The following is a 229,368-nucleotide window of genomic DNA, read 5'->3' on the forward strand; positions in this document are numbered from 1 at the left end:
GCACCTGGAGCTGACTGGCCTGCACCCGGCATTCGGCGCGGTAAAAGCGCGGGAGCTGATTTCCACCTGGGTCGTCCACGACTTGACACACATCGCGCAAATCGTGCGGGTCATGGCGAAACGATACGGAACGGACGTCGGGCCGTGGAAAGCGTATTTGGGCATTTTGCAAAACAAATGACGCTTCCGGCAAAACCATGAGGGGATGGATTTCCCCCTCTTTTTTATGCCAGCTCTGTAAAATACCTGACCTCTTCGCTCTCCACATAAAAGCCGACCGACTCGTAAAGGAACAAAGCCGACTGATTGGTCGTCAGCACCGTCAGGCAGGCGTACGGCAGTCCATGTGCCTGCAAGTAAGCAAGTCCCTGCGTCAGCAAAAACTTGGCGAAGCCGCGCTGCCTCCACGGTTCGCGGACAAACACATCCTCAATAACCCCGTGCTCCTCCTCTTGCCACGCCATTAACCCGGCTGCGAGCGTGCGTTTTTGCCGGATGACGAGCGATGTCCAGAGCGGTTGCTTTTTGTATTCGGCGAGCCGTTCCGCCCCAAGCGGCGTGTCCGGCCAAATCTCCGCTTCCACCTGCAAATATTGCCGTTCCTCTTCAGGCGTCTCCATCTGCCACGGCGCAAACTGAAAAGCTTCGTCCAAAGCCCTCTCGCCAACAGGCTGATCGAGCTCGCGCCGCATCCGAAACAGGCTGTTCAGGTGGCGGAAGCCTTGCCGGATAAAAAACCCGTTGTTGGCCGCTGCCGTCGAGTCGTTGCCCACACACAAAATCGTGTTGTACTCCTGCGACAAGCTCTGCTTAAGCTCGCTAGCCTTTTGATAGAGCAGACGGTACAGCTTTTCCAGCAGCTCGTCGTCGTCCTCCCTCTCCGGTACAGTTTTCAGGTTGAGGTAGATCGCATGTTTGTTTTCCGGCAGCCGTCCGGGTGGCACGACATTAATGATACTGACCTGTCCCTTGGCCACCATCCTCCCGCCCTCGAATGCGCAGTAAACGTTGCCCCAGTTTTCTTCATCGCCCACCCACCAAAAAGTGGCGTTTTCTTTTGCCGTCACAGACTTGTACAGCGCGCCAAGCAATGGCATGTCTTCCTGTTGAAAATGGCGGATCGTCGTCTTCGTGGATGGTTGGCTCATGCCTAATCACTCGCTTCCTTGTTATTCCCACCACTATAGCACCATTTCCCGAAAATTCCCTATTTTTTCGCGATGTCTTCCACTGTGTGATAAAATGCTAGATAGTTCCAAATGCCAGGCCAACGTTTGGCGAAAATGCTTGGCCGCATCGACTTTTTCAGCCCAAGGAGAGCCGCCCGTGAAAAAACTCGACCAGTTGCAGCTTGAGCATTTTCAACAGATGGAGCAGCTTGAGCTTCAATATTATAGCGCCGATTTCATTACGCCCAGCCAGGAAAGCTACAACTGGTACTGCTTCCGCCCGGACAGCATCGTCGCGATCGAAGCGGATAACCGCGTCGTCGCTTTCCTGAATTTGCTCCCGGTAAAAAAACATGTCTACGAGCAAATCGTCGCCGGCCGCTTCAACGACAGCTTGATGACGACTGCGGATATCGAAAATCCGGAGCAGTCGCCGGAGTCGGCGTATTATTTTTTGTCCTGTGTCGTTGTCGCTGATGCTTACCGGAAAAGTGCTGCCTTGCCGCTGATGCTCCACCATTATCTCGGCGTGCTGGATGGCGTGGCCGCAAGCGGCATTCGCATTCACTCCATCGTGATGGAGGCGGTGACCGCTGCCGGCAATCGGTTTGCGGAGCGGCTCGGCATGCGGCTTTTGTGTGAGAGCGACCATGATTCGCACGTCTACGCATGCGACTACGCGACCTTCCGAGAGCACGTGCATGCCCGCTATCCGCTGCCGGAAGCACAGCTCGGGCAAGCCGATGACCCGCAATAGCCAGACAAGAGGGCGGCGACTCGGTGCTGTCGCTCGCCATCCAGCGAGGAAACGAAAACGTCGCGAACTTTTTGCGGCAACAAGGAGCGAAGCAATGACAACGAATGCGAATACAGCGGGACTTCCCCGCTTGGGCGTAGGCGCGGTGATCCGCAACGAGCACGACGAGATATTGCTCGTGTGGCGCAATCGTCATCCGGAGAAAGATACATGGAGCATTCCGGGTGGAAAAGTCGATCCGTACGAGCCGCTTGAGGCGTCAATCATCCGCGAAGTAAAAGAAGAAGTGAATCTCGACGTCGAAATTACAGGCTTGCTCTGCATGGCCGAGACGATCCGGCCGGACGAGGCAGAGCATTGGGTGTCCGCCATCTACGAAGTCCAAGTGCAAGCGGGAACCGCACGCAACATGGAGGAAGGCGGAGCGATCGGGGCAGTCAAATGGTTCTCCCTCGCCGAGCTTCCCGCCAATCTCGCTTGCTTCACCGTGCCTGCAATCGAGCAGTTGCAAAAACGAACAGAACAGACAAGCTGTTCCTGAAAAAAGGACTGCGCAATCCTCGTGCGCAGTCATGTTCGAGACTGCCACGTTTTTTTCATACTTTTCCCTACTGATCCACAGATGCGGTCGACCGCCCGCCTTCCAGCAGCGAGACACCTGGCGCGGGGAGTGGCGTGCAGCGGGGGTGCAACGTGTGGCGGACGCCATGCCGCACATTAGCCAAGCAGCAAGGCAATCTCCTCTTCCTCGCGCCCCCGGGCGATAGCGAGCGGGGTCAGCCCCCGTTTGTCCCTCCGCGCTTTATCCGCTCCATGCTCCAGCAATACTTCGATGACATCCAGCCGCTCCCCTCCGTCTGCTACTTGCGTGTGCAGCGGCGTGCTCCCGTCGTCCGCCGCTGCGTTCACGTCTGCTCCGTGCCGGATCAGGAGGGCGGCAATCTGCGGATACAAAACGATATGCAGCGGGGTAATTCCCTCGTCGTTACTGGCGCGGACATCTGCTCCTTGTCCTAGCAAAAATTCGATCAGCTCCTCGTTCTCCGTCATGACGGCCGCATGCAGCACGGAAAACTCGTACTCGTCCTTGCCGTGAATCAAGGCAGGCTGCTTCTGCAAAATTCGTTTTACTTCGTCGAAATCGTCCATTTCCGCTGCCTCGTACAAATCCTCGAACGTATATGCCATCTTCAACGCTTACCTTTCCATGCAAACGATCGGGGAAAGCGCTGCTCGTACAGCCACGTCAGCTTCTGCACCTTCGCCCACGCTCCCTTTTCCGCGTGAGAAAACTTGGCTGCGCCAAGTTATTCGTGCAGCCTTGGTTGCACTTATCCGGAATAAGAGTCTTACCCATTCTTATCTGTACCAAAAAACCGACTCCTGCTACTGCTACAAGAGTCGGTTTTCCTGCTTGAGCTCCAACAGTTCCTCGCTTGGGCCTACCTGCCCGAAGCCGATGCTGTCCATCACATCCGCCAGCGTGTACTGCCCGAGAAATAAAACAAGCTGCTGCTCGGCCTGGTTCATCAGCGCCTCCAGATGGCGGTCCAGTTGCACGCCAACCTCGCCGCAATCCAGCTCCTCCTGACTGTCTTCCTCGCGTTCGTCCGGAAGGGAGCGGTAAATATCGGCGAGCGTCAACTCCTTCGGGCACCTCGTCATGTAGTAGCCGCCGTCGCGTCCTTCCTTTGCCTCCACGATGCCAGCCCGGTTCAACTGGGCCATGACTCGGCGCAAAAAAGTCGCATGCGTCTTCACCTGTGCGGCAATGGCGGAGCTGGACAGCACACCGCCGCTTTGCGCCAGCCAGACCAGCACGTGCACGGCAATCCGGAAGCGCGGCTTGGCAATCTGATCGATTCGATTCAGCTTCATGCAACCACAACCTCGCCGTTTACAGCTTGCAGGAACCGTCCGCGCAGTTGTCCCCGGCTGTCTTTTCCTTTTCATCCTGACCGACAAGCGTCAGAGGGGCAGCGGCGTTTTCTTCTTCCCATACTTTGCCCAGCACTCCCAGGAACACTTCGTCCGGCTGAGCGCCGGAAACCGCGTATTTGTTGTTGAACACGAAGAACGGCACGCCTTTGATGCCGATTTCAGCGCCTCTGCGCTTGTCTTCCTGCACCTTGTCGCTGTACTCGCCGCTTTTCAGCATGGCGAGTGCCGCTTCGCGGTCCAGCCCGACCTCGGAGGCAAGCTGCGCCAGCACCTCGTGGTCTCCCAGGTGAAGCGACTCGGTGAAGTACGCTTTCAGGAGGCGCTCCTTCATTTCCGTCATTTTGCCATGGGCAGCGGCAAAGTGAGCCAGACGGTGCGCGTCAAACGTATTCGTCGGAATCATCGTGTCAAAATGATAGTCGAGCCCGACGCTTTTTGCTTGCTGGGCCACGCGATCATTCATGCTTTTGGCCTGTTCCAGCGGCATGCCGTATTTGCTAGCGAGCACGCTGTGTATGTCCATATTCGTATCGCGCTCCATGGTCGGATCGAGCTGGAAGCTGCGGTAGACGATTTCTACCTGATCCTTGTTCGGGAATTGCGACAGTGCGCCTTCCAGATGGCGCTTGCCGATATAGCAAAACGGGCAGGCAAAATCAGACCACACTTCTACTTTCATGTATGCATCCTCCTCATATTCAACGGTTCAGCGGCAATCGCGCCAAACCGTAAACTGCAATCGTCACAAGCACATTATACACGATGCAGGGGAATGCTGCTGAACTTTTCAGGAGGAAGCGACACTTTGCCCGTCAGCGAGCCATGCGGATGATCCGGTCGCAGATCGTCTCCGCATCTTCTCTGTCATGGGTCACCAGTATCGTCGTGATGCGCGCTGCCCGCAGCAGCTCCTGCAATTCCTCGCGTATTTTCTTTTTCAACTCTGCGTCCAGATTGCTGAACGGCTCATCCATCAACAGAATGGCGGGTCGAGGTGCCAACGCTCTGGCAAAAGCCACCCGCTGCTGCTGCCCGCCGCTCAGCTCATGCGGGTAGCGCTTGCCGAAGCCCTCCATTTGCACGAGCGCAAGCATTTCCCGAAGCCGTACCTCCCGTTCTTTTTTCGTCAGCCGATGCAGTCCAAACAAAATATTTTGCTCGACCGTCAAATGCGGAAACAGCGCATAGTCCTGAAAAATCATTCCGACTCCGCGATGCTCAGGCTCGACGAACTGCCGCGCATCGACCAGCACCCGTCCGTCGATGAGGATTCGTCCGCCCGCAGGAGCTTCCAGCCCCGCGATCAAGCGCAGCAGCGTGCTTTTTCCACAGCCGCTGTTTCCCAAAATCCCAACGATCTCGCCCTGCTCCATGCGCAGCGAAAAATTGCGCACGACAGGCCCGCTCCCCGCTCCGTAGCCAAACGTGATATTGTCCAGTTGAAAAAAGCTCATTTTGCCTGTCTCTCCCCTACCCAGTGATAAAAAAAGACGGAAACGATGCCGACCGCGACGATGAACAGCGACGGAATCGACGCTTGCTGGATTTGCTCATCGCTTGCGTATTGGTACGCCTTCGTCGCCAGCGTTTCGAAGTTGTAGGGGCGGAGCAGCAAGGTCAGCGGCAGCTCCTTGACAATCTCCATGAACACGAGAATAACCCCGGTCATGACCGCCCCTTTGATGAGCGGCAAATCGACCTTGAAAAAAGTCCGGGTCATCCCCATGCCGAGCATTCGCGCCGCCTCCGAATAGCGGTTTCCCGTCTTCTCAAAGCCGGCTTCGACCGCATTGAAGCCGACCGCCAAAAAACGGATGATATAGGCAAAAACGAGCATGAACAGCGACATGCTAATCACCAGCTTGCCCTCTGGAAAGCCCAGCCAGGCGTACAGCGGACCCAGCTCTTTGTCGAGCGAAATCACGACGGCCAGCACGCCGATTGACAGCACCGCCCCCGGAATCGAGTACCCCATGGAAATCAGCCGCGTCATAACCATGGCGAATACAGATGTGCGGGAATAGCGAATGACGTTGGCGACCGTGACCGCAAGCAGCATCAGGAGCGCGATGGAAACAACAGAGATCGACAGCGTATTGGTCAAAAGCTGCACGAACCGCTCGTTCAGCACTTCCTGATACGTCCATGTTGCCCAGACCGCAAGCTGTGCCACAGGAATGAAAAAAGAAAGGGAAACGATCGCGATACAAAAGCATAGCGCGGCATACATGGGCAGCCCTGTCAGCTTTCTTCTGCGCAGCGTCGTGACCCGGTTCGTCGGCGAGCTGAACTTTTTGCGCTTGCGCACCAGCCGCTCCACGACAAAAATGCCGATAATCAGGCTCATCAGCCAGGCAGCCAGACGGATTGCCGAATCGACGTCGTACATGCCGAACCACGTCTTGAAAATCGCCGTTGTAAACGACTGAATGCCGAAGTGGTTAGTCACGCCAAAGTCGTTCAGCACCTCAAACGCGACCAGGCTCGCTCCCCCCGCAATAGCGGCCTGCGAGAGCGGCAACACGATGCGAAAAAAGATGTGAACCGAGTTTTTCCCCAGCAATCGGGCGTTTTCAATGAACGCCGCGCTCTGCTTTTCCAGAAACGTTTTCGTAATCAAGTACACGTACGGAAACAAAAACAGCGTGAAAATAAAAATGGCGCCCTTCATGGACATGATGTCAAAGTAGCGCTGATCGAACGTCCAGCCCCAGCCATTTCGCAAAAAAGTCTGGATGCTTCCGGTATAGCTCAGCATGTTGCCGTACGTGTAGGCCGCAATATACGGCGGGATCGCCAGCGGCAGCACGAAGGCGAACGCGAAAAAACGGCGCAGCGGAAAATCGTAGGCAGCCACCAGCCAGGCGAGCGAAACGCCTACGATGATCGTACAGGCTCCTGTTCCCAAGACGAGCCACAGCGATTCCAGGGCGTAATCGAGGAGCATGTACTCCTGAATGTGCTGCCAGTTTTCATTCGTGTGCGCAAACAGGCCGAGCAAAATGTAAAGAGACGGGAGAAGGGCCAAAATGGCCCCTGTCACGCTCAGCGCTACCCACCCGTTCAGCTTCCGTTTCAGGCTTCTTCGCAACGCAGCTCCCGTCATCGTTTATTTCCACCCTGCTTTGTTCATCAGCTCAACCGCTTTTTTGTTGTGCTCGCCAAGCTTGGCAAAATTGAGCTGCTGCGTCTTGAACTCGCCCCATTCTTTCAACAAGGCCGGCTTCTCCGCCTCCGCATTCACCGGGAACTCAAAGCTGCCTTGCGTCAACATCGACTGGCCTTCCTTGCTCGTGATGTATTCGATCAACTTGACGGCGTTGTCTTTGTTTTTCGCATGCTTGGTCAAGCCGATGCCGCTAATGTTCACGTGCGTACCTGTCGTGTTTTGGTTCGGGAAAAAGACGCCGACGCTTTCTGCGACTTTCACTTCTTCCGCATCTTTGGAATGCAGCATTTGCCCGACGTAGTACGTGTTCATCAGAGCGACATCTCCGACTTTGGCCGCGATCGCTTTCGCCTGGTCGCGGTCTCCGCCCTCTGGCTTGCGCGCCAGGTTGTTCGCCAGGCCCGTTGCCCAGTCTTGCGCCGCCTGTTCGCCATTCAGCTCGATAAAGGAAGCGACCAATGACTGGTTGTACAAATTCGAGGAAGAACGAACGAGCACTTTGCCCTTCCATTTGTCGCTCGCCAAATCTTCATAGGTGGACAAATCTTCCGGCTTCACGCGGTCTTTTGCGTAGACGATCACGCGCGCGCGGGTCGCCATGCCGATCCATTCGTTGTCAGGATCGCGCCATTGGCTCGGCACGTTTTTTTCCACCTCTGCGGAGGCGATTGGCTGCAGAACGCCGTTTTGCTTGGCGTAGTTCAGCACGCCGCCGTCCACGGTGATGAACAAATCCGCCTCCGAGCTTTCGCCTTCGCGCTTCAGGCGCTCCACCAGTTCCTCGGCTGTGCCTTTTACTTCATTGACCTTGATCCCCGTCTGTTTGGTGAACTCGGCAAACAGCTTGCTGTCTATCTCGTAGTGCCTTGCCGTAAATACGTTGACGACCTGGTCCTTGTCCTTCGCCGCCGTCTCCTCCGCTTTTGGCGCGGTAGTGCCGGCTTGCGGCTGGCTCGCGCTGCTCTCTCCCTGACCAGCTCCGCAGCCCGCCATGAATGGCACAGTCAGCATCGTAAAGAGCATGAGACTGAGCATGCTTGTTTTTCTCATTTTCGAATCTTCCCCTTTGCCTCAAGTTGTTTTGATAATGAATATCATTTCCAATCGACAAGGCTTATTGTAGCGAAGCAAAATGAGAAAACGATGAGAAAAACAAAAAAACTTTTTTCAGACGCTCTCCGCAATCGAGCGAATCGGCAACAGCACGTTGACAGTAGTGCCTTCCTGCTCGACGCTCTCGATCGTCAGCGCTCCGTTGTAACGCTCCACAAGCCGCTTCGCAATCGACAGCCCCAGGCCGTTTCCGTCCATGGCGCCGCTTTTTCTGTTTCGCGCTTTGTCTACCCGGTACAGCCGATCCGTGACATACGGCAAGTCTTTTGCCGGAATGCCGATTCCCGCGTCGATAATCTCCAGGCGGGCTCGCTCGCCCTGAATGGCTGCCCTCACCGCGATTCTTTTTCGTTCCCGCGAATACTTGACCGCATTGTCCAAAAGAATCAGCAAAATCTGCTCCAGATGTTCTGCGGATATGGCCAGCTTCACCCCGGACAGCGCCTGCAGATCGCGCTCTATAATGAAGGCGGGATGAAGCACATTGACCTTTTTGACCGTTTGCGAAATGACCTGCTCCGGCTCGCATACTGCGGCCGCTTCATCCATTTGCAGATTCTCTGCCCGCGTCAGCACGAGAAGCTCCTCGACCAGCGCTTTTAATCTGGACAGCTCCTCCACGGATATTTGCAGCGATTCCTCCAGGACGGCCGGATCGTGCTTGCCCCAGCGACGCAGCATGCCCAGGTGCCCTTCGACGATGGCGATCGGGGTGCGCAATTCATGCGAAGCATCCTCCACGAATTGCCGCTGCTGCTGAAAGGACCGCTCCAGCTTGTCCATCATCGCATTAAACATCTTCATCGTCGTGGCGAGTTCATCGTGATTGTCGTAAAACTCCACCCGCTCGGACAGACCCTTTTGCTTCACGTTTTTCATCGTTTCGTTCATCGCCTGCAGCGGCTTGACCAACTGCCGGGCCAGCAGTCTCCCGCCGAGTCCGCTTACAATGACCGCCGCGAGACAGCCGATCGCCATGAACCGGAACAACGCTCCGCTCAGCTTCTCGAACTCCTGGATGTTTTTCACGATCTCCACCGTGCCGTCAAACTGAAAAATCGTGATCGGCCGCTCCATCAACAGCAAGTTTTTGCTGATGTGCACACTCCGCCATTGCTCGCGGGGAGCACGCGTGATCGTTTCAGCCAGGCTGTCTTCGATCCCGTCCGACACGACGGCAACCGGCACGCCTTGCCCGTCGAGGATACGGATTCGCTGGTTGTGCTGGTTGATTTTTTGCAAAAAGCTGCGCATTTCGTCGAGATCGGCTCCCGCGAAGGAGATTTCCCGCTCCAGGGCAAAGTTGAGAATCTCGCGCATCGTCTGCTCGGCCGCTTGCTCCTCCTGACGCATCATCCACTTTTCCACAAAATAATATTGAACGGTATTGTAGGCGATGAACACCAAAAAGAGCAGCACGGACGACCAAAGCGTCAGCTTCCATTTGATCGGGAGTCTGGATGGGGCGTATCTTTTCATTTTCTCATCACGTAGCCGATCCCGCGAACGGACTGGATGTAGCTGCGCTCCTCAGGCGCGTCGATTTTGTTGCGCAAATACCGCACGTACACATCGACGACGTTCGTTTCGACGGCAGACTCGTACCCCCACACCGTATCGAGCAGCACGTCGCGCGGCAGGACGCGGTTAATGTTTTTCATAAACATCACGAGCAGATCGTACTCCCTTTTGGTCAATTCGAGGCTCTTTCCGCCTTTTGCTACCGTTCGCGCCTCCAGGTCAACGGTCAGCTCGCGAAAAACAAGCTTGGCCCGCAGCGCGTCGGTCTGCTCCTCCTGCCTGCGAAACACGACACGCATTCGCGCGAGCAACTCCTCAATCGCAAACGGCTTGGGAATGTAGTCGTCCGCGCCGCTGTCCAAACCCGAGACGCGATCATCCACACTGTCTCTTGCCGTCAGCATGATGATCGGCGTTTTTTTGCGCTCGCGAATCTTGCGGCACACTTCCATCCCGTCCATTTCCGGCAGCATCAAATCAAGCAGGATGAGGTCCCACTCTTCCTTCAACGCGAGGTCCAGCCCTGTTCTTCCTTCATCGGCAACCGCCACGAAAAACGATTCGTGACGCAGCTCCAGCTCGATGAACCTCGCCATATTTTTTTCATCTTCAATCAAAAGCACTCGTTTCATCGTTTGCTCACCTTTTGTCCCCGCGGGGGAAGTCCATCTGATTGTAGATGATAATAATTATCAGCGTCAACATTCGCCGCCCACAGAAAAGATGAACCATCCGCCCATTCGCGACATAGGATGAACATCGTAACGATCACGAAAGCGAAGGTGGAGTGAACATGAACGGATATCCTCCCTATTTTTACGATACGCGCATGATTTCTTCCCACTATGCGCACACCCCGACACAGGCTTATGCCCAGATTCAGGGCGGTCCGCTGGCTCCGAACCTGAACGGCTATATCGTCTTCACCGATGTCCCGTACGGAACGGAGGTTTACGTCGAAGTCATCGGCCTGCCTCCTTACAAGCCCGCGACTGGCAATCAGCAGCCGATTGGCCCTTTTGGCTTTCACCTGCATGAACATGGCGTCTGCACCGTCGGCAATCCGGACGATCCGTTCACCGCAGCCGGCTCCCACTGGAATCCGACCAACCAGCCGCACGGCAACCACGCTGGCGACTTCCCTGTCCTGTTTTCCAACGACGGCTATGCGCGGATGAGCTTTTTCACCAACCAGTTCAGGGCGGCAGATGTCGTCGGCAAATCTGTCATCATCCACCAAAGCCCGGACGACTACCGGACACAGCCTGCGGGCAACAGCGGCAAGCGGCTGGCCTGCGGGATTATCCAGCCTGCCTAGCGACCGCGCCATTTTTGCTTCCGCTATGCGAATCCATCAGGCGAGAGCAGGACACAGCCGTGCCGTGGACAGCTTCGTACCCTCGGCTGCCGTGGCAATAAAAAAAGCACAGAGACTCAAGCCCTGTGCTTCCTTCGTTTTCTTTTGTTATGCGCAAAGACTTGTCACATCGGCAAAAGGCCAGTCCTTCGCGCGACCGCCATTTCTGTTGCCTGTTATCCGCGCAGCAGCGACAAGTCGAATCGAGGGACAAGCCCTTCCTCGGCAGCGCGCCCCAGCAAGGCGGTGATAGCTGCGTAGCCGTCCTCTCCGAGATTGCGCGTAAATTCGTTTACGTACAGGGCAATGTGTGCCTGGGCAACCTCGAAGGACAGCTCCTGGGCGTGGCACATGACGTACTCCTGCGAAGCGGTCGGATGAGCCCAGGCGTATTCTACAGACGCGCGCGTCCAGTTCGCCAGCGCTTCGAGATCCATTGATCTTTTGGCGATGATCGCCCCGAGCGGAATCGGCAGATTGGTGTCTGCTTCCCACCAGTTGCCCAGATCGGTCATGAGGGCCAGTCCGTAGTTTTGATAAGTAAAACGCGCTTCGTGAATGACCAGGCCCGCGTCGATTTTGCCGTCGCGCACGGCAGGCATGATTTCGTGGAACGGCATCACGACGATTTCCCCTACACCGCCCGGGACGTTTTGGGCAGCCCACAAACGGAACAGCAGGTACGCCGTCGAGCGTTCGCTGGGAACGGCCACCCGCTTGCCGGAGAGCCGGGCCGGGTCGTTGGCGCTTGCGCCTGCATCACCCTGTGTCAGCACGAGCGGCCCGCAGCCTCTGCCCAAAGCCCCGCCGCAAGGGAGCAACGCGTATTTGTCCAGCACCCACGGCAGTGCCGCATAAGAAATTTTCATCACTTCCGGCCCCTCGGCACGAGTCGCCAGCGTGTTCGTAATATCAATGTCGGCATACATGATGTCCAACTCGGGCGCACCCGGAATCAGCCCGTGTGCCCAGGCGTGAAACACAAACGTGTCATTTGGACACGGAGAAAACGCAATCTTCATTTACAGCACCTCCCGCAAAACTGAGCTTCCTTTTCGCAGCGCTTCCAGCGCGTCCTTGATTCGCCACGCCGACTTGTCGCGCGGGCCAATCGCGTTGGAAACCGTCCTGATCTCCAATACAGGCACGCCAGCCGCATGCGCAGCGACCGCCACACCGTATCCTTCCATGGCTTCCGCGAGCGCTTCCGGCATCCTGTCAGCCAAAGCCTGTGCCGTTTCCGCCGTTCCCGTCACCGTAGACAGCGTCAGGATCGGTCCGCGACCAACGGGCAAGCCCGCTTTTTGCATGGCGCGCTCCACACGCTCTGCCAGCTCGCCAGCCACGGGCACACGCGCCGAGCCAAACCCCAGCTCGTCCACGCTGCAAAAGCCATCCGGCGTCTCCGCTCCCAAATCTGCGCAGACGATCTCACTGGCTACCGCAATCGAGCCGACCTCTGTCCGGCCGACGAAGCCGCCGCAAATCCCCGCGCAAACCACCAGGTCGTACTGCACCTTTGCCAGCGCCCGCGCCGTACTGGCAGCGGCCGAAGCTGGCCCCACTCCTCCGACGGCCACCGTGAACCGTGCGTCCTCACCCAGCCCTTGCATGACCGCATCCCGCTCTGCCGCTACCGACGTCACGACGAGAATGCGCTGCTTTTTTTGCTCATCAAGCATTTCCAGCCTGCCCTCCTTCCTCTGCTTCCCTTCTTTATTTCGTACAGCTTTCTTGAAAAAACATTTCCTCCTCCACGTTATCGCTACTTGTCCTTCGTGTAAAGAGTTTGGGGTGTTTGACAGACAAATGCGCCGCTGCTGTCGCCAAAACGCATCCGTCTGCTGGAAAAGGATTAACAACGATTCTTCAATAAAATATATTTAGTTACGAAAAGTAATTATATTACATTGAATAAGTTTTGCATTTTCCATGCATCTGTTAAAGAAAAAAAGCCATTGGAGGTATGAATCTGAGTAAAGATTTTTTCACAGCCGTAAAAGACAGACGCACCTATTACGGAATCAGCAAGGAAGCTGTTGTCTCTGACGAGCGTATTCGCGAGCTTGTCGAAGAAGCCGTCAAGCATACGCCTTCCTCCTTCAACTCGCAAAGCGCCCGCGTCGTTGTGCTTCTGGGCGAACACCACGACATGCTGTGGAGCATCACCAAGGAAACGCTACGCAAAATCGTGCCAGCCGAAAGCTTCGGACCGACAGAAGAAAAAATGAACGCGTTCGGCAAGCCAACCGCACAGCCTGGCGAAAAACAGTTCCAGCCCATCGCGGAACGAGTGAAGTTTTTCTCCTTATCGCTAGGTAAATTCCCCCATTAATAAGGCGGCGCGCGAGACATCCAGTCTTTTCGCCGTCTTTCCTTGTTTTTTTGCTGCACGGATCTGAAAGTAACTGATTGATTTCCGCTCCTGTCTGTGGTAGTATTAATTTAAACAAAAGAAGTTTCAAATGAGTGTTCACATATTGTAAAGGGTTTACAGTTATGTTTGAACCTTTCACAATGTGTGAATTTTATTTTATCCACAAATAAAAGTTGCATATTCATTTTAACTTTGTTGGAGGTAACACCCATGCAAACAGGTACAGTAAAATGGTTCAACGCTGAAAAAGGTTATGGTTTCATCGCAGTTGAAGGCGGAAACGACGTATTCGTTCACTTCAGCGCAATCACTGGCGAAGGCTTCAAAACTCTTGAAGAAGGCCAACGCGTTGAATTCAACGTGGTAGAAGGCAACCGCGGACCACAAGCTGAGAACGTAGTAAAACTGTAATTGGCTCACAAAGCTGCCCTTGCTTGATAGCAGGGCGGCTTTTTTTCGCTCTTTTTCAACCTGCGCGGCCGCTTTTTGTCGGTCACCCGCCATAAAATTCGGACTTTGTTCCTAAAGAGCTGTTGACAACAGACAAAGCTCCCCATATAATCACGGTATAATGCAGCGAAAAGCAATGGCGCTTTCCAGCATGAAGTTTTCAAAATTTACACAATGATACAAGCTGAGACATCATTCCTTCGCTTATTTTTTAGTCTCGTTTGAAAGCGGTTCCAGATGATTTATCAATCTTCAAGCTGTTTAAACAAGTCCATACGAAAATAAGCAAAGGCGCTTAGGGCAAATCCCCGGTTTTCAGGGATCCTAAGCGCTTTTATTGTTTACATCTTTCAAAAAGGTGGGGTTGTCCATGGAGCACATTGGAAGTGTCATTATTTACATCATCATGCTATGCGCAGTCATCGGTGCTGTCGCCGCAATCCGCAACAGCGATGAAGGGCTTGGCAAGGAGTTCATGGAAGGAATTCACTCAACCGGCTACATCTTCGTTCCCGCAGCCGGGATCATGGCCTCCCTCCCTTACATCTCGTGGTTTGTGGAAAAAGCGGTGTCGCCGATTTTCCACAAAATCGGCGCCGACCCTGCCCTCGCGGCAACAGCCATTTTGGCTTCCGACATGGGTGGCTACCAGTTGGCGAACATCTTGAAAAGCTCGACAGAAGGCTGGGTAATGGCTATGGTCGTCGGTCTGATGGCTGGTGCGACGATCGTTTTCTCCATTCCAATGGGGCTGGCCATGCTCGACAAGCGCGACCACAAATACATGGCGCTTGGCGTCATGTCCGGGATTTTGACTGTTCCGATCGGCGCTTTCATCACCAGTGCCATTCTCTCTCTGTCAAACGCGCAAGTTCGTGCTGAAATCTCTACAAACGCTGACTCCACGTATGCGTTTGCCATCGGAATCGGCCAGGTGCTTTTGAACTTGTCCCCTATCCTGATTTTTGTTGTGGCGATTGCCGCAGGTCTGCGCTTCATGCCTGACCTGATGATTCGCGGATTCATGATCTTTGGTAAAACAATGGACGCTGGCATCAAACTCGTTCTCGTGTTTTCGATCGTGGAATACTTTACAGGCATTTTCTCTACCGTATTCGGCTCTTGGGGATTCGATCCGATCATCGCCGACCCGAAAGATCAATACCGCGCGCTGGAAACAGCCGGTTACATCGGAATCATGCTCTGCGGTGCGTTCCCGATGGTGTACTTGCTGCGCAAATACGCGGCGAAGCCACTGGAAGCGCTGGGCAACAAGCTGGGCCTCAGTCCTACAGGCAGTGCGGGGCTGCTGGCAACTGTCGCCAACATTTTGGCCATGTTCCGCCTCGTGCGCTCCATGCCGCCAAAAGACAAAGTCATCAACATCTCCTTCGCGGTATGTGCGGCGTTCTTGCTGGGCGACCACTTGTCCTTCTCCGCGAACTTCCAGCCTAACATCATCTTGCCGGTGATGCTCGGCAAGCTCGGTGCAGGTGTGATCGCCATCGCGCTCGCCTACTGGCTCTCTGTGCCAAAAGCGCTGGAGCTGGAGAAACAAGACCGCGAAGCTGGCATCATCGGTCCTGACGAATACATGGACGGACACGGCGAGCAAAAAGCTTCTACTGAAGTAGCGGCTACCAAAGAGTAAGACAAAGTCACGCTTTTCCGCATAACAAAAAGGCTGTCCCTGGAGACAGCTTTTTTCTTTTGCCCTTTTGCCATGCCGTAATGAAAGCAACACGTCTCAAAACGTCCTGCTGTACATAATCTGTAATGTATTTTGCAAAACCACCAAGGAGGTAATTCCCGGATTTTTCACGATCAGGTTCACCCCTATCCGCTGGCCGCCTTTTCCCGGCCGTCCCGCATCGCGTTCTACGCCTCCCGCCGCTTCCTCGGCAACAGCTCCCTGCACCAGCACAGCGCAGACTACCACAAGCACTACAAGGACGAATTTGACTGTATCGAAGCAGAAGCCGCTGCCGTCGATGAGCTTATCCGTGCCGACGAGCGCGTCGACTTTGTCAAAATCGACATTGAAGGCGGCGAGTATCAGGCTTTTCTCGGCATGGAAAGAATCATCGCGAAGCAGGCGAAAACCGTCGTTTTTGAACTGAACCGCCATATGCTCCAGGCGGATTGGGAGCCGTTTACCCAGCTTTTGCACGACTATCGGCAGACGTTTGCCAAGCGCTTTTTCGTCCTCGATGCAACAGGGGCCACCGTCGAGATCGACCTCGACATCGTGCTTGCTACCGGGGAGTGCCCGTATCTGGTCATGTCAGACTGATCTGCCAGACGCCAAATTTTGGCGCGCAGCACAAAATCGTCCTCGCCTGCTTTCGGCGCCGCTTTCCAGACTAGACTGGCGAGCGCTTGCGTCCAGGCCATCCCGTGCAAGCTGCGTGCCTTCTCCCATATTTCATTATCCATATCAGATTTTGCTATTTTTTTCGTATAATGTGCAATTGAGCAGTAGTCAATCAAAAATGAATGTTATAATAAGAGAGTAGAAAATTTCACAATGGGGAGAGAAACGATGGAACAACAAAATGCAATTTCGACTCATCAAAAATTACCCATTGGAAAGTTGCTGAAGAGAATCTTCTTTATTCTCGTCGGTGCTTCCCTTGTATCGGTAGCTTTGGAGATTTTCCTCGTGCCGAACAAGATCATCGACGGAGGAATTGTAGGTATCTCCATCATTGCCTCGCATCTCACTTCTCTTTCTCTTGGCATTTTCCTGTTCTTGCTTAATCTGCCTTTTCTCATAATCGGATATAAGCAAATCGGAAAGACGTTCGCTATTTCCACGCTGTTTGGGGTCAGTGTCATGTCCGTGGGTACGATGCTGTTGCACGAAGTCCCTGGCTTGACGGATGATCCGCTATTGGCAGCCGTGTTTGGCGGCATTATTTTGGGAATTGGCGTAGGGCTCGTCCTGCGTTACGGCGGCTCTCTGGATGGTACGGAAATCATTGCGGTACTGTTTAACAAAAAGTCTCCGTTCTCCGTTGGTGAGATCGTCATGTTTATCAACCTATTCATTTTGAGCAGTGCCGGATTCGTATTCGGTTGGGATCGCGCGATGTACTCGCTGATCGCCTATTACATTGCTTTCAAAATGATCGATCTGACCATCGAAGGCTTCCAGGAATCCAAGTCGGTCTGGATTATTAGCGACAATCACAAGGCATTGGGAGACGCCATCGTTGCCCGTCTGGGACGCGGTGTCACCTATTTGAAAGGTGAGGGTGGCTACACCGGCGATGACAAGAAAGTCATTTTCTGCATCATCACCCGTCTGGAAGAGGCCAAGCTGAAGCTGATCGTGGAAGAAATCGACCCGAGTGCCTTCCTCGCAGTCGGCAACATCCACGACGTGCGCGGCGGACAATTCAAGAAAAACGCCATTCACTAGGCAAATAAAAAAGGTGTCGTCTGCACGGGCAGCGGCACCTTTTTTGTATTCGCGCTCCGACTTAGAACAGCTCACTGTCCGGCTGGCTGGCACGGAAAGGTCATGACAACCTCCGTTCCTTTTCCCGGCTGGCTTTTGACGTCGATTTGCCCTCCGTGCGCGATGACGAGCTGCTTCGCAATCGCCATTCCCAATCCTGTCCCGCTCGTGTCCTCCTCGGTATGGCCTCCGCGGTAATAGCGCTCGAACAAGTTTGCCAACGTTTTTTCATCCATCCCCGGGCCGTTGTCCGCAATCCGGACAACAAAGCTGTCTGGTGCTGCGAGGCTAACCTCTACGCGCACAGCCGTCCCTTTCGGCGTATGCCGGATCGCATTCGTCAAAATGTTGATGATGATTCGCGAAAACCATTTCGGATCGACCATCGCGACTATTTTTTCCTCGCGCGCCTCAAACCCGATATCGTGCCCGGCTGCGTCCGGCTCGTTGACCAGGTCAGCCGTAATGCGGCGGATCGCCTCCACGACCGGGACGGGTTCCTTGACCATGGACAGCGCGTGGTTTTTCAGGCGGTACGTCAGGTTCAAGTCTTCAATCAGGCCGTTCATGTAGTCTGCCTTTTCCCGGATCGTCCGGCCAAACTGGCTGACTTCCCCTCTGCCCCACTCGTACTGCTCCGACTCCAGCATCGTCGCATAGCCGAAAATCGAGCTGAGCGGCGTCTTCAGGTCGTGGGAAAGCCCGGATATCCATTCCTCGCGCGTCCTCTCCACGTCCTTTTGCCGTTCCTTATTCGCCTGCAGCGTATGGCTGAGCTTCGCCAGCGCGTCAAAAATGTCCTGAAAGACGGCAAACGACTTCTTGCGCTTCCCTTTTCGCGTCGTCCCGACACGCCGTCCGTTTTTTCCTGTCGGCTCTGCATAGCGCCCCTGCGCCAGATTGCCCAGCCAGTTCACCATGTGCAACAGCGGCTTCCCGATGCGCAGCGCATACCAACTGCCTGCGACCAGCACGGACACGATCAGAATAATCCCCACCTGCCAAAAAGTGTCCGCGATCATGCTGTCGACAGACTCTGCGGCAGCTCCGGGACGGTACCACGGATTCGCCACACCGACTACGTACGTAAGCCCGCTCTCCTTGTCGTAACGGCTGACGGTAAAGTCCGGAGTATTTCTGTTTTCGTTTTCCATCTGCAACAGTTGGATCAAGTCGAGTTGCTCGGCCATCTGTGGCGCGTTGTACTGTCCGCTGAGCCGCCCTTGCCGATCATAGACGGCGTACCACGCCTTTTCACGGGAAAAGCTCTGCGCCAACTCGGCCGGGACAGCCGCACCGTTGGCAGGCTTCGCTGCGAGCAGTTTTGCCATCAAGGCATTTTCCGGCGCGGGTGCTCCGTACAACACGATTGCTTTTTTGTTTGTGTTTGCCTCCGGCAGATCCACTACCCAATGCTTGACGTGGTAGAGAGCGCTCTCGTCATTTTGCGCCTGCGTGATCCACTCTCCAGGCTCGTACTCCTGCGGAACATTGTCCGGCGTGCGGTACGCGTACAGCAGCTTGCCGTTGCGGTCGATGATTTGCAGCCAGCCGTTGTGGCTGTCGACACTTTTTCGTACCCGGTCGTTGACGCTGACTTTTCCCTGCTCGTATTCAAGCTGCATTTGCAGGTCGGAAGCCACCAGGCGCGACAAGTCTGCCTCCATCTCCTCGTTCATCAGCCGAATGCCCAAAAGAACCAGCGACACGATCAGGCACAGGAGCAGCACCAGCAAAAAGCCGAAAAACTGGCGGACGTATTGCAGAATCAGTTTTTTGCGCAGGTTCATGCCTGTCTCCCTGGCGTCACCAGCTTGTAGCCCAACCCTCTTACAGTAAGCAAATACTTGGGCTGTCCCGGATTTTCCTCGATTCGCTGGCGGAGCTTGTGGATGTGCACCATCACTGTATTTTCATCAAACAATCCGTACTCGTCCTTCCAGACGTGATCGTATATTTGCTCTTTGGTGAACACGCGGTTTGGATGCTGGCAAAAAAACACGAGCAAGGAAAACACCTGCGCCGGGCAGTCCACCTGCTCGCCGCCTACGATCAGCTCGGCAGCATCCGCATTGACCTGGAAACGGCCGAAGTCGTAAATTTTTGGCTCCGGGGGTGCGGCAGGAGCGGCCATTCCCATTGTCCGGCGCAGGTGGGCCTTCATCCGGGCGACGACCTCAAGCGGGTGAAACGGCTTCGTAATATAATCGTCAGCCCCGTGGGCAAAGCCGCTCAGCTTGTCAAAATCCGTTCCTTTCGCCGTCAGGAAAAAAATCGGCGCCTTCGTGCGCTGGCGAACGGCGGAGCATAGCTCGAAGCCGTTTTTGTCCGGCAGCATCACATCGAGAATCAGCAAATCATAGCGGCGCTCCTCTACCAATCGCAACGCCTGCTCTGCTCGCGTGCACGTATCTATGTAAACGAAGCCTTCTTTTTGCAGCACCGTTTTCAGCATGTGCAAAATCGCTTCCTCGTCGTCTACCAGCAAGATTTTCGCTTCTTTTTCCACGTTCTCACTCCCTTTTTCTCCTTCATCATATCACGGGCGAGGGGCGGCTACGAAAAAGATAAGGTAATGGTAAGGTTGCGGTTTCGTACAGGAAAGATTCGTCGCTTATGCTGAAAGGGAAAGGAGCGATCACGCTTATGTGGGCTATTTGCAGGCACGAATATGTTCGATTGTTTAAAAGCATCAAGTCATTGATTACGATCGCCTTTATCGTCGGCGTATCGTATTGGGTTTCCGATCTGGTCAATCGGGCGGCGGCTTTTGTCCCGGCACAGGATCTGGCGCAGGGGCACGCCCTCGGTATTTTTACACTGATTATGCTCCTGGGGCCGCTGTTCGTATTCAGCTTGTCCCATGACGTCATCAACCGCGAGCTGGCGGGGCGGACGATGCGGTTTCTCGTCACGCGCACGTCCCGGAACCAGATTGTCCTCGGGAAATTTCTCGGGGTCGTCTGCTTCTGGCTGAGCTGTCTTGCGATTACGTTCGGCGTGGTGCTGGTCACTGTCCATACGTTTGACGGCAAAACCTTTTGGCAGTGCCTGTCGCTGCTCGTCTATTGCATCTCGCTGGCGCTCTTGCTCTCGCTTGTGGTCCCTCGGCCGAGCTACACAATGTTTCTCGGCATCGTCGCCGCGATGCTTCTGCCTGGACTCGGATTGTGGAGCACCTTCTCCGACCATCCGGCCGCTCAGTGGATCGCCTATTTGACCCCGTTTGTGTTTATGGAAAAAGGCGGCGCCTGGATCGGGTTTATCTGGCTCTATGCCGCTCTGTTTCTCGGCGCTTCCATGTACTTGTTCCAAAGGAGGGATTGTTGATGGCCGTCATTGAAACGCTGCAATTGAGCAAACGCTTCGGCGATCGCACCGTTGTCGATCAGGTGAGCTTATCCGTGCGAGGCGGAGAAATTTTCGGGTTTCTGGGGAGAAACGGGGCGGGGAAGTCTACGTTTATCAACATGCTGACGGGCATCATCCGCCCGAGCTCGGGCCGTATCCGGATGTTCGGCCACGATGTCCAGACGGAAGACTGGAAGCGACGCATTGGCGTGTTGCCCGATTATTCCACCTTTTACGACTCTCTGTCTGCTGCGGATCACCTGCGCTATTTCGCCCGCGTCAAAAAAGTTGGACTGACGCATGAGGACTGCATGCGCATCCTCGACGCCGTAGAGCTTGGCGAACACGCTGCGCGCAAAGCCAAAACGTTTTCCTTCGGGATGAAAAAGAAGCTGGGCATTGCCCAGGCAATGGTCGGCGACCCGGAGATTTTGTTCCTCGACGAGCCGACCTCCGGCGTTGACGTCGAGTCAGCCCTGCACATTCAGGAGCTGCTGTTGCGCTTGCATCAGCAAGGCAAAACGATTTTCATGACCTCGCACAACTTGCACGAGGTAGAGAAAATTTGCACCCGCATCGCGATTATGAAAAGCGGCAAGATCGCTTCAGAAGGCAGCCTCACCGAACTGCAGGCCGCCCAGCAAGCCTGGCGGCAGGTCCAAGTGCGCCACTCCGCCTTTTCCGCAGAAGAACAAGCCGCGCTGCGCGCCTTTGTCGAGTCGCTGGGCCGCAACATCCGTTGGGGAGAAGGCCGCTTCCAGCTTCAGGTAGATGAGGAGCAAAAGGTGGCCGCATTGGTGCGCGCCCTCGTGCAAGCGCGTGTGGACATTTACGGCGTGAACGTCGATGTGCCCTCTCTGGAAAAAATATTTATGCAGGAGGATGGGGATGTCTAGTGGAGTTTTTACGCTGATTCTGGCGACAGTGTTGGCGTATCGGCTGATATTTGGAAATGGCGAGTGGACTGTTTCGATGTATATCGTCTGCGGGCTGCTCGCGGTCAATCTGGCCTGGGCGGCAAAGCGGTGGAGCGAGCGGAAAGCTGCGCGGCGAGGGGAATAGAAAAAGACAGCTCTTGACCCGGCTGTAGCGAAAACACGCGCAAGCTGCGGTTGGCAGGGTGGCGATTTCGTTGGCGGAGGGAAAGAGCTGTCTTTTTGGGGGAGGTTGTTGATGGGGGGTGTAAATGCTGGCTACGAGTGAGTATAGCTACTGTTGTGGCCGTCGATCTGTCGTAAGTTTTACTACAGGCTACTGCTGCAGCCCGTCGCTGCTGTCGCAAGTTTACTACTGGCTACTGCTGTGGCTGGCGCTGCTGGCACAAGTTTACTACTGGCTACTGCTGCGGTCCGACGCTACTGTCACAACTCCACACTACAAATACGCTGGCAACTGCTCCAGCCGTTCGATAACGGCCAGCGGCTGATGAGCAGAAGTGGCCTTTTTCCCACGTGGATTCAGCCAGACAGCGGAAAACCCCGCATCAATAGCTCCTGCCACATCCCCTTCCCATGTATCGCCAACAAACAGCACCTCGCTGCTCGCCACGCCGAATCGCTCTTGCGCCGCCGCATAAATCCGCGGGTCCGGCTTATGGTAGCCGAGCAGCTCGGAAATCACCACCCGCTCTTGCGGGAAGTAAGCAGACAGCCCCAAACGCTCCAGCTTGATAAACGCCATGTCTACCGGACCATTGGTGACGATGCCAAGCTTATGCTCCTCTGCCAGCTTCGCGATGACAGCCTGCACAGCCGGATCAGGCTGGACGGCCTCGAGGCAAGCCGCCTGGTAAGTCCGCTGGAAATCGTCAGCCTCTTCTACTGCAATCGTGCGGTTGAAGTCGGCCATGGCCCTCTGCAGGCGCAACTGGCGATACTGCGTAAAATCGTACTTTTTCGCTATAACATCCACCCACAGATCGTCTCCGTGGCGGCGCAACGCCGCAAGCAGCTCCGCGCCGTCCAGGTCAGTCGTGAGTGCATGTGTGGCAATCGTCTGCTGCATCCCTTTTTCCCAGCAAGCAGAAAAATCAAACAGCGTATCGTCGAGATCAAACAATATCGTGCTGAATCGAGACAAGATGGTCACTTCCTCTTCCCTGTTTTCCTCCATTTTTCCTCTAAAAAATATCTGCGTGAGCCGCTGTCTTTTGCTAAGATCATTGTAACGGATTATCGGCGTCACCATAACAATTTTGGCACATTTTACGAAAAAGGAGGCTGACGGTATGTCAGAAGAAAAAATCGACCAACTGCTGGAAGGAATGAATGAGCTTCGTTTGGTTACGCGCGCCATTTTGGACAGGCAGGACGAGACAGACGCCAAGCTGGAAGCTTTAACGATGGAGGTGCATCAGCTTAAAGGTGAGGTCGCTGAGCTGAAGCATGATGTAGCTGTGCTCAAGCAGGACGTGGCTGAGTTGAAGCATGATGTAGCTGTGCTCAAGCAGGACGTGGCTGAGTTGAAGCATGATGTAGCTGTGCTCAAACAGGACGTGGCTGAGTTGAAGCATGAGGTGGCCGTACTCAAGCAGGATGTTGCCGAGTTAAAGCAAGATGTCAACGTGCTCAAACAGGACGTGGCTGAACTAAAACAAGACGTCGCCCTGCTCAAACAGGACATGGCAGATGTCAAAGACGGCCAGGACCGCCACGAACGCGTGCTGGAAACGCTTGCCCTGCGTGCGCTGGAGTGGAATGCGTTTCGCCTCGACCAACTGCGCAAGTAAGCGTGCAGGCAAGGCAGGAGGCAAGTGACCATCGTCCATTGCCCCCATTGCATCGAAGGTTATGTGGCTGCCAGCTCTTTTTCCAACGCGGCTTTCAATTCATCCGGCAGCGCGACCGACCGTCTCGTGTTCGCATCGATCATGACCATTGTGACATCGGCGTCTGCGGCCAGCACGTCCTCGCTGTTGTACAGCTCATGGCGAATCACGAAGCTTTTTTCTCCAACCCGCAGCGCAGTCGTAAGCGCGTACACCTCTTCGCGCATATGCAGCTCTTTTCGATAGTTGATATTGATATTGACAACCACAGGCATTACGGCCCGCCGCTTCAATTCATCGAGCGTAAATCCCAGTTGCCAGATCCAGTCAAACCTCGCCCACTCCATGTACTCCAAATATTTGGCATTGTTCACATGACCGATGACATCAATATCCGTAGATTGCACGGTAAACGCAAAGCGATGGGCCATCTCTCTCACTCCTTGGACTGTTTCTTCCAGTATAACGAATATCGGTAACTGAGTGAATATTCATTCAAAATATTCCGAACGATTCTGCTGGTCTTTCCCTCTGTTTCTCCTATAATAAAAGAAAAGAACAAGCGATCTGGAAAGGATGGTTGGATGTTTGAGCAGGAACTGCTGCCTTCGCTGCAAACGGCCCGCTCCCGTTACATGGACGCGCTGGCCAATCTGCAGGCTGACGAGCTTCCCTTAAAGCTCGCCCCGGGCTCTAATTCCATCGGCTTTTTGATTCGCCATATCGCCGAAGTCGAGTATCGGTTCTGTCTGATGTTTTTTCAGCGTCCACTCCCTTCCGACGTCTAGTTGAGCACCATCGGCCCGGTCAAAGACGAAGGGAACTTCACCGATCTGGCGGCGCTTCTCGCCATCTGTGAAGCCTCGTACCGCCATCTGGTCGACTCTCTCGCTACGCTGCCGCCCGAAGCATGGGATGTTCCGTGCGAAGCTCCAATCGGCATCCTGACTCCCCGTCAGGCACTCGGACGCCTGATCTACCACATGGGCTATCACGGCGGACAGATCGGGCTGATTCGCAAATACGGAGGGACCAAATGACACTGAAGCTCACCGGGGAAAGGCTCGCCATCCGCGAATTGCAGCGCGCAGAGCTGCCGTTTGTGCTGGAGGTGTACAACAGCAACCCCGGGTACAACCTGCTGCGCCACAACGTCAGCACCATGACTCTCAGCGAGCTGGAAGCGGAGTACGATTCGACACTTGCCATTCCCCAGGGATATTGGCTGCTTTTGGCCGTAGAAGGGACACCCGTTGGCGTGATGCACGTCGTCCTCGCAAGCGATAGCGAGCCGAAAAGCTGGATCAGCCTGCTCGTCTTGCACGCTTCCTGGCAGAAAAAAGGACTGGGTAAAGAAGCGGTGAAGCTGTTCGAGAGCTTCTGCGCCGTACACGGCACCCGGCACATCCATCATGGAGTCATCGCGCATAATGAGTCCGCTCTGCGCTTTTGGGGCAGGCTCGACTACGAACAGTATCGCCAGGTGGAAGCGCCCGTTGGACTGCTGACGCAGCCAGTGCTTTTGGTCGCAAAATGGCTTGACTCCCCATCTGAGCCATAAGGAGGTGAACCGCAATGAAGCGTCGCCTGTTCGAATGTGATGTACCTGTCCTCGCCTAGTCGGTGAGGAAGCGGTTTTTCTAACGGCCTCCCGGCTAACAAGCCTGACTGTACCATTCAGATTCATTCCGGGAGGGACTATTCATGTCGCATTCACAATGGAAGCAATCGTTACTCGGCGCCATTTGCCTGACTCTCGCTGCCGCAATTTGGGGTGGCGTCTACGTCGTGAGCAAAGTCGTGCTGGACGTCATTCCGCCGTTTACGCTTTTGATCTTGCGCTTCGGCATCGCGCTGATCGTTTTGGGGGCTTTCGCTCTCGCTCGCAGAGAAACCGTCCTGAAAAAAGATTATCCGCTGCTGATGACCATTGCCTTTGTCGGGGTCACCATCTCAATCGCGGCGCAATTTCTCGGCACGAAGCTCTCGACCGCGCATATGGGCGCGCTGATTACTTCCGCTTCCCCTGCTTTTATCGCCATTTTCGCGGTTTGGCTGCTCAAAGAGAAAATCCACTTCAAGCAGGCAACAGGCATTTTGCTTGCAACCGTGGGCGTCATCATCGTCATCGGCGTGCCGGACCAGGCGGACGCCCAGTCGTCTCTGACAGGCAACCTGATTCTGCTCGTGGCAGCGGTAAGCTGGGGGCTTTACACCGTCCTCAGCAAAAAAGCGACGCAGCGTTATTCCTCTCTGCTCGTCACAACGTACGTGGCCTTGTTTGGTCTCGTCTTCACCAGCCCTGTCATGGTCTGGGAACTGTCTGTCACGCCTGTCTCCTGGCAGTTTGGCTGGGAGATTTGGGCCGGTGTGCTGTACATCGGACTCATCTCGACAGCCGGGGCGTTTTACCTGTGGAACAAAGGCTTCGAACTGATGCAGGCGGGCAGTGGGGCAGGTTTCTTCTTCGTCCAGCCGATCGTCGGCGCATTTCTGGGCTGGCTTCTGCTGCACGAGCACCTGGGCGTCAGCTTTTTCGTCGGAGCGGCCTTTATTTTTCTCGGCGTAGCCCTGTCGAATCTGCACAAGCGCGAATCGTCGGAAAGCAATTGACGTTTTCAGACGGGTAAGACCGTTACGAGCTTGAGTAAACATGGCTTCATCCATTTTTACGCGAAGCCCTTCGCCCCCCTTGTCCCTACACAGCGCGAACGAACGTTTACAAACTCGTATCGCCTACTCGAAAAAAGGACAGCAGACTTCCTGCTGTCCTTCTCTATATGCCACTATCTAGCCCACCACTACGGACAAAAAGTCTGCGTCACCCGCGGCCTTTCCCCGGTCATGTCGATCTCGGCGCGCGCTCCGTTTACAAACGTCATCTGCGGAGGCACATGCCCACAGTCGATGTCGTACAGGATCGGTACCCGCAGCTCTGCGGCCAGCTCCTGATATACATCTTCTGCTGTATAGCCGTCTACGGGTTGATTCGCTGCGCTGCGCCCAAACATGATCCCGACGCAATGCTCGAACCAGCCTGCCAACTTCATCTGTACAAGCGACCTGCGCAAATCGGCAGTCGACAGCTCGCAATTTTCCAGGTACCAGACGATCGGTTCGTTCTGAATCCGCTCTCGTTGAAACCGCCGGACATCTCCGTAAGGCGTCCCGACGACGTGGCGGATGACGTCAATGCAGCCGCCAAGCAGCCGTCCTGTCAGTTTTAGCGGTGCGGCTTCAGTCGATTTCCAGCGGGTCGGCTCTGTGAGGTGAAAAACAACCGGAGTGGGCTTGTCATGCTGCCATTGCGCCTGGTAGAGAGCCGATGCCTCCTGCACAACCTGCTCGCCTGCCCCAGTCGAAAGCACCGCCTCCCACTTGGCTGTCGTCTCATCCATGGACGTTCCGCGCAAATCGATCAGATTGGCTCCGTGCGCGGTTGCCAGGCCCGTTTTCAGTGTAATGACAAAAAGCAGCAGGCTGACATCGGAGTAGCCGAGCACCCATTTGGCAGGCAAGGCTTCGAAATCAAGGTACTCAAGAATTTCAATCAGCAGCTCGCCGCCCCACGGCGGGATAATCAGATCAATGCTGTCGTCGCGGAGCAATGCGTTAAACTCGGCCGCACGGACTTTTGCCTCCGCAGACTTGGCTTTTTGCTGCGTCCAGGCTGTGTCCTTGCACACGGTCTGGTAGCCGCGCTCCTCCATCCGCCTGCAGGCGAGCTTGAGCAGCTCATGCAATTCGCCCGGCACCCCTGAGGACGGAGCAGTAACCCCGATCGTACTTCCTTTTTTCAAAGACGGATATGTAATCACGACAGTTTCCTCCCGCCAAACCGTTTTTTGTCTTGCTTGTCAGCCGCGCTATTGCAAAAGCGCATTGCTCGATGAGAAGCCAGAGAGTAGGCATGGGCCTACGCCAACATCACTTGAGCTTGCGTTGCCTGACTTGGGCTTGCGTAACCTTACTTGGACTCACGTTGCCTGACTCGGGCTTGCGTAACCTGACAGGCGCTTACGTTGCCTGACTTGGGCTAGCGTAGCCTGACTAGAGCTTGTGGGCCTGCGAAACATGACATGACCCGCCAAACATAACCCGGGCAACGTAGCAAAACCCGGCCTTCCCCAACATTCCATGCATTTGAAACCGAAAATCACGAAGCTTACATCCCATGCGCTCACAGCACCAACGCATTCCCCGCCCCCTGTTGAAAACTACCCCCACTTTACAATAAATTCAACAAAAATTCCAATTGCAACATCTTTTCACACAAACGCCCCGATCAGAAAAAAGCAAAAAAAAGACGGCCTATAGCCGCCAAATATATATAAAACGGGAGGGAAGTAGAGGAGTTTCAACAAACGTTAACAAACGTGTTTCCAGTTGGCGAATCGTTACTGCTTGCTCGCGTCAGTCGAAGTCGACTGATCGGCAGATCCGCTGTTTTCCGTTCCAGTCGAACCAGTTGTGCCAGACGATGCGTCAGACTTGCTGTCTGAACTGCTGTCACTGGCTGGTGCATCAGCGCTTGCCGGGGCATCAGAAGAGGTGCCTGTGCTGTCCGAACCGCCTGTGGTCGTATCGGAGCTGTTTGCCGATGCATCTGGCGTCGATTGATCTTGCGAAACCGAGCTGTCGGTTGATTGTCCATTATCAGAAGAAGCCGGTGTCGTTTGGCTTGTGCCCTCTTGCTGCGTCGCTGGTTCAGGCGTCCCTGTTGTGCTGGAGCAGGCTACCAGGCTTCCAGACAGGAGCAATGCGACAGTTGCAATGGAAAACCATTTTTTATTCATGTTCATTCTCCTTTCATCCTTGGCTTTCGTGACCTTCTCGCCGTCACAAGTACATCGTAACGGGCAAAGATAACCATTCTGTAAGGAGAATAGGAGAATTTCATGATCCAATTATGAAAAAAGTATGACCATGACGCCAGCCAAGCTTTGGGTCATGACGATTGTTTCGCGGGCGGCGCCGTCATTTTCGGCAGCAGGATGGTAAATGTGCTTCCTTGTCCCGGCACGCTTTCCACGCTGCACTTGCCATCGTGCAGCTCGACCAACTCTTTGACGATGGCAAGGCCAAGACCTGTGCCTTTGTTGTTTTTCGAGCGGCCGCGATCCACCTTGAAAAACCGCTCCCAAATCCGGTTCAGATCGTCTGCGCCAATGCCCATGCCCGTATCCTGCACCTGGATGCACACCCATGGGTCCTGCAGTTTGGCCGTCATCCGGATTTCGCCCGCTGCCGTGAACTTGAGCGCATTTTTTACCAGGTTTTTCAAAATTTGCGCCACCCGATCCTTGTCCGCATAAATGCGCGGCAGTTCCTCTTCGACCTCGACTGTGAGCTGAAGCCCTTTTTCCTCCGCCTCCTGGCGGAAGGAAAAAGCGACCCGATTCATCACCTCTGCGACATCGACAGGGAACTTCGCGAGATTGACCTCGTTGTTTTCCAGCTTCATCAAATCCATCAGGTCATCGACCAGCCGATTGACCTGCATCGTCTCCGAATACATGACGGCGTAATATTTTTGCCGGGCCTCTTCGTCCTCTACCAGCCCGTCCTGCAGCGCCTCCAAAAAGCCTTGTATCGCTGTGAGCGGCGTGCGCAGCTCGTGGGACACATTGGCGAGAAAATCGTTGCGCACCTGCTCCAGATGGTGCCGTTCCTGCTCCACCTTTTCCAGCTTTTCTGCCATCGTGTTGATCGTCTGCGCCAAATCGGCAATTTCATCGTGCGTGTCTACCTGGACACGCTCCGCGTAGTTGCCCCTGCCGATCTCCGCCGCCGTCCGCTCGATCGTGCGCAGCGGCCGCGAGATCGACCAGGACAGGTAAGAAACCATCGCGGTAGACAGCACAACGCCAAACAGCGTCGCCCACAAAATCGACTCGCGCATTTGTCCGAATGTTTTTTCGATCCCTTCGATGGGAGCGTGCAGGATGATTCCTCCGTACACATTTTCGCCCTCGCCCCATGGAACGGAAACCGAGAGCATCGGGTCTTCCAGCCCTTCGATTTTCAGCTCGGAAATCGCATTTTTGCCTTTTAGCACGTTGTCGGCAATCGAAACTGCCACCGACTTTCCGGTGAACACCTCGTCCTTCATGGAGGTCGCGACAATTTTTCCTTCTTTATTGAACAGCCAGATTCGCGTGTCGAACGACTCATCGAGCATCGCCAGCTTGTCCAGGAGCGCCTTGTTCACTTTATTGCTGTTGTGAATCGCGACGTTGACCTTCTTCGCCATCCGCAACAGCTCTTCTTCCTTGGAGTTGTAAATATACTCCCGTGCGAAAAACGACAGCAAAATGCCGGAAATGCCCAGACCGACCAGAACAGTCGCCAAAAAGCTGAACAGCAGGCGGCGGAAAATGCTTTTGGAAGTACCGAGCATCAGGATTCCACCCCAAACTTGTAGCCGATCCCCCATACCGTGTGGATGCACTCGTAAGGAAGCTTATCCAGGCGTTGTCTGATCTTTTTGATATGAACATCAATCGTCCGGACATCTCCGAAGTAGTCGAATCCCCATACCTGCTCCAGCAACTGCTCGCGCGACCAGACGCTGCCCGGCGATTTCACCAGTTGCACGAGCAAATCAAATTCCTTCGGGCGAAAGCTGACCTTTTCTCCCGCGACGATCACCTCGCGCTTGTCGAGATCGATCGTGAGCTGATCGAAGCTGAAAATGCGCGGCGCGTCTTCCTCCACCTTTGGCTTCGGCTGCAGGCGGCGCATGATCGCCCTGATTCGCGCTACCAGCTCGCGCGGGCTGAACGGCTTGGTTACATAGTCATCCGCTCCCAGCTCCAGGCCGAGCACGCGGTCAAATTCCTCATCTTTTGCGGTTAGCATAATAATCGGTGTATCCCATTTTTTGCGAATTTCCCGACAAGCCTCAAAGCCGTCCATTTGCGGCATCATTACATCGAGAATCAGCACATCCGGCTGTTCGGTCTCTACAAGAGCAAGAGCTTCCCGCCCATCCTTGGCGACGACAAGCTCAATCTGTTGTTTTTCAAAATAAAGGCGAATAATTTCGCGTACATTTGGATCGTCATCAGCAACGAGGACCTTCATCTGGGTCATGGCTAACAACCTCCCTTCCTTTGAACGGCATGGGAAAATAGTGCCGTTTTTGCGACGCTACAGCTTTTTCCCATGGTAACACAGATCGCAAAAGTTGTGGACGGATAGAAGTCCTAACTGGCAGGGAATAGCAGGAAGTCTGCAAGAAAAACACGCCAAAAAACGCGCCAAACCTCAAGCGAGGCGGCGCGTTTTTTCCTTGTTTTTATGAATCTGCCAATGTTACACCTTGCCGAGCTTTTGCTCCAGCACTTCCTGCTTTGCTTTTCGTTCAGGGCGCAAGCTGCCCCAGAGGAAGCCGAGCAACGCGCCAGCAATTGCCGGAAGCAGCCAGCCGATGCCTTCCTTGTGCAGCGGCAAATGGTCCAGGATCGGAGCGAGCGCTGCGATCTTGATGCCTGCCGTCGCGAGTCCATCCAGCAGGCTGATGACCGCCGTAGCGATGATAGCGCCGCGATAGACTGCGGAGTATCCTTTGAACCATTGATGGAAAAAGGACACGAGCATCAGCACGATCGCCAGCGGGTAAATCGCCATCAGCACCGGAACGGAAATGGCAATCAGTTGCGTAAGCCCTACGTTAGCGACAGCCGCACTGAACACGCTCAAAATCACCGCCATCATCTTGTAGGAAGCGCCCGGAATACGCTCGGAGAAAAAGCGGCTGCATGCGGTAACCAGACCGACAGAGGTCGTCAGGCAAGCGAGCGTGACCGCCCCGCCAAGCAGCAGCGTGCCGAGCGGACCAAACAGATGCAGGACTGCGCCAGTCAAAATTTGTCCGCCGTTAGCGGACTGTCCCAGCGAGTGGCTCGTTGCTCCCATATAGCCGAGCGCCAAATAGACAAGCCCCAGGCCGATTGCCGCAATCACCGCTGCCTTGATCGTCGACCAGGTCAGCTTTCTCGGATCGGTAATGCCTTTTTCCCGCACGGCGGCAGTCACGACGATCCCGAACACCATCGCGGCGAGCGCATCCAAGGTCAGGTAGCCTTCGACAAACCCTTTGAAAAACGCTGCGTGCTGGTAGTCGCCTGTCGGCGGTCCAACCTCGCCAATCGGCTGAGCCAGGGATGTGAAAAACATGACGCCGATAATGACAAGCAGGGCAGGAGTCAATACTTTGCCGATCCGGTCGACCAGCTTGCTCGGATTGAGCGCCAGCCAGAAAGTGAGGGCAAAGTAAACAATCGTTGTAACGAACAGAGGAAGCGAGCTGTCCTTCATCGTCTCAGACAAAAACGGCAGGACACCCATTTCATACGTAACGGTACCCGTGCGCGGAATCGCCATGAACGGCCCGATCGACAAGTACACGATAAACGTAAACACCGTGGCAAAAACGGGATGCACTCTCCCCGCCAACGTTTGCAAATTGCCGCCGCCCAACCCGACGGCGATGACGCCAAGAAGCGGCAAGCCTACGCCCGTGACGATAAAACCGAGCATCGCGATCCACACATTTTCACCCGCTGCCTGTCCCAGCGCTGGCGGGAAAATCATGTTTCCTGCTCCGAAGAACAGGGCAAAAAGCATAAGACCGACAGTAATGATTTCTCTCGTTGAAAGCTCTCTCATGTTGTCCCTCTCTATATTTATTATTTTAATAAAATTTCCATTAGTATAACTTAATATTTCTTCACTTTTCAACAGTCGATTTGTTGAAAAGTAAAGAATTTTTGGCAAACAAGGGAGCTACTCCTCCCAAACCTCTTTTCGCTTCACCGCTCCCACCGCTTCCCAAATGTAGAGAGAGTAAATGCTGCGCCATGGCGCCCAGCGCTCTCCTATCCGGCGAATTTCTCGCTCGTCCGGCTTGTTGTCCATTTTGTACACGAGCGCGATCCCGTTGCGCAGCCCGATGTCCGCTGCCGGCAGCAAATTAGGGCGGCCCATTCCGAACATCAGCAGGCACTCGACCGTCCAGCGGCCAATGCCGCGCAGGGGAGTCAAATGCGCGATAATCTCCTCGTCCTCCATCGCCCACAGCCGCTCCAAATCAACCTTTCCGTCCACAATCGCACGCGCGTAGTCAATGATATACTCGGCTTTTCGCTGGCTGAACTGCAACGGGCGCAAGTCTTCGGTCGACAGCCGCGCGACGGCCTCCGCAGTCGGAAACGCGAGAAATTTCACGCCTTGCTCGTCTGCCACCTCTTCGCCAGCCATCGTCAGCAAACGCTGGGTCAGATTCGCCGCAAAGGTTAAATTAATTTGCTGACCAATTATCGTCTTGACCATCGACTGAAACAGATCAGAGTCGTGCATCAGCCGCAGGCCGGAAAAGCGATCGACAAGCACAGCCAGCTCCGGCTCTTCTCTCATCTGCTCGTAAATCGGCAAAAGGTCGAGGTCTGCGCTGAAAACGTGACGAATCGTCCGTTCCAGCTCGCGCTGCTCCGCCGCAGACAAGGCAGAGGCCGTCTCGATTTTCAGGGCAGGCTGTTCAAGCTCGCCGACAAATTGTACGCGCGTCAACACCGGGCGCGTCCCGACCCGAAAAATGCGCCGCAGCATGTTGTGTTCCGGCTGTACTTCCAGTTGCGGATCAGGATGGGTTTGCAGGCGCTGCAGCAGACGCTCGAAAGAATACGGAGGTGTCAGTGGAATGGTGAATGTACGCACGAAAAACGGCCCCTTTCTCCCTAAAGGAAAATTCTTGCTCCATCCTAACACAAAACACCTCCGAAAGCTCTTTCGGAGGTGTCTTCTTTAGCATGCCCGCCTTACTTCGTAAACATTCCTTTGAGCACGAACTTCACGTTTGCCGGGCTTTCTGCCAGACGACGCATGAAGTAGCCGTACCAGTCGTTGCCGTATGGGACGTAGACGCGCATTTTGTACCCTTCACGAGCGAGGTCGATTTGGGATTGGGTGCGAATGCCGTACAGCATCTGGAATTCAAACTGGGTGCGCGGAATGTTGTATTCTTTTTCCAACTGCTTCACATAGGCGATAATGTTGTCGTCGTGGGTTGCCACCGCAGCGTATCCGCCGTTCAGCAAATGCTGCTTGATGATTTTTTTGTAGTTTTCGTCTACATCGGCCTTGTTCGGGTACGCTACTTCCGGCGACTCCTTGTAAGCGCCTTTTACCAGACGGAAGTTCACTTTTTTGTCCTTCAGGCTGTCGATGTCGTCGGATGCCTTGTACAAATACGCCTGAATCACGGTTCCCACGTTTTCGTATTCTTCCAGCAGCTCGTTCAAAATTTCCATCGTTACATGGTTGTGCGCGTAGTCTTCCATGTCGATCCGCACGAAAATGTTGCCGTTTTTCTTCGCCGAGTCGAGAATGCGGCGCATGTTGGTCATGCACAGCTCACGGCTGATGTCCAGGCCGAGCGAGGTCATTTTCAGCGACAGGTTGCAGTCTACGCCGGACTGGTGAATCGCTTCCAACGTTTTGATGCAGTAGTCAGCAGACTCGTTTGCTTCTTCCAGGCTGAAAACAAATTCCCCCAGATGGTCGAGCGTGCACACAAGACCTTGCTGGTTCAGTTTGCGAACGGCGGCGATAGCTTCTGCAATCGTGACACCGGATACAAAGCGGCCGGCCCCGAAGCGCAGGCCCCATTTTTTAGCAGCCGCGTTCAGTGCTTTGTTTTTGGATAAAAATAAGAAAAAATCTTTCATGGCTTGTTCCATCGTTGACTGTCTCCTCCTCAACGTACTCTGCGTCATTTGTACTAGCATGAACCATGCCAACGCATCCTGGTAAGCTATATTTGACTTTGCCAATGGTTACGGAACACGAATGCTGTACATACTTTTCAACACATATGTACATTTCGTGTCTATCCTTGTACACTTCTGATTAGATACGATTCGCAGCAGGCAAGAGCCAGTTCCTTTTACCTGTTAGTGTGGATAGGAAGTGACGATTTGAAACCTCTCTTTTCAATGGATAGTGTTGTCTCTGACTTGGCCGCTCCCGTGAATCCTGTCGATGTCAAAATACGCGAAGGCGAAAAAGAAGGTGTGTGGCAAGAAGGCGAGCGTGCCGTAAAGGTGCTTGTCGTCCCCCGGACAGCTACGCTTGCGCAATGCCTGGGGCAAATCCGTCAGGCGCTCGCTTCCGCCCATTTGCCCACGCTGGCAGTTGTCGATGAAGCAGGACGTGCAACAGGGATTGTTTTGCCCCAGCAACTACTGGAGGCATTTGCCAACCTGGCCCAAAACCAGTCTGTTTTGCTCAGCACCTTGATGGATACGATGAGCGAAGCGATTACGATTGTGGACTCCAACAACATCGTCCAGTACTGGAACCGGGCAGCGGAAACGATTTATGAGATCGACCGGGCGCAAGTGCTGGGCACTTCACTCGACGAGCATTTTGCCAGCGAGTCCATCCGGCTCCTCGACGCCTTGCGCCAAGGCACGTCAGTCCAACGGGTTTACCACATTCCCCGTCCAGACAGCCACGTCCTGATTAACGCCGCCCCGATTCGCCAGGGGGGGCAGATCATCGGGGCGATCTCCATCGAGCAAGATATTACGGAGCTTGTCCGCCTGAATGAAGAGTTGGCGCACACGACCGCACACTTGCACAATCTGCAGCAGGAAATGAGCAGGTTCCAGGCGGCCGACGACCCTTTTTACGCGATCAAAGGGCATTCTGCCCCCATCCAGTCTGCCATCAGTTCGGCCAAAAAAGTCGCGCAGACCGATGCCACCGTGCTGATCTACGGCGAGAGCGGCGTAGGCAAAGAATTGTTTGCCAAAGCGATCCACCAGGCCAGTCGGCGGCGGGAAAAGCCGTTTGTCGCGATTAACTGCGGAGCGATTCCGGCTGCCTTGTTCGAAAGCGAGCTGTTCGGCTATCAGGGCGGAGCTTTTACGGGGGCGGAGAAAAAAGGCAAGCCCGGCAAGCTGGAGCTGGCGCATGGCGGCACGCTTTTCCTCGACGAAATCGGCGAGCTGCCCCTGGAGTTGCAGGTCAAGCTGCTTCGCGCCCTGCAAGAGCGGCAGTTTTACCGCGTAGGCGGAACCGAGCCGATCACCGTCAATACCCGGATCATCGCAGCGACCAACCGCCAGCTTGAGCAGATGGTGGCCGACGGACGATTCCGCGAAGACCTGTACTATCGGCTCAACGTGTTTTCGCTGGAGATTCCTCCGCTGCGTGCGCGGCGCGAAGATTTGCCGGAGCTGGTGCAAATTTTCATCCACGAGTATTCCGTCGCGCACGAGCAAGCCGTCCCCCGCATCCCGTCCGAAGTCATGCAGGCGCTGTACGACTACAGTTGGCCCGGAAACATCCGGCAATTGCGCAATGTCATCGAACGGCTGTCGATCCTGCAAGAAAACGGCGTCATCTCGCCGGAGCATTTGCCAAGCGTCATCCGCTCCCAGCCCGAACCGATTGCCCCTGCTTCCTTCGCCTCGCTGGGCGGTGCGTACACAGCGCCTGCTGCGTTGCATCCGGCCCCGGCCACTCCGCTTGCCCTGCACCATCCGGCAGGACCAACGGAAAAAGAACGGGTCATCGCCGCTCTGGAGCGCACGTACGGCAACAAAAAGGCGGCTGCCGAGCTGCTCGGCATTTCGCGCGGCACTCTTTACAATAAGATGAAGAAATACGGTCTTGATGGGGAGTCGTTCAGATGGAATTGATCGCCTGGGAGGATGACAAGCTGGAAGTTCGCTACGGCGGGGAAGGCATTGTGCTTTTGCCGAAGGAATACGCTTTGCTGAAATATTTGTACACGTGGAAAAACCGGAGCTTTTCCCGGGAAAGCCTGCTCGACGCCGTATGGCCGCTGGAGGACCCGACTGACCGCACGATTGACGACCACATTTACCGGCTGCGCAAAAAGCTGCAAAAATGGTCGCACCTGTTCACGATCGACACAGTGCGGGGAGTCGGCTACCGGCTGAGCTGGAAGCAGCATCAGCCGCCCCAGTTGCATGCCTGGAAGCAGGACTTTTCGGAAAGTATCCGCACGATGCTGTCCGCCTATCACGGCATGGGGATGGGCGCGGCCCTGCAAACTCTCGCGGCCAACCAGGAAGTGCTCGGCTTTCAGTTGGACCCTTTTTACGCCATCTACATCCGCTTTGTCACGGGCGACTTTGCCTGGTTTGTCGCAGACGACGACACGCCCCTGTCGGAAAAGCTGTTTTATCTTTTTCACCTGTATCACATGACCGAAATGGATGCAGAGCAAACCGCCAAGCTGTTCCAGACCATCGTCAAACATCAGGCGTCCATGCCGCAAATTTTTCAGGATGAACTGCAAATCAACGCAGTCGCCCTGTATGCCAACATGGGGGAGTGGGAGCTGGCGCAAAAGCAGGTCGCGCACGCCCGGACGATCGTCGAGCAGATGGATTCGGACAGCTTTACCTTGTTTTTGCTGGCGGGCGAAACATGGCTTGCGCTGCTGTCCGGATCGGTCGAAAAAGCCGAGGGGCTGCTGCAGCAAGCATTTGCCATCCTGCATAGGCTGCCGATGCAGCGTGAGGTGGGCAGCTTCAAGCTGCTGCAAGGGCTTTGCCAGTATCGCCAGCAGGAGATCGCCAAAGCGCGGCGGCTGGTGGATGAAGGAGTCGAAGTCATCCGGGCCACCCAGTTTGTCCCGCACCTGATCTACGCGGTGCACAACATCCTGCTGTTTTTCCGCCACGTCCCTTGCGATGCCAAATGGCAGAGCCGCTACGAAAAAATGTGGCACGACTTGGCTGTGCAGTACCAGTTCGAGCATTTGAAAAAGTCGGTCGTCCACAAGCTTTCTGCCCTCTTATGATACGCCTCTGACAAATCCCTTTTATCATCGAATCAGTTCGAAGTGATGGAGGGATTTTTTTGCTTACCGAAAACAAGACGTTTCGCACGCTGCTTTTCGCTTACGGGCTGTCTACGCTAGGGGACTGGTTCGACTTTATCGCGGTCGCCATCTTCCTGGGCTACGTCTGGCATGCCGATCCGATGACGATGGCGCTTTTGCCGATTGCGTATGCGGCTCCCGGCATTTTGCTCGGACAATTCGCCGGGGTGCTGGCCGATCGTGTCCATAAAGTACGCATGATGATCGCGGCAAATCTGATTCAGGCGAGCCTCACCCTGCTGTTGCTCGCCATGCCTGATCCGCTCTGGTTTCTGCTCGTCATCGCCTTGCGCTCCTGCGCTTCCGTCTTCAACGATCCGGCTCAGCAAACCTTGACGCGGCAAATCGTCGCACCGGAGCAACTGCTTCAGGCGACCTCGCTGAACGGAGCCATTTTCCAAAGCGGCAAGCTGATCGGTCCACTGATCGGCGGGATGGTCGCCGCCATGGTGACACCAGCGCTCTGCCTCATCATCAATGCCGTGAGCTACCTGCTCTCCGCCGTCTTGCTTTTGACCATTCGCCACGTGGAGAAAAAGCTCCCCCGCCCCGCTTCGTGGGAAAAAACGATTCCGTTTCGCCTCGCCTGGCAGGAAGGCTGGGCCGTGTTTTTGCAAAACCGCGTCTTGCTGTTTAGCTCGCTTTTTTCCTTGCTGGCGATGATGGCGATTCAGCTTGCGGACGCGCAGTTGCCTGTCGTGTTCAGGGAAAAATTGCCGGGACATCCGGAGGTCGTCGGGTATTCTGTCAGTGTGATCGGGCTTGGGGCCTTGCTCACGATCACCTGGCTGCATCGGCGCAAAACGATTCGCTCGTTCGGCTGGGTGCTTGGGGGCGGCGTGCTTTTGATCGGCGCGTGCTTTGCCTGGATCGGCCTGTTCCAGCCGGGCGGCGGCATCCACTGGCTGCTGGCGGCTTCGCTGCTCGCTGGCATCGGTACGGGACTGACTTCGGTCGGCACCAACTACCTCGTGCAAAAAGAAACGCCCACGCACGCACTCGGCCGAGTCAGGGGCATTATTGATTCGCTGTCCAGCGCGACGTTTATTGTGGCGCCGTTACTGGGCGGCGCACTGATGACCTGGCTCGGGCCGGCGCAAGCCTTTTTGTGGGTCGGCTCGCTGGTCGGAGCTGTCGGCGGCGGGGCGATTCTTTTGCAGCGCTGGATTTGGGGCAAGCGCGACGCAGACACTGCCGCTACGGCTGCTGCAAAACAAGCCGGATGATCCGGTCATCCCCGTCTCTCGGCTCGCCGCGCCCATCGCGGTTGTTGGTCAAAAGGTAGAGCGATCCATCCGGGCCTTCCACAACATCGCGCAGGCGTCCTAGCTCATTGGCAAAAATCGTGGACGCCTCTGTGACGGCATCGGCGCGGCCAGGGTCCAGCTTCACGCGCAATAGTTGCTGACCGCGCAAGTTCGCAATGAGCAACTGCCCTGCCCACGGCCCTTTGCGGACAAAAGCCATGCCAGACGGTGCCCATGTCTCGTCTTTGCTTTGCCAGATCGGAGTTCGCATCCCTTGCTGCTCCTGATCGCCCGTGATCGCGGGCCAGCCGTAGTTTCCTTTTGGCTCGATCCGGTTCAGTTCATCGTGCGCCGACGGGCCGTGCTCGGAGCTGTACCACCTCGCGATTCTTTTCATGCCATCCCTCCTTTGGGTTTGATCCAGTGCGAATCAGGCAGCATTTTCGCTCGGATTCGTTCGTCCGGCGCTTGTCCAGCCCGGGCAAAAGAGCCTCGCCAGCAAACAAACTGCCTGTGATGGCCGAACCGCTTTGCGTACATCGGCTCCCACATGGACAAGAGAACTTGTTCCGTGCCAACAGCCGCCCGCTCCCATGCAGCACGATGACGGCAAGCAATTGAACGGACACTTCAAAACGGACAAAAGACTGAAAGATCAGAATGAAAATGACGTTATACAGACAAAGCTTCGCGAGCCAACGTTTTTGTTCCTCTTTTTGCTGAACAAAAAACCTGCCCCCTAAATCCGAAGACGCCCCCATCGCCACTACCCCAATCATTTCTAACGAAGCGGCCTGATTGCAAAAAAAAATTGGTCCCGTTGACCAATTCGCGAAAAAATTATTCGATTTTCACTTGCCTGCGTTCCTCGATTTGCCTGTGCAAAATGTACTTGCGCAAATTGTGGAAATGCCGGGCCGTGATTGCTTTGATCGTGCAGCCGTAAAAGTAGTGGGGGCCTTCAATCCGTTCGTGAATGACTTGCAGCTCTGCCTTTACTACCCCGTCCGGCCTGTTTCGTCCGTACAGCTCAAAAGAAAACACAATGGCCTGGTCGATCGGGACGGGCTTGTCTGCCCGAAACGCCAGTCCTCCAAGGCTCAAGTTCACCAAATAGGCCATTTGACTGTACACGGAAAAAAACGAATCCGGCTCCTGAGTCGGATATTGCACCCAGCCTTTTACCTCCATGTCGAAGCGGGGATAGCGCCTACGCTGCTCGCGGAACTCGCTGATCGTAGGCGAATGGAACAAAAACAGCCGATTTTTGTCCTTCGCCACCACGACGGCATCAAAATTGCTGATGGTTTCATAATCAGCGGTCAACAAGCAAGGAATCTGATCGCCGACAGTCACTTCCAGGTGACGGGGGAAAACCGCTTCGATCAAGTCTCCTTCTTCATATGTCACATGGCCTTCCACCAATTGATTCCCTTTTCTAATTTGTATAATGCTTTCCATCTACGTTCTCCACCACTTCGTACAGTAATTTACTAGGTTTTCCGGAATCTTTCCCTAGATGCTTTTCGCGGAAAATAAGGTATAATGGGAACATTGACAGATAGGAGGTTACAAACCGATGAATCGTTATCAAATGGTAACACTTGCTTTGGCATTTTGCGTAACCGCCTGTCTCATCGGAGTTGGCATTTCCATCGGGGAAAAAAGCCCCCTCGGCATCCTTGGTTGTATCGTTGTTGCCTTCTCATTGATGGGATTTGGCTTTTCGTACAAGCGCAAGCATATGCGCTAACCTCTTCTCCGTTATCGCCGTACAAGCAGGCTGTTCACGTAAAACAGAACAGATGGCAAACCTTTTGCCTGTTTCAGCAGTTGTCTAGCGATAGTATAAATGTGTGGCTGACTGCGGTTTACTTTGCGATCAGCCAGATAAAATGCGACCAGCCCGTCCACGATCATACGGTGAAATGCAGGATTTGGCAAGCGTTTAACGCTTGCCTTTGCTTGTTTAATGAAAAATTGCAAGCGCTCCGTCGCCACCTGCTCGGAATCGTAGTAGCTTACGAAGTTCAAGTCCCCGCCCAGTCTGTCTTCCTCCAGGTCAATCAAGTAATCCAGCAGTATATGTAATCCGCAAAGCCACGGAAAATAAGCCTCGCTGACCGTGTTGATCGTCTCCTCGCTGACATCGTCCTCTGTCGCCAGGCAAAACAGGGCAAAAATCCCGATCGTCGAGCCTGTTACCGCCGCAAACTCCTGCCATTGCAAATAGTCGTATCGCTCCTTGTACTCATCCCACCAGGCCAAAAGCTCGCCCTCGCGCAAATGCTGGGCGATGTGCTTGTGCACTTGCAGATCGCTGTACAAACAGGAAAAGACGAGCACTTGCGGCTGAATCTTGCTGTAAGCGGGCAACTGTGCTGCATACCGCTGACAGGTTTGCACCAATCCGGCCAAAAAGCCTCCGTCATCCTTGTCCTCGCGGTATTGGTAGTAATCGCGCAACGGCGCTCCAGGTGTCAGCGCATCCTGCATCGAGAAATGCAGTTGCCGAAAGTCTTTTGGGTCCAGTGAAGTGCTGCGATCGCACAAATTGTCCAGATAGTCGCTGATCGTCTGGTAAGCGACGATCAACGGCACGATCGTCTCCACGTACGGGATGACCTGCGCGGCGTAGACGCATCCTCCCTGGCAATGAAATTTTTTGGAGTTCATGCTGTCCTGCGCCTGCTTCCTGAGCTCCGGGTTGGGAATCGCCTGGGCTCGCTCGTACCAGGCTGCAAACTCCCGCTCCAGAACAGGCTGAACATGACGATAGACCCGATATAGTAACTGCCATGGATTGCGTAGTTCGCTCACATGCTTCCCTCCCAAAACAACAATAGAAATATCTTACCACATTTGCATGCGCACTCCAAAAGTCACCCTTGCAATACCCCTAGCCTTCTTTTTGCTTCCATGTAGAGGACGTAGATGAATTTTTTCGTGTGAATGCGGGTGGGAGGAATCGACATTTCCACCTGGTTTTCCAGCTCGCGCATGCGCTTGCGGACTTCCGTGAAATCAAAAAACAGGGCCGCGTAGCTTTCAAACTTCGGGTGGCCAAAATCGGTCAGCCCGAGAGAGGCGAGGTGCGTCAAAGCTTGATAGATCACTCTTCGCACTCGCTGCTCGGCTGCTTTGCTCTCTTTCTGGATCAAGGCAGCCACTCCTGTTCCCAGCTTGCGCTCCGCCACGGCGGCGAACATGTCGCGCAGCGAAGGGAGCTTCGCCTCGGTGCCGTTGTCCTTTTCGAAGCGATGCAAAATTTCCATCATCGCCAGCAAATCTTTGCTCCCTTTTTCGCTGATGACGCCAAGCTCGGTCAAAAGAAAGGTGGCCGAAGACAAAATGCTCCGCTCCGAATAGGCGTGCTCGACAGGCCGCGTGAAAGCCGTCTGCGCAGACAATACATGCAGGGTGCGCTGGATGCCCTCGATGGATTGCTGCAGCAAGATTCGCTCCCGCACCTTTTGCAATACGCTGATGACCTCCAGCCGATTCACAGGCTTCGTCACGTAGTATTCAATCCCGAGCGAATACGCCTCCGCGATCAGCTCTTTCGACTCGATCTGCGAGATCATGACGATTTTTCCCGTGTAGCGGTTCAACTGCCGGATCGTCTCGATGCCATCCCGCTTGGGCATCAGCATGTCGATCAGTAAAATGTCCACCTGCTTCCAACTCAAAAAATCATGGTCAACGAGGGAGCCGTCCTCCGCTTCCCCGCACACCTCTCCCAAATCGGCATCTTCAACGATTTGAGCGAGCATGAATCGCACAGCAGCATCGTCGTCCACGATGAAGTAGCGCATCCGTCCACCCCTTTTTCGAATCAGACTCGCGACTGGCAAACCGTCGCGGGTATTTTTCTTGTGCATGGCCGATGATGCAGCGTATTAACGTGAAAGAGCGAAAGTCGATACAAAAACACCGTACGAAAAACCAGGACTGACAAAGATGGCGGCAAGCATAATTTTTCAAAATAAAAAGATAATTACCCTGATCCAATCTGTTCTGCACAAGACGAAGATGGGGAAGCACTGCCTTTCCTATTTTACTATATTTTTCTATAGGTTATTGTAGTTTTTTCTAGTCGTCCCCTTACAATTCGTAATGAGCGATATATACATAATTTTCTGACAAGTGTGAATTGTTTTTGAAAAAGCGTTCTGTTCTCTTCTCGCTCATCTTGCTTCTCTCCATGGCCTGGATGACCGCATGTGGCGGCGGCAGCCAGCAACTGGTGATCGCGACAGGCGGCACAGGCGGCACGTACTATCCGCTCGGCGGCGGAATGGCCGACCATATCACGAAAAACGCCGGCGTGACAGCCACAGCGCAGGCTACGGGCGCCTCTGCCGAGAACATCCGGCTGCTTCGCGACAAAAAAGCGGATATCGCCTTTACGCAAAACGACATCGCCGAATACGCCGCAGCGGGAACGAACATGTTTCAGCAAGATGGCAAAATAGATTCGTTCCAGGCTTTGGGCGCTCTGTACGACGAGACGATTCAGATCGTCGTCTCGGCTGACAGCAACATCAAAAGCGTAGCCGATCTGAAAGGAAAGCGCGTCTCTGTCGGCGCTCCGGGCAGCGGTACGGAGATCAACGCCCAGCAAATTTTGGAGGCGTACGGGCTGACATTCGACGATACGCAGTTGCAGCGGCTCTCGTTTGCCGACTCGGCCAAGGCGATCCAGGACGGCAAGCTCGACGCCGCGTTCCAGACTGCCGGGACTCCAACTGCCGCCATCACCGAGCTGGCTGCCACGACAGGCGTGAAAATCATTCCGATCGACAACGACAAGATCGACGCGATTATCGCCAAATACCCTTACTACGTCAAAACAACCGTTCCTGCGAATACGTACCAGACCGTTCCCGAGGAAGTCACGACCGTGTCCGTCAAATCCATGCTGCTGATCCGCTCCGATCTCGACGAAGACCTCGTGTACAAGGTGACAAAGGCGATTTTCGATAACACCGACAAGCTCGGCCACGCCAAGGCCAAGGAGATCAAGCTCGACAGCGTGCTCAGCGGCGTCAGCATTCCGATCCATCCCGGGGCAAAAAAGTACTTTGACGAAAAAGGCGTGAAGTAACAGCGTATGGCTGCAATCCGGTCTGCGGCTTTTGGAGAGAGGCGGAATCTGTTCCGCCTTTTCTCCTTCCTGGCTTTGCTTTTGCTCGTCATCGTCGCTGTCATCCCGCTTTTTCCCGTCTTGGTGGTGCGCGACAGCACGAGCAACGAAGTTCTCTGGAGCCACCGCATCGCGCAGGACGGCTCCTTCGGCATTCGCTGGACTCATTCTATTCATCGTTCTACCGTCGAAGAGCGCTATCGTCTGGAAGCCGGGCAGATTGTCCTCGTTAAGCTCCGCTTTCACGACTACGGCATTGGCATGGAAAACGAACTGGCCGCAGGCGAGGAGCTGGCGCTCGCAGACGGACAGTTCGAAGTGCGCAACATGCACCGCGCCTTCCCCGCGCTCCATCTGTTTATCGGACAGGTTCGGGCGAATCATACGTTGCTTTTCGCCGGACAAGAGCTGCCGCTTCGCTCGATTGGCAAGCCCGGAGAGGCTGTCGTCATTCAGGCGGAAAAGCGATCCATTTTAAGCGAGTTAGGAGGTTACGAATGAGTACAACGAACATCAACCAGCAGGAAGTGGAAAAACTCATCGCGCAATACGACAAGGAATCCGCCACACGCCAGCTCGCCGGGCCGATGAAATGGATCACCTTTTGCCTGTTGGTCCTCTTTTCCCTCTACCAGCTTTCCAGCACGCTTTTCCTCGTCCTCCCGCCGCAAATCCATCGGCCGATCCATCTGGCGTTTGGACTTTGTCTCGTCTACCTGCTCTACTCAGGAACCGCCAAGGGCGACAAAGGAAAGGTCGGGCTCGTCAACATCGTTCTCGCTCTCCTGGGCGTAGCCGTCACGATGTACTGGGTGTTTGATTATGAGGGACTGGTCACGCGGACGGGCAACTACACGACATTGGACATGGCTGTAGGCGGAATCGCCATCCTGCTCGTGCTGGAAGCGGCGCGCCGCGTGGTCGGCATCCCGATCACCCTGATCGCCGTCATTTTTCTCGTCTACACGTATCTCGGCCCGTACATGCCGGGCTTTTTGCAGCATCGCGGCAGCGACCTCGACCGGATTATCGGCCACAGCTACTACACGTTGGAAGGGATATTGGGCACGCCGCTCGCCGTCTCGTCGACGTTCATTTTCCTGTTCGTGCTGTTCGGCGCGTTTCTGGAAAAGACAGGGGTAGGCGAGTATTTCAACGATTTGTCGCTCGTCATTGCCGGCAGACGAATCGGCGGCCCGGCCAAGGTAGCGGTGTTTTCCAGCGCCTTGCAAGGGACGATCAGCGGCAGCTCCGTCGCCAATGTCGTCACCTCTGGCGCCTTCACCATCCCGATGATGAAGCGGCTCGGCTACCGCTCGGAATTTGCCGCAGCCGTCGAAGCGTCCTCTTCCACAGGCGGACAGATTATGCCGCCCGTCATGGGGGCCGCCGCCTTTCTGATGGCGGAGTTCATCGGCGTGTCGTACCTGGAGATTGCCAAATCCGCGGCTTTGCCCGCGATCCTGTTTTTCGTGGGCATCTGGATCATGACGCACTTCGAAGCGAAGCGGCTCGGCCTGCGCGGCTTGACACAGGAAGAGCTGCCCGACAAAAAAGCCGTGCTGAAAAAAATGTATCTACTCCTGCCGATCGCCATTATCATCGCCGCCTTGATGATGAATATTTCCGCCGAAAACTCCGCCATCATCGGAATCGTCTCAACCGTCGCAGTCGGCGCTTTTCGCAAAGAGACGCGCATGTCGGTTGCCGACATCCTCGAAGCGCTCGCCTCTGGCGCCCGCGTCGCTCTCGGCGTCGTGGCGGCGACGGCTTGCGCGGGAATCATCGTCGGTACGATCACGCTGACGGGCATCGGGCTCAAGCTGGCGAACGGACTGATCGACCTGGCAGGCGGGCAATTGTTCCTCACGCTGTTTTTCACGATGATCGCTTCCTTGATCTTGGGCATGGGGACGCCGACTACCGCGAACTACATCATCACCTCAACCATTGCCGCTCCCGCGCTGATCCAGTTGGGCGTGCCCGCGATCGCCGCTCATATGTTCACGTTTTACTTCGGGATCGTGGCTGACATTACGCCGCCTGTCGCGCTGGCCGCCTTCGCCGCATCGGGCATCGCCAAGTCCAAGCCGATTCTCACCGGAGTGGAGTCCACCCGACTTGCCATCGCCGCCTTCATGGCTCCTTATATTTTCGTCGTCTCGCCTGCGCTTTTGCTGATTGATACGACTTTTACCGAGTCGCTCTGGGTGATGTTTACTTCTACCGTCGGCATGATCGGGGTCGGGGCAGGGCTGATCGGATACTGGATGGCAAAAATGAATCTGCTGGAGCGGCTGCTCGCGGTCGCCGGAGGTGTGCTTGCCGTCATTCCCGGCCTCGCGACTGACATTCCTGGCTTCATCCTGCTCGCGCTCGGTTTTTGCTTCTCCTACTACAAAAGCCGCAAGCAAAAGCAGCAGGTGCAAGTCACTCCCTAGCCGGACGGCTTTCGCGCATGCTTCCCATGCTAAATTGAAAAATCCCTCCCGGCGCGTCCCCTATGCTTGCAGCAAGCAAAGGGCGCGGGGGAGGGATTTGTTTATTTTTCGTCGTCGCGGCGGATGATTTTCGTCCAGCCGTCAACCTGTTCCACGCGGCGCTCCTTCATGAGCTTGCCGAGCGCCCGTTTGAAGCTGGACTTGCTCATCTGGAATTTTTCGCGGATGATATCAGCTTCCGTACTGTCCGTGTAAGGCATGGCCCCGTCACGATTAATCAAATAGCGCAAGAGCTTGTCCGCATCCTCGCCGTACTGCACTTCCTTGCGCTCCTTCATCGAGCCGTTCAGCCGCCCGTCTTCGCGCACGTAGCTGATGCGGCAGCGAATCGTCTGGCCCAAGCGCAGGCGGCCTACCATCTCGTCGCGGTGGATAAACAAAATATGGTCGTCCTCTGTCAGCAAAAACGCCCCTGCTGCAATGACCTTGTAGACGGTACCTTCCACCTGCTTGTTTCGCATGCTTTCGTCAGCGGGCACGGCGATTTTCGTCACTTCCGCTTCGGTTACAGGCTTGGCGAGCAGCCGTCCGAGCTTGTCCTGCTTCAATGTCACCAATATTTGATCGCGCGGGCGCGGCCATTCATCGGCGAGCTTTGGCAGGTCATCGACAAACAGCAGCAAATCTTTTTTGATCCCGTTGTCCAAAAACACGCCCATCCGCGGCGATACATCCACGACCTCCAGCCAGCCGTACTCTCCCATGCTGACATAAGGCATGTCCATCGTCGCTGCCAGCCGATTTTCGTGGTCGTGGTACAAAAACACTTCTACTTCATCGTCTACATGCAGACGCTCATGCGCTTCCTTTTCATGCAAAAACACTTCATCGTTGCCCTCGCGCAAAAAATAGCCGATCTCCGTTTTGCGCGCCACTGTCATGGTAAGCGTCATGCCCGCCTGCAGGCTTCCCGTCGCAGCCAACTGCGGCTCGCGTTTTTTCTTTTTGTGCATGGTTGTTTCTTCCTCACTCTCTTCCTATATGCACACTAACTATACCCATCCCGGCCGGGAAAATACCACAACTTTTTTTGCTCAGACCGCCCCCAAAAGGCAAGTCTTGTCTCCGTGAACATACATATGACAGTAAGGCCCGGCTTGTACCCGGTTTCATTTTGCCAACAGACAGGAGTGACCTATGTCCATGCTCGTTCTCTTGGAACATATTTTCCTCGGAATCGTCCAGGGATTGACGGAGTTTTTGCCGATCTCCAGTACAGGCCATCTCGTCTTGTTCAGAAAGCTGTTCGGCATGCAGGAAGTCGGTCTGCTCTTCGACACGATGCTGCATTTCGGGACGCTGATCGCTGTCGTGATTGTATTTTGGCCGCAGATTCGCTACATCGTCTTAAACCCGTTTTCCAAGCTGACGAAGCTGCTCGTCGTCGGCACGATTCCTACGGCGGCGATCGGGCTTTTGTTCGAAGACTACTTCGAGGAGATTTCGCGCACCGGAATCACCATCGGCTGGGAGTTTCTCGCCACGGGCGCCATTTTGTGGGCCGTTGAATCCATGCGACGGGGCGAGCGCAAATTCGACGACATTCGCTACACGGATGCGCTCATCATCGGCACGCTGCAAGGGGCTGCGATCTTGCCCGCGATTTCCCGTTCGGGGCTGACGATCGCCGGAGCGCTCATGCGCGGAATCGACCGCGCCGACGCCGCGCGCTTTTCTTTTTTGATTTCCTTGCCTGCCATCCTGGGGGCATGCGTGCTGCAAACAGCCAAGCTGGCGGCTGCCCCGCTCGATACCGCGCTGCTCATCCCGATGCTCGTCGGAACGATGTGTGCCGGACTGGCCGGGTACGTCGCCATTCGCTGGATGCTGAAAATTATCAGCACAGGCTCGATGAAGGGTTTCGCTGTCTACGTCTGGGTATTGGGCGCTTTGATTCTCGCCCTCCAGTTTTTCGGCTGGTAGTCAGGAGAAAAGTGGAAAAAGGAAAAAGCCGGCTGCGCCAAAGCCGGCTTTTCATCTGCTTTCTTCCTTGTCAGGGTAACGGCTGGCGACCAGTTTGCCTACGAGCAAAATAATGCCGTAGAAGGCGGTAGCCAAGAGGGACGTCGCCAGCCAGGTCGCTGTACCCAGCGCGAGATAGAGCAGCGCATGAGCAATGAAAATGCCCAGCAGCCACATCAGGATGTTCATGCGATTTAAAAAGGTCATCAAGCCGCGCAATTGCCTTGCACCTCCACCAATCCATCTACTACTGTTATAGCCGATGGCGAGGTGTTTTATCCCCTGACGGCTTTCCAGCATCAGGAATCGAGGTTTACCACGGCAAATCCGGCCCGCTCCAATATTTCAGCCAACACAGGCAACGGCGTGCTCGCCACTTCCCTGTACATTTTCGGGGTGTAGAGATGCACAGCGTGCGGGAAATCGTCGGACAAGCTCGCCCGCAGTTTTTTGCCGCTGTCATCTTCATCGGTAAACAGGTACACTTCGTCTGCCGATTCCGCTTGCGCCAAAAGCTGCTCGCCTTTTTCCTGGCTGTAGGAGCCGTATGTGCAGTAGATGGTCACAGGCTCTGCCAGTACGCGGAGCAGTTGCTCCTTGTCTGTCTTCCCTTCCACGATAATGACACATCCTCCCATGCCATCCCCTCCTTTTTTACACAAACCTCTTTTCTCTATAGTATATCTTACGCTTCCACATAGACAGCCGCTCTGCGGGAAAATGTGGGACGATTACTTCTGCCGCTGGCTAGGCATCGTAAAACAGAAGCCAGATGATGAAGGGGGAAGCACCATGTCCAAGTTCAAAAGCGCGAAAAACTTGAACCAGAAAGGTTTGGCTGTAGCCGGACTGACCAGCAGCACCGTTGCGGACGACACGCATACCGACAACAACCAAGGCTCTTCCCGACAACAGCAGCACAACGAGCAAAACAACAGCACCCAAGGGTAAATTTTTTCAGCGGCTTCTTTCCGGAAGCCGTTTTTCATGAACGGAGCGCGCCTCTGGTTGAAACGGACAGCCAATCGTCTGATCGCTTCTTTACTTTCCCTCTCCGCCTTGCTACGCTTAGATCAAAATCTTTTGACTACGTACCATGACGGAGAGATTACACGTGGACTCATCCTCGGTCTTATGGAAAAACCGCTCGTTTTTGAAGCTGTGGCTGGCGCAATTGACAGCCAACGTCGGAGATCAATGCTACAGCTTCGCCCTGCTCTGGTATTTGCTGCAGGCGACCAAGTCGGGAACGGCACTCAGCCTGCTAGCGATCCCGGAAATGGTGGCCGGACTGCTTTTTTACCTGATCGGCGGCGTGCTTGCGGATCGGTACAGCCCCCGCCTGCTGATGGTCGGCGCTGACGTCGCCCGCATATTTGTAGCGATCGGCGTCGGGATCATGGCTGCTATGGGCATCGAGCAGTTTGCCTTTTTTCTCGTGGCGCAATTTTTGCTCGGGCTGTTTTCCAGCCTGTTTCAGCCCGCACGCACAGTTGCGCTCAAGTCTGTCGTTTCGGTTGAACAACTGGGGCGGGCAAACGCGATTTTGGACACGACCTTTCGCACCGTCCGGATTGCAGCGCCGATGACGATCGGGCTGATTGCCGCAGCCGTGCCGCTCTCCACCCTGTTTTTCGTCAATGCCGCCAGCTACATGCTCTCTGTCGTTTTCTTGTATGCGCTTCGCGTCTCCCTGCACGATCAGGCGACAGCCTCCGCAGCGAAAATGACTCCCGGCCAGTACGTGCGCGACATTGCAGAAGGGGTGCGGGAATTGCGCAAAAGCCGACTGCTGCTCCTGGTCTTGCTGTTTAGCAATATGGGCTTTCTCGTCTGGCAGGTGTGCTACAGTGTCGGCTTTCCTTTTCTCGCGGAACGCATCCAGCAAGGGGACGGGAGTACGCTGGCGATGCTGATGGGCTTTTACGGCGTAGGCAACCTGCTCGGCAGCCTGTACATGTCACGGGCGTACTATACGCGCTACTTGCTGGTCATTCTCATCGGGTGGACGCTGCAAGCGGGTGGCTTTCTCCTGCTCGCCACAGGAGGCACGGTGCATTGGCTCGCTTTTCTCGGAGCAGCCGTAGCCGGGGTCGGCGGACCGTTCATCGGCATCCCGACCGTCACGGCGATCCAGATCAAGGCCGCCAGCAGCAGCACAGGCAAAATTTTTGCGATCAACATGCTGATCTTTACGTTCTTCTCGATGCTGTCGAGCAGCCTTGGCGCCATCTGGCTGGGAAGCTGGCCAGTAGAACAGCTCTTTTTCATCAGCGGGCTGTTTCTCGCCGCGATGTCTGCGACAGGATTTTTTATCGACCAACGAAATTCGCGCCAACAACACCAATCCGCCTCTGTGTAGACAGAAGGATTGGTGTTTTCTGTTTCTTTGTGAAAAAAGAATTGCATTCCGTTTTTACGTGTCATATAATCTGACATAAATAAAATGAATGTCAGAATACCTGACATAAAAGGAGTGGAATGAATGGAACCGACTCTCACTGATCTATCGTCCGCCATTGATGCCACATGGGTCATGGTCTCGGCCATTTTGGTCATTCTCATGCAAGTAGGGTTTGCCTTGCTTGAGGCCGGATCGACCCGGATGAAAAACGCAGGCCACGTCGCAGGCAAAACCGTCCTCACCTTCGGCATTTGCTCCATCGCCTTTTGGGCGTTCGGCTTCGGTCTGACTTTTGGCGACGGCAACTCCTTCATCGGCTTATCCGGCTTTTTCTTCGACGGCTTGCAAAAGGACGCTTTCTCCGCCTTCTCTGCCGCTACGGTTCCGATCTCGATTCTCTTCCTCTTCCAGCTCGCCTTCGCGGCGGTTTCGCTGGCGATCGCCTGGGGCGGTTTTGCCGAGCGTGCCAAGCTGTCCGTTTACTTTATTTTCAGCGTATTGTTTACCGTCCTCATCTATCCTGTCGTCGGCCACTGGGTCTGGGGTGGAGGCTGGCTCGCCCAGCTCGGCATGCAAGACTTCGCCGGCTCCACGGTTGTCCATCTGCAAGGCGCCATCGTCGCACTCGTCGCTACCGTTCTGTTGAAGCCGCGCATCGGCAAATACAACCGTGACGGCAGCTCCAATTTGATCCCCGGCCACAACCAGGTGTACTCCGTGCTCGGCGTGCTGTTTCTGTGGATCGGCTGGTTCGGCTTCAACGCAGGCTCCACGCTCGGCAGCACCTCCGGCTTTTTCGGCTATGTCGCCGTTACGACCAATCTCGCTACAGCAGCAGGCGCTGTCGCCGCCCTCGCCATTTCCTGGATCGTCATGGGCAAAGCTGACATCCCGAGCATGCTGAACGGTGTCCTGGCCGCTCTCGTCGCCATCACTGCTTCGTGCGCATTCGTCGAGCCGTGGGCTGCCGTCGTGATCGGCGCAGTGTCAGGTATTCTTACATTCTATACTTCCATCTGGTTCGATCGCATGGGAATTGACGATCCGGTCTTCGCCTTTTCCGTTCACGGCGTAGCCGGAATCTGGGGCACTCTGTCCACTGGCCTGTTCGCTACGCCGGAGCTTGCGGAAAAAGTCGGGGTAGGCGGCGCCGGACTGTTTTACGGCGGCGGGCTGCACCAGCTCGGTGTACAGGCGCTTGGCCTCGCAGGCTCCATGGCTTATGTGTTTGTTGTAGCGTACGTCATTTTGTCCATCCTGAAAGCGACTATCGGACTTCGAGTCACAGAAGAAGAAGAGGTGGTTGGCCTTGACCTTAGCGAACACGGGGGATACGGTTATCCCGAACTACTGCAGCCCGAGCGCATTCGACCCTCTGCGTCCCAGCAAAGCGGCACCTCTCACACTCTCACCTGAGCAGGTAGCGCGTATCCGGCAGGTGGAATCGTTCGCCGAGCTCGCGCAACTTCGCCAGCAATTGCTTGACCCAGATCCCTTGCGCCAATTGAACCGCGCAGGGGAGATGGCCCCTTTTTCAATCGTAGTGAACTTGATTCACGACAACCTTATCCGCCAGGGCGTTCTGCTTGCCGTAGACGCTCTGGCTAAAAGAGGTGTCGGCACGCCGCCCGTCCCGTTTGCCTTTTTGCAATTCGGCAGCGGCGGACGCTTCGAGCAGGCCATCATCAGCGACCAGGACAACGGGCTTGTCTACTCGATCCCCGAGCACCTCAACGAAAGCGAGCAGGAGCGGGTTCACGGCTATTTTCAACTGCTGGCCGCGACCATCGTTTCCGGCCTGGAGGAAGCAGGCTATCCGCCTTGCCAGGGCAATGTCACCTGCCTCTCTCCGAAGTGGCGCGGCAGCGTCGACCAATGGATCGACCAGTTGGACAGATGGATCTCTCACCCGGTCTGGGAAAACGCCCGCTATTTGCTGCTGGCAAGCGACGTGCGCGTCCTGTACGGAGAATCGGCCATTTTCGCCCCTGTCCTGGACCGCTTCCGGCAGCTTTTGGCCGGGAATACGTTTTTGCTCGATCGGCTGGTCAGCAACACTTTGCATTACCGCGTGCCGCTCGGCCTGTTCGGAAGGGTGCTGCCCGAGGTCACCGGGCGGTTTCGCGGAGCCGTCAACATCAAGTACGGCGTCTATTTGCCGATCGTCAACTGCGTGCGGCATTTCGCCCTGGCGCACGGCATCTTCGTCAGCTCCACGCTTGAGCGGCTGGGCGAGCTGGCGGAAAAAGGCGTGTGGAGCAAAAGCTTTTGCGACGAAATAGCCGCGCATTTTCGGCTGATCCAGGGGCTGCGCCTGACCGCCCTCTTGCACTGGGAGGACGGCCATTACACGAGCAACAGCTACATCAAGCTCAGCAAGCTGTCGCCTGATTCCATCACACAGGTGCGTGAAGCGATGAAGCTCGCCATCCGCCTGCAAAAAATGACGGCGAAGCTCCCGTCCACCTTCAGGGGATAGGAGGAGACGCATTTGGCAAAATGGGACTTCATCGGCCGCTTGTGGAACATGAACCGCGGAATGGCAGGGGTGCCGGGCGACTGGAAGTGGGGGCTTGGCGACGACGACAAACAGCACCAGGCTTATCTTCGCTCCATCTCCAAGGAAGCAAGACACGTCGATTCCAGCGAAAACATACCGCTTGCCGATCTGGAGGTGGTCGTCGTCGACCTGGAGACGACCGGCTTTTACCCCGATCACGGAGACGCGATCATCTCGATCGGCGCGGTGGCGATGCGCGGGGAAAAGCTGCTGCTCGGAGATTCGTTTTACACGCTGGTCAATCCGGGGCGCACGATCCCGCCCCACGTCCGCTCGCTGACCGGGATTACCGACGATATGACTGCGGACGCGCCCGATCTGTTGGAAGCTCTCTCGCGGTTTTTCCGCTTCGTCGGAGATCGTCCGCTCGTCGCCCATCACTCCCGGCATGAGCGCGAATTTTTTCGCTCCGCCCTCTGGAAAACGAGCCGACGACCGCTGACTCACCGGATGCTCGACACGATGCTTTTGATTCGGCTGTTGAGCAACCCGATCGGCAACGGCTCGCTGGACGCCCTCTGCGCCCAGCACGACATCCCGATCTCCCGCAGGCACCACGCCTACTGTGACGCCGTGGCCGCCGGGACGCTGTGGGCGAAGTATTTGACAAAAGCGCAGCAGGCCGGATACACCAATCTCCGGGATGTGTACGAGGCGCTGCGGTAGAACAGGCGAGGAATCGCTGTTTGATTTTGAAGGAGTCGGTATTCATGCTGCTGCAAATCAGGGAAGCTGTTTTGGACGATTTACCTGCCATGCTGGCGATTTACAACCATGCGATTGCCCATCTCGTTGCAACTTTCGACCTGGAGCCGCAGAGTTTGGCCCAGCGCGAAGTCTGGTTTCACAAGCACACTGAAGCTCATCCGCTGCTCGTCGCCGAAGCGGACGGGCAAGTGGTCGGCTATTGCTGCCTTTCTCCTTTTCGCGAAAAGCCGGCGTACAGCAAAACGGTCGAGCTGTCTGTCTACATTGATGCGCAGCAGCGGGGATGCGGTGTCGGTACGGCCTTGATGAGCGACATCTTGCAGCGGGCGGAACAGCTCGGCTACCACACGGTCATCAGCGGCATTACGGGTGGAAACGAGGCAAGTGTGCGGCTTCATGAAAAGTTCGGGTTTACGCTTGCGGGAAAATTCCGGGAGGTGGGCTTCAAATTCGGCGAGTGGCACGATGTGCATTTTTATCAATTGATGCTGGGAAAAGAAGCGTGAAGCTTCCCCTGCGCGCACGAACAAAAGCCGGCAATCCACGCTGTCATGCGGATTGTCGGCTTTGTTTTTGCAAAAAAACGTTTCGCCATTTTCCGAAAAGCAGCAGAACTGCTTGTCTGCCTGCGGCCGGCAAAACGGTCATGTTTTTACGAGGCTGGTGCAGCAGCCGCATCGATCTCGACGGCTTTGGTCATGGCAAGCAATGCCGCGTAGGTGACGGGCAAAAGCGATTCGGCAACGCCCGCAGCCGTATAGACGACAGGGAAGCGCCGCAGGGAAGTATCGACGAAGACGGGCACTTCCTCCTGCAACGCAAACGGACAGACAGCGCCTACGCGATAGCCTGTCACCTTTTCCACTTCTTCGGCGGAGGCCATCTTCGCCTTGCCCGAGCCAAAAGCGGCCTTGACCTGCTTGGGATGGATCTTGACATCTCCCGCTGCGACAAACAGCGCAAACTGGTCGCCAGCTCGAAACAGGATCGACTTGGCGATTTGTCCCACCTCGCTGCCCAACGCTTCGGCGGCTGCCTCGGATGTAGGAAGCGGCTGCTTGAACAAAATCGGTTCGATTGCGGGATCGTACTGCTGCACAAAAGCCTTCACTTTTTCTACAGGACTCATCACGGTCATCTTTCGCACCTCCACTAGCCAGTTGCCGAGGCAAAAGCAGTTTGCCTCGCCTTTTTGCCTACTCCAGAATAAACACCTCGTCGCCCTGCGACACCGTACCTGTCGTCACCACAGAGGCGTACACGCCAAAATGGTTTTCGTGGCGCTTCACGCATGCTTTCAGCACAGCCGGGTTTTTCTGCAGCGTATCGGGGTCGATGTTCACGTACATGCAACGCTCGCAATGCTTGGTAACTTGCAGGGTAACATCGTTGATTTGCAGCTTTTTGCCCAGCCATTTGTCTTCTGCGAACGGTTCGTCGTCTTCGAGCTCGACGATGAGGTTTCCGCGAAAACGTCTCGGGTCAATCCAGTCGCTGCCGATCACCCGTGCCAGCTCGCGCAGGGAGGCGTCCGTCACCAAAAGAATGTGGTCCTCCCAGTTTTTCCCTCCCTCTGTCGGGAGACTGCGCATCGGTGTCACCGCTCTTTTCGCTGTCTCTGCGACATGGGCGAACAGCGACTCTCCCCACGTATGTACGCTGCCGTCACGCGCTTCAACTTGAACGTCGGGGTATGCTTCTTCGCCCGTCTTTTCCCCCATGCTGGCATGGTAGCCGAGCAGCGCCGGGACGACGTCTGCACTCAAATATTTTCCGCCGCGAGAGTCGTCCAGAAAGTAATAAGCCCGATCGCCGTACAGGCCGAAAGCGTCGACCTCCGACGTCGTCAGTTGCTCGCCCTGCATCGCTTTTACCGGATGGCGGAAAATGCTTTGCAGTGTTCCTAGCTTTTTCAATGATATCCACTCCCCCAAGTCTCTCTATCCTTTGATAAACGAATTGCGCACCCTGCTCCAAAACGTCAGTCGCTTGTAGCGGGCGAATTTGACTTTGCCTTGCCCGACACGGCACATAATGGAGCGCACGCCTCTCCACACCGCCTGCTCGCGATCGAGGCCGATCATGATTTCCGGGTTCATGACAATCAGCTCTACTTCGTGATGCTTGGGCAAAACGAGCGAGCTGTTGATCGTCCGGTACGCCTGGTTGTTGATGGAGGCGATTTCGGACAGTTGGATCGCCTCGATGGACGGATGCACGATCGCTCCATCCACGGCTTTGTTGTAGGCTGTACTCCCCGATGGCGAAGACACGATCAACCCGTCGCCGCGAAACGTCTCCAACTCGTCCCCGTTAATGTAGACGCAAGCGACCAACGTCGAGAGGGACGCGTTGCGCAGGACCAGTTCGTTCAACGCCCATTTTTCGTATCGCTGGCCATCTGCTGTATCAATCCGGCACTGGACCGTCGGATACTCGACGATCGCCGGTTCGGCGTGCAGCAGCCGGTCGACGAACTCATCCAGCTCCTCCGGCCGCCAGTCGGCGTAAAAACCGAGGTGTCCCGTATGAATCCCGACATAGGCCGGCTCCATGCCGTATTGATGGACGGCCTCCAGCAGCGTCCCGTCCCCTCCGATTGAGAGCACCATATCAGGCTTGGCCTCCGTTCCGTTCACAAACGTGTAAGGACTGCCTGCCTCGCGCAGCTTTTCCTTCAACAAACGTTCTACTTCCCGTGTATAATCGTCATTTCGCAGTACAGTCGCAATCTTCATGCTGGTCTGCCCTCACTTTTATCCTTCGAAGCGGTCAAGTACGCTCGTTTTGTTGATCTCACTATACCACATGGGAAAAGGAGATGCATGGAAACAGCCGAGTCTCACCATCGCTCTTCGCGGAAAGAGTGGGCGCAAAATTCCGCCAATCGCTTTCGCGTCGAGGGGGTCATGTCGTCCGGGAGCTGGTCCCACAAAAAGTAGCGCATGTCCCGGACTTCATCGGCGTCGATCTTGCCTGTCCCGGGCTGGATTTGGCAGGCGTGGAACAGGGCGATGTGGTCGCGCTTGCCTTCGCGTTCGCTGTAATACAGGTGACAGAGCCTGAGCTCGCCAGCCACGAGGCCGCATTCTTCCCGCAGCTCTCTGCGGGCTGCCTCCCAGAACGATTCTCCTTTTTCGACTCCGCCGCCGGGCAAGTACCAGCCGGGTACATAGGTGTGCCTAATGAGCAGGACGCCTTTTTGTTCGTCGGCCACGATGAGGCGCACTCCGAGAGTCAGCGGCTTGCGGATTTTCCAATACCATTTCGCTATCGCATGGTACCACGCCATGCTGTCGCCTCCTGTCTCCTGTCAGGACGTCGTTTTTCACGGGTGTCTCGGGTCGGTCATTCTGCTGTTAGGGAAATATTACCTGACTAATAGTGGAAAAACAAATCTTTTACAAAGGTTGTTGTTTGTTGTTTTTGGTGATGCGGGGAAAAAGTGAAAACATTGAAAAGAGCGTTTGCCCGTTGCTGTTGGCGAGGCGAGGGAAAAAGCAAAAACATTAAAAAGCCCGTCTGTCGTTGCTTTTGGTGAGGCGAGGAAAGAGGAGAAATCGCTGGAGCTTCTTGGGATACCCGCTGGGGGCTGGACTGCCCGGCTCCGGGGAAAAAGCAAAACCGCGTCCAAAGTGGTCGATTCAGGATGTGTCTCAGAGTGGACGCTTAAAAGCGTGTTTTGCTTTTTCCCCTCCACCTCGGTCGGTATCCCAAAGAGCTTTCGCGGATTTCTCCTCTTTCCTCGTCAGCGGCTTGCTTGAGTGGGCGTGGGTTTTTTAAAAACGTTTTTAAAGAGTTTTTCAAAGACGGTTTTCATGCTAGAAAAAATAACCACCCGATCCGGGGTCCTCAGGCAAGATTTGCTGCCCTCAATCTGTGCAATACTTTCTGCAAACAGAACAGGGCTGAAAAAGCAATTTCATTGAAAATCCATTCCTCGCTGCTGCTTTCAGCAAAGCAAAACAAAAAAGCAGGCCTGCTCCAAGGCCCGCTTTTCATCCGAGACGATTTTCCAGTTCTTTGACGATGGCCTCGGCCTTGCGAATCCAGCGGGGGTCGATCTCGGCATCTTTGTCGAGCGGCTCCTGGAACTGGTTCATCACGGCTGAAGCGACGGGGGCGTAGTAGCCGATATCTTCCTCTACGCCTGTGTTGTAGACGTGGCGCAAAACAAACGGTTCGCCCAGTTCCAGCCACGCGTCGGGGCTGTCGAGCTCGCCCTGCAAGACTTTTACCGGGAGGCGGAGGTACACGGTGTTCCTGTCGTCAAGGGTGCGGTCGAAATAGCCGTGTTCGTAATCCCAATTCGCCAGTGTAAAATGCGGCTCGAGCGACTCGCGGAAATAGCCGAACGTCGCCTTCGTCCCTGGTAAGCTGCTTTGAATTTTCTTCATTTGTATCCCCTGCCTTCGTCACATACTACTGGTAGTGTGCGCCAAAACGGCGGGTTGTACTCACAGGCGAGGGCAGGCAAAACGAGCAACAAGCCTCGCTGCCGGAATTGCGGATGGCAAGAGGCTTGGTAACTCTATGCTTTCAGGTTTTAGAGCAGCGCGATCGTCAAAAGCGTAAACAAGGCGAGCGGAATGATTCTTTTGCCTCTTCGGCACGGACGGCGGCGTTTTTTCCTCGGCAAGACGACTGCAGCCGGAGGTGGTGGCGGCGGTGGGTACGGGTAACACGGCTGAGGCGGGTAGGGCGGGAACGGTGGGAACGGCGCCATGTACGGATTGAAGCCGGAATAAGGGCTGACGAAAGGAGCGCCCTCTCCAAACGGACTCACCTGGCCGTACGGAAAGCTCGGACTGCCAAACGGACTTACTTGCCCATATGGCTGGCCCGGACTGCCGAACGGGCTTACCTGCCCAAACGGCTGATTCGGGCTGCCGAACGGACTTACCTGCCCATACGGTTGACCCGGACTGCCGAACGGGCTTACCTGCCCAAACGGCTGATTCGGGCTGGCCGAACGGACTTACCTGCCCATACGGCTGATTCGGGCTGCCGAATGGGCTGATCGGAGCGTATGGATAGCAATCGTCCGCGTAAGGGCTGACTTGACCAGCAGGAGGCCGATTCGGCTGGCTGCTGCTGCCAAGCGGACTGACATCGCCAAACGGCTGGTATCCGCCATATGGATAGCCGTAGGGAGTCCAGTCCGGGTACATGCCCCAGTCTCCATGCGATTTGCGGCTGGCTACCTCTTCGAACTCGTAGTCGTCTTCCTCTGCATCGGGATCGTCCACTTCCACATATACATTCTGATCGTCAAAGTCCACGATCACGCCTTCAAAAATCTGGCCGTCAATCGCTTCAATGCGCACCTTTTTCTCGACGTGTTCTTTGCATATGTTGTGCACATTTTCACGCATATCCTTTATCAGACTGACCGTCTGGACGTCAGCCTGGTACAGGTTTTTTTCAGACTGCATGGAAACTCCTCCCCTTCTGGTGTTTCTTTATTACCATATACAGGTGCCCATGGGGAGGTGTACCGGGTTTGCAGTTCGGACTAGCCCATTTTGTTCGACGTTTCGTCTGTTTTTGCCAAAAAGCGGGATGGCAAAAACGGCGTCAGACGCTCTGTCTCGCCTTTTTCCAGGTAGTCGGCCATCCATTTCGCGGTAGCCGGGGACAGCAAGATGCCGTTGCGGAAGTGCCCTCCGGCAATCGAAAGCCCGTCCCAGCCGGGCACGGGACCAAGCAGCGGCTTGCCATCTGCGGTAGCTGGCCGCAGTCCGCCCCACGCCTCCAGAAAAGCAGCGCCGTGCAAGGCCGGGACGTACGGCATGACTCCGTTCAGGATGCTGGCCAAGCCCGCCATTGTAACTTCGCGCTGAAAGCCGCTTTCGTCTTCTGTCGCGCCGATGACGATTTTCCCGTCCTTCTTCGGCGTGATGTAGCCGGATGTGCCAAAAATGACGGTGCGAAGCGGGATGCCTGCGGAGGATACCGCCGCGATCTGGCCGCGAACCGGGCGAACGGGAATCGAAACGCCGAGCATTTCCAGCATGATGCCCGCCCACGCGCCTGACGTGATGATCGTTTGCTCCGCCCGCAGCGGTCCAAGCGAACTCTCCACGCCGACTACCCGGCCGCCTTTTACCGCGATGCCGCTCACGACACAGCCTGCGTGCAACGCGACGCCTTGCAGCCGGCATGCTGTCACCAGAGCGCGCAGCAGCATGCGGTTGTTGATATGCCCTTCGTACGGAGAGTAGATGGCTGCCTGCGCCTGCTCGGTCAAAAGCGGCTCCACCTCAGCCAGTTGCTGCCGCTCCGTCAAAAGGTGGACGCTGTGCCCCGCTTCTTTTTGCCAATGGTACTTCGCCAAAAGCTGTGCCTGCTCGTCATCGTTGAGCGCGACCGTCAGCAGCCCTTCCAGGCTGAGCTGGACGTCCCCTCCGGTAAACTCTTCCAGCTCGGCCGCCCACTGCGGGTAATAGGCCAGCGAAGTCATGCCCAGATCGAGCATCGGGCCTGGGGCCGTAAACTCCTTCAACGGCGCGAGCATCCCCGCCGCCGCAGAAGACGCCTGTCCGCCCCATTCTCCCTGCTCGACCAGCGTGACGCTCCTTCCTCTTCGTGACAACTCATAAGCCAGACTTAATCCGATAATTCCTCCACCCACTACGAGACAATCGCTCAATTTTTCTCTCTCCTCGCTTGTTGTAATCTCTTCGGGGCCGTTCGAAAGCGCCGTTGTAGCCAAAAGCCCCTGGCGCAGTCGACAAAATGAAAAAAACCACCTTCTCCTTCGCAGGAAAAGGCGGGCTTCATACGCATCGTAACCAAATAAAAAAGCGCTGTTTGCCGGCAACCGTATCCCTGCGCCGGCATGATCCGGATCAGGTGCAATGGGTCGACGGTCGTTGCTTCCATCCTCTCAGCCCCGCATGAAGGACTCCCCGAGTTGCTTGATCTTTTATTTTCGTTCACCCACCAAGTATAGTCCTCTTGGGCGCGATCTGACAAGATGGTCTGCGCTTTCATCCTCAGCTTAATCCTCGTCTTTCACATCGTAGCTTTCCGGAACCGTCTCGTGACGCGCCGCTTCCTCGAACTCGCGAAGCTTGCGCATTTCCTCCAGATGGTGATTGAACTGCTCCTTGTTGATGATGTACTCGTTGCCGTCGTGGAGAGCGCGGATTTTGCCCTGATGAATTTTTTCCAAAATAAACGTTTCAGGAAGCTCCAAATACGCCGCTGTCTCCTCCACAGTCAAATACGTCTTGTTCTCGCGCAATCTTGCCTCCAGTTCCGCTTTCTGCTGCTCGAATCCAGGTTTTCCCAGAAGGGCGAACATGTTGGCCTTGTACGCCTCCACCCCGGGCTGATCGAACGGGTTGACCCCTAGCAAATAGCCGCTGATCCCGCACGCCTTTTCAAAAAAGTAGATCAGGGCGCCGAGATGGTACGCTGTCGCCTCTGGCATCTCCACAAGCAGGTTCGGTACGCCGCCATCTACATGGGCCAGTACCGTTCCCTCGAAAGCCTTTTTATTGACAAACCCCATCCGCTTGCCGGACAGGAAGTTCAACCCGTCCACATCGAGCGGGTCCTCCTGCACGGTCACGTCGACGGCGGGCTTGTTCACCGTAACAACCGTTTCAAACAACTGCCGCATGCCGTCCTGTATGTACTGCCCCAACGAGTGCAGGTCCGTGGAAAACTCGGCTGACGCGGGAAAAATTCCTTTGCCGTCTTTTCCTTCCGACTCCCCGAAAAGCTGCTTCCACCACTCCGCGAAAAAGCGGAACTGCGGCTCGTAGCTGACCAGAAGCTCCACGGTTTTACCTTTGCGGTACAGCGCATTGCGAATCGCCGCATACTGGTAGCACGGATTTTCGTACAAATCCATGACCATGTAGCGCTCGCTCGCGTCTTGCGCGCCCTTCATCAGCGCGTCCAGATCGGCCCCGCTCACTGCGATTGGCAACAGTCCGACTGCGGTCAGGACGGAAAAACGTCCGCCGATATCGTCCGGAATGACGAAGCTTTCGTACCCTTCGTCCTCCGCGAGTCTTTTTAAGGCGCCGCGCGTTTTGTCCGTCGTAATATAGATGCGCTTCTTCGCCTGCTCGCGGCCGTACTTGTTCTCCAGCCAGGTGCGCAGCAGCCGAAAAGCGATCGCGGGCTCTGTCGTCGTGCCCGACTTCGAGATGACATTGATGGACACGTCTTTTCCTTCGAGCACGTCCATCAGATGAGAGATATAAACCGGGCTGATATTGTTCCCGACAAAATAAATTTCCGGAAAACGCCGCTTCGACTTCGGCAGCAAATTGTAAAAGCTGTGGCCCAAAATGTCCAGTACAGCTTTCGCCCCTAAATATGAACCCCCGATTCCAATTACCAAAAGCACATCCGAATCAGCCTGGATACGCGCCGCCACCTGGCGAATCCGCTCAAATTCAGCGCGGTCGTACCTCTGCGGCCAATCAACCCAACCGAGATAGTCTCTGCCTGGACCCGTTCTTTTGTGCAACATCTCATGCGCCTGCCCGATCGCCGGGGCAAGCTGCTCCCACTCATGCTGTCTCACAAAGGCGCGTGCATTAGAGTAATCAAATCGAATCGCTTGGTTCATGGCTCCCCTCCCAAGGAACGTCATCTATTTTCTTATCTTATCACGCCAAAAGCCAGAAAGTTGCTTTCCGTCAAAACATCACAAAATGTGAGCAAATCGTGAACAATTCGCCACAAGTGTTACCTTTTTCCAGACCTGGCGTAAGACTTCACCGAGCAAAGAAATAATACGGTTCCTAACAGCAAGGAGAAATGAACATGAAAAAACGGTGGTGGATCATCGGTTCCGTGGTCGTCCTGCTCGGTGCGGGCTTCGTCGGAATCAACATGATGGGCTCTCAGCAAGCCATGGGCATGCCGGTAAACATCGGGGCTCCGACCAAGTCAGTCCTGGAGAGCAAAATTTTGACCTCGGGGATCGTCACGGTAGAGGACAAGCAAAAGCAGTATGCCAACGTAACCGGAACCTTGCGCGAGTTTGTGGTGAAGGAAGGCGACAAGGTCAAGAAAGGCCAGGTCATCGCAAAAATCGACACCTCGGATGTCGACGGCAGACTGCTTGATCTGGAAGCGCAAATGGAAGTAGCCAAAGCCAATCTGGCAAAAGCCCAGATCGGGGCAGAGCCGGAAGAAGTGGCGCAGGAGCGCGAGCGGGTCAATCAGGCCCAGCGCGAATACGACGCAGCCAAACGCGAGTACGATCGGATCCAGCAACTGTTCGCTTCGGGGGCTTCCACGCAGCAAGAGTTGGACAAGGCCAAATCTGTTTTGGACAACGCCCAGTCTTCCCTGAATGTCACGAAGCAACAGTTTGCCCTCAAGCAAAAAGGGCCGCGCAAGGAAGACATCGCCGCCCAGCAGGCGCAAATCAACAAGCTGGCCGTAGAGCGCAGCCAGTTGGAAAAAGAGCGCGTGCAAAGCGTCCTCGTCGCGCCGATGGACGGAACAGTCATTGGCGTGGCGGCCGAGAACGGCCAATACGTCAGCAAAGGCACGGAAATTTTGACGCTGGCCAACCTGAACAACCTGCTCATTCAGGCTGATATTAACGAGTCGGACGTCGGCAAACTGAAAATCGGCCAGTCCGCGACGATTGAAGGAATTACGCTGGGCAAGCAACTGCTGAACGCCCAAATTACCCGGATCGCGCCGATCGCGACCACTACGCAAAGCAGTTCGGGCCAAGGCGAAAAAACGCGCGTCAAAGTCATCCTCAAGCCGCAGGGCGATTTGAGCGCACTGAAGCCAGGCTTCCACGTGGACATCAACATCATGGTGGAAAAAATCGAAAACGCCCTGCAAGTTCCCATCGAGTCCGTTCAGCAGGACGCCGATGGCAGCACCTTCGTATGGATCTCCGCTGACGGCATCGCCAAGAAGCAAAAAGTCGTTACAGGCACAGAAAATGAGCTGTTCTCCCACATCAAGTCGGGACTGTCAGGAGACGAACAAATCATTTTGGGACCTGTCGACGCTCTGAGCGAAGGAGCTGCGGTCATGCCGATGAGCGGCGGTGCTGCTGCGCTGGGCATGTAACGACTGGACGCGTTCCACGTAAAAAGGAGGTCAGCCGACAATGCTTCAGGTAGAAGGCTTGACGAAATCATACAAGACAGGCGATACTACCCTCCCGATCCTGAAAGGCGTCTCCCTGCTAGTGGAAAAAGGCGAATTTGTCGCCATCATGGGACCATCGGGATCAGGGAAATCGACGTTCATGAACATGCTGGGCTGCCTGGATCGTCCTGACTCGGGGACGTACATTCTCGACGGCATCGAGGTCAGCAGCCTCAAGGACAAGCAGCTCGCCTATGTTCGCAATCAAAAAATCGGCTTCGTTTTTCAATCGTTCAATCTGCTCGCGCGCTCCACTTCTTTGCACAACGTGGAGCTGCCGATGATGTACGCCAACATCAGCCGCTCGGAAAGACGCAGTCGCGCCACCGAAGCGCTGAAGCGAGTCGGGCTTGCTGAGCGCATGAACCACAAGCCGACACAGCTTTCCGGCGGACAAAAGCAGCGGGTCGCCATCGCCAGAGCGCTGGTCAATCGACCCGCCATCCTGTTGGCCGACGAACCGACAGGGAACCTGGACAGCCGCTCCGGCGTCGAGATCATGGCGATGTTCCAGGAGCTGCACGCCCAGGGCGTCACGATCATTCTCGTCACGCACGAACTGGACATCGCCCAGCACGCCGAACGGATCGTCACCTTCAAGGACGGCGTCATCGTCCGCGACGAACGGGTCGAGGAACGAATTTTCTCTACCCCGTCTGACGAGGTGATTGTCACATGAATTTTATGGAGAGCTTTTACACCGCCCTGGAAGGCATCTGGGCGAACAAAATGCGTTCCTGCCTGACCATGCTCGGCATCATCATCGGCATCACCTCCGTCATCGCCGTAACGACACTTGGCGAAGGCGGACAAAAAGCGATTAACGACGAGATGGAAAAATTCGGCCAGAACACGTTCAACGTCTTCATCAACTGGGATACGAAGGAAGAGATAGCCGCAGACGACCTGACCATCGAGGACGCCGAGGTACTCAGCCGAATCAGCCCGGCAATCGAGTACATCGTCCCGTACAACTCCAATACAATCGAACTGAAAGGCCCGAAAAAAGAAGAGCGGGTCAACCTGACCGCCAGCACCCCCGACTACTTTGCCATGCAGAAGACGATGAAAGTGGCCAAAGGACGCCTGTTCAACAGCGCGGATGACAAGGAGCAGCGCGCCGTCGTCGTGCTGGAGGACAAGCTCGGCGAAAAGCTGTTCGGCCAGATGAACCCGATCGGCCAGCGCGTGCGCTGGGGCAACAACTCGCTCGTCGTCATCGGTACGTACACAGAGGAAAAGTTCAAGTTTGACATGGGAGCAGAGACGTTTGGCGCGGTTGTCCCCATCCGTTATTACCACAGCCTGCAGGAAGAGCCATCCGTCCAGATGTTCATGGGCAAAGCCGTGGACAAGCCGTCTGTCGACCCTGCCATGCAGCAAGTCAAGCAGTATTTGACCCGCAAGCATCAAAAACAAGACCACTACATGGTGCGCAGCATGCAGGAATCGGTCGATCAGTTCAACCAGTTGACAGGCACATTGACACTGATCTTCAGCGTCATCGCCGGAATCTCGCTTGTCGTCGGCGGGGTCGGCGTCATGAACATCATGCTCGTTTCGGTCACAGAGCGCACGCGGGAAATCGGGATTCGCAAGGCGCTCGGGGCAAGGCGCAGCGACATTTTGATCCAGTTTCTGATCGAATCCGTCATCGTCTGCCTGATCGGCGGCTTGATCGGGGTCCTGTTCGGACTGGGCATCGCCGCCCTGATTGCGCAGTTTGCCAATCTGCCGCCGCTTCTGTCCTGGAACAGCGTGTTCATCGCCTTTGGCTTCTCCAGCGCAATCGGCATCTTTTTCGGCCTGTATCCGGCCAACAAGGCCGCCAAGCTGGACCCGATCGAAGCGCTTCGCTACGAATAATTTCAGCAACAAAAAACATGCACCTGTGCAGCTTGAGCCACAGGTGCATGTTTATGTTGGAAACGTATCAGTCATCAGCTTCAAAAGAAAAAAAAGCGCAATCCCGACACTCGCGACTGTCCACCAGAGCGTTTTGCTGTCCGTCTTGTCTGCCTTGTAGATACCGCTCAGCTTCCAGGTGCCTACAGCTACACAAAGGAGACTGAGCAGGAGCAGGATTGTCCCCATGGTCTCCCTCCTTTCCCCTCTCCTAGCTATATGGGGAAGGAGGGAAAAAAATCACTCCTTGGGCTGCTTTTTCCCTAACCGGCCAAGGACTTGCTGGCCGCGCTGCTTGATCGACTCATCCTTGAGCGCGAGTTGCCGTTTTTTCATCAGGCCGTTTTTCGACGTATCCGGCCTCTCCGTCTGCCGTCCATCGCGCATCAACTGTACTTGCCTCCGCCTTTTTTGTCGTAGTCGGCCAGCAGTTCCGCAAAGCTTTTGTTGCGCTCGCGCTCTTCCTGCTCGCGGCGCTTTTGCTCGGCCGCTTCCTTCGCCTTGCGCTCGCTTTCGGACTTCATTTCTTTTTCCAACTGCTTCAGCTTGGCCAATGCATCCGCATTCACCATATCCTTCAGGCTGCCGAGAGAAGATTTCGCTTCTGTCGCTGTATCCAGGTTTTGACGTTGTGGTTGCTGTTTTTGTTTTTTCTTCGCCATGTGAGCTGCCATCCTTTCCCTATCGAATTCACGCCCATTCTCCAGCGCCTTTTGGGTCATACTATTTTTACGCTTCGCATGAAGAGGAGGACGAGACATGGTACGCAATAAAGCAAAAGACTTTGGAAAAACCGCAGAAATTCGTGGCCCAAAAGCCCAGTCTGAAGCCGTCCGTTCCAACGGTTCCATTAATAGTGAACCACAAGAGCGGTTAAAAGAAAACCGTTAGGCACAAAGTAAACCGCCGGGGCTATGGTCATGCCCGGCGGTTTTTTTTCGTCGGCTGGCTGCTTGCGCCCAGTCTTTTTTGCACACACTCCTGCTTCAATAGCGTCAGCTTATCGTCCAACTGGAATTGGCAGCCATTTTTTAACAAACGTTTTCCGAGATCGCGCTCCATCTCAATCCGCGGCAGCTCGCGAAAAAGTCCTGCTTTTTGCAGGCTTTCCCGCCGCAGCGAGACGTGCTGGGTGTCAAACAGCGTCCACGGCGAGCGGTGCCGCGCCAGCTTCGCCCCGTATTTCTCCCGGGCGGCCAGCCGCTTCTGCGCGATTGGACAGGGCAAGCCGATGTGAAATGGCAAGCCGTTTACAATCTGGCTCTCTTCCAGCAAAGGGACTGTTTCCACAAGCGTATGCGGCCGCTTCACATGCGGGTATTGCTCCAGCCAGAGCTGGCACTCCGCATGCTGTGTCGCGCTGAAGCCCGGCTCATACACCGAATAGATTCGTTTTCGATCCTGCCCGAGCAAGACCAGGTGGCTCGCTTTTTCATGTGCCTGCTGATGCACGCCGATGAAGCTGCGGGGTACGATCATCTGGGCAGCGAGGAAGACGATCAGCTCGCCGCGCGCCAACTGTATCCCTGTGTTCAGCAGGTGGGCAAGCGGTTTTTTGGCCCGAAACTGCACGTAGTTCAGCGGAAAATGAGCGGTAAACCGGGACAGCTTTTCCCTCGTCGCATCCGTTGAGGTGTTGTCCAGCACGATCACCTCGAACTCCTCGAAGGCGCAGTATTGCAGGTTGAAGCCGAACAACGTGTACAACAGTTGATCGTCTGCGTTTTTGGCAGGAATAACGACACTGGTCAGCATCGAATCTCCCCCTTTTTGTAGCATATGCAGGTGGCGGCAACTTGGGCTGGGCTTGGGTCGCGGCCATGCTTGCGCGCTGCTCGCCGTATAAGGGAAATGCGACTGATGCATGCTAAAAGCGAGCATGCCTCGCTGGCAAACATACGGCTGTGTGGATAAAGGAGGTCCAACGAATGGACAACGACCAGAAAAACAACGAGAAGACGAAGGATATTTCCCTCGATGGAACCTTGCCGCATCAGATCAGCGCGCCTGACTTCAAAAAATCGTCCCGCACGATCCAGCGACCTTTTGTCAACGAGTTTGGTGTGGTGATCGGAGACAGCCAGTACGAATCCAAAGAATCCCCGTTGAACAACTGGAACACTGACACCGACCCTTCGATCATGGCAGGCGACCAATGGGTGCACCCGACCAACGACATCGGCTGGAACTCCTACGAAAACAAGGAGCTTTTGGAGGACAGACCCATAGGCAATGCCCGCTTCATGCATCCGACGAAAGACGTCAGCAAAGGCAAGGATTAACCGCAGTCCGTTAAAAAGACCGCCCATTCGGAAAAGACAGGCCAACCGAATGGGCGTTTTTGGTTTGTGTGTTACAATGGGCTTGAAACGATGGAAAGGAGCTTGCCCATGAGCATCACACTTGCGATAGAGCCCGCATTCTCTCTCGCCTACCAGCGCTATGCGGAATTTCGACCGGGCGATACGCTGCGGCTGTACGTACGGACAAGCGGACCCGGAACGGGCGGACTGTTTTATGCGATTGAAAAAGACGAGGCCATGCCTGGTGACGCCGTTTTCGAAGTGGAAGGCTTGCGCTTTGTGATCCGGCCGACCGATTTCTGGTTTTTCGACGGCGGACAGCTCGGCTTTGATCCTACATACGGAGAGTACGGCTTTCGCTTCGCGAATCCGCGCCTGGAAGGCCAGTAGAAACTTTCCCGGGCGTCGTCCGTATGAAAGAAAGACTGCCATGACGTATGGGAGGAGCTTTTGATGAAAAAAAGTCGTTCGGTCCTCTTGGCCATCGGTGCTTTTTTGCTGGCCAATTTCAAATGGTTAATCGGCATCCTGAAGTTTTCCAAATTCGGCACGACCTTGTTGTCAATGGTCATCAGCCTGTGGGCGTACGCCATGTTTTACGGCTGGAAGTTCGCCGTGGCGCTCGTCTACCTGATCTTCGTCCATGAAATGGGGCACGTCATCGCTGCCAAACGAAAAGGCATCGCGACTTCGCCAGCCGTCTTCATCCCGTTTGCGGGTGCTTTTATATCCATGAAAGACATGCCGCGCGATGCCAAAACAGAGGCCTATCTCGCTTACGGCGGACCGCTTGCCGGCATGATTGCCTTTTTGCCTGCCCTGCCGCTGTACTGGTGGACGCAGGACCCGTTCTGGGCATTGGTCATTTACCTCGGCGCCCTGCTCAACCTGTTCAATTTGCTGCCTGTCTCTCCGCTCGATGGCGGGCGGATCGTCTCTGTGCTGTCCACAAAAATCTGGTTCTTCGGGCTGGTCGGACTGGGGATCATGCTGTTTGCCAATCCGGGGCCTATCATGGTGCTCATCTTCATCATCGGCCTGATTACGTGGTGGAGTCGGCTGCGGGAAAGCTACCAGCACCAGGTGCTCCAGTACGAGCGGGACAAAATCGCCGACTTTTTGCAGAGCATCGCCCAATGGCCCGAGCTGGAAACGACCTGGGACACGCGCGTTCGCCTGAACGAAGAGGTCACCGCGCTCAACCAGGCAGAGCCGGACAAAGGCTTCCTCGTCCCTTTTCTCCAGGACGAAAAACGCCTCATCCGCGACCGGAAGCGTCTGGACAAGGTGTACATGAACAGAAAATGGGAACTGTTCAAGCAATGGGAGCGCGAGCCGATTCTCTTCATCGACTCGGACCCGCTGCGCCCTGCCCCTTCCGAATTGCTGCGCGAAGCAGAGCAAATGGCTCGTCAGCGGCTGACGGAAGTCGAAGAGCAAATGCATCGGCTGACGACGTACTATGTAGCACCGGCGGCAACCAAGTGGAAAGTGCTGGCTGCCTACCTCGGCCTGGCCGCTGTCCTGTCGGCCTTCTTCGTCTACGGACAGCAGATTTTGCACAGGTAGCGCGGGCTTTTTCGCCTCGGTCCCGCCTGCCTGGAGCGGACAGTTTGACCATCTGTGACCTTCTGCGGCCTTCTGTGGGCGCAAAATCGTGCGCTATGGATACCTGAAGGTCGCTCTTCCCCAGCAAGGGGTCAGAAACGGCTGCTACGGTGATTTATCGCTTTTGAGAGTTGTCGCCAAACAGAGTAAAATAGAAGCGTACATTCATAATATTCCAGAGAGGATGACTTTTTACTTGGACACCGTCCCGATAGTGCTCAACCTGCTGCTTGTCATATTTCTTGTTTTTCTCAACGGCTTTTTCGTCGCCGCTGAGTTCGCTCTCGTCAAGGTGCGGCAAACGCGCCTGACGCAAATGGTGAATGAAGGAAACAAACGCGCTGTTTACGCCCAAAAAGTAACGCAAAAGCTGGATGGCTACCTGTCTGCCTGTCAGGTCGGGATCACTCTCGCCTCGCTCGGACTGGGGTGGGTCGGGGAACCGGCTATCGCCCACATGATTGTCGAACCGCTGCTCGGTTCAACAGGGATGCCTGACTATCTGATTTCTGCGATCTCTTTTGGGATAGCGTTTGCGATCATTACCTTCCTGCACATTGTCCTGGGTGAACTGGCGCCGAAATCATTGGCCATTCAAAAAGCAGAAGTGACTTCGCTGTGGGTTGCCGCGCCATTGATGTTTTTCTATAAATTGCTTTACCCGGCGATCTGGTTTTTGAACGGAACAGCCAACGCCCTGATGAAACGCTTTGGCCTCGAAGCTATTTCGGAGCATGAAGCGGCTCACACGGAAGAAGAAATTCGCATTCTCGTCAACCAGAGCCACCAAAGCGGCCATATCGACCAAACCGAGCTGGCGCTGGTGGAACACGTTTTCGACTTTTCCGAAACCCTTGCCCGGGAGACGATGATCCCGCGCATCGACATGGTTTGCTTATATAGCACGAACACCTTTGAAGAAAACCTGGAGATCATCCGCACCCAGCGACACACCCGTTTCCCTGTAGCGGATGATGACAAAGACAATATCATCGGCTTTGTCCACGCGACCGACTTTTACCTCGCGGCCCTGCAAGACGGGCATGTCGAGCTGGATTCGCTGCTCCGCCCGGTTCTGACTGTTCCGGAAACGATGGAAATCAGTACGGTCCTGCGCCTGATGCAGAAAAAACGCTCGCAGCTCGCGATTGTCATCGACGAGTACGGCGGTACAGCCGGACTGGTGACCATGGAGGATATTTTGGAAGAAATCGTCGGCGATATCCAGGACGAGTTCGACGAGGAAAGACCGGAGATCGAAAAGCTGGAAAACGGCCTCTCCGTATCCGGCATGCTGACGCTCGCTGACTTGAACGACCACCTTCCGTTCGAACTGGAATCGGAAGACGTGGACACGATCGGCGGCTGGCTGTACAGCCAACTGGAAGAAGATATCGCGGTGGGCGCTACGGTAGAATGGGAAGGCCATTTGTTCACCGTCAAGCAGATGGATAATCACCGCGTCACGCGCGTGCTGATTACGCCGATCAAAAGCGATGAAGCACAGCAGCCGGAAGAGCTTTTGACCGTCTCCTGATCGCCTGCGCATCGCAATCAATAGCGAAAGCCCCTCACCTTTGGTCATAGCCCCGTCAAGTAGACACTAAAAAAAGACGCTATCTTAAGCGGCGATCGATTCCCGGTATTGGACTGGGGAGAGGTCGCCGAGTTTTTTCTGGAACCGTTCTGTATTGTAGAATTCGATGTATTCAGCGATCAGTTTGCGAGCGTGAGCTATATCTCTTGGTTTCTCCAGATACAACTTTTCCGTCTTCAGGTGTGAAAAAAACGATTCAACACAAGCGTTGTCGAAGCAGTTCCCCCGTCTGGAATGGCTTCCGGTTAGCCCTTGTTCTTGCAACAGATTTGCGTATGTCTTGGTAGTGTACTGGAATCCTTGGTCGGAGTGCAGGATCGCATCTCCATTACCCAGTTGCTTCACCGTAGACAGCACAAGATCAAGATCGTTTCTCTCCGACACTTCCCAAGCAACCGTTTCGTTATTATACAGATCCAGGACCACGGACAGATAAATGAAGTCATCGACGACTCGAATATAGGTAATATCGGTTACATATTTCTTTCTAGCCTCGTCCGCAGCGAACTGGCGATTAAGGACATTGTTGAACACGATGGAGGGCTTGCGGCCGGCAAATGGACGCTTTTTGCGGATCACTGAGCGGATGCCCAATTCTCGCATCAGTCGGCGAACTTTCTTCGTATTTACTTGTAGTCCCTCTTTGCGTAGAGCCGTGCGCATTCGTTTATACCCAAAGTATGGGCGAATGCGGTGAATTGCCAGTATATGTTCCTTTAGGTCGGCATCCTGCTCCACACGTACCTTACGAACCTTCTCCGTCGCCTTCCACTTGTAGTAGCCCGCCCGGGAGACCTCCGCTATTTCGCATAGCATGACCACAGCGTACTTGCGACTCATTTCTTCGATCGTCCTAAACCGGGTTTGCTTATCCAACTTCCCTCCCCGTGTAGATTTGGATTGAGCTTTTTTAGGTATTCGACCTGCGCTTTCAAGTAGTTGTTCTCTTCCTCTAGACTGCTGAAATACTTCTTGATCCATCGCCCTCTATAGTCTTCAAACGTTTCACCGTTTTGCCGTTTCTGTACCCACTCCCGAATCTGCGTCTTACTTTTAATGCCTAATTTCTCCATTATCATTGGGTAGCTCCAATGCTCCTCAACCCGCAAACGTACTGCTTCGCTCTTCGTTGCTTCGTCATATTGCTGCTGTTTTTGCCCTTTACGTGGCGGCATAAGAAAATCCCCTCCGGTCAACAGTGTTGATCTCATCATACCATGAGGTCTTTTTTCACTGTCTACCATGAGGGGATAATACCACTTGCAGCATAAGGTGAGGGGCTTTTTTTCCTGTTAATTCGCCGGGGTCAGGTTGTTTCGAGGATGTTCGGCCGCTCCCAGTCGCTTACGCCGTTGTCCTCCAGAATGCCCATCGTCACGTCGCTGATGTCCGGATCGGTCAGCAGGCTGTCCCTGATGCGGTATTTGATGTCGTCCGCTACCGCCAGCGTCAGGCCCGTCCGCAGCTCCACGTAGCACTCCACATGGTAAAACCGCCCTTCCTGGACGATCCGCAGCCGGTTGATATCGACCACATCCGGATCGGCAAAAATGATCGCGGCAACCCGGTCCTCCACTTCTTTCGGAGCCGCTACCCCGATCAGTCCGACCATGTTGTCGTACCCGACCTTGAACGCTACGCCGACCATCAAAATGCCAATCAGGATCGTCGCGATGCCGTCCAGGAGGGCAAATGTCGTAAACTGCGTGACAATGACCGCGATCAAGGCCAATAGCGCGCCTGTCGTAGCCACGATGTCCTCGTAAAAGACGAGGCGCGTCGGCGGCGCCGCCCGTCCCACATGGCGAAAAGCAGCGGGGACGATCGCCCAGCCCTTCGCGTCGACACGGGTTTCGTGGACGATCTCTTTCATCGCTTTGACCAGCACGTAGCCGTCGACGACAATCGCCAGGAACAAAATGATAAAATTAAGCCAGAAGTGACTGGAATGCGCAGGCTCCTTGAGCAGATGGAAGCCTTCCATGATCGTTTCGTACGCCATGATCGTCACGACGATGACCGCGATCATGCAAAACAGGTTGATAACGCGGCCAAATCCGGTCGGAAACCGCGGCGTCGGCTTTTTCTCCGCCAGCACGCTGCCGAAAAAGACGAAGCCCTGGTTCACCGCATCGGCAATCGAGTGCATCGCCGACGCAAACATGGCCCCGCTGCCGCTGTACGCAGCGGCGACCCCTTTGACAATCGCCAGGCCCATATTGCCCAAGGCGGCCGTAGCCGAAGATGTGTTTCCTTTTTTTAACGTTGCCCAAAAAGAGCCCATGCTGCCATGTATCCCCCTCGAAAAAAATCCTGTTCTTGTTTACTATTCCCCACGAAGAACCATCGTCCCTTTTCAAAAAAAGGAAAAAAATGAAAACAAGCGCCGTTGGCCGAATCAACAGTGCGGCGCCGCTTCCGGGCAGCAGCTCTCCAGGAGCCATCTGTTTCGATAGCAGCCGTGCCTTTACGCCAGCAGCTTCAAACCTGCCACCGACACGATGACCAGCCCGATGAAAAACAGCCGCAGCCCGTCTTTTGGTTCTCCGTAAAACAGCATGCCTACGAGGGCGCTTCCCACCGTGCCGATGCCCGTCCAGACCGCATACGCCGTCCCCATCGGAATCTCGCGCATCGCCACAGACAGCAAGAGAAAGCTGAGCGAAAATCCGCCGAGCAGCACCGCCCAGGAGCGCAGGGACGGCTTCTGATTCACCTGCGAAATCCCCATGACACCGACTACCTCAAACAGTCCGGCCAAAATCAGGGACACCCATGTCATGCGACTTCCCCCTCCTTGTGCGCATCTCCCTCATGCTCATGCGTGACCAGCTTCAACCCGATAATGCCGACGAGCAGCAGAGCGATCAGCCCTACCTTGGCCCAACTGAACGGCTCCTGAAAAACTGCCATCTCGACGATCACCGTACCCGCTGTTCCCAGTCCGACAAAGACGGCGTACACCGTGCTCGTCGGCAGCCGCTTGCCCGAATAGATCAATACCGCGAAGCTGACCAGAATCGCGACAACGGTCAGCAGCCACTCCCAAAAACTGTCGGCGTGCTTCAAGCCCGCTACCCACATCACCTCAAACATTGCAGCGGCCACAACCAAAAGCCAGTTCTTTCCCACCACAATCCCTCCTTTTGTCTATCGTTCCCCAAGCGCAGCTTGCGCGCAGGCTCATCCGGAGCACCTTTTTCACACAAGCAAAAAAAGCCGCGGGCGAATACCGTCTCAGATATTCTCCCGGGCTTTTATCCCTCCGTGTACACGGCCGCAGCCGTGCGTTTTCTCTCGGTCCAGTCCGGCCAGCCTCCTGACCGCGGAACCCTAGAAAACGTATCGTATGCAATTCGAACATGGGGTAACTGGCTCTTATTGTAGCAAAAGCAAGGCGATTTTTGCAAGAACTGCGAGCAGGACACGTAGGGCGCGGAAAACCAGCCTGCTTTTTAGCCGTCGGGCAGTTTTTTTCAAAAACAGCTTCTTGTGCTATTCTAGCTAAATAGAAAGATCGTCCCAAACCGATCAAAACAGTGAGGAGGAGAAAACCGATGACAAGCGTACTGTTTGTCTGCCTCGGCAATATTTGCCGCTCCCCCATGGCGGAAGCCGTTTTTCGCCATCTCGCGGAGCAGGAAGGCTTGGCCGGGGACATTTCCATCGATTCGGCGGGAATTGGCGGCTGGCACGCGGGTGAGCCGCCGCACAAAGGCACGCAAAAAGTTTTGACCGAAAAAGGCATCGCCTGCGACACGCTGCGCGCCCGCCAGATTACCCGCAACGATTTTGCCGAGTACGACTACGTCGTATGCATGGACGACGAAAATTTGGCCGCGCTCATGAAAATGGCTCCCGCAGGCAAAAAAGTGTACCGCCTGCTCGATTTTGCCCACGCCGTCCAGGAGCAAAACGTGGAAGACCCGTACTACACAGGGCGCTTTTCCTACGTCTACGACCTGGTGGAAGCTGGCTGCCGCGGTCTTTTGGCAGAAATCAAACGCAAAAAGGGATAGCCCGCTTGTCAGGGCATCCCTTTCTTTTTTATACTGCCACTGTTTTTTCCGCCCACAGCCGTCCCAGCCAGCTTACGGTGTTGCCGATCAGCTTGCTGTAGCTGTCCGCAGATGAAAACGTGTGGTCCCCGCCTACAATCACTTCGGTTTCGCACGCGCCTCGTCTGCGCAAACGCAGCTCCCGCTCATAATGGAACATCGCATCGACAGGAATCACATCGTCGCGATTGCCGTGCAAAATGAGGACATCCCCCTCAAACTGCTTGGCGTGGCGCAGCGGCTGGGCTCCGTTCAACGATTGGAAAAACCGCCCGGAGAGCAAATAGCCGTTGTGATCCGTTGTCCCTAATGCAAGCGCGTCCTGGTACTCGTTTTCCCCGACAATCCGCACAATGTCGTCAAACGGCTGCGCTACCGGAGCCCACAGCGCGAGCGAGTGAATCCGCTTGTCCTGGCTTGCCGTCAGAACGGAAACGGCTCCGCCAAGGCTGTGCCCAAGCAGCGTAATCCGCTCCTGGTCGACATGCTCCAGCCCTGCAGCGTAATCGAGCACGTCACGCGTCTGCTTCAAAAGCACATCCAGCCCGCCAGCCCCGTAGTCGCCGTCGCTTTCCCCGCAGCCGCCGTAGTCGAAGCGCAATACGCCAAACCCGTGCGCGGCGAGTTCTCTGGCGGCCTTTACAAACAAGCGGTTGACGCCAATCCGACTGCCGATAAAGCCGTGGCAGATCACAACCAATGGGTATTTTGCGACCGTTCTGCCGTTTTCCTGCTCTGGCTCATGCAACGTTGCCGCCAACGTAACTGTATCGCTTGGAATATGTAATGTCCGTTCCAAAGAACTCACCTCTTTTATTTATAGTATTCCGAGTAGTTTACTTTGTTATTGACTTTATTATCCCCTTTTTCCGCGAAAATGTCAAGAGCCACCTGCGATTGGCACAGGTGGCTCTTGAGTAGCAGAGGCGACGGGAATAGGCCCGAGAAGCGCGGCGATTTACGGCTGGATGGATTTGCCGATTCGCTGTTGCAAGAGTTCAAGCAGTTGCATCCATTCGCGGCCTTGCTCGGAATCTTCCGCTCCGGCATACTGGTGCTCGCTTGGATAGAGCGAGTAAAATGCGCCCGCTTTGTTCTCCCCGAGCTTGGTGAGGAAAGGATGCTCCTGGTAGTACGGCAGCTTTTCCTGCTCCTTGCTCAAACGGACGACGGTTGCGAGCAGCACGTCCTTTTTGGCTGCTGGATCCTTGTAGAAAAAGTTCAGGCACGGCGGGTTGCCTTCTTCGTTCGCGCAGGTGGACTGCTCGATTTTCAGCTTGCTCATCGCTTTTTCCGGCAAAAGAATCCGGTAGCCGAGCGTGCTGTCGTACGCTTTCATCGTCTCGAATGTTTTCTCGATGTTTTGGTCGTTCAACGATTCCGGCGTATTCCAGATGCCTACCGACTTTTCCGATGCAGGTGCGACACTTTCGATGAACCATTGATCCCCTTTTTGCGTCACGCCGATGATGGCCCGGTCTGTGCCGAACTTCCCTGTGGAAGTCACCAGGTCAAAATCGACCTGGAATTTCAACGTTTTGGTTTGCGCTTGTGCCTGGGCTTGCCCGCTGTCGGCTTTGTCTTCTGTTATGCTTGTGACCGTAAAGCCCTCAACCCACGGGCTGGATGTCCCCGTCACCCAATGGAAGCTCTCCATTGGTGTCTTTAGCCCCAAGCGCGCCTGTTCGGTAAACAGCGCGTATTGCAGGGCGCCGTTTCGCATTTTGACCGCTTTCGCCCATGTTTGGACTGTTTCGTACGGGGAAGTGGGAACGATCCCGCTCTCCAGCATTTTCAACTGCTCGGCCAGCGTGCTTTGCGCAGCTTCCGCCGGTTTCTCCACTGCTGCTGCGGCGTTGGCTGGCTGCTGCGCAATCGAGGCTGCAGAATAGGCTGTCACCCCGATTGCCAGTGCCGACCCTAACGCGATGAGTTTTTTATACATTTCTGAACGCCTCCCGGTTGATCGCGATGCCTGTCAAACACACATCTCACAGTTATTAGACGACGGAGCGGGCGTTTTGTAACACAATTGGCTGGAAAATGTTTGCGTTCGCGTAAAAAACTTGGTTGCGCCAAGCCTTTGGCGGAGGCTTCGTACCCAAAGGGCACAAGTCTTGCTTTCTCCTTTGGGGCGAAGGCTGCTATGTTGGCCATATAGGTGGATGAAGCGTATCCGTTTTTGGGTTGAAACTATAGCAGCATAGTAGCATGGTGATGTGGGCATGGGGCTGTCGGGGCGTTTTTGCTTGAAAAGCTCCTTCATCGGAACTTTTGGTGTGGCGAGGAAAGAGACGAAATCGCGGTAGTTTCTTGGGCTCCCTGCTGGGGGTTAGACTGCCCGGCTCCGGGGAAAAAGCGAAACCGCGTCCAAAAGTGGTCGATTCAGGTAGCCTCTCAGAGTTGGACGCTAAAAGCGTGTTTCGCTTTCTCCCCTCCGCCTCGGTTGGGAGCCCAAAGAGCTTTCGCGGATTTCGTCTCTTTCCTCGTCAGGGGCCAAGGGGATGGTCGGAGGGGGAAAGAAAACGCAGGATAAAAAGCATCATACAAGAATTTCAAAGAAGGAGTGCGGGCATGCGTGTGGACCTTCTTGAGAGCTATCATTCTACCTGTTTGACCATACAGAATCTTCTTCCTTGCCTTGGTCATTTTGGCTTCCTGATTTACAACCCCAAAACTCACCATCGAACGACAGAAACAGCTCGTAGAGGAAACAGGAGAAAGCAAGCGAAGGTCTTTGGGACTCCTACCTAGCCGGAGGAGAAAAAGGAAAACACGCTTTTCAGCGTCAACCTGAACCTACTTCTTTTGAATCCTCTACTTTTGACGCGGTTTTCCTTTTTCTCCGGAGGCGGACAGTCTTCGCTCCCCCGCCAGAGGCCCAAGTACCTGTAGCGCTTTCTCCTGTTTCCTCTCACCACTACCGCTACGATCAACCGTTTTCCAAGCTGACAGTCCGTCTCGCAATGCTGCCCAAGAGTCTTATCCATTCCTGATGTCTATAAAAAAGCCGATTGCGCCCCCATTGGCGAATCGGCTTTTGGCTTGCGGTTAGGCATTTACTTGCTTCACAAATTCTTTCATCAGTTGCGGCAGGTCGTTCCAGGCGTGCCCGGAAATCAGGTTGCGGTCTACGTGGAAGCGAGTCTCGATGTACTTGGCTCCCGCTGCTTCCACCTCTGGACGGCAAGCGAAGTAGGCAGTCATCTCGCGGCCTTTGATCTCGTCGGCGATGACGGTAAGTGCCACGCTCGCATGACACAAAATCATAACTGGTTTATCATGTTGGAAGAAATGGCGGGCGATGCGGGCAAAATCTTTGTGCAGGCGGATATGCTCAGGAGCACGTCCTCCTGGAATAATCAGCGCATCGTACTGCTCTGGATTGATCTCGTCGAAAGTGGCGTGCGCTTCGATCTGGTAGCCGCGCTTTTCCGTGAAGGTCTGCCAGTCTTCAAAATCGTGCACGACGGTGTTGAGCACTTTTTTATCGGTAGGGGAGGCGATCGTCACGTCGAACCCTTCCTCCAGGCAGCGGTAGTACGGATAATAAGCTTCCAGCGCCTCTACGGCGTCACCTGTCAGCATCAATACTTTTTTGGCCATGATGGCTTCACTCCTTTTTTCCAAACGATAGGATTGCTTTGCTTTCCACATCGCTTATTATAAAGGCGTGCGCCTGGCAACATAAGAATGCACTTTTTTGTGCGGTAGTTACCAAAAGGGTACCTATGGACAAACCATAAGCAAAGGGAGAAAACCATGTCTGACCTGAGAAAAGAAACGATGGAAAAAATCCGCAACGGCGATTTTACTTGCTCCAAGGAGCTGACGCTGTCCATGTTCAGCGGCAAGTGGAAGGTCGTCATCCTCTGGCACCTCGGTGTGGAAGGCCCGCACCGTTTCAGCGAACTGCAGCGGCTGTTTCCGAAAATCACGCATAAAATGCTGACGAACCAGCTCAAGGAGCTGATCGAGGACGGAATCGTCCATCGCGAGGTGTATCCCGAAGTTCCGCCACGCGTGGAATACTCCATGACGGAGCTAGGGATGACGCTTTTGCCGATCATCGAGCTGATGTATGAGTGGGGAGAAAAACGGATGGAGCAGTTGAGGCTCGCCATGGGAGAACCGCAGGCATCCAGTGCAAGCTGCGATTGTCCAAAAGCTCCCGAAAATAACGAAGGATAGCACCTGAATCGGGCGCTATCCTTTTTGCTTATGGATTGACACTGTTTTTCGGCGGGGAGGCCAGGTCGCGCAAAATCGCTACCTCTACCCGTCTGTTTTTCGCCCGGCCTTCCGCTGTCGTATTCGGTGCTACCGGATGGTACTCGCCCATGCCAGTCGCGCTGAATTTGGTCGGGTCCAGTTTTTTGTTTTCCAGAAGCACTTTCAGAAAGTTGACGGAGCGCTTGGCGGAAAGATCCCAGTTGGACGGAAATTCAGCACGATGAATCGGCACGTTGTCCGTATGTCCGGTCACGGTCACCTTTTTCGGATGGGGAACGAGCATCGCGGCCATTTCGCTTGCCAGCTTTCTCGCTTCCGGCTTCAGCACGGCGCTGCCGGAGTCGAACAAGGCGTTGTCCAGAATCGTAATCAGCAGCCCTTCTTCGGTCAGCTTCGTCTGGAGCTTGTCCTGCAGCTTGTTTTGCTGGATGTAGCCTTCGAGCTGTGTTTGCAGCTTTTTCAAGTCCTCTGTCTCTTTGCGGATGGCTTCCTCCAGCTTTTTCTCTTCTTCTGTCTTCGGCCTTTCCTGAGCGCCTTTATGTATCGTTTGCTGCATCATGTTCGGGTCGAGCGGAATCGGGCTTGGCTGGTCCAGCACGCCCACTCCGCCGTTCAGCGCAACGTTAAAGGAGCGAACCATCTGGTCGAACTTCTTGGCGTCCATTTCGCTGGAGGCAAACAATACGATAAACAAAGCGAGCAGGAGGGTGAGCAAGTCCGCGTACGGAATCAGCCAAGACTCGTCCATATGCTCTTCGTGCTGAGCATGTCTCTTCGGTCGCTTAGCCATTTACCGCAGCTCCTTCCTCCCTCTTCTCTTCCTTCATTTCTTCCTTCATCTCGGCACGCTCGTTGTACGGGATGTACACCAGAAGCTTCTGCTCGATAGCTGCCGGAGAAACGCCAGCCTGGATGGAAAGAAGTCCTTCTACCATGATCTTTTTGATCTCGATTTCCTGTTTCGATTTTCGTTTCAGCTTGGTTGCAAACGGGTGCCACAGCACGTACCCGGTGAAAATACCGAGCAAGGTCGCCACGAACGCGGCCGCAATGGAAAGGCCGAGTGCGTCGATATCGCTCAGGTTGCCGAGCGCCGCAATCAGACCGACTACCGCTCCGAGTACCCCGAGGGTCGGAGCGTAGCTACCCGCCTGGCTGAACACAAGCGCACCTGCCTGATGGCGTTCCTCGATGGCGTGAATTTCCTCATTGAGCACGTCGCGGACGAAATCCGGCTCGCCCCCGTCGATAATCATCTTCATGCCGTTGCGCAGGAAAGGGTCCTCGATCTCATCGGACGTGTTTTCCAGCGCGAGCAAACCTTCGCGACGGGCGATGGAAGCCCAGTTCATAAACTGACCGATCAATTCCCTTTTGGCAGGGAGTTTTTGCTCGCTAAAAATAACCTTGAAAAGGGCAGGAATCCTTTTGATTTCCGACATGGGAAATGCGTTGAAAAGGGCGGCGATCGTACCCACGATGATAATCATGAACGCTGCCGGATTCAGCAGGGCCGAGGGACTCGCGTGCTTCAAGATCATCCCGACCACTACTGCAACAATACCTAGTACGATACCTATCAAGGTAGACTTTTCCATCGTGACACTCCCTATTACCATAATCGAAATCTATCTATATTATGGTTTCGGTTTTTTTCGCCGCTTTTGTGAGGGGTAGTTGCACAAATTCCGCATTCTTTCGCAAAAAATCCGCTCACCCGAAAAACTGCACCAGCCCGATCATGACCAACAGACCCAAAATGAACGAAAAAGTCGCGGAGCGCGCATGGCCGTCCCCGTGGCTCTCCGGGATCAACTCCTTGTAGACGATAAACAGCATCGCGCCTGCTGCAAACGCCAGGCCGTACGGCACCAGCCCTTTGACTACGGCGGTGAGGTAGTAGCCGCAGATCGCCGACGCGATTTCCACCGCTCCTGTCATCGTCGCCAGGAAAAAGGCTTTGAGCCGGCTGACCTTTTGATTAATCAGAAAAAGCGCGACCAGAAACCCTTCCGGCGCGTTTTGCAGGCCAATGGCAAAGGCGATGAGGCCGCCAAGCTCCGGCTGCTCGCTCGAATAGCTCACCCCGACCGACAGCCCCTCCGGGATATTGTGCAAGGTAATCGCCATCAGGATCAACAGCGCCTGCGAGTCCATCGCGATGTTGACTCTCGTGTGCTCCAGATCAATATGTGGAATCACGCTCTCCAAAACGGTGAGAAAAAGCGTCCCGGTGAGCACGCCCAGACAGACGATCATAAACGGGGCGTTGGACATCGCCTGCGGAATCAGGCTGAACGTCGCTGCCGCCACCATGATGCCAGCGGTAAAGGCCAGAAGAATATCCCGCCAACGGTGCGTGACCGTGCGAAAAAACAGAATGGGCAGAGCCCCGACCCCCGTTGCCATCGCGGACAGAAAACTCCCCATCAAAAGCTGTTCCATGAAAGTTCCTCCACGAGTCGTATGTATTGTCGCATTTCAATCATCCAGATACAGGGGGCAAGATTGTCCCTCCTGTTAGCTTATAATAAAACGAGGCGGAACATGTTAAAAAGTTCATCGCTGCGGCAACAAAAAAACGCCAGAAACACTGGCGTTTTCGAGGCGTCGCGGCTATGTTTCCGCGCGATACGTCTTGCCCAGCTCAGCTCCCAGGCCAAATTGAGACTCCCACGGCTAAAGCCGCAAGCCTTCCACAATGACTAAGCGTTCGCAGTCCATTTCTGTTTTGAACAGCCTTCAAGATGAGGACATCTCATTGCCCCTCCTAAGACAGTGCATATAGCATCTTAGGCTGATTGACTGTTACCATCAATCACAGGTGCATATCGAATGTTCATAGCACCGACTAAATCACGATGTTTTTCGAATCCACATTTGCATTTATACTTACGGTCTTGTGCCTTATTCTTCTCAGAGCATTTAGGGCATGTCTGACTTGTGTATGCAGGATTCACATGCTCAACTCTAATACCAACTAAATTCGCTTTATATTCAATGAACTGAGACAGGCGATAAAATGACCAAGTATGCAGATTCTTTTCGTTTTTACGGCTTGTTCTTGCCGTCTGTCTAATATTCGCCAGTTGATCCAAGCGAATGACAGAAATTTTATTGTCTTTTGCAAAATTTACGATAGCACGACTAACCTTATGGTCTTGGTCTTTCATCCAACGTTGTTCTTTATCTTTTGAACTACGAATCGCATTTACCATTTTCTTTTTGCCTAATGCTTTGCGTTCAGAACGAAACTTACGCTTCATGTACTTATTTTGTCTGCCATTCCCAAAGAAACGTACCTTTTCATCATCTGTTACAACAACGGCAGGAACTTTTAAACCCAAATCAACCCCCATGACTTTTACTCCTGTTCCTTCCATAGTAGGTATGGTGACAGAAATTTGGGCAATCCATTTATTTGCTTTCTGTGTGATTCGAAGCGTACCTAATTTGTGTTTTAGCAAAGCAAAGTTACGGTTGTCTTTATCAACTAACAAAGCACGGATAGGTGTTTTAGTTACCTTGCCGTCAATCATAATCGGCATGGAAATGTGCGTGAAATCAAACGAATAGTTTTGATTGTTCCAAATGCAGACAGGTTTATTCAAAACAGGAACAGTAGTGAATTTGCTTTTCTTCGCTTTCTTAAACACACTTTTCGCGTCCTTGATAGCTTGATTTTTAACGGCACTTGGCAAAGAAGCAGAAATATCCTTACTCGACTTCTTTGTGCTTTTCTTTTCAGCAACCATTTCGGAAACGAGAGTATTGATAGTGGAGAGGTACGTTTGACTCATTTCACGCAAAATAGAAGCCTGTTCTTTTGTTGGAAGCAATTTCACTTTGACTGTGATGGTCTGCGACATGATTTTCACCCCCTTGTTTTCTGTTGTTCGACATATCGCTTTATCGTTTCACTTGATACATTTCCTGCGGTAGAAACGAAGTATGAGCGTGTCCACAAACTCGGCAAATGCCGAAGATGTGGAAACCACTCCTTTCATTTTTGCCATCATATCCGCAGGGCTTAATGATGGGAGTGCGTTGAGAAACATATGCGTATGGTCTTTGTCGCATTCAAGAGCAACAATCACAATTTGCAGTTCCTCACAACCTTCATGTACCAACTCTTTGAAGCGTTGTTCTACATCTGCTTGCAGAAAAATCTTTCTTCTGTACCGAGGGCAGAACACAAAATGGTAGTTTAATAATGAAAGGGTTGTGCTTGTTCTTCTGTATTCGTTCTAGTACAAGGAAACTTCGACCGTTCCCGAAGTGTGATTGCACGCCTTACACTTTGAAGCGGCTAATCATCTGCTGCAGCTCCTCCGCCATGGTGGAAAGGGCTGTCGCCGAAGAAGTGATTTCCTCCATCGCTGCGAGCTGCTCCTCGGTAGCAGCGGAAACGTTTTGCGTACCGTCGGCTGCGATCTCCGACACCTCGCTTACCAGCTCAATCGCCTGCACCACTTGCTCGGAGTGCGCGGATACTTCCTGAGCTGCCGCCGACACGTCCTGGATCTGGTCGGCCACGGTCGTGATCGACATTTGAATCTGTCCGAACGTCTCGCCCGCATGGTGCACCACGAGAATCCCTTCCTGCACTTCTTTTGTTCCCGACTCCATCGACTCCACAGCGAGCTTCGTGTCTGTCTGAATCGTTTGGATCAACTGCCCGATCTGCTGCGCCGACTTGGACGACTGCTCGGCCAGCTTGCGCACCTCGTCGGCTACGACTGCAAAGCCCCGGCCGTGTTCGCCTGCTCGCGCTGCCTCAATCGCTGCATTGAGCGCAAGCAGATTGGTCTGCTCGGCGATGCCTGTAATGACTTCGATAATTTGCCCGATTGCCTGCGAGTGGTTGCCCAGCCCATCGACTACCCCGGCCAGCTCGCGGATCGAATCGTGAATGGCGTTCATTTGCTGGACAGCGGCCTGGATCGACTGGTTTCCTTCGCCTGCCATCGACGCCACCTGGACGACCATGCTGGACGCCTGCTGGGCGTTCGCCGCAATTTGGCGTATTCCCCGGGACATGTCGTCAATTGCTCTTGCCCCTTGCTCCACGCTGGCGACCTGACGATCCGTACCAACCGCGACCTCCTGCACCGTAACCGCGATCTGCTCTGTCGCCCGGCTCGTCTGCTCAGCGCTTGCCATCAGTTCCTCGGCCGATGCCGCTACCTGCTCCGATGTCGCGCCGGCCTGGCGGATCACCCTTTTGAGGCTGTCCGTCATCTCATTGAAGGAATTGGCCAGATCGAAAATCTCATCGCGAGTTTTGACCACAAGCGGCTCCACGCGCAGGTTTCCTTGCGCGACTTCCTTCATTTCAGCCACCAGGCGCAGCACCGGACCGCGAATGCTTCTCGTCAGCCAGAGAGCCAGCAGCAGGCAGCCCGCGATGGAGGCGGCGAGCGTAATGAGATTGTCCCGTTTGAGAGCCGCGTACAGCTCGGCGCTTTCCCTGCCTGCCCGTTCCGTTCCCATTTTGTTGAACGCGATCATGGCGTCGATGTGCTTCTTGCGCTCCGTGAACAGCTCGCTCGCCTTGTCCCGCACACGCTTGAGCTCGGCCAACTCTTCCGGCGTCACCCCGCGCGTGATGTCCATCTTTTTGCCGACTTCCACAAATTCCTGATTGAAAATCTCGTACTGCTTCATGGCTGCCTTCAAGCCTTCGAAATGCTTCCGATCCTCCTCATCGATAATCGTTTTTTCATAGCTCATCAGCAATCCGTCGATATAGACGAAGTTTTCATCAATTTGTCCGGCGTATTTGTTTTTGTCTGCCAGCGATTCAGCGTTCAGAATCGTCTGATTCAGGCCGTAGATCGTTTCCAGCGTCGAATTGATTTTCAGGATTGCCTCCATGCCCGGCTGCCAGACGGACTTCATTTCTTCGACTTTGCTGTTGATAAGGCTTGTCTTGTATGTACTCATGGCTCCCATATATGCGATCACCATGAGAATTAGGGCAAACGCGCTGCCCAGCTTTTTCCCGATCGTCCACTTCATAGAAACACCACTTTTCTCGACATTGTATGATATCGCTAAATCCATATTCCCTTTTCAATTTCAAGGTAAACATGCCCGATACAAATTGTACCCTCTCTACCAAAAATAACAACATCTAACATATGAAACTGGTAATATTCAGAATTTTTCTCAGATTGATTGCTACGAGAAAAACGTAAGTTCTATAATGGGGAAGAAGAGATAGATGCGGCTTTGGCATCAGAAACAGCAGCACGACCAACTTAGGGGGAATCCTTTATGCAAACATACGAAGTAATCATCGTCGGCGCAGGCTCGATGGGCATGGCCGCCGGTTACTATTTGGCCAAAAGAGGCGCAAGCGCGCTGCTGATTGACGCTTTTGACCCTCCGCACACGATGGGCAGCCACCACGGAGACACCCGGATCATTCGCCACGCTTACGGAGAAGGCAAGCAGTACGTGCCGTTTGCCTTGCGGGCGCAAGAGCTGTGGGCCGAGCTGGAACAGGCCGCGAATGTGAAGCTGTTCAGCCAAACCGGGGTGTTGAGCGCAGGCGCGCACGATTGCGCCTTTTTGCAGGAGGTGCGGGAGAGCGCCGAGCGCTACTCGCTTCCGCTCGAAGTGCTGACCGCCCAGGAGGTGCGCGAGCGCTGGCAGGGAATCGAGCTGCCCGATCATTTTTACGCTTGTCTGGAGCCTGCTTCCGGCGTTCTCTACTCGGAACATGCCATTCGCGCTTACCGCGAGTTGGCCACAGCTTCTGGCGCAAGCCTGCTGACCAACACGAAAGTGACCAGCCTGCAAACAGACGGGGCAGACGTGATTGTGCATACAGACTCCGGGAGCTATCGCGGCAAAAAGCTGCTCGTCTCCGCCGGGGCCTGGAACGCGCCGCTGCTGCAGGAGCTCGGCTTGTCCGTTCCGCTAGTCCCCACGCGCAAAACCGTCGCCTGGTTCGGCGCAGACGAAAGCTTGTACAGCGCGGATCGGTTCCCGGCCTTCGTCTTCCACCTGGGTGACTCCATGTTTTACGGCTTTCCGAGCATCGATGGAGCAGGTGTCAAAATCGGCCGCCATGACGGGGGACAAGCCATTGATCCCGACACGCTGGAGCGGACCTTTGGCTGCTATTTATCGGATGAAGGCGATGTCCGCGCGTTCCTTGAGACGTACATGCCGCAAGCGGCGGGGGCCTTGCGCCAGGGCAGAGTCTGCATCTACACGATGACGCCTGACGAACATTTTGTCATCGACCGCCATCCGGACAACCCGCACATCGTCTTTGCCGCAGGCTTTTCCGGCCACGGCTTCAAGTTCGCGAGCGCAGTAGGAGAAGCTGCCAGCCAACTGCTCATCGACGGGGAATCCAAGCTCGATTTGTCGATGTTTTCGCTCAGCCGTTTTTCGTAACCACTGTCAGTCCGCCATCAGCAAAAAGCCTCTCGCCATAACTTCGGCTCGAGGCTTTTTTCGTCTTCACCATTCCCAAAAAAGCGAACCGATCTGCGCCGTAATCCGACTGCCCATGTCTGCGGCCCGCTGCTCGAAGCGCACCTGCGGACGCCGGGTGTCGTACGGAAACAAATAGGCGAAGCCGGGGCGTGTCGCCTGGGGAACAAGGTACGCAGACCTGGTTGCCCCTACCCTGCGCTGTTCGTTCAAAAACTCGATCATCGACTCGGCGTCACGAATGCCCGCTCCGTGCCCGTAGTACAGCCCTCTGCCCAGATCGACCGCATTTTCCCCCTGCCATTGCGGCTTGTCGGGGTTGTGATCCGGGTTGGCAAAATACAAAATATCGCCCGGCAAAAACGTCGTCGTCGGGATCGTCCGCAAATCGAGATCCTGATCGTAGCGCCAGTCGTAGAGCAAAATATCCGCGAACAGCCGCTCGAAGTCTTCCCGGCGGATCGACTGGAGAACGGCGTGGTACAAAATAATGACCATCGCTGTCGCACACTCGGTCGCGTATTTTCTGCCTTCCTGAAAAATGTTGATGATTCCTTGCGAGGGCAAAATCCCCTGTCTCAGCCGAAAGCCGCCCAGCTCGGTGCGGTCCCAGTACGCCGGGTTGGCGCGCGATCTTTCATAGGTGGAAAAGGCGATCCCGCTGGCGTACAGCGCCCGTGCCGAGCGCACCAGATGGTCCCTCATCTTCAGTTCGAACTGCAGCAATTCAGGCTGCGGGTAGGAGAACTCCTCCCGGCTCTCCGCCATCCGCTCCACCACTTCTCGCTGGACCTCGTTCAATCCCCACTCCATTGCCAAAGCGTCCGGATCGGCCCGTCTGCCACTGATGATTAACATAGACAACCTCCTCTGCACACACCGTCCTTGGTATGTGTATGCGTCCGCCCATGTCCATGTGTGCGAAAAAAAACGGTCGCGCGGCATTCGCGGGAAATTGCTGCCCGGTCTGGCAAAAAGGCACGCCCGTTCGTTGCCAAAAAAATTCCGCCTGCGCTGTACGCAGACGGAAAACAAGCCAGCCTCAGCCTCTTGCCTGCTCCAGCGCCGCAGGCGTCTTGGCCGGAACGTGCTTGAGCTTGGCAAACAAGTAGCAGCCGACGATGACGATGACGCTGCCCAGAAGCTGGAGCACGCTCATCGTCTCGCCCAGCAGCAAAAAGGCGAGAATCGCGGTAAACACCGGGTTGAAGTTGAGGAACATGCCAGCAGAGGTCGCCCCGACCTTTTGCACCCCGACATTCCACAAGACCATGCTGACCACAGTCGCCATTACGCCGACGTAAAACAGCGACAGCCAAAATGACCAGGTCGTATTCTCGACGGTAAACGTCGTCAGATTAAACGGCAGCATCAGCGCTACGCCGAAAAGTCCCGAGTACAGGGTGGACATCATCGGCGACACGGTTTTCATCGCCCAGCGTCCACAGACGGAGTAAATTCCCCACATCGCCACAGCCGCCAGCATCCACAGGTCGCCTGTATTGAAATGCAGTTGCTCCAAATGGGTAAAGTCGCCTTTGCAAAGCACGACCAGCACGCCTGCAAAAGAAATGAGCATGGCGACGATTTGCAGCGGCCGAATTTTTTCCCCGATCAGCAAAAACGAGAAAATCGCGATCGAAACCGGGTTGAGCGTCGACAAAAGCCCGACATTGGTAGCGTCTGTCCGCTCCAGCGCCCAGAACATAAACAGATTGAACAGCGCCACGCCTGTCACGCCCATCACGATCAACGGAACGAGCGCCTGTCGCGTGGGCAAGATCCGCTTTTCGCGCACCCAGACGACAGGCAGCAAACAGGCGACTGCAATCAGCCAGCGCAAATTGGTCAACGTCAACGACGACGCGTGTCCGACCAAAAATTTACCGACGACGAAGTTTCCTCCCCAGAGGAAGCTGGTACAGAGTAAGAGTCCGACATATAGGGGTTTCATAGTTCATGCTGCCTCCTGCCAAGCTGTTGAATGATCGTCTAGCTAAATCCGTCCTCTATCATACACCTTTCTTCGCGTCTTGGGGCGGCGCAATCCATTTTTCCATGAAAATCAGCTCGCAAGCGGCGAAGCCCAACTGCCTGTAAAACGATTGCACGCCGCTGTTTTCCGGCTCGATCAGCAGGTTGATTTTCTCGCAACCCACATTCATAAGCCGCCGCTCCAGCTCCTGCATGAGCCGGCTTCCCAGCGCTTGGCCCTGGCAGGCGGGATCGACCGCCAGATGATTGACCCAGCCGCGCCGTCCGTCATAGCTGCCCATGACAGCCCCCACGACCTGCCCGTCATCGTTTGTTGCCACCAAAAACAGCTCCGGGTCGCGCTCCAGCTTGCGGCGCAATCCTTCCCGCGTATCGGAGCGGGAAAGCACAAGCCCTGCCCGCTGCCAAAGCTCGACGACTGCCTCATACTGCTCCCATGCAAACGACTGTAATTGCAAGGTATGACACTCCTGTTTGTATTTTTATAAAACAAAATTAATATTTATACAATTATACCGAGAAAAAAGGGAGCTTGCCAAGAAGCTCCCCGCTATCGCTATGAAACGGCCAGCCACGACAAGATCAGAGGCAACAGAGTGAACGCCCATACGACCGTAATCATCGCCCCGGCAATGACGGCCAGCGTCGCGCTGCTCCCTTCCGTGTCGCCGCGCTCGAACGCCTTGACCATCCCGAGCATGTGCGCCCCCATGCCGTACATCAGCCCGATCGAGACGGGATGGCGCAGCTTCATTTTTTTGATAATCCACGGCGCCAGAAAAACGCCTGCAAAGCTGGTCAGCATCCCGAAAACCGCTGTCATCGCCGGCATGCCGCCAATCGCGTCCGAGACGCTAAGGGCAATCGGCAACGTAATCGAGCGAGGGATGACGCTGATGGCGGCCGCCTTGCCCAAGCCGACCAGCATAGCTGTCGACACGCCCGCGATAATCGCAATCAGGGAGCCTGCGGCGAGGCTTTGCAAAATCATCCGCTTGTGCGCCATCAAAATCGACCAGTTGCGGTACAGCGGCACGGCAAACGCCACCGTCACTACCCCCATCAGCTCGCTGATCCACGACGTCGCTTCGCTGTAGGCAGCATACGGGATGCCCGCGAGCAAAAGAAAGACAATCATCGCGGCTGGCGCAAGCACGGCGGGGGAAAACAAGAGGCTCGGCCGCTTTTTGTTGATCCGCTTCGCCATGTAAAAAAACAAAATCGTCAGGACTACGCTACACGTTTTCCACAGGATCAAGCTGCTTCACCTCACCGCGTTTGAACAGTCGCTCAGCAACGACGCCTGTCGAAATCATCACGAGCGCGCAACCGCTAGTGACTACCAGCAAAACGAGCAGTCCTTTTCCTCCGAGCAGCCACGGATACTGCATCATGCCGACCAGAGACGGCACGAAAAACAAAATCATTTGCGAAAACAAAAGGGCGGCTCCCGCCTCTACCCACTGCAGGCGAACCCAGCCGTTGTGCAGACAAATGAACAAAAGCAACAGCCCGATCAGGCTGCCGGGGACAGGGACAGGCAAAAACGAAGCGATTCCTTTGCCCAGCCAGGTGAATCCATACAAGAGCAAAACTTGCCCGAGGAGCAAGAACCATTTTTTCATCGAGACCACTCCGGTTCCTTCATGTTGGTACCTTCATTCTAAAGCGTCCCGATTCCATTCGTACAATACATAAATATCATGATTTCTATGCCATTTGGTTATGGCGACAAATGCTGCCGCACAAACTCGATGAAGGCGCGGGTCGCGTGCGACAGGTAGCCGTCCTTGCGGTAAATCAGGGCGTACTGCCAGTCAATCACGGGAGACGAGATGTTTACCGTATGCAGTTGGTCGTTGTGCAGGCGTCTCACAATCGAGCGCGGAAGCAGCGAGATGCCTAGCTCAGTCGCCACCATTTCCCCGACAAAATCCCACAGCGAGCTCATGTAGGCCACTTTTGGCTCAAAGCCGCTCATTCGGCACGCCTGGCGCACGACGTCGTGAATCGCGTACTCCTCTGTGAACAGGATAAAGTCCTCGTCCCGCAACTCCGCCAGGTTCACTTCGTCCGCCCCCGCCAGCCAATGCTGCTGATGCACGATGGCGACGAGGTCTTCCGCCACCAGGGGAACCGCGGAAAACTTTTCCGCATCCGTCGGCAAAACCGTCAGGCCGAGGTCGACGCTCCCCTGCTCCACCTGAATTTCCAGCAGCTTGGCGCTGTACTCCTTCATTTCGATCTCAATGCCGGGATATTGCTTTTTGAACATGGCAATTACATTCGGCAGCAAAAAAGAGCCGACTGTCGGCATCATGCCCATTTTCACCCGTCCGCGCTCGATGTTGCGGATTTGCGCGATGGATGACGTCATCCCTTCCATCAACTGCAGCACTTTTGTCGCGTACCCGTACACCAGCTCGCCCGCTTCGGTCAGCTCCATTTTCCGCTCCGAGCGATCCAGCAGCACGACGCCCAGTTCCTCCTCCAGCGCTTTCATCATCTTGCTGATGGACGGCTGGGAGACATGAAGCGTGTTGGCCGCTTTTGTAAAATTTTTTTGTTTGGCTACTTCCACAAAGTATTGCAGTTGTCGAATATCCATTTGCCGCCTCCACCCGATCCGTTCGCTTTGATTCTTGTCTTTCCCAAGCTTACCACAGCCTTTACGCCGATGAAAAAGCCAGGACGCATCTGCCGCCCTGGCTTGTGACCTGCTTTTATTTGACGGCGGCCTGGATCATCACCCGCTTGCCGCCGTAGGAAGCGGTAATGGTCGCACGTCCTGCTGTCCCGGCTGCGACTTTGCCTTGCGCCACGCTCGCTACATTTTTGTCTGTGCTCGTCCATTCGGCCTCTGCTGTCACGTCAGCTTTCGTCTTGTCGGAATAAATGGCGAACACCTGCAATTGTTGCGACTCGTTGGCTGTGAGCTGGATTCTTGTCGCACTCAGCTCCAGCCGGGATACGACCGCTGCCTCTACCGGAATCGTAATCGTTTTCCCGCCGTAGGATGCGGTAATTTTCGCTTTGCCCGGCCCGATGACCGTCACCACGCCGCTTTCTACCGTTGCCACTTGCCCGTTGTCGGAGATCCACTTCGCCTTGGCGGTGACGTCGGCTTTTTCCTTGCCGTTCACCACGGCCGTGAGCTTGACTGCTTGCAACGAGCCAGGGCGCGCGTACAGCTTCTTCTGGTCACTCTCCAGCTTGGAAACGACATCCACCTCTACCGGGATGGTCACGCTTTTGCCGCCGTACACTACTTTGATTTTCGTTTTGCCCGAGCCTACTGCGGTGACGAGTCCGTTTGCCACCGTCGCGATCTCGGGATCGGCGCTCGTCCACTCGGCATTTGCCGTGACGGCTGCTGTAGACTTGTCTGTAAACGAAGCGGTTGCCACGATCTGCTTGGCAGCCCCTGCGTTCAGCACGAGCTTTTTCTGGTCAACGACAAGCTTGGCGACGACATCCACTTCTGTGGAAATGGTGATGAACTTGCCGCCAAAGCGGGCCTTTACATCTGCCTTGCCGCTGCCTGTCGCCCTGAGCAGCCCGGCCTCTACCGTGACGATTCCGCTGTCGGACGTGGACCACTCCGCCTTTTGCGTCACATCTTCGGTCGTTTTATCCGCATATTGCGCGAGTACCGTCAGTTGCTGTGTCCCGTCTTTTTTCAGTCTGATCGTCTTCTCTTTGACCGTCAGCCTCGACAGCTTTTTGCTCTGGCTTGCTGCCGTTTCTGCTTTCGCCAGTTCTGCCGCTGGCCCGACGCCGGACAGAATCGTTCCGACTGTCAGGACGACGGTCAGCAAGGCTTTTTGCCACCTGCGCAAGTATGTGCTTTTCTTCGACACCGTGCTCTCCCCTTTTGCCGCTTTTCCCGCGAATGCGTTTTCCACTATTTTCTATATCGGCACGGGCAGAGATTTCAATAAATGGTATTTTTGGTGCGAAGTCGTCCTACTCTCCGCTCCACGACCCGGACAGTGGGGCAAAGTGCTGCATCGCCAAGGCCCCTGCGCCCATGACAATCGCCTCTCCGCGCAGTTCGGACGGGATCACCCGGAACTTCCCTTTGAACGGCTCCCAAATCACCTGGTCGCTATGCTCCTCGACCAGCTCGACAATCTCGCGGTAATTTTCCACCAGGTCTCCTGACAAAATGACGGTGTCGGGATTGTACATGCAGACGATGTTGTTGATCGTGATTCCGATGTAGAGGGCGGTGCGGGAGACGATTTCCTTCGCCCAGCGCTCCCCGTTTCGCGCCGCGGCAAACACCTCGCGCACATCGGTGACTTCTTTTACCCTGCGCGCCTCCAAAATCAGCGCGTTTTCATCAATATACGTCTGCAGGCAGCCGCGCTTTCCGCACTCGCACAGATTGCCGTTCGGGTCCAGCGTCGTGTGCCCCAGCTCGCCCGCGCTGTTCGAGCCGCCGCGAAACACTTCGCCGTTGATGATGAGCGCGGACCCGATGCCTGTCCCAATCCCGATCAGGGCGGTTTTGTTCGAGCCTTTGGCAGAGCCGTACAAGTATTCCGAGAGGATTTTGACCTTCAAGTCGTTGTCGATCACAGTCTTGATGCCCAGCTCTTTTTCGATCAGCTCGGCAAAAGCTACGTCCTTCCACCCAAGCGTCGAGGACAACTGGACGACTCCCCGCTCGTAGTTGATGACGCCCGGCACGCCGATACCTATGCCGATGACTTTTTCAAACGGAATGCCCTGCCTCGCGATCATGCCGCGAATTTCCTGGCAAATCAGCGCTGCCGTCTCGGCTGGCGTGCCCGCCAGCGCCTTGTGCTCCACGCGATGGTGCGCGACGATCGTCTCGCTGAAGTCCATGATGCCGAAGCTGATCCGCTTTTTCTCAATGTCGACGCCGATCGTGTAGAGTGCGCCCGGCTCGATGTCGAGCATGATCGCCTTCCTGCCGACGCCAGAGGAAGTCAGCTCCGTCTCCCGAATGACGCCTTCCTCGCACAGCTCGCTGACAAACCGGCCGATCGAGGTCGCGCTCATCCGCGTAATTTTCGTGATCTCAGCCCGGGAAATCGGCCGCTTGTTTTTGATAATATCGAGAATCATCAGCTTGTTGTGTTGCTTGATAACGTCCTGATCCTGCTTCACGATTTTTTTCATCACCAAAACTCCCACCTTGCTAATGAGATGCCGCTTGCTTTTACATAGTTATCCTCACACTACCTGTCGGGGTCTGGTACGTCAACTGCAAAAGCAAAACCGCCGCTACATCTTGTCTATGCAAAAAACCACCCGATTTCTCGGATGGTTTTCCGGCTGCTATCTGTTGTTCAGATCGTACGGTGTCTCCTGGTACACGTAATAGTTGAGCCAGTTGGAGAAAAGCAGATTGGCGTGCGCGCGCCAGGTGACGATCGGCTCGCGGCTCGGATCATCGTCGGGATAATAGTTGCGCGGCACGGCGATGTCCAGTCCCTTGTTCACGTCCCGCTTGTACTCGTCCTGCAAGGTGGTCGGATCGTACTCGGAATGGCCGGTCACGAAAATTTGTCTGCCGTCCTTCGTCGCGACGATGTACACGCCCGCTTCCTTGGACTCGGACAAAATTTCCAGTTCCGGCACCTTCTCGATGTCCTCCCGGCGATTTTCCGTATGGCGGGAATGCGGGACGTAAAAGTAGTTGTCATATCCGCGGAACAGCTTCACATTTTGCTTGTTCAACGTATGCGGGAAAATCCCGAACATCTTTTCCGGCAGCGGATGCTTGGGCACTCCGAAGTGGTGGTACAGCCCGGCCTGCGCCCCCCAGCAAATATGCAAGGTCGAGGTCACGTTCGCCAGCTTCCAGTCGAGAATTTGCTTCAGCTCTTCCCAATAAGTAACTTCGGTAAATTCGAGTTGCTCGACAGGCGCCCCGGTAATCACCATGCCATCGAAGCGTTGGTCCTTGATTTCCTCAAACGTTTTATAAAACATCGACAAATGCTCTTCCGATGTGTTTTTGGAGGTATGGCTGGACATGTGCAGCAAGACGATTTCCACCTGCAGGGGCGTATTCCCCAGGAGGCGAAGCAACTGTGTTTCCGTTGTTTCCTTCACCGGCATCAGGTTCAGGATGACGATTCGCAGCGGCCGGATGTCTTGCGTAAAGGCACGGCTTTCTTTCATGACAAAAATATTTTCACGGGCCAGCACTTCCACCGCAGGCAACTCGTCAGGCAGTTTGATTGGCATAAAGATCCCCCTTTCCACTCTTTGCAAAGCAGGTAGAAAAACATTAATCCGACAAATTCGACAAAAATACTTGGGTTCCTGCTTCCACCGGGAAGTATCGCGAAAAATGGAAGCCTGCTAAAACAAGCATGTATCGAATGTATATATGTTTATATATTCTGCAAATTTTTCGTCAAATCATTATACCTTTCTTTCTGGAAAAATAGCAGAACTTTTTCTGGAATGGCGAGAGGACCTTTTGCGCTTAATTGCGACAGCGGCATGAGCGAAAAGCCTCTCGCAAACAACTTGCGAGAGGCTCGTAGATTCGCCCGTTCGTCAGATCCAGCCACGCGCTTCCATGGCTTCCTTGATGCGCAAGAGCGAGATCATGTACGCGCCTGTGCGCAGGTCGACCTTGTATTTTTCCGCAAGCTCCGCCACCGACCGGTAAGCGTTGACCATCGCGGTTTGCAGCTTTTCGTTCACTTCCTGCTCGGACCAGTAGTAGTGCATCAGGTTTTGCACCCATTCGAAGTACGACACGGTCACTCCGCCCGCGTTGGCGAGAATGTCCGGAATGACCACGACTCCTTTTTCGCGCAAAATCGCGTCGGCATCCGGAGTCGTCGGACCGTTGGCTGCTTCTGCAATCCACTTGGCCCGGACGCGATCGGCATTCGCGGCTGTAATCACATTTTCCAGTGCGGCCGGAATCAAAATGTCGACTTCCAGCTCCAGCAACTGTTCATTGGAGATCGCGGTTGCCCCCGGATAGTCCAGGATCGTGGACGTGTCCTTCAACTGCCCGACCTTCGGGATATTCAAGCCTGCACCGTGGTAAATGCCGCCGCGCGAATCGCTGACGGCGACGATGCGAAAGCCAAGCTCGGTCAACAGTCTGGCTGCGATTCGGCCTGCGTTGCCGTACCCTTGGATCGCTACTGTCGTCTCCGCTGGCTTGCGTCCCGAATCTTTGAGCGCCTCCAAAATCGTGAAGACACATCCGCGGGCCGTCGCTTCATTTCTCCCTTTGGAGCCGCCGACCGCAAGCGGCTTGCCTGTGATGACGCCTGGCGAATACGCGCCTTTTAATCGGCTGTATGTATCCATCATCCAGCCCATGATCTGCGGCGTCGTGTAGACGTCCGGCGCGGGAATGTCGGTGTCAGGGCCGACGATGTCCGCAATCGCTTCCATAAAGCCGCGGCTCACGCGCTCCAGCTCGCCCGCGCTCAGCTCGTGCGGATCGCAAATAACGCCGCCTTTTCCGCCTCCATACGGCAGGCCGACGACACCGCATTTGAACGACATCCACATCGAGAGCGCTTTGACCTCATCCATCGTGACGTCGGGATGGAAGCGAATGCCGCCTTTGGTCGGTCCCACCGCATCGTTGTGCTGCGAGCGGAACCCTTCGAATACGCGAACGCTGCCATCGTCCATTTTGACCGGAAAGCTGACTGCGAGCACGCGCTTCGGCCTTTTCAAGATTTCGACGGCGTGGCTTGGCAGACGAAGCAACGCTGCTGCCGTGTCAATCTGCTTTTGCACAATCTCGTAAGGATTCAGGTTTTCTTTTTCTACTGTCTTTTGCATGCTTGATCCTCCCCACCTATCTTGCATCACCCTGGCGCAGAGCTAAAGGATGAATGGAGTTATTATATATGAAACAGATAAATTCAGACAATTTATTTTTGATTTTTTCACATTATTGTGTCATTTGTGCGTTTGTATGAAAAAACGCCTGCTGCATCTTCGCGACACAGCAGGCGTTCCCGCTTTATTTTTTCATATAAGCCTGCATCAGCTTGGTTTTGGTCTCCCATATTTCCTCGCTCACATGCAGGCGATAGTGCTCGGGGTTGAGCATCCGCAAATACTCCGGCCAGAACTGCTTGAGCTGCTCGCGGTGGTAGCTGCGAATCTCCTCCAGCTTCGGCAACTGATACACCAGCTCGCCGTCGACAAACACCGGGATCAGCAACGCTTCTGCCTTGTAGCGGGTCACCTGCTTGTTCAAATACGGGTGGATCGGGTTGAACAGGTTGACCGGAGCGCCTTCGGCAATGGTCGTTTCCTCCGGGAAGCACAAGTAGTCGGCAATCGCTTTGCCCGTATCGGGATCGATCAGTCGGTACATGTCCTTGATGCCGGGAGTCGTCACTTTTTCCGGATTGGACGAAATCTTGATCGTCGGCTGGTACACCCCGTTCGCGTCCTGGCGCGCTACGAGTTTGTACACGCCGCCGAGCGTCGGCTGATCCGCAGCCGTAATGAGCTGTGTCCCCACTCCCCAGCTATCGACCTTCGCGCCCTGGACTTTCAGGTTCATAATCGTGTGCTCATCGAGGTCGTTGGAGGCGACGATTTTCACGTCGGTAAGCCCCGCTTTGTCCAGCATCTCGCGCGTCTTCGTCGACAAATAGGCGAGGTCGCCGCTGTCGAGCCGCACAGCAGTCAGCTTTTTGCCTTCCTGCTCCAGCTTTTTCCCTACGGAGATCGCATGGGGGACACCGCTTTTCAGCGTGTCGTACGTGTCCACGAGCAGGGTCACCTGGTTTGGCAAGGCATCAGCAAAGCGCTGGAATGCTTCTTCCTCGTCCTCGAAGCTCTGCACCCACGAGTGCGCGTGCGTTCCTTTTGTCGGGATGCCGAACATTTTTCCCGCGAGCATGTTGGATGTGGCGTCAAAGCCGGCCAAATACGCCGCTCTCGTTCCCCACAAGGCTGCGTCTGCTTCCTGCGCCCGTCTCGTGCCGAACTCCATCAGGACGTCGTCGCCAGCCACGTTTTTGATCCGGGAAGCTTTGGTCGCAATCAACGTCTGGTAGTTCATGTAGTTCAACAGGGCGGTTTCCACGAGCTGCGCCTCCATGACGCGGCCTTCCACGCGGATCAGCGGCTCGTTCGGGAACACCATCGTGCCTTCCTTGACGGAGTAGAGCGAGCCTTGGAAGCGCAGGTTGCGCAGCTCCTCCAAAAAGCCCGGATCGTAATTCTCCTCCTGCTCCCGCAAATATTGCAGGTCGCTTTCTTCAAAACGCAAATTTTTAATATAATGAACAATTCGCTCCAACCCGGCAGAAACAGCGTAGCCGTTGCCAAAAGGCAGCTTGCGGAAATACGCTTCGAACACTACTCGCTGGTTGTGCGTCCCGTTTACCCAATGCGCGTACATCATGTTGATCTGATATTTATCTGTGTGCAATGCCACACCAAATGATTGCATATCGCATAAGCCTCCTGTGGATTCCTTTCCAACATCATACCAGAAGCTGTCGCCCGTGCCCATCTGCGGTGGAGCTTGGGAAGAAATATGTGATAGTATGGAATATAAAAAACCAAACGCGCGCCCAGGAGTGGAAGAAAACATGTCCGACCCAAAAATCGTTTCTTTATGTAAAGGATTGCCCAAAAACATCAGTTACAACGGCAAAGACTTCCTCTCCGGCATTTGGAAGGAAGAGGCTGACGAGCTTGTCGTCCGCTCCGCCAAAATCGACGATGACGACGTAGCGAATCACGCCTATCACGGCGGACCGGATCGCGTCGTCTGCGCGTATCCTTCCGAGCATTACACCCATTGGGAAAAGCGATTTGGCCAGCCCTTGACGCCATCCGCTTTTGGCGAGAATCTGACGCTTTCGGGCATGACGGAAGAGCAAGTATGCGTCGGAGATGTGTACCAAATCGGGGAGACGATTCTTCAAGTGTCCCAGGGCAGATTTCCCTGTGCGACGATCAACAAGCGAAACAACAACAACCTCCTGCTCAAAGCTGTCGTGGAAATGGGCTACACCGGCTACTTTTTCCGCGTCCTGCAGGAAGGCACGATCAGGCCAGACTCTGCGGTCACGCTGCTTGAGCCTCATCCCAAGCGCGTAACGGTCGCTTCCATCCACCATCTGTACTTCCACAACCAGTCTCTTACGGAGGAGACGATTGCGCACATGCTGGAAGTCGAGGAGCTGGCTTTGCCGTGGAGAAACAAGCTCTTGGAAAAACAGCAGCAACTAGCGAAAGGAACCACCCATGCGAATTAACAAGTTCATCAGCGAAACGGGCATTTGCTCGCGCCGCGAAGCAGACAAACTGGTCGAAGCCAAGCGCGTGACCATCAACGGCGCACCTGCCGCACTGGGGAGCACCGTCGCGCCCGGCGACGACGTGCGCATCGACGGCAAGCCGCTCGGCGAGAAGAAAAAAAGCGTCTACATTGCCCTGAACAAGCCTGTCGGCATCACTTGCACTACCGAGTTGCACGTCAAAGGCAACATCATCGACTTCGTCAACCACCCGGAGCGGATTTTCCCCATCGGCAGGTTGGACAAGGACTCCCAGGGCCTCATCCTGCTGACCAACGACGGCGACATCGTGAACAAGATTTTGCGGGCGGAAAACAATCACGAAAAAGAGTACATCGTCACCGTCGACAAGCCCGTGACCGCCAACTTTTTGCACGGCATGGCAAACGGCGTGCGCATACTCGGAACCGTGACCAAGCCTTGCAAAGTCACCAAAGTGAGCGACCGCGTCTTCAACATCGTCCTGACGCAAGGGCTGAACAGGCAAATCCGGCGGATGTGCCAGGCGTTCGGCTACCAGGTGCGCCAGCTTCAACGCGTGCGCATCATGAACATCAGGCTGGGCAATTTGAAGCTGGGCCAATGGCGCAATTTGACCAGCGAAGAGTTGCGGGAATTGAATAGAAGTCTTTCCTAGACGCAGCGCGATATCGCGGCGCGAAACACGAAAAACAGACTCCCTTTGAGCGGAGCCTGTTTTTTTATAGCCAAAAGCTGCCCCACAGCGACACAAACGGAGCACGTACTATGCATCTGCGGCTCCCATCAAAACCCGAACCTGCCCCACAAACTTCCTGATCCCCTCCCGAAGCTGCTGCTCATTCAAATACGAATAGCTGAGCCGAATCCACGTGGCAAACTCTCGTTGCGGATCGCAAATCGTACCGGGCACAAACGTAATCGATTGCTCCACGCACGTGCCCAGCAGCTTTTCCATCGGGGTCGAGTCGGGCAGATTGATCCACAGGTTGAATCCGCCAGTCGGGCGGCTCCATTCCCAGTCCGTCGCAGCCAGTTCCTCCTCCATGATGTCCCGGCGAATGGCGAGCGCCGTGCGCAGCTTTTGCAAATGCTGCTGCATCCGTTCGGAAAAGAAATAGTGCAAAAAGATTTTTTGGTTCAATAACGGCGTTCCGCTGTCGGACAATGCCTTCGCGCTGAGCAGGTACGCCATGAGCGAAGGGCGGCAGGCGATGGTTCCGATGCCGAGGCCGGGAGCCACGTATTTGCTGAAGCTGCGCAAGTAGATGACGTACCCGGACGTGTCATAGGCAAAAATCGGCAAGGGCGGCTCTTGGGCAAAGTACAGATCGCGGCACGGATCGTCCTCAATCAGCAGGCACTGGTATTTTTCCGCCAGCTCCACCAGCCGCTTGCGCTGTTCGCGCGGAACCGTGAAGCCCGTCGGATTGTGAAACGTCGGGTTGAGATAAAACAGCCGCGGCTTGTGCGTCTGCATGAGCCGCTCCACCTGCTCCAGATCATAGCCGTGCTGCCGAATCTCGACCGGGACAATTTTCGCGCCTTGTCTGAGAAAAACATCAATAGCCGGGCTGTAGGTGGGCCGCTCCAGCAAGACCACGTCTCGCGGCTTGACGAGAACGCGGGCAACCAGGTCGATCGCTTCCTGCGAGCCGGACGTGACCATCAGCTCGTCAGGGGTCAAATAAAAGCGAAACCGCTCCGTATAGTAGCGGCACAAAGCCTCGCGCAGCTCCTGATCTCCCTGCGTGGTCGAGTACGTGCCCAGCACTTTCGGATACAGGTCAAACACTCTCTTCACGTATTCCGAAAAATACAGATTCGGCAACAGGTTCGGGTCGATCAGCGCCTTGGAAAACTGGTAGGTCGCCTGCACCTGGTGAATTTCCGACAGGTGGCTTTTTTGCACGTAAGCAGACACAATCGGGTCGTTCCATGAGCTTTCCGGCAATAGCCCGCTCGGCTGAACGAAATAGCCCGATTTATCCTTGACGTACACGTATCCGTTTTGCTTGAGCAGTTGGTACGCCTTGAACACGGTCAGGCGATGCACATTCAGCTCCAGCGCCAGCGCCCGGACGGACGGGAGCTTGTCATGCGTTTTCCAGTCCCCGCGCCTGATGCCTTCCAGCAAATAGTCGTAGACCTGCTCAAACAGCTTATCGGCATGAACGCCGGACAACCCTTGTCTTTTCATGCTGGCCCTCCCCTTCCTCTTCCATCGTAGCTGACAGCCTCTGTATCTGTTCTATTCGCGTTCATCTGTTCTGTTCCTCTCCCTGTAAGATGGGGAAAAGGAGGAATCACCATGGTATTTGCCAATTATATCGCGATGTGCCTGATCTTCGGGACGACATTTTTAGCCATTAAAGTCGGGATCGACGCGGGAGCGCCGCCCTTTTTCTCGGCGGGGATTCGCTTTTTTCTTGCTGGCCTGATCTTGTTTGCGGTCATGGCCTGGAAAAAGCAAGCGCCCCTCTCCATCCTGCTCCGCAAAGAGATGGTTTTCACTGGCATATGCCTGACGTTTGGCGTGTTTGCCACCTTGTATTGGGCAGAGCAGCATCTAAGCTCGGGCATCGCGGCGGTCCTGTCGGCTACCGCTCCGCTGATGGTCATGCTGCTGCAAACAGGGCTGTCGCGGCAAAAGCTGTCCGCAAGCTCCTGGGCAGGCTGCCTTATCGGATTTGGCGGGGTCATTCTGCTGCTTTTGCCTGGGCTGACCTTTTCGTTCAGCATGCTCTGGGTCGCTGGCTGTATTGCGGTCCTGTTCGGCCAAGTGTTTTATTCCGCGGGCGCCGTCTATTCCCGCCGCGTTTCCCAACAGTTCAAGGACGTGTCGCCGATCACGTTAAACGCTGCGCAGATGATGTACGGCGGCATCCTGCTGCTCATCGCCTCCGCTTTTACCGAGCAGGTGCACATGGAGTTTCTGCTGTCACCCCAGGCCGTCCTCTCGCTGCTTTACTTGATTTTCGTCGGCTCGATGATGGGGCACACCATCTTTTACTGGCTGGTGGCGAAAACGAATCCCGTCTTTCCTTCTACATGGCTGTATATTTCGCCGCTGATTGCGCTCGCGCTCGGGGTCGCTTTGTACCAGGAGCCGCTCTACCTGTCTTCGCTCGCAGGCGGCATCGCGATTATCGCCGGAATCGTCATGATTAACTGGAAGACATTGCAGCAGTTGGTCGCGAAAAAAGCTCCGATCAGACATGCGGAAAGCCCGACAAAGTAGCCTTGCGCTCTTTGTTGGGCTTTTTGCCATTCTCCTAAAACTGTGCATCCCGCGTGAATGCGTGCTGCTCGTTACTTCGCTTCGTTCAATTGTTTGGCGATCTTAATTAGTTCTTGCTTGGAAACAGTCTCTCCCTGCGCGCGAACGCTGTACTCCAGGTCGCTTCCGTTTTTCACCCAGACAATCCAGTAAAAATCGGGTTTGTTTTCCTTTTTATACGTCATGAGCACCGCTTCGTTGCTGCCGAGCAGCACTTTTTCCACACCGTCCGCATTGGACCCAACCTTGACGCCAACTTCTGCCATCCCCACTTCTACCGTGATTTTGCCTTGATCGGCTCCTTTATGTCCTGAAGCAGCAATTCTATTTCCGCTTTTTCCACCTTCCGGCCCTCCCTTCACTATGAATAACAATCGGCCACTCGTGTTTGTGACATGTATTTTCCAGCGCCCTGTAAGGAGAAAACTTGGCTGCGCCAAGCCTTTGGCTCAGCCTTAGTTGCCCTTATACTGGAGAAGAATCTTATAAATTTTTATCTGTACAAAAAAAAGGGCCCCATCCGTCTCGTGCCTGCGGATGGAACACCCTTTTTATGCGCATTCCTTTTCATGATGCGAAGCTTGATGCTGTCGAATCGTCTTTTCTTTTCCCGGGAAATCGACAGCGGTTGTCGTCTCTTTGTTAGAAATGCTCGCCGTTGGCATAATAGCTTTCTTTTTGATAGGCGACAAAAGCCATCTCTACTTCCGGTATGCCGAGCGAGAGGACGTGTTTGGTCACGATCTTGGCAAACTGGTCGCGTGTTTCCTGGCCTCGCTCAAACCAGCCGACCTCGATAAACGGAAACGACTCTACTACCTTTCCGCCAAAAACGCCTGTCGTCTGCAAGCATTCGATAGTGAAATTGTCTGTCCCGCACTGGCACAAAGCGGCAAGCTCCTCTGTCAGCGGCTCGCTGATGGTTGCCATTTGCTCGGCCTGTATGCCGCGAACGATGAGATGTGGCATGCTCGAACCTCCTGTTGGTGAAAAAGCTGTTTGTTCTATCATACCGCTCGGCAGGCGAAAAGAGTAGTCTGTCCCGATTGGTATCAAAGCGGTAACAAACCTGGCGAAAACGAAATCCGCAAACAATATTGCTATTGACATAGCTCGCAAACTATTGGCAAAGTAAGGATAGTTCGTTTATAGAAGAACGCTTGTTGCCGTGAATGCATGCCAAGATCGCATGGGGACGATTCCGATCGACTCACGGGCTTTTCGAGCAATTACGCAACGCACCAAAATAAAAACATACAGCACGCAATCGGAAAGGTGAGTACATATGGATTTGTGGAACATTTTCGTGGCCTTCGTGCTCGGTCTTGTAGAAGGTCTGACTGAATTTGCGCCCGTCTCTTCGACCGGGCACATGATTATCGTCGACGATACTTTGCTGCATTCAAAAGAGCTGTTTTCTTCTGAAGTAGCCAACACGTTCAAGGTCGTCATTCAGCTCGGCTCGATCCTCGCTGCCGTGATCGTGTTCAAAGACCGTTTTTTGAGTTTGCTGGGCTTGAAAAAAATGTCGCCGGACGGCAACGGCCCCGGCCACAAGCTGCGCCTCTCGCAAGTGATCGTCGGGCTTTTGCCTGCCGCTGTGCTCGGCTTGATTTTTGAAGACTACATTGACGAGTACCTGTTCTCCATCCATACGGTGCTGATCGGGCTTGTCGCCGGGGCGCTCCTGATGATCGCCGCCGACTGGTTCCGACCGGGCCGCCCGAAGGTCACAACCGTTGACCAGATGACGTACAAGCAGGCACTTTTGATCGGGCTGTTTCAATGCATCGCCTTGTGGCCTGGGTTTTCCCGCTCCGGTTCGACGATTTCCGGCGGCGTGCTGCTGGGACTCAGCCACCGAGCGGCATCGGACTTTACGTTTATCATGGCGGTTCCCGTCATGGCGGGCGCCAGCTTTTTGTCGCTGTTGAAGCATTGGCAGTACATCACCGCCGATTCCTTGCCGTTTTTCATCGTCGGCTTTATCAGCGCCTTTTTGTTTGCCTTGCTGGCAATCCGCTTCTTCCTGAAGCTGATTAACCGGATCAAACTCGTTCCGTTTGCCCTGTACCGCATCGCGCTTGCTGCTGTCATCTACTTCTTCATTTTGTAGCAGCGACTTGCAACAGGCACGATCTTAACCAAAAAAGCTGCCTTTGCCGTTGAAGCGCCCCCTCATGCTAGACACAAGCGGGGGACGCATTTTAGGCAAAGCAGCTTTTTTTCTTTGCTCAGGCTGGCGAACCGTCCAGTTGCAAAGCATCGCCAACCAGCGTCTGCGTTTCCTTTTGTCCGTGCTGCAACTGATACATTTGATAATACTTGCCGCGCTTCTCCATCAGCTCCTCGTGCCTACCTCGCTCGACAATTCTGCCCCGATCCAGCACCAGAATCTGATCGGCATTTTTGATCGTCGACAGCCGGTGGGCGATGATGAATGTCGTTCTGCCTTTTTTCAGCACTTCCAGCGCGTTTTGGATGATTCCTTCCGTCTCGGTATCAATGTTGGCTGTCGCTTCGTCCAGGACGAGAATCGCCGGGTCCAACGCCAGCGCCCGCGCAAACGAAATCAACTGGCGCTGTCCGAGCGAGAGCGTGCTGCCCTTTTCGATGACAGGCTCGTCGAAGCCGCGCGGCAAAGTGCGCAGAAGCTGATCTGCCCCGACGTCGCAGAGCGCCTTCTCCACTTTTTCCGCGGAAATCGCCGGATCGTCCAGACTCACATTGGAACGGATCGTCCCGGTGAACAAAAACGGGTCCTGCAACACGATCGCCATATGCTGGCGAATGTGCTGCTTGGGCACATCCATGACGTTCTGCCCGTCAATGGTGATCGTCCCGCTGCTGACGTCGTAAAAGCGGAACAGCAGGTTGATGATCGAGCTTTTCCCCGAGCCGGTGTGCCCGACCAGTGCTACCGTTTCTCCCGGCCACGCCTCGAACGAAATGTTTTTCAGCACGTACTGGTCGTCCTGATAGGCAAAAGAAACGTCGTGAAACCGGACGCTGCCCTGATAGCGCGGAATTTTGCCCGAATCGACCTCGATCCCTTCCTCGTCGAGCAGCTCGAACACGCGGTGCGCGGCCACCAGCGACTGCTCCAGGTTTGCCAGTTGATTCACAATTTGCGTAATCGGCTGAAACAGGCGATTGAGGTAATCGACAAACGCGTACAGGACACCAAGCGAAAACAGCGTGCCCACCCCAAGAGAGGCGCCGCCGAAATACCAGATGAACAACACAAACGCCGCGTTGCGCACGAGCTGCACCAGATTGAAGGAAGCGGTGGCGTTGAGCCGCAACATTTTGTTTTGGTAGGTGAACAGCTCTTCGTTCAGTTCGCCAAATTCCCGCATCGTCTCTTTTTCCCTGCGAAACGCCTGGATGATCGGCATTCCCTGGATTGATTCGTTAATCATTCCGTTAATGTCGCTGATGCGCGCGCGAATGACGTGGTTGAAGGCAGAGGCGCGTTTGCGGTAATAGACGATCCAGACCGCCATGATCGGCAAAATCGCCAGACAGACGAGCGCCAAGCGGACATCGAGCACAAACAGCGCAATGAAAATCCCGATCAAGTAAATCCCGCTGGTGAAAAAGGACGCGAGCACATTAGCAAACAGCTCGCGAATCGCCTCGGTGTCGTTCGTCACGCGGGCGACGACTTTCCCCGCAGGCAGGTTGTCAAAATACGTAATCGGCAGCCGCTGAATATGGGCGAACACGTCCATGCGCAGCTTGCGAATCACCAGATTGGCCGATTTTTGCAGCAAATACTTTTGACCGTAATGAAAAAGTCCGGCTGCCACCAGCAAACCGAGATAAGCGGCTGCCAGGACGAGCAAGCCGCTCGTCTCCGGGCCAAAAAATGCGAACAGCTCCTGATTGCTGAGCGGGACGGCCGGATAGACCGCCTGCCGGGAGCCGCTTTCAATCGTCAGCTTTCCGTCGGCGACCGTTCGCTGCCCGTCAAAAGCAAGCGGCTGGTCGATGAAGTAATAGTCGCGTCCGACCTGCAAAATTCGCACTTCCTGGCCTTTGCTCTCGCCTGCCGCCAAGTGATCCTCCCGCGTGTACCACTTCCCCCGGTACAAGACGGAATCTGCCCGTTGCCCGGTCTCGTACCACGGAAATTCAATGCCGAGTATGTGCGTGTCGATCATTTTTTTCGCCAAAAACGGCCCTGTCAGCTCCGCGCCTACAGCAACGGACAGCATCAAGAGAGCGAGCACGATCGTCTTTTTAAATAACCATGCATACTGAAACAGCCTTTTTCCCGTACTCATCCATTCACCCGCCTTCTGTCAACTGTGCTTCTATTTGCTGCTTTTCAAACTGTTCCTTGTACCAGCCGCCGCGCAACAGGAGCTGTTCATGCGTTCCCTCCTCGACCACCTTGCCTTCGTCCATGACGAGAATCCAGTCGGCATGGGCGACAGCAGACAGGCGGTGAGTCGCAATCAGCGTCGTTTTGCCTGCCCGCTCCCGGCGGATGTTGGCGATCATTTCCGCTTCTGTCTTGCCGTCAACGGCTGACATCGCATCGTCGAGAATCAGGATTTCCGGGTCGATCATCAACGCCCGGGCAATCGACACCCGCTGCTTTTGCCCGCCTGACAGCGCCACGCCTTTTTCCCCGACCAGCGTATCGAGTCCCTCCGGCAAAAACTGCACGTCTTTCGCGAACGCTGCAAGCCTAAGCGCGTTTTGCAACTGTTCCTCGCTGCCGTCCTTTCTCCCGAACAAAACGTTTTCCCGAACGGTCCTGGAGAACAAAATCTGCTCTTGCGGCACGTAGCCGATCCAGCTTTTGATGTTGTCCAGCTCGATCTCATCCAGCGGGACCCCGTTGATGGTAATCGTACCTCTCCCGAGCGGAAACTCCCGCAGCAACTGCCTAAGCAGGGTCGACTTTCCGCTGCCGGTTCGCCCGACGATGCCAAGTGTTTGCGAGCGGTGCAAAGTAAAAGAAACGTCCTGCAACTGATCCTGGGCAGTCCCCGGATAGCGAAAGCTCACCCGCTCGAAGCGAATCGTCTCTGGAACCGCAAGCTGCGCCGGACGCTCGCGATTGGTCACGTCCGCTTCGTACGCCAGTGTCTCGTTGACGCGATCGAGCGAGGCGCTTCCCCGCTGCAAGACGTTAATCAGCTCCCCAATGGCGAACATCGGCCAAATCAGCATCCCCAGGTAGACGTTGAACGACACCAGCTCCCCCAGCGTCAGCTCCTGCCGGAACACCAGATAGCCGCCGTAGATCAGCCCGATCATGTAGCTGATGCCCACCAAAATTTTCACGGTCGGTTCAATCAGCGAGTCGACCTTGGCTACTTCGATATTTTTTTGGTACACCTCACCTGTTTTGTCCGCAAACCGCTTCTGGTCCGCCGTCTCCTGGACGTAGGCGCGAATCACCCTGACGCCTGCCACGGATTCCAGCACGCGGTCGTTCAGCTCGCCAAACGAATCCTGCGCGCGGGAAAAGCGCTCGTGAATTTTTTTGCCGTACTGGTTGATCGCATACGCCATGAATGGCAACGGAAGAATCGCCGCCAGCGTCAGCTTCCAACTGATAAAAAAGCCCATCGTCAAAATGATGACGCCTGTGAAGCTGGCCGAGTCGACCAGTGTGAGGATGCCGAAGCCTGTCGTCATCGAAACAGCCTTCAGGTCGTTCGTTGCCCGGGCCATCAAGTCCCCGGTGCGATTGCGCTGATAAAAAGTCGGCGTCATGCGCAAAAAGTGCGTCATCAGCTTGGAACGAAGCGTCCGCTCCGCCAGAAAAGCTCCCCCGAACAGCTTGTAAATCCAGACGAAGTTGACGAAATACGTCGCGACAGCAAGCCCCACGTAAAACAGCAAAATGTGCCAAAGCCGCTCGCCCGTCAATGTCCCCAACTGCATTTCGTCGATGGCCACCCCGATGATTTTCGGCGGGATAATTTCCATGATGCCGCCCAGGATCAGCAACAGAATCGCTGCCGTGTAACGCTTCCAATGCTCCTTGAAAAACCAGTCCAGCTTTGTTAAAACCGAAAACATCTGCCGCTCTCTCCTCTCGTCTCAACCGGGCGTCCTCTTTTTGGAGGCGAAAAAAGGCATATCGCCGCTGGGGCAACATGCCTTTTTATCTGAATCAAAAGAATCAAATAAAAAAGCGCAGGCTACAAAAACCGTAACCTGCGCCGTTTGATGGAGTTGGGAAAAACTACACTGCGTGCATCAAAGGGAGGGTTACGTCATGTATGCAGTTGTGCATTTTGTTCATTACACTGCTTTTCATGACAGACCCACCTTTCCGTAAAATTTTCGTTTTCCAAATAATACATTCTGAACTCTATCACTGATTTGCCGGAATTGTCAACAAATTATTTTTTGCTGCACGCATGGACGCGAATCGATTCCAGATCCTTTGCCTCCCGTAAAAGATACAAAGCATTTTTGCTCTCTAACTTTTTTTGGTATGATTACCTTCATGAAGTTTATTCGGGAGGCCATTCATTTTGTTATCTTCGAATCAAAAACGTCGCTTGACTTCCGTTCAAATTATTGTGTTTTCCTACGTTACGCTGATTCTGGTCTCTGGGGTTATCTTGTGGCTGCCGTTATTTCATAACCAGGGCGTGTCGCTTTCGTTCATCGACGCCCTCTTTACCGCAGCGAGTGCGATCAGCGTCACCGGGCTGACCGTGATTACGATTCACGAAGTGTTCAACCAGTGGGGCATTTTGTTTTTGACGCTGCTCTTTCAGGTGGGCGGAATCGGAATCATGACGCTCGGGACATTTATTTGGATGCTGATGGGCAAACAAATCGGCCTGGAGCAGCGCATCTGGATTGCGACCGACCATAATCGCTCCACCTTGTCCGGACTGGTCAACCTGATGCGCAACATTCTCGTCATGGCGCTCATCATCGAGCTGATCGGAACCGTGCTGCTGGGCGCGCACTTCTTGATTGCGGGCTATTACACCGATTGGTACGAAGCATTTTATCACGGCTACTTTGCCTCGGTCAGCGCCTTTACGAACGCGGGCTTCGACCTGCACGGCAATTCCATGCTGGACTACACGCACGACTACGTGTTTCAACTGACCGTCATGCTGCTGATTATTTGCGGGGCGATCGGCTTTCCCGTACTCGTCGAGCTGCGCACGTACTTCTCCTATCGCCGGGCCAAGGCGCGCTTTACCTTTTCGCTGTTTACCAAGATTACGACGCTCACGTTCTTTTCCTTGGTGGTGGCCGGGGCTGTACTCATTTACGTTTTCGAGCGCCAGCATTTTCTGCTCGATAAAACGTGGCACGAATCGCTGTTCTACTCGTTGTTCCACTCCGTTTCTTCGCGGAGCGGCGGCTTGTCCACTATGGACATCAGCCTGTTTTCCACCCCTACGCTGTTCATGCTGTCTGCGATGATGTTTATTGGCGCATCGCCAAGCAGCGTGGGCGGGGGGATTCGGACGACGACGTTTTTTGTCCTGATCGCGACTGTGTTTGCCAACATGCGCGGCTACAAAGACGTGAAAGTATTCGGCCGGGAGCTGGTGGACGAAGACATCATGCGCTCGTTCGTCGTCTTTTTCATCGCGATCGTCCTCGTGTTCATGGCTGTCATCTTGCTCGTCTGGCTGGAGGATTTGCCGTTCCAGCACATTTTGTTTGAAGTATGCTCCGCTTTTGGTACGACCGGATTGTCTACCGGAGTTACTGCACATCTGGGAACGCCCGGCAAGCTCATCCTGATTATCACCATGATGATCGGGCGTGTCGGGATTATCAACCTGCTCTTGTTCCTCAAGCGCGACGACCGGATCGTGCGCTACCACCACCCGAAAGAGCGGATCATCATCGGGCAGTAACGAACATCGGCGCAGCAAAAAAACTGGGCTGCGCCAAGTCGTTGGCGCAGCGTTGTCGCCCTTATTCGAACTAGAGTCTTCCCTGTACAAAAAGAGCCTGATGCGTTTTTCGCGCACAGGCTCTTCGTCTATGTTCACTTCTATTCCCACTCGCTGTTGTACAAGGCGACGCGGTACGGGTACAGCTCGGCTGTCATCACGTTTTGCCGGACAGCCGGATCGTTTTCCATGACGCGTCTGGCCGCTTCCTCTGATTCCGCGAGAAAAATCGCAATGCCAAACGTCGTCTCGTCCATGTTTTGCGTGCGGCCCGCGAGGATCAGCCTGTTGTCTGCGAGCAGCTTTTGCAAATAGCGAAAATGCTCTCCGACGATCTCGTGCTCTTTGTCCGTCCAGTTCGCCGGGTCGAGCAGCCGCGGAACAAGCCTGATTTTGTACAAATACTGCTGGAGTCCGTCCATCCTCTCATCCCTTTCCGATTTCCTGTCTGTTCGCCACAGCCTGGTTCAGCTTTTGCAGCATAAAGCCGATGCCTTGGCAATCCGCGAGCGGAAAGCTGCTTTTGTCTGCGCCAAACACGGCGTGAATGATCTTCCTGAACTTCTTTCCGCCCAGCATGACCACTTCCTCCACCCCGTCGAGCTGCTTGTCCCGCGCTTGTCGCATCAGGCCGTCGAGCGCGATGATCTCCGGGTTTTTCGTGCCAAAAGCCACATCGTAGTTTTCCGGCACCGTATCATGCGGCAGCAAAAAGCCGTGCTTGGCAGACAAAATCGCCCACTCGAAAAAAAACGTCCGGGCATACGCCTGGCTCGCTTTATGAAACGCGCTTTGATAAACGTACTGCGCCTCTGTCGCTCCCGCCTCCGGGTGTACATCCCATATTTTTTTCGCGCCACAGGCGATGATGCACAAACGTCGTTTCACTTCGTTCTATCTCCTTCCATTTGCGCCCGGCTTTTCCTGCCTGCTTGTCCATCACCCGCATGATCGACTTTTTGTATTCTGAAAAATCACTTATACACTGACGTCCTCTTTCCAGCCCGGACTCTCTGTCGGAGAGCAGGCAACGGGCCAGACAGGCAGCTCCAGTACATGCCGATGCTTGCCAGGGCCGTAATAGTCCTGTTCGGCGTGAGCCAGCCGAAAGCCGTGTGCCGAAAGCGCGCGAAGAGAGGACTGGTTCGTCTCGCTCACGGTGACCAGCACGGTGCGCAGCGAAGGAAAACGGCGCAGAGCTTGCAGCCTCGCTTCGATCAGCCGCTTGCCAATGCCTTGTCCCTGGTATTCTTTACGGACGTTGCTGAACAACAGCCAGCCCGTCGTCTGGTACATGTCGATGCCCGCACAACTGAAGCCGATGAGCTGGTCATGGATTGTCGCCTTGAAAATCAGCTCGGGAAACAGCTCCATATATTTTTTCAGCTCGTGCAGGTTCATGCGATCCGGCAACGTCAGGTCGGCCAGCGTAATCATCTCGGCAAAATCCTCTTTTTTGGCACATTCAATCCGTACTTCCATCCATCCTCCGCCTCCTGTCCGTTTACCCTGTCATCTACACTCTAGCAAACGGATATAAAGCAGGAGTGGATGGCGTGTGAATGATCTGCAAATTTGTGTAAATCTTGTTTCGGCGGGATGCCTGTCCCGCCAGACGTCACGTCGTCCCCCTCTCTACCAGAAGCGGGGGCAGCTCCTTCTCTTCTTTTTCTTTGTGCTGGTGGAGAATTCTGTCGTACAGCATTTCAAAGGCGTATTTCCCCATCAAGCTGCTCGGGCTTGATACTGTGGTGATCTCCAGCAGCTCGCCGACCGGCTGATCGTCACAGCCGACAATCGCCAGGTCTTCGGGGACGCGCAGTCCCAGTCTGCCCGCTTCCTTGACGATCCCCGCCGCGATGTGATTGCAGGAGACGATCAATGCAGAAGGCCGCTCCTTCATTTGCCAGATGCGGTGAGCGATGTCTTTGCCGTCCTGCACGGTCAGACAGTTTTCAAAAGCCCAGTCAGGTGCGGGCGTTACGTCTGCCGATCGAAGCATGTCATGGTAGGCCCGTTTGCGGTGCTGGCTGTTGAAGCTGTTTTTTCTGCCTATGCAATAGCCGATTTTCCGGTGTCCTTTGCCGAGCAAATACTCCATCCCGATCCGAAAGGTCTGATAATGGTCGATATGAACGCTCGATACGAAAGCTGTCTCGTTTGCCTCGCAGGTGATGATCGGGCCGTATTGGGCGTACTCGTCAATCGTTTCGCAGCCATTGGCCCGGGAGCACATGATGAGGCCGTCCATTTTCTTGTTTTTCAGCAGGCGCAAAATGCTCTGCTCCTGCTCGGAACTGTTATTGGTCTGGCACACCATCAGGTTGTACTGGTGCCGGGCTGCTTCGGCGGCGATCCCTTCGATGATCGAGCTGTAATATTGATTGTTGACGAGCGGAAGCGTCACGCCGACCACCATTGTTTTTCCGGTCGACAGGTGGACGGCGTTGCTGTTCTGCACGTAGTTTCGCTCCTTGATGATCCGCATGATTTCTGCTCGTTTTTGTTCGCTGACATACGGATGGTTATTTAATACACGCGACACGGTGGAGACGGATACCCCCGCCAGTCTCGCAATTTCTCGAATGTTAGCCAAGCCTGATTACCCCTCTGTTTTTTCGAATCCGTGATTCTCTCTTCCATAGTAACGGGAAACGCGTCCTTTTCTCCAGTTGAAAAACATGCAGTGCGAAAGCAAAAAGACTGGAAGGCATGTCCGGCACATTTTTTTCTTGCTCTGAAAAGCGTTCCACACATTATCCTGTTGCCAATGGTAGATGAAAGGAGTCGTGCTGTTCGTGTTTCGCTTCAAATTCGAATACGTCCTGTTTGTCACAGGTCTGCTGATTCTTGCGCTCGGCATCAACATGATGACGACGATTACCTCGTTTGGCCTCAGCCCTTATGACTCTCTGTTTATTGCCTTGTTTCAAAACTTCGGCGTATCCATCGGCTTCTGGATGTTCGCGATCAACTTCGCCTTTGTCTGCATCGTCTTTTTCATGGATCGCAGCTACATTACGATGGGCGCCGTTGCCGTGATGGTGCTGATCTCTGTCTTTGTCGACCTGATCGGCTCGATTGACGCCCTGATGGCCGGCATCCGCTCGCTGCCGCCGCTCTTGACCATGGCGCTTGGCAACTTGTGCATCGGCAGCGGCATCGGACTGTACGTGTGCACGCAGGTGTGCACAGCACCGCAGGAAGCTTTCGTGCTCGTAATCTCCAAGCGGATGAAATGGACGTTTCGCCGGACAGAGATCTCGCTTGCCTGCCTGTTTCTCACCTTGAGCTTTTTGCTCGACGGGCCGATTTACTACGGGACGATCGTGCTGTCGTTCACGACTGGCTACATCATTCAGGCTGCCATTCATGCGGGGAACAAGCTTTTGTCGTTCGTCAATCGCGGGACGGAAGCACAGGTGCAGTAGAAGCCGGACGCGCGGCAAAAAGCAGTCACGCCAAAAAAGCCGCCATACTGGACGGCGGCAAATCGCTGGATATTTTCAGAGCCGGGCGGGCGGGGCGCATCCTGTCCTGCCTCGCCTCGCCGCTGACAGCAGCAGGCTGCGCTCCCGTGCCAAGCCTGCTGCCGTCCCGGCCATTGTCTAACGCCTGCGCACTCATCGGCTGAAGCTGCGCAGGCGTTCTTTTTACATCACGCGCAGTCCCCAGCGCGCGGCTTGTTCGGTTCGCTACCTGAAGGCCGTCGGTCGAGCACCTTCTCTTTTTCGCGATCGTCCCCGCTGTCCTCGCATATGGCATTCGGACAGCTCGCTCGTGCCTGTCACTGCACACTGGACTTTTTGTTACGCAAGAACATGGCCCACCATGCGACCAAAAACACGTAACCAGCGAGTACGAAAACAGCCCAGAGAGAGCCTTGCAGCAGCTCCATGACAAAATGCTCGAACTCGTCCATTCCTTCTGCCCGGGCGATGCTTTTCCACAGACTGACGACCGGAAGCAACAGCGCCAGGAGCATCGCGGCAACGGACATCCGCCTGTTTTTCTTGCGTGCGAGGCAGAAGGCGGCTGTCCCTGCTGTGATGAGGAAAAATAGGTAATAGATCGCCCAAAACCATCCGGGCAGACTCTCCCAGTACATGTTGTCCCTCCTGTGTCCGTGTTTGTACACGCTTGTTCTGAAAAACCTACTCTACACTTTCCAATGATAGCATATATTTTCCATTTGTATCCTTGTTCGTATGATATTGCACCCGCCATTTTCCCTTTATAGGTGTCACCTCGAGTTTTTCAGCATAAATCTGGTCTTTGGTCACCTCTCCAGACTGAACCAATCTGTTGTTTGGATCGAACAGTTCAAAAGTGAGGCTTCCACCATCCAAGTTAATCTCATGTTCGATAAGCAGCGTATCGAATCTGGTCTTGTTAACGGTAATTTCTCTAACCACCTGTTTATATTTTTCCTCGTATTCATCGGACAAAAAGACACCTTCTGCTGTCCGCATAAAATGTTCTTGATAAAAAAAGGAGTAGTAGCTGATTCCCCCCGCCAAAGCGATAAAGACGGCAATGAAAACGATCCTCCATTTCATTTGCATACCGTTACCTCTCCATCTTTCGGTCTTCTGTAATGACGCCATCTACAATGCGGATGATTCGTTTTGTATATCCGGCGATTTTTTCATCATGGGTAATGACCACAATACTTTTGCCTTCTTCATTCATTTGACAAAGAAGCTCCATTAACTGCGCCCCGTTTTTCTGATCCAACGCACCTGTTGGTTCATCAGCCAGGATCAGCTCTGTTTCAGCAGTCATGGCACGTGCAATGGCAACTCTTTGTTTTTGGCCTCCCGACAGCTTGGAAACATTTTTATTGCTCAAGTCGGCAATCCCGAGTTTGTGCAAATAATAGTCTACTTTTTCCTTCTTTTCCTTGAGGCTCATTTTTCGTTTAAACAAGGGCAGTGCCACATTTTCATAGACGCTGAAATTGTGCATTAAGGCGAAGTTTTGAAAGACAAAGCTGATCGTTTTGTTTCTGATCTGGCTTAATTCTCTATCGCTCAATTTTTGAATCAAAGTGCCTTTTAGCCTGTATTCTCCTTCAGTCGGTACATCCATGCAACCCATAATGTTCAACAGGGTCGATTTGCCTGAGCCAGACGGACCCATGATCGAGACAAATTCGCCTTTCTCCATGCGAAAAGTTACTTGTTTTAAGGCTACGGTTGCATACTCTGCTTGCCCGAATACTTTCGAAACATTATCAAGCTCAATGAATGCCATTCAGTCTCTCCCCCCTACTAACTCGCGAAGTTGGAGTTTTTTGATCCGAAGCAACGGGATGAACACGGAAGCAAGAACAACCAGGATGGATACAAGCATGACTTTACCGTATAAAGGGAAGGCAAACATCTCCAGCTTTATATTCGCTACCGATGAATCTTCGAAAGCTTCCATCACGTAATTCAGCACAACCCCGGAAACTGCTGAAACCGTTACGATCCATACAAGTTCCATGAGAATGATTACGGAAATATCCCTTTTGGTTGCACCTGCCACCATCCTGACTCCCAGTTCATGCTTTCGGGCATGAATCGACGACAGCGTCACCGAAACGATTCCAATAATCGAGATCACTAAAAAGAACATCCCCATGAACAGGGAGAAATTGCTGACTTGCTTCCTGTTTTCCCTGTAAGCATGCAACTCGTCGCCAACTGTTGTCAGCGTTGGATTTATGCCTAATTCTCTCCCCTTTTCTGAAATGGCCGCTGCGACTTGATTGAACTTTTCTGCGGAATCCAGTTGGATGAAGGTGTTATGCATCCTCACCGCTACGTCCATCGGCTCGCTTTCCCTGACAATCGGAAAAAAAGGAGCAAGAAAAAAGTTGTCCAGGTTATCAACCGGATCAGCAATGTAATCATTTCCAGATAACCATTCACTCCTCTGCTCAAGAACTCCAACAACTTCGTACACTATTTTCTTTTCATGGATGATGGTCTCAAACCGATCACCAAGATTGATGACATCCCGGTAGTTATATCCGATCAAAACCGGGATAACGTCACCGTCCTTTTTGGTGAAATCCGCTTCACCCAGTGGCCTTCCGTTGATGATCTTGAATTTTGCATATGAATAGATGCCTTTATCTAAAAAAACGATCTTGTTATTTTCAATCGCATTCTCCAACCTTGTTCCGGCATACTGTTTTTTGTTTTGTTCAAGAAAAGCGCGTTGATTCGGCAAATTTTCCGGTGTGATGGAGGTCGTATCAAAGGAGCCGTACCTCTGCACTCCGGGCGTTTGTTTGATAAAATTCTCCAATTGACCAAATCGTTCGGCAAACCATTCTGTGTCTTCCACATCCGCAAAAGACAACCGCAACGTTGTATCTTTATCCATCTGCGTTACCGCAAATAGCTTTTTCTCTTGATAATGCACGACATCCATGGAAATAAACGCATGATTCATCACCCAAAAGGAAAGCACAAGCTGCGCCATCATCAGAAAAACAGACAGCTTTCTTTTCCGCATGGATGAAATCGCGATGGAAAGGTGCTCCATTTCTCTTCTCCTTATCCCCTGATAGCCTCAACTGGCTGTATTTTTAGCGCCTTGCTCGAAGGGATGGCAGTAGTGACAAAAGCCGTTGCAAAAACGAACAAAATCGCGGCAAAGATAGTGGTGGAGGTAATCTCAACCGGATAATCAAGCCATTTGGAAAGCAAGCTTCTTATCATCCATTGAATAGAAAAACCTATGACTACCGCTATCAGGTTGATGACGCACATCTCCCAAAAAAGCATGGAGACGATATCCGCATTGCTGTAGCCAAAAGCTTTCCTGATACCGATTTCGTACTTTCTTTCTTGAATCCAAAAGGCTGTAAGGTTAATCGCGTTGATGATTGCCAGCGCGTAAACCATTATGGATATGTAGATTTCGCTTCCCCTGTTGGGCGCAACAATCCCCTCTGTTTCTCCGTACGGGGAGGCTGTACATGTCGCTTCCGGAAATAGACGCTTGGCATTTTGTTTAATCTGTTTTTCGTCTGCGTATGTATCTGTATAACTATTGTGGATCAAGAAAGGAATCGTTTTCGCGCTTTGCAATTTGCTCAAAAGCGTTGAGGAAAGCGACGTGGCCGGAATAACAATTTTGTAATCAATCGCTTTTGTCGTTTTTCCTTTCACGCCGATGATTCCGATCACTTCGTATTCTTCGTTATCCAGCAAAATGTACGGTTTTCCGTTCTTGGTGCGTACATCTTTCCCTCTCGCTTTGCCAACCAGGGCTACTTTTTCTCCATGGATGATATCCGTTACATTCAGATATCTTCCTGTTTCTAATGGAAATCTCTGAACAACCTGTTTTGTCCAATATTCAGGCGTTACCGGAGCCATGAGACCATTGTGAAACATTTTTGCTCGGTCCAGAATAACTCCGGTTTGATCCGATATCCCGTCAAAAACCTTGAACAAAGCTCGTACATCTTGTTTGTCCGAAAGCTCCAATTCTATTTTCGTAGCATTCTGAGGTGCGTAATGAACCTGTTGCTGGATGAGCAAATGCGTATTCCTCACACTCGATATGCCTATTGAAATGAGTACGATGGATATGGTCAGACCCAAGATAATCAAAGCGGTTGTGACGGGATGGGCTTTAAACTGATTTTTTATCGAGCTTAACGTCATGTATAACCGTCTCCTGAGTTTTTCAGCATTGCGTATGGTTTAGGGACAAGTTGCCGTCGTAGCCAAACAGAAAATAAACCGGCTATTCCACCGGTTTATTTTCTGTTTGAATGTTACGGGATTCTAGTCATCGGAGAAAGTATCAACGACAAGTTCTTTTTTCCGATCAGAGCTGTCAATCGAGTGTCTACTTTTGAAATACTCGGCGCCCGCATATGTATAGCGGCATTCAGCAAGGCTTTTATCCCGATCGTACTTGCTGCCAGAAACTCCAGAGTCGTCTTTCCACATTTCCAGTCTGACTGCAACATAGTTACTATTGTTTGGATTAATGAAGTCTGTTTCGGCTTCTGCCTTATCTTCATCTAAAAGATTCCAATCGACGTCCAGTTTGATATCAGCCCGCAAATCTTTATATTGAAGTGTGTCGGTTTGTGTCTCCGCATAAGCAGAATTAGCTGCGGTCAGCAAAGCGAGCGTTGCAGCAATACCAAGAAATTTTTTTCCCAAGTTCCTTTCCTCCCAAACTTACTTTGTCTATATACCTTGGCCAAGGGTGATAAGGAGAAAACAACAACCAATTAGTAGTTTTTTCCTTATCGGCTTTTATTATATTTATCGCTTTTGTCTTTGTTTGTCGGAATATGTAAAATATAGAAATTTATATTTTATTAACATTTTGTATTTTTTGTGAATTACATGCGTGCGGTTCGCTTCTATCTCCTTGCCATGTTTCCACGAAAAAAACCGACGACCCCCGCATTCAAGCGGTACATCGTCGGTCTTGTCATGCAAGCCTGTTATTTTTTCACCGAAGGCATAACGCCTTCCGGAATCGGGCACACGTACGTTTTGTCGCCGAGGCGGGCTTTCAGCTCGGCTTTTGCCTTTGCGATCAACTCTGGATTTTGCAGCATATCTACCGCAGTAGCAGCCATGACCTTCCCGGCGTGCAGCATTCCTTTGTGCGCCATCGAGGTCGCTCCGAGCGACACCCATTGCCAGGAATGCAGCGTAGAACCGTTGATGAAGCAAGCTGTCGTACATTGCGCTGTCGGCGCGATCCAGCTTACGTCCCCTACATCCGTGGAGCCGTTCAGCGGAATCGTCGACCCGGTGTACGGGTTCAGCCATGTCACCATGTCCGGGTCCGGCGCGTCTGGCGACTGTCTTTCCGCTGTCGCTTTTTCCTGCGCAGACAGCGTTGCGCGCATCGCTTTTGCCAGTTCCAGCTCTGCTTCGTCGTGCACAGGCACGCCAAGCTCCTGGAAGTTTTTGTACATGACCTCTTCCAGCGTCTTGTTTTGCACCAGGTTAGAGCACGCCTTGTCGAAGACGATCTCTACTTCGGTTTCCGTCATGAGTGCCGCGCCTTTGGCGATTTTGCAGACGCGCTCGTAAATTTCCTGCACCTGGTCGACCTTCGGCGCGCGCACGAGGTAGAGCACCTCGGCGTACGCCTGCACCACGTTTGGTGACAGGCCGCCGGAATTGGTGATTGCGTAGTGCACGCGGGCATCGGTAATGATGTGCTCGCGCAAGTAGTTGACCCCGATGTTCATCAGCTCGACTGCATCCAGCGCGCTGCGGCCGAGGTGCGGACTGGCTGCGGCATGGGCGCTTTTGCCTTTGAACTTGAAGTAAACCTGGTAGTTGGCCAGCGACTCGACTGCCATGATGCTGTTGTAGCCCATCGGGTGCCAGCAGAGGGCAAAATCGACGTCGTCAAACAGTCCGGCGCGCGCCATGAACGCTTTGCCGGAGCCGCCTTCTTCCCCTGGGCAGCCGTAGTAGCGAACCGTTCCGCTCATGTTGTTTTCTTCCATGTACTGCTTCACGGCAACCGCCGCCGCCAGCGAAGCCGTCCCCAGCAGGTTGTGCCCGCAGCCGTGTCCGTTTGCGCCCGGCACTTCCGGCTCTTCTTTGGCCTGGCCTTTTTTCTGGCTCATTCCGGAGAGGGCATCGAACTCGCCCAGGATCGCCACAACCGGACTGCCGCTGCCGAAGCTGCCGATGAAGGCGGTTTTGATCCCGCCGACGCCGCGCTCCACCTGAAAGCCTTCTGCTTCCAGCGTTTGCGCCAAAAGCTCAGCGGACTGGTACTCTTCGAAGCGCGTCTCCGCCAATTCCCAGATGCGGTCGCTTACTTTAATGAAGGAATCCCGTTTTTGCTCGATCATGTCTGCAATTTGTTTGGTATGCATGTAAAAACATCCTCTCTATGTCGGAGTTGGCAAAAAGGCGACTTTGGCAACAGAGAGTTGCTTTTTAGGCAAGAAGCCGTCTGGCAATCCGCTCCAGCAGCTTGACACTGCGCGGCAAAATTTCTTCCTGAATATCGAACTTCGGATGATGGTGCGGAGCCGGAAGGTCGGTCCCGATCGACATGTACGTCCCTTTGCCGCCGCGCTCCTGCACGCGCTTAATCATGAAGCTCGCGTCCTCGCTGCCCATCGAGTTGTGCTCGCCCATTTTAAACGAGGAGAAGCCTTCCACGTGCTTCGCTTCTTCCAAAGCCAGCTCTGCCATCTCCACATCGTAGTTGATCGGGATCGCTCCCCCGATCACTTCGATTTTGTAGTCCAGCTCATGCATCGCTGCGCTGTGCGCGATGATGTTGCGCACGCGTTGCTCGACCTCGGCGTTGACTTCCTCGGAAACAGAGCGCGTCTCGACTACCATCTTGGCGTAGGCCGGAATGATGTTTGCCGCAGTGCCCCCTTCCAGCACCCCGACATTCACGCGAGTCGATCCTGTGCTAAAACGGGGAATCGCATGAATGTTGAGCAAAGCGGTGGCCGCTCCGAGCAGGGCGTTTTTCCCTTGCTCCGGCGAAGCACCGGCATGGGAGGACACGCCGTAAAAATGAGCGAGCATTTTCGTGGTGGCCAAAAAGCCGTAAGAGCCGCCGTGCACCTCGCCGAGCGGGACGTTGACGCCCAGGTGGTGACAGAAAAGGTAGTCCACGTCGTCGAGAAGCCCTTTTTGCACGATCGAATACGCGCCGCGCACTCCTTCTTCGGCTGGCTGGAAAATCAGCTTGAGCGTCCCGGCAAACTCCCCTGCCGCAAGCGCCTCCGCTACGCCAAGGCCAATCGTCGTATGCCCGTCATGGGCGCAGGCGTGCATGTTTCCTTCGTAGCGGGAGCGGAAGCCGTTCGCCTGCGGAAAGTGGTCCGCATCGGTGCTCTCCAGCACAGGCAACGCGTCCATGTCAAAGCGGAACGCGACAGTGGGGCCAGGCTTGTTCCCTTTTTTCACCCCGATGACAGCGGTGTAGCCGCCGCGCATTTTTTCCACGATGGCCGGGTTGGCGCCGTCGCGCAGCGCCCGTTCGTAAGCCGCTTCCAGCACCGCCTCGGACGGCAGCCCTCTGCGGGCATCGCCATCCATGGCGTCCTGGCCGTAAATCACGTCGTAGCCGAGGGAAGTCAAAATTTCCACTACTTTCGAAGCGGTGCGAAACTCCGTAAAGCCCACCTCGGGATGCATATGAAAATCTCTTCGTAACGAAACCAGATCCAGCATGTTTTTTTCCTCCTGTTTATTCTCGAGTCATCTTCAGTTCATCACCGGATAAACTCCAGGACCGATTGGCAGACCGACGAAATACCAGACGACCAAGAGCAATGTCCACAAAACAAAGATGGCGATCGGATACGGCATAATCAGGGCGTAGTACGTCCCCAGCTTCGCATCCTTTTTGTACTCCTGCAAAAAGCTCAAGAAGAGCGGGATAAACGGCGAAACGATCGCAAACGGAATGACCGACGAATCAGCGACCCGGAATGCGACCTGCGCGAATGCCGGGTGGAAGCCAAGCGCCATGAACATCGGCACGAACACGGGCGCAAGCAAGGACCAGATCGCCGAGCCGCTCGCGATAAACATACACAGAAACGCAGACAAGAACATCAGGCCGATAAACACAGGCGCGCCGCTCATGTTCATTTGTTCCAGCAAATCCGTAATCGACAGCGCCAGGAAGCTGCCCATGTTGCTCCAGTTGAACATCGCCACGAATTGGGACAGCGGGAAAATCATGATGATGAATCCTGCCATGCCCTTGATCGGGTCTGTCAGCAAGGCCGGGATGTCATTTTGCTTTTTGATAACCCCAACCTTGATTCCGTACGTAATCGCTACGGTAAAGAAAAAGAGCAAAATGACAGGGACAATACCGGAAATGAACGGGGAAGGCACGATTGTCCCCTGCTTCGGATCGCGCAACAGGCCATTTTCAGGCACGACCAATACGGCAATCACAGCAATGAACACAAGCGCTGCGATACCTGCGGCACGCAAGCCTTTCTTTTGGGTATCGGACAAATCTTCCAGTTTCTTTTCCGATTTGCCTTCGCTTTTGTAAACGCCCAGGCGCGGCTCCACGAATTTATCGGTAATAAACCCGATCGCCGCCGAAAGCAGCAGGACAGAAGCGGACATGAAGAACCAGTTGTCGAGCACACTCACTGTCACGTCTGGATTCACTGACTTGGAAATCTCTGAGCTGATACCGGAGAGCAGCACGTCTGTTGTGACGATCAAAATGTTGGCGGAAAAACCGGACCCGACCCCCGCAATCGCGGCGAGCAGCCCTGCCACCGGATGGCGTCCGACAGCCAGGAAGATCAACGCGCCCAGCGGCGGCATAATCACGAACGCCGCATCAGAGGAAACGTGGCTGAAAAACGCGATAAACGCTACGAGGTAGCTGGCGTAGCGGGCACTGACCCGCAGGGACATTTTGCGAATAACGGCTTCCAACAGGCCGACCTTCTCCGCAAGTCCCACGCCGAGCATGAGCGTCAAAATGGAACCGAGCGGCAGGAAGCCGGAGAAGTTTTTAATGATGTTGGGCAAAAGCCATTGCAAGCCTTCCTGGCTGAGCAGATTTTTGACCTGCACCTGCTCGTTTTTGATCGGATCGACTGCCGTGACGTGAAAAATCGACAAGACCGCGGTAATAATCATCAAAGCGGCGATCAAATAAAGGAACAGCATGAATGGATTCGGCAGCTTGTTCCCGACTCGCTCTACCCATTTGACGAGACCGATTCCTTGTGCATACTCCTCATTCCGGTTTGTCTGTACAGTATGTGCACTCATGGAGCACTCCCCCTTAGGCCGTTTCTTTCTGCTGATAACCATCATTCTCGTTTGTCTCGATGGCGAAACAACAACGTTCTGAATGAGTGGTCAGTCTGGTTGATGGCATGAAAGCGAGAAGGTGAAAGCCCTTTCATTTTCATTTCAACGCAATCCATTCATTCAAGCGCACAGCAAAGCTCGTCGCCGCGCAGATACTCCTTTCTTTTTTCGGTCGGCAATGACAATTATACGAATACAAAAAGACAATTTCGTTTAATTGGATTATATAACCTGGGTAACTTTTTTTCAATAGAATTGTTTGACTTCTTGAAAAATAGAAAAGCTTCCATGTTTATCCCTTGTTCCCCGGCTTTGACATTCGAAAACCGGGCCGTGCCAAACCATTGGCGCAGCCTTGGTTGCGCTGATACCGGGCAAGAATCTTATCTATCCATTCTTATCTGCACAAAAAAAGCAACCACCCATGCGAGTGGTTGCCTTCTTTGCTTCCTTATTTACTTGTAGCAGGTCGGTCACCTGGGCCGTCTGGTTGACCGCTTATTTTACGCCTACAGCGTCATACGCTGCCTGAACAGATTTGACTTGTTTGGAGCTGGCACCGAACAAGTCGGTTGCGGACTGTATCGCAGCACGGCGCATAGCCGAGAAGTTGGAGTAAGGCGTCAGGTAGTGCGTCAGAGCGTGGTAGTAAATTTTCGCCGTATCTTCGCGGCCGATGCCGTTGACGTTCACGCCGTAGTGCGTGCCGCCTTCTGCCAGCAGGTACGCTGCCTTGTTGTTGATTCCGCTGTTGATGTGGACGCCGCCGTTATCTTGGGAGCCGGTGTAGCGCTTGCTGTAGTGATCCGGGTCGCCGTACTCCGATGGGTCTTCCAGGGAACGCAGTCCGTCTCCGTTCGTACCTGGCGTGTAGATGTCCTCGCCCATCAGCCAATCGTCGTCGTCAATCATCGCACCGAAAATATCGGAAATCGACTCGTTCAACGCTCCCGATTCGTTTTGGTAAATCAGTCCTGCTGTCTTCTCGGTGACAGCGTGGGTCAGCTCATGCGCTACTACGTCCAGCCCGCCGGACAGCGGCAGGAATGTGCTGCCGTCTCCGTCTCCGTACACCATCTGGTAGCCGTTCCAGAACGCGTTGTTGTATCTCGTGCTGTAGTGAACGGTGGAGCGGATCAAAGCGCCGTTTCCATCGTAGCTGTTGCGGTTGTGCACGTCGCGGTAGTAGTCGTACGTTCTTTGCGCATACGCGTGCGCGTCGACTGCCGCGCCATCTGTCCAATAGTTGTCGCTGTCGCTCAGCAGCGTGCCAGGGAGCGTAGTGCGGTTATTGGCTGAGTATGTCTCGATGCCTTTTCCGCGAGTCTTGTCGCTCAGCACGTACTTGCCGCTTTGCAGTGTCGTCTCGAACTGCTTCGTATCGCCCAGCACGCCTGTTCCGCTTCCGGTCACGTGGTCGAGCATATTGTATTTGTTGATGACATCTCCGCTGTGCGCGTCGATAAAATACATCCAACGGCCAGGCTGCGGATCGAGGAAGTTCAGCTCAACGGCATACGCCAGGTAAGCTTCATCCTCATGCACGTAAATGTACAGCTTCGCCTCTGGGTCGCGGATGAAATCCGGCTCTTCGCCCACTTCATCCTCGATGTCCTTGATTGCTTGTTTCAACGCTTTTTGTTCACTGAGCTTCGGCTTTTTCTTCAACTGCTTGTTGTCATCGAGATCTGGAATGAACTGGCCCAGATAAGACGTGACATTGCCGTCCGCATCTATGTGAACTGTTTGCTGGAAGCCGTAAATCGGAATGCCGTTGTAGACTTCCTGCAGCCGGTAGTGCTTCGTATCCGTCTCTTTGTTGCGGACCTGATTCACAATTTGGAAGTGGTCCTCTACGTCTCCCTGGATACGGAACTCGTCTTTGTACTTCTCGAGGTATGACCAGACGACGTCATCCCCCTTAGCCCCTTCTGGCTCCCAAGCTTCCCCGATATACTGCGGTGTGTCCCACTGTTTGCTGTAATCGATTTGCTTCGGTTTGGCCAGAGCAGGCACCGATGCAAATCCCGACACACCTACGGCAATGCTGAGAGTGAGGCTGGTGGCAATGTAAGACTTTTTCATTCTAAAAAATTCCCCCAATCAAAAGATTATGAATGTATGAAACATTTTATCTTATTTGCTTTTTCTGGAAAAAATCCCTTTTTTTCTCGGTATTTTTTTGCCGACATTTTCTCCATTTCTTTGACAAAAATCGCGGACTGGCTGTTCACGCTACCATACACCCGGCTTGCGCAGGCTTGTTCCTCTGGCTCAAACGGCCCGGCCAAGCGAGTGCCAAGGCTGCCCGGAGCGGCTCGTCCCGAATCGGCGGATCGCTTCTGCACCAACAAAAAAACACCCGAGCTTATCGGGTGTTTGCCTGCTTTTTCAGCGCACAAGCGTGTATATTTTTTTCGGCCGACCGCGCATCGCCTGCTGTTCCTCGCCTTTGTACTCGGCAAGCTCCACTTCGCACAGGCTGCCCATGATTCGCTGGGCATTGCGCACCGTCATGGACAAATACGAAGCGATGTCTGTCGTGGTGAACGATTTCCAGCCCATCCGCTGCACCAGCGCCCGCAGCTTGTGGTACGTCTTGACGCTGACGTTGGCCTTGTTCAGCTTTTCGAGAAGCTCCCGGTCATTGGAGCGGTAAGCGTACTCCAGCTCCTCCGCTTCTCCCACCGATTCCATCATGACGCCGTTGTCCTGCACGACCACGATGCCGAACTGCGGCCGCTCCTTGGCGTGCTGAATCGCTTTTCTCGCGTTGTTTTCCGCAGAAAAAGCCGTATCGCCGAAGCCTACGCCGACTGCGACAGGCACGTCCGCCTCCAGCGAGAGCTGCTCGACCGTGTGGCGAAGCATTTCGATCTCCCGCTGGATCGCGCCGCGCGAGCTGAAAATCTGGTAGCGGCCGTTTCCGTTTGCCATCAGCGAGCCGTCCAGGCGCTCGCAGAGCAGAAGCAAAATCTCCCTGATTTTCAGCTCCAGATGTTGCAGATGGAAGCGCGTTTTCGCCCGCTCGGGAATTTTGTCGAACTGTTCCAGCTCGATGATTTCCACCCCGATTTGCGTGTGCTTGAAATACGAGCTTTTCGCTTTTTCGATGACGATCTTCATCGCCTGGCGAATCTCCATCTTCGTCATCAGGACGCGGTACACGGGAATGCCGGCCTCGCGCAGCGCCTGCTCGACGGAAAACAAGGTGGTGAAAGCGCCCTGCGTTTTTCCTTCTTTCCATAGAGAGAGATGGAACTGCGTAATGACATCAGGGTCGTAATGCTCGTCGTAGGTCATCACGTGCATTTCTTCCTCGGGAATATTCAGTTCGGACATCGCTTCGCGCAAATACGTCCCTTCTGAATCAATCATATCGACAGAGATGCGCTTCACGACTTCATTGTGATCGATCGACATCTGGATGAAGCAACGATACAGATTAGACCCGGTCGGCGGACAGTAGACGATATTGGCATCCGGGCTCAACACATTTTTGGCGATCGTAAAAGGAATCGGGCCAGAGAAAAACCACCCGTTAAATTCCGGGTTATGCTCCTGCACGATTCGGCTCACTTCTCTTGCATCGTCATAGGTGAAGGGAACGAATTCGATTTCATGCTCAAACTCATTGGCAACAGCCAGTATCCGCTCAACTGAGGGGGGCGGGCCCACAACACCGATTTTATACATAAGGGCGTAAACTCCTACCTGATTTGATAGCTTCCATAATTGGTTACCTCATTCTTATCATTTGCCGACCACTTTGTCTACTGGTGTCATTCATTCCTCTTCGCTAAATTAGTTAGCTACTTAACCAGTTACAAAACAGTGAGTTGTATCAAGCATTTGCCAAGAATACTTTGTTAATCACCTAACATAAAATTTTTTTTTCGAGCAAGATAAATATTACCTTTGCGAAACAAAACGCAAACAAATATTCTGAATATATGTTTCTATCATTTCCAAGGGGGATTTACATGAAAAAGGGCATTGCGCTGGCAACCTGTCTTACCTTGCTGTTCGGGGTAATCACAGGCTGTTCGAACTCGACAACCACTTCCCAACCGGCGGGCCAACCATCCGCCACACCGACAGAGGCGACAAAGGCAGAACCGATGGTGCTGCGCTGGAGCATCAACAGCGAACCGCCTTCCATGGACCCTGGCATCGCAGTTGACGCCGATTCGTTTGACATGATCTACGCCGCTTTTGAAGGCTTGACCAGCTACGACCTGAACGGACAACTGACCAACGCCACCGCAGAGAGCTTCACCAACACGCCGGACTACATGAACTACACGTTCAAAATCCGCAAAGACGCCAAGTGGAGCAACGGCGATCCTGTCACCGCCCACGACTTCGTCTATGCGATCAAACGCAACCTCGATCCGAAGACAGCGTCCGAGTACGCCTATCAGCTTTACTACATTAAAGGAGGAGAGGAATACAATACGGGTAAAGGAAAAGCCGAGGACGTAGGGGTAAAAGCACTCGACGACTACACCGTCGAATTCAACCTGAAATCGCCTACGCCGTTTTTCCGTGAGCTGACCTTTTTCCCGACGCTCTTCCCGCTGCACCAAAAAACAGTGGAGGGCAACCCGCACTGGGCTGCCGAAGCGAAAACGATCGTGGGCAACGGGCCGTTCATCATGGACACCTGGGAGCACAAAAGCAAGATCGTCTTCACCAAAAACCCGAACTACTGGGACAAGGACAACGTAAAGCTGGACCGTCTGGAAATTTCGATGATCGAAGACAACAACACGGCTTTCTCCATGTTTGAAAACGGCGATATCGACTGGGGCGGCTACCCGGCCTCCACGCTGCCGCCCGATGCCATCCAGTCTCTGAAGGACGCAGGCAAGCTGATGGTAGCGGACAACCCCGGCACGCAATCCGTCGTGTTCAACACGAACCAGCCGCCTTTCAACAACAAAAAAATCAGACAAGCCTTCTCCTACGCGATCAACCGCCAGGAAATCATCGACAACATCCTGCAAACCGGCGTACCAGCCGCTTACGGATGGGTGCCGACCTCGATGGGCCTGAAGGCGGACGGCTACTTCAAGGAGGACGCAGAAAAAGCGAAACAGCTTCTGGCAGAAGGGATGAAGGAGCTTGGCCTGACTGCCTTCCCGACCGTCACCTACACTTACGACACTACCGACACGAACAAAAAAGTGGCGGAAGCTTTGCAAGACCAGTGGAAAAAAGTGCTCGGCGTCGACGTGAAGCTGTACAACGCAGAGCTGAAAGTGTACCGCGACATGCGCTCCCAGGCCAATTTTGACCTGATCCGCTTCCAGTGGGGCGCAGACTTCAACGATCCGATCAACTTCCTGGAAATGTTCCGCGACAAAACAGGCGGCAACAACCACCCGGATTGGGAGAATGCCAAATTCAAGGAACTGATCGACAAGAGCTACAACGAGCCTGACCTGGAAAAACGCAAGCAAATTTTGCTCGAGGCGGAAACCATCCTGATGGACGAAATGCCGCTCGCGCCGATCAACTTCCGCGGAAGCCCTTATGTGAAAAACGACAAGGTGAAAGACTTCATCATCTTCCCGCTCGGGGGCGCGTACTTCAAGTACACGTCGGTGGTGACGCAGTAGCAGGTGCAACGACAGAACACGAAATGTATTTCACGAATGAGCTATAACGAAAGACTAGCCGGTTTTCACCTTGCCAATGGTGTAACCGGCTTTTTCTGTCCCTACATTGCTAAATTTGAAGTAAGATGCAGAGAAAGTTGGGACTAAGACGAGTATATGAATGCAATCAAGACAATAAACACTTCATTCCTTGTGAATAGCTGGCTAATTGAATCGAAGGACTTTTTTCATTTGATTCTCGTGTATCTCTATTTTACTTAGGAACAGGTTGATTAAACGAATAACTTCGTTCCTCATTCAACAAAAAAGATCCTAAGTTAAAAAACTGTCAAACTTGGGATATTCAAAAATCCCTGATAGAACACATATGTCATGCCATGATATCTACTAGTGTATCAAGTTGAGCCTGGTCATGAACAAACGCTGGAGCCAGTTGTATGTATTTCTGAATAGGTGTCTCGTTTTTAGTCCGCCACAAACATGTTAATTGTATTTTTTGTAATAAAAGGATAAACACGGTAAAATCGGTTTGGTGATTAACTATTTGAATCAACTACTTTGACTTAAGGAGCTGATCCACTTGTTAAACAAATGGAAGGTACTTCTTTTCATTATTTTAGGTGTATTTGTTTTATTTTTCATCATTGGACTTACTAATTTCTTGGTTAGTTCATAAGAACAGTTTGGGTTCACTAGAGTTAATAAACTACTAAACATTAAGAGATTTTTCCTGCTGAATCCGTGGCTTAGGCGAGCGAAAAAGGGGGCTCATTCCCTTGTCCACAGTTCCTCTTTTCTGTTAAATCACTTATTTTCTAGTGAAATTTCCTCTGCGCAAGTAGTTGATGATTCTCAATTTCTAACTGTTGCCGATATTGTAGAATCAGAGTACTTAACAAAATACACCAATAAATTCAAAACTTATGAAGAAGTTAGAAAAAGTGCTGGTTTTACCTTGGACGGAACTATTGATGCAGAAACAATCAATAATTCTACTGGCGAAGGACATAAAGGAATAAAAGTAAATAATGTAGATGAATATGCCGCTTTGTTATTCTATTTAAAGGATCAAGATGGTCAAACCCAAACGGTAAAATTAAATGGACCAGTTAAGCCTAAGCCTGGTGTTGTTACTCCGTTTGCAACAAAAACTTTTGAAAAAGTTGTCGCTAGCGCCCTGACCCAAACTGTTATGGGGTATGTTACCGTAACTTATGATAATGGAAAAATATCCAAAGCTGTAACATCTAGTGAACTAATTGGATTTCATCCTATGAATACTTGGAAACATAATTCTGATAGGTCCTATGTAGATTTAAATTCAAAGAAAACCGGTGGAACTGCTTATATTGAGGGAACATTAAGTTTGGTTGTTTTAATTGAGGGAGTAGGTACAATTTCTACTAAAACTCACAGTACGTATATTGATTTTTCTATCTAGGTTTTCGTTGTAAAAGACATCTGAATAATTTAGAGGTTCACGGGGCTGTCTAATAAGTCCCCAAAATAAAAAAGTTGGACGGGAAAACGCAATATTTCCCGTCCAACTTTTTTGTTTTTGCTGGAAAGTGGCGAGGCGGATACCCGCCACCTTCAGTAAGTTGTGGGCCAAAGCCACAATCCCAAACTCAGTGTGCACCTTCTCCAGTCCTCGCAAGGAGAACCGACGGAACGACCGCTTGTCCTTGATGTGACCGAACACGCTTTCGACCTCGACTTTACATCGAGCATAGATCGCGGATTTCTCGTCATCCTCAAGGGCTATTTTTGCCTTAACTTTTAGCTATTCCCAAATCGTGTTCCAGTGTGTATCTGACGGTTGCCTTTTGCTTTCGTACAAGCCGGTTTGAGTGGACAATCGCTGCACTCTTCGCATTCATAGATCTTGAAACTTTGCTCCAGACCCGATGCCGTTTTCCTGGTTTTGTATTTCATAAAGGAAACGTAGCGGCCATTCGGGCAAACGAACCGATCTTCCAACTCTTCATATGTCCAGTTGGATGCGTGACGGATGTCCTTCTTGTACCGACGGTTTTTTTCTTTCTTATAGCCACCATAGGGAATCAGGAAGTCGAAACGGGGCTCTTTTTCTTCTCCGATCGCATACAAGTAGTTCTCTTCGCAGCCATAGCCCGTATCGGCAAAGAAGACGCCGCTAGTCGCTCCAGATGAGGGAGGAAGCAGCGCGTATCGGTAGGGCGTTGGTGCAGACTGTAGAACAAAATAAACTGGTTTTCCGTCGCCAGTTGTACATTGTAACCCAGTTTCAGTTGACCGTTTTTCATGTGGTCTTCTTTCATCCGCATAAACGGGGCGTCCAGCAGTCAGTTTACATTGACTTTCTGGACAGCCCCTCTTTAATCAATTTAATCGAAGTGATTCCGCATATTCGTAAGAGATAATTTGTTCGTCTCTGGTTTGTTTCCATGCTTCTTCTTCATGAGCGAAGTCACTGATCGTTCTGGATCCATATGTTTTAAAATAATCTTCCACGTAACGAAGTACATCCCAATCTGCATGATCAAAAATATTGGGATCAAAATCCTTCTTAGCCTGAATGAGTATCATCGTGTATCCTTCAGGATTTTCCTCTTCCCGGATAGAAATAAGATCCAGTCCTGCCATTGTTCCCAATACGAAATCATGCTTTTTAGGGACAGGACCATATGGCAAATGCCAATATGGGGTGCCACTTATTGGCTTTTGTGTTCTCTTATATCTGAGGAAGTCAGAGTACCATAATAACTTCATGAGTTTAGTTTTCAAAACATGTTCTCTGGAGAAAAACAAAATCATGTGGAACAGTTTTTGATAGTTAAATGTGATCCCCCCTGTCTCAATCGTATTATTATGCGGCTCATATGTTTTCTCCAATAATCGCTGACTTGAATCCTCGATATCATCATTATCAATGAATGACTCGAGCTTTTTTTCCACCGTTTTCAATTCATCCGGTTCGAAGTTGCTTTTGTTCTGTTCAAAAAACTGCATGATTGATTTCGGATTACTCTTCAGCAGCTTATAGATTCCAATCTGAGTTGTATCCGGAGAAGATGTGCCCAGTTCATATCGCTTAATTGTCGCAATACCCATATTCAAAAGCTTCGCAAACAAATATTGTGAAAGATCATATCCCTTTCTTATTTCCTTTAACATTTCCGGATTAACAGAGTGCTTAATTTGATAAAGGTCACTCACCTGTTTGAGGGTTTTATTATCCAGTTCTTCATCAGTAACAGCATTTCCACATTCTGTGCATTCAGCGTACTCTTCAATAATCTCAAACTGCTCATTCCGGTAAGTGTATGTGGAGTTCCTTTCTTTGACCACGGCTTCGCGTTCGCAACGGCACTCATCACAATACCTTATCCTTTTCAACATATGAATTTTCCTCCAATGAATAATTCGTAGAATATAGTTTAATGTTTATTTTATGATATAAAGTGAGTTTAAAATTTTAAGGTTGGGGATGGGGGAAGGAGCCCATCCACCACTCACATATTTTTCTCTGCAATATAATCGTTAAGTATTAAGTTCTATGGTTCGTCTTCATGAAATGAGAGGCAGACACAGCCACGTCCGTTCGTCTCAATCTTTAACTTGATGTAAGCAATGACTCCGTTTATTTCCATTTTGAACACCCAAACGACCAGGGGACTTCCAGGTCCATCTTGATGGTCATGCATTGGACCGGAGTGATAATGAGTATGATTTAGGTCATTTACGATGCACTCCCACGCTGCATCAATACTGGTTAAGTTCATATCGAGAAGTTGTTGCAAATAATTTTTACCTTGTCGATTTCGCCTTACGAAGTGTTTCTTTCCTTCAAGTATTAATTGCTTCATCTCCGCAAGGACAGTCTTACACGTTTCCTCCAAACTCACTTTTTCACCTCCCTACTATGATATCCTAGACAGTATCAATTGATACCTAACTAAAGATTACCACAACTTGTCCACGGTATCAATTGATACTTTTTATTTCCGAGTGTGAACCATCAGAATCCTGCGTAACTACTTTGAAAATTCGCTGTGAACGGATCAATAATTATCCTGGTATGAGCTCTCATAACGAAACCCTTCATCTACCAACTCATGGTACTTGTAAAACAAAGAACCAATCCCTGTGATCCTTCCGTCTGTCTGTATTCCTCCCGTAGCTGCAATTTTGCGTCCTTTTACCAAGTTTTCACCTGTAAGCTGCTGGTACACCTTTAAAGCGCGAGACAGACTGCTTGAGTCCCCTTTAAAATCATCCCTGGCAATTACTTTCGCAGGGAGGGTATTCAAATCTAGTTTAGGAAATTCTTGATCTGACCTGGACATTTGCCTTCATTAATTTTTCTATGAACAATTGTTTGGTCATTTTCAGATCTTGCTTCCCATAAATATTCACTGTCACTGTCTCGTCTGGGATAGTTTGAGGATACCTTGTCCAATAAATGATCTTTGGTATAGAACTCTCACCGTTGATCGAGACAATTTGATCGCCATTTTGCAGGAAATTTTCAACTTTATTCAGAGCATTCACGCGAGCAATTTCCTCAAATTTTGGCTTCGGTATAGCCTGTTTGTTGCTTGCTTTAAGTCCCGTTCCAGCAAAAGGCAACAACCCCGGCTGCTCCTGCCAGACAGGCAGAACAACCGGGGTTGTTTTTCGCGTCTTTCAGTTTTACACCGTCACAGACTGCTGCTGTACTCCGTTGAACACTTTCGTATCCAACTCTTTCGTCGCCCGGCTCGTCAACAGCCCGGCCGTCATGCTGCCGCTCACGTTGAGCGCTGTCCGGCCCATGTCGATCAGCGGCTCCACGGAGATGAGCAGCCCGACAATTGCCACCGGCAGGTTCATCGTCGACAGGACGAGCAGCGCGGCAAAAGTCGCTCCGCCCCCTACTCCGGCAACGCCGAAGGAACTGAGCGCGACAACGACGATCAACGTCAGGATGAACGAAGGCGTCAGCGGATCGACTCCGGCCATTGGCGCTACCATGACGGCCAGCATCGCGGGATACGTGCCTGCGCAGCCATTTTGACCGATCGACAGGCCGAAGGAGCCGGCAAAGTTGGCGATCCCTTCAGGCACACCCAAGTCTTGCGTCTGCGTTTTCACATTCAGCGGCAATGCCCCTGCACTCGTGCGGGAGGTGAAGGCGAAGGTCAGGACAGGAAACGCCTTTCGCACGTACGTGATCGGGTTCAGTCCGGCAAAAGCCAGCATCAACAGATGCACGACAAACATGAGCACCAGCGCCACGTACGAAGCGATGACGAATTTGCCAAGCTGCCAGATCGCATTGTAGTCGCTCGTCGCAGCTACGCGCGTCATGATCGCCAGCACCCCGTATGGCGTCAGGCGCAAAATCAGCGTCACGACGCGCATGATGATGGCGTGCAGCGCGTCGACGATTTTCGCGAACAATTCCGCCTGCTCGGGGCTTTTCTTTTTCACGCCCAAATACGCAATCCCGATAATCGCCGAGAAAATGACAACCGCAATCGTAGAAGTAGCCCGATCCCCCGTCAAATCGAGGAACGGATTGGCCGGGAGCAGCTCCAAAATTTTTGCGGGCAAGGTCATGTTTTGAATATCGCCCAGCCGTTGCTCCACCTGTTCAATGCGCGCCGCCTCCGCTTCTCCCTGCTGGAACTGGCTTACGTCCAGATTGAAAGCAAACGTCGAGGCGATCCCGATTGCGGCGGCAATCGCTGTCGTGCCGACCAGAAGCCCGATAATCAGCGAGCTGATTTTGCCGATGTTGTTGGCCAGCTTCATTTTGGTAAAAGCGGCAACAATCGAAATGAACACCAGCGGCATGACGATCATTTGCAGCAGCTTCACGTAGCCTTTGCCCACGATGTTGTACCACTCGATGGAATCTTTCAGGACGTCTGATTTTACTCCATAGGCGAATTGCAGGATGAGTCCGAAAACAATCCCGATTCCGAGACCGACAAATACTCGCTTGGAAAAAGAAATATGTTTCTTCTGCATGGCATACAAGCCGCCAATGAATAAGAGCATGATAATAATGTTGAGAATCGTAAGAAGTGTTGACATATTTTCCCCTCCCTTTCTCCTTTGAACTCGTAATGTCCATCTTGTCGGTCTAGATATAGTTATATTACCAACAATCCCTACTGGTCAAGTAAGACTTATGGATACACTGTCGAAACCTGCACTTTCTCCTTCGCTGATGTTTATGCGCTCCGCGCCGCTTTATGCGTGTGCGCGCTCTTTTTCGCTGTTCGCCAGACGCTCCGCTTTTTTGCACGAAAAAAAGGAACCGCCACCAGGGCGATTCCTGTCTGCTGTTTGCTTGTGCCAATGACAATTGTACTCGTGTGGCTACTTGGATTGTCTGCTGAGCAGTGTCCACAGCCAGGTGAGCATAGCCGCTCCGATTACCCCGGCAATGACGTTGAAGCCAGCCCACATCCACAGCCAATCGCCCAACACCAAGTCTCCAAGCCAGCTTCCCAGAAGCGCAGCGATGAGCGAAGCCCACCAGTTTGTTCCTGCCGCTTTTCCTGTCAAAATCATGTTCATTGCCCACCAGACAACGACGCCGACGACAGCCCATACGAACCAGAACATCCGCACACACTTCCTTTCTCATGATGGTAACGCTTGCATAAGGGCTCGAAAGATGAATGGATATCTACTATAATCCTATGAAGAAAAAAGCAAAATGTGCCTGACCACTTTCCTTTTCCCAAAACAAAAATACAGCCGGCCGCCCGCTTGAGCTGGTGGGGCGACCGACTGCCTTTTTACAGAAATCCCATGTATTTAATTGGTGTACAGCTCTGCCCGGCGATTGGCGACGCTCGGCAGCTTGCCGCGCACGCGCTGAATCCGTTCCAGATCCAATTCTGTTATCAGCAAAGTTTCTTCTTCTCCGGCGCTGGCGATCACGACGCCCATCGGATCGACGATCATGCTGCGTCCCGCGAAAATGTTGCCAACCTGGTCAGCCGCGCACACGAACATCGTGTTTTCAATCGCCCGCGCCCGAACCAGCGTCTCCCAATGGTCCTCCTTCATCGCGCCCGCTACCCAGCCTGCGGGTACGAACAAAATATCCGCTCCTTGCAGGGCAAACTGCCGCGCGATCTCGGGAAAGCGCACCTCGTAGCAGACCATCAGCCCGATTTTGCCAAACTCTGTCTCCACCACGCGATACGGATTGTCGCCAGGCGCAATAAAGTCTGATTCGATATAGGAAAAAGCGTCGTACAAATGCGTCTTGCGGTAGGCGTGAATCAGCGCGCCCTCGTGATTAAGAAAGACCGTCGTATTGTAGGCGCGGTTCTCGTCGCCGTCAATCGCTTCGAACACGCCGCACACCACGTAGAGGCCGTGCTGACGCGCCGCCTCCGCCAGTCCCGTCACAAACGGGCCGTCCAGCTTTTCCGCCACCTCGGCTGGCGTCACTCCCGACTTCGGCGTGGCTGGCGCGCTGTACATCTCCGGCAAAATGACAAAGTCTGCCCCGGCTTTTTTGGCTTTGGCGATATAGTCTTGCGCTTTTTGCAGATTCAGCGCTTTGTCCATGCTCGCTGTAAGCTGTGCAATCGCTACTTTCATCTTCTATCCCCCGTCCTTCCCCTACGTGCAAAATCTGTTTGCTCTTATATGCTAGTATAACGGATATTCGCCCAGTTCCAAGCAATAATGCTTTACCCGCCGTGCTCGTTGTATATAATGGACTAGTCATCTTTTGCACACCCCAGTTATCGGGAGAGGTGAGTTTTATGTCTATCCGCATCAAGCTGCTGCTCTCCTACACGGGGATGCTCGTCATCAGTCTGCTCATGTTTGTTCTCGCCGCCAGCCTGTTTACGATTGCAGCCACAGGCGACATCCACAGCTTTCGCGATTTTTATAAAGTGCACTACTAGCTCAACCCGCTCACGAGCAGGAAGAGTCGATTTTTCTCGAACTGAAATACCTCGCCAAAAACGAGCCGGACGAGCTGCTCGACAAGTCGTTGCTGCAAGACTACGATTTCAAGCTGCGAACCGTCCGCGCCGGCCTGTACGTCCGCAGGGAGAGCAACCAGGTTTTCGAATCGCTCACCTTCAACCAGCCGGAGCTGGAAAAAAGCCTTCCGCCCTACGACCTGAACAACAGCCAGATTCGCAACACGTTCAACATCGGGGAGCGCTTTTACGCCTACGCCAAATTTGACTTCCTCTACTCGGACGGGGCAAAAGGCAGCGTGTTTGTCATTCGCGAGCGCAGCCCGTTTGGCGAGGTGACCCGCAGTGGGCGACCATCGAGATCAGGGACAACGGGATCGGCATTCCCGAAGAAGCAATCCCCCATCTGTTCGAGCGCTTTTACCGGGCGGAGCAATCGCGCAATTCCTCGACGGGCGGCAGCGGTCTGGGACTTTCCATCGCCCGCCAAATCATCGAGGGACACGGCGGCGACATCTGGGTGAAAAGCAAAGAGGGCGTCGGCACGAGCCTGTTTTTTACTTTGAGACGATCGAACTACCTGGGAGGGGCCAAGCCACATGACGACGCGCATCCTCATCATTGAAGACGAGACGACGATCGCGCAGCTCGAACGCGATTATTTTGAACTGAACGGCTTTCAGGTCGATCTGTGCCACAACGGAAGCGAAGGCTTGCAGCTCGCCCTGCGCGACGGGTCGGCAGCTGGGCTGGCGAATCCCGGGCCGAGCTGACAGTCGAATAAACCACTTTTCATGCGAACAACCAAACGAGCAGAAAGGGGCCGGTTCGCCATGCTGCAAGCAAGTCTTTTGACCGTCGCCCTCCTGCTGGCAGGGTGTGCGGCGAACGTGGATACGCTGCTTGCGAGCAGCGAGCAGCAAGCGACACAGGCGGAAAACGACGAAATGGACAAGCGAAATCAGGCGTTGCTTGCAGCAGTCAAGCAGGGAGACACAGAAACGATGCAAAAGCTGCTCGCGGACGGAGCCGACATCAACGCGACGGATGAACGCGGACGGACGTCTGCAATGATCGCGGTGCACACGAACCAGCTTGCGATGTTCAACCTGCTCGTGGAACATGGCGCGAACATCAACATCCGAGACGACCGCTCCGACAATCCGCTGCTGTACGCAGGCGCAGAAGGCAAGCTGGACTTTGTGCGGGCCGCTATAGCGGCAGGTGCCGATACGACCATCACCAACCGTTTTGGCGGCACTGCCCTCATCCCCGCCGCTGACCGCGGGCATGTGGAGATCGTCCGGGAGCTGCTCACTACTTCGGACGTCAACATCGACCACGTCAACAACCTCGGCTGGACCGCCTTGCTGGAAGCAGTCATTTTGGGAGACGGGGGCAAAAAGCACCAGGAAATCGTCCGGCTGCTGATCGAGCACGGAGCCGATGTCAATTTGGCCGATCACGATGGAGTCACTCCCCTCCAGCACGCCAAACAGCGCGGCTACAAGGAAATGATCGAAATGCTCACAAAGGCGGGCGGAAAGTAAGCCATTTGGCATCTGGCAGCCACAAGCAAACAGGACAGGAACGTCAGTCAGAACTGGCTCTCCCGTCCTTTTTTTGTCCTGTTTTGTAGTCCAAAAGACTCGGTCGCGCCAAAACTTTTTCCAGCGTTGCGCGTATCACTAATAGAATGAAGCTTCGCCTGCATATGATTGAATTTTTCGAATAGGAGTCGGCGTTCCATGAATACTTTTGCATCCGTATCCATGCTGGAAACAGACAAGCCCATCCGCAAGGCGTCACCAGACCTCGATCCCCATATCGAAATGTACAAGCTCTATCTCACCTCCGAAGAGGCAGTCGAAATACATATCAGCAATTTGACGCATCCGTCCTCTGCCATCGAAGTGTATGACGTGCACGGAACGAAGCTGAGCGAAGCCCGCTTTGCTCCCGGCGGCAGCATCATCCTGCCCTTTTTCCCCGACGAAGACGGCTTCTACTACATCAAGCTGACGATTGGCCCAGACCCCGACCCGCAGCACGCCTGTCAGTTGCACGTCGACAAATACGTTCGGCTGAGCGGCACGATCGAGAGCGATCGCGTGTTTACGGCAAAAGGCGGCCCTTACCTGATCGGCCCTGAAGACACGACCATTCTCGCAGGCGTCCGCGTCAGCTTTGAAGCCGGCACCTCGATCAATGTCCGCTGCCAGCACAAGCTCATCGTCGAGGACAGCGGCTCCATCGCCTTCAACGGAGAAGCGGACAACCCCGTCGTCATCATCGGGGCGATCGACAACGGCAGCTCGCACCGCTGGAGCCAGCTCGTCCTCTCTCCCTCGGCCCAAACGAGCTTCACGCACATTCTCGTCCAGTACGACAATGACGAGGACGGCGTCGACTTTCTGGCCTCCTCGTCTCCTTTTGCCGATGGCGCTACGTCGCTGGAACAGTTCCAGGCCGATATCGCCAAAACGAGCTATTTGGAAAGAGCCGTCGTCGTGCCGCCCTCTTCCCGGCTCGCTTTCATCAAAACCTGGTTTCAGCAATCCAGCCCTTACCGTTTCAGCCTGTTTGGCGATCTGCTGCCGTTTGAGCTGTACTTCGGGATTGACGTCGCGACATTTGCCCACTGGGAAGCGGAAACGAAGCGGATAGACGAGCAGCGCTCCCAGGCCGGAGACGTGAATTACTGGGACTTCGTCAACGGCAACTTCACCGCCGACCTGCTGGAAGCGACACACTTGTTTGCCAACAACCAGCAAAGCCCGGAGCTGCGCATCCAGCGCCTGATCGACTTTTTGCTGCTCGCCCAAAGCTGGCGCAAAAAGCACGGCTATTTCAAATGGTACGACTTGATCGACCCGTTCAACGAGCACGACGACGAATTTTTCAAAACCTTTGAGGAGATGTCCTCCGCCTTCTGGCTGGCGCACAACACCTCGATCATTTACTGGGATACGATCGCCCGCGATTTGGGCATCTGGCAAAAGGAAAGCTTCTTCGAGCGGCAGTTCATCAACTCGGTCATCGTGCGCCTGCATTTCGCCGCCGACCTGCCGTTTTCGCTCACCGGGTACGGGAACAACATCCCGCCCGTCGGCTTTTTGGGCATTTCCATCCACTACGGCCCGCTGCGCTACCCGGAACAGTACCCTGCCCCCGGACCGGAATTTGACGTGAACTACGGCCCGCTCTCCATCGCAGAATATTTGAAGTTCATCCTGGAGTCGCTAGTCAAAGGTCAGACCAATCCCGTCTACACCTGGTGGATTCCTACCCAGGCGGACAAAGACTTGTTCCAAATTCTCGACGAAAAAGGCATCTCGCTCGAATCGCCTCCGGAAGACTGGGACCGCGAATTTGTCCAGCCTGCCCAAAAGACATTGGAGGAAATTCGGGCGCACTACCTTGGGCATCTGACACTGGAGCACAGTCGAAGCGCGAAGGGATATTTGCAAACCGAAAGCGCCCTGAGCACGACCTGACCGAGCTGGATTGAGCCGGAGCCGGAACGGGACGCAAAAAAGATGAGCCGCCGCGCAAAAAGAACAACTCCTTTTTGCAACGACGACGCTCATCTTTTTTATTCACACGCTTCTCAAAAACAAGCGAACTGCGCGGCTGATGAACACGGGCAGCACCGAGATGTGATTTTCCCGCGCGAACTGTTCGAACTGAACGTCCAGCCCGCAGTCGGCAAAAGCCCCCAGCCGCTCGGCCACGCCGCGCGCATGCTCGTTAATCCGCGTCGGGTGCGTCAGTTCCTCTTCGCCTACTCCGATCAGCACGTGTTTGCGCTTGCCACCTGGCTGCAACTGCGTGACAAAAGCTTGTTCCTCCGCGAAAATCAGCCGCTTGTACCAGTCAATGGACGGGCTTCCGGCCAAATAGGTGGAAAAAGCGTCCGGCCGCGTGTACAGCTCATGCAGAACGAACAGCCCTCCGAGCGAATGGCCGAGAATCGCCTGGCGCTCGCGATTGACCGTCGCCATGCTCTCCACCATCGGCCGTACTTCTTCCAACACAAAGCGCAGGAAATCATCTGCTCCGCCTTGGCGCGGCCATTCTCCCCCGCGCGAAAAAGGAGGCAGTTCCTCTACTGGCATCGGCAAGGAGTAATCGGTTAAGCGCGCAGTGGCAAAAGGAACCTCTTCGTCGTAGCCGAGCCCGACCACGACCGCCGGACTGCCCTGGCCGTCCCTGCTCCTGCCTTGCAAGCGCACCGCCTCCACCACCGTGCCGATGACCGAGTTGGCATCGAGCACATACAGGACCGGGAAGCCTCCCTCCGGCGCCTCGCCCGGCGGCACTGCCAAACAGATGCGGTACGTTTGCCCGCTGCCTCCTGCCTGCATCACGAGCTGCTTCGTCCACGGAATCGCTGCCGTTTCCCAAGCCGCGCCACTCATTTGTTCAACGTCTGCTCCAGCGTATCGAGCAGAAGCTCCTTGCCAAGCGGCATGTAAGCCTGGTTGTAGTAAGGGTTTGCAGGCAAGTAGTAAATGTGATCGTTTTTGTAGGCTTTCAGCCCTTGCCATACAGCCGAATCTTTATACGACTGCTCGCCGCCCTCCGGATGCAGCAGCACGATGCGATCCGGGTTGATCGTCGTGATGCCTTCCAGCGTCAGCAGCACCATCGTTTTTTCTTTCGTGTCCGGCGATGTCGCTGGCTTCGGCAGCCCCAGATCGTCATACAGAACCGAGCCTGCGCCTTCGCTGCCCAACAGATACGGGCCTTTTTTGAGCGCCAGGAAAATCGAGAACGTTTCGTCAAACGGATCGCGCAAATGAACGGGAATATCGCCAGCGTATTTTTGCCGATAGTACGCCGACCATTTCGGATCGAGCGGGGCCGCGCTGGAGATCGTTTGCAACGCCAAAAGCTGTCCGGTGATCGCCGTGTGATACGTCGCAACCCTGTGGCGCCTGCTTTTCATGTGGACAGTCGGGGCCACGCCTTGCTGCTGCTTGAATTTGCGGCTGAAGTAATACTCGTCGCTGAAGCCGACCTGTCTGGCGATCTCGCGTATCCGCTCGTTTCCCTGGCCCATCAGTTGCTTGGCCTTGTTGATGCGCAGTTGCGTCACGTAATCCATGGCGCGTAAGACGGGCTTAATCCGGCCATGGCCGCCAGCTTTTCAATCGTCCAACTTTCCTGGTAGTGGCCGTCCAAATAAAGCCGGGTCTGCTCCAATGTTTCCAGGGAATCCTCTGATGCTGCGCACTGCGAATCAGGCAGCAGCTCGTACATCAGCTCCTGAAGCTGCGTCTGTGCGCGGAAGCGGCTGCGCGCGTCCGTCTGCTCCCACGCTTCCCCGATGGAACCGCAGCGCATGCGAAGCGTCGGCTGCGACAAGCATGTCACGCGTCCGGCAAACGGCAACGTCGTCCGGTGCAGCGTGATCGCCTCGCCGTCTTCGCTCTCCGCTTCCCGGTACACTTCAAAAGCGAGCGCATGGCAGGTGAGCTTGCGAGAAGATACTATATAGAAAGAACACGACTGACCTGGGAGAAGCAGCCACGCCTCCCCTTCCTTGACGGGATAGCAGCTCGCGTCGATCTCGATGGAGCCGCTGCCGTCCAGCGCAACGATCAGCCTATGCTTGTCTATGCAGCCTTGACCCGCGTGCGGGACATCCTGCTTGACCATGATCTGTTCACTGTGCCGCAGCTTCATCCACAAGCCTTGCCATGACACTGTCCCTCTTTTCTCGCTGCCTTGTTTGCTTTGCATAGCTGGTTGCCACCGTCCTTTTGCGCTTATGCCCCCATTATGATTGATAATGATTTTCAGCGTCAAATGGTAAGATCGCAAAGAGCGCCCGCAAATGCAAAAAGGCTGCTCTCCCTCGAACCGCTGCCTCGTCGCTTGGGCGCGGACTTGCTGCAAGGGAAGCAGCCTTGCTTAGTGGCGAATAATATTTTTCCCGTAGTAAATCTCGTCCATCTCTGTTTGCAGCCGCTCGGTAATTTCCGCTTGCTCTGCAGGCGTCAGCTTGTCTTTTGTGTAGCCGAACAAGTAATTGTTCAGGTCGAACCGCCTGCGCTTGCATTTCGTGTGAAAAATGTTGTCCTGGTACACGTTCACATCAATCATGTGGAACAAATCTTTAATTTCTTCGGGAATATAATTTTGAATCGAGCTGATGTCGTGGTCGATAAACAGCTTGTAGCCGTGGATATCGCGGGTAAAGCCGCGCACCCGGTAATCAATGGTCATCAGATCCGTATCGAAGGAGCGGATCAAATAGTTGAGCGCCTTGAGCGGCGAGATTTCGCCACAGGTCGAGACGTCAATGTCTGCGCGAAACGTGCTGATTTCCTCATCGGGATGGTATTCCGGGTACGTATGGACCGTAATGTGACTTTTGTCCAACTGCAGAACGACATTTTCCGGCAGCGGCCCGGGGGATTCTTCATACGACTCCGTCGGCACTTCCACGACCGGACCTTCGGAAACGAGAAACGTCACGCTCGCCCCTTGCGGCACATAGTCCTGCTGCGCCACGTTCAATACGTGCGCCCCGATAATCTCCGAAACGTTTTTCAGGATGCTGGTCAGCCGTGCAGCGTTGTACTGTTCATCTATGTATTCGATGTACGCTTCCCGCTCCGCTTTTGTCTTCGTGTAGCAGATGTCGTACATATTGAAGCTGAGCGATTTCGTCAGGTTGTTGAAGCCGTGCAAAGTAATATGCTGGTCTTTCGTTGGTTCCACTTCTTTTGTCCTCCCCTGTTATGAGCGAGTCTTTGCCATCATTTCCTTTTTTCAGGGTGCCCATTCCTTTCGATAAAAATCATGCGGACGTTTGCAGGAAAGCGGCTGGCAGTTGAGAATCATTACCATTTTCCTATCTCTCGCTGCTTCAATAGCACCAAATCCAAAAAATAAGATTATTTCCTTTCTATCATCTGGAAAATGATACCAAAGTAATATTGCATGCTAAATTTTAGAAAGAAATGGAGAATTAGGTCATGGATTGGTACCTGAAAGTTTTAAAAAATTACGTCAACTTCACCGGACGCGCCAGACGCAAAGAGTATTGGATGTTTGCTTTGTTCAGTGCCATTATTTCTATCGTACTCATGCTCATCGAATACTTGATTGGTCTGCCGCAATCTTTGTCTTCGCTCTACTCGCTGGCTGTCCTGCTGCCGGGTCTGGGCGTAGGCGTCCGTCGTCTGCACGACACTGGAAGAAGCGGCTGGTGGCTGCTGCTCGCGCTGGTTCCGTTTATCGGCGCCATTGTCCTGATCGTGTTCTTCTGCCTGGACAGCACACCGGACAACGACTACGGTCCAAATCCAAAAACCGAAGAAAGCGTGTTGGCGTAACATGCGAAAGCCTCTCCCCATTTTTTGCGGGAGAGGCCTTTTCTTTTTTTATGCTTCTTCCCAGAAGCGGCGCAGATTGTCCATGCCAATTCGCGAGCCTTCGCGGCAATCCTCCATGCCTTCGAACTCGACGGTGATGTAGCCGTCATAGCCCGACTGCTTCACCAGCTTGACGACCTCGCGAATGTTGATGTCGCCCTGGCCGACGATTGCGCCGCGCAAGTAATTGCCGTTAACCGTCTTGAACCATTTGCCCGCTCCCGGGTCCTGATAGTACGGGCGGAAGTAAAAGTCTTTGAAGTGAACGAGCGAAGCGTACGGCAAGTTTTTCTTCACGCCGACGAGCGATTCCTCGTCCACGCACATGAAGTTGCCGATATCGAGCGTCGTCTTGAAATTCGGACGATTGACCGCTTGCAGCACGCGCTGGACGCGGTCGCTCGCCTGCACGAGCCAGCCGTGGTTCTCAATCGTCGTCGTAATCCCGAACTGCGCGGCGTAATCGGCAATCTGGCGGCTTCCTTCGACCATCGCATCGAGATGCTGTTCAAAGTACGCGATCGTCGTCTGCTCGACAGGTACGGTAAAGGTGGAGACATCGTGGCGCATGTGGCGGATGCCCATGCGGTGCAGCAAATCGACGTGCGTTTTGATGCGGGCCACCTCTGCGGCAAATGCTTCCTCCGTCTCGTGAATGAAGTTGGCTGGCATCGAGTAGTTGGACAGCTCGATGCCGAGAGCTTTTGCCTTGTCCCGCACCGCGTCCGCCAGCTCGTAGTTGTCCACCAGCGTAAAGCCGTACGGCACGATTTCCATGTGCTCTCCGCCGTTGTCCGCGATCCACTGCACGACATCCAGTACATCCATTTCCCCAGCGCGAATTGCTGTCAGCAAGCTGTACGTGCTCAATCCGATTTTCATTCTTTCCACCTCATTTGAATGTTTGTAGTCGTACGCCATTTTTTTGGCAAAAAAACTTAGCTAGGCAAGCGGCACCCTGTCGAGGACGACCGTTTGCTTCCGCTTGTTGGATTCATAAGCGGCCTTCACCACTTCAAGCGTTCGCAGTCCGTCCTCTCCCGTGATGGACGGGGCCCGCTTTTCCTGCACACTCTGCACGAAATCGGCAATCAGCCGTTCGTCCATGTCTGCGGCCCACGGCAGTTGCTGGAGCTTGCCTGCTGTGTCGTCATAGTGCAGCACATGCTGGCGGAAACCGTCTACCTCGACCGTTCCTTTCGTGCCGATGATGCGCATGGTCACATCTCCCCACGTCGGGAACGTCTTCGGCCGGGACCAGCTCGGATCAATTCCGACCACTACGCCAGACTCCAAGACCAGGCTGACCATGCCGCAGTCCTCCACCGCTAGCTCGTAAAAACGCGTATCCAGCTCCGCGTAGACGCTCTTCACCTCGTCGCCGAGCATCCAGCGCACAAGGTCCATCAGGTGGACGATATGGTCGGTCGCCGCACCGCCGCCAGACTGTTCTTTTTCCACGAACCAGCCGCCCGGCATCTGCCCGTGGTTCGTGCTGTTGATGGCGAGAATCGTGCCGAGCGCGCCTGATTGCACCAGTTCTTTTACATGTTGCATCACGGGGGCAAACCGGACCGGATACGCGACTTGCAGCATCACCTGTTCCTTTGCGCAGACCCGGATCATTTCCAGTGCATCCTGGACGTCTGTCGCAATCGGCTTTTCGCATAGCACATGCTTTCCCGCTCGGGCGCAGGCGATGACGTGCTCCTTGTGCCGCGCGTTTTCCGAGCAGACGACGACAGCCTCAAGCGGTGCCTGCAAAAACGCGGACAGGTCGCGAAAAAAAGTCGCGCCGTACTTTGCCGCCATCGCTTCTCCGCGGATCGGGTCGTCGTCCCAGAGCGCTGCCAGTTCGGCCTCCGGATGACGCTGCAATTGGACGGCGTAGCTCTGGGCGTGCATATGGGCAAAGCTGAGAATCCCTACCTTCATCGGGCAACACCTCCTTCGGCAAGCTGGACAGTCTGCCCTGTCTTCGCCGACTCCCTCGCCGCCTGCACGATGTCCATGGCGCGCAGCCAATCTTCTGCATTCAGCCGGACGGCTTCCTCGCCCGCGAGATAGCGGATGAGATTGTCTCTTTGCTTCCACGGTGGGTCGATCCCTGCAAGCCGGCTGTCCCATCCGCCTGCTGCTGACGCATCTGCACGTCCGCCCGCGCCGCCCCTGCTCCAGCGAATCGGCGAGCTTTCCCGGCTGTCGCGGAGCAGCATGCCTGCATCCCCTGTCAGCTCAAAAAACGACTGCTCCGCAGACTCTGCCCACGACAGCTCCACCTGGGCGATCGCTCCCGCGCGCATTTTCAGGATGACGAGCGCATATGAAAGCACCTGCCCTGTTGCCGCGTCGGTATGTACGACCTGGTTTGCCTGCACGCGCTCCACTTCGCCGAACGTCCAGCGCAGCCAGTCAAATTCGCGCCAGCCGAGACTTGCAAAAAGGCAGCGGTCCGCGTTTTCAGCCGACGCCACAGCTCCGCGCCGCAGTCGCAAAACGCCGGGCTTGCCGATCGCCCCGTTTCGAACGTGTTCACGCGCCAACTCGTACTCCGGGCAAAAGCGCAGCGTGTCTGGCAGTTGCAGGACGCGTCCTTTTTGCTGGCACAGGCGCGCTGCCTGCAACAGCTCGTGCTCCCCGGACCGGGGGCAGCTTCCTATGAAAATGTGCGCACCCGCCTGAGCTGCCGCCGCGAGGGCAGCGCCATCCGCCTCGCCTGCGAACTCCACCACTTCCACCTTTGTTTCTGCCAACAAATTGTGCAACTCCTGCAAGCTTTCTGCCCGCCCTACCAGCTTCGCGCCGCGCACGCGCGCCCAGATGCCGAGCTGCTCATCCACAGCGTCTTTTGCCCCGACTACTGCTACTCTCCCCATGAAGCAAGCCCTCCTTTTCTCCTGATCCGCCAAGCTAAAGCGACAGCGAAAACTGGAACGTGTTCTGCAACAAAATAGCGGCGGCGCCGACGACCTCGACGTCCTCCCCGAGCGAATTTGGCCGCAGCTCCAGCTCCTCTGTCAAAATGCCGTGGGCGTATTCGCTAACATACTCACGCACCTTTTCGATCAGCAGCTCGTTTTCAAACGCGATCTCGCCCCCCAAAATGATGACCTCCGGATTGAACAGATGAATCAGGTTCACCATCCCGGCGGCCAGGTAAGAAGCCGTCTCTTCCAAAATGCTGATCGCCAGCGCGTCTTTTTCGGTCAAGGCCAGGCGAAAAATTTTCGCGTTGATCCGGCTGATGTCGCCCTCCACAAGCTCCATGATGCTGCTCGCCTTGCCTTTGGCGAGCGCCGAGAGCAGCTTCGAGTAGATGGCGGGCCAGCTCACGTAGTTTTCCAGACAACCGATATTGCCGCAATCGCACCGCATGCCCGCCCGGTCGATCGTTGTATGGCCGAACTCTCCGGCGCCGCCCTTGTAGCCGCGGTAGATCGCCCCGTCCATCAGCAGACTCGCGCCCAGTCCGTCTCCGATCGTCACGTACAGCATGTTTTGATAGTGGCGAAATTGTCCCAGCGTCTTTTCGGCGAGCAGGTACGCATTCGTGTCGTTATCCACCCACGTCTTCAGTTGAAACCGCTGCTCGACCATTTCTTTTACAGGCGCATCCCGCAGGCGCAGCTTCGGATTGTAGCGAATGACGCCTGTCGCGGCATCGACAATCCCCTGCGTCACAATCGAAATGCCTACGCAGTTGTCGAGGCTTCCGACCTGCGCCAAAAATCGTTCGATCGTGTCCAGCAAAAAGCGGAGGACACTCTCGCCTTGCTGTAGCTTCAACGGATGCGTTTCCTTTTTTCTGACGCGCGCCTCCAGATTCATCTGGGCGATGGTCAGTTTGGAGCCGGAAAGCGAAATGCCGATCAAAAAACGGCTGTCCGGCGAAAACTGCACGAGAATCGGCTTTCTTCCCCCGTTCGACTCGCCGACTCCCACCTCGCACACGAGCGCGTCGCGGATCAGCTCGCCGACTGCCGAAGTGACGGTTGTCGGACTCAGCTTGTTCCGCTTGGCGATTTCACTTCGGGAAATGGGGCCGTATTGACGGATCGTGTCCAATATGATGGATCGGTTCAGTTCCTGGATCAGCTTCAAATCGCCCGTCCTGCGTTTGACACCATCCCTTTTATTCATGGATACCTCTCCTGCCGCGCATGCCGTTCACAGATGGCACGCGACCAGATGATCGTCGTCTGCCGCCTTTCGCAAATCTGGCGGTGTCGTCTTGCATATGTCCATCGCATACGGACAGCGCGTATGAAACAGGCAGCCTGCCGGCGGGTTTACCGGGCTCGGGACATCCCCCTGCAAAATGATGCGCTCCCGCTTCGCGCGCGGATCGGGAATCGGGACGGAGGACAGCAGCGCTTTTGTGTACGGATGCTGCGGGTTGGCAAAAATCGTCTCCTTCGCCCCGGACTCCACGAGGCTGCCCAAATACATCACGCCGATTTTGTCGCTGATGTGCTCGACCACGCTCAAGTCGTGCGAAATGAACAAATACGTCAAATGAAACTCCTCCTGCAAATCTTTCAGCAGATTGAGGATTTGCGACTGGATGGACACGTCGAGCGCCGAGACCGGCTCGTCGGCGACGATCAGCTTCGGTTTTAAAATCAGGGCGCGGGCGATCCCGATGCGCTGCCGCTGCCCCCCGCTGAACTCGTGGGCGAACTTTTCCGCGTGGTAGCTGTTCAGGCCGACGACCTCCAGCATCTCGGCGACGGTTCGCTCCCGCTCCTTGGGGGACAGCTTCGTATGGATCACCAGCGGCTCTGCGACTACATCGCGAATTTTCATCCGCGGATTGAGCGAAGCGTACGGGTCCTGGAACACCATCTGCACCTGCTTGCGCACCTCGCGCAGCTTCGTCTCGTTCATTCTCGAAATTTCTTCGCCCGCGATCCAGATTTTGCCCTCATCCGGGGTCAAAAGCCGCGTGACCAGCCGTCCGGTCGTCGATTTGCCGCAGCCGCTCTCCCCGACGAGGCTGAACGTCTCGCCTTCGTGGATGACAAAGGAGACGCGGTTGACGGCCTTCACGCTTTTTTTGCTGGAAAAAAGGCCGCTGTCGATCGGAAACGTCTTTTTGATCCCGTCTACCTGCACCAGTGGTTTACGCATTGGCCCCCCTCCCTTCCGCGTCGTACAGCCAGCAGCGGCAAAAACGGTTCTCGCCCACGCTCGCAATCGCCGGCTCCTGCTCCCAGCAGAGCGGCATCGCGTCCTTGCAGCGCGGAGCGAATTTGCAGCCTTTTGGCATGTTGTTCGGCGTCGGCACATTGCCGGGGACAGAATCCAGCCTGTCGCGCTTCTGGCCGATTTTCGGGACGGAGCCAATCAGCCCTTTTGTGTACGGGTGCTGCGGATCGTCAAACAGGTCGTAGACGGACGCCTCTTCCACGACCCGCCCGGCGTACATGACGACGACGCGGTTGCACATCTCCGCGACGACGCCCAGATCGTGCGTAATGAGCAGCATGGACATCTGCTCGTCCGCCTGCAACTGTTTCATGACGTCGAGAATTTGCGCCTGGATCGTCACGTCGAGCGCCGTCGTCGGCTCGTCGGCAATCAGCAGGCTGGGATGGCAGGACATCGCCATGGCGATCATGATTCTTTGCCGCATCCCGCCTGAAAGCTGGTGTGGGTACTCGCCCAAAATTTCTTTCGGCCGGGGAATCCCTACCTTTGTCAGCATGTTGACCGCGTGCTCGCGCGCTTGCTTGTCCGAATAGCCAAGGTGCAGGCGAATCGCCTCCATCAACTGCTCGCCAATTTTCATCACCGGATTGAGCGAGGTCATCGGCTCCTGAAAAATCATCGAAATTTCTTTGCCGCGAATCCGGCGCATGTCGTTCTCCGAGATGGACAGCAGATTCGTTCCGTTGTAGCGAATTTCTCCCTGCGTGATCTCGCCCGTCGTATCCTTGAACAGCCGCATGATCGAAAGCGAGGTGACGCTCTTGCCGCAGCCCGATTCCCCGACCAGGCCCAGCACTTCGCCCTTTTTTATATGAAAGCTGACGTTGTCGAGGACGACCGTCTTGCGTTCATCTCTCGTAAACTGTGTTTGCAGATGCTTAACCTCGATGATGTTTTCACTCATCTGCCCCAACTCCCTCGTTTAGTTCTTCGTTTTCGGGTCCAGAATGTCGCGCAGGCCATCCCCTACCAGATTGAACGCCAGCACCGACAGGAAAATCGCCAGGCCGGGAATCATCACGACGTGCGGGGAAGTGGCGAGATAATCGCGCCCCATGCTGAGCATGGCTCCCCAGTCGGGACTCTCCGGCTTTGCGCCCAGACCGAGAAAGCTGAGACTCGAAGCCGCCAAGATAGAAGTGCCGATCCTGAGCGAAAAGAAGACGATCATGCTGGAGACGGTTTCCGGAAAAATGTGGCGAAAGATGATCCGGCTGCTTTTTGCCCCCATCGAGCGCGCCGCTTCCACGAAGACCGCTTCCTTGGCCGCCAGCGTATTGCCGCGAATCAGGCGGGCAAACGACGGAATGCTGAACACCGCCACGGCCACCACCACGTTCGTCAAGCCGGGGCCGAGAATCGCCACAATGGCGATCGCGAGCAGCAGGTCGGGAAAAGCGAACATCACGTCGCTGCCGCGCATGATAAGCCGATCAATCCAGCCGCCGTAGTAGCCGCTGCACAGCCCCAAAATCGTTCCGAGCACAGCCCCCACAAATACCGAGGTAAAGCTGACGCCGAGCGAGAGACGCGCCCCGACGATTATCCGGCTCAAAATATCCCGTCCATACTCATCCGTTCCCGCCCAGTGCGCCATCGACGGCGTCTGCAGCGTGGCGTCGTAGTTTGGCTCGTACGGATCATAAGGGGCAATCGCCGGGCCGAAAATCGCCACGAGCAGCAAAAACAGGATGAAAAATCCGGCCCAGAACGCCGTCTTTTGCTTCCTCCACTTTTTCCAGAAATCCCGCGCCCTGGAGCTTTTCTGTTCCACGGCAACGGCCGTTGTCTGGCCGATTTCCTTTACTACCTCCATTTACCTCGCCCCCCTTCGCCTAGCTTTCATAACGGATTTTCGGATTGAGCGCCTTGTACAAAATGTCCACCAGCAAGTTCACGAGAATGAACTCCAGTGAAAACAGCAGGATGACCGCTTGCACGACCGGATAGTCGCGGAAGGCAATCGAGTCGACCAAAAGCCGCCCCATGCCCGGAATGCTGAACACCGTCTCCACGACCACCGAGCCGCCCAACAGGAATCCGAATTGCAACCCGGCGATCGTCACGACGGGAATCATCGAGTTTTTCAGCGCGTGCTTGCGAACGACGACGGACTCCTTCAAGCCTTTGGCCCGGCCTGTGCGGATAAAGTCCTCCTTCAGCGTCTCCAGAAGCGAGGAGCGGGTAAAGCGGGCCAGCATCGACATGATCCCCGCGCCCAGCGTCAGCGAAGGCAGCACGTAGCTTTTCCAGCCGTCGACTCCGCCCGTCGGGAACCAGCCCAGCGTGACGGAAAAAATTTGTATGAGAATGAGCCCCAGCCAAAAGCCCGGCAAGGAAATGCCGGAAATCGCCGTCAGCATCCCCACGTAGTCCGGCCATTTGTTGCGGAAGACAGCGGAGACCGTGCCGATGAGCAGCCCCAGGACGAGCGCCCAGCCCAGGCTCATAAATGTCAAATTCATCGTAATCGTAAAGCGGTTGGCAAACATGTCGCTGATCGGAAGCCCTGTTTTCAAGGAATGGCCGAGATTGCCCGTGAGCAGGTTTTGCATATAGGTGACGTACTGCGACAGCAGCGGTTTGTCCAGTCCAAGCTCCTGGCGCACGCGGGTAATCTCTTCGAGCGTGGCGTCTTTTCCCGCCGCCAAGCGGACAGGGTCCCCCGGGACGAGGTGGATAAAGAAGAAAATGAGCAGGGACACGACGAAAATGATCGGGATGATCTCGATGAGCCTTTTGACGATATAACGGAACATTTAGCGGTTCCCCCTAACGGATGGGAAAGCACAGCGGATGGCAACGCCATGCTTTCCTTCTCCCAAAGACTTTTCTTGATTGTTGCGACCAAAACGTAATAGGAAAGCAGCGTTGGGCTGCGAGCAGCGACCCAACGCTGCCAGAAAAACCGTTATTGGAATGCCGCTTCCCTCACATAGATGCCGCCGCTCGGCGTGATGTAGACGCCGTTTACGTTGGCGCGCTTGCCGTACAAAATCTCGTCGACCGCCAGGAAAATCCACGGCGCATCCTTGAAGACGTGTTCCTGAACCGTTCCGTACAGCGCTTTTTGCTTGGCTTCATCGGAAGACTGCGTCGCTTCCTTGATGCTTTGGTCCACGATGTCGTTTTTGTAAAAAGCGGTGTTGGCGCCCGCTGGCGGGAAGTTCTCGCTGCTGAACAACGAGCGCATCGCATTGTCCGGGTCCGCCGAAGACCAGCTAACGTACCACATGTTCATCTTCGCTTCCTCTGGCGATTTGATGCCGTAGATTTCGTCCGACAGCGTCGCTTCCTCCATCGACTTCACTTCTACAGTCACGCCGATTTTTTGCAGTTGTTGCTGGATGAACTGCATGCCTTTCATCGTGTCGGAGTTCGTGTTGCCCCAGATTTCTGTTGTAAAGCCGTTTTCGTAGCCCGCTTCCTTGAGCAGTTGCTTCGCCTTTTCAATGTTGTACTCATAGACGCCCTGCTTGGCGTAGTGCGCGATCGTCGGGGACATGACCGATTCCAGTTGCGTGCCGTAGCCTGCCTTCACCACTTTGATAAACGCATCCTTGTCGACCGCGTAGTTGATCGCCTGGCGCACGCGCAGATCGTCAAACGGCTTTTTCAGCATGTTGATCGAGACGTAGCGGGTGATCGTGGACGGCGTGCGCTCCACCTTGACGCCTTCTGCTCCGCCAAGCGTCTCGGCCTGCTGCTCTGGCAGCGGATAGATGACATCGGCCTCGCCAGTTTTGAGCATCGCTACGCGCGAGCCGTTTTCCGGCACGGGCTTGTAAACGATTTTCCCGACCTTGGCCGCGCCTTTGTTCCAGTGATCGGGGTTCAGTTCGACGGTCAGATGGTCGCCTTGTACCCATTCCACGAATTTGTAAGGGCCAGTGCCGACAGGGTTTTTGGAAATTTCCTTGCCGTACTTTTCCAATGCCGCCGGGCTGATGATGCCTGTCGTGAACTTGTTAATCATCGCGGAAAACGGCTGGGTCAGCGTCACTTTGACGGTGTACTCGTCGACAACCTCTGTGCTCTTGATGTATTTGTAGTTGCGGTACGCCCGCAGATTGTTGTCCTGGTTGCTCATCCGGTCGAAGTTGATTTTGACCGCTTCGGCATTGAACGGCGTGCCGTCGTGGAACTTGACGTTTTGCCGCAGCTTGAACGTGTACTCGGTCGCGTCCTCATTGACCGAATATTCAGTCGCCAGCCCCGGCATGAGCTTCAAGTCTTTGTCGTAAATCAGCAGCCCTTCGTACATCGAGGTTTGCACGCCAGAGGACAGGGCATCCCCGGTATTTTGCGGGTCCATCGTGATGAAGTTTTCGTTTACGGCGATCACCATCTGGTCTTTCTGCGGTGCGCCCGTTTCCGTGTTCGCGCCCGTGTTGGTCGACGCTGCCGGAGTCCCGCCTCCGCTGGAACATCCAAAAAGTAATGCCACTGAAAAAAGTAAGACAGATGCTGCTCGCAAGTACGATGCTTTTTTCATTCCCCTTTTCCCCCTTACAAGGTTCTGTTTATGGATGCAATCTTGTTTATGGATGCAATCTGGATGTCCGCTGCTGGGCACGGCCGCCATTTTTCTCAGGAAGAGAAGACGACCTCGCGTCCGGTCTGCGCCGATTCGTAAATGCCGCAGAGAATTTTCATCATCTCTACGCCGTGTTCCACTGGGCTGAGTGTCTCTTTTTCGCCCAAAATGTATGAGATGAAGTGGTCGATTTCATTTTGAAAGCCTTGCTTGAAGTCAAACGACAGCTTGTCGATCTGCGGCGTGACGTTGAGGATCGTGTCGTGCTTTTCCGTGATGATGGAAAGCTCCGGCTCCACCTCTGCGCCGCCTTTGTCCCCGTACAGCTTCACGGCCAGCTCCTCTTTTTTGGCGTGCAGCGTGTAGCTGACATCCACGAACAGGGAAGCGCCGTTTTCGAAGCGGATCAGCGCGTTTGCCATATCCTCGACCGTATTTTTGCTCGGATCGTAGTCAGCCGCTTTGTAAAAAGACAAGTTTTTGACGTGGGCGCGGTTGCCGAGCTTGTTGTATGTATTGCCGCTTACGGTCGCAACCTTCGGGCAGCCCATCAAATACCAGCACAGGTCGATCACATGTACGCCGAGGTCGATCAGCGGCCCGCCGCCGGAGCGCTCCTTGTCCGCAAACCAGCCGCCCGGATTGCCCAACCGGCGCAGGCAGGATGCTTTGGCGTAATAAATCTCTCCCAGCTCGCCCGCGTCGATAAACTGCTTGAGCAACTGCGCATTGGTGTCGTACCTTCTGACGAAGCCGACCTGGAGCCGCTTGCCGCTCTGCTTTACCGCTTCCTCAATCAGCAGGGCGCTCTCTACCGAGGTGCTGAGCGGCTTTTCCAGCAGCACGTGCTTGCCTGCGCGCAGAGCGGATACGGCAATGTCGGCGTGCGTGTTGTTCCATGTGCAGATGCTCACCGCGTCAATCTGCGGGTCAGCCAACGCTTCCTCCAGATTGCTGTAGTGCGCCGCCGCCTCGTACTTTTCTGCTTTTTCCTTCGCCCGTGCTTCGTTGAAGTCGACGACGGCCTGCAACTGTGCGCGGTCATTTTGCTGATACGATTGCAGGTGCATGTCCGAAATCGAGCCTGCCCCGATCACCGCAACCTTTACCTTTTCCATGCGGATGTTTCCCCCCCTGTGTCGTTTAACTGGTTAATTTATTTTTTCAGTGGAGTTATTAATTGAATGATACAAAATAATCTTAATCTTTGCAATATAGTTTCCGCGAGAAAATGGGAAGATTTGCTTCCTGCCCGTCCCACGAAAAAAACGACCCTGCCGCCCCGACCGCGCCCGCCTCTACGCCGACCTGTTGCAGCGCGAATTTCACCTGGTTCGCCATGGACGGGATGCACCGTTCCCTGACGCTTTTTTCTGCTTCCGCAAGCAGGATGGACGAAGCGTTCATGACGCCTCCGCCGAAGACGATTACTTCCGGGTTGAACAGATGAATCAGGCTGGTCGTGCCCACGCCCAAATAAAAGCCCGCCCGCTCTACGATCTCGATGCAGGCGCGATCTCCGGCAAGCGCCGCTTCTCCGATCGCTTTTGCCGTCAACGCCTCGCCCGTCGTCAAGGCACCGCCTGCACCTGCCAAAACAAGCTCGCCCGCCTCGACCTGCTTGCGCGCCAGCTTTTCAATCGCCGTCCCGGAAGCGTACAGCTCCAGGCAGCCACGGTTGCCGCAGCCGCACAACGGGCCGTTCCAGTCGATGGAAATGTGGCCGAACTCGCCAGCCCCGCCTTCCGCCCCCTGCACCAGTTGGCCGCCGCTGATGATCCCCGCCCCGACTCCCGTGCTGACCGTCACGTAGATCATGTTCTGCGTCCCCTTGCCCGCGCCCCACATCCACTCCGCCACCGCAGCGGCATTCGCGTCATTCATCAGCCGGACAGGCAGCCCGAACCTGTCTGCAATCAGCCTGCCAATCGGAACATTCCGCCAGCCGAGATTGCCCGCAAAAATCACTTCGGCAGCCGCGCTGTCGATGACTCCGGCCGAGGCGATGCCGACTCCGCGCACGCTTCGCCGCTCCACCTGCGCCGTAGCCAAAACGCCTTCGATCGCCGCCAACACTCTGTCGATCACCGCCTCCGCTCCTTCCTGCGAAGCCGTAGGCAGCAGCGTCTGTCCGAGCATTTTTCCACTGCTGTGCACCAGTCCTGCCAATATTTTCGTCCCACCCAAGTCCAATCCAATCGCATACTCGTCCCGTGCCATGCGCGTCCACTCCTTCCGTTGCTCTGATTCCTGCAAAATGATTGCTACCGCTTACATTATTTTCTCCAATGGCTTTACAAAGTTGCTTAGCTTTAGTTTTAGCACAGGTCGGAAAGAAAATAAAGCATTCGTACTTTTCTGACTAAAAAAGAAAAGCCCGGCCCCCCGCACACATCCCGCTACGTCAACAGGCCACTCCACCAACATGCCGCATTAGAAAGCTTGGCTGCGCCAAGCCATTTGCCCAGCCTTAGTTGCACGAAAAAACCCTTCCTGCCTGCTACAGAAAGGGCCTCTCCTGCTATGCTCCCGTTTTCGCTACTTGACTACTTGGCTACTTGAACCAGCCTTTTTCCTTGAAATGCATGATCGCCTCGATCCGGTTGCTCACGCCGAGCTTGTCGAGAATGACGGAAATGTAGTTGCGCACGGTCCCCGTCGTAATGAAAAGCTGGCTGGCGATCTCCTTCGTGTTTTTGCCGTCCGCGATCAGCAGCAGCACTTCCTTTTCCCGCTCGGTCAACGGATTCTCCTGTCCGTACGCCTCATCCACCAGCTCCGGGGCGTAAATCCGCTTGCCCGCCATGATGCTGCGAATCGAGCTGGCCAGCTCCTCGCTCGGACTGTCCTTGAGCAGATAGCCGTTGGCCCCGGCCTTCAGCGCGCGCTCGAAGTAGCCGGGACGGGCAAAGGTCGTCAGGATCATCACCTTGCAACCGCTGCCTTTCAGCTCCTCTGCGGCATCCAGACCGCTTTTTACAGGCATCTCGATATCCATGATACAGATGTCAGGCTTGTGCAAATGCACCAGCTTGACGGCATCCTCGCCATTGCTCGCTCTCCCGACGACCTGCATATCTTCTTCCAGATCGAGCAGCGAAGCCAGGGCGCCAAGCAGCATGCGCTGATCCTCTGCAATGACGATGCGAATCATGATCCCGCCTCCTTTTCCGGTTGTTGGAAGGCGTTTGGCACCCGAAAGACGACCTGGGTGCCAGACTCCGACGACTGAATGTCCATGCTGCCGTTGACAAATTCCAGCCGCTCCCGCATCCCGCGCAGCCCGTTCCCCCGGCAAACAGATTCCTCTGCCATCCCGCTGCCGTTGTCGATGACGCGCACGATCAGATCCGTCCGGGCTGGCTCGATGACGATGGAGCATGCCGTGGCGTTGCTGTGCTTGACGACGTTTGTGACGGCTTCCTTGAGGCACATGCTGAGCACGTTTTCCGCCATCAGGGAGGTGTGCTTCAAATCCGGATCGCCTTCCACGGATAACTCGATTTCCGCCGCCTTGAAAATTTGCTTGATGCGGAACATTTCCTCCGCAAGCCGCGTCCCCCGCATCTGCGTGACCATTTCCCGCACTTCCTTCAACGCAATTCGCGCCGTCTGCCTGATTTCCTCCAGCTCCGTTTGCGCGCGCACAGGGTTTTTATAGATCAACTTGCTCGCCAGGTCGCTTTTCAGGCCGATCAAGGACAGCTTTTGCCCCAGCGTATCGTGCAGGTCGCGGGCGATGCGCTGCCGCTCCTCCAGTTTGACCAGCTCGGATATCCGCTTGTTCGCGTGGTTCAGCTCTCCCTGCAGCTTTTCCCGCTTGTTCCAGTTGTACGTCGTCACCGGCAACAGAATGACGGCGATCAGGCTGACGAGCACAAACGGCAACTGGTTGAAAAGCTGCGCGTTTTTCGAGAGAAAGCCCATGTTGATCGTCACGACGGTGCTAATCAAATGAATCGTGTACAGCGTGATAAAGCCGATCTTGTTCTGGATATTGCCGATGAAAAACGCCAGAAACAGCGAGAAGTACACATAGCCGAACATGACGGTCATCGCAATCGAAATCACGATCTGCAAGCTGGTCCAGAAGTAAATCAGCCAGCCCTTGGAGAGAAACGCCAGGACGTAGCAGACGAAAAACAGGATAATCATCGCGATTCCGCTCACGACCTCGTACGTGGACGACGAGCGAAAGATGAAGTAGAACGGCAGGATGTAGAAAACAACCCACACATAAGGACTAAGGCCCGTGTTTTTATGGAGAATGTGATACCACTTTTGCATGGATGCCCACCTTTTTTTCTTCGCCGCTACTTATCAGTGTATCGGAATGCAGGGGATTCGGGCAGGCTTATTTTCTTTCTAAACTGGCTTTTTTGCTGTGCAGCGCGTCGATAATCGCCTCAGCCGATGCCGACATTAGCTTGACTTGCTGCTGTTTGCGTTCCTTGATTTCCTTGAAGCTCACAAAACGCTTGCTCTCTTCATCCCACAGGCGGAAGCGCAACGATTTCACGCTTGTAGACAGCGTAATCGTCGTCGCCATTTGCAGCGGCGGCGTCTCGTTGTGCGCTTTTTCCAAATTGTAGTTTGGCACCTTCGGGCTCAGATGATGCACGTGGTGGAAGCCGATATTTCCCGTGATCCACTGCAACACTTTCGGGAGCTTGTAGTAGGAGCTGCCCTCTACTGCGGCCTTCACGTAGCTCCACTCTTCCTCGTTTTCAAAATACGAATCCTCGAACTGATGCTGCACGTAAAACAGCCAAATCCCGAGCAACCCGGAGACAAAAAAGACGGGAAGCTGCACGAGCAAAAATGCTTGCCAACCGATCGCCCAGATCAGAAGCGCATACAGGCCAACCAGCAACACATTGGTCAAATACGTGTTCAATCGCTCTTTGCGGCGGGCTCCTTTACGATTGAAGCGGTATTGCAGCGCAAATACAAAAATCGGACCGATCCCGAACATGACAAATGGATTGCGGTAGATGCGATAGGCGATTTTACGCCAAAGCGGAGCGGCGAGATATTCCTCCACCGTCAAAATCCAGATGTCGCCGACACCGCGCTTGTCGAGGTTGCTGCTCGTCGCGTGGTGAATGGAGTGGCTTTGCTTCCACTGTTCGTACGGGACGCACGTCAGCACGCCCGTGATCGTGCCGAGAATGTCATTGGCCCGACGGCTTTTGAAAAAAGACTGATGGCAGCAGTCGTGAAAAATGATGAACGTGCGGATGACAAAGCCGGCTGTCAAAATCGCCAGCGGCAACGTCAGCCAGTACGATACGGACAGGCTGAGATAGGCGCCATACCAGAGCAAAAGCAGGGGAAGAATCGTGTTGACCATCTGGCGAATGCTCGACTTGGTGTCTGTTTTTTCAAAGGGGGCCACATTCTTTTTGAGCTGGGCGATGTTCGATTGATGCATCAATTGGTACCTCCTCGATTGAACTGCGCGGATGACTCAGGTAGCATCAGACGTATTTTTCTATCTATATTGTAAGAAATACGCGCTGGCCCCTGTAGTCATAAACGTCAAGTCGAGGGTATGACAAATGTCATGGTTGAAAAAAGAACTGGAAAATTTAGGGTGTGTGAATGATCACGAAAAATACTCCAACAAATAAACCGTCTGCTCCTGCGGCTTCCACAGAGCAAACACCGTCCCGCCGCCGATCGCGGACATGAAGCGGAAGCGCTCCGTCGCTGCGCAAACCATGCTCTTGTCGATTCCGTAATCGAATTTGACGTTCCATTGCAGGTTCATGAAAAACTCTTCGCTCATCTCCTGCGCCGTCTCCCGAGCGATCAGCACTGGCGAATCGTCATGGCCCCAGCCTTCCGTCAGCTCGGTAATATGGCGAAATTCGCCAGTCCGCTCGTAATGATATTTCGTAAATTCGTAACTGTAAAACGCCTCGGCATAGTAGTCCACGTCAAAATCGGCCACTTCGGCCAATTCGTCGATCATCCGCTCCTTGTACGCCGCAACCGTTACTTTTTCCTTCCAGTACGTTTCCTTGTTTTGCGCAAAATCGGCCTGCAGCAAGGCGTAGACTTCCTCCACGTTGCCTTCGCCAAACGCCGCCAGGTCGCCGAGAAACTCGTACTTGCCTGCTACGTAGCGAAAGCCGAAAAAATTGTTTTCCGCATTGCGGTACTCTCTCTCACAGTAAAGGCCATCCGTGCCGAGCAAATGAAACGTGTACTCTCTGCCGTCCTGCCTACAGGCAAAGCTGAGCAGCGGCCTGAAGTAACAAGCGAGCCTCTCGTCTGTAAAAACATCGCTTGCCTTCGGATACAGGATTACTCCGTTTTCGTGCCATTTTTTCGCCATGTTTCTCTCCTCCTCTATCTCTACAGCCACGGACCGAAAAAGTTTTGTACCGCCTGCCTGGAATAGCCGTCCTCGCCGCCCCACTTGTGTCGCTCGAAATTCAGCACATTCAAATCCTCGTCCACATACGATTCCCGGGAGGCGATATGGAAGCTGTCGCACACGTAGCAATCCCCGTGCATCGCGTAGGCGACGCCGTTTTCCGCTGCGGTATATCTGCCTGCGTTGCTTGCAAACGGATGCAGCGTAAACTGCCGCGTCAACCCCAACTGGAGAGCGCGCTGCGCAAGTGCAGCTTGCGGGTGGACAAGCTGTGCAAAAAGGCGGCCGCTACCTTTTCCTTCGGCACCTTTTCATGCCATTCCACGACCTGGCGCACACACTCGTCATGATGAATCGTTAGCGGATCGAACATCAGCCCTTTGCTTTTCGCATAGGCAAAATCTTCACCCGAATAGTCGTAGGGGTGACTTTTCCAGCCTTGGCTGCTCCAAAATGTTTTCATTAAAATTTGCCTGGCTTTTTTATCCACAAAGGATTCCCCTTCCTTGTCCATGCCGAGCATCCTACACAGGTATATTTTTCCTTCCATATTTTAGCGCATAATCGCATCGAGGCTATAGCCTAAAAGACACTTTTTCCAAATTTCACAGTGGTCGCCCTCCCGTTCTGTTCCCTTTCCAGGGCTTACGAGAAATATTTTCCTGCTGGATGATAAAAAAATTTAGCGGGGAAGGCTCCGCGAAGCGGCTGACGAGCACCGTCTACGAATGGAACAAAGATTTGCGAAAATACGAGCGCACAGCAACGGCTGTCTCTCCCCAGTAGAAAACGCGGCTGCACCTTGCCATTGGCGGAAGAGGAGCCTTTGCCTTGGTTGCACTTGCACGGCTGCAAACAAAAAAAGACCTCATCCCTTGCCCGGATGAGGTCTTGTGCGTTGCGTTGTTTATTGGATTGGCTCGCTATTTACTGGACATCAAGGCGCTTCATGATGTCGTCGAGCAGCAGGTTGGCCGCTTTGATGCCGCCTGCTGTGTTCCAGATCGTCTCGCTAACCTGGAATACTTTGTTGTTTTTCGATACGTTCAACGATTTGAAAACTGGGCTGTCCATCCACTTTTTCGCCATGTTGGTAATATCGGTGGCGCCTTTTTCTTCCGATACCCAGTAGAACAGGACGTCTCCATCCATGACGGACATGCCTTCTTCGGACACGAACTCCGCGAAGTTGTTCACGTCTTGCGAAGCTGGACGCGCGATGCCCAGTTGTTCGAGCAAGACACCGCTGAAGGTATCCTTTTGGTAAATCTGCACGCCTTTTTTCGAGAATTTCGCTACGGATACTTTGGTAGCCGTCTTCGAGCCAAGCTTTTCTTTGGCTGCGGCTACGCGCTCGTCAAACTCCTTGAGCACCTTCTCGCCTTCCGCTTTTTTGTTCACCGCTTCGGCATAGAGAGCGAAGTTGGTTTTCCATCTGCCCGACAGCTCTTCCGCGAACACGGTTGGCGCGACCTTGGACAGTTGGTCGTACACTTTTTCATGACGGACTTTGTTTCCGATAATCAGGTCTGGGGAAAGCGATACAATCTTTTCGAGGTTCGGCTCGGTTTCAAAGCCGAGAGACTCTACCCCTGCCATCTCGTCCTTGATATGGTCGTACCAAGGTTCGCCTTCCCACGATTGCACGGCAGCGATTGGCTTCACGCCGAGAGCGAGCAGCGCTTCCGTTCCTTCGTTGGTCAGGATGATGACGCGTTGCGGCGTTCCTTTGATCTGGGTCGTACCCATGGCGTGCTTGATCTCGCGCACTTCGCCTGCTTCCGCTGGAGCTGGCTGGGCGGCCGTTGTGCTTTGCTCCGTCGTCGCTTGTTGCTGGGCTGGCTGCTGTGTCTGCTGTGCCTGATTGGCACCTCCTCCGCAGCCTGCCAGAACAAACAGCATGCAAAGGGAGAAAAAGCTGGTCATGATGTGGCGCATGGTTCGTGCGCTGGTCTTTCTTTTCATATCGAGATATGCCCCCACTTCTATCAGTCGCTTGATTGATAACCATTATCAATTGATAGTATATAGAGACTGCTCCCGCTTTTCCATGCACGCCATTGCCTGTTTTATATGGACGGGATTGCCCGCAAAAAGTACGCCGTGCACTGCTCGATCATGTACTCCCTGCCCAGCGGCCCCCACGGGTCCCAATTTTTGCTCTCCGGATAGTACACCTTGTTTTCCCGAACAGCCCGCAAGCTTTGCCACAGCGGGTTCGACCACAGGCGCTCCACGTCCTCTTTTTCGCTCCAGAACAGGATGATGCGCTCAGGGTCGATCCTGACCAGCTCCATCAACGCGTCAGGCTTGTAGGAGGCGTGTGTCACATGCGGATCGGGCTGGAAGCCGAGCTTGTCATAAAACAGGTCGGTCAAGGCGTGCCCTTCCGTCCCGTACAGCCGCACCTCATTCTCCAGCACCCGGACGATCGTCCATTCGCCTTGGCGCGTGACGGGGAGAAGCGCCTCTCTTGCCGCTTTCTCCACTTTTTGCACGTGGTCGATAATCCGCTGGGCCTGGTTCTCCTTATTGAAAACCGTCCCGATCTGCCGTTGATACTCGTGCCAACTCAAGTAACCGTTGAACATGAACGTCTCCCCGAGCTTTTTCCACTCTCCCTGCCCCTGCTCCTGTCCCGTGTCGATCTGCACAATCACGTCAGGCGACAAAGGCAAAACCTCCTGCGGCGTGATGCTGCGCTCCGCATTCAACGCCTTCGTCCCGCGCAGGCGCTGCTGCAAATAAACCGGAAACCCGGTTCGCGTCGGGAAATAGTTGGGAAACGACGGGGCGGCAATCGGCTGAATCCCGATCGCGAGGAAGTGATCTTGCAAAAACAGCTTGCTCGCGATCGCCACGCGCTGGCCCGCCTGCTTCATGTAAATTTGCGGCGACAAGCCTTCCCGCTTTTTGAACAGACGGCTGAAATAAAGCTCATCCGAAAAGCCGACACTGCGGGCCACGTCTTTGACGCGATTGGCGGAAGAAGACGAGGACAGCATCGCCTTCGCCTCCTCCATCCTAAGCTGCGTCAAATACTCCCCCGGCGTCATCCCGACTGCCCGCTTGAACGCCCGGCAGTAGGAGCTTGGCGTCAACCCGGCCAGCTTGGGCAAGGCCCCGAGGTCCAATGCCTCGCGAAAATGCTTTTTCATGTAGTCAATCGTCGCGGCAACGGAGCTGTCCCCGCCTTTTGCCCGAGCGCTTCGCTCCTCGCAAGCCGTGGCGAGCAAGTCGTAAAACAACGACTGGGCGCGCAGATGCAGGCATTCGTCCGCTTCTTGCCCCAAGCGGTACAACTCCTCCAGCTTCGTCACAAAAGCGGATGCGGACGCGACAGGAAACACTTCTGCTCCCGCCGCTTCCCCCGCCAGCCGCTTCTGTGCGCCGGGTGCTGCCGCTTGCTTGCCGCCTGCTGGCGATGCCGCGTCGATCCGCGTATAGTGCAGCCGATACATCTGCAGCGGTCCCGAGGGAACGGACAGCTCGTCAATGCGCATCGCAGGAGTCAGCATGATGAGCGTGCCCGCCTCGATTCCATGCTTTTTGCCATTGACGGTAATCTCTCCGCTGCCTTCTGCCACATAGCAGAGGACGTATTCTTCCAGTCGCAGTTGCCGCAGACGAAAGCCTCTTTTCAACCGCTGCTTGCGAAAAGCAGTCCATACATAAGCATGACAACCCCGGCTGTTCCTCATCAGACTCACATCCTTGCTTTCGTCATTATCTGTACAAGAAAAAAGTAGCCAAGCGTCGGTGCAGCCGTCGCCTGTACTACTTCTTTTTTGTTCGATCATGCTGGATCGCATCTCTGTCTACGATTGTCGTACTTTTGCCGCACGGAACATCAGCAGGAACAAATACGGCGCACCCAACAGCGCAACCACGATGCCTGACGGGATGTCTTTTGGAATCATCACGACTCTCCCGAGCAAGTCGGAGGCGGCCAGCAAGACCGCGCCCAACAGCGCGGAGACGACGACTGCCCTGCGGTGGTGAGCCCCGACCAGCAAGCGTGCCGCATGCGGCGCGAGCAAGCCGATAAACCCTACAGCCCCGACGCTGGCAACAGCCGCCGAAGCGAGCAGCACCGCAATGACCGCTACAGCGAGTCGCGTCCGGCGAACTTGCAAGCCCAAGCCAATCGAGCTTTCATCGTTAAAGGCGAGCAGGTCCACGCGGCGTCCCAGCCACCAGGCGAGCGGAGTCAGCACGAGGATCGCGGGCAGCAGTCGGCTTATTTCCGTCCAGCCGCGTCCGTATGTGCTGCCTGCCATCCAGGCGAGCGCCGGTGCAGCCAAAAGCTGTGCTTTTACGATCAAAATATTGATAAAAGCGGCGCCTGCTGCGGCAACCGCGATCCCGACCAGAGTGAGAATGATCGGGTTCAAGCCCCTCCGCCACGAAACGGCGTACACAATCGTGGCAGAGACAATCCCTCCGAGCATGGCTCCCAGCGGCATCCACGCGGAAAACTGCGGGAACACGAGCAGCAGCAGGATGGCTCCCACGCTCGCACCGCTGGTCACCCCGACGATTTGCGGATCAGCGAGCGGGTTGCGCACGGCGCTTTGCATGAGGCTGCCGCTGATCGCCAAGGCCACTCCCGCCAGCATCGCGGTCAAAAGCCGCGGCATCCGCAGCTCGAACAGAAGCTGGCTGTACATCTCGTTTCCTTGTCCCATGAAAACGGCGATGATTTCCGCCCAAGGCAAATACAGATTCCCGATTGCCAGGCCGGACATCCAGACGAGGACGAGCAGCACGCACAAGATGACGACGACGATCGGATACGGAACTTTGCGCTGCCAGCCGCCTACGCTCATCGAGGTCTGCGCCCCGGAGCCTGTGCCTCCGCTCAGCTTGCGGGATACCCGCATCGCCAGCCAGATCAGCCACGGCCCGCCAATCGCCGCCGTAATCGCACCTGCAGGCAGCTCGCCGTACGCATTGATAAACGTGCGTGAGATCGTGTCAGAGACAACGAGCAGCGCCGCCCCCCAGATCGCACTGATCGGCAAAAGCCAGATGTGTCTTGTCAGCCCGCTGAGCCGCACCAGATGCGGTGCCACCAGCCCGATAAAGCCGATCGGCCCGACTACGCTGACGCTGACACACGTAATCAAAATCGCGATGAGCATGGCGATCAGGCGCGTTTTGCCGACCTTTTGCCCAAGCGACTGCGCTGTTTCTTCGTTAAAGCTGAGCACGTCAAGCTGTCTGGCCATCAGGCAGCTCGCTGCCACCCCGAGCAAAATCAGCGGCCAACTGAACTGCACCCCTGTCCAGTCGTTTTGCTTCAACGAGCCTGAACCCCAGATGAAGATGCCCTGTGTCGTTTCTTCATTAAACAAAATAATGGCACTGGTCAGCGATGAAAACACCAGGGTAACGATCATCCCGGACAAAGCTACGCGCACGGGCGTTCCTTTTCGCCCACCCGCCATGTAGTAAACGGCAGCAGCAGCCAGTATCCCTCCCGCCATGGCAAATGGCAGCGGGTACTGGTGCAGGATCGCCGGCCAAAAAACCATTCCGAAAACGACAAACAAATAGGCTCCGGCATTTACGCCCAGCGTCGTTTCCGAAGCAAGCGGATTTCGCGTCACGGTCTGCATCATCGCTCCCGCAACCGCCAAAGCCGCGCCGGATAAGAGCCCCATCACCGTTCTCGGCAGACGGACGCCGTGAATCATCTGATGGTCGGCAATATCTTGTGGGGAGAGGATCGCTTCGATCACGGTACGTACCGAGATGTCAGCCAGTCCTTGTGTCAGGCTGACAAATGTGAGCAACACCAGAAGCACGAGGCCGCCAAGCAGCATCCATAACGGCCTCAAGCCTTCTCTTGAAGAAGAAGGGGCTTGATGGATGCCGCTTGGGGCATCGCTTTCACGCTTGGCCAGACTCATTTCGCCAGCAGATCAGCAGCTTTTTTCGCCATGATTTGTGCGGACAATGGACCGCCGTATGGCCACATGTCGCCGCCCAATGCGTAAATGCGATTTTCTTTGACAAATTTGAGGCCGTTCCAAACCGGGTTGTTTTTCAACTGGTTCTCGATGACGTTGTCATCGTCCTGAATGATGTGCAGGAAGTTGGCATCCTGGAGCGCAGGAAGTGCTTCCACGTCTGTCGTCGTCATTCCGTTCATCTCAAATTTCTTAGGTTTGTATGCGTTGGTCAGTCCGACGCGGTTCAGAATTTGGATCGCGGTAGAGTTGTCCGTGGACAGACGGAATTCTACTGCGTTCTGGTTGCTGTAACCCATGGCGAGTACGATTGGCGTTTTGTCCATGCCAGCTTTGACAATTCGCTCTTTTGCCTCTGCATAAGTTTTGTCGAGCTCTTTCAGCACATTTTCTGCTTCCGCATTTTTGCCCAAAATATCGGCAATTTCCTTAAAAGTGGCAATCATTTGGGTATATTGATCGCCCTGGCCTTCTGCCGGGTTGGATTCAAACGCGATGGTTGGCGCAATTTTGCTCAACTCGTCGTAGTTCGCTTCCACGTTGCGCTTCATGCCGATAATGAGGTCAGGCTTGAGGAGCATGATAGATTCCAAGTTTGGCGCGACGCGGCTTCCCACGTCCACTACATCCGGGGCAATTTCCACAGGGAGCTTGACCCACTTTTTCATATTTGGAATATCGGCAATTCCTACAGGCTGCATGCCGAGAGCCAGAACATGCTCAGCGCTGCTCCATTCCAGAGCAACAACGCGCTTAGGAACGCCTTTGATTGTCGTTTCTCCCATCAAGTGCTTGACAGTGCGCACTTGTTCTTCCGCCGCCTTGTCTGCCTCTGGCTGCGCAGATGCTGCCGGCTGTGCCTGCCCGGAACCGGATTGGGCGTTTTGAGTAGCAGTCCCTCCGTTCCCGCACGCTGCCAACAGAAGCATGGCAGACAAAAAGACGAGCAGGATTGGTAACTTCGTGATACGCATGCGATGACTCCCCCTTTTTTACGTTGCAAGCATTCTAAAGATGATTACTGGCGATGGTCATGTCTTCCACTATTAAATGATAATGATTATCATTTTCTTTGTCAATATTAGAATATGCAGATATGTTCGATTTTCGTGCCTTGCTGATCGAGGCGAAATGAAGTAGTCATTCGCCCCAAGTACCGTTTTGTCCCGGATTTTGCGAGGGTTTTGACGGTCTTTTTGGCATAAAAAAAGACACTCCGTTCATTCCGAGTGCCTAGAAAATAGGAATAAGATTTAAAAAGGGTTTACCTTCTTACCACTCAACAGAAGTACAAGTTACCGGAAGTATCCCCGTTATCAACCTCCGCTGGCTCTGCTCGGCCAGAATGGCCATCGATTGTTGCCTCGAAGTCATGACCTATTTTATGTCCCTTTGCATTCTGACTAATCGTGTACGACTGTGAAGATACCCAAACATCAGATTCCCTTAGAACATCATCAAAATACTCATTGTCCTCTACCTTAAATTCATGCCAATCGCCGGAAAGACTTCCATTTGAATCAAAAATCTCTATGTCTCCAGATGTATCCCAAGATACACTCGCGCCGGGAGGCCATGTAAGATCAAAATCTACACTACCAGAAATACTGGAATCATCAGGAAGCCACCCTTTTGTAATGATATTACTTGTTTTATCCGCATCAAGTCTGTCCACAAATTCTCTCGATTCAAAAACTTCAATCTCATTAAGCGGCTGGTCTGCACGGAAATAGACATAGCTTTTTGTATCAGGGTTAGAGGGAGTGTCATCTTTATAAACTTCCCAGACATGGTATGATTTTGCTAGTCTCTGTTGGGTAGAATTAATATCAATAAAGTTATTCATTTCCGTTTCCCAAGTGTATATATTTGAAAATGAATCTGGAAGGTTCACGTCTATTCCCGCTGCTTTGGCTATATTTGGACTTAGAAAGCTATTTTGGGATTTTCGAGGGTTAGCGATCTTATTTATTTTAATATTGTATCTCTTTGTGATATTCTCGAGATCTTCCAGATTATAGCCTTGATTTTCTCGATTAATCGAGATAACAGATGGCAATTTCACCTGGTTATTTTCAAATTTGTAACCAAACAGATCAAGCGAGTATGTTGAATCTTTCGGATACTCAGGGGACAAACCCAAATCCGGTTCAAAAGTGTTTATGATATTTTCCGCATCAAGTTTTTCGCCGAAAATATAAAAAGGCTTGTGTTCTTTTTTAGCTTGTTTATACTATTTTTTCACCTTCGTGTCCTTTAGATTCGATTCAGCGATCCAAAGCGCATCGATCTCATCTGGAATTTCTTGAATATCCTCTTCTAGTATTTGGATGGATTCCTCTACTTTACCAAGACTTCTCTGTTCACGGGTAGCTTCTTCAATTGTTTTACCGACAGCGCTATTTTGCTCATAGCCAATTACGCCAATTTTAAAAGGGCCTTGTTTTATTTTTGAGGTAGTAATCTCTACTTCTTGAGCTTCAACACCAAAGTTCCCCGCAACCACTGTCATGAGTAGAACAATACACGTCGAAATTTTTAGTATTTTTCTCCCCTTCATCAAACTCAACTCCTTTTTTGCATAAAAAACACCATTTATAATACTTAAATGTAAATCATTGGAGAGTGCTTTTATTATACCTAACATTTTCTGGTTTGACAGTTCTAATCGACTTGCCCTCGTCTCAAACTGAGTTGTGTACATTGGGTCAAGCATTAGCCCTGGGCTTCCTCAGATTCCACCTCTCAATAGACTCCACTGTCTTTGGCTAACGATAAGCGCTCGCCCCACAACCAAAAATCCCCCTCATGCGAGGAGGATTTTTCCTTTTTACTTCCTTCTACTACACTTCTTTCGGCAACACAATTCCCCGGTAGAGCTGAACTGTGACGAAGTAGTAGATCGCGTACACGGCTACGAAAATGACCGTTGGAATCCAGATGTTTACATATGGGTCCAGCAGGATGATCGAAAACATTTCCATCCCAACGAGCACGTGCAGCAGGCCCAGCAAAGCCGGGAAGACGAACACGACAAACAGCTCCTTGTAGATCGAGCCGACCAGCAGCTCCTTGCGCACGCCGATTTTTCGCAACATGCTGTAGCGGTCTTTGTCGCGGGTGGCCCCGGACAAAATTTTGAACATCAGGCAACTTGCCATCATCGCCAGGAACGCAATCCCGAGGAAAAAGCCCATAAACATCGTGCCGCTGGTAAAAGCGTACACTTGCTGGTACGTGCTGTATTTGGAGTTGATGGAGACTTCATGGTCCTCGTCAACATGCTCAGGCTTGAGCAGCTTCATTTGGCGCTCGTCCATCGCTTTCAAGTCGGCTTTGTACTTGAGGTAGTCATCCACTTGCGCCACGAGAACTTTGTGCTCGCTGCCCTTGATTGCCGCATACGTCTCCTGGTCGACGATTTGCACGGCATGGTCCGAGAGCATCTCGTAACTGCTGATGAACTCGCGGGAAATCGCTTGGCTCCACTCATCCGGCACCGAGGCAAGCTGCGGATCTTCGGCCGGATCGTTATACATGATGTACGCCTTTTCCGGCAGCGGCTGCGTCACCCGCTTTGGCTCGTTATCCGGCGAATACTGCTCCATCGTATTGGTCGAGATGAGCGGAGGATGCGCCAGCAAGTCTTCTTTGGTAAAGTAGTAGGCTTTCTCGTCCTTTTTGTAGCGATACGTATTTTGCTCCAGCACTTGCATGTTGGCAAGCGCCTGATAATCTTCCTCGACCGGATCGTGCAAGGTGATGTCGTAGATGCGCCCGATGCTCGCCACCAGCTCTACGTTTTGCTGGAAAGCCAGCCCGCCCGCCATCGCGCCGACGCCCAAGGCGATCAGCATCGCGACGGTTCCCAATATTTTCGTCAGGTTGTTGACCCGAAAACGAAGCTGGGCAAAGGTGAAGGCATTCAATTGACGGTCGTTCAGCTTTTTGTTGTTCTTCAACATCTGGACGAATACAGGCAAGAGCGAGATAAAGATCAGATAGGTCCCAATCGTCGTCACGACAGCCCCGACGATGAAGCCAAGTGCGACGTATTCTCTGAGGTGAGTCAACAAGTAGTAGCCAAAAGCTACCAGCGATATCCCAAGGATAGCCACGACAATCGTGCCGACGCCTTTTGCCTTGACTTTGTCATTTTGCTGCTCGGCGCGTATAAGATCCAGCTCTGTCGCCCGCGCCAGCCGAATGGCGTTGATCGTCGACGTAATCAGGAACAGCACGAGGAAAAAGCCCCACGTCATCAGCAAAGACGGCAAGTAAAACGGATGGTACCCTTCAGTGGAAATGTCCAGCAAGCTCATCAGCAATTGCCCGATTCCGCTGGACAACACGATTCCGACAAGGCTGCCGATCACAAGGGAGACAACTCCCATCAGCAAAGTTTCCCCGAACAACATCTGGCTGATCCTGGCTTTCTTCGCCCCGAGCACCATGTACATCCCCAGCTCTTTGCGTCTTAGCGAGAGCAAAAACGAGTTCGCGTAAAAGATGTAGAAGATCGTAATGAACGCCAGCAGAAAGGCCCCTACATTGAAAACGATCCCGATCGAGCGGATCATCGAGTTCGCTTTCACGTACTCGCTATTCATGCCTAACGTCTGGAACATGTAAAAAATCGAAATGGAGATGACGAGTCCGACCAAGAGCACCAGGTAGTCCTTCATCATCTTGCGCATACTCGATAACGACAGCTTCCACAACATGACAACTTCCTCCTAGCGCCCATCATGAGCTGCACCCAGCTCAGCCAGTACATCCAAAATTTGTTTAAAAAATTGCTGACGGTCCGTTTCGCGGTGAATTTCGGTGTACAAGCTGCCGTCCTGGATGAACAGGATGCGTTTGCAGTAGCTCGCGCTAAAAGCGTCGTGCGTGACCATCATGATCGACACCTGGTGGTTTTCGTTCAGGTCGGACATCGTTTCCAGCAAGCTTTTCGCGTTTTTCGAATCGAGCGCACCCGTCGGCTCGTCCGCAAGCAAAATCGCCGGCTCATGCACCAGTGCGCGCGCCGCCGCAGCGCGTTGCTTTTGTCCCCCGGAAATTTGCACCGGATACTTTTGCAAAATCTCGCTGATGCTAAGCGTTTGCGCGACCTTGTTCACTTTGGCGCTGATCTCTTTGGAAGGCACGCCCTGCAGCGACAGCGGCAGCGCGATGTTTTCGTACACCGTCAAATTTTCCAGCAGGTTGAAATCTTGAAAAATGAAACCGAGCTTTTGCGAGCGGAAATCGGCCAACTGGTTTTGTTTCATTTGTGTAATGTTCGTTCCGGCTATCTGGATGAAGCCCTCCGATGGCCGATCCAGCGTGGAGATGACGTTCAGGAGCGTCGTTTTCCCCGAGCCGGACGGGCCCATGATTCCTACGAACTCTCCTTTTTCGATCGTCAGCGATACGCCCTTCAAGGCGTGGGACTGGCTCTCGCCCTTTGTCCCGTATATTTTTTGGACGTTTTTGACTTCCAGTACGGCTGTACTCACTCGTTGTTCCTCCATTCGTTTTTTTGGCATTCGGCTGCCTACCGTGGTTCTCTTCGCTATTTACTGTAACTCGTTTCCATATAAGGAGCTATTGATCTACCTTACAGTTCGCTTTCGTTTTTGTAAGGTCGTGGAAGGGGAAAGGTAAGGTTGGCTGGTTCCGGAGGGCGCCAAGCGCTTTGGAATGCAAAAAAGCCGTCCGTTATCCTTAACGGGATGGCTTTGTCGCTGTTGTCTCTCTCCCCGATGCGCTTTGCTCCCCTCGCCAAATAAAACGCTTCCGCATGCGGGCGCTATGGATCAATAGGCTGCCAATCCGCAACTCCTTCGCTAGCTTCCGCATGTGCTCCCACAATGTTTTTCCATAGCCTTTACCGATTGCGTCTGGTTCGACAAACAAATCCTTCAGCAACCAGCGGCCGCTTTCCTCAAGTTGTTCCAGTCCCATAAACCCTAAGAGACGATTCTCGTCTTCCAGCACAATCACAAGCCCCGTCTCTATATAATCTGGCGTCACCGTCAAATCTTCGCGGCATGCCTCCATGAATGCGTCACTGTAGCCCCAATAGGCTTTGGAACGAAAACAGAGGTCGCTCAGTGCGCCTGCCTGGTCCACGTGTGCTCTGCGTATTTGCAGCATTTTCTCTCTCCCTTTCTTTTCCTATTCAGCTTTTGGCATGTACTGACCGATTCCCCGACCAACATACAAAATCCCGCTGAATTTGTAAAAAAAGCCAACGCATCGCCAAAAGAAAAATGGCCATCGCAGCACGGATGGCCATTTTTGGGGGGCTGGTTTATTTTGCAGCAGCAGCTTTCAGGCTGTACACTTCTTTTCCTTCTACCAAGGTCAGCACGACTTTCGCATTCTTGATCTCTGTAGCCGGGATCGCAAACAGATTTTTGTCCAGCACGATCAGGTCCGCTTTTTTGCCCACCTCGATCGATCCGGTGATGTCGTCGACGTGGTTGGCGTACGCGCCGTCAATCGTGAAGCTGGCGATCATGTCAGGCAGGGTGGCGCGCTCATTCGGATTGGCGATTTTCGCCGGATCGGTCACGCCGTCTTCGATGCGCGTAATGCCCTGCTGGATGCCGTGGAGTGGATTGAACTCAGGCGTCACGATGTAGTCCGAAGAGGACGCTACATGCACGCCTTGATTCAGGAAGCTTTTCATCGGGTATTCTTTTTCTGCGCGCTCCTGGCCGAGATATGGCACCTCGATCTCGTCGTAGTAGCCGTCCTCCTGCATGAACCAGAACGGCTGCACGATGCCGACAGCTCCGAGCTTTTTGAAGCGGGCGATGTCCTCCTGGTTGACCAGTTGCAAATGAACGAGCGAGTGACGGGCATCGTGTTTGCCGTTTTGCTGTTCCGCGTACTCCATGCCATCCAGCGCGATCCGGGTGGAAGCGTCGCCGATGGAGTGAACGTGCAGTTGGAAGCCCGCCTTGTCAGCGGCCGCTGCCGTCTTGTTGTACACCTCTGGCTTCCAGATCAATTCGCCGTTCGTGTGCTTGTGCTCATACGGCTTTTCCAGGTATGCAGTAGCACCTTCGACGACTCCGTCCATGAAAATTTTGACGGCGTTCACCTGGAACAGCGGGTTTTGGTTGCGCTCGCGAATTTTCACAAACTCGGCAATCTGCTCAGGTCCTTTGTCCGGGTTGGCGGTGATGGCATTGCGAAAACGGATAGTCAGCTTGTTTTCGCGAGCCAGCTCCTCATACGCTTCCAGCACGTTCGGATAGCGCAGCATGTCCGGGTCGCGGACAGTCGTCACGCCACGCTCAACCGCTTTGTGCTGATACTCCTCGATTCCCGCTTTGTACTGCTGCACGGTGTAGCCGCCGATTTTGGACAGCACGAGATCCATTGCTTTTTCGCGCAGCGTTCCCGACGGTTCGCCTGTCTCTGGATCGCGCTCGATAATGCCGCCTTCCGGATTTTTCGTTTCCTTTGTAATGCCCGCCAGTTTCAGCGCGACGGAATTGACCCACAGAGAATGTCCGTCATCCGAGGTCAGAGCGATCGGAATGTTTGGCACGATGGCGTCCAGCACTTCTTTGCGCGGACCGATCCCCGGCGCTACCGGATTGCTCCAGCCGCGTCCTTGCAAGGCTACTTCTTGTGGATGCGCCTTGACAAACGCGGAAACCACCTCTGTGTACTCCTCCATCGAGCCCGCGTCAAACAGGTCGATGGAATAGATCAGCCCGGTTGTTTTGCTTGCATGGGTATGGCTGTCGATGAAGCCTGGCAGCACCATTTGCCCTTTCAAGTCGGTTACCTTCGTACTTTTCCCGATGTACGCCTTTGCGCCCTCATCCGTGCCTACGTAGACGATCTCGCCGCCGCGAATCGCGACAGCCTGTGCCCAGTTTCTGTTTCTGTCCACGGTGTACACGGCGCCGCCCGACAACACGACATCGGCCGGTTGCACGACTGCCTGCTTCGCAGCATCCGCAGTCGCCTGACCAGAGGCTTGTCCCGCCGCCTGGCTCGTTCCTTGCGCAGCGAATGCGGGCAGCGGAATCATCAGCGCCGTTGCCAGCAATGCGCTGGTCCATTTTTTTCCGAACAAAAAAATCCCCACCTATCTCTTTTTCCATGATGCCAAACACGACAAACTTGATTGTAGCACCACAACTCAGAAAATTCCATGAAATCCCTCCGGCAAACTCGACTTTTTTCCCGATTTTTGGCGAAACACCTCGATTTTCATCGAATGAACTGGTTCATTTGGTAAAAGGTAGATTTGACATCCCCGAGCAGAACATTTACACTGATTAATGTTTCAAGTATTTAATTATTAACCATATATATTATTTTACACTTAAAACAGGAGCGATTAGCATGCCGAGCCAATCCGGTCTTACTGATTTTGAACAGCTCTACATCCAGGTGCAGCGAAGTGTCTCAGCAAAATGGCACAAGCGGCTGGACCCGCTCGTCTCCGCGTCGCAAGCCATGCTTCTGCGGATGCTGGATAAAAACGGTCCGCAAAAAGCGTCGGCTCTGGCCGAGCTTTTGCAGATCACTCCCGGAGCAGTGACCAGCCTTTCCGATAAACTGATCGCCTGCGGTTACGCCAGCCGCAGCCGGGTCAGCCACGATCGCCGGGTAGTCTACCTGGAAATTACCGAGAAGGGAAAAGCGATTTTGCAGCAATACAGAGTGGAACTGAAAAAAACGATCGGAGACTTGTTTGCCGGGCTGTCGGAAGAAGACCTTCAGCACCTGAACCGCATCTACAGGCAAGTCTTGCTTAACATCGAACAGCGAAGAGAGGAGAATCACGCATGAACGGGTTAACCGAAAAAAAGAAAGTGACGATCATGATCGCGATCATCACGGCGATGTTCTTTTCCGCGATCAACCAAACGATCATCGGCGTCGCCATGCCGCGCATTATCGCCAAGCTGGGCGGCATGGATTATTACTCTTGGGCCATCACCATTTACTTGCTGACTTCCACCGTCGCTTCCGTCCTGGTCGGCAAGCTGTCGGACATTTACGGGCGCAAGCCGTTTATTTTGGCCGGGATCGGGCTGTTCAGCATCGGCGCTTTGCTATCCGGCTTTTCCGCCACGATCTTTCAGTTGATCGCCTATCGCGCCATTCAAGGGGCAGGTGCCGGTATCATCATGTCCACCGCCTTCACCGCCATGGGCGACCTGTATGAGCCTCGCGAGCGAGCCAAATGGACCGGAGTCATGAGCGCGGTATTCGGCGTTTCCAGCGTCGCGGGTCCACTCCTCGGCGGATATATTGTCGATCATCTCGACTGGCATTGGGTATTCTGGATTTTCCTGCCGATCGGGCTGATCGCCTTCACCTTGATTTTGCTTCATTTTCCGCAGGTGGAAAAACGCCAGGGCGAATCCGTCGACTACTTCGGCTCCCTGTTCTTGACGACGACCATCGTTCCGATGCTGCTTGCTTTTTCCTGGGCAGGAGAAGGCCTGCACAAATACGCCTGGGGCTCCTGGCAAATTCTCGGCCTCCTGGCTGTCACCGTCGTGTCCTTGCTCGTGTTCCTGTGGGTCGAGACGCGGGTAAAAACACCTGTGCTGCCGCTTGGCTTGTTTAAAAACAGCATTTTCACCGTCTCCAATCTGGTCGGCTTTTTCCTGAATGCCGGGATGATGGGAGCGATCATCTACGTTCCGTTTTTTGTCCAGGGCGTAAAAGGAATCTCGCCTACCATGGCAGGCTACGTCGCCATGCCGATGTCGATTGCCATGCTCGTGACGTCTGCGCTCGCCGGACAATTGATGACCAAAACAGGCAAATACAAAAAGATGGCGATCAGCGGGCTGCTCGTCATGACGCTCGGCATGGTGCTGATGTACTTCATGGTGCCGACCACGCCGATTTATTTGCTCGTGCTGTACATGATCGTGCTCGGCCTGGGCATGGGCATCGCGATGCCCGTCTTCTCCTTGACTGTGCAAAACGCAGTCGCACCGCAGGAGCTGGGTGTCGCCACCGCTACCTCCCAGTTGTTCCGCAACCTGGGCGGTACGATCGGGATTGCCGTCATGGGCAGCGTCATGAGCGCCAGCATGTCTGCAAAAATGAACCAGCTCTCGGCTACCATGAGCCAGGGCGCTGCCTCGATGCCTGCTGATCCGGCGTTGGCTGAAAAGCTGTCGCTGTTCACCAATCCACAAAATTTGCTCGATCAGCCCAAAATCGAAGCGGCGCTGCACAGCTTGCCGCCTGAGTCGCAGACCGTGTTTGCCCACATGCTGGACACGATCCGCGAAGCGATGAGCTACGGCATTACGACCACCTTTTTGACCGGAGCGATTGTCGCTGGCTTTGCGGTCGTGATCGCGCTGTTCCTGAAAGAAATCCCGCTGCGCAGCCAAAACACCCCGGAGCAAAAAAAATCGTCCGAAAACGAAAAGCGGGCGACAAGTACCGCCGAATGGGACGGTGCGCAGGCTGCAGGAAAAGCTTGAGAGTAAGACATATTATAGAAGAAAAAGGGGAGCACATTGACGTGCCTCCCTTTTTTGTTGCCCGACACTCCGGTCGCTATGCTCGTTTTACAACCGCACTCTGCCCGTCCGGATCGCATGGGCATAGTCCACGCGCCCGGCTTCCTCTGCGAGTTTGGCCGCTTTTTCATAATCATACGGAAGCAGGGAAGCAGGACGTACTCCACTTTCCAGGAGCACTCGCGGGCAAGGGAACTCGTATGGGAACTGTACAAAGCTGCTTGTTTTAGTTCAATACGATTTCGAGAACTCTCTTGAATAAAGGATTTTTTACATTATTTTGAAATAGAACGCAGGTCATGTTCCCTGTTAATTCCAATTATGATATATTTTTTATGGATTTTGTTTCACAATAGAATTCACAAATAGAAACATGACAATTCCTAAATGGGGTGACGAAGATGAACCTGTTAAAAAACTTTCTATTATTATTGTTGATCTTAGTGGGAATTAGCGGATGTGGGGGGGCCACTGACAATAAGGAAGAGAATAGTAGTGTCACTGAAAATCCAATTAGCAAGCAGGGAAGTGCAATGATTGGAGCAGACACTATTAAATTATATGAATTAAGCGGTAATCAAAATCTCAAAGACCAATTCAAATTTGCGTTTGACCCAACAGTTCCCCAAGAGATTAAATACTACAAAAACGGTGAGACAGTTACCATCGATTTTGGTGAAACAGTATATGATAACATAACTATTTTGGACATTCTCCTAAATTCTAAAGGTGAACAATTATATACGGATAAAGAAATCAAGAATGTTGCCTTTACCCGGATAGACAATAAATATCAATTCAAATTAGAGAAGCACTTCGCTTCTGCTTTAAATTCGAACGATGAACCGTCTCAAACGGTTTATAGAGGTTTTCGAATCAATGCTTATAAAGATGATAAGGAATATCCATTTGGATTTGTAATAAAAACAGATGCTTACTAATGCTTTCGAATTGAAACAAAGTTGCTCATTTGAACTAAGGAAACAGATAATCATTTTTGCTCATCAAAGAATCAAACCATATATGAAATCTAATGCGATGGGAGGTTAGATTTTAGAACAACTTTCAAGATTGACCATTTCTTTATTTTTTCCAAATGTGAACGCTCACCAAAATGTTGACCACTTTGCTCATCATAAAGTTACCCACCTGACAGTTTGAGCACACGTCATCATTTTCACACCTAATTGCAAATGTTTTTACTGAGCCAAGGATCGTCAAGGGCTTGCGTAGCAAGGGGTTTACCCTTTATCCTTGACGATCCTTGGTGCAGGAAATAAAATGCTACTTTGTGTGAAAAAAAGCATCGTAGGTGGTCAACTCGAAGATGAGCGTTTGCTCCAAAAATGGTCAACTTTTTGATTAGCATTCACATCCAAATCGTATGAAAAGGAAGGAAAGGTATGAAATTATTTAAGAGAGCTTTGCCCGTGTTTTTATTAGCGATAAGCTTAGTCGCACCTGCTAGTGCAGAAAAAGTTGGCGGATATGAGTACCCCGTGAAACCCGGAACAACTGAGTGGAAAGCACTTGAAAGCAAAATGGAACGCCAAAAGGTAAGCCAAATACCTGAGGATGTTTTGGAACAATTGTCAACCGAAGAGCTTGTTGAAACTGTTTTAGACTATCCGTTCCTGATCGACATGTATGCATACGATTCTTTTGAACAAGGTTTTTCTGCTGTTTCATCCAATTTCAACGGTCTAAAGGAACTGCTGAAAAGAGAAGATGCTGCTTCGAAGCTACTTGAGAAATACAAAGTGACAAAAGAATCGAAGGGAGTTAAGAAAGCATCTTCAGATGAAATGTTAGACTTGAAGAATCTTGAAATTATTTTAGAACAAAGTGAGATTAAAGAGAAGTTATCTCCAAACGAAGTAGAAGAAGTGGAAGAGCTTACGGAAGAACCAAAACGGGCAGCGGCTGCTATATATGTAAAGACACCAAAGGGCACTAAGGTGGAAGTGTTGCAACTAGGGGAACGTTTATCTTCTGCGGAGATTAAAGCTCTGGATCGGGAGGTTGAAAGGGCATATCCTCGTACTACTCTCCTAAGATCAGCTACAACAAATTACAATTGTCATTCCTATGCTTGGTACAGTACTTCTTCTAGCAACAAATATTGGATGAATGACCCTGGCGCCTATATGACAGATGGGAGTTATAAAAAAAAGAGTTCTGCTTCTGGAGATAGCAAAATTTACTACGATGTAAGAGGTAATGAACACACTGGGATAGTTACGACAGTTTATTCTGGCCCACCTGCACCTGGAAAAGATCAAGCAAGTATGATTAAAGTTAAATCCAAATGGGGGCAATTAGGATTAGTAGAACATATGGCCGATGATTGCCCGTATTATACGAGTGACTCAGATTTAGAATTTTACAAGTAATTAATCCAAATTTCGAAAGTATCTTGGAGAACTACTTTTAGGTGTGAAATCCAAGGTACTTTCTCTTTTTTTGGTAAAGGGAGAATTTCACCTTGTGGACGTCGCATACTTGGCGTACGGCGTCAATGACTCCATGACATATAGAAGAAAAAGGGGAGCACATCGACGTGCCCCCCTTTTTTGTTGCCCGGCCCTCGGCCGCTATGCTCGTTTTACAACCGCGCTCTGCCCGTCCGGATCGCATGGGCATAGTCCATGCGCCCGGCTTCCTCTGCGATTTTGGCCGCTTTTTCATAATCATACGGAAGCAGGATGTGCTCCACTTTCCAGGAGTCTCCTTGGCGCGTGGCCGTCGCATACTTCGCGTGCGGGGTCAACGACTCCATGAAATGCGGATGGGGCTTCTCTTCAAAGTAAGCGGGCAGCCCGACACTCCCCGGATTGACGATCCATTTTCCATCCGGCAGCCACACCGATCTGTGCACGTGCGTATGTCCGCAAAAAATGACGTTCTGCGGTACATTCGCCAGCTCAATCATCAGTTCGGTGACGCTTTTCGCGTCAGTCCCGTACGGAGCGACCCGCTCCATGAGATACTCATCGTCCGCAAAAGGCGTTCCATGGCAGAACAAAAGGTCCTCGTAAACCCACTGCTTGCGAAACGTGCGGAGCCAGTCGAGCACGTCTTCGCGCAGCAGCGGCTTCACATGCTGAAAAGTGGGGGAAGCCAGCACCCCCTCCAGCAAATAGCGGTCGCAGTTGCCCATAATGTGGACGACATCCGTGCGCCGCATCAGCAGCTCCGCGGTTTGCACCGGGGCAATCGGGCCAAACAGCGCGTCTCCGAGGTTCACAATCGTCTGAATCCCCCGCGCGTCAATGTCCTGCAAAACCGCCTCGAGCGCGAAGACATTGCTATGTATGTCAGAAATGACGGCGATGGCATGGTTCTGGTTTTGATGCTGATTCAAAAAGGCTCGCTCCTTTCAGACAGTCTTGTCACAAATGATACCGCCCCTCGCCTTTATGAGCCAGCCATTTTGTGCGAAGGGAGACTTCACTTTTGATTGTGTAAATAGTATGTCACTTTCGCTAGATGCGTTGATTATATTCTGAATTTTAATTATATTTGTATAACATATTGTAACGGTTGTGTTTGTCCGATTATTTTTTCCACAGGAGGCCACCGTCATGAACCATGTCAAAGCCGTTATCAAGCATTTCTCCGTTCCGTCCCTGCTCCAACTGATCCTCAACCTCGCCCTGATTATCCTGGCCGTCATCCTCGTCGTGCTGCTCGGCAAGGAGCTGATCCACTTCGGGAAAATGATGATCTCGAGCGATTCCTCGCTGAACGAATTTCTCGAAGCTATCATTGCCTTTTTTCTCTACTTCGAATTTATTGCCATGATCGTCAAGTACTTTCGCGAGAACTACCATTTTCCCCTGCGCTATTTTCTTTACATCGGCATAACGGCTATGGTTCGTCTGATTATCGTGGATCACCACAGCCCGCTCAACACGCTGATTTACTCCGGCGTGATTCTGATTTTGATTATTAGCTATTACATCATTAACAAAACTCCGGTCGAACGGCCAGGGAAATAAATCAAGCGGAAAAAGGCTGGCAGCAACTTGAGCTGTCAGCCTTTTTCTATCGAAAACAAACCTCCCTAACAGGCTGGGAGGCTTCACTCTTATCAGTTGCGGTTTGTACGGCTAGTTCGCTTCGTTCGCAGTGGTCCCGACAGATGCTTCTTCTTTTTTGACCGTTTCGTACTGCATCGGGTCCCACTTGCCCGCAGGCCCTTCCACCTGCACGGCTGGCAGCTTTTCCAGATCCTTTTCAAACTGGGGCGCAAAGTAGCTCGTAAGCTTGACGGTTGCGACCATTTTCGTGTCTTCCGGAATGACAAACTCGTCTTTTTGGTTCGATTTGAAGTCGAGCTGATCGACACGCAAATAACGCGACATCTTTTGCATTTCGCTCACAAAGCGATAAATTTCCTTGTAATCGCCTTTGATCTTGAGGGAAATTTCCACGCTATGAAAAGGAATTGGCGGCAAGTATTTTTCAATCATTTCCGCCTTCACCTGGCGCTCTTCTTTCCCGGCAGCCGGCTTTGGTTGTCCGGCCGATGAACCCGCATTTTGCGCGGACTTGGCGATCTTCTGCGCTTTTTCATCAAGCTTTTGTACCTCTCCTTCGAGTGTTGCCTGCGCTTCTCCCCCCTCAGCTTGATCCATGTAGGTGAGCTGATTAGCCAATTCTTTTGCAGACAGTTTTTCCCGCTCGGAAAAGGAGGCTTCTTCAATCGAAATCTGGCTGACGGATTGCAGCCTCTCCAGGTCCTTGATAAGCTGATCCGCATACGGCCTAACCGGGATCGCTTCCAGGATTTTATTGGAGATCACCATTGGGGTTGTCGGCTCCGTCGCCTGTGCGCTTTGCAACTGGTCAAAGGTTTGTTTCAATTTCTCAAGCTGCACCTGCAAGCTCGTCTTTTGGTCCGTAACAGGTACGATGTATAAATAGTAAGCCCCTGCCAAGGCAGCGAACAATAACGCAAAGATGAAGAGTGCAATCTGACGCGTCTTTTCTCCCATGCAACGGTTCCCCTCCTCTTACTTCTTCACTTCGGCTTTTCCTGTTGCGGCAGCTTGCTCCTTGGCAACCAGCTCTTGCAAATCAACAGTAATCGCCTTTATTTTCAGGGAAGCAGTATAGCGAGGGAGCAGCTTTCCGCCAACGGTGCTCAAAATGGCCGACAGCGGTTTTCCCTGGTCATCTACAGGGCCTTGCCATTTGATTTCTCTCGCCTTGATGCTGGTAACTTCCGCTTTCACGACGTAGGGAGAGGCTTGCAAATTGTGGAGGTACGCAGCAACATCTTCATACTGCTCAAAGCTGCCTTCCAGTTCAATGCTGCCACTCAAGCTATACTTGATGCTGTCCAGGCGGCCATGCTCGGGCAAAGCGTGCGCTATCTCGTCCATGAGCAGGTTCGTCGGCAAAAACAACTGCTGCATCCGCTCGGAAAAAAGCACATACTGATCCAGCGAGTCGTCCGCTTGCACGGCTACCGCCTGTTTTTGCAGGGCAGCAATCGCCGTTTCCTTCATTTTGATTTCCTGTTTCAAGAGAGTGACCGACTCATTCGTTGAGCCATACGTGAGCCAGAGAAAGCTGGCAGCAGCTACCCACGTCAAGCCGATTCCTGACAATACGATATGCGAGGCGGTAAATAACCGCTTCTTTCGCGGAAGCAGATTTATCGTAACCAATAGCCCTCAACCTCTCAAAGATAATCCCAGCGCCACAGAGAAGGCTTGCAGCATTGCCTGGTTTGCCCCTACGTGCTCAATGTGCTCTAGCGGCAACGGCGCGATCTTCAACTGAGGAAGTCGCTCGCGCAAAAACCTGACCATTTTATCCAGGTCGGGAAAGTCGCCTGTGAGGTACATCGTGTCCAGCTTGACTATCCCGTTTTTCAAGGAGAACTGGTAAAAGTTAATTACCCGTTCCAGCTCTCGTGCCAACTCCTCCGCAAAGTTGGAAAAGGCGCTGCTTCGTTCAAGGAATTGCAGCAGCTCTTTGGTCGACGGCTCGTTCTCGTCTGCACTGTTCTTGTAATTTTCCAGGTCAAGCGGAATATTGCGCAAAAACTCCGGAATATCGCCTTCAAAAATGCCGACATTGATGGAGCGTACCCCGAGCTGCACCACGAGCATGTTCCGGCTCAGCTCCATCCCGCCACTGGTCAGAAGCCGATGCAACGCCAACGGCTCGATATCAACCGAAGTCGCCTCCAAACGGAGCACCTTCAAAAGCGACAAATACTGGTCAATCAGTTCACCCGGCGCCGCAATGACCAGATACTGCTCCTCCTCTCCCGAGCCGAGCTTTTCGGCGGAGAATTGGTTGGGAAGCGCCCACACATTGTTTTTCGGCAGCTTGTAATAGTCAAAATAAGGACGGGAAAACGGCAAGTGAACGGATGATTCCAGCTCGATCTCGATCAAGGGGCGAACTTCCTTATCCGGCACTCGCGGCAAAGCGATCTTCCTGATGACGACAAACGAGCTCGGTACGGCAAGGCACACCTTGTTCCCGCTCAATAGTAACTGATTTTTGGCTGCGGACAGTTGCTGCTCCAGCGCCTGCTGGTTCATAATCTTCCCGCCGACAAGCAAACCTCGCTCCAACGGAATCATGCCCATCTGGTGGACCTGGACAGCTCCTGCGTTCTGCGACGTTTCGACGACGCGAATCCCGTCATCTTCTATCGTAATGCCAATTCTCTTTTTGGACGGAAGAAACGGCAGATGGACACCCATTCGACTCCACCCTTTCTATTGATGCTAGGAAATGCATTTCTTGTTTTCTACTAAATTAGACAAAGCTCGCCTCCACCCTGCCGTAAATAGTGGCAGACCGATGGCTTAATAAAAAGATAAATACCAGTCCACGATAGCCGAACCGTATAAATAGGCGGTGACGGCTCCCAGCGCAATAAACGGCCCAAACGGAATCATCGACTTGCGCGTCGCCCTGCGAATCGCCAGCAGAAACAGTCCATACAAGGCGCCAAAGGCCGAGGAGAGAAACACGGTCAAAAACAACAGCGTCGGCGACAGAAACATCCCGATCACAGCAAACAGCTTGGTATCGCCGCCCCCCATCCCGCCACGCGTGATGACTGCAAGCAGAAAAAAGAACAAAAACCCTGCCGCCATCCCGATCAAATGCGCTACATAGCTGGCATCGCCATAGGGCCAAAAAAAGCGCATGACGAGAAAAAGCAAAAAGAACAGCAGCAGCACTTTATTCGGGATCAGCCGATACGTCAAATCCGCCACCGTGATGATCGACAGCAGGGAGACAAACAACATCCCGAGCAACGTCTCCCAGGTCAGATCGTACCGCAAATAGACAAGGACAAAACCAAGCCCCGTCAAGCCCTCCATCACCGGATAGAGCGGAGAAATCGCCGTCTTGCAGCCCTTGCATCTTCCTTTTGCGAGAAGATAGGAAATAACCGGGATTAATTCTCCGGGCAATAACCGCCGCTTACAGGTCGGACAATGCGACGGCGGGTAAATGATGGACTGTTTTTTTGGCACTCGCAGCCCAACTACGTTGTAGAAGGAGCCAAAGAGGAGGCCGAGGAGGAAGAAGCTTATGGAGAGTGGTAGTTGGAGCATTTCTTCACCTCTGCTGGGAGTATCGCTGCGACAAGCTTACAGAAAAGACTTCCTTCTTCTTGTGAAGGAAGTCCACCATAGGCAAAGTCATTAGTTTGTTGGCAATGTTACCTTTTCACGAGTTAATTCGTCTACGTTCTCAGCTTGAGTTGCTGAACCAATAACATACTGGGTGTCCACTACTAACGTAACCAGGTATTCCTTGATATGGCCGGATGTAGTATCTTTAGTGAAGGCCACTTTAGTGTCAGTATCGTGATAATTACTATTAAACCCAGGCACAGTCGGATTGTTAATATAACCACTATCTACGAGAGTCTTCAAAGTCACAGGGGATGATGCACTCGAGTTGTTCACCAAATACATTCTCGTCGCATCCACAATCATGCGAGCATTCGCAATGTGCGAATCTTTTCGGGAGTTGTCAATAATATTTCCGATCGAAGGAACCGCAATCGCAGCAATAATCCCTAAAATCACAATAACAGCCAACAGCTCGATCAGTGTAAAGCCTCTCTCATTCTTCAACATTCTTTTCAACATACAAGTACTCCTCCCCGACCGTTATTTTACTTTACTGAAGATATCAAACATCGGCACCATGATGGATAGCACGATAGCTCCCACAATTCCGGACAAACAGACGATCATAATTGGTTCGATTAGCGACTTGATTTTGTCAACAGAGTTCTCCACTTCCTTTTCGTAGAAATCTGCAACCTTGTCCAGCATCGAATCAAGCGAACCTGTCTCTTCGCCAACCGCAATCATATGGGACACCATCGGAGGGATTACCCACGATTTTTTGAACGGCTCTGACAGAGGTCGACCTTGGCGCAGGCTTTCTTTCGCCTCGCCAATGGATTTGCTGATAAGCTGGTTCCCTACCACTCCCTCGACGATGTTGAGAGATTGCAGAATCGGAACCGAGCTGGCAAATAACGTAGCAAGCGTTCTGGTCATTCTTGCTACCGCGCCTTTTTGCAGCAGCTTGCCGAATATTGGTAGTTTTAACATACCATAGTCAGTGTAATATCGTCCATAAGAAGTGTTGACAAAAATTCGAAAACCGATAAACAGTGCCAAAAGTCCTAGAAAATAGAGATACCACACTTCAACCAGGCTGTTGCTAAAGCCCATGACCGCTTTCGTAATCGCCGGCAATTCCGCTTGAAAGCCTGCAAACATATCGACAAACGTCGGCACAATGCTGACCAGCAAAAAGACCGTGACGGTGACGGACATCAAGCCTACGGTCACCGGGTACGCCATCGCCGACTTGATCTTTTCCTTTGTGTAGTAGGACTTTTCGTAAAACGTAGCCAGCCTGTCCAGTACAAGCTCCATATTCCCCGACGCCTCGCCCGCGCGCACCATGCTGATGAATAGCGGCTCAAACACCTTCGGAAACTTGGCGCACGCCTCGGACAGTTGTGTCCCTTGCTGCAAATCTACCTCGATATCCACCAAGTATTTGCGCAGCTTTTTGCTCTCGGTCTGTGCAGCGAGGATATGTACCGATTCTACGATCCCGATGCCCGCGCGAATCAGCGTGGCAAACTGGCGCAAGAAAATGACGATGTCCCTGCCTTTTACCGGGCGGGTGAACTCGATGTTGCGGTCGAGCACGCCTTTGATCTGCTCCTGCATGTTCAGCACGAGGACGCCTTGCTGCTTCAATTCCATGATGGCAGAGTTTCTTGTATTGGCTTCGATTTTGCCCCTGACCTTTTTCCCCGTCCGCTCGCGGCCTTCGTATTGAAAAGTAGGCATTACTCCAGCACCCTCTCATTCAGGAAATACTGGGCCGCCTCCATCGTGATCGTGCCGCTTGCGATCAGCTCCTTGATCGACATCTCCAGCGTATGCATGCCCATCTCCCTGCTTGTCTGGAGAATGCTCTTGATCTGATGCACCTTTTCGCTGCGAATCAGGTTGGCGACCGCAGGGGTATTGACGAGAATCTCCGTCGCCACCGTCCTGCCACCGCCTACCTTCGGAAAAAGGCGCTGCGAGATGATGCCGACCAGGACGGAAGCGAGCTGTGTCCGCATTTGCGGCTGTTGGCTGCCGGGGAAAACGTCAATAATCCGGTCGATGGTCTGCGGTGCGTCTGACGTATGCAGCGTCGCGAGCACCAAATGTCCGGTCTCCGCCGCCGTAATCGCGGTGCTGATCGTCTCCAGATCGCGCATCTCGCCGACGAGAATCACGTCAGGGTCCTGGCGCAGCGCGGCCCGCAGCCCGCTGGCAAAATCTTTTGTATCAAAGCCGATCTCGCGCTGGTTCACGATGGAGAGCTGATGCTTGTGCAAATACTCGATCGGGTCCTCCAACGTAATCACGTGCTTTCTCATCGTGCGGTTGATATAGTCGATCATCGCGGCAAGCGTGGTCGATTTCCCGCTGCCTGTCGGACCTGTTACCAGCAGCAGTCCCTGGGGCTTTTGCGAGAATTTCCGCAAAATCTCCGGCATACAGAGCGATTCGATGGTCGGCACCGATGTCGGAATGACCCGAGCCACGATCCCTGTGCAGCCGCGCTGCTGATACGCGTTCACCCGAAAACGGGACACCCCTGTCAGGCCGTAAGAGAAATCCAGCTCGCCTTTTTCCTGGAACTTGTGGTACATGTGCTCCTGGATCAAGGTCCGCGCCATCGACTCGGTGTCTTCCGGAGTGAGCGGCGGCAAATCCAGCCGCTTCAGCTCGCCGTCAATCCGAAAGACAGGCGACGTCCCTACCGATATGTGCAGGTCGGATGCTCTTTTTTCAAAGGCGTACTTCAGCAGCTTGTTAATATCGACACTAGACACGCTTCATCCTCCCTCTTCCTGACGTCGGCCGTCACTGGCTGACCGATATCCGATAAATTTCTTCCATGGTGGTGATGCCCTGCTTTACTTTGAGCAGGCCATCGTCGAACAACAGGACCATCCCGTTTTTCATCGCATACTTTTTGTACTCGTGGGACGGGAGGTTTTGGATCAGCATCGAGCGGATCGTATCGTCGATCTTGAACACCTCGTGAACGGCGATCCTGCCTCGGTATCCGGTCATTTGACAGCTTGCGCAGCCTTTTCCCCTCCATAATGTTTCCACGTTCAACCCTTTTTGGGCAAACAACTTCTTCTCCTGTTCGGACGCCTGGTATTCCTGCTTGCAGTCCTTGCAGATGCGGCGGACGAGCCGCTGCGCGAGTACGCCGTGCACCGAAGAAGCGATCAAAAACGACGGAATGCCCATGTCCACGAGACGGGTAATGCTGCTGACCGCGTCGTTGGTATGCAGCGTGCTGAACACCGAGTGCCCGGTGAGCGCGGCGCGGATGGCGATTTCGGCCGTCTCCCTGTCGCGAATCTCCCCGACCATGATGATGTCCGGGTCCTGGCGCAAAATCGAGCGCAGCGCGGAAGCGAAGCTCATCCCGATATTTTCGTTGACCTGCACCTGGTTGATCCCGTCAAGCTGATACTCGACAGGGTCCTCGACGGTAATGATGTTGACATGCTCTGAGTTCAAATGGTTGAGCGCCGAGTACAACGTCGTCGATTTCCCGCTTCCCGTCGGGCCCGTCACCAGTACGATCCCGTTGGACATGGTAACCAGCTCTTGAAACATCGCCAGATTGCGCTTCGACAGGCCAAGCTGGCTCATCTCCACCAGAGCGTTGGTCAGGTCAAGCAGACGCATGACGATTTTTTCCCCGTAGATGGTAGGCAAAGTCGACATCCGGATATCAATTTCCTTGAAGTCTACATTCATCTGCACCCGGCCATCCTGCGGCATCCTGCGTTCGGCGATGTTCAGATTCGCCATGATTTTCAGCCGGGCCGTCAGCATCCCCTGCATGTGCCGCGGCAAGACCCGCTCCGTTCGCATCAGACCATCGATGCGGAAACGGACGCGGATGCCGTCTTCCATCGGCTCGATATGGATGTCGCTCGCCCGAAGCTGGACAGCCTGCTCAAACATTTGGTTGACCAGGCGAACAATCGGCGAATTGTCGTCAAAAATCCGCGCTTCTTCCAAATCCTCCGGCACTTCGATGCCTTCCATCAGCTCCTGCACAGAGCCTTGCATGCTGTACATTCGCGAGATGGCGCGCTGAATCTCGTCGCGGGTCGCGATCACCACGTTAATGACAAAACCCGTGCTCATCCTCAGCTCGTCAATTGCGTAGTAATCAAGCGGGTCAACCATCGCGACAGTCAGCTTGTTCTCTTCTTTTTTCAACGGAACCAGCGAGTGGCGGCGAGCCAGCTCCTCTGGCACAATCGCTGACAAAGACGGATCCAGACGCATGCGGAACAGGCTGACATGGGGAATCCCCAACTGGTATTCCAGAATTTCAATCAGTTGCTGCTCGGTGATGTAGCCGCTTTGCAGCAGGTGGTCACCGAGCTTCAGCTTCGATTTTTTTTGTTCGACCAGCGCTTCCTGCAACTGGTCGGTGGTAACGATGCCGCTCTCGACCAAGATGTCGCCAAGCCTTTTGCGGGACAAGAGACTCCCCCCTCTTACGTACGGTTGCTTTGCCTAGTTTTGATAAATAATGCCGTTTACCACTTCCGTCCCGCCAGTGCTTCCGCTGTTTGCGTCAGTGGAAGGGGCGCTTGGCATCGGTATGTCTGGAGGCGGTGCAGCGGCAGGTGTTCCGCCGCCGTCATCAGCCGTTTCGGCCGGAGCCGCACCGCCTTCCTGTTGCGCCCCTGGCACAGTTGTCGCCCGCGCCTTCTTGTCTTTTTCATAAACGGGGCCAACCGCAACGACGTTGTGCAGCGGCTTGTAGTAATCCTCGGAAACCTTTTGCTTCCGGAATATCCCGTTCTCCTGCCAGCTCTGGTAAACGGCGACCGTGAAGCCCTCGCTGCCTTTGCGCTCGATGAACTCCTCGTTTGGCCCCAGCGTTTGGTCTACGCGAACAATCGTATTCGGCAACACCGTCGCGCCTTTTTCCGTAACAAGCGTCGCCACAGGCACGTCCTGCTTTGCCCCGAAAAGCGCCACTCGCACCTGATTGCTCTGCAGTGCCGCATGGATAAACAGCGGCTTCTCCGTCTGGTTGGAAAAGCGCAGATCGAGTTCTTCCCCATCGACCCGCGCTTCCAGCCCTGCACTTGTATAGGAAACAGGCCGCTGAGCCGCATGCCGCTCGATCACGGTCAGACGGTTCTGCAAAATGGTTTGGTAGAGAGCAGTCGCTGCCTGTGTCGCGGCTCCACCGAGCTGGTCCGGAACGACTTGTTCGTCGGCGAGAATCGGCTGCAGCACATAGCCGTTTTCCTGCGTGTACGGCCCTGTCGCCTTCAGGAAGGAAAACGTCTCGCCAGGCAAAACGACCGTGCCGTTCAGGCGGGAGACGAGCTGCTGCAAATTGGCAAGCCCGCTGCTCCCGGAAACAGCCATCGGCAAAGACTGCTCAGCCAGCATGTTTTTGATCGACTCCAAATCTGCTGTGCGGATTTGTGGCACGTCCTCCTGTACAGCCAGACGAAGCTCTCCCGACCAATCTGCGAGATTGGACGAGATGACTTGCTCAAAGGCGGACAAAGACTGCTCCAGATTGATCCGGTAACCGACCACCTCTGGCACGATCGAGATCGTATTCCCCGAAACAGCTCCTGTCGCAGACACAGCCGGGCGCTCGATCTGTTGTCCGATGGCGTCAAGCTGTCTGGACATCTCCGCGCGATCAAAGGCAATCTTGATCGGCACATTGACAGGCGCAGAATCCCCCCACAAGCGGGAGAAAAACCCGGTCTTTTCTCGGGAGCGGGCATACGCCTCCTGCAAGGTCGCTTCTACATCAAAGCTGAGTTGCAGCTTGCTTTTGTCAATCGGGTACGCTTGTCCATCCAGTACAAAGCGAATTTCTGTATTTTGGCTGGCCTGTACGGCCTCAAGCAGCTTCTGCCTTGCTTCCTCATATGTCTGGCCGCCTACGGGAAGCGATGCGATCCTGATCTCTTCCTGGAAAATCTTCTCGCCAAAAGTGGCGCCTCCCCACTCGATCATCGAAAAAAGCGAAAGCGCCGGGATCAGGATGAGCTGGACGAAAAATATGGCAAAGAACCAAGAAAACGAATAGCGCCGTCGAGGCGAGATTTGGGTTGCGTACATACGTCAACGCCTTTCTTTATCGGTTATTCATTTGTCTGCTTGTCATCGTGGATGAAATTCCATTCATGCTCATCGGCTTTCCCGACATCTGTCCGTTCCGTTGTGTCAGGCATGGTTTTCTTTTCGGCAGGAGACTCTTCCTCGAAAAAGTAGATGATCCGATCCTCGTCTGCTTCCTCGGCCTCTATTTTTGCCGAAGGAGGCTCCAGTGCAGGCATGAACGGAATCGTCTCCGCTTCTTCCTCCTGCAAAAAGTCGTAGCTGATCGCCTCATCCTCGTCGCGGATTTCCGGCAAGCTGCCTTCCTCCTGGCTCACGGCCACTTCAGCCAAAGCCGCCTGTTCGACTTCTTCCTCCAGCTCCAGTTCCAACTCAAGGTCATGCTCAAGCTCATGCTCATGCTGGTGCTCACTCTCATGCTGCTGCTCAAGCTCGCTCACTGCTGGCACGCCTTCGTCTTGCTGCTCATCCGCTGCCTCTTCCAAACTCCACGGATGCTGCCGACCCAGCTCCGCTGTCGCCGGCACAGAAAAAACAGGAGCAAATCCGCCTCTCCTTACAGGCACTGCGGACAGCTTCCATGCGCCCCACGCCAGGCAAACCGCGAGCAAAAGAAAAACGGACAGCCACAGCCACAAGCTTGTGTAAGCAATAAAGAAAGGAGAAACGGCGCCGATCAGGACCGCCCCCGCTGCTACCAGCCAGCCTTTTCGCGCAAAAGTGCGCTTCGCCCTCCGATAGAGCATCACTCCAAATAGGGCAGACAATAGAAAATAGCAGCCAATAAATATCAGGACACCTGTTGTATCCATCTTTATTTCACCCTATCCTCTCAAATAAATATGCCATTAGACCCATTCCTTTCTCTCTAACCCGATTCGACTTTGATGTGCAAATTCCTGTTCGAAATTTTGACATTCCTGTATAATATCCTATTTTTCTCATTTCGTGTACAATAAGGTCACGAACCTTTCCAGGAGGATAACCAGGATGAAAGTACTAGATAACGAAAAAGGCTTGTCCTTGGTCGAAGTGGTCGCATCGCTTCTGATTTTTTCCATCGCCCTCCTGTTTTTGAGCCATTTTCTCGTCAGAAGCTTTGAAATCTCCGGCAATCAGGACAGTCGGCAAGTCGCCATGAACTTGGCCAGGCAGACTGTGGAAGAGTGGCGGGCCGGAAATGGCGTGATCCCAGCCGATCAGCAGCAAGGAATTTCGCTGGCAGATCAATACTTGGGCAAACCGCTTCCTTTTCACCTGCTCGCAAGCATCTGCTCCAACGAGGCACCGAATTGGCCCAACGACTTCAAGGGGATCAAGCTCGCTGACATGACCATCAACGATCGCGTCTACCAGACTTACGTGCTCCCCCGGTTTATCACAACAGAGCAAACAGCATCCCAGTCGCTCATCAGAGTCGTCGTCACAGTCTTTTCAAACGATGTGAAAGTCGCGGAGCTGGAAACATTGATAGCCAATCCAGAGATTGGGCAGGAGAATGACGCATGATAATCAGATCGCGCAAACTACCGCTAACCAAATACCTCAAGGATGAACGCGGGCTTACGCTCGTTGAGGTGCTCACCACGTCGCTCATTTTCTTTGCCATCTTGATCCCGCTGATCGGTGTGTACGTCAAAGGAGTAGAAATCTATCAAACTACTTCCTTAAAAAACACGTTGCGAAACGATACAGATTTTGTCATTGGCGACGTGATGCGCACGATCCAGGAGGCGGACTACGTCAAGCTGCCTTCTGCCTCGGCCGACCCCGAACAAGGATCAGCGGACGATACGGCAGCACGGCATATCGTCAGCGCCTCTTTTCCCGAGTTTGCCGATGCCACCAGCTCCAGCCGGGTCTATTTGCACAAGCGCTCCGTCAAAATTGATCGAGCCTCCACGAGCACGCAAACAGTGTCGCTGCTCACCAGGGAAACGTATGCTTTTGCCGCCTGTGAAACACACGGGTCAGAGATCAATCCATGCAGCCACATTCCCTTTCCGGCAGATCGTAACCAGTATATGGTAAAAGGCTTTTTCACCATGCCTCAGCAAGAAAACGACGATGCTGCCCAAAAACAGGTAGTTCTCTATCTCGTCGTTGCCCTGCGCTACGGTTCTTTCCCGCTTCCTTCCACAGAGGAGGACAGGCAAAACCACCAGCTTTTTGCCAATTGGACCGAGGTGGAGAACGCCGTCACACAAAACACGGAAAAAGCCCAGTATGTACGTGTCGTCCGTACGGAAATCGAGCTGGGCAGCGAGCAGAAGGGGTGAGTCCATGCAGATCGTCAAAGAAGAGAGGGGCGGCGCCCTTGTCATCGTCTTTTTTATCATTGTCCTGTTTACGGTCCTGGCCCTCTCGCTCGCCAGCTACACCATGCAGAGCGTAAAGCAGCGCACCTTTGCCGAGGATGAGGTGCAGGGCAAACTGCTGGCAGACGCGGGACTGGCCTATTTCCAGGAGTATTTGGAGACGCAGTTGCAGATGCCTCATTCCTTCCTGAACGGGAATGGGACGATCAGCGAGGTGCGGGATTCTTTGTCGCGTCCCACTGAGGTGCCAGTGACCCAATCCAGCGACAAGGTCATCGACCTGGTCGAGAGCATCTCCGCTACGGAACCGAATACATACAAGGAAATCCGCTTGCCGGGCATGAACGGCAGCTTCGCCATCCATACCGCCATCGAGTCGCGGATTCCCCGCGACACCGGCAGCACCAGCCAGCCGTATGTGCTGAAGCTCAAAGTGTCCGTGATCGGCATTCCCGACCGGGCGGAAAACTTGCGGAAGGTCAAGCTCACCTCGACTGTCTACGTGAATACCGTGCCTGCGCCTTTTCACTATGCGATCAGCACTCCCGGCCAACTGCGGCTTTTCGGCGGGAGCAACGTGATTGGCAACATCGCAGCCGACTCGGTTGTGACCAGCTCGCGCTATCGTTACAGCTCGTTGAAAAATACGGAGGACAGCGATCCGGCAAACGATGAGGTAGTCTGGGAGGTCGGCACAAGCGGTCCCAACTACGTGGAGGGCGAAATTTTCCTGCCGAGCCGCAGCCGCCTGATGGAAATTGCCGCTTTTCCTGCGGAGGAGCCGAGCAGCACCGCTTTTTCCGGCCCGCGAATTGCTGATCTGGAATCTGCCTTCGTCCCCAGCCCGCTGCCAGACACGGAGGAAAATGCGGTTACGCTCAGTGCTGATCCGGCCACGCCGTACATCCCCGGATATGAGCCGCCTATCGTGACCGAAAGAAACCGTCCGACAGATTCGCTGTTCATAGATGAACAAGTGGGAAGCACGGCGAAATACGTCTCCGACCGCATCCGCGAAGGAAAAGCACTCGCGACCAGCGCACAGCAAATGCCGCCTGTCGAATCGGCCAGATGGTTCAGAGACCCTGACGAAGCGGATGGCGCAGTGCCTCCTGGCTTTATCGATGCCTACGCGCCGAGCGGTGAGTTGCTCGTCATCGAATCGCCTTATCGCGATGCCAACCCGGATTTCCTGAACCTGACGGCCCGCTTCACGGGAGATTCGCTGGAAAACATTCGCCATCTGTACATCAGCGGTCCGGACGGCGAAGGAATGGCAGCGGTAGAGATGGGCAGAAGCGGCTCGTTCAAGGCGGAGCCGGACCATGAAGGCAAGCCTTTCACTTACACGGGCACGATCTACATCAAGGGCAACCTGGACATTGTCGGAGACGTGTCCATCAACGGCACGGTTTATGTCGATGGCAACGTGGTCATTCGCGAGATCCAAAATATTACGCAGCCCGGTCGGAAAAACAACCTGGTCATTATCGCGTCCGGCACGATCAGCCTCACAGACAGGTACAAAGACGAAAGCTCGATCGACAGCAAGGACATTTATCCACTCTCGGCCTTCCTGTACTCGGAGAGCGCCATGGAGATTTACTCGATCAACTCCCACAACCGGCTGATTGGCGGAATCGCCACAGGCCGCAGCGTGCGTGATGCTGTAGAAGAAGGAACCAGCTACATCGAATTGAACTCCGTGCGCGAAGACCGTGCGGAAAAGCCACCGACGCACATGTCGATTTCTTTTGACCGCAACATTTTCGAAGAGAAGACACCGGGCCTCCCGCCTGGCGACCGTTTTCACATCGACATGTACGACAAAGAGTATCCCGAAGTAGGAGATCCGATCCTGGAGTAAAAGCAAAAGTGCCAATGCGAGACAAACCAGTTCGCATTGGCACTTTCTATTTTTCATGTCAGGAAGCGGTTATTGGCGTGTACCCGTTGCCAGAACGGTGATGGTCAACTCATCTTGCGTATGCTTGATTGGGGATTCTATTTTCTTTCCTCCCTTGCGAATGGTCGTAACGGTGTATTCGACTTCTACGGTAATCTTGTATGTTTTCGTCTTCGAATTGTCCGTTTTCAGATTGAGGAACTTCTCTGCAAAAATATCGCTATGCGGGAGAGCAACCGTTGTGCCAGGTTCACCGCTTCCGACCTGCACAATCGTATATTTTGCATTTTTTACGTTGACCTTGACTCTGCCATCGACATCTACGTCTTTAAAAGAGTAGCCCAGGCGCACGTTTACCGCCCTGTTTTCCTGAACGCTTCCAGTCGAGATGACAAAGGCATACGGCGAAGTTCTTTCTTTCGGCGGTGTCAGGACAACCTGGCGAGTCGTCACATAGCCGTCGCCATTATCTGCCTTGATGATAACCGTGGTTTCCACGTACTTTCCGCCTTCCGTGCGCAGCGGAATGTCCAGGTAGTTATCGTTTTTGCTGTCCATGTTGGGAATAGGCGTAAAGTCGCTTTCCGTAGGGTTAGGCGTTGTGCTGTACTTCCAGACGGTATCCTCGGTGACATGCTCTTGAGGGGTCACCTTCACAGTCCCCATGCTTTCCAGCTCCAAAACCTTCTCCGCCTCTGCCGTAAATACCGGATACTCGCTACCGCCGATCGTGATGACCTTCGACACGCTCATTTCATTAACATCCGTCGTATCTCCGTCCTCGTTAAAGTCTTGGCGCATGGCGACTACAAAGTGGTTCACGCCTGGCTTCAACGGTACGCCTTGGGCAGTGGTGCCGTTGTTGAAATCGGTCAGTTGCGTCTGGTGGTTGACATTCTTGTTATCGCTCTCGTAAACCCAGCCAAAGGTTGCATTTGGCATGATCGTTCCAGACGGCGTAGCGACAAGCTTGGCCGTCTGCGAGCTGCCCTCTCGCTCGCCCGTCGCCGTAATTTCGATTGGCGGGTTAAAGTACACTTTCCCTTCTGCTTCGTTGGAAAGCTGTCCCAGCCCGTTTTTCACCTGACCTGTAATCACCGCAGGCCCGACAAAAGGTCCGCCCAACGAGGTCTGATTTTGCTCAATCGTAAACTGGTACGTCGTTTTGAACAGGCCGTTTCCGACTTCAACCGGAGCCTTCGGTGTGCCAGGGTCTACAGAAGTACCGTTGATGCGAAAATCCGGTTGCAGCACTTCGGTTTTACTGAAGTGGATGACTTCTGCCGTAATGACTACTTCTTTTGGATACAAGCTGTTCCAGCCATCGTTAGGTGTCATGGTCAACTGCGGCTGGGACGAAACGATGACCAGGCACGTATCCGTATATCCGCCGTCCACTGTCGTCACCGTGATCGTTGCCTGACCGCTGCCGACAGCGACGACACGCCCTACCGAGTCGACGGTCGCTACTTTTTCGTTGCTGGAGGTCCATTTCACGTCTTTGTTTTCTGCATCAGCCGGGAAGACGGTTGCCACCAGCTTCTCGGTATTGCGAGCCGGATCTTCCGCGACGAGTGTAATTTGCTCTTTATTGAGGGTGACGCCTTCCACAGCCGTGTACACATTGAAGTTCACGCTGTTGAACTTGTCCGTAATCTCCGCTTCCGTAAAATCGGTGTAATTCATCTGAGCTTGGTTGAGCGTGTACAGACCGCTTTTCGTTGCTTTCAGCTCTACGGTGAATTGCTGTTTCTCCGCACGGTACACCTTGCCGGCAGACGTATTCACGAGGTTGTACGTCACATCCTGCAACTGTCCAGCCAGTTGCTTTTTGCCTCCTGACGTAGACTGTTGCCACCCTTCGGAATTGCTGCTCACTTCAATGCCCTCCGGGTAAATTTCGTTGAAGCTGATATTTTTCAAGGTAAGCTGATTGCCAGTAACCTGATACACGTATCCCTGGAAGACGCCTGTGTAGTTGCCAGCCGCATCCTTTTTCACTTCAAAGCGGCCAAAGTTGAGGATCGGCGCCACTGTGGAACTGCTGGTCAGCTTCGTATCGTCGACGATCGGCAGCGTAATGATCGCCTTTCGATCATACAAATATTTCAAGCCTTCATTCAGTTCGTTTTTCAGATTGCTGCCTGGCAGCGTATTGACGGTCGCACCGAGTGAAACGGATTGGGTGTAGCCTGTCTTCAACAGATTCAGGTATGCCGTGCCAGTGTTTGGACTTGCCCACGCAATCGGTCCAAAATCCCCTTTTGTCGGGTCCTGGAACGAATACGCCTGGCCGACCACATAGCTCTCCTGCGGCATCCAGATTGGACGCAGACCTGTCGACGCCAGCTCGCTGACGGGAATATCCCTAGGCTCGATGGTGTACTCGATCGCGATCGGATCGCTTTTCTTGATCCGTCCCGGATTTTCATTGAGCACTTTGCGAGACAGGGCGAGCGCAGGTGTCACTTTGTCTACGATGACTTTTCGCGTAACGGTTTGCTTGGCTCCCTTGCTGTCTTCCACCTCTACCCTGATCTCGATCTCGCCGCCGTTCGGCTTGGTATTGGCCGCCTGATAAATGACGATCGAGCCGTTACCTGTCCAATCATTGGAGTAGACCTGCTTGCCGTCGACGTAGATTTTCGTTTTCAGCATGAAGTCTTTCAAATCGTAGTCGTCCACGCGGTAGACGATATCGAACGCCTTGTCGGTGCTGCGAATGCGCTCCTTGTCATTTGGCGCAATCATCGTAATGATCGGCGCATGGTTGGCACCGATGAAGGCGCGGTACAGCGTGTTGACGAACAGCTTTTGCTCGGAATCCGGAAAGCTGCTGGAGGTGTGTCCCGTACCCGAGTAGGTGACGCCTCCCTTGGAGTAGGTGTAGTAATGGTTCCAGCTATCGTCGACGTCCCGGTTGCTGCCTGTCATGTTGTACCACGGAATGACAGTCGGATCTTCCAGGTCAAGCGTATAGTACTGGTCGTGCGTTTCCGCCACCGTGACGGATTCTCCCAAAGCAAACGGGTACTGCGTCAGCAAGCCGCTGTTGACTTGCTTGGTCGTTTTCGAACGGTTCGGCGCTCCGAAGCCCAGGTTGTGCATCGGGTCGATTTGTCCGCTAATGTCTTTGAAATACGTGAGCCAGTTGTTGCTGCTGCGGTAGATCGTATCGTGGGAAAACATGACGCCCTGGCCTGTGCGGATAAAAGATTGCACCGCTTCGGCTGCTGCTGTACTGATCGACGCGCCTTCGTTGTATGTATCCCGGAAGCCAAACACCAGCATGTCGTAGTTGCCGTTCAAGGTCTTGTAGTACGTTTTGTTGAAATCACTCATCGAAACCGTATTGATCTGGAGGGCGTAATCGGTGCCGTTGTCCAGATACGCCTTCTGAATCCGCTTGTTCAAATCGCTCTCGTCATTGGAGCTGACGGTTACTTGCAGCACCCTGACGTTCACTTTTTGATCGCGGAACTGAAAAATGCCTGTCTCGTAATCTTTCAGCTTGGTCGCTTCGTCTACCAGCTCCAGCTTCCAGTAGTACAGCGTGGACAAGCCTTTTGGCAGGACGAAGGAAAGCTCGTTGACTGCGCTGTTGGCCGTAAGCGAAGTCGTGCTGACCAGCTCTTCCGGCTCATATACTTTGTCGAAGTCAGCGTCAATGTACAGATTGGCGCTCAGCCAGCGGCCGACAAAAGAAGAGTAGTTCGCCAACTTGAACGTGTAGGTGATCTTATCTCCCGGACCGTAAATGGCATGCGAGGAAAGCGTGTAATCGCTCGGCTGGGAAAGAATGGTCAAGCGCGGTCTTGTCGCTATGTTTTGCGCAATTTTTTTCGCTGCATCTGAGGCGCTGCTGGCAAAAAGGACATTTTTCTGGCTGCCACTTTTATATGGGTTAAAATGCGCTTTCAACTTGCCTGTATTTTTGGTAACGGTATCGTTGTGCAAGACTACCAGTTGGCCTTTGCTGATAAACTCCTTTTTGATCGCTTCGGCCTTCAGGTCGGTGATGTCGTTCATTTTGTTTTTTGTATCGTGCGCGTTGGCCCGATCCGTCGGGGAACTGGAGTTTTCCATGTTGCGATAGCTTACCGGATCCGTGCTGTACTTCCCGGAGCCGATGTAGATCGCATCGTATTTCCCGTCCAGCTCTTCGCGAATCGCGACGAATTTTTTCATGCTCATCGTCGTGATCGCATAGTCGGAACTGGACAAGGAAAGCTCCGAACTGCCGGAATCCGTAATCTCCAAAATCTGCTTTTTCAAGTCGTTCCCGCTATTCGCATGGCTAATCGCCTGCGGCCCCCAAGTCCCCAACGTCAGTTGAACCATGAGCAGGAACAATAGCAAAAGCCTCCATACTCTCACTTTTTCCCTCTCCTCCTTTTTCCTTTTTGGCTTGGCTTCGTATAAGCGCCAGAAGCAAAATCATGATGGTTTTGCCCTTTAGCTGTCTAGCAATCCGCCAACGACTATATTACTATCAGATTACGCCAATATTGGTACTTTTGCACTAATTATCTTTTCGACAATTACGCCTTCATCTGTTCACAAGCTTGGGTCCATGGCAGACGTACCTTTTCTTGCTCCGTTAGTTTATAGTAATAAGGAAGCCATTGTACACCCCTCATGAAAAAGGATGCGAACCATGCAAAAAATCATTGTTGTAGGTGCCGGAATTTTGGGTGCTTCGACGGCGTATCAGCTATCAAAAAGAGGCGCAGAAGTAATCATTGTGGACCGAAAACATGAAGGCCAGGCCACCGATGCAGCCGCAGGGATCATTTGCCCGTGGCTGTCGCAAAGGCGCAATCAGGCGTGGTACAAACTGGCGAAGGAAGGCGCGCGCTTTTACCCCTCGCTGATCGCCGAGCTTGAGCAGAGCGGCGAGACGAGCACCGGGTATGCCCGTGTCGGCGCTCTTAGCATTCACAAGGATACAGACAAGCTGCAGGCGCTGGAAAAGCGGGCTCTCACGCGCAAGGAAGATGCGCCGGAGCTGGGCGACGTCACCATGCTTTCCTCCGAAGAGACAAAAGCGCTTTTCCCTCCGCTCGACGAGGACTACGCCGCGGTGCATGTCACAGGAGCCGCTCGCGTGGATGGCCGCGCCCTGCGGGATGCTTTGCTGCGGGCTGCGCAAAAAAATGGAGCTGTGCTTCTATACGAGGAAGCTACCCTGGTACACAACGGAACGCGGGTAACCGGAGTGCGTGCAGGCTCTGAAACGATCACCGCCGATTCCGTCATCGTCTGTGCCGGAGCGTGGGCGAACGAAATTTTCCAGCCTCTGGGCGTCCAGTTTCAGGTTACTTTCCAAAAGGGGCAAATTGTCCATCTGGACTATCCAGACGCGAATACGGGCAACTGGCCTGTGGTGATTCCGCCCAACGATCAATATTTGCTCGCCTTCGATCAGCAAAAAATGGTCGTCGGAGCCACGCACGAAAACGACGTCGCAGGCTTCGACACGCGCGTAACGCCAGGCGGCTTGCATGAAGTGTTCACAAAAGCGCTGGACATCGCCCCCAGGCTTGCCGACAGCACGTTCGTGGAAGCGCGGGTAGGCTTTCGCCCGTTCACGCCGGGATTTCTTCCCGTCCTCGGCCCGCTCCCCGGCTGGGAAGGCATTTTCGTCGCCAATGGCCTCGGCGCGTCCGGCCTGACAATGGGGCCTTACGTCGGTTATCAGATGGCCAAGCTTGCCCTAGGACTGGACATGGATATTCAGTTGGAGCATTACGCTGTGTCAGGCGCGATTGTTGCTGAATGTGAATGAGTTTGGAAAAGCGAGGTCTTGTCCCTTTTTGGGGTGGGGCCTTGTTTTTGTTTTCGGTTTTTTTGTCGGTTGTGTTGTCGGTTTGTTTTCGTTGCGGTTGTCGTGTATAGAGCGAGTGAAAGTCGTTGTAGCTCGGCGTAACAAGCGGATTTTGTATGGTAGAGAGGCAAAACTGAATGGATTGCGCTTTTAGGGCCGGGCTTGGCTTTTGGTCGATTGTTTCCGGTGTGATGGCTAGTGTCCAGGCTGGCGGTTGTATTCGTGTGAATGCGTAGCAAGCATGCCGGAGCTGAGATGAGTGCTGTCGAAGAAGGAGAACTGCGAGTTGCAGGAACAAACAGAGTGTGAAAAGAGCCGGGAGCCCTTTGGTCATAGCCCCGTCAAGTAGACACTAAAAAAAGACGCTATCTTAAGCGGCGATCGATTCCCGGTATTGGACTGGGGAGAGGTCGCCGAGTTTTTTCTGGAACCGTTCTGTATTGTAGAATTCGATGTATTCAGCGATCAGTTTGCGAGCGTGAGCTATATCTCTTGGTTTCTCCAGATACAACTTTTCCGTCTTCAGGTGTGAAAAAAACGATTCAACACAAGCGTTGTCGAAGCAGTTCCCCCGTCTGGAATGGCTTCCGGTTAGCCCTTGTTCTTGCAACAGATTTGCGTATGTCTTGGTAGTGTACTGGAATCCTTGGTCGGAGTGCAGGATCGCATCTCCATTACCCAGTTGCTTCACCGTAGACAGCACAAGATCAAGATCGTTTCTCTCCGACACTTCCCAAGCAACCGTTTCGTTATTATACAGATCCAGGACCACGGACAGATAAATGAAGTCATCGACGACTCGAATATAGGTAATATCGGTTACATATTTCTTTCTAGCCTCGTCCGCAGCGAACTGGCGATTAAGGACATTGTTGAACACGATGGAGGGCTTGCGGCCGGCAAATGGACGCTTTTTGCGGATCACTGAGCGGATGCCCAATTCTCGCATCAGTCGGCGAACTTTCTTCGTATTTACTTGTAGTCCCTCTTTGCGTAGAGCCGTGCGCATTCGTTTATACCCAAAGTATGGGCGAATGCGGTGAATTGCCAGTATATGTTCCTTTAGGTCGGCATCCTGCTCCACACGTACCTTACGAACCTTCTCCGTCGCCTTCCACTTGTAGTAGCCCGCCCGGGAGACCTCCGCTATTTCGCATAGCATGACCACAGCGTACTTGCGACTCATTTCTTCGATCGTCCTAAACCGGGTTTGCTTATCCAACTTCCCTCCCCGTGTAGATTTGGATTGAGCTTTTTTAGGTATTCGACCTGCGCTTTCAAGTAGTTGTTCTCTTCCTCTAGACTGCTGAAATACTTCTTGATCCATCGCCCTCTATAGTCTTCAAACGTTTCACCGTTTTGCCGTTTCTGTACCCACTCCCGAATCTGCGTCTTACTTTTAATGCCTAATTTCTCCATTATCATTGGGTAGCTCCAATGCTCCTCAACCCGCAAACGTACTGCTTCGCTCTTCGTTGCTTCGTCATATTGCTGCTGTTTTTGCCCTTTACGTGGCGGCATAAGAAAATCCCCTCCGGTCAACAGTGTTGATCTCATCATACCATGAGGTCTTTTTTCACTGTCTACCATGAGGGGATAATACCACCTTTACCAATGCGGGTTTCCGGCTTGTTTTTCGTGTGCAGCTCCGCTGTCTGCTGGCGCTGTAGTAGCGTATAGCGTAGCTAGCGATTATTGCGGGTCATTTGGCAGCGGCAAACAGAAAACAAATTGCTCGCCGAGCGGCCCCATTCTTCTGCGCCCGGTATCTGCAAAGCCCGCTGCCACATACAGCCGCTGGGCAGGGATGTTTTTATGGTTCACTGCCAAAACAATTTCCGTACAGGCAGGAAACTCGGTACGGATAAATGCCGGCAAGAGAAGCATTCCTTGCTTTGCATAGCCTTTGCCTTGTTGTGCATGGTTAATGGAAAAGGAAGTGAGCAGCATCGCGTCGGGGTTCGCGGAATATTCCTTTACTCGCTCCGTCGAATGGAGCAAGAAGAAGCCTACGGGTTCCTTTTCGCTTACAATCACAATCGGGTATTGGCCTTCTGTTACCGCGAGAGTCTCGACAGGCAATGATGTAAACTGTCCCTGTTCTTCGGGGAGTTCAAACGAGCGCAGCGCTGGCAAGTGAGCGGGAGAATAGTGCGTCAATTTAACGTGGACGGGTTTGTTCATTGGGGGAGCACCTGCTTTTTATTTTTATAGTAGCATAGGAACGTACGTTTGTCATTACAGATAGATATAGCGTAGTTGTAGGAATGAGGGTGGGGTGTATGGGGGATGGTCTTACGGATAGTAACGGTTCGCTCCCTATATTTGGATCAGTCCGGGATAGTTCCCAAAATACAACAATTGTAAAAGTGTGAATTAGGGCATTTTGCTTACTTTCCAGTTGTTTTAGCGCTCCATACTGCCTTCTTGAAAGTCAGCGCGTGGCCCTTTGTTTTTTCTTAAATAGATCCACGAGGACGATCAAAGCCAGAATCAAAACGGAGTGCACGAAAGGCTTCAGGATGCTGGGGTCGTCGTAAATAAAGTAGGCCACTATAAAGTTAAGGGCAAACGTGCCGAACATTTGGTCACCTCGTTTCGGGACTGGGGTTTTGGTTGGGCGGATTTTTTAATGTTGGGCTTTGCGGTTTGTTCAGTATGAGTTTAATTTTTTCGTAGGCTTATTTTGTGGGTTTAGGGTGTTCTAGGCAGTTGCCATTTTGTCGCAAGAACTTGGTTCGTTGTGGCAGTTCACTCGTGTTCGGGTTCGTAATGTACAGAAACGAAAAAAGCAGAACAGTCTGTGTTAGAGCGGTTTCAGTCCCTTTGAGTCTGTCAAGATTTTTGTGTAAACGTGAAAACGATGCTTCATATGTCGGGCTTGACATGGAGCCACTGGCGGGCATGAGTTCTTGCGATTGGGCGATGGAGAAGTTCACACCATCGCAAGGCAAAGTAGCCTATCATGCCCGCCCCTCCATGTAAAGCCCTTCATCGAATCTGTACCCGTTCTGGGAAATGTACAGTCAACTGGAGAAGGATTTGCCCCCAATTTTGGACCCGCCCTGTCCACTTCCGAATGACATCCATCGTCGCCAAATATAGCATTTTGAGTAGCGATTCATCCGTCGGAAAGATACTTTTTCCCTTTGTCACCTTCCGGAGTTGTCGATGGTAGCTTTCGATCATATTCGTTGTATAGATGAGCTTGCGCAACTCAGGGGAGTACTTGAAAAAGGTCGCCAGTTCATCCCAGTTACTCCGCCACGACCGGACAATCAGGGGATACTGTTTTCCCCAGGTCTCCTCAAATTGATCCAATTCCAGGAGAGCCGCCTCTTCCGTTGGGGCCGTATAGATCGGACGCAAGGCCGTAGTAATCTTCTTCAAATCCTTGTACGACACATATTTGATGGAATTGCGGATCTGGTGGATGATACATTTTTGAACCTCCGTTTGCGGATAGCTGGCTGCAATGGCTTCGCTGAAGCCTTTTAAATTGTCTACACAGATAATCAAAATGTCCTGAACGCCACGATTTTTCAGATCCGTCAACACATGTAGCCAGAACTTGGCTGACTCGTTTTCTCCGATCCAGATGCCAAGAACGTCCTTATAACCTTCCAAATCAATGCCAATGACCATATAGGCGGCTTTGCTGATAATTTGCCCGTCCTGTTTTACCTTAAAATGAATGGCATCCATGAAAACAACGGAATACACGCTTTGCAGCGGGCGATTTTGCCATTCCTTGATAAGAGGTAACAGTTTAGCTGTTACGTTGGAGATAAGGGTCGGGGATACCTCAAGTCCATACAGATTGTGCAAATGATCCTGAATATCCCGTGTGCTCATGCCTTTGGCGTACATAGAGACGATTTGATCTTCAATACCCGTTACATGTCTCTGGTGTTTCTTGACAATCGCAGGTTCAAATTCTCCAAGACGATCACGGGGAATCGTGAGATCCAACTCCCCATACTCAGACGTAACCGTTTTTTTGCTATAGCCGTTCCGACTGTTTTTCGTCTGCTTCTGCTTGCTGTCATGCTTGGCATAGCCCAATTCGGTATCCAATTCGGCCTCCAACATTTCTTGCAGTGTTTCTGCAAAAATGTCCTTCAGGGCTTTTTGAACATCCACCATGGTTTGCAAGTTGTGTTCTTTGATAAGTTGGCGCAGCTGGTCTTTTGGAATGAGTCCCATGTGTTCTCTCAACCTCACTTTGTTTCATTGTAATGGAATGTGGAATGAGAGTTTACACAAAATATTTTACAGTCCCGTCCCTTTGTTTCTCGGGGTCTTAATGTAACGTGACCTCATCGGTTTTTACCCTGAGTTTGCAGCGTGTTTCAGTCCCCTCGTTCCTCGGGTCCTCAATGTAACTCCGGTTCGTGATAACAATACGTATTTCTCTGATCCGTTTCAGTCCCCTCGTTCCTCGGGTCCTCAATGTAACCGACCTTGGTCGGCATGAACAAACTCAGTAATGCCAAGGCTTTGCTTGTAGTCAAAGTCCTCAACATTCCGCACTTTTTTCGAGGATTACCTTTCTGTCCAAAAACAGGCCCCATCCTCGAAAACACTTTCTCTCCATTTATTTTCCGGCTGAGTCCTATCATTAGTATTCACTTGCAGGGGTATAATCATGTGCTCTCACGACTATAATAAATCATTTGCCACATTTTTATAATACCTCTCCCTCGTTTCCTGCCGAAATCACGACAAAATATCTTTTGTCCACAAAAAGACGCACCTCACTTCTCATCTTCCCTTTCGGCAGACATCCCCATCGCCCAGCATGGCGCCGAAGGTTCTTCCTGTTTCCTCAGATTCTTTCTTGCTCACTCTCATCTGCGTATCTATTGCTCTTGGAGAAACAAGACCCCATCGGGACTTTTCCCCTCAAGCTCAGTGCCATACCACTCGCAGCCTGGTTAAAAAACTTCTCGTTACCGAGATGCCAGTTTCCCTTGACCAGCACTGTACAGTAAACTAAAGTGGAATTTGGATTTCTCAATATTTACCAGAAACAAAATTCGCCCACGCAAAACTTTTTCGATTAGGAGGTATTCTATGAGGCTGCAAGAACCGTTGCAACGTTCGTTGCGGTCAGAGATAGAAAAAATCCAAAAGCAATACGGCTACACCCTAAGCAAACTCAGTGCGCTGTCGGGAATCAATCACGGGCATCTCAGCGATATTTTACGGGGCAATCGCGCGATGACGATAAGACAGTTGGATGCCTTGGCTACCGCATTTGAACAGCCTCCCGGATGGCTGTATGAATTGTACCCCGACGAGTGCTTTGCCAAAGAAAGAGTCTCGCGGCCGAGGGTGATCCCGTATTTGATCCGGTGTGCTGAGATTGGGCGGCAGGATTGCATTCAACCGATCGTTTCTAAACTGCTGGATGAGCAAAAAAATGTGGATATCCTCTTTTCAGTAGGAGAACGCCTCTTTGAAGCGGGGAAGAGCAAAGAATCCATTCCTTTTTACCAGCTCGTGATTGAAAATGAAAAGGACAGCCATTCAGATCGCTTTTCGCTCAGTCAGTACAGATTGTTTCGGGCAACGCTAGGAACGAATGCCGAAGACAACTGGAAAGCCGTCATCCGCTTTGAACCTTATCGACATCGTCTGCCGGAAAATTATCAGTTGGACGGGTTGCTTCAGTTAGCCAATGTGTCTTTTGTTTTGCAAAGGTGGAGCGATATGGAAAAGTATGCGGACGAGCTCCGCTTACTGGCCTCGAAGGTTTACGAGCATGAATGGCGCAAACGGAAAAACGCCAAGACATGTGAGCCACTCAAGACCGAGCGTCATCTGGTTGTGTATTACGGTCAAGGCTTTTTGCTGAAAGGAGCTGCCTTGCAGATGCAAGGGCTGTATGGTGAAGCGAAAAAGTATGTGCAGGGCTATGCTGATCTTGACTGGTTTGAGCTCCTTGATGATACAGGGCGAATGGAAGTAGAGAAGTTCAAGACGTGGGCAAAAGCCAATATGTACACGTATGATTTACTGATGGGGGATACCCAAGTCTTGCCCGAGTATTTGGATTTTTTAGACAAACACCCTGCGGAAATACCAGCCGGACTTTTGACGATCATGGAAGTTGCCAGCAAATTCGACCTTTCTATCGATCATGTTTTAGAGCGGTATTCTGCGGAAATCGAACGCTTTTATGAACATCAGGATCAGATTAATAAGGGAAGACATTATAACTTCCGGTATTTTAAAATCGCATATGAATTGAAGCGCGGCCGCACCAACAAAGCACTCGACGAAATTTTATGCTGCATGGACCTTGCCGACTTGTGCTAGATTTTGGTTAATGTATCGGTCCTCTGCGACGTGTCCAAACCACTCCGCAAAGCAGTACTTGCTTTGCTTGGCAGTTCAAAAACGAAATAGCCTGAGATAAAAGCCAGCATTTGTGTAAACGTGCTGGCTTTTATATTTCCTTATTTTCTCTAAACCGAATTTTTTGGAGAGTGCTGTATAGTAGAATTGCCCTTCCCTTACACAAAAAGGAAGGTATCACCGAGAAATTTCCGATTAACCAGATCTTTTCCCGATTAAACTGGAACAAATCACTTTTAATCTCTCCATAAAGACAGGTGTATGATTCAAGTGAACAAAAAAAGGAAAAATGAAGAAGACTGTGAATGCTAATCAAAAAGTTGACCATTTTTGGAGCAAACGCTCATCTTCGAGTTGACCACCTACGATGCTTTTTTTCACACAAAGTAGCATTTTATTTCCTGCACCAAGGATCGTCAAGGATAAAGGGTAAACCCCTTGCTACGCAAGCCCTTGACGATCCTTGGCTCAGTAAAAACATTTGCAATTAGGTGTGAAAATGATGACGTGTGCTCAAACTGTCAGGTGGGTAACTTTATGATGAGCAAAGTGGTCAACATTTTGGTGAGCGTTCACAGAAGACCTATTGAATATCATCGAAGAATTACGAAGACAACTTGTTAAACTCGTTCAGGAAAAAGGATTGGACCATATAGAGGTTGTAATTCTGAGCCAGCGTCTGGATGAATATATTGTCCAGTTTCAAAGCAGTATGAATCCAAAATGATAGCGGTTACACGATTTCTCGGGAATGTAAATTTTTTTGAGTAAATGGGTTTTTAACAGGCGGATGGCAACATGAGCGGCTTTACATGTAGAGGCGGGTAGGAACACACGCGGCGTCCGCCTTACGAGGCAATATGCCTTCAATCAATCACACGCGATCTCCAGCGGCCATAAAGTGCGCTTTGTCGTCTGAACGTCGATGCCCAAGCAGATGCTCTGGATATCGTTCTGCTGCTCTACGGCTCTTTGTAGTTGCCTTCTCATGTTACTCGCACTCAAGACGGAACTTATGCTCATATCGTGAACATTAAGTAAAACATGCAACTATATACGAATTTACTGCGACAAGAATTGTCGAAATTTGTAAACAAAAAATAATTTACAATTATGGTATTCATTCCTATATTCTATATGTGTTTAACAAGTTATTTCAGGAGTGAACATAATGGTAAAGAACATCTCTATTCGCGATTACACACCTAGTAGAAGCAATACGGATCAAACTGCAAAAGTTACTACTCCACCCAAAACATCCCCTCCTCCTAAAGAATTAGCCACTGCGACACCCAAACCAAAAAGTGACTCCGTTCAAATTAGTCTGGCTGCACAACAGGCTTACGAACAGTGTTCTTTTGCAAACCGCTCAACAACGTCTACAACATCCTATAGCCCGTCCATTTCATCCGCTTCTGGAAGTAAAGTAGCAGGAGTTACGGCGTACAGTGCAAGCTCTAATAGTATAGATGTTACAGTGAACGGCAGAAACATATCCGCTGGTAATTCTAACGTGGATGGATATAAAAAAGACGGAATGAACATGGTGGCAATCAAGGCTGTGCTAGAGGAGCTTGGCGGGCGAGTCTCTTATGAACAGGGGAATGGGTTTGCAAAAATCACCTTAAAAGGGGAAGGTGGTAGTTATGTTAAACTCAGAATTAGCAGTGGACAAACCACCTACGCTGGTACATATTCGAAGGACGGTGACAGTGAAAGGAGTATTACAATCGGTGCTGCTGAAATTAAAAATGGAACGACCTATGTTTCGGATGATGTAATTAGTCGATTGTATGCGGTCAAAGTCACTTCAAACCCAAAGGGAAACTCGGTAGTTATTAACAGCTCGATTAATCAAACAGAGGTAAACGGAAATCAGGTCAAAATTAACAGTTTAATGGTTCGGGACCATAATTTATATGCGACGCCACAAGAATTGCTTTGGGCGGCTGGCTATCAGACCAAATATGAAGGAACCACCTTGATTGGGACTAAAGGAGATACACGGGTAAAATACAACCTTCAAAGAGGCTCCTTAGAGATTAATGAAAATCATAAGGTGAAAAAATATGACGTCAAACTGGAAAACTTCGATCACAAAGATGTGGTGCGCGTTTCTTCTTTCCTAAACAAATTGCCTGATACGGATGTAGAATGGGATCAGAGGAAAGGAACGTTAGAAATTAATACATCTACATTCGATGATTGGGAAAATCGAACGGGAAGCTTTATCTTTGCCGCTTTGGGTGAAATGGCGGTTGAATTTGCCTTTTCCGATGTGAAAACCCTATTCGATCCCAAAGCCAGCAACACAGAGAAAACAGTAGCTGCCGCCTCTTTGCTTCCAACTGGTAAAGCTTTAAAAATCCCTGCTGTCGCAGCCCTTTTGACGAGATTTGGCGGTGATGGGGAACATGTACTTCGAATGGCCAATCTCGGTAGCAATGTCGGGGAAGCTTTGGCTGAATCCAAAAAAGCTGTCTTGTTTGAAGGGAATAGCAACTGGGGTTGGAAACATATTAAGGATTTACACGTAGGCGACCCAAATCGTCTCCCTAGAGGCAAAACCATCTTCCCTTCCGCCATGTCTGAGAGAGACATCATGAATTTGATTATGGATCAACTGAATAAGGTGAACAAACCTACCGCACAGGAATTTATGAGAAATAATGCTGGAACTTACGACTTGAATGATGTCTACGATATTACATTTTCACAAGAAAAGCACGGTATTAAATCATTGAGAATTGTCGTCAATCATAATTTAGGAACGATAACGACTGCATATCCATTGAGTGGATCGAAAGTGCGAGAAGGAAGATTGTAAAGGAGGCTGCTTTAACTTGAAGATGCATTTTCAAATCGAGAAGCAGGAACGGCTTGAACAGGGGAAATTTTTTGAGTTTTTTAAAGGAAAAGTAGATATTACGTGCACATGGAATGGAAACGAGTTTGTGTTTTCCTTCTTTCGGGCAGTTGATGCCTTGGATGAGTTTTTTAGTCTGCTTTATCTCATGGAATCAAGGGGTGTCAAGATCAAGATGGAGAATCCAGATTCGGTTGGCACCTACTATTTTGAATTGAAAGATGAGCAATTCGTCCTTGATTACTTTATTTTTGAGGATTTGGTGGCCCATTATGAAGCACCGGTTCCTTATCATACTTTCAAAAAAGAATTGGTAGCCTCACTCCATGCCTATTTGGAAGAGTTAAAGAAGATAAACCCTGACATCACAAATCATCCAATCTATCAGGGGCTTACCCGTTGCCAAATAAACCGCGAGTGGTTTGACCACTATTGTGAAATGATCGCTGACGCTTATCGCCGAGCGAATCGGGAAGTGCCTGCCCGAGATGAGTTATTCCGTCATCATATTGTAAAAAAGTAAATACAGAATTATGCGAGTCTCTGCACCAAAACCTTGGTTTCCAAAAAATTCCTTCTCGACTGATAAACATACTATAAATTCATAACCACCCGTCCATGATATGCTCCCTCATAGTAGACAGAGTACATGCTTGCTTTTTCTGTCTACTATGAGGGGTTTTCTTATAGAAAAGGTCTGGGGAACTCTTGACGCTGCGTTCGAGCGGTTTAACCCCTTAAAATTTGAGTCTTTCTCCCTTATTCTCGCATTTTCATATGCTTCTTCCCTCCTTCAACCACCTAGGAGTCTAGGAAGGAAAACGCCTAGCGTCAAGGAGATCACTTGACCCCAGACGTTTTCCTTCCTGCTTGTCAGCTAGGTTGAAGTAGGGATCATTCTGCAATCCTTTGCCATACTACACTTTCACAACAAATGGTGTAATGAGTTGCAAGGCAAAGGCTTTACCAAATTCTACAGGTGATAAATCGTACAAGCTTCCATGAATCCGTCGCTGATTATAAAAGAGCAGATAGTTTGTCACGATTTCATAGGCTTCTTGATAGCTCTGAAATTCATTCCGCTGCAAACATTCTTTCTCCAAAACACTGTGAAATGACTCAATGTGAGCGTTTTTATTGGGTGTCTTTGGAGGAATTCGCTCATGCACCGTTTGGAAATGCTGACAGGCTTCTTCAAAGGCATGGCTAATAAACTGTGGACCGTTATCCGTACGGATAACAGGGCGATCATCACAATTGAATTGCTGCCGTTTCCACAAAGCACGTTGGAGAATCTGAGCAGCATGTTTTCCTTCGCAGGTCAGTCCGAAATGGTAGTCCACGATCGCTCGATCATAGACATCAATGAGACTCATCAGGAAAAAGAAACGCTGTTCTCCTACGATAAATCCGTATTTTACGTCCATCTCCCACAATTGATTCGGAGCGGTAATCTCTCGGTTGTTTGCCAACTTTCGAGGATGTTTCCTTTTCTTTTGTCGTTGTGGTTGCAGGAGTTCTTCTTCTTTCAGCAAGCGGTAAACCTTTTTCTTGTTGATGACCAGTTGGTGGTCTCGCCGTAGGCAGACGGTAAGCTTTCGATATCCATAAGCAGATTCTTCATCGGCAATCAGCTCGGATAGCCATTCTTTGATTTGTTCGTCACTGACAGGTTGTCCGTCTTTTGACAACGAATAACCGGGTATAGGTCTTCCTCCGTGATAAACGCGAGGTTTTTGGGAGGCTTTGTTTTTTCGGTAATAGTAGGTTGCTTCCAGGATGCCGACAATACGTAGCACTAGTTTGGCTGTGTACCCCAGCTGTATCCACTTGTCGGCTATTTCCATTTTGTCCGATAAGCTGGGTTCACCTTTTTTACAAGATCACGAAGGATCGCGATTTCCAAGTCCTTTTCTCCCAGTAATTTCTTCAGTTTATCATTCTCCGTTTCCAGTTCCCGAAACTCTCCTGGACTTGGTGTATAGCTTGTTACAGCTTTAGCTTCGGAAGACGTATTCTGCCAATCTGCGTGTTTGGAGTCACGTATCCATCGATACAGCATTTTAGGGTCTATCCCATGCCGTCTGGCTACTTGGCTAGCGTTTCCTACTTCGTGGGCTTCCTGGATCAATTGTTGTTTGAACTCGATTGAATAGCGACTCCGTTGCATAAAAATATCCCCCTCTGTTCTTCTGATATCAGCTTAACAAGATAAGGGGGTATGACTCAAATCCAATTTTGGGGCTTAAAAGTCTGAGAAGTCACTCCTTTTATTTTTGCCATCATATCCGCAGGGCTTAATGATGGGAGTGCGTTGAGAAACATATGCGTATGGTCTTTGTCGCATTCAAGAGCAACAATCACAATTTGCAGTTCCTCACACCCTTCATGTACCAACTCTTTGAAGCGTTGTTCTACATCTGCTTGCAGAAAAATCTTTCTTCTGTACCGAGGGCAGAACACAAAATGGTAGTTTAATAATGAAAGGGTTGTGCTTGTTCTTCTGTATTCGTTCATACACCTATCGTATCAGTTTGTTTTATATACTACAACAGATGAACAACAAAAAAGAGTGGAATTTTCAAATACTTGAAGTACCACAAACCTTCGATTTATTCGTGGTACTCCGTATTTGACCTCACTCTCATCCCGCCCCTAAAGGGGGTGCTATCGCACCGTAGCGGGCTTTCTCGTTCGGAAAATCTGTAATCTCTTTTGTTCGTCAACCATTGCTTTTCGCTCTTCTTCTTGAGCACGGGAGTAACTTAGTGTTGGTAACCAGTCTTTGATCTGCTGATGGTAATATTGGCTGGATAATCCCCACTCCCGACTGAAATGCAGCCTGCCCATCCCTTTTGAATGCGTAATCAGATAATGGTATAGCTTCTTTAGACTTCGGTTTTTGCATTGGTTTACGCCTCTTTCAGTCATGTTAAGCTCTTTACTGATTTCCTTACATGTGAATCCCTCTAATACGGTTTTTTGAATAATGTATCGTTCTTTTTCATTTGAAAGCTGTTTCAGCAGTTCTTCAACAAGAACATTTTTCCCAATATAGTCTGAAATGTTTTGTCGATCACCAAAGCCATACAAAATTGGGCATTCTTTGCTCAACTTTTTTCTTTCACGATAGTTTAAGTTCCATGCTATACGTCGGATTAGTTTCCTGCACTCATCTTTCGTCATCTGATCCTACCTTTCTTATCGATATCGCAATAGTTACTCAGGCTTGAGGTTAAGTTATATAGAGTGACATTCGTAGTTGTATGCCGCAAAAACAAGAACATTCGTTCCCGTTAATTGTAGCATATTTTTCCTAATGTAAGCAAAATTAGGTAAGATTATCTATTTTTCTGAAAAAAAGCCCTCCCGGTTAGGAGAGCTTTACATCGGCCAGAAATCAACCTGATCCAGCTCGTTGACAATCTCGACTTTCGAAATCCGATTTTCTATGGACGAGCGAAACGGAATCGATCATTCGGCAGCGCGCAGGCGTTCGTGGTGGGGCTGGCGCTTGCGGATCGAGCGTTCCGGGAGCGGTACGTTTTTCAAACAAACCCTACTCCAAATCTAAGTTAAAAAACACAAAAATGACCGCTTGTAGTTGCTCAAAAGACACTTCTCGATTTAACTCGACGAAGAGTCTGCGGTTCCTCAAGGGGCGTTTCAGCCTCTTGGGCAAAAGGCATCTAGTAGCCTCATGTCATAAGACAGGAAAGTATTCGTAAACGTTTAACAAAAGTTTATTATTGGATATAGTTTGAAATTTTAACATTTTTTTGCGGTAATATAACCTTGGTGAAACTTTGTAGAATCGAGTATATTTTGGGGAAGGGTGTCTCACTTTTGAATAAAAAGAGAATAATTTGGACTGTAGTTTTAATTATTGTGATTGCTGGTCCTTTTTATGCAAATGAATGGATGAAATATACATCTCTTAATGAAAAAGCCTTAAATCAGATCACGAAAAATGATGAAGTTCGTATTGACATTCGTAGAGAATCTGATAGTGCAAGAGTTTCCATTACAGATAAGGAAATGGTAGATAAAATTTTGAATGAATTATCAGTTGTGGAACTTAAAAAAGAGAGTTTTACAGAGATAGATGGTGACTATAGAGTACGAATATATGTTAATGGAGTAAACAAATTGAGCATGGCAGTATTCGTTGATAAAAATTATGTGATAATTAGTAATGAGGGTGATTATAAGATCGTGAATCAAAATAATTTTAAAAAAGTATTTGAATATCCAAACTTAAAATGGGCTGTTTCAAAGGATAATTTAGATTAGAATTAACTTGGTACAGTTCCCTTAGGCTGAAAGTCAGTGGACGACGTACAGTCAGCGTTAAAGGGTCTATTCGCAGATACGATCCAAGAAATGGTGGAAGCTGAAATCGAGTCCTCTCTTGGATACGCTAAACATGACATGAAAAACAAGCGGACAACCAACAGCCGCAATGGCTATAGCAAGAAAACCTTCCGTTCTGAGTACGAGGCCATTGAAAAAGTCTTTTTAGCTAAAAAAGGTACCGTTCCTCCATTACATGGAGCGAGCGGTACCTTTTTTGCTGCATAATCCCATTGATCCAGCCCCAAATTCCATTTGCGTACAGTCCTTACACGGCATTATACGACCTCATCGTGCCTAAGGATAACATGCTATGGCAGATTAACGAGCTGGTGGACTTCTCCTTCGTCTACAACGAACTAAAAGCAAACTACTGCTTGGATAACGGACGCAATGCTATCGCCCCCTTGCGGATGTTTAAATATTTGCTCCTTAAAGCCATTTTTGAGTTGTCGGACGCGGTACTGATCGAGCGCTCCCGGTATAACATGTCGTTTAAATACTTTCTGCAGATGGCACCAGAAGAAGCAGTCATTGACCCGAGTTCACTTACGAAGTTCCGAAAGTTGCGGTTAAAAGACCTAAATCTACTGGATTTGTTCATTGGCAAAACCGTCGAACTGGCAACTGGACAAGGCATTCTAAAGAGTACTTCCATCATTGTGGACGCGACGCATCCGAAAGCCACACTCCACCTACGCCGACTTAAAAATCGGCCGCACAAACCGAATCACCGCAAGCGACGCGCACACGGCCAGGGCGCCTGCCAGCAAGAACGCCGCTGTGTACGTGCCGGACGTGTCGACAATATAACCAGTCAATGTCGGGCCGATGATCCCGGCTGTGTTTGCCAGGAAGTGCATGAAGCCGCCAACAGAGCCGACGTTGTTGCGGTCGACCACATCGTTAATGATCGCCCAGTAGATCGCCCCTGTCAGATAGAGGAAAAATACAGAGAGGGCAACGAGGGCCACCGCGCCAGCGGTTGTCGTAATGACGCCTGCAAAGCCAATGCAGACAGCCGACATGAACAGGCAAGTTACCAGTACAAGCTTGCGCGAGAACAGCACGCCTTTGTTGACGAATCGCTTCAGGAAGAAATCGGATACAAAACCGCCCAGGGCAAGACCGACAAAGCCCAACACCCACGGGATAACCGTAATAATGCTCATTTCCTGCACGCTCAAGCCGCGGGCATCAATCAAAAAGCTCGGGAACCAGGTCAAGAAGAAGAACAAAATATAGTTATAGGCAAAGAACGCAAAGGCGGTAAACAAAACGGTTTTTTGCTTCAGGTAAAATGTCAGGCGCAGCTTTTCGGGTGCTCCGGCAGGCGCGTTTTCCACAGCCGCCGCGCTTTCCGCGATCGCCTGGGATGATGCTCCTTCTGGTCTTTCCTTGACGTATTTCCACCAGAAAATTGCCCAGATAATGCCGATGATAGCAATCGCGATAAACGAAACTTTCCAGCCGTAAGCAATGGCGATAAATCCGACAATCGGTCCGGAGATGGCGCCGCCCAGCGGTGTGCCGCTATTCGTCAAACCGATGACCGATGCTCGCTGATTTTGAGGGAACCAGTTGTTGACCATTTTGCTGATCGTGGCAGACAGCGGGCCTTCGCCCATCCCGAACAGCACGCGAATGACGATCATGCTCACAAAGCCGACAGCCAGCACAAGCGCTCCGCTAAACAACGACCATACGATCATCGCTACAAAAAGCGTCAGCTTCGCTCCATAGCGGTCGGAGGCGACTCCGCCCAAAAAGTTGAATATCGCGTAGCCGACAGAAAAGCTGCTGAAAATAATCCCCATCTCGGTTGCGGTCAAAGACAGATCCTCTTTGATAAACGGAGCCGCAATAGACAAGGCAGAACGGTCCAAATAGTTGATAACACCTGCTAGGAACAGGAAAAGAATAATCATTCCTTTGCCTTGAGAAAACATGGATACCCCTCCTCAACTGTTAGCGTGCGAGCATGTTCTGTTTGTAAACGATTCCATAAACCGATTTAGTATTCAGCAAGTAAAAAAGCGATTGCTTTTTTACTTGAAAACCTAACAGGAGCTTCGCGGAAGCAAAATAGGTTTCAAGCGGTGCACGCTTGTATCTACACTTCCTGTTTTTTTGATTTGATTTAGCAACAGCTCGGCGGCCAGATTCGCCATTTCGATGGCCGGCTGCTTGACTGTCGTGATCGGCGGCGTGTAAAAGTCGGCGTAGGAAACATCGTCAATCCCGATCACTGCAGCGTCTTCGGGAATTTTCAACCCGTACTTTTTCATATAGCGCAAAACTTCATTCAGCACGATATCGTTTCCGGCCAGAATCGCTTCCGGCGGCTTCGCCAAAGCGAACAGCTCCGATAGCGCTGCGGGAATTTTTTCTACGTCTGCCGTCTTGATGTAGTCTGGATGGACGGGGAGGTCATGGGCCTGCAAGGCATCCTTGTAGCCTTGGATACGCTCAACGCGCGGGCTGATATTGCGAATGATGGAAGTAGTAACAATTGCAATATTCTCATAACCCTTTTCGACAAAATGATCGACAGCCAGTTTGGCCGCAAGATGGTTGTCGAGCATGACTGTCGTAATGCCCAGGTCTTGGATCGTCCGGTCCATGAACACAATCGGAAACTCGTCGCGCTTCATCCGTTTGTACAGCTCAAGATTGCCGCCTGTCGGAAAAATAATGATGCCATCGACCTGCTTTGCCCTCAGCATTTCGATATATTTTTTTTCCTTTTTAGGCTCGTCATCCGCGTTGCAGACAATAATGTGAAAGTCTTGTTGATAAAAATAGTTTTCAATCGCACGGATGATTTGGGTGGAAAACGTATGAAGAATATTGGCCACGACTACCCCTACGGTAAACGTAGACTTCTGCTTCAGACTGCGGGCAATAATATTCGGCTCGTAGTTCAATTCCTTGATCGTTTCCTCAATCTTTTTCCGTGTTTTTTCACTCATGTATTCATATCGCTTGTTCAAGTATTGGGAAACGGTGCTCTTCGATACATTCGCATGTTTCGCAACATCGGCAATGGTAATGTTTTTCAGTTCACTCATTCCTGTCTTGTAAAGTAAATCCGGTCCACGATACGATCATTTCCTCATAGTCTCGTCTTTGTTCGCAGAGATAAAACGGTTTATCCTGCAATCAAGAAATATTCTATCGGATGTGGAACAGATTTACAATTGCCGATTTCCCTTGCGTTTGCGGCTGTAAAGAGAGCACCTTTTCCATCCATGTCCACGATTCGAATGCGACTGTTGCGTCAGGCTGCCACGTTTGTTTACACGCCGGAGTAGGCCATGAATCCGCCGTCGACAGGCACCGTGATCCCGGTGACAAAGCCGGAGTATGATTCATCGGCGAGCCAGAGCAGCGTGCCGAGCAAGTCTTCCGGCTGGCCAAACCGCTTCATCGGCGTAGCGGTAATGATTTTGTTCGATCTGGCTGTGTAGCTGCCGTCTTCGTTCAGCAGCAGGTTGCGGTTTTGCTGCGTCAAAAAGAATCCGGGAGCGATCGCATTCACGCGCAGCCCAGCCTCGGCAAAGTGAACCGCCATCCACATGGTGAAGTTGTTGATCGAAGCCTTGGCCGCGCTGTAAGCGGGCACCTTTGTCATCGGGGAGTAGGCGCTCATCGACGAAACGTTGATGATAACAGGTGCTTCCGCTTGCAGCAACGCTCTCCCGAACACCTGACTTGCCAAAAATGTGCCCGTGAAGTTGCTCGAGAACACTTGCGAGAACCCACTTTCCTCCAAGTCGAAAAACGATTTTCCGTCCGCCTCTTCCTCGTATGTCTCGGCAGCGGTGATCGCATCAGGGTGGTTGCCGCCCGCGCCATTGATAAGCATGTCTACGCGGCCGTATGCTGCCAAAATCTGCTCTCTGGCTGCGACGAGAGAAGCTTTGTCCAGGACATCCGCTGCGATCGCTATGGCGGTTCCGCCTGCTTGGCTGATGCTGTCGACTACCTGCTGTCCTTTTTCAGCCGTCCTGTTCAAAATCGCCAGCTTCATCCCGTGGCGCGCCAATTCCTCTGCCATTCTCGAACACAATACGCCGCTGCCGCCTGTGATGACGGCGACTCTTCCGTTTAAGTTTTCGTGAATCGGAATCATTGCTTGCTCCCCGCCTTGCTTGCTTCATGGGCATCCCACAAGCCGAGCAAGTACATGATCCCCAGAGCACGGTCGTACAGTCCGTAGCCAGGGCGGCAAACCTCTCCCCAAATATGGCGCCCGTGGTCAGGTCTCACATAGCCGGTGTAGTTTTGCTTGCTCAACTGCTCCACCACACCCTGTACGTTGATAGAGCCGTCTTGGGTGTAATGGGAAGTTTCCACGAAGTCTCCGTTTTCATAAATTTTCACATTGCGGATATGGGAAAAAGGAGCGAGATACGCGTACTTTTTCGCGATTTCCACCATATCGTTTTCCGGGTTGGCCCCCATCGAGCCTGTGCACATCGTAATGCCATTCGCCGGGGAAGCCGAAATAGCAATGAGCTTCTCGTAGCTTTCAGGTCCCGTGATGATGCGCGGCAAGCCGAAGATCGACCATGGCGGATCGTCCGGATGGATCGCCATTTTTATTCCGCTTTCTTCCGCGACAGGCAAGATTTCTTTCAGGAAAATTCCCAGGTTCTCCCAGAGCTTTTCTTCATCTACATGTTTGTAGGCTTCGAACAGCTCGGAAATGCGCGCCAGCTTTTCCGGTTCCCAGCCCGGCAGCGTCAAGTCGGAAGCGGCTGCCACTGTGTTGATAAGCTCCTGCGGGTCGAGGTTATCCACCTTTGCTTTTTCGTAAAACAAAGCCGTGGAGCCGTCTTCCAGCGGGTGGAACATTTCGGTGCGGGTCCAGTCAAAAATCGGCATGAAGTTGTAGCAGATGACTTTGACTCCGGCTGCGCCGAGGTTGCGGATCGTCTCTTTGTAATTTTCGATATATTTCATCCGGTCTTCGTTGCCCAGCTTGATCGACTCGTGGACGTTAACGCTTTCAACGACATCGGCGTGGAAGCCAAAGGATTGGATGTAGTCGATTTCCGCTTGGATTTCTGCTTTTTCCCATACTTCTCCGACAGGCTTTTGGTGCAATGCCCAGACAATCCCTTTTACTCCCGGGATTTGTTTGACCTGGTCAAGCGTTACCGTGTCATTGCCTCTCCCATACCATCTGAACGTGATATTCATGGCGCACCCCCGTTATTCTGCACTCTTTTGCATATATTGTTTGCTCAATTCCACGACGGCTTCATAGCCCCCGCTCTGGAACGCTTTGTTCAAGTCGCTGCCGATTCCGGCCGCAACCGCCCCTGCCTTCAGCCATTCCTGCACATTGTCCAGATTGATCCCGCCAGTCGGCATGATGCGCGCGTTCGGCAGCGGACCGTTGACCGATTTGATGAAGGAAGGCGCAAAATGGTTGGCCGGGAACAGCTTCAACACATCGCATCCGGCCTCAAGAGCCAGCGCCATTTCGCGAATCGTCATGCAGCCCGGCATATACGGAACTCCGTAGCGATTGCACAGCTCGGCAACGCTTTCAATAAAATGGGAGCTGACGACGAATTTGGCGCCTGCCAATATGGCGTGCCGTGCCGTTTCCGAATCCATGACGGAACCGGCACCCAGGAGAGCGTCTGTATGCTGCAGCTCCCGGAACACATCAGCAATAGCCGGAGTCGTATAGGTCAGTTCGATGGCGCGAATCCCGCCTTCTATCGCCGCTTTTGAGAGCTGAACCGCTTCCTCGCCAGTCTGTCCGCGAATCACCGCGACGACCTTCGTCTTCATGATTTGCTGAATCACCGCGTATTTATCCATTCGCTTCCTCCTTACTCAAATACGATGATCGCTTTTCGCACTTGTTCTGGATGACTTTCTACGAAATCAAACGCCTGCTGGACCTCATCGAGCGAAAACGTGTGCGTGACCAGCCCGTTATGCCGGAGCTTTCCTTCGTTCAGCAGTTTGACTACTTTGCCGAACTGGTTGGTCTGAAGTCTGGAGCCTTTGATCGTCACTTCTTTTTTCGTGATCGGCAACTGCGGAATCGCGGAAGGACGCTCGTCAAAGCCAAGCACGACAATCCGCCCAGCCACCGAAACAACGTCGAAGGACAGCTCAAACGTCATCGGCAAGCAAACCGCATCAATCACGACATTCGCGCCTTCGCCATTCGTCCACTCCTGCACGCGTTGGCGCACGTCTTCCTGTCCGGCGTTCACCGTGACGTCTGCGCCGTTTTCCTTGGCAAAAGCCAGGCGCTGCTCGCTCAAATCGGTCATCATCACCGTTGCTCCCTGGAGCTTCGCCATCTTCAGAATGCAAATCCCGATCGGCCCCGCTCCTTGAATCAGGACAGTGTCTCCCTCCTCGACTTCCCCTCTCCACACGGCTTGCGCACCGATTGTGTAAGGCTCCGCCAAAACGGCTTCTTCCCACGGCAGCGCAGCGTCCACCACATGGAGCTGCTTTTCAGGAAGCACGAACCATTCCCGCATCCCGCCATCTTCGTGGACGCCAAACACGGAGAGCTTTTCGCACACATTCGGACGACCTTTGCGGCAAGCGTAGCACGCTCCGCAATAGCGGATCGGTTCCACCACCACATGATCGCCTGCCTGGACACTGGTCACCTTCTCGCCAACGGCTACGACTTCTCCGGCTACTTCATGCCCGACCACCCGCGGCAAAGTCGCAAGCGGATTTGTCCCGTGGTAAATGTGCATATCCGAGCCGCATATCCCGACTCGCTTTACTTTTACCAGCACATCGGTCGGGTTGGAAATCTGGGGCTTCTCTACATGCTGGATGACAAGCTCATGTGCTTTTCGTACTTGAACCGCTTTCATTTTTCCACCTGCTTTTTGAAAGAATGGATAGCGCCCATGTCGCTGCTTATCTGGCAATCACGGTTTCGTTTTGCAAAAAGGACCACACTTCCTCGGCGTAAGGCAACCCTTCGTTATCTCCCGACACGGTCGTCACAATCGCGCCTACCGCATTGGCAAATTCCAGTCTGCGGTCCAGCGGCAAGCCGTGCAAGTAACCGTAAATGTAGCCGGCATCGAAGCCGTCCCCTGCGCCAACCGTGTCTACGGGCACGACCGGGAAAGCTTTTTTCACATGCCAGACGCCATTGTGGTACACCTTGGACCCGTTAGCCCCGTCCTTGATAACCAACTGCTCGATCTGGAAGCGCTTCGCAAATTCTACAAGCGCAGCCTCCGAAGCATCTCCGAGTATCAGCTCGATTTCATCTCGCCCCGTCAGCAAAATATCGACAAACGGGAACAGCTCAGCATACACAGCTCTCGCTTCCTCAATCGTCCACAGCTTCAGGCGGATATTCGGGTCAAACGACACCGGGATGCTCTTTTGCCGCGCGATCTCGATCACTCGCTTGACAATCTCTACGTTTTTCGGGTCAATCGCCAGAAACACGCCCGTGATGTGGATGAGATGGATTCCCTCGAACATCTTTTTTGTAATATCACCTGGCTGCAACGTCAGGATCGGGGAGTGATAGCGGTAATAAAACGTTTTTCCGGAGCCGTCCTCCCGGATTTCCTTGAAGTTCACCGACGTCGGATAGCCTTCGACAAAAGCGACATCCTCCACGTCGATCCCTTCCCCGCGGGCAAAATTGTAGATGAACCGCCCGAACTCATCCTGTCCCAAACGGCTCAACCACTTCGACCGCAACCCGAGCCGCGAGCAACCGATCGCAAAGTTGAACTCCGCTCCTCCAGCCTTCCTTTCAAACGTAGGGACAAATCGCAAGGGTCCCGTTACTGACGGATTTAACGTAACCATGGCGTCCCCTAATGTAAAAACGCCATATTTTGACGACATTACAGATCCTCCTTCTTTAAGCCATGCACCAATGCGTTGTGAGGATTGATTGCCTGCTTGTTTGGGTGTTTGTTTGGTTGCTTTATTCGCTTGTTGGCAAGCTTTGGTTCCTTGCGTTTGATAAATCGGTTTAGTTAGTGAGTAAAAAATATATAAACCGATTTAGTTGACTTTTTTAAAATTATAATTTAAAGACTTTGCTAAATCAACAGAAAATTCTTTGGGTTTTTGGGGAGGGGGATTAATGGCTGGTTGACTGGTCGGTAGGGGCATGTGTTGGGGGATGCTTTTTGGGAAAAGTCGTCGAGGCGCTGCTGTAAGCGAGGCAGCCATGGTGGGAGGGGGCATCATGCATTACTTTTGGAACGTCAAGCATAATGGGGGTAGGTGATTAGTGAAAAGCAGCATTCGCTTTTTATGCTGAGATGGATTGGCGGGAAAAGAGAAATCTGTTGGGGGCAAAACGTCTGACCTTCGCCCCTCCCACCCCCGCACGCTCACATTGCCAAGTTGGATCGACTACACTTGGTGAGCCAAAAATCCGGCAAAAATAAAGAAGCACTTCACTCCACCAAAACAAATACGCCCATCCGAAATAATTTGACAACACCCAAAATCATCTCCGCTACTTTTATCTGATATTTTCCGTCACACGATCCCCCAGATGGAAAAAGCGATCCGTACGGACGATAACAGATAACACCGTTGCAGGAGCCACTTTCTTTCCCGCTGTCCCCCACTCTATGCCCATCCTGTCAACAACCCCTTCCACAAAAAACCTCCTGCTCCACCCAAGCGCGAATGCAAGCAGGAGGAACGCTCCCTCTGTCTAGTTTTCAGAAAACTCGATAACCGTTCTGCCAACGTTGATGCAGCATGCATCGTGGAACGAGTCAAAAGCTTTGTTGATCTCGTCCAGCCCGATGCGGTCCAGCACCAGATCGTCCAGATTGAACTTTCCGTCCAGGTACAGCCTGGCGATCGCCGGAAAGTCGCGGAATGGCTGGGTGTTGCCGTAAAAGCTGCCTTTCAGCACTTTGCCGACGCGGTGGAAGCCGCCGGCTGGGAGCGTAATTTCTTTAGCGGGATGGAACGCGCCAATGACGACGACGGTGCCGCCTTTGCGCGTACCTTTCCAGGCGCTCTGGGTCGCATGCGTGTTTCCTGTGCAATCGATGGCAAAGTGAACGCCGAATCCGTCCGTCAGCTCTTTCAGCCGCTCCTCCGCATTTTCTTCTCCTACGAGAATCGTATGCGTCGCGCCAAATTTTTTCGCGATCTCCAAGTTGGCTGGCTTCATGTCGCAAGCAATGATTTTGGAAGCGCCGACGATGCGCGCGCCCTGGATCGCGTTGACTCCGACGCCGCCGATACCGAATACTGCTACCGTGCTGCCTGGGGTCACACCCGCGGCGTGAACGGCTGCGCCGTATCCGGTCGCGACGCCGCAGCCGATCAGCGAAGCTTGCGCGAGCGGCATTTCGTCCGGCAGCTTGACGCAGGACATTTCCGGGACAACGGTATATTCAGCAAAGGTAGACAAGAGCGAATTGTGGTAAATCTTTTCGCCTTCCTTGCTCAGACGGCTCGTGCCATCCAGCAAGGTTCCCTCAAACATCGGACCGAATGCCGCCTCGCACAAATGTACATCGCCCGTCACGCAAAATTCGCAGGTGCCGCAGTACGGAACCCAGCTCAGCGCTACTTTATCGCCCGACTTTACTTTTGTGACGTTCGGCCCTACGGCTTCGACGATCCCGGCACCCTCGTGCCCCAAAATGGTTGGAAATGGCGTGCTCGCATCCTCCAGCGCGTTCAGGTCGCTGTGGCAGACGCCTGTTGCTGCTATTTTGACCAAGACTTCATTTGCTTTTGGTGCGTCCAGTGTGACTTCTTGGATGGCAAGCGGTTGGCCGACGCCTGTCATCACGGCTGCTCTCATTTTCATGTCTGACTCCCTCTTTCGCGGACTGAACTCGTAGTGGAATAGCTTTGGTAACGCAAGGAAAAGCGCAAACTCAGTAGGCAAACCAGATCGCTTTTGCCTTTGTATAGGATGACAAGGAGTGAATCGCGAACTCTTTGCCCCAACCGCTTTGCTTCCAGCCGCCGAACGGGCTTGCGAAGTCATAGCAGCCGTAGCGATTGACGAATACTTGGCCTGCCTGCAGCTTGTTTGCCACGCGATGCGCGCGCGACATATCGCCTGTCCACAAACCTGCCGCCAGGCCGTAGACGGTGTCGTTCGCCATTTCCACCACTTCTTCCTCGGTGTCAAACGGAATCACGCAAAGCACCGGACCGAAGATTTCTTCTTGCGCGATCTTCATTTTGTTGTGCACGTCGGCAAAAATGGTCGGGCGGATGAAGTAGCCGTTGGCATTGTCTCCGGTCAGGTCGCGCTCGCCGCCTGCCGCTACGCGCGCGCCTTGTTCCTTTCCGCTCGCGATGTAGCCCAGGATGCGCTCCATTTGCTTTCTGGACACTTGTGCGCCCTGGTCTGTCTCCGGGTCAAAAGGATCTCCCAGCTTGTAGCTGTCAGCCATCGCCGCAAGCCGCTCGACTACTTGCTCGTAAATGTCGCGCTGCACGAACAGCCGGGTCGGCGCTGAACATTTTTCCGCCTTATGCGTGAACAGCCCGTAAAAAGAACGTTCGATCGCGGCCTCCAAATTCGGTGCGTCGCTGAACAAAATATTCGGGGATTTGCCGCCCAGCTCCAGCGAGACGGGCTTGAGATTGGAATCGGCGGAATCCCGGACAAGCTGTCTGCCCACAGCCGTGCTTCCTGTAAAAGTCACCTTGTCCACATTCATATGGCGGCTCAACTGCGAACCGACACTGCCTGCGCCAAGCACGAGGTTAATGACGCCCGGCGGTAAAATGTCTGCTTCATGAATCAGCTCAAACAAGCGGATGGCAGAAAAAGACGTTTCCTCCGAAGGCTTCAGGATGATCGTATTGCCCATGGCAAGGGCAGGAGCAAGCTTCCACGCGGCCATATCAATCGGGAAGTTGAACGGCACAATTTGCGCGCATACGCCAATCGGGTCCCGGGTAGTTACGCTCAGGAAGTTGCCTTCGACCGGATTGTTTTCCCCGTAGTATTTGTCTGTCCAGCCTGCGTAGTATTCGAACACATCCGAAGCTTCCTGCACGTCGTCCTTGTAGGACTCGGTGTACAGCTTGCCGTTGTCCAGCGTTTCCAACGTGGCCAGCTCCGCCTGATGCTCGACCAGAAGGGCGCTGATCTTGCGCAAAATTTTTGCCCGCTCCTTGCGCGTTGTCTTGCGCCATGCCCCGTTCTCATCGTCAAAAGCCGCACGTGCCGCTGCGACTGCGCGATCGACGTCCTCTGGAGCCGCTACCTGGAACGAACCGTTGATGAGACCGTTTGCAGGATTCGTCGACGTAATGATTTCATCCCCTGTGCTGTCTGCCCATTGGCCGTTGATATACAGCTTTTTCGTCTGTTGCAGCCATTCTTTTGCCCACGCCAGCTTCGGCTGGTCGATTCCTTCAAATTGCTTTTTAGCATTTGTCTCGTTCACTGTGATGACCTCCGTTTCGCGAAAAGCTTTTGACCCCTTCCCTGCCTTGTTCCTTGAGCAGCCGGGAAACGAAGCTGTACCCGTGCTTCTCTTTCAACTCGACCACGAGCGGAATGAAGCTGTTGGCAAGCTCTGCGCATCTTGCTTCGTTGGCTTCAATGCCCGCCAGACATTTCTCATGGAAAAGGGCGAGGGACTGCTTCAGCATCTGCAACGCATCCAAAATATTGGCTCCCGCTGCTCCCTCAAATACGTTCAAATCCAGTTCGCCATGCGCAAGCGTCGCCTGGACAACCCGGTCACACCCCAAAACCTGAAAGCAGCTTTGGATGAGAGTCTCGGGTACGACCGGATTAATTTTTCCGGGGAAAAAGGAAGACCCCGCCTGCACGCCTGGCAGCGTAATTTCTGCAAAGCCAGCCTCCGGACCGGATGACAGTAGGCGCAAATCTTTGGAAATTTTCAACAAACACGTCGCCAACAAGGACAGTTGCGCGGAGACTTGCGCCAGATCGTCCATGTTTTGCGCCGCGTCGAACAAGTTTTCCCGATGATGCAGCTTTTGTCCGGACACCTCGCAAAGCTCGGAGAGAACCGCATCGCGATAAGCTTTTGGCGCTCCCACTCCCGAGCCGATGACCGTACCGCCCAAATTGACGGCATTCAACTGCTGTACAGCATGCGTCAATGCGGCATGGCGCCTCCCAATGACTGCCCCATACCCGCTGAACGTCTCGCCCAACTGGACCCGCATGCCATCTTGCAAGCATGTTCGGGCAATGGTCGTCACGCTCATCAGGTTCGTCGTCAGCCTTTCCCACGTCTTTTGCATGCGGGCCAGCAGTTCGTTGAGGCCCTCGTACTCCTGGACAATCGCCATGCGCATCGCCGTATGGCAAACGTCTGACGTGGACTGGGAAGCGTTCACATGATCGACCGGATGAACCGGAGAATACGTCCCGTGCGCCATCCCCGCATGCCCGTTTGCCAGATTGGCAATCACCTCGTTGACGTTCATGTTTGTTCCAATCCCGCCGCCGCCATGCAACATATCGACCGGAAAATGCTCCAAATGCGCTCCGGCGATCAGCTCGTCGCAAGCTTTTTCAATTGCCGCACAAATATCGGCAGCAAGTACCCCCGCTCGTTCATTCGCCCGTGCCGCAGCCTTCTTCACCTGCGCCAGCGCAGCGATATAGGTGGGATACTGCCCCAGGCGCTTGCCCGAAAACGAGAGATTTTGCAACGCTCTCACGGTTTGAATCCCGTAAAGCGCCTCCTGTGGAATCTCCACCGTGCCAAACGAATCCTGTTCTTTTCTCGTTGCTACCCATCCGTCGCAGGAAATGTAAACCGCCTCCCAAAAGGGGGAAGTCAGGCTGCCCCCTACTGTACATGGCAACTGCCATCTTCTGCAAATAACAAAGCATCCTCGTCGCTCCAGCCCTACACTGGCTCGTGGCTTTTCCGAAAGAAAAAGACCAAGGGCCGTTATTTGCAGACACGACAATTTAATCACAATGCGAACATTTCGTTCACTATATGAACTTAACGCGATTATAATTCGTCGATTTCCCGATGTCAAACAAACAATTTTTCTCGGCGAAGCCGTCTGTTTGGCTTTCCTCCATGCAGGCTTGCGGGCAGGAAGCTGCACAAACGGATAGCTTTCAAGCAAAAATCTACGCTATAATGATCTACATTGGAAAAAAATAATGGAGTGTAAACGTGCACATGAAACAGGAAAACTCATCTGTTCAAGCAGTCGATCGTGCTCTGCAGCTCCTCCAACTCGTAGGCGAGAGCAAAGACCCCATTTCCATCGTAGATTTGGCCGAAATGTCCGGAATGAATCGGACAACGGTATGGCGACTGATCGGAACGCTTGAAAATCACGGCTATATTGAACGCGACCCGCTGACAAAAGGGTACTTGCTCGGCTACGCCGCCCATCGCCTTGCTGCCCAAGCCCCGCAGTACGGCTCGCTCATTCGCCGCGCCCGAAAAAGCATGGAGCAATTGCGCGAACAGACGCAGGAAACGGTGCTGCTCAGCGTTCCGAAGCACTATGGCACGCTGACCATCGACCAGATCGACCCGGCGAACAGCGTGCGGGTTGCTCACTATGTGAACGTCTTTTTGCCTTTGCACTGCACCTCCAATGGCAAGGTGCTTCTCAGTACCTTTTCAGCAGAAGAGCTCAATTACTACCTGGAGCAGCCCCTGGAACGAATCACTCCGAATACGATTACAGATCCTGAGCGATTGCGCCAAGAAATCGAGAAGGTCAAAAAGCTCGGTTACGCTATCGTCCTCGGCGAGCTGGATGTAAACGAAAACGGAATTTCCGCCCCTATTTTTGACAAGCGAAATGCGCTCGTTGCCTTCATCAGCGTCTGCGGGCCGAACTTCCGGTTTACCGAGGAAAAAGTATTGGCCTGTACAGAGCAGTTGTTCGCGGCAGCTCGCGACATCGCCGATCACCTGCAATGAGTGCAGCAAAAAGGGAGCCGCTCCCACGGGACAGACCCGAAGCCTGGTGCGTTAGTTATGATGCGCCAGGCTTTTTTATTTTGCGGCGATTGGGCTATTCTAAGAAAAATCAGCCCGCCGAAGGCCCGGCATGAACATTTTGAAAAATGATTGACAATTCTCGACACTCAATCATATAATCACTTTAGTTTCACATTGCGAATAAATAGTTCACATTATGAACAGTCCTTCTTTTTCAACTTGGATACACCTCGCCCAATCCCTACTTCGGCGAACCGCAAGCTTTTCAGTCTTTCAACAAGGGGGAGTTCATGTGAACAGCAGTCAAACGATCAAAATGGATGACGCTCCGCTGAGCAAATTCCACATCAAGATGGCAGCGCTTACTTTCGGCGCCCACTTCACTGACGGTTATGTGTTAGGTATTATTGGAATCGCTTTCACGCTCATCAAACCGCAAATGAATCTGGACCCGCTGTGGACGGGCCTGATCGGCAGCTCTGCCTTGATCGGTCTTTTTCTCGGCAGTCTGATTCTCGGGTATATTTCTGACTTTATCGGCAGGCAAAAAATCTTCGTCCTGAGCTTTATCCTGATTACCCTGGCCTCCTTCCTGCAATTTTTCGCTGAAACTCCCGCACAGCTCTTTCTCTTGCGCATCCTGATCGGAATTGGAATGGGTGGGGACTACAGTGTCGGCCACACCATGCTGGCCGAGTTTTCGCCCAAAAAGCATCGCGGTGTTTTGCTCGGCTCCTTCAGCGTCATCTGGACAGTCGGTTATGTCGCCTCTACCGTGATCGGCATGAACCTGCTCAGTCTGGGACCTGACGCCTGGCGCTGGATGCTGGCTTCCTCTGCCCTTCCTGCTGTCATTATTTTGCTCCTGCGAATCGGTACGCCCGAATCTCCGCGCTGGCTGATTAACAAAGGCCGAATCGATGAGGCGCGGCAAATCGTCAAAAAGTATCTCGGCCCCAACATTGTTTTAGATGACGAGACACCCGTTCCGAAAACGCAAGGCAGCTTCGCCCGCCTGTTCAGCAAAGGCATGCGCAAGCGTACAGCTT

Annotated in this window: 217 protein-coding genes, 10 pseudogenes and 2 riboswitches (2 of these 229 running past the window's edge); of the genes and pseudogenes, 72 read left to right on the forward strand and 155 right to left on the reverse strand. The window is 53.1% G+C overall.

The window, feature by feature from the left end:
- A protein-coding gene (locus M655_RS22870; protein ID WP_005830091.1) for a DinB family protein crosses the window boundary here: on the forward strand, positions 1–181 show its 3' portion. The gene continues 347 nt to the left of window position 1, outside the view; only the last 181 of its 528 coding nucleotides appear in the window; its start codon lies off the left edge, out of view; the stop codon is at positions 179–181.
- A 43-nt stretch (positions 182–224) separates the two neighbouring features.
- Here the strand turns inward: M655_RS22870 and M655_RS22875 are convergent, their stop codons facing one another.
- Entirely contained in the window at positions 225–1,148 is a 924-nt protein-coding gene (locus M655_RS22875) for a GNAT family N-acetyltransferase (protein ID WP_026558245.1), read from the reverse strand.
- Between the two features lie 178 nt (positions 1,149–1,326).
- Here M655_RS22875 and M655_RS22880 point away from each other — a divergent pair, with 178 nt between their 5' ends.
- Positions 1,327–1,926, forward strand: a complete 600-nt coding sequence (locus M655_RS22880) for a hypothetical protein (protein ID WP_026558244.1) — start codon at positions 1,327–1,329, stop codon at positions 1,924–1,926.
- Between the two features lie 94 nt (positions 1,927–2,020).
- Complete coding sequence (locus tag M655_RS22885) at positions 2,021–2,467, forward strand: NUDIX domain-containing protein (RefSeq protein ID WP_026558243.1); 447 nt, start codon at positions 2,021–2,023, stop codon at positions 2,465–2,467.
- A gap of 176 nt (positions 2,468–2,643) precedes the next feature.
- Here the strand turns inward: M655_RS22885 and M655_RS22890 are convergent, their stop codons facing one another.
- The 8 genes from M655_RS22890 to M655_RS22925 form a co-directional block, all read right to left on the reverse strand.
- Positions 2,644–3,114 (reverse strand): ankyrin repeat domain-containing protein, encoded by a 471-nt coding sequence (locus tag M655_RS22890; protein ID WP_026558242.1) that lies wholly within the window; start codon positions 3,112–3,114, stop codon positions 2,644–2,646.
- A gap of 204 nt (positions 3,115–3,318) precedes the next feature.
- On the reverse strand, positions 3,319–3,804 hold the full coding sequence (locus tag M655_RS22895; protein ID WP_005830079.1) for an RrF2 family transcriptional regulator: 486 nt from the start codon (positions 3,802–3,804) through the stop codon (positions 3,319–3,321).
- A gap of 19 nt (positions 3,805–3,823) precedes the next feature.
- A complete protein-coding gene (locus tag M655_RS22900; RefSeq protein ID WP_005830077.1) occupies positions 3,824–4,546 on the reverse strand; it encodes a DsbA family oxidoreductase in 723 nt (240 codons plus the stop codon).
- 133 nt (positions 4,547–4,679) lie between these two features.
- Positions 4,680–5,321 (reverse strand): ABC transporter ATP-binding protein, encoded by a 642-nt coding sequence (locus tag M655_RS22905; RefSeq protein ID WP_026558241.1) that lies wholly within the window; start codon positions 5,319–5,321, stop codon positions 4,680–4,682.
- Positions 5,318–6,973, reverse strand: a complete 1,656-nt coding sequence (locus M655_RS22910; protein WP_005830074.1) for an ABC transporter permease — start codon at positions 6,971–6,973, stop codon at positions 5,318–5,320. The genes M655_RS22905 and M655_RS22910 overlap by 4 nt, the downstream gene beginning before the upstream one ends.
- A gap of 3 nt (positions 6,974–6,976) precedes the next feature.
- Positions 6,977–8,086: a Fe(3+) ABC transporter substrate-binding protein gene (locus M655_RS22915; RefSeq protein ID WP_005830072.1), complete on the reverse strand. Its 1,110-nt coding sequence runs from the start codon at positions 8,084–8,086 to the stop codon at positions 6,977–6,979.
- 117 nt (positions 8,087–8,203) lie between these two features.
- Positions 8,204–9,628 carry an ATP-binding protein gene (locus M655_RS22920; RefSeq protein ID WP_026558240.1) on the reverse strand — a complete coding sequence of 475 codons (1,425 nt, stop codon included), beginning with the start codon at positions 9,626–9,628 and terminating at the stop codon, positions 8,204–8,206.
- Positions 9,625–10,302, reverse strand: a complete 678-nt coding sequence (locus M655_RS22925; protein WP_026558239.1) for a response regulator transcription factor — start codon at positions 10,300–10,302, stop codon at positions 9,625–9,627. Before M655_RS22925 ends, M655_RS22920 begins: the two co-directional genes overlap by 4 nt.
- A gap of 161 nt (positions 10,303–10,463) precedes the next feature.
- On the opposite strand from M655_RS22925, the gene M655_RS22930 reads away from it, so the two are divergent.
- Positions 10,464–10,988: a superoxide dismutase family protein gene (locus M655_RS22930; RefSeq protein WP_005830067.1), complete on the forward strand. Its 525-nt coding sequence runs from the start codon at positions 10,464–10,466 to the stop codon at positions 10,986–10,988.
- Positions 10,989–11,203: 215 nt separating this feature from the next.
- Here M655_RS22930 and M655_RS22935 read toward each other — a convergent pair whose 3' ends face one another.
- Entirely contained in the window at positions 11,204–12,049 is an 846-nt protein-coding gene (locus M655_RS22935) for a 1,4-dihydroxy-6-naphtoate synthase (protein ID WP_005830065.1), read from the reverse strand.
- Positions 12,050–12,709, reverse strand: coding sequence for a futalosine hydrolase (locus M655_RS22940; protein WP_005830063.1), 660 nt, complete (start codon positions 12,707–12,709; stop codon positions 12,050–12,052).
- A gap of 284 nt (positions 12,710–12,993) precedes the next feature.
- Between M655_RS22940 and M655_RS22945 the strand changes: the two are divergent.
- The 5 genes and pseudogenes from M655_RS22945 to M655_RS22965 form a co-directional block, all read left to right on the forward strand.
- Positions 12,994–13,266, forward strand: a pseudogene (locus tag M655_RS22945) (nitroreductase family protein); the annotation flags it as partial.
- A gap of 348 nt (positions 13,267–13,614) precedes the next feature.
- Positions 13,615–13,815 (forward strand): cold-shock protein, encoded by a 201-nt coding sequence (locus M655_RS22950; protein ID WP_005830059.1) that lies wholly within the window; start codon positions 13,615–13,617, stop codon positions 13,813–13,815.
- A gap of 409 nt (positions 13,816–14,224) precedes the next feature.
- On the forward strand, positions 14,225–15,505 hold the full coding sequence (gene eutH, locus M655_RS22955; RefSeq protein WP_005830057.1) for an ethanolamine utilization protein EutH: 1,281 nt from the start codon (positions 14,225–14,227) through the stop codon (positions 15,503–15,505).
- Between the two features lie 132 nt (positions 15,506–15,637).
- Positions 15,638–16,147 carry an FkbM family methyltransferase gene (locus M655_RS22960; protein WP_005830055.1) on the forward strand — a complete coding sequence of 170 codons (510 nt, stop codon included), beginning with the start codon at positions 15,638–15,640 and terminating at the stop codon, positions 16,145–16,147.
- Positions 16,148–16,396: 249 nt separating this feature from the next.
- Positions 16,397–17,278 (forward strand): YitT family protein, encoded by an 882-nt coding sequence (locus M655_RS22965; protein ID WP_005830053.1) that lies wholly within the window; start codon positions 16,397–16,399, stop codon positions 17,276–17,278.
- Positions 17,279–17,349: 71 nt separating this feature from the next.
- Here the strand turns inward: M655_RS22965 and M655_RS22970 are convergent, their stop codons facing one another.
- Positions 17,350–19,107: a sensor histidine kinase gene (locus tag M655_RS22970; RefSeq protein WP_026558237.1), complete on the reverse strand. Its 1,758-nt coding sequence runs from the start codon at positions 19,105–19,107 to the stop codon at positions 17,350–17,352.
- Positions 19,104–19,826, reverse strand: a complete 723-nt coding sequence (locus tag M655_RS22975; RefSeq protein ID WP_005830049.1) for a response regulator transcription factor — start codon at positions 19,824–19,826, stop codon at positions 19,104–19,106. Before M655_RS22975 ends, M655_RS22970 begins: the two co-directional genes overlap by 4 nt.
- A 137-nt stretch (positions 19,827–19,963) precedes the next feature.
- Between M655_RS22975 and M655_RS22980 the strand changes: the two genes are divergently transcribed.
- The 3 genes from M655_RS22980 to M655_RS22990 are packed head-to-tail and all read left to right on the forward strand — an operon-like array spanning position 19,964 to position 21,730.
- Positions 19,964–20,647, forward strand: coding sequence for an ABC transporter permease (locus M655_RS22980; RefSeq protein WP_007779505.1), 684 nt, complete (start codon positions 19,964–19,966; stop codon positions 20,645–20,647).
- A complete protein-coding gene (locus M655_RS22985) occupies positions 20,647–21,564 on the forward strand; it encodes an ABC transporter ATP-binding protein (RefSeq protein ID WP_005830045.1) in 918 nt (305 codons plus the stop codon). The genes M655_RS22980 and M655_RS22985 overlap by 1 nt, the downstream gene beginning before the upstream one ends.
- Positions 21,557–21,730, forward strand: coding sequence for a hypothetical protein (locus M655_RS22990; RefSeq protein ID WP_007779499.1), 174 nt, complete (start codon positions 21,557–21,559; stop codon positions 21,728–21,730). The genes M655_RS22985 and M655_RS22990 overlap by 8 nt, the downstream gene beginning before the upstream one ends.
- Positions 21,731–22,042: 312 nt before the next feature.
- Here the strand turns inward: M655_RS22990 and M655_RS22995 are convergent, their stop codons facing one another.
- Positions 22,043–22,747: an HAD family hydrolase gene (locus M655_RS22995; RefSeq protein ID WP_026558236.1), complete on the reverse strand. Its 705-nt coding sequence runs from the start codon at positions 22,745–22,747 to the stop codon at positions 22,043–22,045.
- A gap of 148 nt (positions 22,748–22,895) precedes the next feature.
- Here M655_RS22995 and M655_RS23000 point away from each other — a divergent pair, with 148 nt between their 5' ends.
- The gene (locus M655_RS23000) at positions 22,896–23,396 is read left to right on the forward strand and encodes a hypothetical protein (protein ID WP_025845431.1); all 501 of its coding nucleotides are present in this window, start codon (positions 22,896–22,898) and stop codon (positions 23,394–23,396) included.
- A gap of 59 nt (positions 23,397–23,455) precedes the next feature.
- Here the strand turns inward: M655_RS23000 and M655_RS23005 are convergent, their stop codons facing one another.
- Positions 23,456–23,866 (reverse strand): acyl-CoA thioesterase, encoded by a 411-nt coding sequence (locus M655_RS23005; RefSeq protein WP_005830039.1) that lies wholly within the window; start codon positions 23,864–23,866, stop codon positions 23,456–23,458.
- 204 nt (positions 23,867–24,070) lie between these two features.
- On the opposite strand from M655_RS23005, the pseudogene M655_RS23010 reads away from it, so the two are divergent.
- The 3 genes and pseudogenes from M655_RS23010 to M655_RS23020 all read left to right on the forward strand — a co-directional run bounded on the left by M655_RS23010 (position 24,071) and on the right by M655_RS23020 (position 26,048).
- Positions 24,071–24,475, forward strand: a pseudogene (locus M655_RS23010) (DinB family protein).
- Complete coding sequence (locus M655_RS23015) at positions 24,472–24,996, forward strand: GNAT family N-acetyltransferase (protein ID WP_026558235.1); 525 nt, start codon at positions 24,472–24,474, stop codon at positions 24,994–24,996. Before M655_RS23010 ends, M655_RS23015 begins: the two are co-directional and overlap by 4 nt.
- 143 nt (positions 24,997–25,139) lie before the next feature.
- The gene (locus tag M655_RS23020; protein ID WP_005830035.1) at positions 25,140–26,048 is read left to right on the forward strand and encodes a DMT family transporter; all 909 of its coding nucleotides are present in this window, start codon (positions 25,140–25,142) and stop codon (positions 26,046–26,048) included.
- Between the two features lie 188 nt (positions 26,049–26,236).
- Here the strand turns inward: M655_RS23020 and M655_RS23025 are convergent, their stop codons facing one another.
- The 7 genes from M655_RS23025 to M655_RS23055 form a co-directional block, all read right to left on the reverse strand.
- Entirely contained in the window at positions 26,237–27,253 is a 1,017-nt protein-coding gene (locus M655_RS23025) for a S66 family peptidase (RefSeq protein ID WP_025845425.1), read from the reverse strand.
- Between the two features lie 579 nt (positions 27,254–27,832).
- Positions 27,833–28,231, reverse strand: coding sequence for a hypothetical protein (locus M655_RS23030; RefSeq protein WP_081414781.1), 399 nt, complete (start codon positions 28,229–28,231; stop codon positions 27,833–27,835).
- Positions 28,232–28,383: 152 nt separating this feature from the next.
- Entirely contained in the window at positions 28,384–29,835 is a 1,452-nt protein-coding gene (locus M655_RS23035; protein WP_007779486.1) for a sensor histidine kinase, read from the reverse strand.
- Positions 29,835–30,530 carry a response regulator transcription factor gene (locus tag M655_RS23040; RefSeq protein WP_005830029.1) on the reverse strand — a complete coding sequence of 232 codons (696 nt, stop codon included), beginning with the start codon at positions 30,528–30,530 and terminating at the stop codon, positions 29,835–29,837. Before M655_RS23040 ends, M655_RS23035 begins: the two co-directional genes overlap by 1 nt.
- A gap of 222 nt (positions 30,531–30,752) precedes the next feature.
- Positions 30,753–32,108, reverse strand: a complete 1,356-nt coding sequence (gene brnQ / locus M655_RS23045) for a branched-chain amino acid transport system II carrier protein (protein ID WP_005830027.1) — start codon at positions 32,106–32,108, stop codon at positions 30,753–30,755.
- A gap of 117 nt (positions 32,109–32,225) precedes the next feature.
- The gene (locus tag M655_RS23050; protein WP_026558234.1) at positions 32,226–33,155 is read right to left on the reverse strand and encodes a DNA-3-methyladenine glycosylase family protein; all 930 of its coding nucleotides are present in this window, start codon (positions 33,153–33,155) and stop codon (positions 32,226–32,228) included.
- Between the two features lie 101 nt (positions 33,156–33,256).
- A complete protein-coding gene (locus M655_RS23055) occupies positions 33,257–34,177 on the reverse strand; it encodes a proline dehydrogenase family protein (RefSeq protein ID WP_005830024.1) in 921 nt (306 codons plus the stop codon).
- Positions 34,178–34,414: 237 nt separating this feature from the next.
- Between M655_RS23055 and M655_RS23060 the strand changes: the two genes are divergently transcribed.
- From M655_RS23060 to M655_RS23070, 3 genes are read left to right on the forward strand one after another with little or no spacing between them, the layout of a single operon-like run.
- A complete protein-coding gene (locus M655_RS23060; RefSeq protein WP_026558233.1) occupies positions 34,415–36,145 on the forward strand; it encodes a sigma-54 interaction domain-containing protein in 1,731 nt (576 codons plus the stop codon).
- Positions 36,136–37,278 carry a winged helix-turn-helix domain-containing protein gene (locus tag M655_RS23065; protein ID WP_025845416.1) on the forward strand — a complete coding sequence of 381 codons (1,143 nt, stop codon included), beginning with the start codon at positions 36,136–36,138 and terminating at the stop codon, positions 37,276–37,278. The genes M655_RS23060 and M655_RS23065 overlap by 10 nt, the downstream gene beginning before the upstream one ends.
- Before the next feature lie 59 nt (positions 37,279–37,337).
- Entirely contained in the window at positions 37,338–38,585 is a 1,248-nt protein-coding gene (locus M655_RS23070) for an MFS transporter (protein ID WP_026558232.1), read from the forward strand.
- Here the strand turns inward: M655_RS23070 and M655_RS23075 are convergent.
- Both M655_RS23075 and M655_RS23080 read right to left on the reverse strand, forming a co-directional pair.
- Complete coding sequence (locus M655_RS23075) at positions 38,557–39,003, reverse strand: PQQ-dependent sugar dehydrogenase (protein ID WP_005830018.1); 447 nt, start codon at positions 39,001–39,003, stop codon at positions 38,557–38,559. The genes M655_RS23070 and M655_RS23075 overlap by 29 nt on opposite strands.
- Positions 39,004–39,446: 443 nt before the next feature.
- Complete coding sequence (locus tag M655_RS23080) at positions 39,447–40,067, reverse strand: PilZ domain-containing protein (protein WP_005830015.1); 621 nt, start codon at positions 40,065–40,067, stop codon at positions 39,447–39,449.
- Between the two features lie 118 nt (positions 40,068–40,185).
- Between M655_RS23080 and M655_RS23085 the strand changes: the two genes are divergently transcribed.
- Positions 40,186–40,359 carry a DUF5325 family protein gene (locus M655_RS23085; RefSeq protein WP_005830013.1) on the forward strand — a complete coding sequence of 58 codons (174 nt, stop codon included), beginning with the start codon at positions 40,186–40,188 and terminating at the stop codon, positions 40,357–40,359.
- 11 nt (positions 40,360–40,370) lie between these two features.
- On the opposite strand, the gene M655_RS23090 is transcribed toward M655_RS23085, so the two are convergent.
- Together M655_RS23090 and M655_RS23095 are read right to left on the reverse strand one after the other, a co-directional pair.
- Positions 40,371–41,426 carry a tetraprenyl-beta-curcumene synthase family protein gene (locus M655_RS23090; protein WP_025845411.1) on the reverse strand — a complete coding sequence of 352 codons (1,056 nt, stop codon included), beginning with the start codon at positions 41,424–41,426 and terminating at the stop codon, positions 40,371–40,373.
- Between the two features lie 62 nt (positions 41,427–41,488).
- Positions 41,489–42,421, reverse strand: a complete 933-nt coding sequence (locus M655_RS23095; protein WP_026558231.1) for a response regulator — start codon at positions 42,419–42,421, stop codon at positions 41,489–41,491.
- A 344-nt stretch (positions 42,422–42,765) separates the two neighbouring features.
- On the opposite strand from M655_RS23095, the gene M655_RS23100 reads away from it, so the two are divergent.
- The 3 genes from M655_RS23100 to M655_RS23110 are packed head-to-tail and all read left to right on the forward strand — an operon-like array spanning position 42,766 to position 46,193.
- On the forward strand, positions 42,766–43,713 hold the full coding sequence (locus tag M655_RS23100) for a TAXI family TRAP transporter solute-binding subunit (RefSeq protein ID WP_005830008.1): 948 nt from the start codon (positions 42,766–42,768) through the stop codon (positions 43,711–43,713).
- Positions 43,714–43,719: 6 nt separating this feature from the next.
- Positions 43,720–44,253: a DUF1850 domain-containing protein gene (locus M655_RS23105; RefSeq protein ID WP_005830006.1), complete on the forward strand. Its 534-nt coding sequence runs from the start codon at positions 43,720–43,722 to the stop codon at positions 44,251–44,253.
- Entirely contained in the window at positions 44,250–46,193 is a 1,944-nt protein-coding gene (locus M655_RS23110; protein WP_026558230.1) for a TRAP transporter permease, read from the forward strand. The genes M655_RS23105 and M655_RS23110 overlap by 4 nt, the downstream gene beginning before the upstream one ends.
- A 101-nt stretch (positions 46,194–46,294) precedes the next feature.
- On the opposite strand, the gene M655_RS23115 is transcribed toward M655_RS23110, so the two are convergent.
- Entirely contained in the window at positions 46,295–47,206 is a 912-nt protein-coding gene (locus M655_RS23115; RefSeq protein ID WP_005830003.1) for a CvfB family protein, read from the reverse strand.
- A gap of 190 nt (positions 47,207–47,396) precedes the next feature.
- Between M655_RS23115 and M655_RS23120 the strand changes: the two genes are divergently transcribed.
- A complete protein-coding gene (locus M655_RS23120) occupies positions 47,397–48,176 on the forward strand; it encodes an undecaprenyl-diphosphate phosphatase (RefSeq protein WP_005830002.1) in 780 nt (259 codons plus the stop codon).
- 51 nt (positions 48,177–48,227) lie between these two features.
- Here the strand turns inward: M655_RS23120 and M655_RS23125 are convergent, their stop codons facing one another.
- Positions 48,228–48,434 (reverse strand): hypothetical protein, encoded by a 207-nt coding sequence (locus tag M655_RS23125; RefSeq protein WP_005830001.1) that lies wholly within the window; start codon positions 48,432–48,434, stop codon positions 48,228–48,230.
- A gap of 80 nt (positions 48,435–48,514) precedes the next feature.
- On the reverse strand, positions 48,515–48,853 hold the full coding sequence (locus M655_RS23130; protein WP_005829999.1) for a toprim domain-containing protein: 339 nt from the start codon (positions 48,851–48,853) through the stop codon (positions 48,515–48,517).
- 154 nt (positions 48,854–49,007) lie between these two features.
- On the opposite strand from M655_RS23130, the gene M655_RS23135 reads away from it, so the two are divergent.
- From M655_RS23135 to M655_RS23160, 6 genes are all read left to right on the forward strand, one after another.
- A complete protein-coding gene (locus M655_RS23135; RefSeq protein WP_007783398.1) occupies positions 49,008–49,166 on the forward strand; it encodes a hypothetical protein in 159 nt (52 codons plus the stop codon).
- A gap of 163 nt (positions 49,167–49,329) precedes the next feature.
- Complete coding sequence (locus M655_RS23140) at positions 49,330–50,577, forward strand: MFS transporter (protein ID WP_007783400.1); 1,248 nt, start codon at positions 49,330–49,332, stop codon at positions 50,575–50,577.
- Positions 50,578–50,700: 123 nt separating this feature from the next.
- Entirely contained in the window at positions 50,701–52,035 is a 1,335-nt protein-coding gene (locus M655_RS23145; protein ID WP_007783402.1) for an ammonium transporter, read from the forward strand.
- Between the two features lie 22 nt (positions 52,036–52,057).
- Positions 52,058–53,098: a DUF294 nucleotidyltransferase-like domain-containing protein gene (locus tag M655_RS23150; RefSeq protein ID WP_005829993.1), complete on the forward strand. Its 1,041-nt coding sequence runs from the start codon at positions 52,058–52,060 to the stop codon at positions 53,096–53,098.
- A 12-nt stretch (positions 53,099–53,110) separates the two neighbouring features.
- On the forward strand, positions 53,111–53,845 hold the full coding sequence (locus M655_RS23155; protein WP_005829991.1) for an exonuclease domain-containing protein: 735 nt from the start codon (positions 53,111–53,113) through the stop codon (positions 53,843–53,845).
- A 44-nt stretch (positions 53,846–53,889) separates the two neighbouring features.
- Positions 53,890–54,393 carry a GNAT family N-acetyltransferase gene (locus M655_RS23160; protein ID WP_035423266.1) on the forward strand — a complete coding sequence of 168 codons (504 nt, stop codon included), beginning with the start codon at positions 53,890–53,892 and terminating at the stop codon, positions 54,391–54,393.
- 146 nt (positions 54,394–54,539) lie between these two features.
- Here the strand turns inward: M655_RS23160 and M655_RS23165 are convergent, their stop codons facing one another.
- The 9 genes and pseudogenes from M655_RS23165 to M655_RS23200 form a co-directional block, all read right to left on the reverse strand.
- Positions 54,540–55,025 carry a YbaK/EbsC family protein gene (locus tag M655_RS23165; RefSeq protein WP_005829989.1) on the reverse strand — a complete coding sequence of 162 codons (486 nt, stop codon included), beginning with the start codon at positions 55,023–55,025 and terminating at the stop codon, positions 54,540–54,542.
- A 58-nt stretch (positions 55,026–55,083) separates the two neighbouring features.
- Complete coding sequence (locus tag M655_RS23170; protein ID WP_026558228.1) at positions 55,084–55,803, reverse strand: MOSC domain-containing protein; 720 nt, start codon at positions 55,801–55,803, stop codon at positions 55,084–55,086.
- A 24-nt stretch (positions 55,804–55,827) separates the two neighbouring features.
- Positions 55,828–56,625, reverse strand: a complete 798-nt coding sequence (locus M655_RS23175) for an NAD kinase (protein WP_026558227.1) — start codon at positions 56,623–56,625, stop codon at positions 55,828–55,830.
- A 104-nt stretch (positions 56,626–56,729) separates the two neighbouring features.
- Positions 56,730–57,179: an NUDIX domain-containing protein gene (locus M655_RS23180; protein WP_026558226.1), complete on the reverse strand. Its 450-nt coding sequence runs from the start codon at positions 57,177–57,179 to the stop codon at positions 56,730–56,732.
- 706 nt (positions 57,180–57,885) lie between these two features.
- Positions 57,886–58,284: a YugN family protein gene (locus M655_RS23185; RefSeq protein ID WP_005829981.1), complete on the reverse strand. Its 399-nt coding sequence runs from the start codon at positions 58,282–58,284 to the stop codon at positions 57,886–57,888.
- 60 nt (positions 58,285–58,344) lie between these two features.
- Entirely contained in the window at positions 58,345–59,322 is a 978-nt protein-coding gene (locus M655_RS23190; RefSeq protein WP_286085898.1) for an LSm family protein, read from the reverse strand.
- 80 nt (positions 59,323–59,402) lie between these two features.
- The gene (gene thiO / locus M655_RS23195) at positions 59,403–60,539 is read right to left on the reverse strand and encodes a glycine oxidase ThiO (RefSeq protein ID WP_005829978.1); all 1,137 of its coding nucleotides are present in this window, start codon (positions 60,537–60,539) and stop codon (positions 59,403–59,405) included.
- 156 nt (positions 60,540–60,695) lie between these two features.
- A riboswitch (TPP riboswitch) is annotated at positions 60,696–60,811 on the reverse strand.
- A 79-nt stretch (positions 60,812–60,890) separates the two neighbouring features.
- The gene (locus M655_RS28160) at positions 60,891–61,109 is read right to left on the reverse strand and encodes an excisionase family DNA-binding protein (RefSeq protein WP_307723519.1); all 219 of its coding nucleotides are present in this window, start codon (positions 61,107–61,109) and stop codon (positions 60,891–60,893) included.
- 21 nt (positions 61,110–61,130) lie between these two features.
- Positions 61,131–62,480 (reverse strand): annotated as a pseudogene (locus M655_RS23200) (glucose-6-phosphate isomerase); the annotation flags it as partial.
- A gap of 197 nt (positions 62,481–62,677) precedes the next feature.
- On the opposite strand from M655_RS23200, the gene M655_RS23205 reads away from it, so the two are divergent.
- The 3 genes from M655_RS23205 to M655_RS23215 are packed head-to-tail and all read left to right on the forward strand — an operon-like array spanning position 62,678 to position 65,902.
- Positions 62,678–63,955 (forward strand): efflux RND transporter periplasmic adaptor subunit, encoded by a 1,278-nt coding sequence (locus M655_RS23205; protein ID WP_005829973.1) that lies wholly within the window; start codon positions 62,678–62,680, stop codon positions 63,953–63,955.
- Positions 63,956–63,995: 40 nt separating this feature from the next.
- On the forward strand, positions 63,996–64,715 hold the full coding sequence (locus M655_RS23210) for an ABC transporter ATP-binding protein (RefSeq protein WP_007783421.1): 720 nt from the start codon (positions 63,996–63,998) through the stop codon (positions 64,713–64,715).
- Entirely contained in the window at positions 64,712–65,902 is a 1,191-nt protein-coding gene (locus M655_RS23215) for an ABC transporter permease (RefSeq protein WP_007783425.1), read from the forward strand. Before M655_RS23210 ends, M655_RS23215 begins: the two co-directional genes overlap by 4 nt.
- Positions 65,903–65,953: 51 nt before the next feature.
- On the opposite strand, the gene M655_RS23220 is transcribed toward M655_RS23215, so the two are convergent.
- The 3 genes from M655_RS23220 to M655_RS23230 are packed head-to-tail and all read right to left on the reverse strand — an operon-like array spanning position 65,954 to position 66,603.
- Positions 65,954–66,130 (reverse strand): hypothetical protein, encoded by a 177-nt coding sequence (locus tag M655_RS23220; RefSeq protein ID WP_007783427.1) that lies wholly within the window; start codon positions 66,128–66,130, stop codon positions 65,954–65,956.
- Between the two features lie 51 nt (positions 66,131–66,181).
- Positions 66,182–66,328, reverse strand: a complete 147-nt coding sequence (locus M655_RS23225) for a hypothetical protein (protein ID WP_005829966.1) — start codon at positions 66,326–66,328, stop codon at positions 66,182–66,184.
- Complete coding sequence (locus M655_RS23230; protein WP_007783428.1) at positions 66,328–66,603, reverse strand: YqkE family protein; 276 nt, start codon at positions 66,601–66,603, stop codon at positions 66,328–66,330. Before M655_RS23230 ends, M655_RS23225 begins: the two co-directional genes overlap by 1 nt.
- 97 nt (positions 66,604–66,700) lie before the next feature.
- On the opposite strand from M655_RS23230, the gene sspK reads away from it, so the two are divergent.
- On the forward strand, positions 66,701–66,832 hold the full coding sequence (sspK, locus tag M655_RS23235; RefSeq protein WP_007783429.1) for a small acid-soluble spore protein K: 132 nt from the start codon (positions 66,701–66,703) through the stop codon (positions 66,830–66,832).
- 27 nt (positions 66,833–66,859) lie between these two features.
- Here sspK and M655_RS23240 read toward each other — a convergent pair whose 3' ends face one another.
- A complete protein-coding gene (locus M655_RS23240; protein ID WP_005829962.1) occupies positions 66,860–67,696 on the reverse strand; it encodes a glycosyltransferase family 2 protein in 837 nt (278 codons plus the stop codon).
- Positions 67,697–67,869: 173 nt separating this feature from the next.
- Here M655_RS23240 and M655_RS23245 point away from each other — a divergent pair, with 173 nt between their 5' ends.
- The 4 genes from M655_RS23245 to M655_RS23260 all read left to right on the forward strand — a co-directional run bounded on the left by M655_RS23245 (position 67,870) and on the right by M655_RS23260 (position 71,389).
- Positions 67,870–68,223, forward strand: coding sequence for a DUF3905 domain-containing protein (locus M655_RS23245; RefSeq protein ID WP_026558224.1), 354 nt, complete (start codon positions 67,870–67,872; stop codon positions 68,221–68,223).
- A gap of 108 nt (positions 68,224–68,331) precedes the next feature.
- Positions 68,332–68,634: an iron-sulfur cluster biosynthesis family protein gene (locus M655_RS23250; protein WP_005829958.1), complete on the forward strand. Its 303-nt coding sequence runs from the start codon at positions 68,332–68,334 to the stop codon at positions 68,632–68,634.
- A gap of 63 nt (positions 68,635–68,697) precedes the next feature.
- Positions 68,698–69,813, forward strand: a complete 1,116-nt coding sequence (locus M655_RS23255; RefSeq protein ID WP_005829956.1) for a site-2 protease family protein — start codon at positions 68,698–68,700, stop codon at positions 69,811–69,813.
- Between the two features lie 235 nt (positions 69,814–70,048).
- On the forward strand, positions 70,049–71,389 hold the full coding sequence (locus tag M655_RS23260) for a hemolysin family protein (RefSeq protein ID WP_005829954.1): 1,341 nt from the start codon (positions 70,049–70,051) through the stop codon (positions 71,387–71,389).
- 84 nt (positions 71,390–71,473) lie between these two features.
- Here the strand turns inward: M655_RS23260 and M655_RS23265 are convergent.
- The 4 genes from M655_RS23265 to M655_RS23280 form a co-directional block, all read right to left on the reverse strand.
- Positions 71,474–72,624 (reverse strand): IS3 family transposase gene (locus tag M655_RS23265; protein WP_369750415.1). Its coding sequence is split into 2 segments (ribosomal slippage): positions 71,474–72,366 and positions 72,366–72,624, totalling 1,152 coding nucleotides; the frame shifts between segments, so codons are not numbered across the junction.
- Positions 72,625–72,755: 131 nt separating this feature from the next.
- On the reverse strand, positions 72,756–73,733 hold the full coding sequence (locus M655_RS23270) for a cation diffusion facilitator family transporter (RefSeq protein ID WP_005829952.1): 978 nt from the start codon (positions 73,731–73,733) through the stop codon (positions 72,756–72,758).
- Positions 73,734–73,916: 183 nt separating this feature from the next.
- Positions 73,917–74,231: a DMT family transporter gene (locus M655_RS23275; protein ID WP_026558223.1), complete on the reverse strand. Its 315-nt coding sequence runs from the start codon at positions 74,229–74,231 to the stop codon at positions 73,917–73,919.
- The gene (locus M655_RS23280) at positions 74,228–74,581 is read right to left on the reverse strand and encodes a DMT family transporter (RefSeq protein WP_005829948.1); all 354 of its coding nucleotides are present in this window, start codon (positions 74,579–74,581) and stop codon (positions 74,228–74,230) included. Before M655_RS23280 ends, M655_RS23275 begins: the two co-directional genes overlap by 4 nt.
- A gap of 112 nt (positions 74,582–74,693) precedes the next feature.
- Positions 74,694–74,797, reverse strand: a riboswitch (guanidine-I (ykkC/yxkD leader).
- A gap of 209 nt (positions 74,798–75,006) precedes the next feature.
- Here M655_RS23280 and M655_RS23285 point away from each other — a divergent pair.
- Entirely contained in the window at positions 75,007–75,468 is a 462-nt protein-coding gene (locus M655_RS23285) for a low molecular weight protein-tyrosine-phosphatase (RefSeq protein WP_005829946.1), read from the forward strand.
- Positions 75,469–75,496: 28 nt separating this feature from the next.
- On the opposite strand, the gene M655_RS23290 is transcribed toward M655_RS23285, so the two are convergent.
- From M655_RS23290 to M655_RS23300, 3 genes are all read right to left on the reverse strand, one after another.
- Complete coding sequence (locus M655_RS23290) at positions 75,497–76,306, reverse strand: alpha/beta hydrolase (RefSeq protein WP_007783439.1); 810 nt, start codon at positions 76,304–76,306, stop codon at positions 75,497–75,499.
- A gap of 159 nt (positions 76,307–76,465) precedes the next feature.
- The gene (locus M655_RS23295) at positions 76,466–77,452 is read right to left on the reverse strand and encodes a hypothetical protein (protein WP_005829942.1); all 987 of its coding nucleotides are present in this window, start codon (positions 77,450–77,452) and stop codon (positions 76,466–76,468) included.
- Between the two features lie 1,106 nt (positions 77,453–78,558).
- Positions 78,559–79,113, reverse strand: coding sequence for a DJ-1/PfpI family protein (locus tag M655_RS23300; RefSeq protein ID WP_005829940.1), 555 nt, complete (start codon positions 79,111–79,113; stop codon positions 78,559–78,561).
- A gap of 156 nt (positions 79,114–79,269) precedes the next feature.
- Between M655_RS23300 and M655_RS23305 the strand changes: the two genes are divergently transcribed.
- Positions 79,270–79,698, forward strand: coding sequence for a winged helix-turn-helix transcriptional regulator (locus M655_RS23305; RefSeq protein ID WP_005829938.1), 429 nt, complete (start codon positions 79,270–79,272; stop codon positions 79,696–79,698).
- Between the two features lie 28 nt (positions 79,699–79,726).
- Here the strand turns inward: M655_RS23305 and motB are convergent, their stop codons facing one another.
- The 6 genes and pseudogenes from motB to M655_RS23335 all read right to left on the reverse strand — a co-directional run bounded on the left by motB (position 79,727) and on the right by M655_RS23335 (position 85,761).
- Entirely contained in the window at positions 79,727–80,530 is an 804-nt protein-coding gene (motB, locus tag M655_RS23310) for a flagellar motor protein MotB (protein WP_026558221.1), read from the reverse strand.
- Complete coding sequence (motA, locus tag M655_RS23315) at positions 80,523–81,338, reverse strand: flagellar motor stator protein MotA (RefSeq protein ID WP_007783444.1); 816 nt, start codon at positions 81,336–81,338, stop codon at positions 80,523–80,525. Before motA ends, motB begins: the two co-directional genes overlap by 8 nt.
- Positions 81,339–81,453: 115 nt before the next feature.
- A complete protein-coding gene (locus tag M655_RS23320) occupies positions 81,454–82,185 on the reverse strand; it encodes a ZIP family metal transporter (RefSeq protein ID WP_005829932.1) in 732 nt (243 codons plus the stop codon).
- 347 nt (positions 82,186–82,532) lie between these two features.
- Complete coding sequence (locus tag M655_RS23325; RefSeq protein WP_286085899.1) at positions 82,533–83,609, reverse strand: RNA-guided endonuclease TnpB family protein; 1,077 nt, start codon at positions 83,607–83,609, stop codon at positions 82,533–82,535.
- 5 nt (positions 83,610–83,614) lie between these two features.
- A pseudogene (gene tnpA / locus M655_RS23330) lies at positions 83,615–83,987 on the reverse strand (IS200/IS605 family transposase); the annotation flags it as partial.
- A gap of 46 nt (positions 83,988–84,033) precedes the next feature.
- Positions 84,034–85,761 (reverse strand): methyl-accepting chemotaxis protein, encoded by a 1,728-nt coding sequence (locus M655_RS23335; RefSeq protein ID WP_026558220.1) that lies wholly within the window; start codon positions 85,759–85,761, stop codon positions 84,034–84,036.
- A gap of 258 nt (positions 85,762–86,019) precedes the next feature.
- Between M655_RS23335 and solA the strand changes: the two genes are divergently transcribed.
- On the forward strand, positions 86,020–87,153 hold the full coding sequence (gene solA / locus M655_RS23340; protein ID WP_025845617.1) for an N-methyl-L-tryptophan oxidase: 1,134 nt from the start codon (positions 86,020–86,022) through the stop codon (positions 87,151–87,153).
- A 66-nt stretch (positions 87,154–87,219) separates the two neighbouring features.
- Here solA and M655_RS23345 read toward each other — a convergent pair whose 3' ends face one another.
- From M655_RS23345 to M655_RS23395, 11 genes are all read right to left on the reverse strand, one after another.
- Positions 87,220–88,050: a protein-glutamine gamma-glutamyltransferase gene (locus M655_RS23345; protein WP_026558219.1), complete on the reverse strand. Its 831-nt coding sequence runs from the start codon at positions 88,048–88,050 to the stop codon at positions 87,220–87,222.
- Between the two features lie 184 nt (positions 88,051–88,234).
- Complete coding sequence (locus M655_RS23350; RefSeq protein WP_005832112.1) at positions 88,235–89,146, reverse strand: DMT family transporter; 912 nt, start codon at positions 89,144–89,146, stop codon at positions 88,235–88,237.
- A 58-nt stretch (positions 89,147–89,204) separates the two neighbouring features.
- A complete protein-coding gene (locus M655_RS23355) occupies positions 89,205–89,645 on the reverse strand; it encodes a GNAT family acetyltransferase (protein ID WP_005832113.1) in 441 nt (146 codons plus the stop codon).
- 98 nt (positions 89,646–89,743) lie between these two features.
- Complete coding sequence (locus M655_RS23360) at positions 89,744–90,445, reverse strand: LrgB family protein (RefSeq protein ID WP_005832115.1); 702 nt, start codon at positions 90,443–90,445, stop codon at positions 89,744–89,746.
- Positions 90,423–90,812, reverse strand: a complete 390-nt coding sequence (locus M655_RS23365; protein ID WP_005832117.1) for a CidA/LrgA family protein — start codon at positions 90,810–90,812, stop codon at positions 90,423–90,425. Before M655_RS23365 ends, M655_RS23360 begins: the two co-directional genes overlap by 23 nt.
- 98 nt (positions 90,813–90,910) lie before the next feature.
- The gene (locus M655_RS23370) at positions 90,911–91,795 is read right to left on the reverse strand and encodes a LysR family transcriptional regulator (protein WP_005832119.1); all 885 of its coding nucleotides are present in this window, start codon (positions 91,793–91,795) and stop codon (positions 90,911–90,913) included.
- Positions 91,796–91,910: 115 nt separating this feature from the next.
- Positions 91,911–93,047 (reverse strand): Ig-like domain-containing protein, encoded by a 1,137-nt coding sequence (locus M655_RS23375; protein WP_286085900.1) that lies wholly within the window; start codon positions 93,045–93,047, stop codon positions 91,911–91,913.
- Positions 93,048–93,153: 106 nt separating this feature from the next.
- Positions 93,154–94,338, reverse strand: coding sequence for an ROK family transcriptional regulator (locus M655_RS23380; protein ID WP_005832122.1), 1,185 nt, complete (start codon positions 94,336–94,338; stop codon positions 93,154–93,156).
- A gap of 159 nt (positions 94,339–94,497) precedes the next feature.
- Complete coding sequence (gene metA, locus M655_RS23385) at positions 94,498–95,412, reverse strand: homoserine O-acetyltransferase MetA (protein WP_005832124.1); 915 nt, start codon at positions 95,410–95,412, stop codon at positions 94,498–94,500.
- Positions 95,413–95,730: 318 nt separating this feature from the next.
- The gene (locus M655_RS23390; protein WP_005832128.1) at positions 95,731–96,990 is read right to left on the reverse strand and encodes a Glu/Leu/Phe/Val family dehydrogenase; all 1,260 of its coding nucleotides are present in this window, start codon (positions 96,988–96,990) and stop codon (positions 95,731–95,733) included.
- Between the two features lie 184 nt (positions 96,991–97,174).
- On the reverse strand, positions 97,175–98,623 hold the full coding sequence (locus M655_RS23395) for a nicotinate phosphoribosyltransferase (protein WP_025845547.1): 1,449 nt from the start codon (positions 98,621–98,623) through the stop codon (positions 97,175–97,177).
- A gap of 142 nt (positions 98,624–98,765) precedes the next feature.
- Here M655_RS23395 and M655_RS23400 point away from each other — a divergent pair, with 142 nt between their 5' ends.
- Complete coding sequence (locus tag M655_RS23400) at positions 98,766–99,437, forward strand: MOSC domain-containing protein (RefSeq protein ID WP_007777044.1); 672 nt, start codon at positions 98,766–98,768, stop codon at positions 99,435–99,437.
- Positions 99,427–100,116 (forward strand): 23S rRNA pseudouridine(2604) synthase RluF, encoded by a 690-nt coding sequence (gene rluF / locus M655_RS23405; RefSeq protein ID WP_005832134.1) that lies wholly within the window; start codon positions 99,427–99,429, stop codon positions 100,114–100,116. Before M655_RS23400 ends, rluF begins: the two co-directional genes overlap by 11 nt.
- 108 nt (positions 100,117–100,224) lie before the next feature.
- Here the strand turns inward: rluF and M655_RS23410 are convergent, their stop codons facing one another.
- Positions 100,225–101,658 carry an aminotransferase-like domain-containing protein gene (locus M655_RS23410; RefSeq protein ID WP_005832136.1) on the reverse strand — a complete coding sequence of 478 codons (1,434 nt, stop codon included), beginning with the start codon at positions 101,656–101,658 and terminating at the stop codon, positions 100,225–100,227.
- Positions 101,659–101,769: 111 nt separating this feature from the next.
- On the opposite strand from M655_RS23410, the gene M655_RS23415 reads away from it, so the two are divergent.
- Positions 101,770–102,699: a DMT family transporter gene (locus tag M655_RS23415; protein WP_005832137.1), complete on the forward strand. Its 930-nt coding sequence runs from the start codon at positions 101,770–101,772 to the stop codon at positions 102,697–102,699.
- A gap of 71 nt (positions 102,700–102,770) precedes the next feature.
- Here the strand turns inward: M655_RS23415 and M655_RS23420 are convergent, their stop codons facing one another.
- Positions 102,771–103,112 carry a DUF4367 domain-containing protein gene (locus M655_RS23420; RefSeq protein ID WP_286085901.1) on the reverse strand — a complete coding sequence of 114 codons (342 nt, stop codon included), beginning with the start codon at positions 103,110–103,112 and terminating at the stop codon, positions 102,771–102,773.
- A 268-nt stretch (positions 103,113–103,380) separates the two neighbouring features.
- Positions 103,381–103,707: a DUF1904 family protein gene (locus M655_RS23425; protein ID WP_005832141.1), complete on the reverse strand. Its 327-nt coding sequence runs from the start codon at positions 103,705–103,707 to the stop codon at positions 103,381–103,383.
- Between the two features lie 316 nt (positions 103,708–104,023).
- Between M655_RS23425 and M655_RS23430 the strand changes: the two genes are divergently transcribed.
- The gene (locus M655_RS23430; protein WP_005832143.1) at positions 104,024–104,854 is read left to right on the forward strand and encodes an undecaprenyl-diphosphate phosphatase; all 831 of its coding nucleotides are present in this window, start codon (positions 104,024–104,026) and stop codon (positions 104,852–104,854) included.
- Positions 104,855–104,972: 118 nt separating this feature from the next.
- On the opposite strand, the gene M655_RS23435 is transcribed toward M655_RS23430, so the two are convergent.
- Positions 104,973–107,027 (reverse strand): ABC transporter ATP-binding protein, encoded by a 2,055-nt coding sequence (locus M655_RS23435; RefSeq protein WP_005832145.1) that lies wholly within the window; start codon positions 107,025–107,027, stop codon positions 104,973–104,975.
- Between the two features lie 4 nt (positions 107,028–107,031).
- Positions 107,032–108,783 (reverse strand): ABC transporter ATP-binding protein, encoded by a 1,752-nt coding sequence (locus M655_RS23440; protein ID WP_026558215.1) that lies wholly within the window; start codon positions 108,781–108,783, stop codon positions 107,032–107,034.
- Between the two features lie 461 nt (positions 108,784–109,244).
- Here M655_RS23440 and M655_RS23445 point away from each other — a divergent pair, with 461 nt between their 5' ends.
- Entirely contained in the window at positions 109,245–110,603 is a 1,359-nt protein-coding gene (locus M655_RS23445) for a TrkH family potassium uptake protein (protein WP_026558214.1), read from the forward strand.
- Between the two features lie 140 nt (positions 110,604–110,743).
- On the opposite strand, the gene M655_RS23450 is transcribed toward M655_RS23445, so the two are convergent.
- The 4 genes from M655_RS23450 to M655_RS23465 all read right to left on the reverse strand — a co-directional run bounded on the left by M655_RS23450 (position 110,744) and on the right by M655_RS23465 (position 113,238).
- Entirely contained in the window at positions 110,744–111,064 is a 321-nt protein-coding gene (locus M655_RS23450; protein ID WP_005832150.1) for a YciI family protein, read from the reverse strand.
- A gap of 4 nt (positions 111,065–111,068) precedes the next feature.
- Positions 111,069–111,530 (reverse strand): DUF6884 domain-containing protein, encoded by a 462-nt coding sequence (locus tag M655_RS23455; protein WP_005832153.1) that lies wholly within the window; start codon positions 111,528–111,530, stop codon positions 111,069–111,071.
- A 90-nt stretch (positions 111,531–111,620) separates the two neighbouring features.
- Complete coding sequence (locus M655_RS23460; protein WP_005832154.1) at positions 111,621–112,124, reverse strand: GNAT family N-acetyltransferase; 504 nt, start codon at positions 112,122–112,124, stop codon at positions 111,621–111,623.
- 136 nt (positions 112,125–112,260) lie between these two features.
- Positions 112,261–113,238, reverse strand: coding sequence for a LacI family DNA-binding transcriptional regulator (locus M655_RS23465; RefSeq protein WP_005832158.1), 978 nt, complete (start codon positions 113,236–113,238; stop codon positions 112,261–112,263).
- Between the two features lie 202 nt (positions 113,239–113,440).
- Here M655_RS23465 and M655_RS23470 point away from each other — a divergent pair, with 202 nt between their 5' ends.
- Complete coding sequence (locus M655_RS23470; protein WP_025845571.1) at positions 113,441–114,073, forward strand: YczE/YyaS/YitT family protein; 633 nt, start codon at positions 113,441–113,443, stop codon at positions 114,071–114,073.
- A gap of 25 nt (positions 114,074–114,098) precedes the next feature.
- Here M655_RS23470 and M655_RS23475 read toward each other — a convergent pair whose 3' ends face one another.
- From M655_RS23475 to M655_RS23535, 13 genes are all read right to left on the reverse strand, one after another.
- A complete protein-coding gene (locus tag M655_RS23475) occupies positions 114,099–114,407 on the reverse strand; it encodes a hypothetical protein (RefSeq protein WP_005832161.1) in 309 nt (102 codons plus the stop codon).
- Between the two features lie 22 nt (positions 114,408–114,429).
- Positions 114,430–114,750 (reverse strand): hypothetical protein, encoded by a 321-nt coding sequence (locus M655_RS23480; RefSeq protein ID WP_007777077.1) that lies wholly within the window; start codon positions 114,748–114,750, stop codon positions 114,430–114,432.
- Positions 114,751–114,796: 46 nt separating this feature from the next.
- Positions 114,797–115,207 carry a hypothetical protein gene (locus tag M655_RS23485; protein WP_005832164.1) on the reverse strand — a complete coding sequence of 137 codons (411 nt, stop codon included), beginning with the start codon at positions 115,205–115,207 and terminating at the stop codon, positions 114,797–114,799.
- A gap of 4 nt (positions 115,208–115,211) precedes the next feature.
- A complete protein-coding gene (locus M655_RS23490; protein WP_005832167.1) occupies positions 115,212–115,898 on the reverse strand; it encodes an ABC transporter ATP-binding protein in 687 nt (228 codons plus the stop codon).
- Positions 115,899–117,182, reverse strand: a complete 1,284-nt coding sequence (locus M655_RS23495; RefSeq protein WP_005832169.1) for an ABC transporter permease — start codon at positions 117,180–117,182, stop codon at positions 115,899–115,901.
- 11 nt (positions 117,183–117,193) lie between these two features.
- Complete coding sequence (locus M655_RS23500) at positions 117,194–118,312, reverse strand: ABC transporter permease (RefSeq protein ID WP_005832171.1); 1,119 nt, start codon at positions 118,310–118,312, stop codon at positions 117,194–117,196.
- A 123-nt stretch (positions 118,313–118,435) separates the two neighbouring features.
- Positions 118,436–118,822 (reverse strand): hypothetical protein, encoded by a 387-nt coding sequence (locus M655_RS23505; protein ID WP_026558213.1) that lies wholly within the window; start codon positions 118,820–118,822, stop codon positions 118,436–118,438.
- Positions 118,823–119,112: 290 nt separating this feature from the next.
- Positions 119,113–120,516, reverse strand: a complete 1,404-nt coding sequence (locus M655_RS23510) for a M20 family metallopeptidase (RefSeq protein ID WP_005832175.1) — start codon at positions 120,514–120,516, stop codon at positions 119,113–119,115.
- A 64-nt stretch (positions 120,517–120,580) separates the two neighbouring features.
- Entirely contained in the window at positions 120,581–121,840 is a 1,260-nt protein-coding gene (locus tag M655_RS23515) for an amidohydrolase (protein WP_025848737.1), read from the reverse strand.
- A gap of 33 nt (positions 121,841–121,873) precedes the next feature.
- Positions 121,874–123,421, reverse strand: a complete 1,548-nt coding sequence (locus M655_RS23520) for an AbgT family transporter (RefSeq protein ID WP_005832179.1) — start codon at positions 123,419–123,421, stop codon at positions 121,874–121,876.
- Between the two features lie 540 nt (positions 123,422–123,961).
- Positions 123,962–125,548 (reverse strand): M4 family metallopeptidase, encoded by a 1,587-nt coding sequence (locus M655_RS23525; protein ID WP_005836258.1) that lies wholly within the window; start codon positions 125,546–125,548, stop codon positions 123,962–123,964.
- A 26-nt stretch (positions 125,549–125,574) separates the two neighbouring features.
- The gene (locus tag M655_RS23530) at positions 125,575–125,814 is read right to left on the reverse strand and encodes a hypothetical protein (protein ID WP_152344132.1); all 240 of its coding nucleotides are present in this window, start codon (positions 125,812–125,814) and stop codon (positions 125,575–125,577) included.
- A 40-nt stretch (positions 125,815–125,854) separates the two neighbouring features.
- On the reverse strand, positions 125,855–127,159 hold the full coding sequence (locus M655_RS23535) for a hypothetical protein (protein WP_005830768.1): 1,305 nt from the start codon (positions 127,157–127,159) through the stop codon (positions 125,855–125,857).
- A 287-nt stretch (positions 127,160–127,446) separates the two neighbouring features.
- On the opposite strand from M655_RS23535, the gene M655_RS23540 reads away from it, so the two are divergent.
- Positions 127,447–129,087 (forward strand): peptide ABC transporter substrate-binding protein, encoded by a 1,641-nt coding sequence (locus M655_RS23540; RefSeq protein ID WP_007777104.1) that lies wholly within the window; start codon positions 127,447–127,449, stop codon positions 129,085–129,087.
- A 955-nt stretch (positions 129,088–130,042) separates the two neighbouring features.
- Positions 130,043–130,528 (forward strand): hypothetical protein, encoded by a 486-nt coding sequence (locus M655_RS23545; protein WP_129552251.1) that lies wholly within the window; start codon positions 130,043–130,045, stop codon positions 130,526–130,528.
- On the opposite strand, the gene M655_RS28165 is transcribed toward M655_RS23545, so the two are convergent.
- The 8 genes from M655_RS28165 to M655_RS23580 all read right to left on the reverse strand — a co-directional run bounded on the left by M655_RS28165 (position 130,463) and on the right by M655_RS23580 (position 136,680).
- Entirely contained in the window at positions 130,463–130,789 is a 327-nt protein-coding gene (locus M655_RS28165; RefSeq protein ID WP_007777109.1) for a transposase, read from the reverse strand. The genes M655_RS23545 and M655_RS28165 overlap by 66 nt on opposite strands.
- A gap of 77 nt (positions 130,790–130,866) precedes the next feature.
- Complete coding sequence (locus tag M655_RS23550) at positions 130,867–131,196, reverse strand: transposase (protein WP_026558211.1); 330 nt, start codon at positions 131,194–131,196, stop codon at positions 130,867–130,869.
- Positions 131,197–131,448: 252 nt separating this feature from the next.
- Entirely contained in the window at positions 131,449–132,468 is a 1,020-nt protein-coding gene (locus M655_RS23555) for a type II TA system antitoxin MqsA family protein (protein ID WP_005830773.1), read from the reverse strand.
- A gap of 155 nt (positions 132,469–132,623) precedes the next feature.
- Positions 132,624–132,974 (reverse strand): hypothetical protein, encoded by a 351-nt coding sequence (locus M655_RS23560; RefSeq protein WP_005830775.1) that lies wholly within the window; start codon positions 132,972–132,974, stop codon positions 132,624–132,626.
- Positions 132,975–133,386: 412 nt separating this feature from the next.
- Positions 133,387–133,701 carry a hypothetical protein gene (locus M655_RS23565; protein ID WP_005830777.1) on the reverse strand — a complete coding sequence of 105 codons (315 nt, stop codon included), beginning with the start codon at positions 133,699–133,701 and terminating at the stop codon, positions 133,387–133,389.
- Between the two features lie 60 nt (positions 133,702–133,761).
- Positions 133,762–135,150 carry an L-cystine transporter gene (locus M655_RS23570; RefSeq protein WP_005830779.1) on the reverse strand — a complete coding sequence of 463 codons (1,389 nt, stop codon included), beginning with the start codon at positions 135,148–135,150 and terminating at the stop codon, positions 133,762–133,764.
- Positions 135,151–135,438: 288 nt separating this feature from the next.
- A complete protein-coding gene (locus M655_RS23575; RefSeq protein WP_005830781.1) occupies positions 135,439–135,687 on the reverse strand; it encodes a hypothetical protein in 249 nt (82 codons plus the stop codon).
- Positions 135,688–135,882: 195 nt separating this feature from the next.
- Positions 135,883–136,680: a carbon-nitrogen hydrolase family protein gene (locus M655_RS23580; protein ID WP_026558210.1), complete on the reverse strand. Its 798-nt coding sequence runs from the start codon at positions 136,678–136,680 to the stop codon at positions 135,883–135,885.
- Between the two features lie 167 nt (positions 136,681–136,847).
- On the opposite strand from M655_RS23580, the pseudogene M655_RS23585 reads away from it, so the two are divergent.
- The 4 genes and pseudogenes from M655_RS23585 to M655_RS23600 all read left to right on the forward strand — a co-directional run bounded on the left by M655_RS23585 (position 136,848) and on the right by M655_RS23600 (position 140,512).
- Positions 136,848–137,640: pseudogene (locus tag M655_RS23585) on the forward strand (sensor histidine kinase).
- A pseudogene (locus M655_RS23590) lies at positions 137,615–137,749 on the forward strand (DNA-binding response regulator); the annotation flags it as partial. The pseudogenes M655_RS23585 and M655_RS23590, both read left to right, overlap by 26 nt.
- Before the next feature lie 99 nt (positions 137,750–137,848).
- Complete coding sequence (locus tag M655_RS23595) at positions 137,849–138,565, forward strand: ankyrin repeat domain-containing protein (RefSeq protein ID WP_005830787.1); 717 nt, start codon at positions 137,849–137,851, stop codon at positions 138,563–138,565.
- A 198-nt stretch (positions 138,566–138,763) separates the two neighbouring features.
- On the forward strand, positions 138,764–140,512 hold the full coding sequence (locus M655_RS23600; protein WP_026558206.1) for a hypothetical protein: 1,749 nt from the start codon (positions 138,764–138,766) through the stop codon (positions 140,510–140,512).
- Positions 140,513–140,614: 102 nt separating this feature from the next.
- Here M655_RS23600 and M655_RS23605 read toward each other — a convergent pair whose 3' ends face one another.
- From M655_RS23605 to speD, 4 genes are all read right to left on the reverse strand, one after another.
- Positions 140,615–141,436, reverse strand: coding sequence for an alpha/beta hydrolase (locus tag M655_RS23605; RefSeq protein WP_007780042.1), 822 nt, complete (start codon positions 141,434–141,436; stop codon positions 140,615–140,617).
- A complete protein-coding gene (locus M655_RS23610) occupies positions 141,433–142,125 on the reverse strand; it encodes an AraC family transcriptional regulator (RefSeq protein ID WP_035423260.1) in 693 nt (230 codons plus the stop codon). Before M655_RS23610 ends, M655_RS23605 begins: the two co-directional genes overlap by 4 nt.
- The gene (locus tag M655_RS23615; RefSeq protein ID WP_026558204.1) at positions 142,113–142,763 is read right to left on the reverse strand and encodes an AraC family transcriptional regulator; all 651 of its coding nucleotides are present in this window, start codon (positions 142,761–142,763) and stop codon (positions 142,113–142,115) included. Before M655_RS23615 ends, M655_RS23610 begins: the two co-directional genes overlap by 13 nt.
- 171 nt (positions 142,764–142,934) lie before the next feature.
- On the reverse strand, positions 142,935–143,747 hold the full coding sequence (speD, locus tag M655_RS23620; protein WP_005830799.1) for an adenosylmethionine decarboxylase: 813 nt from the start codon (positions 143,745–143,747) through the stop codon (positions 142,935–142,937).
- A 257-nt stretch (positions 143,748–144,004) separates the two neighbouring features.
- Between speD and M655_RS23625 the strand changes: the two genes are divergently transcribed.
- Positions 144,005–144,364 carry a DUF805 domain-containing protein gene (locus M655_RS23625; protein WP_005830801.1) on the forward strand — a complete coding sequence of 120 codons (360 nt, stop codon included), beginning with the start codon at positions 144,005–144,007 and terminating at the stop codon, positions 144,362–144,364.
- Between the two features lie 48 nt (positions 144,365–144,412).
- Here M655_RS23625 and M655_RS23630 read toward each other — a convergent pair whose 3' ends face one another.
- From M655_RS23630 to M655_RS23755, 26 genes and pseudogenes are all read right to left on the reverse strand, one after another.
- The gene (locus M655_RS23630; RefSeq protein WP_005830802.1) at positions 144,413–145,285 is read right to left on the reverse strand and encodes a sugar phosphate isomerase/epimerase family protein; all 873 of its coding nucleotides are present in this window, start codon (positions 145,283–145,285) and stop codon (positions 144,413–144,415) included.
- A gap of 60 nt (positions 145,286–145,345) precedes the next feature.
- A complete protein-coding gene (locus tag M655_RS23635; protein WP_025845139.1) occupies positions 145,346–146,338 on the reverse strand; it encodes a Gfo/Idh/MocA family protein in 993 nt (330 codons plus the stop codon).
- On the reverse strand, positions 146,335–147,279 hold the full coding sequence (locus M655_RS23640) for a Gfo/Idh/MocA family protein (RefSeq protein ID WP_026558203.1): 945 nt from the start codon (positions 147,277–147,279) through the stop codon (positions 146,335–146,337). Before M655_RS23640 ends, M655_RS23635 begins: the two co-directional genes overlap by 4 nt.
- 34 nt (positions 147,280–147,313) lie before the next feature.
- Entirely contained in the window at positions 147,314–148,543 is a 1,230-nt protein-coding gene (locus M655_RS23645; protein WP_005830808.1) for an ROK family transcriptional regulator, read from the reverse strand.
- 27 nt (positions 148,544–148,570) lie between these two features.
- Entirely contained in the window at positions 148,571–149,533 is a 963-nt protein-coding gene (locus M655_RS23650) for an ABC transporter ATP-binding protein (RefSeq protein ID WP_025845143.1), read from the reverse strand.
- Positions 149,526–150,518 (reverse strand): ABC transporter ATP-binding protein, encoded by a 993-nt coding sequence (locus M655_RS23655; protein ID WP_005830814.1) that lies wholly within the window; start codon positions 150,516–150,518, stop codon positions 149,526–149,528. The genes M655_RS23650 and M655_RS23655 overlap by 8 nt, the downstream gene beginning before the upstream one ends.
- Positions 150,519–150,536: 18 nt before the next feature.
- Entirely contained in the window at positions 150,537–151,430 is an 894-nt protein-coding gene (locus tag M655_RS23660; RefSeq protein WP_005830815.1) for an ABC transporter permease subunit, read from the reverse strand.
- Positions 151,431–151,449: 19 nt separating this feature from the next.
- A complete protein-coding gene (gene nikB, locus M655_RS23665; protein ID WP_005830817.1) occupies positions 151,450–152,373 on the reverse strand; it encodes a nickel ABC transporter permease in 924 nt (307 codons plus the stop codon).
- 152 nt (positions 152,374–152,525) lie between these two features.
- Entirely contained in the window at positions 152,526–154,109 is a 1,584-nt protein-coding gene (locus tag M655_RS23670; protein ID WP_007780070.1) for a glutathione ABC transporter substrate-binding protein, read from the reverse strand.
- A gap of 95 nt (positions 154,110–154,204) precedes the next feature.
- Positions 154,205–155,269: a Gfo/Idh/MocA family protein gene (locus tag M655_RS23675; RefSeq protein WP_005830821.1), complete on the reverse strand. Its 1,065-nt coding sequence runs from the start codon at positions 155,267–155,269 to the stop codon at positions 154,205–154,207.
- An 82-nt stretch (positions 155,270–155,351) separates the two neighbouring features.
- On the reverse strand, positions 155,352–156,371 hold the full coding sequence (locus tag M655_RS23680; protein ID WP_026558202.1) for an ROK family protein: 1,020 nt from the start codon (positions 156,369–156,371) through the stop codon (positions 155,352–155,354).
- Between the two features lie 334 nt (positions 156,372–156,705).
- The gene (locus tag M655_RS23685) at positions 156,706–157,305 is read right to left on the reverse strand and encodes a response regulator transcription factor (RefSeq protein WP_005830825.1); all 600 of its coding nucleotides are present in this window, start codon (positions 157,303–157,305) and stop codon (positions 156,706–156,708) included.
- Positions 157,302–158,438 (reverse strand): sensor histidine kinase, encoded by a 1,137-nt coding sequence (locus M655_RS23690; protein ID WP_005830826.1) that lies wholly within the window; start codon positions 158,436–158,438, stop codon positions 157,302–157,304. The genes M655_RS23685 and M655_RS23690 overlap by 4 nt, the downstream gene beginning before the upstream one ends.
- A gap of 67 nt (positions 158,439–158,505) precedes the next feature.
- Positions 158,506–159,585: a Delta(5) desaturase DesA gene (gene desA / locus M655_RS23695; protein ID WP_005830828.1), complete on the reverse strand. Its 1,080-nt coding sequence runs from the start codon at positions 159,583–159,585 to the stop codon at positions 158,506–158,508.
- A 174-nt stretch (positions 159,586–159,759) separates the two neighbouring features.
- Positions 159,760–160,494 carry a hypothetical protein gene (locus M655_RS23700; protein WP_025845153.1) on the reverse strand — a complete coding sequence of 245 codons (735 nt, stop codon included), beginning with the start codon at positions 160,492–160,494 and terminating at the stop codon, positions 159,760–159,762.
- A gap of 74 nt (positions 160,495–160,568) precedes the next feature.
- Positions 160,569–161,026, reverse strand: a pseudogene (locus M655_RS23705) (hypothetical protein); the annotation flags it as partial.
- 437 nt (positions 161,027–161,463) lie between these two features.
- Complete coding sequence (locus M655_RS23710) at positions 161,464–162,501, reverse strand: ABC transporter substrate-binding protein (protein WP_026558201.1); 1,038 nt, start codon at positions 162,499–162,501, stop codon at positions 161,464–161,466.
- 104 nt (positions 162,502–162,605) lie between these two features.
- A complete protein-coding gene (locus tag M655_RS23715; protein ID WP_026558200.1) occupies positions 162,606–164,237 on the reverse strand; it encodes a helix-turn-helix domain-containing protein in 1,632 nt (543 codons plus the stop codon).
- A 117-nt stretch (positions 164,238–164,354) separates the two neighbouring features.
- Positions 164,355–166,379 carry a Fe(3+)-hydroxamate ABC transporter permease FhuB gene (gene fhuB, locus M655_RS23720; RefSeq protein ID WP_286085902.1) on the reverse strand — a complete coding sequence of 675 codons (2,025 nt, stop codon included), beginning with the start codon at positions 166,377–166,379 and terminating at the stop codon, positions 164,355–164,357.
- Positions 166,380–166,447: 68 nt separating this feature from the next.
- Positions 166,448–167,485 (reverse strand): ABC transporter substrate-binding protein, encoded by a 1,038-nt coding sequence (locus M655_RS23725; protein ID WP_005830841.1) that lies wholly within the window; start codon positions 167,483–167,485, stop codon positions 166,448–166,450.
- Between the two features lie 305 nt (positions 167,486–167,790).
- Entirely contained in the window at positions 167,791–168,648 is an 858-nt protein-coding gene (locus tag M655_RS23730; RefSeq protein WP_026558198.1) for a hypothetical protein, read from the reverse strand.
- Between the two features lie 96 nt (positions 168,649–168,744).
- Complete coding sequence (locus tag M655_RS23735; protein WP_005830845.1) at positions 168,745–169,227, reverse strand: hypothetical protein; 483 nt, start codon at positions 169,225–169,227, stop codon at positions 168,745–168,747.
- Between the two features lie 127 nt (positions 169,228–169,354).
- The gene (locus tag M655_RS23740; protein ID WP_026558197.1) at positions 169,355–171,235 is read right to left on the reverse strand and encodes an ABC transporter permease; all 1,881 of its coding nucleotides are present in this window, start codon (positions 171,233–171,235) and stop codon (positions 169,355–169,357) included.
- Between the two features lie 12 nt (positions 171,236–171,247).
- Positions 171,248–172,030: an ABC transporter ATP-binding protein gene (locus tag M655_RS23745; RefSeq protein ID WP_193373876.1), complete on the reverse strand. Its 783-nt coding sequence runs from the start codon at positions 172,028–172,030 to the stop codon at positions 171,248–171,250.
- Positions 172,031–172,223: 193 nt separating this feature from the next.
- On the reverse strand, positions 172,224–172,655 hold the full coding sequence (locus tag M655_RS23750; RefSeq protein ID WP_235694660.1) for a GNAT family N-acetyltransferase: 432 nt from the start codon (positions 172,653–172,655) through the stop codon (positions 172,224–172,226).
- Positions 172,656–172,812: 157 nt separating this feature from the next.
- Entirely contained in the window at positions 172,813–174,600 is a 1,788-nt protein-coding gene (locus M655_RS23755) for an amidohydrolase (RefSeq protein ID WP_026558196.1), read from the reverse strand.
- A gap of 272 nt (positions 174,601–174,872) precedes the next feature.
- On the opposite strand from M655_RS23755, the gene M655_RS23760 reads away from it, so the two are divergent.
- The 4 genes from M655_RS23760 (at position 174,873) to M655_RS23775 (ending at position 179,418) form a co-directional block, all read left to right on the forward strand.
- Positions 174,873–175,322, forward strand: coding sequence for a MarR family winged helix-turn-helix transcriptional regulator (locus tag M655_RS23760; RefSeq protein WP_005830858.1), 450 nt, complete (start codon positions 174,873–174,875; stop codon positions 175,320–175,322).
- The gene (locus M655_RS23765) at positions 175,319–176,986 is read left to right on the forward strand and encodes an MDR family MFS transporter (RefSeq protein WP_026558195.1); all 1,668 of its coding nucleotides are present in this window, start codon (positions 175,319–175,321) and stop codon (positions 176,984–176,986) included. Before M655_RS23760 ends, M655_RS23765 begins: the two co-directional genes overlap by 4 nt.
- Before the next feature lie 440 nt (positions 176,987–177,426).
- Positions 177,427–177,966: a hypothetical protein gene (locus M655_RS23770; RefSeq protein ID WP_026558194.1), complete on the forward strand. Its 540-nt coding sequence runs from the start codon at positions 177,427–177,429 to the stop codon at positions 177,964–177,966.
- A 462-nt stretch (positions 177,967–178,428) separates the two neighbouring features.
- Complete coding sequence (locus M655_RS23775) at positions 178,429–179,418, forward strand: hypothetical protein (RefSeq protein ID WP_026558193.1); 990 nt, start codon at positions 178,429–178,431, stop codon at positions 179,416–179,418.
- Positions 179,419–179,630: 212 nt separating this feature from the next.
- Here the strand turns inward: M655_RS23775 and M655_RS23780 are convergent, their stop codons facing one another.
- Entirely contained in the window at positions 179,631–180,389 is a 759-nt protein-coding gene (locus M655_RS23780) for a metallophosphoesterase family protein (RefSeq protein WP_026558192.1), read from the reverse strand.
- 220 nt (positions 180,390–180,609) lie between these two features.
- Between M655_RS23780 and psiE the strand changes: the two genes are divergently transcribed.
- Positions 180,610–181,026, forward strand: a complete 417-nt coding sequence (gene psiE, locus M655_RS23785; protein WP_005830870.1) for a phosphate-starvation-inducible protein PsiE — start codon at positions 180,610–180,612, stop codon at positions 181,024–181,026.
- Between the two features lie 111 nt (positions 181,027–181,137).
- Here psiE and M655_RS23790 read toward each other — a convergent pair whose 3' ends face one another.
- From M655_RS23790 to M655_RS23835, 10 genes are all read right to left on the reverse strand, one after another.
- Positions 181,138–182,025, reverse strand: coding sequence for a type 4a pilus biogenesis protein PilO (locus M655_RS23790; RefSeq protein ID WP_005830872.1), 888 nt, complete (start codon positions 182,023–182,025; stop codon positions 181,138–181,140).
- 18 nt (positions 182,026–182,043) lie between these two features.
- Positions 182,044–182,703 (reverse strand): PilN domain-containing protein, encoded by a 660-nt coding sequence (locus tag M655_RS23795; protein WP_005830874.1) that lies wholly within the window; start codon positions 182,701–182,703, stop codon positions 182,044–182,046.
- Between the two features lie 6 nt (positions 182,704–182,709).
- Positions 182,710–183,756 carry a type IV pilus biogenesis protein PilM gene (gene pilM, locus M655_RS23800; protein ID WP_026558191.1) on the reverse strand — a complete coding sequence of 349 codons (1,047 nt, stop codon included), beginning with the start codon at positions 183,754–183,756 and terminating at the stop codon, positions 182,710–182,712.
- A 105-nt stretch (positions 183,757–183,861) separates the two neighbouring features.
- Complete coding sequence (locus M655_RS23805) at positions 183,862–184,542, reverse strand: prepilin peptidase (RefSeq protein ID WP_237716602.1); 681 nt, start codon at positions 184,540–184,542, stop codon at positions 183,862–183,864.
- A gap of 171 nt (positions 184,543–184,713) precedes the next feature.
- Entirely contained in the window at positions 184,714–185,166 is a 453-nt protein-coding gene (locus M655_RS23810; RefSeq protein ID WP_026558190.1) for a competence type IV pilus major pilin ComGC, read from the reverse strand.
- Between the two features lie 21 nt (positions 185,167–185,187).
- A complete protein-coding gene (locus tag M655_RS23815; protein WP_026558189.1) occupies positions 185,188–186,396 on the reverse strand; it encodes a type II secretion system F family protein in 1,209 nt (402 codons plus the stop codon).
- On the reverse strand, positions 186,396–187,439 hold the full coding sequence (locus tag M655_RS23820) for a type IV pilus twitching motility protein PilT (protein WP_026558188.1): 1,044 nt from the start codon (positions 187,437–187,439) through the stop codon (positions 186,396–186,398). Before M655_RS23820 ends, M655_RS23815 begins: the two co-directional genes overlap by 1 nt.
- Before the next feature lie 31 nt (positions 187,440–187,470).
- On the reverse strand, positions 187,471–189,129 hold the full coding sequence (locus tag M655_RS23825) for a GspE/PulE family protein (RefSeq protein ID WP_005830887.1): 1,659 nt from the start codon (positions 189,127–189,129) through the stop codon (positions 187,471–187,473).
- 33 nt (positions 189,130–189,162) lie between these two features.
- Positions 189,163–190,746: a VanW family protein gene (locus M655_RS23830; RefSeq protein WP_026558187.1), complete on the reverse strand. Its 1,584-nt coding sequence runs from the start codon at positions 190,744–190,746 to the stop codon at positions 189,163–189,165.
- 23 nt (positions 190,747–190,769) lie between these two features.
- Positions 190,770–191,558 (reverse strand): glycosyltransferase family protein, encoded by a 789-nt coding sequence (locus M655_RS23835; RefSeq protein WP_081414778.1) that lies wholly within the window; start codon positions 191,556–191,558, stop codon positions 190,770–190,772.
- A gap of 178 nt (positions 191,559–191,736) precedes the next feature.
- Between M655_RS23835 and M655_RS23840 the strand changes: the two genes are divergently transcribed.
- From M655_RS23840 to M655_RS23850, 3 genes are read left to right on the forward strand one after another with little or no spacing between them, the layout of a single operon-like run.
- A complete protein-coding gene (locus M655_RS23840) occupies positions 191,737–192,255 on the forward strand; it encodes a type IV pilus modification PilV family protein (RefSeq protein ID WP_005830893.1) in 519 nt (172 codons plus the stop codon).
- The gene (locus tag M655_RS23845; protein WP_005830895.1) at positions 192,252–193,025 is read left to right on the forward strand and encodes a PilW family protein; all 774 of its coding nucleotides are present in this window, start codon (positions 192,252–192,254) and stop codon (positions 193,023–193,025) included. The genes M655_RS23840 and M655_RS23845 overlap by 4 nt, the downstream gene beginning before the upstream one ends.
- Before the next feature lie 4 nt (positions 193,026–193,029).
- On the forward strand, positions 193,030–194,931 hold the full coding sequence (locus tag M655_RS23850; protein ID WP_007778831.1) for a hypothetical protein: 1,902 nt from the start codon (positions 193,030–193,032) through the stop codon (positions 194,929–194,931).
- 69 nt (positions 194,932–195,000) lie between these two features.
- Here M655_RS23850 and M655_RS23855 read toward each other — a convergent pair whose 3' ends face one another.
- The gene (locus M655_RS23855; protein ID WP_026558185.1) at positions 195,001–199,347 is read right to left on the reverse strand and encodes an Ig-like domain-containing protein; all 4,347 of its coding nucleotides are present in this window, start codon (positions 199,345–199,347) and stop codon (positions 195,001–195,003) included.
- A gap of 280 nt (positions 199,348–199,627) precedes the next feature.
- On the opposite strand from M655_RS23855, the gene M655_RS23860 reads away from it, so the two are divergent.
- Positions 199,628–200,758 (forward strand): NAD(P)/FAD-dependent oxidoreductase, encoded by a 1,131-nt coding sequence (locus M655_RS23860; RefSeq protein WP_007778825.1) that lies wholly within the window; start codon positions 199,628–199,630, stop codon positions 200,756–200,758.
- 409 nt (positions 200,759–201,167) lie between these two features.
- Here M655_RS23860 and M655_RS23865 read toward each other — a convergent pair.
- From M655_RS23865 to M655_RS23875, 3 genes are all read right to left on the reverse strand, one after another.
- Positions 201,168–202,318 (reverse strand): IS3 family transposase gene (locus M655_RS23865; protein WP_369750415.1). Its coding sequence is split into 2 segments (ribosomal slippage): positions 201,168–202,060 and positions 202,060–202,318, totalling 1,152 coding nucleotides; the frame shifts between segments, so codons are not numbered across the junction.
- A 171-nt stretch (positions 202,319–202,489) separates the two neighbouring features.
- A complete protein-coding gene (locus M655_RS23870) occupies positions 202,490–202,981 on the reverse strand; it encodes a GNAT family N-acetyltransferase (RefSeq protein WP_005830902.1) in 492 nt (163 codons plus the stop codon).
- An 807-nt stretch (positions 202,982–203,788) separates the two neighbouring features.
- On the reverse strand, positions 203,789–205,003 hold the full coding sequence (locus tag M655_RS23875; protein ID WP_286085903.1) for an IS256 family transposase: 1,215 nt from the start codon (positions 205,001–205,003) through the stop codon (positions 203,789–203,791).
- An 870-nt stretch (positions 205,004–205,873) separates the two neighbouring features.
- On the opposite strand from M655_RS23875, the gene M655_RS23880 reads away from it, so the two are divergent.
- From M655_RS23880 to M655_RS23895, 4 genes are all read left to right on the forward strand, one after another.
- Complete coding sequence (locus tag M655_RS23880) at positions 205,874–207,121, forward strand: helix-turn-helix domain-containing protein (RefSeq protein ID WP_026558508.1); 1,248 nt, start codon at positions 205,874–205,876, stop codon at positions 207,119–207,121.
- A gap of 625 nt (positions 207,122–207,746) precedes the next feature.
- A complete protein-coding gene (locus M655_RS23885) occupies positions 207,747–207,887 on the forward strand; it encodes an aspartyl-phosphate phosphatase Spo0E family protein (RefSeq protein WP_081414809.1) in 141 nt (46 codons plus the stop codon).
- 444 nt (positions 207,888–208,331) lie between these two features.
- Positions 208,332–209,987 (forward strand): stalk domain-containing protein, encoded by a 1,656-nt coding sequence (locus M655_RS23890; RefSeq protein WP_241752972.1) that lies wholly within the window; start codon positions 208,332–208,334, stop codon positions 209,985–209,987.
- A gap of 22 nt (positions 209,988–210,009) precedes the next feature.
- Entirely contained in the window at positions 210,010–210,549 is a 540-nt protein-coding gene (locus M655_RS23895) for a hypothetical protein (RefSeq protein ID WP_235694662.1), read from the forward strand.
- A 394-nt stretch (positions 210,550–210,943) separates the two neighbouring features.
- Here M655_RS23895 and M655_RS23900 read toward each other — a convergent pair whose 3' ends face one another.
- From M655_RS23900 to M655_RS23915, 4 genes and pseudogenes are all read right to left on the reverse strand, one after another.
- The gene (locus M655_RS23900) at positions 210,944–211,873 is read right to left on the reverse strand and encodes an IS3 family transposase (RefSeq protein WP_005837504.1); all 930 of its coding nucleotides are present in this window, start codon (positions 211,871–211,873) and stop codon (positions 210,944–210,946) included.
- Complete coding sequence (locus M655_RS23905) at positions 211,864–212,196, reverse strand: transposase (RefSeq protein WP_286085904.1); 333 nt, start codon at positions 212,194–212,196, stop codon at positions 211,864–211,866. The genes M655_RS23900 and M655_RS23905 overlap by 10 nt, the downstream gene beginning before the upstream one ends.
- 68 nt (positions 212,197–212,264) lie before the next feature.
- A pseudogene (tnpA, locus tag M655_RS23910) lies at positions 212,265–212,543 on the reverse strand (IS200/IS605 family transposase); the annotation flags it as partial.
- 150 nt (positions 212,544–212,693) lie between these two features.
- A complete protein-coding gene (locus M655_RS23915) occupies positions 212,694–213,212 on the reverse strand; it encodes a sigma factor-like helix-turn-helix DNA-binding protein (RefSeq protein WP_025845620.1) in 519 nt (172 codons plus the stop codon).
- Positions 213,213–213,872: 660 nt separating this feature from the next.
- Between M655_RS23915 and M655_RS23920 the strand changes: the two genes are divergently transcribed.
- The 3 genes and pseudogenes from M655_RS23920 to M655_RS23930 all read left to right on the forward strand — a co-directional run.
- A complete protein-coding gene (locus tag M655_RS23920; RefSeq protein ID WP_025845622.1) occupies positions 213,873–214,319 on the forward strand; it encodes a hypothetical protein in 447 nt (148 codons plus the stop codon).
- Between the two features lie 36 nt (positions 214,320–214,355).
- A pseudogene (locus tag M655_RS23925) lies at positions 214,356–214,535 on the forward strand (transposase); the annotation flags it as partial.
- A 77-nt stretch (positions 214,536–214,612) separates the two neighbouring features.
- A pseudogene (locus tag M655_RS23930) lies at positions 214,613–215,065 on the forward strand (transposase); the annotation flags it as partial.
- A gap of 9 nt (positions 215,066–215,074) precedes the next feature.
- Here M655_RS23930 and M655_RS23935 read toward each other — a convergent pair.
- From M655_RS23935 to M655_RS23980, 10 genes are all read right to left on the reverse strand, one after another.
- Entirely contained in the window at positions 215,075–216,328 is a 1,254-nt protein-coding gene (locus M655_RS23935; protein WP_007787185.1) for an MFS transporter, read from the reverse strand.
- A 111-nt stretch (positions 216,329–216,439) separates the two neighbouring features.
- Positions 216,440–217,441 carry a LacI family DNA-binding transcriptional regulator gene (locus M655_RS23940; protein WP_025845630.1) on the reverse strand — a complete coding sequence of 334 codons (1,002 nt, stop codon included), beginning with the start codon at positions 217,439–217,441 and terminating at the stop codon, positions 216,440–216,442.
- Between the two features lie 236 nt (positions 217,442–217,677).
- Complete coding sequence (locus M655_RS23945) at positions 217,678–218,514, reverse strand: SDR family oxidoreductase (protein ID WP_007787189.1); 837 nt, start codon at positions 218,512–218,514, stop codon at positions 217,678–217,680.
- The gene (gene uxuA / locus M655_RS23950) at positions 218,511–219,587 is read right to left on the reverse strand and encodes a mannonate dehydratase (protein ID WP_007787191.1); all 1,077 of its coding nucleotides are present in this window, start codon (positions 219,585–219,587) and stop codon (positions 218,511–218,513) included. The genes M655_RS23945 and uxuA overlap by 4 nt, the downstream gene beginning before the upstream one ends.
- 12 nt (positions 219,588–219,599) lie before the next feature.
- Positions 219,600–220,220 carry a bifunctional 2-keto-4-hydroxyglutarate aldolase/2-keto-3-deoxy-6-phosphogluconate aldolase gene (locus M655_RS23955; protein WP_007787193.1) on the reverse strand — a complete coding sequence of 207 codons (621 nt, stop codon included), beginning with the start codon at positions 220,218–220,220 and terminating at the stop codon, positions 219,600–219,602.
- An 11-nt stretch (positions 220,221–220,231) separates the two neighbouring features.
- Positions 220,232–221,251 carry a zinc-binding alcohol dehydrogenase family protein gene (locus M655_RS23960; RefSeq protein ID WP_007787195.1) on the reverse strand — a complete coding sequence of 340 codons (1,020 nt, stop codon included), beginning with the start codon at positions 221,249–221,251 and terminating at the stop codon, positions 220,232–220,234.
- A gap of 46 nt (positions 221,252–221,297) precedes the next feature.
- Positions 221,298–222,254, reverse strand: a complete 957-nt coding sequence (locus M655_RS23965; RefSeq protein ID WP_007787197.1) for a sugar kinase — start codon at positions 222,252–222,254, stop codon at positions 221,298–221,300.
- 829 nt (positions 222,255–223,083) lie between these two features.
- On the reverse strand, positions 223,084–224,202 hold the full coding sequence (locus M655_RS23970) for a Zn-dependent alcohol dehydrogenase (RefSeq protein ID WP_026558510.1): 1,119 nt from the start codon (positions 224,200–224,202) through the stop codon (positions 223,084–223,086).
- Positions 224,203–224,272: 70 nt separating this feature from the next.
- Positions 224,273–225,805: an aldehyde dehydrogenase family protein gene (locus tag M655_RS23975; protein WP_007787201.1), complete on the reverse strand. Its 1,533-nt coding sequence runs from the start codon at positions 225,803–225,805 to the stop codon at positions 224,273–224,275.
- The gene (locus M655_RS23980) at positions 225,786–227,207 is read right to left on the reverse strand and encodes a lyase family protein (protein ID WP_283858661.1); all 1,422 of its coding nucleotides are present in this window, start codon (positions 227,205–227,207) and stop codon (positions 225,786–225,788) included. The genes M655_RS23975 and M655_RS23980 overlap by 20 nt, the downstream gene beginning before the upstream one ends.
- A 332-nt stretch (positions 227,208–227,539) precedes the next feature.
- Between M655_RS23980 and M655_RS23985 the strand changes: the two genes are divergently transcribed.
- Both M655_RS23985 and M655_RS23990 read left to right on the forward strand, forming a co-directional pair.
- Positions 227,540–228,298: an IclR family transcriptional regulator gene (locus M655_RS23985; protein WP_152344150.1), complete on the forward strand. Its 759-nt coding sequence runs from the start codon at positions 227,540–227,542 to the stop codon at positions 228,296–228,298.
- A 313-nt stretch (positions 228,299–228,611) separates the two neighbouring features.
- Positions 228,612–229,368, forward strand: the 5' portion of a protein-coding gene (locus tag M655_RS23990; protein WP_007787208.1) for an MFS transporter. Its footprint extends 572 nt past the window's final position; only the first 757 of its 1,329 coding nucleotides appear in the window; its start codon is at positions 228,612–228,614; the stop codon falls past the right edge of the window.

The organism is Brevibacillus sp. NSP2.1, assembly GCF_000470975.2.
GTDB classification, from domain to species: Bacteria; Bacillota; Bacilli; order Brevibacillales; family Brevibacillaceae; genus Brevibacillus; species Brevibacillus agri.

What these genes read in the sequence shown, in the direction of transcription:
- M655_RS22875 (WP_026558245.1), bottom strand. Translation starts at nt 1,148, where the DNA reads ATGAGCCAACCATCCACGAAGACGACGATCCGCCATTTTCAACAGGAA.
- M655_RS22885 (WP_026558243.1), top strand. Translation starts at nt 2,021, where the DNA reads ATGACAACGAATGCGAATACAGCGGGACTTCCCCGCTTGGGCGTAGGC.
- M655_RS22890 (WP_026558242.1), bottom strand. Translation starts at nt 3,114, where the DNA reads ATGGCATATACGTTCGAGGATTTGTACGAGGCAGCGGAAATGGACGAT.
- M655_RS22895 (WP_005830079.1), bottom strand. Translation starts at nt 3,804, where the DNA reads ATGAAGCTGAATCGAATCGATCAGATTGCCAAGCCGCGCTTCCGGATT.
- M655_RS22900 (WP_005830077.1), bottom strand. Translation starts at nt 4,546, where the DNA reads ATGAAAGTAGAAGTGTGGTCTGATTTTGCCTGCCCGTTTTGCTATATC.
- M655_RS22905 (WP_026558241.1), bottom strand. Translation starts at nt 5,321, where the DNA reads ATGAGCTTTTTTCAACTGGACAATATCACGTTTGGCTACGGAGCGGGG.
- M655_RS22910 (WP_005830074.1), bottom strand. Translation starts at nt 6,973, where the DNA reads ATGACGGGAGCTGCGTTGCGAAGAAGCCTGAAACGGAAGCTGAACGGG.
- M655_RS22915 (WP_005830072.1), bottom strand. Translation starts at nt 8,086, where the DNA reads ATGAGAAAAACAAGCATGCTCAGTCTCATGCTCTTTACGATGCTGACT.
- M655_RS22920 (WP_026558240.1), bottom strand. Translation starts at nt 9,628, where the DNA reads ATGAAAAGATACGCCCCATCCAGACTCCCGATCAAATGGAAGCTGACG.
- M655_RS22925 (WP_026558239.1), bottom strand. Translation starts at nt 10,302, where the DNA reads ATGAAACGAGTGCTTTTGATTGAAGATGAAAAAAATATGGCGAGGTTC.
- M655_RS22930 (WP_005830067.1), top strand. Translation starts at nt 10,464, where the DNA reads ATGAACGGATATCCTCCCTATTTTTACGATACGCGCATGATTTCTTCC.
- M655_RS22935 (WP_005830065.1), bottom strand. Translation starts at nt 12,049, where the DNA reads ATGAAGATTGCGTTTTCTCCGTGTCCAAATGACACGTTTGTGTTTCAC.
- M655_RS22940 (WP_005830063.1), bottom strand. Translation starts at nt 12,709, where the DNA reads ATGCTTGATGAGCAAAAAAAGCAGCGCATTCTCGTCGTGACGTCGGTA.
- M655_RS22950 (WP_005830059.1), top strand. Translation starts at nt 13,615, where the DNA reads ATGCAAACAGGTACAGTAAAATGGTTCAACGCTGAAAAAGGTTATGGT.
- eutH (WP_005830057.1), top strand. Translation starts at nt 14,225, where the DNA reads ATGGAGCACATTGGAAGTGTCATTATTTACATCATCATGCTATGCGCA.
- M655_RS22965 (WP_005830053.1), top strand. Translation starts at nt 16,397, where the DNA reads ATGGAACAACAAAATGCAATTTCGACTCATCAAAAATTACCCATTGGA.
- M655_RS22970 (WP_026558237.1), bottom strand. Translation starts at nt 19,107, where the DNA reads ATGAACCTGCGCAAAAAACTGATTCTGCAATACGTCCGCCAGTTTTTC.
- M655_RS22980 (WP_007779505.1), top strand. Translation starts at nt 19,964, where the DNA reads ATGTGGGCTATTTGCAGGCACGAATATGTTCGATTGTTTAAAAGCATC.
- M655_RS22985 (WP_005830045.1), top strand. Translation starts at nt 20,647, where the DNA reads ATGGCCGTCATTGAAACGCTGCAATTGAGCAAACGCTTCGGCGATCGC.
- M655_RS22990 (WP_007779499.1), top strand. Translation starts at nt 21,557, where the DNA reads ATGTCTAGTGGAGTTTTTACGCTGATTCTGGCGACAGTGTTGGCGTAT.
- M655_RS23000 (WP_025845431.1), top strand. Translation starts at nt 22,896, where the DNA reads ATGTCAGAAGAAAAAATCGACCAACTGCTGGAAGGAATGAATGAGCTT.
- M655_RS23005 (WP_005830039.1), bottom strand. Translation starts at nt 23,866, where the DNA reads ATGGCCCATCGCTTTGCGTTTACCGTGCAATCTACGGATATTGATGTC.
- M655_RS23015 (WP_026558235.1), top strand. Translation starts at nt 24,472, where the DNA reads ATGACACTGAAGCTCACCGGGGAAAGGCTCGCCATCCGCGAATTGCAG.
- M655_RS23020 (WP_005830035.1), top strand. Translation starts at nt 25,140, where the DNA reads ATGTCGCATTCACAATGGAAGCAATCGTTACTCGGCGCCATTTGCCTG.
- M655_RS23030 (WP_081414781.1), bottom strand. Translation starts at nt 28,231, where the DNA reads ATGAATAAAAAATGGTTTTCCATTGCAACTGTCGCATTGCTCCTGTCT.
- M655_RS23035 (WP_007779486.1), bottom strand. Translation starts at nt 29,835, where the DNA reads ATGCTCGGTACTTCCAAAAGCATTTTCCGCCGCCTGCTGTTCAGCTTT.
- M655_RS23040 (WP_005830029.1), bottom strand. Translation starts at nt 30,530, where the DNA reads ATGACCCAGATGAAGGTCCTCGTTGCTGATGACGATCCAAATGTACGC.
- brnQ (WP_005830027.1), bottom strand. Translation starts at nt 32,108, where the DNA reads ATGAGAGAGCTTTCAACGAGAGAAATCATTACTGTCGGTCTTATGCTT.
- M655_RS23055 (WP_005830024.1), bottom strand. Translation starts at nt 34,177, where the DNA reads ATGGAACAAGCCATGAAAGATTTTTTCTTATTTTTATCCAAAAACAAA.
- M655_RS23065 (WP_025845416.1), top strand. Translation starts at nt 36,136, where the DNA reads ATGGAATTGATCGCCTGGGAGGATGACAAGCTGGAAGTTCGCTACGGC.
- M655_RS23075 (WP_005830018.1), bottom strand. Translation starts at nt 39,003, where the DNA reads ATGAAAAGAATCGCGAGGTGGTACAGCTCCGAGCACGGCCCGTCGGCG.
- M655_RS23080 (WP_005830015.1), bottom strand. Translation starts at nt 40,067, where the DNA reads ATGGAAAGCATTATACAAATTAGAAAAGGGAATCAATTGGTGGAAGGC.
- M655_RS23085 (WP_005830013.1), top strand. Translation starts at nt 40,186, where the DNA reads ATGAATCGTTATCAAATGGTAACACTTGCTTTGGCATTTTGCGTAACC.
- M655_RS23095 (WP_026558231.1), bottom strand. Translation starts at nt 42,421, where the DNA reads ATGCGCTACTTCATCGTGGACGACGATGCTGCTGTGCGATTCATGCTC.
- M655_RS23105 (WP_005830006.1), top strand. Translation starts at nt 43,720, where the DNA reads ATGGCTGCAATCCGGTCTGCGGCTTTTGGAGAGAGGCGGAATCTGTTC.
- M655_RS23110 (WP_026558230.1), top strand. Translation starts at nt 44,250, where the DNA reads ATGAGTACAACGAACATCAACCAGCAGGAAGTGGAAAAACTCATCGCG.
- M655_RS23115 (WP_005830003.1), bottom strand. Translation starts at nt 47,206, where the DNA reads ATGCACAAAAAGAAAAAACGCGAGCCGCAGTTGGCTGCGACGGGAAGC.
- M655_RS23120 (WP_005830002.1), top strand. Translation starts at nt 47,397, where the DNA reads ATGCTCGTTCTCTTGGAACATATTTTCCTCGGAATCGTCCAGGGATTG.
- M655_RS23130 (WP_005829999.1), bottom strand. Translation starts at nt 48,853, where the DNA reads ATGGGAGGATGTGTCATTATCGTGGAAGGGAAGACAGACAAGGAGCAA.
- M655_RS23135 (WP_007783398.1), top strand. Translation starts at nt 49,008, where the DNA reads ATGTCCAAGTTCAAAAGCGCGAAAAACTTGAACCAGAAAGGTTTGGCT.
- M655_RS23145 (WP_007783402.1), top strand. Translation starts at nt 50,701, where the DNA reads ATGGAACCGACTCTCACTGATCTATCGTCCGCCATTGATGCCACATGG.
- M655_RS23160 (WP_035423266.1), top strand. Translation starts at nt 53,890, where the DNA reads ATGCTGCTGCAAATCAGGGAAGCTGTTTTGGACGATTTACCTGCCATG.
- M655_RS23165 (WP_005829989.1), bottom strand. Translation starts at nt 55,025, where the DNA reads ATGACCGTGATGAGTCCTGTAGAAAAAGTGAAGGCTTTTGTGCAGCAG.
- M655_RS23175 (WP_026558227.1), bottom strand. Translation starts at nt 56,625, where the DNA reads ATGAAGATTGCGACTGTACTGCGAAATGACGATTATACACGGGAAGTA.
- M655_RS23180 (WP_026558226.1), bottom strand. Translation starts at nt 57,179, where the DNA reads ATGGCGTGGTACCATGCGATAGCGAAATGGTATTGGAAAATCCGCAAG.
- M655_RS23185 (WP_005829981.1), bottom strand. Translation starts at nt 58,284, where the DNA reads ATGAAGAAAATTCAAAGCAGCTTACCAGGGACGAAGGCGACGTTCGGC.
- M655_RS23190 (WP_286085898.1), bottom strand. Translation starts at nt 59,322, where the DNA reads ATGCAGTCTGAAAAAAACCTGTACCAGGCTGACGTCCAGACGGTCAGT.
- M655_RS23205 (WP_005829973.1), top strand. Translation starts at nt 62,678, where the DNA reads ATGAAAAAACGGTGGTGGATCATCGGTTCCGTGGTCGTCCTGCTCGGT.
- M655_RS23210 (WP_007783421.1), top strand. Translation starts at nt 63,996, where the DNA reads ATGCTTCAGGTAGAAGGCTTGACGAAATCATACAAGACAGGCGATACT.
- M655_RS23215 (WP_007783425.1), top strand. Translation starts at nt 64,712, where the DNA reads ATGAATTTTATGGAGAGCTTTTACACCGCCCTGGAAGGCATCTGGGCG.
- M655_RS23220 (WP_007783427.1), bottom strand. Translation starts at nt 66,130, where the DNA reads ATGGGGACAATCCTGCTCCTGCTCAGTCTCCTTTGTGTAGCTGTAGGC.
- M655_RS23225 (WP_005829966.1), bottom strand. Translation starts at nt 66,328, where the DNA reads ATGCGCGATGGACGGCAGACGGAGAGGCCGGATACGTCGAAAAACGGC.
- M655_RS23230 (WP_007783428.1), bottom strand. Translation starts at nt 66,603, where the DNA reads ATGGCGAAGAAAAAACAAAAACAGCAACCACAACGTCAAAACCTGGAT.
- sspK (WP_007783429.1), top strand. Translation starts at nt 66,701, where the DNA reads ATGGTACGCAATAAAGCAAAAGACTTTGGAAAAACCGCAGAAATTCGT.
- M655_RS23240 (WP_005829962.1), bottom strand. Translation starts at nt 67,696, where the DNA reads ATGCTGACCAGTGTCGTTATTCCTGCCAAAAACGCAGACGATCAACTG.
- M655_RS23245 (WP_026558224.1), top strand. Translation starts at nt 67,870, where the DNA reads ATGGACAACGACCAGAAAAACAACGAGAAGACGAAGGATATTTCCCTC.
- M655_RS23250 (WP_005829958.1), top strand. Translation starts at nt 68,332, where the DNA reads ATGAGCATCACACTTGCGATAGAGCCCGCATTCTCTCTCGCCTACCAG.
- M655_RS23255 (WP_005829956.1), top strand. Translation starts at nt 68,698, where the DNA reads ATGAAAAAAAGTCGTTCGGTCCTCTTGGCCATCGGTGCTTTTTTGCTG.
- M655_RS23270 (WP_005829952.1), bottom strand. Translation starts at nt 73,733, where the DNA reads ATGGGCTCTTTTTGGGCAACGTTAAAAAAAGGAAACACATCTTCGGCT.
- M655_RS23275 (WP_026558223.1), bottom strand. Translation starts at nt 74,231, where the DNA reads ATGACATGGGTGTCCCTGATTTTGGCCGGACTGTTTGAGGTAGTCGGT.
- M655_RS23285 (WP_005829946.1), top strand. Translation starts at nt 75,007, where the DNA reads ATGACAAGCGTACTGTTTGTCTGCCTCGGCAATATTTGCCGCTCCCCC.
- M655_RS23295 (WP_005829942.1), bottom strand. Translation starts at nt 77,452, where the DNA reads ATGTATAAAAAACTCATCGCGTTAGGGTCGGCACTGGCAATCGGGGTG.
- M655_RS23300 (WP_005829940.1), bottom strand. Translation starts at nt 79,113, where the DNA reads ATGGCCAAAAAAGTATTGATGCTGACAGGTGACGCCGTAGAGGCGCTG.
- M655_RS23305 (WP_005829938.1), top strand. Translation starts at nt 79,270, where the DNA reads ATGTCTGACCTGAGAAAAGAAACGATGGAAAAAATCCGCAACGGCGAT.
- motB (WP_026558221.1), bottom strand. Translation starts at nt 80,530, where the DNA reads ATGGCTAAGCGACCGAAGAGACATGCTCAGCACGAAGAGCATATGGAC.
- motA (WP_007783444.1), bottom strand. Translation starts at nt 81,338, where the DNA reads ATGGAAAAGTCTACCTTGATAGGTATCGTACTAGGTATTGTTGCAGTA.
- M655_RS23320 (WP_005829932.1), bottom strand. Translation starts at nt 82,185, where the DNA reads ATGGAACAGCTTTTGATGGGGAGTTTTCTGTCCGCGATGGCAACGGGG.
- M655_RS23325 (WP_286085899.1), bottom strand. Translation starts at nt 83,609, where the DNA reads ATGTCGCAGACCATCACAGTCAAAGTGAAATTGCTTCCAACAAAAGAA.
- M655_RS23335 (WP_026558220.1), bottom strand. Translation starts at nt 85,761, where the DNA reads ATGAAGTGGACGATCGGGAAAAAGCTGGGCAGCGCGTTTGCCCTAATT.
- solA (WP_025845617.1), top strand. Translation starts at nt 86,020, where the DNA reads ATGCAAACATACGAAGTAATCATCGTCGGCGCAGGCTCGATGGGCATG.
- M655_RS23345 (WP_026558219.1), bottom strand. Translation starts at nt 88,050, where the DNA reads ATGTTAATCATCAGTGGCAGACGGGCCGATCCGGACGCTTTGGCAATG.
- M655_RS23350 (WP_005832112.1), bottom strand. Translation starts at nt 89,146, where the DNA reads ATGAAACCCCTATATGTCGGACTCTTACTCTGTACCAGCTTCCTCTGG.
- M655_RS23365 (WP_005832117.1), bottom strand. Translation starts at nt 90,812, where the DNA reads ATGAAAAAATGGTTCTTGCTCCTCGGGCAAGTTTTGCTCTTGTATGGA.
- M655_RS23370 (WP_005832119.1), bottom strand. Translation starts at nt 91,795, where the DNA reads ATGGATATTCGACAACTGCAATACTTTGTGGAAGTAGCCAAACAAAAA.
- M655_RS23380 (WP_005832122.1), bottom strand. Translation starts at nt 94,338, where the DNA reads ATGAAAAAAATCGTGAAGCAGGATCAGGACGTTATCAAGCAACACAAC.
- metA (WP_005832124.1), bottom strand. Translation starts at nt 95,412, where the DNA reads ATGCCAATCAAACTGCCTGACGAGTTGCCTGCGGTGGAAGTGCTGGCC.
- M655_RS23390 (WP_005832128.1), bottom strand. Translation starts at nt 96,990, where the DNA reads ATGCAAAAGACAGTAGAAAAAGAAAACCTGAATCCTTACGAGATTGTG.
- M655_RS23395 (WP_025845547.1), bottom strand. Translation starts at nt 98,623, where the DNA reads ATGCAATCATTTGGTGTGGCATTGCACACAGATAAATATCAGATCAAC.
- M655_RS23400 (WP_007777044.1), top strand. Translation starts at nt 98,766, where the DNA reads ATGTCCGACCCAAAAATCGTTTCTTTATGTAAAGGATTGCCCAAAAAC.
- rluF (WP_005832134.1), top strand. Translation starts at nt 99,427, where the DNA reads ATGCGAATTAACAAGTTCATCAGCGAAACGGGCATTTGCTCGCGCCGC.
- M655_RS23410 (WP_005832136.1), bottom strand. Translation starts at nt 101,658, where the DNA reads ATGAAAAGACAAGGGTTGTCCGGCGTTCATGCCGATAAGCTGTTTGAG.
- M655_RS23415 (WP_005832137.1), top strand. Translation starts at nt 101,770, where the DNA reads ATGGTATTTGCCAATTATATCGCGATGTGCCTGATCTTCGGGACGACA.
- M655_RS23425 (WP_005832141.1), bottom strand. Translation starts at nt 103,707, where the DNA reads ATGCCACATCTCATCGTTCGCGGCATACAGGCCGAGCAAATGGCAACC.
- M655_RS23430 (WP_005832143.1), top strand. Translation starts at nt 104,024, where the DNA reads ATGGATTTGTGGAACATTTTCGTGGCCTTCGTGCTCGGTCTTGTAGAA.
- M655_RS23435 (WP_005832145.1), bottom strand. Translation starts at nt 107,027, where the DNA reads ATGAGTACGGGAAAAAGGCTGTTTCAGTATGCATGGTTATTTAAAAAG.
- M655_RS23440 (WP_026558215.1), bottom strand. Translation starts at nt 108,783, where the DNA reads ATGTTTTCGGTTTTAACAAAGCTGGACTGGTTTTTCAAGGAGCATTGG.
- M655_RS23450 (WP_005832150.1), bottom strand. Translation starts at nt 111,064, where the DNA reads ATGGACGGACTCCAGCAGTATTTGTACAAAATCAGGCTTGTTCCGCGG.
- M655_RS23460 (WP_005832154.1), bottom strand. Translation starts at nt 112,124, where the DNA reads ATGGAAGTACGGATTGAATGTGCCAAAAAAGAGGATTTTGCCGAGATG.
- M655_RS23475 (WP_005832161.1), bottom strand. Translation starts at nt 114,407, where the DNA reads ATGCCATATGCGAGGACAGCGGGGACGATCGCGAAAAAGAGAAGGTGC.
- M655_RS23480 (WP_007777077.1), bottom strand. Translation starts at nt 114,750, where the DNA reads ATGTACTGGGAGAGTCTGCCCGGATGGTTTTGGGCGATCTATTACCTA.
- M655_RS23485 (WP_005832164.1), bottom strand. Translation starts at nt 115,207, where the DNA reads ATGCAAATGAAATGGAGGATCGTTTTCATTGCCGTCTTTATCGCTTTG.
- M655_RS23490 (WP_005832167.1), bottom strand. Translation starts at nt 115,898, where the DNA reads ATGGCATTCATTGAGCTTGATAATGTTTCGAAAGTATTCGGGCAAGCA.
- M655_RS23495 (WP_005832169.1), bottom strand. Translation starts at nt 117,182, where the DNA reads ATGGAGCACCTTTCCATCGCGATTTCATCCATGCGGAAAAGAAAGCTG.
- M655_RS23500 (WP_005832171.1), bottom strand. Translation starts at nt 118,312, where the DNA reads ATGACGTTAAGCTCGATAAAAAATCAGTTTAAAGCCCATCCCGTCACA.
- M655_RS23510 (WP_005832175.1), bottom strand. Translation starts at nt 120,516, where the DNA reads ATGCATACCAAACAAATTGCAGACATGATCGAGCAAAAACGGGATTCC.
- M655_RS23515 (WP_025848737.1), bottom strand. Translation starts at nt 121,840, where the DNA reads ATGCTGGATCTGGTTTCGTTACGAAGAGATTTTCATATGCATCCCGAG.
- M655_RS23520 (WP_005832179.1), bottom strand. Translation starts at nt 123,421, where the DNA reads ATGAGTGCACATACTGTACAGACAAACCGGAATGAGGAGTATGCACAA.
- M655_RS23525 (WP_005836258.1), bottom strand. Translation starts at nt 125,548, where the DNA reads ATGAAAAAGTCTTACATTGCCACCAGCCTCACTCTCAGCATTGCCGTA.
- M655_RS23535 (WP_005830768.1), bottom strand. Translation starts at nt 127,159, where the DNA reads ATGTATAAAATCGGTGTTGTGGGCCCGCCCCCCTCAGTTGAGCGGATA.
- M655_RS23540 (WP_007777104.1), top strand. Translation starts at nt 127,447, where the DNA reads ATGAAAAAGGGCATTGCGCTGGCAACCTGTCTTACCTTGCTGTTCGGG.
- M655_RS23555 (WP_005830773.1), bottom strand. Translation starts at nt 132,468, where the DNA reads ATGTTGAAAAGGATAAGGTATTGTGATGAGTGCCGTTGCGAACGCGAA.
- M655_RS23570 (WP_005830779.1), bottom strand. Translation starts at nt 135,150, where the DNA reads ATGTCAACACTTCTTACGATTCTCAACATTATTATCATGCTCTTATTC.
- M655_RS23575 (WP_005830781.1), bottom strand. Translation starts at nt 135,687, where the DNA reads ATGTTCTGGTTCGTATGGGCTGTCGTCGGCGTCGTTGTCTGGTGGGCA.
- M655_RS23580 (WP_026558210.1), bottom strand. Translation starts at nt 136,680, where the DNA reads ATGAAAGTAGCGATTGCACAGCTTACAGCGAGCATGGACAAAGCGCTG.
- M655_RS23595 (WP_005830787.1), top strand. Translation starts at nt 137,849, where the DNA reads ATGCTGCAAGCAAGTCTTTTGACCGTCGCCCTCCTGCTGGCAGGGTGT.
- M655_RS23600 (WP_026558206.1), top strand. Translation starts at nt 138,764, where the DNA reads ATGAATACTTTTGCATCCGTATCCATGCTGGAAACAGACAAGCCCATC.
- M655_RS23605 (WP_007780042.1), bottom strand. Translation starts at nt 141,436, where the DNA reads ATGAGTGGCGCGGCTTGGGAAACGGCAGCGATTCCGTGGACGAAGCAG.
- M655_RS23610 (WP_035423260.1), bottom strand. Translation starts at nt 142,125, where the DNA reads ATGGATTACGTGACGCAACTGCGCATCAACAAGGCCAAGCAACTGATG.
- M655_RS23615 (WP_026558204.1), bottom strand. Translation starts at nt 142,763, where the DNA reads ATGCAAAGCAAACAAGGCAGCGAGAAAAGAGGGACAGTGTCATGGCAA.
- M655_RS23625 (WP_005830801.1), top strand. Translation starts at nt 144,005, where the DNA reads ATGGATTGGTACCTGAAAGTTTTAAAAAATTACGTCAACTTCACCGGA.
- M655_RS23630 (WP_005830802.1), bottom strand. Translation starts at nt 145,285, where the DNA reads ATGAAAATCGGATTGAGCACGTACAGCTTGCTGACAGCAATTCGCGCT.
- M655_RS23635 (WP_025845139.1), bottom strand. Translation starts at nt 146,338, where the DNA reads ATGAAGGTAGGGATTCTCAGCTTTGCCCATATGCACGCCCAGAGCTAC.
- M655_RS23640 (WP_026558203.1), bottom strand. Translation starts at nt 147,279, where the DNA reads ATGGGGAGAGTAGCAGTAGTCGGGGCAAAAGACGCTGTGGATGAGCAG.
- M655_RS23645 (WP_005830808.1), bottom strand. Translation starts at nt 148,543, where the DNA reads ATGAATAAAAGGGATGGTGTCAAACGCAGGACGGGCGATTTGAAGCTG.
- M655_RS23650 (WP_025845143.1), bottom strand. Translation starts at nt 149,533, where the DNA reads ATGCGTAAACCACTGGTGCAGGTAGACGGGATCAAAAAGACGTTTCCG.
- M655_RS23655 (WP_005830814.1), bottom strand. Translation starts at nt 150,518, where the DNA reads ATGAGTGAAAACATCATCGAGGTTAAGCATCTGCAAACACAGTTTACG.
- M655_RS23660 (WP_005830815.1), bottom strand. Translation starts at nt 151,430, where the DNA reads ATGGAGGTAGTAAAGGAAATCGGCCAGACAACGGCCGTTGCCGTGGAA.
- nikB (WP_005830817.1), bottom strand. Translation starts at nt 152,373, where the DNA reads ATGTTCCGTTATATCGTCAAAAGGCTCATCGAGATCATCCCGATCATT.
- M655_RS23670 (WP_007780070.1), bottom strand. Translation starts at nt 154,109, where the DNA reads ATGAAAAAAGCATCGTACTTGCGAGCAGCATCTGTCTTACTTTTTTCA.
- M655_RS23675 (WP_005830821.1), bottom strand. Translation starts at nt 155,269, where the DNA reads ATGGAAAAGGTAAAGGTTGCGGTGATCGGGGCAGGCTCGATTTCGGAC.
- M655_RS23680 (WP_026558202.1), bottom strand. Translation starts at nt 156,371, where the DNA reads ATGGCACGGGACGAGTATGCGATTGGATTGGACTTGGGTGGGACGAAA.
- M655_RS23685 (WP_005830825.1), bottom strand. Translation starts at nt 157,305, where the DNA reads ATGATTCGCATCGTCATTGCAGAGGATCAGCGCATGCTGCTTGGCGCC.
- M655_RS23690 (WP_005830826.1), bottom strand. Translation starts at nt 158,438, where the DNA reads ATGCAAAAGTGGTATCACATTCTCCATAAAAACACGGGCCTTAGTCCT.
- desA (WP_005830828.1), bottom strand. Translation starts at nt 159,585, where the DNA reads ATGCATCAATCGAACATCGCCCAGCTCAAAAAGAATGTGGCCCCCTTT.
- M655_RS23700 (WP_025845153.1), bottom strand. Translation starts at nt 160,494, where the DNA reads ATGGCGAAAAAATGGCACGAAAACGGAGTAATCCTGTATCCGAAGGCA.
- M655_RS23710 (WP_026558201.1), bottom strand. Translation starts at nt 162,501, where the DNA reads ATGAAAAGAAAGACCAGCGCACGAACCATGCGCCACATCATGACCAGC.
- M655_RS23715 (WP_026558200.1), bottom strand. Translation starts at nt 164,237, where the DNA reads ATGAGGAACAGCCGGGGTTGTCATGCTTATGTATGGACTGCTTTTCGC.
- M655_RS23725 (WP_005830841.1), bottom strand. Translation starts at nt 167,485, where the DNA reads ATGCGTATCACGAAGTTACCAATCCTGCTCGTCTTTTTGTCTGCCATG.
- M655_RS23735 (WP_005830845.1), bottom strand. Translation starts at nt 169,227, where the DNA reads ATGCTTGACCCAATGTACACAACTCAGTTTGAGACGAGGGCAAGTCGA.
- M655_RS23740 (WP_026558197.1), bottom strand. Translation starts at nt 171,235, where the DNA reads ATGTTGTGGAAGCTGTCGTTATCGAGTATGCGCAAGATGATGAAGGAC.
- M655_RS23745 (WP_193373876.1), bottom strand. Translation starts at nt 172,030, where the DNA reads ATGGAGGAACAACGAGTGAGTACAGCCGTACTGGAAGTCAAAAACGTC.
- M655_RS23750 (WP_235694660.1), bottom strand. Translation starts at nt 172,655, where the DNA reads ATGCTGCAAATACGCAGAGCACACGTGGACCAGGCAGGCGCACTGAGC.
- M655_RS23760 (WP_005830858.1), top strand. Translation starts at nt 174,873, where the DNA reads ATGCCGAGCCAATCCGGTCTTACTGATTTTGAACAGCTCTACATCCAG.
- M655_RS23765 (WP_026558195.1), top strand. Translation starts at nt 175,319, where the DNA reads ATGAACGGGTTAACCGAAAAAAAGAAAGTGACGATCATGATCGCGATC.
- M655_RS23770 (WP_026558194.1), top strand. Translation starts at nt 177,427, where the DNA reads ATGAACCTGTTAAAAAACTTTCTATTATTATTGTTGATCTTAGTGGGA.
- M655_RS23775 (WP_026558193.1), top strand. Translation starts at nt 178,429, where the DNA reads ATGAAATTATTTAAGAGAGCTTTGCCCGTGTTTTTATTAGCGATAAGC.
- psiE (WP_005830870.1), top strand. Translation starts at nt 180,610, where the DNA reads ATGAACCATGTCAAAGCCGTTATCAAGCATTTCTCCGTTCCGTCCCTG.
- M655_RS23790 (WP_005830872.1), bottom strand. Translation starts at nt 182,025, where the DNA reads ATGGGAGAAAAGACGCGTCAGATTGCACTCTTCATCTTTGCGTTATTG.
- pilM (WP_026558191.1), bottom strand. Translation starts at nt 183,756, where the DNA reads ATGGGTGTCCATCTGCCGTTTCTTCCGTCCAAAAAGAGAATTGGCATT.
- M655_RS23810 (WP_026558190.1), bottom strand. Translation starts at nt 185,166, where the DNA reads ATGTTGAAAAGAATGTTGAAGAATGAGAGAGGCTTTACACTGATCGAG.
- M655_RS23815 (WP_026558189.1), bottom strand. Translation starts at nt 186,396, where the DNA reads ATGCCTACTTTTCAATACGAAGGCCGCGAGCGGACGGGGAAAAAGGTC.
- M655_RS23830 (WP_026558187.1), bottom strand. Translation starts at nt 190,746, where the DNA reads ATGTACGCAACCCAAATCTCGCCTCGACGGCGCTATTCGTTTTCTTGG.
- M655_RS23835 (WP_081414778.1), bottom strand. Translation starts at nt 191,558, where the DNA reads ATGGATACAACAGGTGTCCTGATATTTATTGGCTGCTATTTTCTATTG.
- M655_RS23840 (WP_005830893.1), top strand. Translation starts at nt 191,737, where the DNA reads ATGAAAGTACTAGATAACGAAAAAGGCTTGTCCTTGGTCGAAGTGGTC.
- M655_RS23845 (WP_005830895.1), top strand. Translation starts at nt 192,252, where the DNA reads ATGATAATCAGATCGCGCAAACTACCGCTAACCAAATACCTCAAGGAT.
- M655_RS23850 (WP_007778831.1), top strand. Translation starts at nt 193,030, where the DNA reads ATGCAGATCGTCAAAGAAGAGAGGGGCGGCGCCCTTGTCATCGTCTTT.
- M655_RS23860 (WP_007778825.1), top strand. Translation starts at nt 199,628, where the DNA reads ATGCAAAAAATCATTGTTGTAGGTGCCGGAATTTTGGGTGCTTCGACG.
- M655_RS23870 (WP_005830902.1), bottom strand. Translation starts at nt 202,981, where the DNA reads ATGAACAAACCCGTCCACGTTAAATTGACGCACTATTCTCCCGCTCAC.
- M655_RS23875 (WP_286085903.1), bottom strand. Translation starts at nt 205,003, where the DNA reads ATGGGACTCATTCCAAAAGACCAGCTGCGCCAACTTATCAAAGAACAC.
- M655_RS23880 (WP_026558508.1), top strand. Translation starts at nt 205,874, where the DNA reads ATGAGGCTGCAAGAACCGTTGCAACGTTCGTTGCGGTCAGAGATAGAA.
- M655_RS23890 (WP_241752972.1), top strand. Translation starts at nt 208,332, where the DNA reads ATGGTAAAGAACATCTCTATTCGCGATTACACACCTAGTAGAAGCAAT.
- M655_RS23895 (WP_235694662.1), top strand. Translation starts at nt 210,010, where the DNA reads ATGCATTTTCAAATCGAGAAGCAGGAACGGCTTGAACAGGGGAAATTT.
- M655_RS23900 (WP_005837504.1), bottom strand. Translation starts at nt 211,873, where the DNA reads ATGGAAATAGCCGACAAGTGGATACAGCTGGGGTACACAGCCAAACTA.
- M655_RS23905 (WP_286085904.1), bottom strand. Translation starts at nt 212,196, where the DNA reads ATGCAACGGAGTCGCTATTCAATCGAGTTCAAACAACAATTGATCCAG.
- M655_RS23915 (WP_025845620.1), bottom strand. Translation starts at nt 213,212, where the DNA reads ATGACGAAAGATGAGTGCAGGAAACTAATCCGACGTATAGCATGGAAC.
- M655_RS23935 (WP_007787185.1), bottom strand. Translation starts at nt 216,328, where the DNA reads ATGTTTTCTCAAGGCAAAGGAATGATTATTCTTTTCCTGTTCCTAGCA.
- M655_RS23945 (WP_007787189.1), bottom strand. Translation starts at nt 218,514, where the DNA reads ATGATTCCGATTCACGAAAACTTAAACGGAAGAGTCGCCGTCATCACA.
- uxuA (WP_007787191.1), bottom strand. Translation starts at nt 219,587, where the DNA reads ATGAATATCACGTTCAGATGGTATGGGAGAGGCAATGACACGGTAACG.
- M655_RS23955 (WP_007787193.1), bottom strand. Translation starts at nt 220,220, where the DNA reads ATGGATAAATACGCGGTGATTCAGCAAATCATGAAGACGAAGGTCGTC.
- M655_RS23960 (WP_007787195.1), bottom strand. Translation starts at nt 221,251, where the DNA reads ATGAAAGCGGTTCAAGTACGAAAAGCACATGAGCTTGTCATCCAGCAT.
- M655_RS23965 (WP_007787197.1), bottom strand. Translation starts at nt 222,254, where the DNA reads ATGTCGTCAAAATATGGCGTTTTTACATTAGGGGACGCCATGGTTACG.
- M655_RS23970 (WP_026558510.1), bottom strand. Translation starts at nt 224,202, where the DNA reads ATGAAAATGAGAGCAGCCGTGATGACAGGCGTCGGCCAACCGCTTGCC.
- M655_RS23985 (WP_152344150.1), top strand. Translation starts at nt 227,540, where the DNA reads ATGAAACAGGAAAACTCATCTGTTCAAGCAGTCGATCGTGCTCTGCAG.